The organism is Pseudomonas sp. NPDC012596 (genome assembly GCF_042902325.1).
In the GTDB taxonomy this organism is placed as follows: Bacteria; Pseudomonadota; Gammaproteobacteria; order Pseudomonadales; family Pseudomonadaceae; genus Aquipseudomonas.
The window spans coordinates 87,967-257,436 of the sequence record NZ_JBIBEB010000007.1 but is presented as its reverse complement, the minus strand read 5'-3'; the positions used below and the strand labels follow the sequence as shown (position 1 = coordinate 257,436).

The following is a 169,470-nucleotide window of genomic DNA, read 5'->3' as shown; positions in this document are numbered from 1 at the left end:
CTATGGCCTATCAGGCCATGGCACGTTGCAACAAATGTGGGAGCGGGCTTGCCCCGCGAAGCGCCGCGCGGGCGGCGCTCGATCTCAAGGGCGCTAAAAATCCCAAGGCAAGCGCTCGATCTACGCCAAACTTCAATAATCAAGGCAAGCGCTCAAACCCTACCCCTCACTCACTTGCTGCGCGCCTTGTTGTAGATAGTCTTGGCTTGGTCCGCCGAAGCCTGGCACTTGGTCATGTCGCCGGCCTTCTGGGCATCCTTGGCGTTTTGCAGATGCACCTTGAAGTCATGGGCCATGCCACCATGCATCGCCTGGCCACTGGCCTTATGGAAGTCCTCCAGTTCCTTGATCTTGGCTTCACAGTTGCTCGCCGGGTCCGCATGGGCCGCAAAACTCAATACAGAAGCAATCACCAGCAGTGCAATGGATTTCATGGAGCGTTCTCCTGGGAAATCGGAAGGTTCATCGAGAGACATTGGCTCGACGCAGCCAACAGCATAGTAGGCCAAACGCCCCGACGCCTCTGCTCAGGCCGATGATCGTGCCCCCTCGGCGAACAGGAAGTCGATGAACACCCGCACCCGCTGCGGCATGTGTCGAGACTGTGGATAGATCAGCGTGAACGGCCGCGAGGTGCCGCCGTATTCAGCCAGCACCTCAACCAGCTCGCCGCTGGCCAGCGCGTCCTGCACGGAGAAACGGTAAGCCTGCATCAGGCCGCCGCCATGGCGCACCAGCGTCGCAGTGGCGAGGAAGTCGCCCAGGCAGGTCAAGCCCCCTTGGGTCTCGACTTCCAGTTCACGGCCATCCAACCGAAAACTCCACGCCGGGCGGCGGCCCGTGCTGGCCAGTTCGAACTGAATGCACTCATAACGTGCAAGATCTTCCGGCAGCACAGGGGTGCCCCAGCGTGCCAGGTAGGCGGGGGTAGCCACCACCACCAACTCGGCATCCTCCAGGCGTCGTGCCACCAGGCGCGAGTCAGCAGGCTCGCGGCCGCGAATGGCTAGATCAAAGTGTTCTTCGGCGAAGTCGACGTTGCGATTACTGACATGCACGTCCACCTGCACCTGCGGATAAAGCTGGCGAAAACGCGGCAGCAGTGGCAACAGCCGGTGGTGGGCATAGGGCGTGGGCGCACTGATGCGCAAGCGACCACTGGGGGCCGACTGCCCACCGGTTACCTGGCGTTCGGCCTCGACCAGTTGCCCAAGCGCTTGACGACACTGCTGGTAATACGCCTGCCCCGCCTCGGAAAGGCGCATCTGCCGGGTGGTGCGTACGAACAGGCGAACGCCCAGGCGCTCTTCGAGGCGCGCCACGCTGCGGCTTACCGCAGCAGGGGTAACGCCCGCCTGGGTGGCAGCGGCGGTGAAGCTGCCAAAATCTGCGGCCAGGCAGAATAGCTCCAGGCTGCCCAGTTGCAGGTCATCGAAATGACGGGTCATGATCGCCCTATTGATTACATGGTGTATGAATTCAAATGCCATCCGGCACATTTTTCAAGCGAGCGTTGCCGCCTACAGTGGCCTCCACAACGAGCCATCGGCTCACCTTCTGGAGACGCAAGCATGAACCAACCAAGAACCGTCATCATCACCGGGGCCTCCAGCGGCCTGGGCTACGCGCTAGCCGAGGCCTTTCTCAAACGTGGCGACAACGTGGTCGGCAACGCCCGCAGTCAGGCACGTCTTGACCAGGCAATCGCCCGCTTGGGCCAACCCCAGCGCTTTATTGGCGTTGCCGGTGACATCGGCGAGGCCGCTACCGCACGGCGGTTGCTTGCGGCAGCCATTGAGACTTTCGGTGGCGTCGACATCCTGATCAACAATGCTGGGATCTTCATCCCCAAACCGGTCACCGAATACACCGAGGCCGATGTCGACGCACTGGTCGGCACCAACCTCAAGGGCTTCTTCTACCCGGCGCAGGCTGCAGCACGAATCATGACCGAGCAGGGCCACGGCCACATCATCGCGATCACCGCGTCCGTTGCCTTGCAACCGGACACTCGGGTGCCTGCGTTGTTGCCGGTGCTGGTCAAGGGTGGGCTGAACCAGGCGGTCAAAGGCTTGGCGCTGGAACTGGCGGCCAGCGGTGTGCAGGTCAATGCGGTGGCGCCGGGGATCATCGATACACCGCTGCACAGCGGCAACGTCGAAGGGCTAAGCGCGCTGTCGCCGAGTGGCCGCACCGGCGTGCCGCAGGATGTGGTGGATGCCGTGCTGTACCTGACCGACGCACGCTTCGTCAGTGGCGTCATCCTCCCGGTAGACGGCGGCAGCACCGCCGGCACCTGGCACTGAGCAGAGGAGTGAGCAGACATGCCTTATGTCCATATTCGCGTAACCGATGAAGGCGTCAGCGCCGAGCACAAGCGCCGGTTGATCGAAGGCACGACGCAGTTGCTGCAACAGGTGCTGGGTAAGCCGCCAGCCAGTACCTTCGTGGTGATCGAGGAGGTGCCGACGGATAACTGGGGGGTTGGCGGCGAGACAGTGACGGTGGTGAGGCAGCGAGAGCGCGGCTGAGGGCAGGGCTGCTGCGCAGCCTTGTTACTGCCGCAACCGCTCAAGTGCCTCTAGCACAAACCCGGTCGCCCGCTCGGGCGGCCCTTCCCTGCAGGCGATCCCCAGCTGCCGCCACAACCCCGGCCGCAGCGGCCGGCGGGCGATACGCCGGTCCAGTTCGGCCACTTCGCCCTCCTGGGGCAGCAAGGTGGCGCCATACCCGGCGCCCACCAGGCTCTTGATCGCATCGTTGTAGTTCAGCTCGATCCGCGGCTCGGGGTACAGCCCGGCGGCGGCGAACCATTCACCGGTCACCCGCGACAGTTGCGTGCTGCTGTCATTGAGGATCAGCGCCCGCTGCCCCAGCCAGGCCGGTGTGACCCTGGCCGGCGGCTGCCAGTCGGCCGGCACGTAGGCGAGGATGGGGTCGCGCCGCCACGGGGTGACCCTGACGCCCTTGCCTGCCACCTGCGGCAAAGCCACCAGGCCGATGTCCAGCGCGCCTTCACGCAACCGCGCCCGGGACGCCTGCGACGTCAGCACCTGCACCTGCACATCGATGCCGGGGTGCGCTGTGCGCAAGTGTTCCAGTGCCTTGGGCAACAGATGCGCAATGGCACCGGTGGAGGCGCCAAGGCGCACCCGCCCGGTCAGGCCTTCGACATGCCGGCGCACTTCGTCCAGGGCCAGGTCGGCATCGGCCAGCAGGCGCCGGGCACGCGCCAGCAGGGTTTCGCCGATGGCCGTCGGCCGTACCTGGTTGCGGTTGCGGGTAAGCAGCGGCGCACCGACACGCGCCTCCAACTCAGCCACGTGCAGGCTGATGGTCGGGGGCGCCAGGTTGAGCTGGCGGGCGGCCTCGGCGAACGAGCCCAGGTCGGTGATGACCACCAGGGTACGGAGGCGATCGAGGCTGATTTCGCGCATGGCATCGGTCCTGTTGTAGCAGCTGCGGCCTCTGCGCGGGTACTGCGCAGGGGCAAGGCACCGACAACTGTAATTCAGAATTAATGAATATCGCAGTCATGATATTCAAATTTCCTTTACCACCGCCAGAGGCGACCATGGTTCATCTCCTCCTGACCGGACCCTGACCATGCACACCCCTGTTGTCTTCATCGATGGCGACCAAGGCACCACCGGCCTGCAGATCCATGCCCGCCTGCACGGCCGCGACGACCTGCACCTGCTGACCCTGCCCGAAGCCGAACGCAAAGACCCTCAGCGCCGCCGCGAGGCGATCAACAGCGCCGACATCGCCCTGCTCTGCCTGCCCGACGCCGCCGCCCGCGATGCCGTAGCGGCCATCCACAACCCGGCGGTTCGGGTGATCGATGCCAGCTCGGCGCACCGCACCACGCCCGGTTGGGTGTATGGGCTACCGGAGCTGAACGAGCAGCAGCCCGAGCGTATCGCCCAGGCCAAGCGCGTCAGCAACCCCGGCTGTTACCCGACCGGCGCCATCGCGCTGCTGCGCCCGCTGGTCCAGGCCGGCCTGCTGCCGGCCGACTACCCGCTGAGCATCCATGCCATTTCCGGTTATTCCGGGGGTGGCCGCGCGGCGGTCGAGCAGCATGAACAGCCCGGCGCGGAACAGGCACCCACCCTGCAGATGTACGGGCTGGAGCTGGCGCACAAGCATGTGCCGGAAATCCAGCTGCACGCTGGCCTGTCGGCACGGCCGGTGTTCCTGCCCGGTTATGCAGCGTATCGCCAGGGCATCGTCCTGAGCATCCCGCTGCAACTGCGCCTGCTGCCTGGCCAGGCCACCGCCGAACAGCTGCAGGCGTGCCTTGAACGGCACTACCAGGGCGCCCGCCACGTGCAGGTCGCACCGCTGCACCAGCACGGCCCGGCCACGCCGCTCGACCCCGAGGCGCTGAACGACAGCAACGACCTGCGCCTGGCCCTGTACGCAAACGCGGAGCACGGCCAAGTGCTGCTGACGGCCGTGTTCGACAACCTGGGCAAGGGCGCCTCGGGCGCGGCGGTGCAAAACCTCGACTTGATGCTTGCGGCCATGCACGCACAAGGCTGACACGGCAAAAAGGGTTTAGACTGTGCACCCCGCGCCAATCCGGCGCGGGATGATCAAACCGCAGCCGGAGCCCGTCCACCGATGTTCATCCTGAGCCGCCTCGACAGCGTGCCGCCCGAATCCTTCCAGAACCAGATCCGCGAACTGGTGATCCACCACGTCGGCGAACTGAGCAGTGTCGCCATTCGTGCCGAAAACCCGTTGTACCCGCTGTATCAGTACGGTGTCGGCATGGAGGTCCACCAATACCTGCAGGCCATGGACGGCACGCGCGGCCTGGCCGTGGAGCTGACCCTGGCCCTGGACGCCGATGCGCCGGACCAGATGCTGGGTTTTGCGTTGACCTTGCCCGCCCAGGACAACGACCAGGCTTGCGCAGTGGCGTTTCTGGCCGTGGTCGCGGACCACCGCCGCCAGGGCATCGCCCGCGCATTGCTGGGTGACGTGCAGGCGCGTTTTGCCAGTGTCGAGCTGAATGCCTTTGCCCACCAGGTGCCCTGGTTCGAAGCGATGGGCATGCAGGTGGTGGCGGCCAGCGGGCCACAGGTGCTGATGAGCAGCACCGGCCAGGCCAGCGCTGCGCTGATCGGCCGGCTGGACATTGCGCCGATCTACCAGACCACCGAAGTGCATCAGATTCACACCTACCTGCTCAACCAGCAGGGTGAGGATGCAATGATCGAGGCCGAGCAGCAGCGCGATGAGTGGCTGGATGAGTTGGCAGAATCGGCGCGCGACTGCGTGCGCCAGCGCAAGACCGTGCATTGACCTGACGGCCTCATCGCCGGCAAGCCGGCTCCCACAGGTAAGCCACAAGTCCAGAATGCTGTGGGGCAACTGTGGGAGCCGGCTTGCCGGCGATGAGGCCACACTGGCCCTTCAGGCATGCACCCAGCGCCGATGCAGGCCACGCGCCAGCGCATCGAGCATGAACCCCAGCACCCCTATCAGCAGCACCATGGCCATCAGCTCCGAGTAAGCCAGCCGGTCACGGGTATCGAGAATGAAATACCCAAGCCCGGCACTCACACCAAGCATTTCGCACGGCACCAGCACGATCCACAGAATGCCGATGGCCAGGCGCACGCCGGTCAGCACATGGCCGATCACCCCGGGGATGATCACCTTGCACAAGGTTTCCCAGCGCGTGGCACTCAGGCTACGGCTCAACTGCAACCAGCGCGGGTCGAGCTGGCGCACGCCTGCGGCGGTGTTGAGCAGGATCGGCCACAACGCCGCAAACGCCAGCAGGAAGTAGATCGGCTGGTCGCCCACGCCCATCAGCATCACCACCACCGGCATCCACGACAACGGTGAGATCATCCGCAAAAACTGGAATGCCGGCGTGGTAGCTGCCTCCAGGTGCCGGTAGCTGCCCACCAGCAGGCCCAGCGGCACACCGATCAGCAACGCCAGCAACAGGCCGACAAGAATACGCTTGAGGCTGACCCAGACGTGCCCGTAGACCTCGCCTTCGCCCAGCAACGCGACCAGGCTGGCCAGTGTCGCCTGGGGCGAAAAGCGCGCCGACAGGCCATCGGCCTCGCCGAACAACCGCACCCCGGCCCACCACAGCAGCAGCAACCCCAGCAGCCCGGCCAAGCCAAGGCCGGCATGTACAACATGTTTGCGCATCAGACCGCGAACTCCTCACTACGCTCGAAGTTGTCGGCAATGCCGAACACCGACGGGCCGCCTACGGCGGCGATGGCATTGCGCACGAAGCGGTCGTCGACCAGGTCGCGCGCGGTCTGCGCCGGGTCCAGGCCGGCAAGGAAACCGCTCTCCCCTTCGATCAGGGTGCCTTTCAGGCGCTTGACCAGTTCCTCGGTGTAGCTGGGGAACGGGTACGGCTGGAAGTCGATGCGCTTCTCGTCCCACTGCTGGTGCTGGATGGCCCCGCTGGCGATGTAGGCGGCGCGGTCCTCGGCGGCCGGGGCCAGCACCTTGGCCAGCACCGCAGGCTCGTGTGGTGTGTACTTGTTGGGGCCGGCCTTGGACAGCAGCGCTGCGGCTTCGGCGCGGTGGTCGCGGGTCCAGTGCTGGGCCTTGACGATGGCGTTGATGACCTTCTGCGACCACTCGGGGCGGTTGTTCAAGTCGTGCTCGTGCATGAACACCACGCAACAGGCGTGGTTGCGCCACACGTCACCGGTGAAGCGCTGCACACGGCCGACCTTGAGGTTTTCGGCCAGGGCGTTGAACGGCTCGGCGACGATGTAGCCGGCAATGCGCTTGCTGGCCAGGGCCGGCGGCATGTCCGACGGTGGCAGCACCAGCAGGTTGACCTCGTTGGCGGCCAATTGGGCGTTGGCGGGCCTGGACACCGGCGTCAGGCCGTTGTCGTTGAGCATCTGCTGCAGCACCACGTTGTGGATCGAGTACCAGAACGGGATGGCCACGGTCTTGCCGCCCAGCTGCTTCATGTCGGTGATGTCCGGGGCCACGGTCAGGCCCGAGCCACCCACGTGGTTCCACGCCACCACCTTGGCTGGCACCTTGCTGGCGTAGCGCGCCCACACCGTCATTGGCGACAGCAAGTGGATCACATTGACCTGGCCAGAGATGAACGCCTCGATCACCTGCGCCCAGCTGCGCAGTAGCACCGGGCGCTCGGCCTTGATGCCTTCGGCATCGAACAGGCCGTTGTTGTGCGCCACCAGCAATGGCGTGGCGTCGGTGATCGGCAGGTAGCCGATGCGCACCGGCGCGTCCGGCTCGGCGGCTGCGCGCGCCTGCAGGCTGGCCAGCAGCGGCACGGCACCGGCGGCGGTGAGCATGGCGCTGAGCTTGAGGAAGTCGCGACGCGACGAAGAGGAACAGCAGTCATCCATGCACATGGACAGCCTCCGAGGGCAATGAGGGAGATGAAGGTTGGGCTGTGCGGCTTGCCCGCCGAAGGGTTTTGACGATGTCGATACGCAGCGCGCCCAACGCTTCGACCCGGTGCGTGCGCGGTTGCGGCAGGTCGATGTGCCATTGGCCGAGAACATGCGCTGGGTGGTCGCCCAGTAGCAGGACCCGGTCGGACAACAGCAAGGCTTCATCGATATCGTGGGTAATCAGCACCGCAGCGGTCTTGTGCGTGGCGATCAATTGCAGCAGCAGTTGCTGCATGTCGGCACGGGTTACCTCATCCAGCGCACCGAAGGGTTCATCCAGCAGCAAGACTTCGGGCTGGCGGGCCAGGCAACGGGCCAACGCAGTGCGCTGGGCCATGCCGCCCGACAACTGCGCCGGGTAGTGACTGCGCGCATGGGCCAGGCCTACAGCGGCGATCGCATGGTCGATGCGCGCACGGCGCTCGGCGGCGGCCAGTTTGGGCTGGCGGGCGAAATCCAGGCCAAAGGCGACGTTCTTTTCCAGGCTCAGCCACGGCAGCAGGCTCGGGTCCTGGAAGGCCACCGCCAGACGCGGGTGCGGGCCCTGCAGCGGTTCGCCGTGCAGGCTCACGCTGCCGCCACGCGGCTGCTGCAACCCGGCCAGCACGCGCAGCAGGCTGGATTTGCCGACACCACTGGGGCCGAGGATGGTCACCACCTCCCCCGGCGCCAGCTGCAGGTCGAAGCGCGCCAGCACCTGCTGCCAGCCGCCATCGCGCGGGTAGCCCAGGCTGATCTCCCGGGCTTCGAGCAACACTTGGCTCATGCGTTGGCCGCCTGGCGGTGCAATTCGGCGCGCAGCTGCACCAGGCTCGGGGTCACGATCGGCACGAATGCCGACTCCCGCCAGCGGCGGGCGAAACCTTGGCCGTATTCGCTCAGGTAAGCCTTGCCACCGCTGGCCTGCAGTTCCAGCTGCACCGCGTCGGCGGCGCTTTCGGCCAGGGTGATGCGCAGTTTGAACAGCGCTGCCGGTTGGCTCAGGAAGCGCCCTTCGAGCAGGCCTTGCTTGAGCTCGGCCACGGTGTTTTCCAGGCGCTCCTTGAGCACCTGGCGGGCTTCTTCAAGGAACGAGATGCGGCCGTTCATGTGCGCCTGCACTTCATCCAGCGCACGCCGCGCCAGGCCGATGGCCATACCGCACTGCAATCCAAGGAATGCCGGGCGCACCGCTGGCAGGAACTCGCGGGCGTTGTCGTGCAGCAGCCACTCGCGCTTCAGTTCGACCTGATGGAACGCCAGGGCAGCCGTATTGCTCGATTGCAGGCCCATCAGCTGCAAGTCGTCGGAGCGTTCCAGGCCCTGGGCATCGGATGGGATCGCCAGCACGAACGGCGCGCCGCCTGCATCGTCTTCAATGGCTGCAGCCACCACGAAACCGCTCTTGCGCAGGTTGGTCACCCAGTGCAGGCGGCCGTCGAGGGCCCAGCCGTCGGCCTGCGGGCGGCCGCGCACTTGCAACGCTTCGATACCGGAAAGGAACTTCATGGCATTGGAAAGCCCCGTGGCACCGGCCAGTTCCCCGGTCAACAAGCCGGGCAACAGGCGCTCACGCAGCCCCTGGTTCGGGCTTTGCAGCAGGTATTCGATGAAGGCGCGCTGGCCCCAGCTGACGAAGGCTGCGGCCAGTGAACGGCGGGCGATGGCGGCAATGGCTTCGACCGCGTGGGTCACGGCGCCGCCGCTGCCGCCCAGCGCCGGGTCGACACCGACGCGCAGCAGCTGCGATTCGGCGATGTGCGCCAGCACCCGATGCGGGTCGCACTTGCCTTGGTCGATTGCTTCGGCATTGGCATCCAGCCACTGCGCAAATCCAGCATCAAGCATATCCCTACTCCTTTTGATAAGCAGGCGCCGCGGCGCCCTGTGCGGATTACGCAGGCTGCCAGCGGTACTTGCTCAGCTCGTCGTTGAGCGGCGTTTGGGCGAACACATTAGCAAAGTTGCACAAGGTTGCGAGGCTGACGCCAAGAATCACTTCCAGGGCGTTGCCCTCGGTGAAACCGGCAGCCCGGAACGCCTGGTAAGTCGCTTCGCTGACATTGCCGCGGGTGGCGATGACCTCACGGGCGAACGCGGCCAGGGTCTCATAGCGGACGTCAGGCAGTTCGCCGCGGGCGCGCAGGGCGTCGACCACTTCCTGCGGCAGCTTGGCCTTGTTCAGCGCCACGGCAGTGTGGCCGGCCACGCAGAAGTCGCAACCGTGCTGGGTAGCAGCAATCAGCTGTACCACTTCACGTTCGGCCAGGGTCAGTTCGGCCTTGCCATTCAGGGCCGAGACGGTCACGTAGGTTTCCAGCGCTGCTGGGGCGTTGGCCAGCACGCCGAGCAGGTTGGGGATGAAACCGGAGTTCTTCTGGGCAGCTTCGAGGAACGGGCGGGCTGCTTCCGGGGCGCTCTGCAGCGTGTGGAGGGTAATGCGCGAGGACATGGAGTGGACTCCTTTGATGGGTGTGCATACAGTCTGTTGGTTATAAGAATTACCCTCCATATTCATCAGTCGCCTTTCCTTGCTCCTGAGTGTTTGCATTAGATGATTTCATCCAGCCATCTTGTCGATTGGTTATTAGAAGGCCTCGAGCTCGACGCCAGCCTGTTCCACGTGGGCCGCTATTGCGGTGGCTGGCACGCCAGCACCCAGGGCATGGGCCGGGCCAGTTTTCACCTGGTGGTACAGGGGCATTGCTGGCTGCACATCGACGGGCAAGCCGAAGCCGTGCGCCTGGAGGCCGGGGATGCGGTGTTTTTGCTGCGTGACCTGGCTTACCGGTTGTCGGGCGACCAGGACCCGGTGAGCGCCTGCGCCCAGCCGCGCCAGGCCATGCAGGCGCTGAATGCCCATGCCAATGACGGCGTGGGCCTGGTGTGCGGGTTCTTCCACTTTCGCCCGGGGCTGTCGTCACTGATTGTCGAGGGCCTGGCCGACTGGATTGTGCTGCGTGCCGACGAGCCCGCCGGGCATGCGGCGCGGGCGCTGTTCGGGCTGATTCTTGAAGAGTGCGAGCGCCTGCCTGCACCGTCGCAAACGTTGTTGGAGCGGCTGACGCACTTGCTGTTCCTGTATGTGCTGCGCCAGCAGGTGCACGCCGGGCAACCACTCGGTGGCCTGGTAGCGCTGGCCCGGCAGCCGGCGTTCGCCGGATTGCTGGCGCAACTGATCGAGCAACCCGGCCAGGCCTGGACACTGGAAACCATGGCCGCGTGCACGGGGCTTTCGCGGTCGGCGTTTTTCAAACGCTTCAACGAACTGGCTGGGCAGTCACCGGGGCAGGTGCTGCTGGCCTTGCGCATGCGCCATGCCTGCCAGTTGCTGCAGGCGGGCAATACCGTGGAGCAGGTGGGCGCGCAGGTGGGGTATCAGTCGGTGGCGGCGTTTACCCGGGCGTTCGCCAAGGCGGTGGGCGTGCAGCCGGGGGCGTACCGTCGCCAGCATGAAGGGCGTTGAGGCCCCGCGGGCGAAACACCCGCCTTACGCCTGACTCGTCGGGATCCGCCGCTCGCCCATCCAGTCATTGACCTGCTGGCCAAACTCCGCCGGTGCCTTGCGCCCGAACCGGCGCGCCAGGTCGAGGATGGTCTGCTGCGCCAGCGCCTCTTCCATACGCTTCTGCGCCCCCAGCATCACGGCGTGAATCGCACAGGTGCCTTCAGTCGCCCAGCCGGGTGGCGAGCCGTCGAACAGCGTGCAGCGCTCGCGGATCTCGCGGCAGTCGAAAATCTTCTTCGGCCCGTCGATGGCGTTGACGATGTCCAGCACGGTGATCTCGTCCGAAGGCCGGGCCAGGCGAAAGCCGCCCCGCACGCCCTCGGTGGCGACCACCAGCTTGGCGCGGGCCAGCTTGGTGAAGACCTTGGCCAGATACTCTTGCGGTACGCCCTGCAGCTCGGCAAGGTCGCGCACGCTGGCATCGCGCGTATCGCCGCGCTCGTCCACGAGGTACAGCAGGCAATGGATGCCGTATTCGACGCCAGCACTGTAGAGCGACATGTCTATCTCCGACCAACTTTGTCGCAAATAATACGCGGCTAGCGTCGGCACTGCAAAACGTCGGCAACCGATAGGCCCAAACCTTCCATGAGTCGTCCCGCGCGTTATATTTCGCAGACTGGCTGAGTGGGATAGTGTGCAAAAAAATATCGGTAAGTTGACGCACATGTACAGAAGCACCTCTACCCCGGCTATGCCGACCTCCCAGGCGTCACTCAGGGACTGCGAGGTCGACTTATCCGGGCCGTTGATGAACGCCACGCCAATGGGGCCGCAGCCCCCTTTTAATGGTTGTACGCCCGCTCGTTATGCTCGCCGAGGTCAAGCCCCATTTCCTCAACCGCGTCATGTGCCCGCAATCCAACGACCGCTTTCAAGGCTCTGAGAATGATCCAGCTCGCGATGAAGCAGTAAGCTGTAGTGAATGCGACCCCTTTGACCTGCGCGATTACCTGGTCAGCCATGCTGACGTTCTCGACCAACCCGCCTAACGCCGGCACACAGAAAACGCCCGTCAACACGGCGCCAATCATGCCGCCGATACCGTGCAAGCCGAATACATCCAGGCTGTCGTCATAGCCCAGGCGCGTCTTGAGCACAGTCACGCTGAGATAACAGAACACGCCGCAAAGCAGGCCGATTGCCAGCGCGCCGCCAACCCCTACATACGCACAGGCTGGGGTAATACCGACCAGGCCGGCCAAGGCGCCACTGGCTAAACCCAGAGCACTCGGCCTACCTACCCTGAGCCACTCGGTAAACATCCAGCCCAGAATACCGGCACACGCACCGAGCTGAGTGTTGAGCATCACGATGCCTGAAAGGCCATTGAGGCCGCCGCCGGAGCCGACGTTGAATCCAAACCAGCCGACCCAGAGCATCGCCGCACCGACCATAGTGAGGCTCAGGTTATGTGCAGGCATTGGAGCGTTTCCGTAGCCTTTGCGTTTGCCAAGTAGCAAACAGGCTGCAAGCGCAGCTACACCGGCATTGATGTGAACCGCAGTACCACCTGCGAAATCCAGCACGCCCCAGTTGTGCATCAAAGCACCTGCTCCGCCCCACACCATGTGGGCCACCGGCGCGTAGACAAGGGTGAACCAGATCGCCATGAACAGCAGCGCCGCCGAGAACTTCATTCGTTCAGCAAAAGCCCCGGCAATCAGCGCCGGAGTGATGATGGCAAAGGTCATTTGAAAGGTGACAAACACCCCTTCCGGAATTTCGCCAACGAGGCTCTCAGCCGTCATGCCTGCCAAAAATGCGCGGTTCAGACCGCCGACAAAGCTATTGAAGCTAACCTCGCCCTCAACCATGTTGGTGGTATCGACCACCATGCTGTAGCCGTAAATCACCCACAACACCCCTACCAGTCCGGCGATACCGAAACATTGGGTGAACAGTGACAGCATGTTCTTGGCTCGCACGAGACCGCCGTAAAACAGCGCAAGGCCTGGCAAACACATGAACAGCACCAGAACCGCCGCCGTTACCATCCAGGCGGTGCTGCCGGTGTTCAATGCAGGGGCATCAGCCGCCTGTGCCAGCGGTATACATGCACTGAGCGCGAGTAACGCAAGACGTGATTTGCCGGGTAGACGATTAACCATTGAGGAAGCTCCTGCGATGAATGGAAAAGTGTCTGGCAGAAAGCGAGGTGGTGAAGCGCTGGGCCGTTGAGGCCTCTTGGAAGGGTCAAATCAAGCATGGCCTGAACGCAAGAACGCGCTTGCCCTAGGCGGCTTCGTGTCAGACAACAATGCAGTTGCAGACAGATCGCCGCCCCGGGCAGACGCGTTCCTACGTTAGCTAATGCTTAGTACTGGCTGCCTGGGATCCACGTAGTCCCTGCCAATGGCACCCGAGCCATGGCTGCAGATTCCACGGTCAAGGCCACCAGATCCTCAGGGTCGAGGTTGTGCAGGTGGGATTTGCCGCAAGCCCGAGCCATGGTTTGCGCCTCCAGCACCAGCACACGCAAATAGTTGGCCAACCTGCGCCCACCTTCGATCGGATCCAGGCGTTTTGACAGCTCGGGATCCTGCGTGGTGATACCCGCCGGGTCGCGCCCGTTTTGCCAGTCATCGTAGAAGCCAGCCGCCGAGCCAATTTTCTTGAGCTCATCGTCCAGGCGTGGGTGGTTGTCACCCAGAGCAATCAATGCAGCCGTACCGATGGCCACGGCATCGGCACCCAGTGCCATCGCCTTGGCTACGTCTGCACCGTTACGGATGCCGCCGGAGACAATCAACTGCACCTTGCGGTGCATGCCCATCTCCTGCAGCGCTTGAACCGCCTGTGGGATGGCTGGGAGGATCGGGATGCCGACGTGCTCGATGAACACTTCCTGAGTGGCAGCGGTACCGCCTTGCATACCATCAAGCACGATTACGTCGGCGCCGGCTTTCACTGCAAGCTTGACGTCGTAGTAAGGACGGCTGGCTCCGATTTTCACGTAAATCGGTTTTTCCCAGTCAGTGATTTCACGGATCTCGGCAATCTTGATTGCCAGATCGTCAGGCCCAGTCCAGTCCGGATGACGGCATGCCGAGCGCTGATCAACGCCGATTGGCAGGGTGCGCATACCGGCTACACGCTCGGTCACCTTCATGCCCAGCAGCATACCGCCGCCACCCGGCTTGGCGCCCTGCCCCAAGACGATTTCGATGGCATCGGCCTTGCGTAGATCATCAGGGTTCATGCCATAACGCGAAGGCAGATACTGATAAACCAGGTGTTGCGACTGCCCGCGCTCTTCCGGCGTCATGCCCCCGTCGCCCGTGGTAGTACTGGTGCCTGCAATGGTCGCGCCGCGACCCAGTGCTTCTTTCGCATTGGCCGACAATGCACCGAAGCTCATGCCGGCGATGGTCACCGGAATTTTCAGGTGGATCGGCTTCTTGGCGAACCGGTTACCGAGGATTACATCCGTTCCGCATTTCTCACGGTAGCCTTCCAGCGGGTAGCGCGAGACGCTTGCACCGAGCAGCAGGAGGTCGTCGAAGTGCGGCAGCTTGCGCTTGGTACCACCACCGCGAATGTCGTAGATGCCGGTCTCGGCGGCACGTTGGATTTCCTGGATAGTCAGACGATCAAAGGTGGCCGACTCGCGCAGGACTGGAGTGGTTTTCTCGCTCATTTTCTTGCTCCTGAATCAGTACGCGCAGGCGTTGTCGACTTTGAAGTTGTACAGCTGGCGAGCCGAGCCGTAGCGCTTGAAGTCACTGGCTTTCTCGTTGAAGCCGGCTTTGTTCAGAAGCGCTTGCAACTCTTCAATGTGCTCCGGGCGCATCTCTTTTTCGATGCAGTCAGAACCCAGCGACTCGACCTTGCCTTTGACGAAGATCTTCGTCTCGTACAGGGAGTCACCCAACGCATCACCAGCGTCCCCGCATACCACCAGGCGTCCCGCCTGCCCCATGAAGCAGCTCATGTGGCCGATGCTGCCGCCGACCACGATATCGATTCCTTTCATCGAGATCCCGCAACGGGCGCCGGCGTCGCCTTCGATCACCAGCAGACCGCCATGCGCCGTAGCACCCGCAGCTTGTGAAGCGCTGCCTTTTACCCGGACGTAGCCAGACATCATGTTCTCGGCGCAACCAACGCCGACATTCCCGTGCACCGTGATGGAAGCCTTCTGGTTCATACCGGCGCAGTAGTAGCCGGCATGGCCCTGGATATCCACGGACACCGCTTCGTTTACGCCAACCGCGAGGTTGTGCGCACCGTCAGGGTGGGTGACCAGCCACTCTCTTTCCTCAAGCGTCTTCGCTTGATCGTGCAGCGCCTGGTTAAGGTCACGCACGGTGGTGTTGCCAAGATCAAACGTTTTCATGTGCGTGCTCCTTGAGCCGACTCGCGTTCCCAGATGTACATGGTGGCCGGAACAGGTTCCCAGACCTTGGCTTTCTCAATGCCCGGCAGGCTCGACAGCGCCTGATACTCCGAAGCCATTGCGACGTAGTCGTCGGTTTCGGCAAGAATTGCCGGCTTGCAAGCAATCGGATCTCGGATCACGGCGAATCCATTGCGGGTGCCGATTGCGAAGGTGAAAAAGCCGTCCAGTGCTTCGAGCGAACTGTCCAAGGCGGTCTTCAGACTGTCGCCTTGCTGCAGACGCCAGGCCAGGTAACCGGCCGCGACTTCAGTGTCATTCTCGGTGTCGAACTGGATGCCTTCGCGGCGCAGTTCCTGACGCAGGCGGAAGTGGTTTGACAGCGAGCCGTTGTGCACCAGGCACAGGTCAGCGCCGGTGGAGAACGGGTGGCTGCCTTCCATCGTCACGGCGCTCTCAGTCGCCATTCGGGTATGGCCGATGATGTGGCTACCTTTCATCGAACCCAAGCCGAAGCGCTCGGAGATCTCTTTCGGCAAGCCCATCCCCTTGAGGATCTCGATGCTCTTGCCGGCGCTCATGATGCGCACGTCCGGGGCCAGTTCCGCCAAAGCAGAACGTACGGCAGCTTCCTCAGCCTTGATCTTCAACACGATGGCGCTCGCATTTTGGAACCAGTCCAAAGACGCCGCGAGCTTGCCTTCCAGTGCGCCTACCAGCGCTTTGAAGTCGTAGTCATCGCTTGCTGCTTGCAAGGTCAACTTCACCCAGCCATCAGCGACTTCGTCGCCGTAAATGGCAAAGCCGGCACTGTCAGGGCCGCGATCAGTCATGGCTTGCAGCATGGGTTCGAAGAGTTTGCCGAGCTGGGGCTCCAGCGCCGGATTTTTCAGGTATAGCCCCACAATTCCACACATATTGTTAACTCCTGGGCAGAAGACCCCCTACCCATTGGCAGGGTGTCAGAAATGGTTGTTTACGTTGGCTAGATCAGAAGAACTCGGTGTAGCGCTTCACTTCCCAGTCCGAGACGTGGCGGCTGTACTCCACCCACTCCATGCGCTTGAGCTTGATGAACTCGCTCACGATTTCGTTGCCAAGCACTTCGGCGAACAGTGGGTCAGCTTCAAGCGCATCACAGGCTTCCTTGAGCGACTGAGGCAAAGTCTTGATGCCGCGCGCTGCGATTTCCTCAAGACTCAACTTGTAGAGGTTCTCGTTACACACCTGGCCGATTTCCAGCTTGCGGTCGATACCGTCCAGTCCCGCGGCGATGATCGCTGCGCTGACCAGGTAGGGATTGCAGCCAGCATCCGGCAGGCGGAACTCCAGACGGCCATACGGGACACGAACCATGGCCGAGCGGTTATTGGCGCCAAAGGCGATGAAGGCTGGTGCCCAGGTCGCCCCGGACAATGAGTTGCCCACAACAAGGCGCTTGTAGGAATTGACCGTTGGCGCTGCGAAGGCGCACAAAGCTGGGCCATGCGCCAGGAGACCTGCAGCGAAGTGATAGGCCATTTTCGACAGACCCATGCCACTCGGGTCGCTCGCATCGTGGAACAGGTTCTTGTTGGTCGCGCTGCTGATCGACAAGTGGAAGTGCATGCCATTGCCCGCACGCTTGGGGTCAGGCTTTGGCATGAACGAGCAGATGATGCCCATATCGTTGGCAATCTCACCGGCAGCCATGCGGAAGAAGGTGAACCGATCCGCCGATTCCATGGCATTGCTGTAGGTGTAATTGATCTCGAACTGGCCGTTGGCGTCTTCGTGATCGATCTGGTAAATATCAAAACCCACTGGCTGCAGGGCTTCGGTCAGACGCTCAAGAAACTCACGCGAGCGGGACAGGCCTTTGTAGTCGTAGCACGGCTTGTCCAGATCATCGCTGGCGTCGACCATCTGAAGCTTGCCCTGCCCGTCGCGCTTGAACAGGCTGAATTCAGGCTCCAGCCCTGTATTCAGCGTCCAGCCACGATCACTCAAACGCTCGACCTGCTTTTGCAGGACGTAGCGGCTGTCGTACGGCCAAGGCTTGTTCTCAACATGACCGATGCATACCACACGGCCGTAACCTGGCTGCCATGGCACTGGCGTGAGCGAAGCCAGGTCACCCTTTGCCATGAAGTCGGGGCCATGCGGCTCCATGCCCATACCGCAGATCGCGAACCCTGCAAAACCCGCCCCGGCTTCGGCGACCATCTCGAGACCCGATACGGGTACCGATTTGGTTTTGGCCGAACCATGGATATCCACGAACTGAGCCAGGACATACTTGATCCCGTGTGTCTCGATCAGGCGTTGTGTTTCTTGTGGCAACATGGACATGACTCCTGGCTGTAGCAGTTCGTTGGTGGGGAAGTCGATTAGTCGCCCGATCTCGTTATTACGATCAGGAAATTTAGTTTCCCATCAGGAATGCAATGAGCTTGCCAACTCATGCCGGTCACCAAAAGTCTCGATTCGAGGGGAGCCTTTCTGCTTTGTTTATGGGAAAATATTTTTCCCGTGATGAATAAATACAGCCAGTCACTCAGTGCGACAAGATTTGCACATTCTCGGTGCGAAAATAAATTTACTGTGCGGAATTAGTGCAAGCCATGAACACAGATGAAAGCCAACCCAAGCTCAAGCTTGAGCAGTACCTGGGCATCCAGATAAAACGCCAACGTCAGGCGCAAGATTTGAAGCTTGCGGACGTGGCGCGCATAGCTGGGATCAGCCAGGGCATGCTTAGCAAGATAGAGAACGCCCAGGTGTCGACCAGCCTTGAAAACCTGAGCCGTCTTTGCGATGTACTCGGCATGCCTATGTCAAAACTGTTCAGCCAGTATGACCAGCAAGGTAGCAGCGCGATTTTGGTCAAACACGATGAAGGGCTGGAAGTCGTTCGCCGAGGCACGGAGAAAGGCCATACCTACCATCTGCTTAACCACACCCGCGGGCCGAAGAAAAGCTTCGAGGCGTACATGGTGAGCATGGATGACGCTAGTGAGGAATTTCCGACCTTCTCCCACCCAGGCACTGAATTCCTTCACTTGCTCGAGGGCGAGTTGGTCTACCGCCACGGGAACCAGCTTTATCATCTGGAAGCAGGTGACAGCCTGACATTTGATGCTGACATTCCCCACGGCCCGGAAAAGCTGGTAAGCGTCCCGATCCGCCTCCTGTCGATCATGAACTACGCCCCCTCCGAGGCTTGACCACCCGCATTGCCACGAGTCCAGGCTCAACCTGGACTCGCCTTCTCGTCCTCCCCACGCTCACCCCCCCAAATTTCCTGCCAGTAAAATTTCTTTCTCGCACCTGTAGACGTGCCAGCTCAATTCGCCTATAAATTCGCCATCCGGAATATTTAATTCTCTAAGAGAATATTTATTGGCGGGCGAATCTGCATTTCACCGATGAATCAATTGCCGGAAATCACGCCGCGCACCTCTGAGGACTGACCATGCAACATGAAAAAAACCATTTCATTCTCAAAATCAGCTGCGCTGCGACCTCCGGCATCGTGGCGGCAGTGACCTCCTACCTGGCGGGCAATGCTTGCTACATCGGTGAGATGGCGCAGTTCGACGATGAGTTGAGCGGCAAATTTTTCATGCGGGCGGTGTTTCGTTTCAACGATGGCCACCAAGGCGACATCGCTCAGCTGAAAGCCGGCTTCGAAGACGTCGCTCAAGCTTTCGGCATGCAGTGGGAGCTGTACGACACTCGCCAGCCGATGCGCGTACTGCTGATGGTCAGCAAATTCGACCACTGCCTCACCGACCTGCTCTATCGCTACCACAAGGGCGAAATGGACATGACCATCACGGCTATCGTCTCCAACCACCTTGATCTACGCCCTATGGCCGAGCGCGAAGGCATTCGTTTTATCTACTTGCCGGTGACCAAGGAGACCAAAGCTCAGCAGGAAGCGGCGCTAATGAAGGTCGTGGATGAGACCGGGACCGACCTCGTCGTCCTCGCCCGCTACATGCAGATCCTTTCTGATGATCTGTGCAAGCAGATATCGGGCCGTGCGATCAATATTCATCACTCGTTCCTGCCAGGGTTCAAGGGCGCCAAGCCTTATCACCAAGCCTATGAGCGCGGCGTGAAACTGATTGGCGCCACAGCCCACTACGTAACCAGCGATCTGGACGAGGGCCCGATCATCGAGCAGGAAGTCCAGCGCGTCGATCATGCCTATCTGCCAGACGACCTGGTCGCCATCGGACGCGACACTGAAACCGTGGCGCTTTCCAAAGCGGTCAAGTACCACCTGGAGCATCGGGTATTCCTCAACGAAGACAGAACGGTGATCTTCCGATGAATACTTCCAAACTGATTGACGGCAAAGCGGCGTCAGCCCGGGTGATGAAGCAGGTTCGGGACGATGTCGATCGGCTGAGAGCCGACGGCATCTTCCCTGCGCTCGCTGTGATACTCGTCGGGCAAGATCCTGCCAGCCAGGTCTATGTGCGCAACAAGATCCTCCGCGCGCAAGAAGCGGGCATCAAATCGCTCGAGTACCGCCTGAGTGAGGAAACCTCGCAAGGTGAACTGCTCAAGCTGATCGCAGACCTGAACGCGGACGACGCCGTGAACGGCATTCTGCTGCAGCTCCCATTGCCTGAGCACATCGAGGAAACGCTTGCGTTGCAGGCCATTGCCCCGGGCAAAGACGTCGATGGGTTTCACAGTGAAAATGTAGGCGGCTTAAGCCAGGGTCGCGATGTGCTGACGCCGTGCACCCCCAGCGGCTGCATGCAACTGCTTGAAGATGCTTGCGGCGACCTGAGCGGCAAGCACGCCGTTGTTATCGGGCGATCCAACATCGTCGGCAAACCCATGGCCGCGCTGCTGCTGCAGGCGCATTGCTCGGTCACTGTGGTGCATTCGCGCAGCGTCGATGCCAAAACCCTGTGCCGGCAGGCAGACATTGTCGTTGCCGCCGTCGGACGACCACGGATGATCGATGCAAGCTGGCTCAAGCCAGGAGCTGTGGTCATCGATGTTGGCATTAATCGCATAGATGAAAACGGCCGCAGCAAGCTTGTTGGCGACGTCGACTTCGCCAGCGCGTTACCCCAGGTTTCGGCTATCACCCCAGTTCCTGGTGGCGTCGGGCCAATGACCATTGCCTTTCTGATGAAAAACACCGTTACCGCTGCGGTTCAGCAGGCTCATGCACAACGCGTTTCCTCGGAGGCCACATGCCTTTCAATCTCCTGAAATACGGGCTCAGCTCTGAATACCCGGTCGAAGTGGATTTGCCTGCTCCCAAGGCGCTCAAACCTTCCTACGATGTGGTAATCATCGGCGGGGGTGGCCACGGCCTGGCAACCGCCTATTACCTGTCCAAGTACCACGGCATCACCAATATCGCGGTGCTGGAGAAGGGTTATCTGGGCGGCGGCAACACGGCGCGCAACACAGCGGTCATCCGCTCCAACTACCTCACTAGCGAGGGTGTGCGCTTTTACGCCGAGTCAGTACGGATGTTTGAAGGGCTGTCCAATGAATTCGACTTCAACATCATGTATTCCCATCGTGGCCAACTGACGTTGGCCCACACCGACGCCACCGTGCGCTCGTTCCGTCAGCGTGCAGAGGTCAACAAGCACTTCGGCGGACGTACCGAAATGCTTGACCGCCAGCAGATTCGCGAGCTCGTGCCGACCCTCAACCTCGACCCTGGGCATCTCCCGGTGATCGCAGGTCTCTGGCACATAGACGGCGCGACTGCCCGGCATGACGCCGTAGCTTGGGGTTACGCCAAACAGGCGGCTAAACGTGGCGTGGAAATTCATCAACTTACCGAAGTCCAGGAGCTGGTGATCGAGAATGGCACCATCAAGGCGGTGAAAACCAATCGCGGCACCATCAAGTGCGGCTGCGCGGTGCAGGCAGTGGCAGGCATGAGTTCGCAGATGATGAAGAAAGCGGGCATTCGCTCGCCGATCCAGACCTTCCCTCTGCAAGCCATGGTGACCCAGCCGTTCAAGCCGTTCCTCGATCCCTTGGTGAGTTCCTCTGCCCTGCACTGCTACGTGCAACAGACCAGCCGTGGTGAGGTGGTGTTCGGTGGCGGCTCCGATCCCTACCCACTGTTCAACACCCGCTCGACGCTGGATCTGAAAGAAAGCCTGCTGGCCCATGCAATCGAGATGTTCCCGTTCCTGGCCAACGCCAAACTGATGCGTCAATGGGCCGGCATTACCGACATGACTCCGGATTACAGCCCGATCATGGGGTTGTCCCCGGTGAAGAACTATTACCTGGATGCCGGCTGGGGCACCTGGGGCTTCAAGGCCACCCCGATTTGCGGCAAGACCATGGCCGAACTCGTCGCCAGCGGGGGCAAGGTACCTGAGTTGATCAAGCCGTTCGGCCTCGAGCGGTTCTCAACTTTCCAGCAGGTAAACGAGATGGGCGCGACAGCGGCCAGCCACTGAGGAGCAAGACATGAAAGTGATGAATTGCCCCCTCAACGGGCCACGCAACATCAGCGAGTTCACCTATGGAGGGGAGTTCAAGCAGACGCCCGACCCGCAGGCATGTACCGATGCTGAATGGGCCGACTACGTGTTCAACAGCGATGACACGCTGGGCGTGGTTCGCGAGTGGTGGATGCATAACCCTTCCAGCTACTGGTTTCTGGCCGAGCGGCACACTGGCAGCGACGAGATTCTGCGCACCTTCGATCCCAAAGAGCTGTTCAACACCCGCGTTGAATTCACCAGCGCCAAGGAGACCACGCAATGAGCCGCCTACCCGCTCCCATGGGCTTGTTGATCGACCGCAATCAGCCCCTTCATTTCAGTTTCGATGGCAAAGCCTATCAGGGGTTTGCAGGTGACAGCATCGCAAGTGCCTTGCTCGCCAATGGTCGCTTCCTGCTCTCCCGCTCGTTCAAATATCACCGCCCGCGCGGCCCGCTAACCATGGCGGGTCAAGACGCCAATACACTGGTGCAGCTGCCGAGCGAGCCCAACGTTCTGGCGGACACTCACCTGCTGGAAAGTGGTGCGCAGGTGACCGGGCAAAATTTCAACGGTTCTCTGGACAACGACAAAGACGCGTATCTTGGCAAGTTCTCCAAGTTCATGCCGGTCGGCTTCTACTACCGCTCGTTCTACAAGCCTAAGGGTGCATGGAAGCTGTGGGAGCCGATCATTCGCAAGAAGGCTGGACTCGGCGTGCTGGATCTCGAATTCCAACCCGAGTATTTCGACAAGGCCTACCTGTTTGCAGATCTCGCCGTAGTCGGTGCAGGCCCTGCTGGATTGCAGGCGGCACTGACCGCTGCCAATGCCGGGGCGAAGGTTTTGCTTATCGAGCAACAAACGATCCTCGGCGGCTCGCTTAACTATGCCCGTTTCGATATCGAAAACCGACGTGCTCACACCCTGCGCCGCGAGCTGATCAACGCTGTTGAAAGCCACGCAAACATCCAGGTGCTGAAGAAAGCCACGTGCAACGCCTGGTTCACCGATAACTACCTACCGGTGATTCAGGGCAAACGCATGTACAAGGTGCGCGCCACCCAGTGCCTGATCGCCAGCGGCTCGTTCGATCAGCCGGTGATTTTCCGTAACAACGACTTACCCGGCGTGATGCTCAGCAGTGCAGCCCAACGCCTGATGAAACTCTATGCCGTAAAGCCTGGCAAACGCGCAGTGGTACTCACGGGGAACGACGACGGCTACTACGCAGCACTCGATCTGCATGAGCAAGGTGTCGAGGTTGCTGCGCTGGTGGACATGCGCACCAATCCCGCTGATCGCGCGTTGCTGATCGCGCTGGAACAGCGCGCAATCACTTGCCACCTCGGCAGCACCGTGTTCGAGGCGCTGCATGAAAAAGGCATGCGCCATGTCAGCGGCGTCGACATCCGCAAGATCACCGGTCTCGGCCAAGTCGCGGACAGCAGCTTGCACCTGGATTGCGATTTGCTCTGCATGTCCGGCGGCTACATGCCGGTCTATCAGTTGCTGTGCCAAGCCGGCGGCAAGCTGTCTTATGACGATCAACAGGCTGAGTTCACCTTGAGTGGCCTGCCGAAGAATCTCAGCGTTGCAGGCTCTGCCCACGGCTTCCACGTGCTTGACAACGTGCTTGCTGATGCCACCCGTACAGCCTCCGACATCATTTCGGCGCTGGGCCTGGGCCCCGACATCAAGCCACTGCCGCTTCGTTCAGAAGCGCAAGTCAATTTCCCATGGCCGATTTTCCCGCACCCCAAAGGCAAGGACTTTGTCGACTTCGATGAAGACCTGCAGGTGCGCGATATCATCAATGCCACGAAGATCGGCTATCGAGATGTGCAACTGGTCAAGCGCTACTCCACCGTGGGCATGGGGCCGTCTCAAGGGCGCCACTCAGCCCTGCCAACCGCTCGCCTGGTGGCAGCGTCCACTCAGCGCAGCGTCAGCGAAACAGGCGTAACCACAGCGCGCCCTCCCTTTGAGGCGGAGAAGCTTGCCCATGTCGCGGGTCGAGCGTTTGATCCGTACCGCCAGACCCCCATGCACCGCCGTCATCTGGAAGCCGGCGCGAAAATGATGCCTGCCGGTATCTGGCAGCGCCCTGCCTACTACGGCAAACCGGGCGAGCGGGACACATGCATGCAGGCCGAGGCGCTGCACGTGCGCCGGAAGGTCGGCATCATCGACGTTTCGACGCTGGGCGGTCTGGACGTGCGCGGCCCTGACGCTGCCGAACTTCTCAACCGCATGTACACCTTCGCATTTCTCAAGCAGCCAGTGGGTCGCTCACGCTACGCGCTGATGACCAACGAACATGGGGTGGTGATCGACGATGGCGTCTGCGCGCGCTTTGCCGAAAACCACTTCTACGTCACTGCCACTACCAGCGGCGTGGATCGGATCTATCAACAGATGCTCAAGTGGAACGCGCAATGGCGCCTGAACGTCGACATCGCTAACGTCACCGCCGCCATCTCGGCAGTCAACGTGGCGGGGCCCGACTCCCGCAAGGTGCTCGAGAAAGTGTGCTCGGATCTTGATCTGTCCGCTGAAGGATTCCCATACCTGGGCGTTCGCCTGGGCACCGTGGCCGGGATCAAGGCACGGCTCCTGCGGGTAGGCTTCGTAGGGGAATTGGGTTACGAAATCCACGTACCTGCACGTCATGCGTTGAAGCTTTGGGATGCACTGATAGAGGCCGGCAAGGCATTCGACATTCGCCCATTTGGTGTCGAGACCCAGCGCCTGCTGCGCCTGGAAAAAGGCCATGTGATCATCAGCCAGGACACCGACGGCATGACCCATCCCAGCGAAATCGACATGGGGTGGGCGGTCAGCCGTAACAAGCCGTTCTTTGTCGGCCGCCGCTCCGTGGACATCCTTGAAGCGCAGCCACAGAAACGCAAGCTGGTGGGCTTCACGCTGCCCAAGACCAGCCCGCAACCGCTCGAAGGCCATCTGGTTCTCAAGGGGCCAGACATCAGCGGCAATGTGACGTCCTGTGAATATTCGCAAAGCCTTGATCAGATCATCGGCCTGGCCTACGCCGCCTTTGATCAGAGCACGCCGGGGCAGCAGATTCCGATCCGAGTTGAAGATGGTGTGGTCGTCCAGGCAACCGTCGTAAAGCTCCCCTTCTTCGATCCAGACAACCAACGCCAGGAGCTCTGACATGTCCAACCTCAATGAAATCGGCCCGGGCCCACTTCAGCAATGTGCGGTGGTCGATCTGACGGGGCTTCCAAGGGTTGGTTTCCGCGGCGCGCAGAGTGGCGAATACCTGCAGTCCCGTGGCTTCAGCCTTCCTGATAAGCCAAACCAGGCCATTACCCAACCGGACGGTAGCCACGTGGCGCGTCTGTCGCAGACAGAGTATTTGCTCCTGGGCAGCCTGAGAGACAGAGGTGAGCGCATCGCCGATGAAGAAGCTCGCTGGGAGATGGATCATCTGGCCAATTACCTTTTGCCTCGCGAAGACAGCCATGCGTGGATGCAGTTGAGCGGCGTTCACGCGGCTGAAGTCATGGCCAAACTGTGTGGGGTTGATCTACGCAGCACTGCATTCGCGCAAGGCGCCGTTGCACAAACATCGGCTGCAAGGATCAATGTGATCGTCATCAACATCAGTGCTGAATCGCACCCGATCCTTCACATCCTCTGTGATCGCGCTTCGCTCGAATATTTCAAAGGCGCACTAATGGATGCGATGGCTGAGTTTGCTGGACAAGCCCTGCAGATCGACGCGCTGTATTAGGTGATACAGATCATGCTGTGCTGACGACGACTCAAGCCATGTCCGCTACGGTCGTGGCCGGCACACATGATATCGATTCCCAGATCCCGGAAGAGCAACGAACGATGATCGACGCCCCCGTTAAGGATGCCGACTACAGCGTACCTGCCCTGGCCCGAGGGCTCGCGGTGCTTGGCCTGTTCAACGCTCGAACGCGTAGTCTGAGCATGCAGGAGATCGCCGAGCGATTGAACGTCAGCACCTCGGCGCTGTACCGGATAGTGTTCACGTTGACTGATACGGGTTACTTGAACAAACACAACAGTCAGTACGAGCTCGGAGCCCGAGTCATCAGCGACGGCTTCAGTTACCTCGCCAGCCGCGACATTGTCGATGTCGCCATGCCTCACTTGAATCAATTGCGAGATCGCACTTCTCTCTCCTGCCATTTGGCCGTGCGGGAGAATACGGAAAGCCTGTATGTCTACCGAGCGTTTGCAGCTCAGCGGCTGTCCGTAAACATTCCGGTCGGCACCCGCATCGCATGCCACTGCACGGCGATTGGCCGCATGCTACTCACCGGCCTTGACCAGGTAGAACTCGCCGCACTTTACCAACACATCCGTTTGGACGATTACCCTGCCCCTGCTCCGCGGACTCAGCTCGAGCTGCAAGACATGATCGAGGGCGACAGAGCGCGAGGATGGGTGCTGCATCGTTCGGATTACTCCACCGCAATTGCCATGGCTGTGAAAGATCATCGAGGGCAAGTGACGGCTGCAATCAACCTTTCAGGCCCGGATGCCGTCATGGATCCCAAGGGTGCGACGGAAAAGTTCGAGGCATTGCTGCGCGAGTGCAGCGCTAGGATCAGCGCCGATCTGGGGTACGCCTAGATATCCAAGCGTGTTGATCCGTCTACGCGATCAGGTGGCTGATGTATCGGCCCTGGAATTCATACATCCAGGGGCGGTCTCCAGGCCCTCCTCCTCCTCACGCCAGCGCTTGCTGTCGGTGTGCATGTCCGCGGGTCTTGAGGGTCAGTTCATCCGGCAGGAACGGAAACTGATGCTGCTAGCGCGTGCCTTTCAATACATCCATCCATGAGCAAGCCCCGCAGGCACCAAGAAAAAACTTGCAAAGAGTAACTACGACCAATAGAGTCGTAGTTACTCGAGGGCGCCCTGAGCGTGCTCGAAACCACCTTCCCCTGAAGACATTCGCGGAGCACCTGCATGAAATCCAACATCCTGATCATTGGTGCCGGCTTTGCCGGTGTCTGGAGTGCCCTGAGCGCCGCCCGCCTGCTGGACCGAGCCAAGCGTGACGACCTGAGCATCAGCGTGCTGGCGCCGCAGCCAGAGCTGCGCATCCGTCCGCGCTTCTACGAAGCCGACGTGCATGGCATGAAGGCGCCGCTAGGTGAACTGTTCGACGCGGTGGGTGTGCAGTTCATCGAAGGCCATGCGCAAGGCATCGACGCCCAGGGGCGCAGCGTCAGCTTCACCGACGCCGATGGCCAACCGCAGCAGATCACCTATGACCGGCTGATCCTTGCCGCCGGTAGCCAGGTGGCACGCCCGGCAGTACCGGGGCTGGCCGAACACACCTTCGATGTCGACCAGATGGAGTCGGCCATGCGCCTGGAGCAGCACCTGGCATCTCTGGCTGCCCTGCCCGCCTCGCCGGCACGCAACACCGTAGTGGTGTGCGGCGGCGGCTTCACCGGCATCGAGACCGCCACCGAAATGCCTGCCCGCCTGCGCGCCGTAATCGGTGACGCTGCGGTACGCGTGCTGGTGGTCGACCGCGGCGCCAAGGTGGGCGCGGCGCTGGGCGCAGGCATCACGCCGTCGATCGTTGCCGCCTGCGAGCAGGCGGGTGTCGAGTGGCTGGCGGGTACGTCAGTGGTGGCGGTCGATGCCGGTGGCGTTACGTTGGACAACGGCGAGTACATCGCCAGCAAGACCGTGATCTGGACCGTGGGCGTCCAGGCCAGCCCGCTGACTGCACACGTGGCCGGCGAGCGTGACAACTTTGGCCGCCTCAAGGTCGACGACCACCTCAAGGTGGTTGGCCAGGCGCACATCTATGCCACCGGCGACACCGCCTGGGCTGCCGTCGACGACGTAGGCAACCACGCGCTGATGACCTGCCAGCATGCCATTCCCATGGGCCGCCACTGTGGCAACAACGCCATGGCTGACCTGCTCGGCGAACAGCCGGTCATCTACCGTCAACCCAAGTACGTGACTTGCCTGGACCTCGGGGACTGGGGTGCGGCATTCAGCGAGGGTTGGGAGCGTGAACTGAAACTGCAGGGCCAGGAAGGCAAGGCGCTCAAGCGCAACATCAACGGGGTATGGATCTACCCGCCGGTTGCTGACCGTGCCGTCGCGCTGGCCGCTGCCGACCCGGCGATCGCCATCGTTTGAGTGCAATTTCCTGATAAATCCGTCAATAAATGACGGATTTATCAGCACACGTAGTTACATTGAATGACTGGTCAATAATGATGGCCATATGGCATCATTCAAACAAAAAAACATGCAAGAGGGTGAGATACACACTTAAATCCGCAGCGCATCGAGAGCCTGGCATCACCACCCGGTGGCCCGGCCTTCCGTCCATGCTCTTGACGCCTGCACGCCACCGTCAAGGAGCATTCCATGCTGTTACGGAATATGAAGATCGGCATTCGCGCGGCAAGCATATTCGCCCTGTTGGGTATTCTGGTCCTGGTCATGGGCCTTACCGCACTCTATGAAACCCGCCAGATGGACAAGGCCACGGATGAAATCCGCGTGACCTGGATGCCTGCCGTGGTCGCCCTCAGTGAAATCAGCACCAACCTCGGCCGCGCCCGCGCCGTCACCCTGCGCGCCGCACTGGATGACAGCCCGGCGGAGCGCCAGCGCAACATCGACCTGCTCAAAGGCATCAACGAACAGCTCGACGGTGGCCTCAAGGACTATGAAGCCACCATCATCGCTGCCGATGACCGCGCCCTGTTCAACACCTTCGATACCGCCCATCAACAGTACCTCGCCCTGCAAGCGCGAGTGCTGCAGGACATCGCCGCCGGGCGCATGGTCGAGGCCAGGCAGCAGATCACCGGCCCGCTCACCCAGAATGCCGACAGCATGATGAAAGCCATGACGGCGCTGATCAGCTACAACAGCGAGGGTGCCGAGCAGGCCTCGCAGCGCAGCAGCGATGTAGCCGATGAAGCCTTTACCGCGATCATCAGCGCGCTGCTGGTGATCATGCTCGCCCTGGCCGCCATCGCCACTGCCCTCACCCGCAGCATCGTCATGCCGCTGGCCGACGCCGTGGCCGTGGCCGAGCGTGTGGCGACCGGCGACCTGACCCATGACATCAAGGTCACCGGCAAGGATGAGCCCGCCTTGCTGCTGCGTGCCCTTAGCCGGATGCAGGCAAGCCTGCGCGACACCCTTCGCAAGATCGCTGCGTCTTCGGACCAGCTGGCCTCGGCCTCGGAAGAACTGCACACCGTCACCGAAGACACCAGCCGAGGCCTGCACCAGCAAAGCGCAGAAATCGACCAGGCGGCCACCGCCGTCAACCAGATGACCGCTGCCGTCGAGGAAGTGGCCAACAACGCCGTGAGCACCGCCGACGCCTCCCAGGGCGCCGACCGCACCACCCGCGATGGCCGTGAGCAGGTGAACCAGGCACTGGCGTCGATCCAGCACCTGGTCGATGACGTCACCGGCACCTCTGCAGAAATCGAGCAGTTGGCCAACAATGCCAACGAGATCAGCCGGGTGCTCGATGTAATCGGCGCGATTGCCGGGCAGACCAACCTGCTGGCCCTTAACGCTGCCATCGAGGCCGCGCGTGCCGGTGAGGCCGGCCGTGGCTTTGCCGTGGTTGCCGATGAAGTACGCGCCCTCGCCCACCGCACCCAGCAGTCCACGGCGGAGATCGAGCAGATGATTGCCGGTATCCAGAACGGCACCGAGCGGGCAGTGACGGCCATGCACAGCAGCCAGGGGCGTGCCGCCGGGACGCTGGAAGTGGCGCAAAGTGCCGGGCAGGCGCTGGAGGTGATTGCCGAGGCGATCGCATCGATCAACCAGCGCAACCTGGTGATTGCCAGTGCTTCGGAAGAGCAGGCGCAGGTGGCGCGGGAGGTGGATCGCAACTTGGTCAATATCCGCGACCTGGCGATGCAGACATCGGCAGGGGCCAATCAGACCAGTGCGGCAGCGCAGGACTTGTCGAGGCTGGCGGTGGATTTGAACGGCATGGTGGCGCAGTTCAAGGTGTGATCTGAAACAGCCGGGGCCGCTTTGCGGCCCATCGCAGGCAAGCCAGCTCCTACCGATACCACGCAAGCCTCGAGTCTTGTGCGATTCCTGTAGGAGCTGGCTTGCCTGCGATGGGCTGCAAAGCAGCCCCTGTTCTCAGATCAATCGTTAACGCTAACGGCCCGCACAGCCCTCTCGGCCTTGCCGCGCGTAGCCAGGCAGTAATACAGCGGCACCGTCACGACCAAGCCGACCAGCCACGACAGGTCAGCCCCTTCGACAATGTTCGAGTACGGCCCCACGTACAGCGACGTATTGGCAAACGGCAACTGCACCAGGATGCCGCACGCATAAGCAATGATCGCGTGATGGTTGAAACGCCCGTAGATCCCGCCATCAGCGCGGAAGATCGAGGCAATGTCGTACTGGCCTTTCTTGATCAGGTAGAAGTCGATCAGGTTGATCGAAGCCCACGGCACCAGCACCAGCAGCAGCGCCAGGATCAGCCCGATGAAGTGGCCAATGAAGTCCGCCGAGGCATTCAGGGCAACCATGCCGCACGCCACCAGGATGACTGCCGCCAGCATCACACGTACCTTGACGCTCGGTGTCCACTCGGCGACGAAGGTCTGGATCGCCGTAACGATCGACAGCACCGCGCCATACAGGTTGAGGGCGTTGTGGCTGATGATGTTGAGCAGGAACAGCACCATCAGGATCGGCCCCAGCCAGCCAGTGGCCTGCTTGACCGCGTCCATCGCATCGGTGCCCTCCGGCACGCACAGCACCGCCACCGCACCAAAGCTGAAGCACAGGATGGTGCCCAAGGTAGCGCCGAAGTACGTGGCCCAGAACGGCTTGGCAATGCCGACTTCCTTGGGCAGGTAGCGCGAGTAGTCGGAGGTATAAGGCGAGAAGCTGATCTGCCAGATGGTGCCCAGCGACACGGTGGCGATGAAGCCGGACAGGTTGAAGGCGCCGCGGCTGAAAAAGTCGGCAGGCAGATCCTGGACGAACATCATGATGAAGCCGGCCAGCAGCGCCGAGCCCATCACCCAGGTACCAATACGGTTAAGGCCATGAATGAAGCGGTAACCGATGACGCCGATGGCGGTGGCGCTGAGGGCACCGATGACGATCGCGGTGGGCATTGGCACACTCGGTGCGATGCCGTGAATCGACTTGCCCGCCAGGACAATGTTGGAGATGAAGAAGCCAACATAAATCAGTGCGGTGAAGAACACGATCAGCAAGGCGCCGTAACGGCCGAACTGGCCACGGCTCTGCACCATCTGCGGGATGCCCAGCTGCGGCCCCTGCGCAGAGGCCAGGGCGATGACCACGCCCCCGACAAGATGCCCCAGTGCAATGGCGATCAGGCCCCACAACAGGTTCAGGTGGAACACCTGGACCACCATGGCGCCGGTGACGATGGGCAACGGCGCAATGTTGGTGCTGAACCAGAGGGTGAACAGGTCGCGCGCCTTCCCATGGCGCTCGGCGGGTGGAACGTAATCGACCGTGTGATTCTCGACAAACTGGTGTTGCGATGACGGTTGGGACATGGTTTTCAGCTCGAAAGGTCGTTTTTATCTTTGTAAGGAAACCGCATCTAGGCGGCCTCTCAGCTGCGGACCATATTATGGTATTCCAAGCTTTTGACAACACTGATTCGGCTTTAAAAACTGTAACTGATCCGGTTCAGCACCCCGACCAAAAGCTCTGCAATTTCTCAGAGCCCAATATCCACGCGGCTTTGCGCCATTCATCGTGAATTTGCCGTGGCTGAAAATTCCGCTTGCAAATCGAGTATTACGGTATACCATCAGACACATCAACGATAAAAAGCGGTCCACCGCTGCCCCAATTCGAGGTTCACGCCATGATCGACGCAACCGTCTACAAGAACGTGCTGGGCTCCTTCCCGTCCGGCGTTACCGTCATCACCACCCTGGACGACGACGGCTCGATCGTCGGCCTCACCGCCAGCGCCTTCTCGTCCCTGTCGATGGACCCGCCGCTGGTGCTGTTCTGCCCCAACTACAGCTCCGACTCCTACCCTGTGCTGATCAAGAAAAAGCGTTTCGCCATTCACCTGCTCTCTGGTGAACAGCAGGCCGAGGCCTACGCCTTCGCCAAGAAGGGCAAGGATAAGGCGGCCGGCATCGAGTGGAGCCTGAGCGCTCTGGGCAACCCTATCCTGGCCGGCGCCACTGCAGTGATCGAATGCGAATTGTGGCGCGAGTATGAGGGTGGCGACCACGCCATCATGGTCGGCAAGGTGCACAACCTGATCGTCCCCGAGCAGGCCCCACGGCCCATGATCTACTGCCGCGGCAAGATGGCCAGCCTGCCCGCCTTCGCCTGAAGCGCCTAAGCCTTATTACTGACGCCTGGCGCGCCAGGCGAGACTTTCAAGCTCCGAGGAAAGCCCCATGAAATTTTCGTTGTTCGTGCACATGGAACGTTGGGATGAACAGGTCAGCCACCGTCAGCTGTTCGAAGACCTCACCGAACTGACCCTGATGGCCGAAAACGGCGGTTTCAGCACCGTGTGGATCGGCGAACACCACGCCATGGAATACACCATCTCGCCAAGCCCGATGCCGCTGCTGGCCTACCTCGCCGCACGCACCGAGAAGATCCGCCTGGGCGCCGGCACCATCATTGCGCCGTTCTGGAACCCGATCCGCGTGGCCGGCGAATGCGCCTTGCTCGATGTGATCAGCAACGGCCGCATGGAAGTGGGCCTGGCCCGTGGCGCCTACCAGTTCGAGTTCGACCGCATGGCCAATGGCATGCCAGCCACCGACGGCGGCAAGGCCCTGCGTGAAATGGTCCCGGTGGTGCGCAAACTGTGGGAAGGCGACTACGCCCATGAAGGCGAGGTGTACAAGTTCCCCACCTCCACCAGCGTGCCGAAGCCGTTCAACGCCACGCCGCCGATGTGGATCGCCGCCCGCGACCCGGACTCGCACAACTTCGCCGTGGCCAACGGCTGCAACGTCATGGTCACCCCGCTGATGAAGGGCGACGAAGAAGTGCTGGACCTGAAGAACAAGTTCCAGGCCGCGCTGGACAACAACCCGGATGTGCCGCGCCCGCAACTGATGGTGCTGCGCCACACCCACGTGCACAGCCCGTCTGAGCCTGAAGGCTGGAAAGTCGGCGCCCAGGCCATCTCGCGCTTCTACCGCACCTTCGATGCCTGGTTCGGTAACAAGACCGTGCCGGTCAACGGCTTCCTGGAGCCAAGCCCGGAGTCCAAGTTCGCCGAAGTGCCAGCGTTCCAGCTGGAGAACATCCGCAAGAACACCATGATCGGCACCCCGGAAGAAATCATCGCGCGCATCAAGTACTACCAGGAATTGGGCGTCGACGAGTTCAGCTTCTGGTGCGACAACAGCCTGCCCCACGCCGAGAAGAAGAAGTCGCTCGAGCTGTTCATCAAGGAAGTGGTGCCGGCGTTCGCCTGAATTCCCATTGCCTGAAGTAGTTGCGGGATCAGCCCGCTCCGGGGGCCGTCATGGCCTTCGCGAGCGGGCATTTTTTTGGTGCTTGTCTTGGGTTCTGTAGCGCCTGTGAGATCGAGCGCCGCCCGCGCGGCGCATCGCGGGCAAGCCCGCTCCTACATTCGTTTCGGGCCAGTGAGTCCTGTTATATAGGCGCGCGCCCTTTTGTCTGTAAGACGCAACATTGAGGCGGGCGCCAAGAGCGCACGCGCCAATGCCTCAGAAATAATTGGCCCGAAACGAATGTAGGAGCGGGCTTGCCCGCGATGCGCCGCGCGGGCGGCGCTCGATCTCACACACCCCACAACACTCAAGGCATACACCTTTCGTCTCCTCTCCAGAGAAATTTCAAGCACCCTCTTGCACAACAAATATTATGGTATACCATCAGACAACAAGAGCTGATAACCCTCACCAGGAGCCACCCATGAGTTTCGAAATCCGCAAGATCGTCACCTACTCCGAAGAGACCCGCATCGAAGGCGGCAAGGCCACCGACAAGCCGGTGACCATGGTCGGCCTGGCCGTGGTCATCAAGAACCCATGGGCCGGTCGCGGTTTCGTTGAAGATCTGAAGCCGGAAATTCGCGCCAACTGCTCCGAGCTGGGTGCACTGATGGTCGAGCGCCTGACCGCCGCCATCGGTGGTGCCGACAAGATCGAAGCCTACGGCAAGGCGGCCGTGGTGGGTGCCGACGGTGAAATCGAACACGCCTCGGCGGTGATCCACACCCTGCGCTTCGGCAACCACTACCGCGAAGCGGTACAGGCCAAGAGCTACCTGAGCTTCACCAACAAGCGCGGCGGCCCGGGCACTTCGATCCAGATCCCGATGATGCAGAAGGACGACGAAGGCCTGCGCTCGCACTACATCACCCTGGAAATGCAGATCGAAGACGCGCCGCGTGCCGACGAAATCGTCGTGGTGCTGGGCGCCGCCGACGGTGGCCGCCTGCACCCACGCATCGGCAACCGCTACATCGACCTGGAAGAACTGGCTGCCGAAAAAGCCAACGCTCAATAACAACAACCAAGACGGGCCTGGGCGTGGCGTGAATACCCGCCGCGCCCGACCTTCAAGGAGCGCCCTCCATGATTCAGCCTGTCGCTGAACGTACACCGGCCGGCACCAGTTACCTGGTGCAAGGCCAGGGCCAAGCCGTGGTGCTGATCCACGGCGTAGGCCTGAACAAGGAAATGTGGGGCGGGCAGTTTGTCGGCCTGGCCAACGACTACCGCGTCATCGCCTACGACATGCTCGGCCACGGCCAGAGCGCCCTGCCTGCCGCCGACACCGGCCTGGAAGGCTATGCCGCACAACTGGCCGAATTGCTCGACCACCTGCAGATCGCCCAGGCGACCGTGATCGGCTTCTCCATGGGTGGCCTGGTCGCGCGTGCCTTCGCCCTCCAATACCCGCAGCGCCTGTCAGCGCTGGTGGTGCTCAACAGCGTGTTCAACCGCACCCCGGAGCAGAGCGCCGGCGTTATCGCCCGTGCCGCCCAGGCTGCCGAACTGGGGCCCGACGCCAACGTCGATGCCGCCCTCGACCGCTGGTTCAGCCGTGAATACAAGGCTGCCAACCCCGCGCAGGTTGCGGCGATTCGCCAGGTGCTGGCGAGCAACGACCCACAGGGCTACCACACCACGTATTCGCTGTTCGCCACCCAGGACATGTACCGCGCAGGCGACCTGGGCAGCATCCAGGTGCCGACGCTGATCGCCACCGGCGAACTCGACTCGGGCTCCACCCCGGCCATGACCCGCCAGCTTGCCGCCAGCATTCCGGGTGCGCAAAGCGTGGTCCTCGCCGACCAACGGCATATGATGCCGGTGGAAGCACCCCGTGAAGTCAACAAGATGCTGCTGGACTTCCTCAAGGAAGCCCGCACCCTCACCGAATCAGCCAAGGGGATTGTTGCATGACCCTCGTTCGTTTCCAGATGTGCATCGACGGCCAATGGCTCGATGCCCAGAGCGGCAAGACCTTCGACAGCCTCAACCCGGCCACCGCCCAGGCCTGGGCGCAACTGCCCGACGCCGACGAAGCCGATGTGGAGCTGGCCGTGCAGGCCGCCCAGCGCGCCTTCGAAAGCAAGGCCTGGCGCAGCATCAGCGCCACTGCGCGGGGCAAACTGCTGCGCCGCCTGGGTGACCTGATTACCGAGAACAAAGAGCACCTGGCCCAGCTGGAAAGCCGTGACAACGGCAAGCTGATCCGCGAAACCCGCGGCCAGGTCGGCTACCTGCCGGAGTTCTTCCATTACACCGCAGGCCTGGCTGACAAGCTCGAAGGCGGCACCCTGCCCCTCGACAAGCCGGACCTGTTCGCCTACACCGTGCACGAGCCGATCGGCGTGGTGGCCGGGATCATCCCGTGGAACAGCCCGCTGTACCTCACCGCGATCAAGCTGGCCCCGGCCCTGGCGGCCGGCAACACCATCGTGCTCAAGCCGTCCGAACACGCCTCGGCGACCATCCTCGAGCTGGCCCGCCTGGCCCTCGAGGCCGGCTTCCCGCCGGGCGTGGTGAACGTGGTTACCGGCTACGGCCCAAGCACCGGCGCAGCACTCACCCGCCATCCGCTGGTGCGCAAGATCGCCTTCACCGGCGGCGCCGCCACCGCCCGCCATGTGGTGCGCAGCAGCGCCGAGAACTTCGCCAAGCTGTCGCTGGAGCTGGGCGGCAAGTCGCCGAACATCATCTTTGCCGACGCCGACCTGGACAGCGCCATCAACGGTGCAGTGGCCGGCATCTACGCCGCCTCCGGGCAAAGCTGCGTGGCAGGCTCCCGGCTGCTGGTGCAGGACGAGATCTTCGACGAATTCGTCGCCCGCCTGGTCGAGCGCGCCAAACGCATCCGCATCGGCAACCCGCAGGACGACGCCAGCGAAATGGGCCCCATGGCCACCGCTCAGCAACTGGCCGTGGTCGAGGGCCTGGTGGCTGCAGCCAAGGCCGAAGGCGCCAAACTGCACATGGGCGGCAAGCGTGCCGAGGTCGAGGGTGACGGCTGGTTCTACGAGCCGACCCTGTTCGAGTGCGACAGCAACTCGATGACTATCATGCAGGAAGAAGTGTTTGGCCCGGTTGCTGCGGTGATCCGCTTCAAGACCGAGGAAGAGGCGCTGGAAATCGCCAACGACTCGCAGTTCGGCCTGGCCGCCGGCATCTGGACCCGCGACCTAGGCCGTGCCCACCGCCTGGCCCGCGACGTGCGCTCGGGGATCATCTGGGTCAACACCTACCGCGCCGTGTCGGCCATGGCGCCGATCGGCGGTTTCAAGAACAGCGGCTACGGCCGTGAAAGCGGCATCGATTCGGTGCTGGCCTATACCGAGCTGAAGACCGTGTGGATCAACCTGTCCACCGCGCCGATGCCCGACCCGTTTGTGATGCGTTGAGAGGTAGCACGAGATGATCGAACCAGGCATCTACAAAGACGTGATGGGCTCGTTTCCGTCCGGGGTCACGGTGGTCACCACCCTGGACGCCGACGGCGGCATTGTCGGCATCACCGCCAGTGCGTTCAGCGCGCTGTCGATCGAGCCGGCACTGGTGCTGTTCTGCCCCAACTACGCCTCCGACACCTACCCGATCCTGCGGGACAGCAAGCAGTTCGCGATCCACCTGCTGTCCGCCGACCAGACCGCCGAGGCGTATGCCTTCGCCGGCAAGGGCAAGGACAAGGCCGCCGGTATCGACTGGCACCTGAGCGAGCTGGGCAACCCGTTGTTGGCCAAGGCCACGGCGATCATCGAGTGCGAACTCTGGCGCGAGTACGACGGCGGTGATCACGCGATCATCGTCGGCGCAGTGAAGAACCTGGTGCTGCCCGAGCAGCCGGTTACCCCGATGGTCTACCACAAAGGCAAGCTGGGCGCCCTGCCCCCGCTGGGTTGATACACCTTGAAGTCGGTGTTGGTTTCTTCGCGGGGCAAGCCCGCTCCCACAGTGAGGGCCAGTCTACCTGTGGGAGCGGGCTTGCCCCGCGAAGAAGCCAGCACCGATGTCCCTATTTTCCAGGGGCCGCGCTAATCGTCTCACCCTCGGTTGCGGCCCCTGTTTTATTCCGGAGTACTGCGCATGAGCAACGAAAAGTACGAGAAAGGCCTGCAGATCCGCACCCAGGTGCTGGGCGAGGAATACGTCAACCGTTCCATCCAGAACGCCGACGAGTTCACCAAGCCGTTGCAGGAGCTGGTCACCGAGTACTGTTGGGGCCATGTGTGGGGCCGTGATGGCTTGTCGCTGAAAGAGCGCAGCATGATAAACTTGGCCATGATTTCCGCGCTCAACCGGCCCCACGAGCTCAAGCTGCACATTCGCGGCGCATTGCGTAATGGCCTGAGCCGAGAACAGATTCGCGAGATCCTGCTCCAGGTCGGCATTTATTGCGGCGTGCCCGCGGCGGTGGACAGTTTCCGCCTGGCCCGCGAGGCATTCGCAGAAGCCGATGCGGAGTCAACCCGTTAACAACGGGCTGTTCGAACCACTGCAAGGAGTGCCTCGGTTCAGGGGGCTCCGCGATGTTGGCGCAACAGCCTCATAAAGAGCGCACCTGATGAAACGCCAGCCACTCGACGACAGCTTCAAGGTCAACCGCAACCCCGTTACTCTGCGTGAAATCGTGCTCGACAAGCTGCGCGGCGCGATCATGAACTTCCACCTGCTCCCGGGCGACCGCCTGGTCGAGCGCGACCTCTGCGACCGCCTCGGCGTCAGCCGCACCTCGGTGCGTGAAGCCCTGCGCCACCTGGAGTCGGAAGGCCTGGTGGAGTTCGCCGACGCCAAGGGCCCGCGCGTGGCCATCATCACCCTGGAAGACGCCCGCGACATCTACGAGCTGCGTTGCGTGCTCGAAGGCCTGATCGTTCAGCTGTTTACCCTCAACGCCAAGGCCAAGGACATCCGTGCCCTGGAACGGGCGCTGGAGGTCAACCGCGAGGCCCTCGAAGAAGGTGAGCTGCAACAGGTGCTGGACTCAGTGCAAGGCTTCTACGACGTGCTGCTGGAAGGTTCCGGCAACCAGGTCGCGGCACAGCAGCTGCGCCAGCTGCAGGCCCGTATCAGCTACCTGCGCGCCACGTCGGTGTCGCAGGAAAACCGCCGCGGCGCCAGCAACCGCGAGATGGAAAAGATCGTCGAAGCGATCAAGGGCGGCGACCCGCTGGTGGCCCATCAGGCTTCGGTCGATCACGTCCGCGCTGCCGCCAAGGTGGCCCTGGACTACCTGCGCCAGAAGCAGGACGACAACACCAAGGTGCGCGACATCGTCGAGCCCCTGGCCCTCAAGGAACCTCGCATAGGCCGCTGACCATGCCCAACGCCCCGCGCTACTGCCCGCACTGCACCACGGAACTGGCCCGGGGCGTTCCCACAGGCGACACCCACGAACGCCTGCACTGCCCCGGCTGCGGCTATATCCACTACATCAACCCGAAGATCATCGCCGGCTGCATCATCGAGCGCGATGGCAAGTACCTGCTGTGCCAGCGCGCGATCCCGCCGCGCCCAGGCACCTGGACCTTGCCGGCCGGGTTCATGGAGGCGGGTGAAACCACCGAGCAGGCGGCGCTGCGCGAGGTGTGGGAAGAAAGCGGCGTACGCGGCGAGATCGTCTCGCCCTACTCGATCTTCAGCGTGCCTACAATCTCCGAGGTGTACATCATCTTCCGCGCAATCGCCACCGAAGAAACCGGCCAGTACGGGCCGGAGACGCTGGCCTACAAGTTCTTCGCGCCGGACGAAATCCCTTGGGAAGAAATCTACTACCCGGCGATCCGGCAGATCCTCGAGCGCTACATCCTCGAACGGCAGGCCGGGGTGTATGGGATCTACATGGGCAATGACGATACCGGCAAGGTGCATTTCATTCGCTGAGCCAGTGCGGCTTTCCAGCGGGGGTCCCCCCGGGAGGCCCGCCCTACAACACAAATCCCTCGCCAATTACGCCGTCTCGGTGCACCCTGATCGCTCCAGGCAAAAGGATTGGCAGCACACATGGCAAAATGGCTAGACGGCGGCGGGCTGATGGCCGAACGCATCCGCCACCACGATTGGAGCAGCACCCCGCTTGGCCCGCTGGAGGCCTGGCCCGGCGTACTCAAGACCACGGTCGCGCTGTGCCTGGGCTCGCGCTTCCCGCAAGCCGTGCTCTGGGGCGACCAGCTGATCACCCTGTACAACGATGCCTTCGTGCAGATCCTCGGCAGCAAGCCGCTGGCCTTGGGGCGGCCGTTCAGCGAGGTGTGGCAGGAAGCCTGGAGCGAAATCAGTGCCATGGCCGACCGAGCCATGGCCGGCGAGGCGGTGTACATCGAAAACTTCCCACTGGTCATCGACCGCAACGGCGGCCCCGAGCGCGCTTATTTCACCTTCTGCTACAGCCCGATCCGTGGCGAGGACGGCAGCGTGCTGGGCATGCTCGACACGGTGACCGAAACCACCACCAACGTGGTCAACAGCCAACGCCTGAGCTTTCTCGACAACCTGGGCCGCCAGGTGGCCAACGCCACCGATCCTGAGCTGATCATGGCCATCACCACGCGCATGCTGGTTGAACACCTCCAACTATCCAGTTGTGCCTATGCCGTGATGGACGCCGACCAGGACGGGTTCAACATTTGTGGCGACGCCGTGGCCCCTGGTTCGCCTCGGTTGATCGGGCAGTACCGCCTGGCCGACTTCGGCCGCCTGGCAGTCAGCCGCCTGCGCGCCGGCGAAGCGTTGGTGATCAACGACAACCTCAACGAACTGGCCGCCGAAGAAGCCGCAACGTTTCAGGCCATTGGCATCACTGCGACCATCTGCATGCCGTTGATCAAGGAAGGTCGCCTAACCGCGCTGATGGCCATCCACGACAAGGCGCCACGCGTGTGGACTGGCTATGAACTGCGGCTGATCGGCGAGGTGACGGAGCGCTGCTGGTCCCATATCCAGCGGGTCCAGGCCCACGCTGAAGTGCGCGAGGCGATGGCCGCGCTGGAGGCGCTCAACGCCACCCTGGAGCACCGCGTCGAAGAGCGCACCACCCAGCTGCTGCACACCGAAGCGGTGCTGCGCCAGGCACAGAAGCTCGAAGCCATTGGCCAGTTGACCGGTGGCGTGGCCCATGACTTCAACAACCTTTTGACTATCATCCGCTCGTCACTGCACTTTCTGCAGCGCCCAAACCTCGATGAGGCCCGCCGCGAGCGTTACCTGAAGACCATGGCCGACACCGTCGACCGCGGCGCCAAACTGACCGGGCAGTTGCTCGCGTTTGCCCGTCGGCAGGCCTTGAGCCCGCAGGTTTTCGAAGCTGGCCCCCGCCTGCAGGCCATGGCCGAAATGCTCGATACCGCCACGGGGGCAAGGATTCAGGTGGAGCTGGAGCTGCCAGAGGCGCCGTGCTACATCCGCGCCGACCTCAGCCAACTCGAGACCGCAGTGATCAACCTGATGCTCAACGGTCGCGACGCCATGGCCGGCGAAGGCACGTTGCGCTTGCGCCTGCAGGCCAACCAGCGCATGCCAGGCCTGCGCGGGCAAACTGCGCATGCGGGGCCGTTCGCGGCCATTTCCGTGGTGGACAGTGGCGTCGGCATCGCCGCCGAACTGCTCGATCGCATCTTCGACCCGTTTTTCACCACCAAGGCGCCCGGTGAGGGAACTGGGCTTGGCCTGTCCCAGGTGTTCGGTTTTGCCAAGCAGTCCGACGGCGATGTAGAAGTGCACAGCGTACCAGGTCAGGGAACGACCTTTACCCTGTACCTGCCTCAGGAAACCACGCCCGCCGAGCACGCAGATGCCGCCGCCCTACCCCAACCCGAGGAGGGCGGTGCGCAACGACGAATTCTGGTGGTCGAGGACAACCCCGATCTGGGTGCTTTCACCGCGCAGATTCTAGAAGATCATGGCTACCGCATCAGCTGGGTGAGCTCGGCAGAAGAGGCCTTGGCAGCGCTGGCCGGCCCGGGTGGCGAGTTCGATGCGGTGTTTTCCGATGTGGTGATGCCTGGCATGGGCGGCTTGGCGCTGGCCCACGAGCTGCAGCGCCTACGCCCGCAATTGCCGGTGATTCTGACCTCCGGGTACAGCGACGCAATCGCCGAGGGCGGCCATCAAGGCTTTGCGTTTCTTGCCAAACCGTACTCAGCCGAGCAAGTGTGCCAGATGCTTGCCAAGGTGCTGGCCCCTTGAATAGCCATCAATGCCGAGCTGCCAGCAACCGCGCCACACTCTGCGCCAGCTCGGCGCGCCGGTAGGGCTTGCGTAACACCTCGAAGCCCTTGAGTTCCCGCGGTGTCAGGTTGGCGTAGCCGGTGATGATCAACACCGGCAAGTCTGCCTGGCGCTCGCGCATCTGCTGGGCAAAGCGCACACCGGTCATGTCGGCCATCACGTGGTCGGTCACCAATACATCCGGCAGCCAGCCCCGCTCCATCAGCAACATTGCGGCCGCGGCACTGGCCGCTTCTGTCACCTCGTAGCCCAGATCGCGCAACTGCAAGGCCGTGGCATGGCGGACGATCTCCTCGTCGTCCACCAGCAGCACCCGGCTTGCGCGGTCAGCCTGCGGCACGTCGGCCATTTCATGATCACGGCACACGGCCGGGACATCGCTGATCGGTAGCCACAAGGTAGCGACGGTGCCCTCCCCTTGCTGGGAGCGAATCTCGAAACCGCCGCCCGATTGTACTGCCAGGCCCTGGACCATCGGCAGGCCAAGGCCGGTGCCTTTGCCCACGCCCTTGGTGGAGTAGAACGGCTCGATGCAGCGGCGCAGCTGCTCCTCGCTCATGCCGCCACCACTGTCGCGAACCTGCAGCCACACCAGCCGCGCGGCGGCTACCCCCGCAGGCCTCGGCGGGCCGTCGGCATCACGCCCGGCAATGATGTGCAGGGCACCGCCGTCGGCCATGGCGTCGCGGGCATTGACCACCAGGTTGAGCACGGCCAGCTCCAGCTGATGCGGGTCGACCACCACCGCGGGCAGCGCAGGGTCGATCTGCACCTGCACGGCGATGGTCGGCCCCAGCGAGCGCGCCATCAGCTCGCGCATGTCCTCCACCAGGGCCGCCAGCGACACGGCCTGGGGTTTGAGGGTCTGCCGGCGGGCGAAGCTGAGCAGGCGCCCGACCAGGTTGCGCGCCCGCTCCGCGGCCTGCAGGCCACCGTCGATGAGGCGCGGGGCGCGCTCGGACTGCGGGTTGCGGCGCATCAGCTCGAACGAGGCGATGATCGGCGTGAGCATGTTGTTGAGGTCATGGGCAATGCCACCGGTCAGCTGCCCGATCATTTCCAGCTTGTGCGCTTCGTGCAGTTGCAGCATGGCCGCTTCGCGCTCGGCCAGCACGGCCGCCACGCGTTCTTCCAGGCTTTCATTGAGCAGGTGCAGGGCACGCTCCGCACGGGCATGGGTAATGGCTGCCCAGGCTTGCTTGGCGGCGTCTTCCACCAGCTGGCAATCGTCTTCAAGGCACGCATGTGGGCTGCGCATGTGCACGCCGAGCACCGCCTCCAGGCGGCCGGCGCGCAGCACCGGCACGTGCAGCGTGGCCGACACGCCCCCCTGCGGCGTGGCAGCACACTCAAAGGCCTGCTGCACCACCTGGCCGGCGGCCAGTTGCTCGCGCAGCGTTGCCCCGTAAGCCGCATAGCAGTGGTGGCCAACCATCGAGGGCACACCGTCGGCCCACTCATGGGTGACCTTGAAACCTGCGCCATCGCCTTGGTCCTCGCCGAAGTACACCTGGGCTGCACCCAGGTGCTGCGCAAGGCGGCTGACCGCATAGGCCTCCATGCGCTCCGCCGCACCCAGCCCGGGCAAAGCCCGCCCCAGTTCCAGCAGAAACGCCTGACGCTGCTGAAAGCGCACGCGCTCGGTGGTCTCGGTGACCAGGCACAGTACCCCTCCAACGCTGCCATCGGCCTCACGCACGGCGGAATAGGACACGTCGAAATACACGGTTTCGCCAACGCCCCGGCGTTCTATGTAGAACGGCCGATCCTTGGCCGAAAACGTCTGGCCAGTTTCGCGCACGCCGCGCAGCAGGGGCTCAAGGTCGCCCCACAACTCACGCCAGTTCTCCTCGGCCGGCCGCCCCAGTGCCCGTGGGTGCTTACTGCCGATGGTCGGCGCATACGCATCGTTGTACAGGGCAACCAACGCTTCACCCCAGAACAGCACGAACTGCGTCTGCGCCGGTAGCAAAGTGGCAATGACCGCCTGCAAATGCGGTGACCAAGCCTCTGGCGGGCCCAGCGGCGAATCGCTCCAGTCCATCGACTGCAGCAGGCTGCCGATGGTGCCGCCGTTGAGCAGGAAGTGCAGGGGCGGCGTATCATTTTTGCGGGGTTGAAACACGTTCATGTCTGGGAAGTCCCGGGCACATTGCCATCTATCTGAGGATAGGATGTGTGCAATCAACGGTTCGTTCCGCAGGATTTTACCGGTCGATCAACGGCGCCCTTCAGGCGGTGATCATTTGGCGAACTGACCGACAACCAACAGCATGGCCACCACAATCATCGCCACACCTGACAGCCTTCCGACCATTCTCGCCGCCCCCGGCCGGGAGCCCAGTACTAGCTTGGCGCCATAACCCACCAGCGTATAGACCACCAGCGAACTGCACAGGTGCACCAGCCCCAGCAGGACGATCTGCAGCGGCACCGGCCAGCTTGACTGCGGGTCGGTGAACTGCGGCAGCAAGGCCAGGAACAGCAGAAACACCTTGGGGTTGAGGCCGCTCACGCAAAAGCCTTTGAAGGCCCAGCGTGAACCGCTGTCGCCAACACCGCCATGCCCGGCTTGCGGCACGGCGGGGCTGAGCAACAGGTTGCCACCCAGCCACAGCAGGTAGGTGCAACCGGCCAGCGTCAGCAACATCAGCGCCAGCGGGTGCCCGGCCACCAGGCTCCCCACCCCTGCCGCCACCACCAGGGTCGCCAGCAAATGCCCGGACAACATGCCGGCCACCGCCGGCATCACCCAGCGCCCGCGCATACCCGCCGAGATGGCGTAGGCCCAGTCGGCACCGGGGGTGATCACGAACAGCAACGACACGGCCCAGAACGCCGTCAGCACACTGATTGCCACTTGAGTCTTCCTTCAGACGATTTCGAGATGAAGAAAGCGTACGGATTCCATCGGGGGATTATCTTTCGTATATTTCCCCTTCAATCATGATTATTAGAAGATTCTTCTCAGTGGACAGAACTGACCGAAAGATCCTTGCCGAACTGCAAAAAGACGGGCGCCTATCGGTCACCGAGCTCGCCGACCGGGTAGGCCTGAGCCTGTCGCCCTGCCATCGGCGGCTAAAGGCCCTGGAAGACGCCGGCGCCATCCTCGGTTACCACGCACGCCTGGCACCGGCTGCACTGGGGCTGAACTTTGCCGCGCTGGTGTTCGTCACCCTGCGCGAAGTCACCCGCCAGCCGGTGGCGGACTTCGAGGCAGCACTGGGCGACATACCGCAGATCGTCGAGGCGCAGCGGCTGTTCGGCGACCCGGACTACCTGCTGCATGTGGTGGCCAAGGACCTGCCGGCGTTTCAGAAGCTGTATGACGAACAGCTGACCAGCATTCCCAATGTGAAACGGCTGAGCTCCACCTTGGTAATGAAGGAAGTGATTCAGGACCGGATGCTGCCAATGTAGCTACTGGCATACGCGGCCCCTGTGGGAGCGGCCTTGTGTCGCGATGGGCCGCAAAGCGGCCCCAATACAGGCGACGGATAACCTGAGTGAACAGCATTCCCCTTTAAGAATTCGCTTTGCAGGGGTGGTGGGACTAACCCATAAAATGTCAAATATCCGCAACTGTCTACCTAGCTGCTATCCGCACCTCAATTGAGCACCCCGCACCATAGCGGCACACCCATTTGGCACAATGCCCGCTCAAACCTGCCAAACCCGGGCCTTACAGCCCGGTGGCCCGCTCTTTGCTACCACTCGTCCCTTAACCTTTTGTCAGCCTTAGGTTTTTTAAGGTTTATGGGCACATATTTACTAATTTCTCGTTCCCTGCGCACACCCCATCATCGCTCCAACAAGAACGCGTCGCCCTTCGCCGGCACGCACCCGGGCAGCACCCGATGCCCCACCTTGCCTTGGAGTCAGTCATGACCAGTGCAGCCAATTCGGCACCCCTCATAGAAAAACACACGATCGGCTATGTGCCCCCGCAAGACCGCCATGGAAAGGTAAGGGATCTGTTCACGCTGTGGTTCGGCGGCAACATCGCGCCGCTGCCCATCGTCACCGGCGCGCTGGGCGTGCAGCTGTTTCACCTGAACCTGGTGTGGGGCATCGTCGCCATCCTGGTTGGCCACCTGGTCGGCGGGGTACTGATGGCGCTGCACTCTGCCCAGGGCCCGCAAATGGGCATCCCGCAGATGATCCAGAGCCGTGCCCAGTTCGGCACGCTCGGGGCGCTGCTGGTGGTGGTGATCGCAGGCGTGATGTACATCGGCTTCTTCGCCTCCAACATCGTTTTGGCCGGCAAGTCGCTGCATGGCGTGGTCGATGCCGTGCCGGTGCCGGTAGGCATCGTGATCGGCGCACTGGGTTCGGGGATCATTGGCATCATTGGCTACCGCTTCATCCACGTGCTCAACCGCATCGGCACCTGGGTGCTGGGCATCGGTATCGTGGTCGGCTTTGGCTACATCTTCAGCCACGTGCAGAGCGATGACTTCCTGACCCGCGGCAACTTCAACCTCGCCGGCTGGCTGGCGACCGTGTCGCTGGCGGCGCTCTGGCAAATCGCCTTCGCCCCGTATGTTTCGGATTACTCGCGCTACCTGCCGGCCGACGTGAAAGTCTCGTCGACCTTCTGGACCACTTACCTGGGCTCGGCCCTGGGTTCGAGCCTGTCGTTCATCTTTGGCGCCGTGGCGGTGCTGGCCATCCCGGCAGGTATGGACACCATGGACGCAGTGAAGCTCGCCACGGGCACGCTCGGCCCGGTCATGCTGGTGCTGTTCCTGCTCAGCGTGATCAGCCACAACGCCCTCAACCTGTATGGCGCGGTGCTGTCGATCATCACCCTGATCCAGACCTTCGCCTACCGCTGGATCCCCACCGCCAAGAGCCGCGCGGTACTGTCGCTGATCGTGCTCGCAGCCTGCTGCGTGGTGGCAGTGTTCGCGTCGGCGGACTTCATCGGCCACTTCGTCGACATGGTGCTGGTGCTGCTGGTGGTACTGGTGCCGTGGACGGCGATCAACCTGATCGACTTCTACGTGATCCACAAGGGCGACTACGACATCCAGTCGATCTTCAAGGTCGATGGCGGCATCTACGGGCGCTACAACCCGCAGGCCCTGACCGCCTATGCGGTGGGTATCCTGGTGCAGATCCCGTTCATGAACACGCCGCTGTATGTAGGGCCAATCTCCGAGCACATCAACGGGGCCGACCTGTCGTGGCTGGTGGGGCTGTTGATCACGTCGCCGCTGTACTGGTGGCTGGCGAGCCGCGACAGTGCGTATCGTCGTCGGCAGACCAGTGCCAAATTGGCGGCTGCAGCCTGAGAAAGGGGCTGCCTGGCAGCCCCGCTTGTTGGATCCGTTGGGCCTGTCCGCTGTCGCGGCACAGGCCCATGTTCGTTTCAATAGATCGCCCGGGGTGATTTTCCGACTGAACGATTTCCCCCTTCTCCACTCAATGTAACGCCCTCGCAAGGAACGGGGGCAGCCCTCGCGACATTTCCAAGGAGAAGGAATATGAGCCTCACACTGCGCTGCCTGAAATGCGATGGCGAGCAGCTCGTTCAGCCCACCAGACTGCATCGCAAATCACTGATCACCTGCAGAAGCTGTGGTGCCCTCAGCCAACACGGCGATCTGGTCGAGGCCGCAGGCTTGCGCCTGCTGGCGCAGCTCAAACAGCAGCTCAAAGCGGGGTAGTTGAAGTGGCGGGTCGCCTCAGTGGGCCACCGTTGAACCCGACCAAGCGCGGCAGATACAGCGATTTCAGATAAAGCACCGCCAGGCTACAGACGAAGCCATCGGCAATTTGTCCGGTTTGGTGCTGCCCCCAGACGCTACATGGCTTATCCTTGCGCTACGCAATCATTTCCGAAGCGATGAATTTAACGATGGGTTTTGAACAACTAGCTGGACTACGTGACCGCCTGCGGGCTGAGAAGGATCAGGCAAAGGCCTCTAGCGCCAAGCGCGCCGAACGCAAGCCTTCCTCACACTCCAAACCCCGTGAGCAGGATCCAGCGGTGGCCGCAATCTGGCCACTGCAGAAGCATTTTCCGTTGGCGTTTCCTGTCAATCCGGCGCCAAAAGTCCCGCTCAAGGAGGGCATTTTCACGGATGCCGAGCAACACCTGGAGCTACTTGGGTTGACTCGCGAACAGCTCAAGCTTGGCATTTCTACCTGGTGCCGAGGCGCTCGGTACTGGGCAAGCATGGTGGAGGATGCGCCTCGCCTGGATTTGAACGGCCAGGTAGCAGGTGTGGTGACCGCCGCCCAGGCGAGGTATGCGAAGCACCAAGCCTCGCTACAGCGCGGCAAAGGCGGCCGCGGGCGGGCGAAATCAAATGCCGGCGCAGCAGCCGGTGCGCCTGCGGTGGAGCAAAAAACGGACTGATCCCCGCCTCTTACGGGTTAAGCCGTGCGTTATGGGAGCCCGCCTGGCGGCGGGCTTTCTTTTGCCCGAAATTCGTTATCCACCGGCACTGCAGGCGCTGGCTTGCCTGCGCCTGCGGGCCGCCATTACCGCAACAGTTCGGCAACAACAGTGGCCGCGTCTGTTAATGGCCGGCTGTTGGAGATGTTGATCCGGTCGGAGTTCGAAGCGGGGTGCTAAAAGACTGAAGGTGGCGCCAGTTCAGGGCGGGAGCCCCCCCAGTCAGGTGAGGTTTTTTTCGAAGTAAACGCGATTGAAGCCATCTTCCGTGCGCTGCGCTACCTTCACATAGCCGAGCCTCGAATAGATCGCGATGTTGTCCTTCATCATTGCATTGGTATACAGATGAACAGCGGCCACTCCATGCTGACGGGCGACATTTTCACAAAAGCTAATCAGCTTCCTTCCGACCCCACGGCCGGCTGCGCTTGGGAGGACTGCCACGTTCTCCAACAGGTAATGCCTGTCCTCGGGATAGAACACAATAAAGCCCAGAAACGTGGCATTTTCGTCCGTCGCAACATAGACCATTCCGGCCGCTATTTGCGTGGTGAAATCGGCGATCATCGGGGCTGGTTTGCGGCCGATTATTGGCACATAACGAGCGTAAGCGCGCTCAGCGCAGTTTCTGATATCGGGTTCGTCACTTTTTTCGGCTAGCCGGATCATCTTAATTTCCTCTAGGGATTACCTACTGCCAGTCCGTCTGGCGCTGCGGCCGCAGCGGCTCAATTTCACTGGCTAGCCCGCGTCGGCAATCGCGTCAGCAGATCTTAGGATCGTGCCCATTTAAAATATTCGCACCTGTGATGACATTGTCGGGACTTTTCTTTCACCCAATTTTCACGACTCCCGGGCGACACTCGCCCTATCCCTACGAGTGATAGAAGCCCCCATTAGCCCGTCTAGCAGCGGGCTTTCTTTTGCCTGGCATTCGTCGCCCCCCGGCCGTTCGTCTGCTGCATTGTCCGCTTTACCGGCCCAGGCTGTCCCTTGAGGACACCCGCTAGAGCCACTCTAATGCCACAACTTATCCGACTCGTAACCCTTCCCCTGGCCTGTAGTTTTCTGTGGGCGTGCTCTGCTACTGAGACGAAGTCGCCGATGGAGACACCCGGCAGGCCTGAGTCAGCCAAGACCCAGATGCTGGAAGCCGGCGCAGCGGCATTGCAGTCCAAACCGCCAATTGATGCCATCAACGCGTATCTGGATGGTTTCCATTTCTACAACGGCCACCCCGGCGTACAGATGGAGGCGCATCACTACTGCTCCATCCTCAACGAGGATGTAATCCAGTGCGTAATCTTCGACGGCAATACCAAGGACGCGAAGATCATGGGCGTCGAGTACATCATTGACGAGAAGCTGTTTGCCGGGCTGCCGGCGAACGAAAAGGCGATGTGGCACAGCCATGGCTATGAGGTGTCTTCCGGGCAGTTGATCGCACCAGGCATACCAGCAGTTGCTGAACATGCGCTGATGGAGCGGCTTGCCCATACCTACGGGAAAACTTGGCACACGTGGCACACCGACCAGGACAAGGCCCTACCTGTGGGCGTTCCGCAGTTGATGATGGGGTTCACAGCGGATGGCCATGCTGATCCAAAGATGGTCGAGCAGCGCAATCGGCGTCTGGGGGTGGACCCTGCGAAGACGAGGGCTCAACGCGCAGATATCCCGATTCCCCCTGCTGATGCTGGTGCGGATGGCTGGCGGCATGGAAAGGTCATCCAGATCACCGATCCAACCGGTACCCATCTGCACCGTCCCTCCACCTCGACTCCAGCGAATACCAACAGCCGTTCCAGCCAATAGGCTGGGGGTCAGGGTGTAGCAGCGACTGGGCGGATAGCTCTGCTTTATGCTTGCGCAGCGACGCCCGAACCGCCTGCTAGTTCCTGGCTGTTGCGGCACATACACTGGTAATCCGCCTCGGCACGGGTGGGATAGCCGAGGCACAGCCGCATCTTGCAGTGGGTGTCGTACAGGTCATACCCGGCCGCCAAGGCAGCAGGAACGCCGATGCGGCGAGGGAACTGTTCTTTTTGCAGAGGTAACGCGGGAATCACAACGAAGCGTGTCTGCATGATCATCCCTCTTCTTGGCAGTTCTTTAGTATTAGTCCGGCTATGTGAAAGCATCAAGGCAACTCTTGGTCGAGCTGGCATTGGAATGTTCAGAAATGATTGGGGCAGGTAAAAAAGACCACAAGGGCTAGGCTCTGTTGAGGAAGATCTGATCAGGGGGCAAGGATGCGACATCGTGGAGCAGTATTCTGGGCTTGGGCCGATCCAAGCCTGCAACACCATTCCCATGAAGAGGTGCTCGCGGACGGAGCACGGCTTGATGTTCAGGCCAGGTTAGCCCGCACAGGCGACACCCAGTTGTTCATCGGGATTTACGAACCCTCGGGCCTGGCCCGGGTTGAAGAGGCTTACGTTAGGCGGCCCGGCGAGACGACGACGAGGGCCATGGCCTGGGGCGCGGGAAGAGGACGCGCGCTTGCTGACATTGGAGCAGTGAGGGCAACAGAGCCAGCACTGATCCGAAGCTGAGAGAGGTCGCATACTATGGTCGATCAAATTGCCGAATTGGACACGTATCTGGAGCTTCTGGGACACATAGCCGACGAGCTTGAACACCAGGTCGCCCCCTGCCCCACTACCCGGCCGATGCTGATCGCGTGGCTGACCGAGTGGATTCGAAGCCCTGACGCGCTGAGCGAAATCAGACGAGAGCTGCCTCGCCTTCCCCACGTTTTGAAGTCGGCGTACAGCGAGTGGCATCACTTGGGTGGCGGCCGGTAATTGCGGCCTTCCCGCAACTTTGTAGTCAGTACCGGCCTCATCGCCGGCAAGCCGGCTCCCACAAAAATTTAACCATTCTCACGGCCGGCGCAGTACCTGTGGGAGCCGCGCTTGCCGGCGATGGGCCGCGAAGCGGCCCCAGGCTTCTTGGCCGGTGCTGAGTTTAACGGCCTGGATCAACGAGCCCACGTTCTCACTTCATCCTCATGCAGGTTTTTCGGCGCACCTTAGCGAAACCCGCTACGTCGATCTCGAGAGAAACCCTGACGGGTAATCGTCCCCTGCTACCGCTCTGAGGTAAGCAGCGTCAGCCTCTAGACGAAGATCACGCCACTCCTGCCAAGAGATCAGCCCTTGACGATCCAGCTCATCGGCCTGGCGAAGCAGTTCCTCGTGATAATCGTCCGGCGACTCCATACGCAATGCTCTGTCCTCAAATACCTGAAACCACCGGGCCAGGTAATTGAGCTTCAACAATTGAGGTGCAGAGAGGTCTTTCTCAAACGTTCGCATCAGCCTGCCCCATACGTCGATGCCCGGTTGAGTCGTCAATGCCTCAGAGGTTCAGCAGACCAGCATGAGTGGTATGAGCTCCATATGATCGTGGCAGGCATGGCTGCGTTTGGATGAGCTCATGATCAGTGCCTGACGCGCCATCTGGCCGCTGCGCATCGTTACAAAGCGAAGCTGCATTAAACCGGTGAACCATTTACACAGCCGACACGTCCACCGCAAAAGATCAACGAGTCGACATGAAAATGGCAAGTGATCCCGTATTGGCCGTGCTCGGCTATCTCAAAGACCACCATCTGGTACTGACCACTGCCGAATCCTGCACTGCAGGGTGCATGGTGGCTCTGCTAGCGGCCTTCCCCGGTACAGGGGAGGTGCTCGAAAGCGGCTACGTGGTGTATTCGCCCGCCGCTAAGAAGCGCCTGCTAGGCGTAAGCGCGCAAACCATCGAACGGTACGGGCTGACTAGCGAACCCGTCGCTTGGGAGATGGCCTTAGGGGCGTTGAAGGACAGCGATGCCAACGTCGTTATTGCAACTACCGGTGTAGCAGGGCCAAGCCCAACATCAGGGGTGTTACCCGGCACGCTGTGCTTTGCGTGGGCATTTGCCGGCGAGCCGATTGCCGTGTTCACCCGTACCCAGCGTTTTTTTGGAGAGCGAGCGCAAGTCATGCACGACGGCGCCGTCTATGGGCTGACCCGCCTGATGCATTATCACGAGCGCTGGCTTCGAGGGGAGCGCGCCTGAAGGAAACGGGTGCGGCGCACCGCCAATTCACCTGACGAGAATGGCGTGGTGGGACTCGATTGTGGGTATTGGCACCACGTCCCGCCGGGTGCTCAGCCATGCTCGCATTTTTGGGGTGTCGAAGATCTGCCCCTGCTCCATCATCGCCAGAATGAGGGTTTGGGACATGCGATAGCCGCCGCACTCCGTACAATGCCGCTCTTCCCAACCCGTGGCACATTCCACGGTGTGCGCATGCCCTGCGCAAATCAGACACGTCATAAAAGCCCCCTGTTGGTCTTGTTGGTTGGGAGGATTGGAGCCGGGAAAACAACGCACATACCATTGACTGAGAGTTCAGCGGCACCTCGAAATTCCGATTATCTTTAATAAACCGGAGAGAACGTCCAGGCCGAAGCTGACCAGACTGAGCTTGGTGGCGGCACGCTTCGAAGCACGTGCCGCACCGGCTTTTTGAGTTCCAGCTATCAGCGGTTGGGTTCAAGTGTCAGCTATTAATGCGTCACTCGGCCTAGATCGACTCTGCGTCGTCTTGAATGTCTTCTTCCGCCTCTGCTGCATCCGTAGCATCGGCATCATTCATAGGCGGCGACGTAGGCTTTTGCGGGTCGTTGATAAATGGAATATTGCTAGGCCCTTTTTCTTCCGAGCCCTCAGTCTTGGGTTGCATACTCACTCTCCAGAATTGATCGGCGTGGGGCTATGCGCCACCCGCCCCTTCAGCGAACCTCTTGAAATCAACAGGTAGAGTTATGAACTCCGGCTCCGGCCCGCTGATCTCCATTGTCGATAACGTACAGTTGAAGTGCGGACACAAGACCCCCTCCCTGGTTGATGATTTATGGAGGTGTCTACTGCTGGAAAAATTCAGTTGAAAGGCCGAGCGGCGAGTCGCAGGGGCAGCTCTGCTAGAACTCAATGCCCCTTGCACCCAGAGACAGCAGTTGGCTAATCCGCTTTGAAGCCAGTTTCATGCGTTCAACCAGCGAGGGGACGTCACAATCTACATTCGCGGAGGGTAATTAACGGCCTATAGCGCCCCTTCGACCCTATCGCTCGATGAGTGATCATGGCGCACTTCGATACAGACATGGCCCAGTTCGAAGTTAACATCTTGGCCCTGTAGGGCTAGTCCAAGGGTAGCTACAGTGGGCTCCAACAAACATCCACCCACTGCGAGCAACTACCCATGAACAACCGCCTTGATCACTTCAAGCTGTCTCCCCAAGCGTCCAACAAACTGGTGGAACTCACCCTGCAACTGAGCAAGAAGCCGCTAATGGCCGATCTTGCCCACCTGATCATGCTGCGCGCTTCGCAGCTCAACGGCTGTGCGTTCTGCGTGGATATGCATGTGAAAGAGGCCAAGATCCATGGCGAGCGCGAGCTGCGTCTTCACCACGTCGCCGTCTGGCGTGAGTCGCAGCTGTTTTCGCCAGTGGAGCGAGCGGCGCTGGAGTGGACTGAAGCCCTCACCCAACTGCCGCCTCATGGTATCTCCAACAGCCTCTATGCGAGTGCGCGCGAGCAGTTTTCCGAGCAGGATCTCTCGGACTTGTCGTTCCTAATCGTCGCCATCAATGGCTGGAATCGCCTCAATGTGGCTTTCCAGGCGATCCCGGGCTCGTCCGATGAGCTGTTCGGCCTGAACAGGGCCAACCTCAACTGAGTAACTTGCTGATCAACGCGCCAAGCTGCTCGCCTGGAGCAGTCGTGGCGCAGTTGGTAAAACTCAGGAGCAGACCTGACTGACGCTGCGATGAGGCAGCCCAGCGCGACAACGCTTGTACCGACATGCCCCTGGCCAGCACCTGCTCGGCCAGGGCGGTGTCGCTTACGTCCTCCGGCAAACGCAGTACCAGGTGCATGCCGCCTGGCGAGCGTTCCACCTGCATACCCTTCGGCAAACTCCGCTCCAGTGCTTCGATGGTCAATGCCCGTCGCTCGTTGTAGAGGCGGCGCATACGTTGGATATGCCGAGCGAAGTGTCCCTCGGCAACGAACTCCGCCACCAAGGCCTGGGTAATTGACGGTGACCCGGCAGCAAACAACGCCCGGCCGACGCGCTCGAACGCTGCCACCTGCGCCTGCGGCACCACCAGATAAGCCAGGCGAATACCGGGAAACAGCACCTTGCTGAAGGTGCCGGCATACAGCACGCGCCCATGGCGATCCAGGCTGGCCAGTGCTGGAAGTGGACGGCTGACGTAGCGATACTCGCCGTCGTAATCGTCCTCGACAATCCAGGCACCGGTGCGGGCAGCCCAATCCAGTAGCAGTTGTCGGCGTGGCAGCGACAGTGCCATCGACAGCGGGCTCTGATGCCCCGGTGTCACCATGGCGACCTGAGCAGCCCGAGAACCCGCGATGGCGTGTTCTACATTCATGCCATCGGCATCAACCGGCACCGCTTCCAGCTCCAGGCCAAACTGGCGAAGCACCTGGCGCGTAGTGGGATAGCCCGGGTCTTCCACCCAGGCGCACTCGCCTGGCTGCAACAAGGTATGAGCGACCAACGACAGGCTATTGCGCCAACCGCTGGTGATGAACACCTGGTGGGCACCGCAATCGATACCTCGGGACACCTGCAGATACGAGGCAATGGCGCTGCGCAACGCTGCCAGGCCGTGGGGAGCCGGATAGTCCAGATCTCCCAGACGCATCCCGCGTAGATACCGAGCACCGAGACGCGCCCATATCTTGCGCGGAAATGCATCCAACGCCGGTACCCCCATCTGGAATGGCAACAGCTGCGGTGGACGCCAGAGCGAATCAGGGGTGTCTTCGATCACTTGGCTGCTGACTGGTAATGCGGTGGCCGCCGACACGGGCTTCTGCAGTTCAGGATTGATTAGGGTGCCTTTCTGCCCGAGCGCCAGGAGGTAACCCTCGCTGGCCAGCAGCGAATAGGCCAGTTCGACGGTGCCACGGGCCACCCCCAGCTCCTTGGCCATGGCGCGCGCCGACGGCAAACGGTCACCGGGGCATAACGTGCCAGCGGCAACGGCGGCCAGCACGCGGTTGTACAGTTGACGATACAGGGGCAAGGCGGACTGCTCTTCCAAGGGAGCAAAAGGCGACTTTGGGAAGGTCATCATGGCCTAGTTCATATCCCATTTCTTGGCTCAATCAAGTAGGTCAATGCTAGTCCAATATAGCGCCATCACCTACTCATGAGGGCAACTCCCATGACATTCACTTTGCACAACTTCATACCCAGCGTGCTCGACCTGGCCGACCCGGCCCTGCGTCCCCTGGACAGCACCCATGAGCTGAGCAGCGCATTCTCGGTAATGCAGCAATTGCGCCCTCATCTGACGAGCGAAGCCGACTTCGTCAGCCGCATCGAGCGTATGCGCGTTGAAGGGTATCGCCTGATTGGTGCTTATGACTCAGGCGTTCTTGTCGCACTGGCTGGTTACCGCTTACAGGAAAACTTGGTCTACGGCGCATTCCTGTATGTCGATGACCTTGTAACCGCCGAGGCTCAGCGGGGTGGCCAGTGGGGGTCGCGCTTATTGCAAGCCTTGGAACGACTGGGCCGCGCCAGCGGTTGTGCACGCCTGGTGCTCGACACGGGGTTGGCCAACGCCCGCGCGCAACGTTTCTACTTCCGTGAGGGCCTGTTGACGGGTGCACTGCGCTTTCAAAAACAGTTCGATACGCCATAACCCGCCCGCACATTCAAAGAGGCAAACCTCATGACATCGTCCCAGCAGCCACTTGCTCCTTTGCGCATTCTTCGCCTGGTCGCCAGCCCCAATGCAGACGCTTCGGAAAGTCTGAAACTGTCCCAGCAGATCCTGTTTGCCTTGGCCAGTCAGGCCGGCAGAAGGGGTATCCAGTTAACCGATCTAGACCTCAACACCTTGGCCCCAGTCGATGCGCCTTACGCCCAGGCGTTAGCCAATCAGCGCGTAGTCATAGCAAGCGGGCAGGAGGGTACGTTGAGCCGTTCCGATGAGTTGATCGACCAACTGCAGGCATGCGACGTACTGCTGATTGCCACGCCGATGCACAACTACAACGTGCCCGCCCCACTCAAGATGTGGATCGACCAGGTGGTACGCGTGGGCAAAACGTTTCTGGGCACCGCCAAAGGCAAAGTCGGAACGCTGACGGATCGTCCGGTTTACGTCGCAATAGCTAGCGGGGGCTACCTCAGCGGCCAACGTGCCCGTCAGCCCGACTTTCTGCGCCCCTACCTGTCCGCCGTCCTCGCCACCATCGGTCTCAATCACGTGTATTACTTCACCGTTGAAGGTACCGCCAAGGGGGTGGAGTCACTGAATACTGAAAGGGAAACAGGGTACGGTGAGGTGAAGGCGTTCTTTGGTAGGGATAGCCATAAAGTGGATCAAGTCTGCAGCCCGCTTTAAGACCAAGATCGACTTCAAGCGTCTTCGACGGAGCTTATGTAGCAGCACCAGCGATGTTTGCAGAAAAGGATCTTGTCGACCTGACAGCGAGGATTGCCGCAATGAACGCTTTCAACCGTATGGGCGTCAGCTTCCGACTTAAGCCTGCTGCTAAAACGTGATGTCCTAGTGATTCAACATGCAAACGCAATACTTCAGAGAGGGCCCTAGTATCGCCTACAGTCTGTTTCAGCTCATTGCCGCCCCTTCCGACCGACGGGTATGAGCCGAAAGCAGCCTCTGGCGGACGTCCGCAATGGGTCGGAAGCAGCCAGTCGCGGATGGCGGCTCTCGACCCAGAGCGGCGTTGGTGTATGGCGAGAGAAACGGGCAAAGCTGGTCTTTCACGCCCCCACGCTTTAGGCTACCGGCGGGTTCGAGGGAGCCCACTATCAAGCTAAACGCAATGACCTAAGGATCACAATATGGATATCAAATTGGCTCGGCTGGCCGCAGCCATGGGATTGGCCACGATTTTGGCAGGTTGCTCAGAGGAAAAAGTGCCCGAGCCCACAGCAGACAACTGTGCTCCGGAGATGTACGAAAAAAATTTGGCGAGCTTGTCGAAAGAATCGAACCGGAACGAGTTCATCGCAAACTGCAAGAGTTTCCTTGCCGCGAAGGAAATGACCGAATGGAAATTCGAGAAAAGTCCAGAAGGTAAGTACTGACCTTCTAGACTCCCAGGTCAGCCCGATCAATAAGGAGCCTGCTGACTCCTTATTGATCGGGTAGATCTCAGGGCGCTTTTTGCTCAGAACCGCCACTCTCGGATGGCTCTAGATCATCACATCTATCGATTAGATCTTCCGTCTTCTTGCCATCGGGTAGCTTCTCCCAGTACTCAGGAGTGCAATTCTCTTCTGACACTGAATAATCAGCCTCACTGACCGCCATGGCGAAACCTGAGGCAAGCGCAGCGGTGAGAAAAATTACAGATTTGGTGGTCATAGGTTCATTCCTTTGAGATGACCAGCGGTTATAGCAAAACTTACTTCGGTTCGCAAAAGCGTCTATCCGTTACCTTCGTAGTCTGCTACGGGGCTTGGCTGCCATCCGAGGCCGCTGTGCTTGAAGGGCTACTATCGACCCATTGCAGACGTTCGATGGCTGAATTTCTACATCGGTAGTTCCCAGGCGTTCGATGCATGCCCGGCGTGCTCCTATGGTGTTGGGGATAGCGCAAGCCGAATCTTGATCGGTTTCTCGACAGCACCACTCGGAAGCCTGCATGGAGAAAGGTTTTCGACCCATATGAAACCAAATTTGTCGTACAGTGATCGGGCAGCCAAATTGGATTCAAAAACACTGAGATCAACCGAGGTGAAGCCTGCATCTCGACAATGGGCTACCACAATTGAGAGAAGGGCAAATCCGTAACCATTGCGCCTGTATTCTTGCCTTACCTGCATTCCGAGAACTCCGACACTCTCGCAACCGCCAAGCCGGCAAAAGCTTTCGGGATAGGCTTCAGCCGACCCGACTATCTCGCCGTCATGCTCGATGACATAGACCGGCCAATTCTTTTCTGTTGCATGAGTCAATGCTCGCGCTATGACCTCAATTGGAGGCGGGCTGACGCGTGCAGAGTAACGCCCTTCAGCGGACACCTCGCAGAAAAGCGAATAAAACCCTTCAAGATCCTGGAGTGTGATCTGTCTAACGTCCATGTCTATCCTTCAAAATTCCTTAAACATAGAGCTAGCCTACCTGCTATTCGCTGAGAGTGGGCAGCGATCTGGCTTATCGTGTAATCAACAGCCTACGGCTTGTCGGGTGCTACCCCATAAAAGGCAGCTTTGGGTCGAAAGCTGTCAGTGATGGAGCCCGTTCGACCTAGAGCTGAAGCGCCAACCTCGTTGCAGTCATCCCTCCTGAACACGCCGCAAGGCTAAGCGCAAAAGCTTAGGCATGGCCACCGGCCGCACTGCCTGGCGTGGTATCAAGAGGTGAGACGCTTCAAGAGGTTTCCACGGGGAGAATAGGTCTTAGCGAGGCTGTCGTGAACCGACCCCTGGCGTCGCCCTGGGGTCGGCCCTACCGGGGTTCCATGCTCACGCCACTGGCCCATTGGGCCGGCGCGCTCCGCTTGCCCTTTTTGAACTCAAGATTCAACGAAGTGAACCGTCGCATATCTCTCTCGCAGACTCACGTACATATGACTGGCCCTGCATTGAGGGAATCCCGGTGATGACATTGTCGGGACTTTTCTTTCACCCAATTTTCACGACACCTAGGCAACACTCGCCCTATCCCTATGTGTGATAGAAGCTCCCATTAGCCCGCCTAGCAGCGGGCTTTCTTTTGTATGGAATTCGTCATCGACCCAGGCCGTTTGTCTTCTGAATTGTCCGTTCTGCTGGCCCAGGCTGTCCTTTGAGGACACTAACTAGAGCCACTCTCATGCCACAACTCATCAGATTCATAACCCTTCCCCTGGCCTGTAGTCTTCTGTGGGCTTGCTCTGCTCCTGAGACGAAGTCGCCTGTGGAGACACCCGGCAGACCCGCATCAGCCAAGACCCAATTGCTAGAAGCCGGGGCAGCGACCTTGCAGGCCAAGCCGCCCATTGAGGCTATCAATGCCTACCTGGATGGCTTCCACTTTTACAACGGACATCCTGATGTGCAGATGGAAGCGCATCACTACTGCTCCATCCTGAATGAGGATGTAATCCAGTGCGTCATCTTCGACGGTAACACCGAGGAAGCGAAGATCATGGGTATCGAGTACATCATCGACGAGAAGCTGTTTGCTGGTCTGCCGGCGAAGGAGAAGGCGATGTGGCACAGCCATGGGTATGAAGTCTCGTCCGGTCAGTTGATTGCACCAGGTATTCCTGCACCTGCTGAACATGCGCTGATGAAACGGCTTGCGCATACCTATGGGAAGACATGGCACACGTGGCACACCGACCAGGACAAAGCCCTACCGGTGGGCGTCCCGCAGTTGATGATGGGGTTCACAGCAGATGGCCAGGCTGATCCAACGATGGTCGAGCAGCGGAATCAGCGTCTGAGAGTGGATGCGGCAAAAACGAAAGCTCAGCGGGCTGACATTCAAATCCCTGCGCCTGATCCCAAGGCGGATGGTTGGCAGCATGGCAATGTCATTCAAATCACCGATCCGACCGGCGCTCATCTCCATCAGCCCGCTACATCGACACCTGAAAAAGCGAACAGCCGATCAAGCCAATGAACAGGAAGACGAGAACTGAACGTGCTCGTGATGGGGCGGCTGTCGTAAACCGCAGCCTGGCCTCGTTAGGTTGCGGCCCTCCGGGTTTCCCCTCCGCACGCCTCTGGCCCCTCCGGGGCCGGTGCGCTCCGCTTGCTGCCTAGTTCACACATGGAGGCCAAGCGGAGCAGTAGCATTCGCTATCTGACTGGCTGTCTTCGACTGATTTTTTTGCGATTACTTCAGGTGCTGCTTGATCGCCTGAGCGGCTTGACTCATCGCATCACGGACGCTGGGAACCTGAGCGAGTACATTGAGTAAGCCGTAGTCGTGAATCATGCCGTTGTATCGAACGGCAGTAACCGGCACGCCTGCCGCATTGAGCTTACGGGCGTAAGCTTCACCCTCGTCCCGCAGTACATCCATTTCGGCAGTCTGTACCAAAGCTGGTGGTAGGCCTTGCAGCTGCTCCAAGGTAGCGCGCAGTGGTGAGGCGTGTATGTCGCGTCGCTGTTCCGGATCGGTGGTGTAGTTGTCCCAGAACCATTTCATCATGCCACGAGTAAGGAAGTGACCTTCGGCGAAGCGGTTGTAAGAGCCGCTGCTGAAGTCTGCATCCGTCACCGGCCACAAGAGCGCCTGGAAACGCAGTTTGGGGGTGCCGGCCTCTTTGGCCTTGATCGCAACCACAGCGGCCATGTTCCCACCGACACTATTTCCCACAACCGCGAGACGGCTTCCATCGACACCAATCTGCTTACCGTGTTCGGCAACCCACCGTGTGGCGCCGTAAGCTTGATTGATCGCTGTGGGGAACTTCGCTTCCGGCGACGGCGTGTAGTCGACGTAAACCGCTGCCGCACCAGACCCTACTACCAGGTCGTGGATCAGGCGTTCATGGGTGGGATAATCACCAAGCACCCAACCCCCGCCATGAAAGAACATGAACACAGGCAAGTCGCCCTCTGCCCCTTCTGGACGTATAACCCGAATATCCAGGCTTCTGCCCTCTACCTCGATGCTCCGACGCTCGACCTGGATACCCGCGAGATCTACCTTCACGCTGGCCTGGGCACCGCTCAGCACGGCGCGGGCGTTTTTCGGCGAGAGGGTTTCCAGCGGTTTACCACCGCCTGCTTCCAGGGCTTGAAGAAAGGCCTGGGTGGTGGTTTCGACACCAGGGCCACCCGCAGCGAATGCACTGTTAACGGCAATGGCAAGAAGGCCGGCGGTGAGTGTGCGTGACAACTTCATGGTTTACGTTCCTTGGCGATGGGCCGGTAGTCGGTGGGTCGTGGGTTAGTTGTTGGAACAACCATTCCCTATAACGCGGTACTCCATGATGTGACGGTCGCCTTTGGAATCGTCGTAAGTCAGCTGCATTGGCACCACATCGCAGACATTAGGTACCGGGGTAACAGCCACAACGTGCGCGATATCGAGGTGCTGAGCGTAGCGATAGGGCTCCACCGTAAGCTGCGCAGTCTGAGTAACCTGGTCGTCGGCCATAGCGACAGAACCAAGGCAGCCGAGGAACAAAACGAGTAACAGCTTCATAGCAATCACCTGTATTGGGGGCGTAAGGAGGCCAGCGCACTCATACGGCGCTCGGTCGGAGTAAAGGGTTGGGGTAGCCCGGCGCAGTTCTGACGCCGGGCTGAGTGGCATCAGAAAGGCTTGGTAGGCAGGTACTTGCCGTCCAGGGTGATCACAGCGCGGTGACCACCGTCCGGGTCTTCGACTTTCTTGATATCCAGCTTGAAGTTGATGGCGCTGATGATGCCGTCACCGAACTTCTCGTGAACCAGCGCTTTGAGGGTGGTGCCGTACACCGACATCATCTCGTAGAAGCGGTAGATGGTCGGATCGCTCGGTACGCCGTCGAAGAAGCTGCCACGAATTGGCATCGATTGCAGCAGAGTGACTTGATCAGCATCGAGGTCGAGCTTTTCACCTACGACCTTGGCGGCGCTTTCAGGCAGTGGGTGCTGGCCAAGCAGGGCTGCAGTGACGAAGGCTTCGGACAGGCCGGTGCCATCAACGATTTCGGCGAAGGAAAGATCCTTGCGGGCCTTGGCCAGGATGATGATTTCGGTCAGTTCCTGGCGAGCGGTGCGAGTAGCTTGAGTCTGGATCATGGTGAATCTCCTGGGTAGGTAAAGGTGCAGGTATAGGTTTCAGGCAACGTGCCTGGCTTGTTGGGATACGGCGTGAACTTCCGGGTTTTCGGCGAGAGACACGAAGGTGCCGGTGCTGCCATCAAAGGCATCGATACGCCCGGTTTCGATGTCATAGATCCAGCCATGCAGCGTGACGCGACCTTCTTCGAGCGCCAGGCGAACGGATGGGTGGGTCTGGATGTTGGCCAGTTGCGCGATGACGTTTTCGCGCACCATGGAAGCGACTTTGCTGGGCTTATCGAGGTGCTGACGGGCTTCGTTAACCACCTTGGCCGAGTCGGCGTAACGCAACCAACCGGCTACAGCAGGCATGTGATCCAGGCACTTGCAGGTTGCGATAGCGGTCATCGCTCCGCAGTCCGAGTGACCGCAGATCACGATGTCTGCGACGTCGAGTCCGGCTACCGCGTATTCGACCGAGGCCGAAACGCCGCCAGGCTCCGGGCCATACGACGGCACGATGTTGCCGGCGTTACGAATTACAAACAGATCGCCTGGCTCGCGCTGAGTGACCAGTTCAGGCACCAGTCGGCTGTCTGAGCAGGAGATGAACAGCGCCTTCGGGCTCTGCTGGTTGGCCAAGTCCTTGAACAGTTTGACCCGCTCAGGAAAGGCGTTTTGCTGGAATTTCAGAAAACCGTCGATGATCGCTTTCATGGTTGCTGTCTCAATGTCGCTGGGTGTGAGACAAAGATTAAGCAACACATGACATAAGGTAAAAGTCTCATTTATTATGCAGTAGATCAGATAATCTTATGGATCAACTTATGCTCGCTCGACACATCCAGTATTTCCTGGCGGTTGCTGAACATCTCAGTTTCACGAAAGCTGCAGCGGCTCTGCATGTCTCTCAGCCGGCCCTTTCGCAGCAAGTAAGACAGTTGGAGGAAAGTCTTGGAGCCCAATTGTTCGACCGCTCAGGGCGCACAACGCGGCTGACAGACGCAGGCGATGTCTACCTTCTCTATGCACGCCGTGCGTATCAGGAGTTGCGGGAAGCTAAAAGCGCTATCCATGACGTGAGCGACCTCAGCCGTGGCTCATTGCGCATTGCCGTAACGCCGACATTCACGACCTATCTGGTGGGGCCGCTGATCGAGGCATTTCACTCCAGGCATCCCAAAATCACCGTCAACCTGAAAGAGATCTCCCAAGAGCGCATCGAGGAATTGCTTTTGGCAGGAGAACTGGACGTGGGGATCGCGTTCGATGAAATAAATACACCGGACATTGAAGCCATCCCCTTGCTGAACGAAACGCTCGCTCTAGTGGTGAACCGAAAACACCGTTTGGCCGAGGAGCGGGCAATAACATCGAAAGGCCTGAGTGTTGAGTCTCTGGTTCTGCTCAGTACAGAGTTTGCCACTCGTGACCAAATCGACCGCTACTGCCGCAAACACGGGATTCGCCCTCAGGTGCAGATGGAGGTCAATGCTCTTGGGGCAGTGATTGAGATCGTTCGACGAACGCATCTTTCGACGTTGCTGCCTGCCAGAATTGCGTTGGCTCATGACGACCTAGTGGCCATCACCCTGGAGCCAGAACGCTTGCAGCGAACTGCCGTTCTTTTACGGCGAAAGGAAGCTTATCTGAGTGCAGCGGTGGGGGTTTTCATCGAGCTGGCTAAAGAAGTGTCCAGCGGTCTTGATGGGTGAAGTAGCCACGCGGGCTGATGCCGCGACTCGGCGCTCAGGGAAGGGAGACGGCACTTGCGGTGGGTTTCGGCGCGACTACTATGTCGACACCGTGGGGAAGCAAAAAACCTGATCCTTCCGCTGTGAAGGATCAGGTTCTGCATGGCTCAGAGACCCAGTTCAGTCAAACCTGGGTGATCATCTGGCCGGCGACCCAGTGGCCAGTGGAACTTGCGCTCGCTTTCCTTGATAGGCATATCGTTGATGCAGGCAAAGCGGCGGTGCATCAGACCATCTGCTTCAAACTCCCAGTTTTCGTTGCCATAGGAGCGGAACCAGTTGCCTGAATCGTCGTGCCACTCGTAGGCGTAACGGACGGCGATGCGGTTGTCGGTGAATGCCCAGAGTTCTTTGATTAGACGGTAGTCCAGCTCCTTCTTCCATTTACGAGTTAGGAAACCTTGGGCTTCTTCGCGATTGTTTGCAAACTCGGCGCGGTTACGCCATTTGGTGTCCAGGGTATAGGCGAGCGCAATTTTTTCAGGCTCGCGGGTATTCCAGCCATCTTCAGCGAGCCGGACTTTTTCAATCGCCGATTCGCGAGTAAAAGGAGGAAGTGGCGGGCGAACTTGTGCGTTGGACATGGTGATACCTCCAAATTAAGTGGATAAACAAATTTTATTGCAGAACGTTAAATCAGGCCAATGAAGCCAGGCCCGCCTGAAGCGATATTCAAAGACGTGAAACAAATTAAAAGAGAGCGACTGAAAACCACCCTTAGCAGCAGAAATAACATTCTTGCACTAATGGCTTATTACAACAATGGAGCAGGTGTAGCGATTACAGACCCAGTTCAGTCAGACCTGGGTGATCATCCGGACGGCGCCCAAGTGGCCAGTGGAACTTGCGCTCGCTTTCCTTGATGGGCATGTCGTTGATGCAGGCGAAGCGGCGATGCATCAAGCCATCTGCCTCAAACTCCCAGTTTTCGTTGCCGTAGGAGCGGAACCAGTTGCCCGAATCGTCGTGCCACTCGTAGGCATAACGGACGGCGATGCGGTTGTCAGTGAAGGCCCAAAGCTCTTTGATCAGACGGTAGTCCAGCTCCTTCTTCCACTTTCGAGTGAGGAAACCCTGGGCTTCTTCGCGATTGGTCGCAAACTCGGCGCGGTTACGCCATTGGGTGTCCAGCGTGTAGGCGAGCGCGATTTTTTCGGGCTCGCGGGTATTCCAACCATCCTCAGCGAGGCGGACTTTTTCAATCGCCGATTCGCGAGTGAACGGAGGAAGTGGCGGACGAACTTGTTCGTTGGGCATGAGGGTGCCTCCAATCATCTGGATCGTTCAGTGGAATTAGCGGTTCTGGAACGTTAAGCGCTTGTGCGCGGTACTTCTTTGAGCAAAATGTTAGCGATTTCTTTAGCACTATCCAGGGCGGTGAAATCACCCATTACCCGGGCCACGGTTATAGTGCCCTCTATAAGCACGAAAAACTGCCTAGCCAAAACAATCGGATCTTTGACGCCTAAATCTTTAGTAAGCTCTAGCGTGTAGTCAAGTAGCTTTTGTTTATGCAGCTTTGCGATTTGCCGAATAGGGTCGTCTGCATCGCCCACTTCTCCGGCAGTGTTAATAAAAGCACAGCCGCGAAAACCTTCAGACTCAAACCAGGACTTTAATACATCAAAAATGCTAAGGATGCGTTCTTGTGGAGTTTGCGCCTTTTCGCATTCACTCCTGAACCACTGCATCCAGCGTACATCACGCGCATTCAGTGCCGCTGCTGCGACATCGTCTTTAGTCGCGAAATAGCGATAAATACTTTTACGCGCTACGCCAGAGGTCTTTACCAGGAGATCCATGCCAGTGGCGTGGATGCCATTTTCGTAAATCAGCTTTTCGGCAGTAGCCAGAATTTTTTCACGTGTATCGGTCATTGGCTTATCCATGTAGCCAGAGTAGAACGGTCGTTCTCCCTGGTCAAGCATCTCTTCTGAATTTTTTGATTGTACGTGTGAGAAGGGTTTTCAATCGAGCCTGCGCTCCAATCTGCGCCCGGCCATTCGAGAGGATCGAAAGCCTCGATTACCGAGGCTGCCGAAGCACCCTACCTAGCTCCGGTCTTAGGCGGTGCCTCAGTCAACCTGCTGATGATTTGTGTAGGGAGGCATTAAAGCGACGGGGCATCTCACCGCGAGGGTATGGGCAAGGTTGATAATCCGCTGCTCGCACAGGCCTAGCGACGGGTTTTCTTTTTCCCCCCTGACATGCCCCAAGTTACACCTTGGTTGGCTAAGCCCCTTCTCGTATCATCAGCCCTCCCTACCCGGAATGATTTACGTGAAGCCGTCACCTGGAAGTGCCCAGCCTGTCCCTGAAAATGCCAATGGCCCTAAGTGGGATGTCGGTGAAGCTGTCAGCCAGCTGTCTTGGGACGACTTGCGGATCATCAAAACGCTGAGCGACTGTAGCAATCGCGCCGCTACCGCCAAGAGGCTCGGCATCAATGTCTCCACCGTCTCGCGGCGGGTTGCGCAGGTTGAGAAGACGCTGGGGGTTGCGCTGTTCGATCATCGCAAGGCGGGGTATTTGCTAACCGCCGAAGGTGCAGAGCTGCGTGCACTGGCCGAGCGCGTTGAGCTGGACATCGTCAGTGTCACTCGCAGGGTTTCTCGTGCCGGCCAAGGCCCCTTGGGGAAACTGCGAATTACCACCAGCGACTCGCTGCTGCTGTACTTTCTTACGCCGATCATCGCGGACTTCAAAGCCGCCAATGAGGGGATCACGATTGAAGTGCTGGTCGGCAATCAGACGTTGAGCCTGGCGAGAGACGAGTCGGACATCGCGGTGCGCGCGACCAAGAAACCGGCAGATGCCCTTGTGGGTCGCAAGCTCGCCAACATCGCCTGGGCGCCATATGGCAGCGTCAAGCAGGCGGCAATTGCCGATCCCTTCGCTGAGGGCCAGCCGTGGGTGTCCTACTCGGGAGGCCTGTGCGGTTTGAAGGCAACGAGCTACGTCGAGTGTCGGGTGCCACCGGAGCAAATCTCTTATCGCACCGATTCGGTCGCAGCAGCGAGCGCTGCAATTGCGGCGGGCCTCGGTTTTGGTTTCCTCCCCTGCATGCTGGGCGATATGACCCCTGGGTTGGTTCGGGCAGGCCCAGTGGTGCAGGAGCTTCAGGACGAGCTTTGGCTGCTTACCCACCAGGACATCAGGAAGTCCTGGCGGGTGAAGGCATTCATGACATTTTGTGCGGCTGCCGTGGCCGACCTCAAACCGCTGGTCGAAGGTCAGCAGGCCATCCCGGCTTCATAGCTGAAACCCGGAGCGCAGGTCACTTGGCCTGGGCACCGATCACCGCACGGCACACAATCTCGATCAGTTGTGGACGCTGAGCGAGCCGCGATACGCCGATGATATTGCTGGCCGCCTGCGGGCGCTCGGTGCCATACGCCGCCTTGCGCACCTTGCCGACAACGGCAAAGGCTGCATCCATGTCCAATACATACAGCGTCTCTTCAACGACGTCCTGCATCGTGGCGCCATACAAGGCCAACAACTTGGCAATGTTGCCGTAGGACACCCGCATCTGTTCGCCCATCGACGAGAAATCGCTCGGACGACCTTCAGCATCCAGTGGCGCCGGTGCTACCAGATTGCCCTCTTCGTCATGGTTGAACTGCCCCGAGATGAAGATCTCGTTCCCAACTCGCCGCGCTTGCGGATAGCCATAGGCCTCCTCCCATGAAACGCCCCAGTAGGCGGTGTCGTCGTTGAAAGGTCGTGAAGCAGCCATTGGTTTCTCCTCGGCGAAAAATGGATCGACGTGATCCGACTGGCCGAGATCCTAGCACCGGATTGGACGCCTTCTGTGGTGCATTAATGCGATTCCAAAGGCGCAAAAGTGCGCCACCGCTTCGCTGAGTGTTTCGCTATCTTGTGATGGCACTCGGCGACGACCCGCCGAAAAACTCTCGCTACCGTTCAGCAAAAGGGAAGAACAATGAGCAATCCACACACTGAAGTCCTGACCCCGCTCAACAGCCAACTGATCTTCATTGATCAGCAACCGCAAATGGCTTTTGGCGTACAGAGCATTGACCGGCAGACGCTGAAGAACAACACCGTAGGTTTGGCCAAAGCAGCCAAGATCTTCAATGTGCCGACCGTCTTCACCACGGTCGAAACCGAGAGTTTCTCCGGGCATACCTACCCCGAACTGCTCGCGGTTTTCCCGGATGCTCCATTGCTTGAGCGCACGTCCATGAACTCCTGGGACGATCAGAAAGTGCGTGATGCGCTGAAGAAGAACGGTCGAAACAAGATTATCGTTTCGGGCCTGTGGACTGAGGTCTGCAACACCACCTTCGCACTGTCGGCCATGCACGATGCAGGCTATAAGATCTACATGGTTGCCGACGCTTCCGGTGGCACGACCAAGGATGCCCACGACTACGCCATGCAGCGCATGATCCAGGCAGGTGTGGTGCCGGTGACCTGGCAACAGGTGCTGCTGGAGTGGCAGCGCGACTGGAAAAACCGTGACACCTACGATGCGGTGATGGAGCTGGTCAAGGAACACTCAGGCGCCTACGGCATGGGCGTCGACTACGCCTACACCATGGTGCACAAAGCGCCAGAGCGCGTTCAGCACGGCCCCACCTTGGCACCCGTGGCCGCGCCGATCTGAGACCTTATCAGCCCCAGGCTTGGTTTCTGATCGACAACCAGGGGCTGGAATCAGCTGATCCGGGCTAGACCATCGAGACGGAATATTCTGAAGCCATAGAAGAGGCTTCAGCGAACCGCGCTGCCCGAATCAACCACCTCCAAATTTTCAGGATGAATTGATCCCCATGAACAGTGCTAACGGTATCGTGATAGCCACCGTCGCGATTCAATGGACGGGACGGCTCAAACCTTGGCAGGTGACCACTGCCAAGCAAATGATGTTGGATCATCTGGATATAGGTATATCGGTCACTGCACTGGCCGAAGCCTGCGGCTTGTCACGCAGCCATTTCTCGCGAATGTTCAAGGAATCCACGCATGTCTCTCCGCAACAGTGGTTGCGTGAGCAGCGGCTCAGGAAGAGTAAAGAATTGCTGGAGGCATCGACGATGATGCTCGCCGAGATCGCCCTAGAGTGCGGCTTCTACGACCAGCCGCATTTCTGTCGGACGTTTATGAGATCTGTAGGGATGACACCTCAGGCATGGCAGCAGCAGGCTATTTAGCAGGGACAGGTTCGCTATCCACATCCTACTAAGCTAGCGCCGCTAGCGCCTTCCTGGCTATTTCGACTTGCACAGTCGTACTCCGCTTCCGCCCGGGTGGGGTAGTTCAAGGCCAGTCGTGTTTTGCCATGGGTGTCGTAGAGGTCGTACCCCGCACCAAGGGCAGCTGGGACGCCGATTCGGCGAGAGGTTGATGCCCATGGCAAATCAGATTGCAGAGCTTGATGCACACTTAGAGCTTCTTGCCCAGGTAGCCGACGAGCTTGAACAGCAAGTAGCGCCCTGCCCCACTACTCGACCGATGCTGATCGCGTGGTTGACGGAGTGGATTCGAAGCCCTGAAGCTTTGAGCGAAATCAGGCGTGAGCTGCCTCGCCTTCCACACGTATTGAAGTCGGCGTATAGCGGGTGGAATCACCTGGGTGGCGGCCAATAGGTCACCACCACCACCTTCTTGATCGGAGCTTTACGCTACCTGCCGTTCAGCAGGCTGCTGATTGGTTGCAAGGCAGCGAGCACGTCCCAACCCCCATGCCAGGGCTCTAGTCATCGACTCACCTGGGCGCGACAGGAAAGCTTCTTCGTGGAGTGCCATACCCGTCCCGGCATATACACCGATGAACAATTGAGTGGCACCTGTACGCGACAGTCGCACCTGGACATCCATACTGGTGCCATCGTCGAGTGTCTCGTCGTGAGTCCTGTGGTGAAGCGTTGGGTCTGCCCATTTCCAGAAAACGTCACCGCGAATCCGCATGCCGACCTCCTACGACTTTAGTCTTATTTGTGGGGTGTTCTCACCATAGCGCAGCGAAGCGGCAAAGCAATCACCGGCGAGCGGATTATCGACCCCTTATATGACGGGATGTGCCGCGTGATTCAGGTTAACGGCGGACTGGCTCAGCAGAGCTCAGGTTGTCCAAGAATTTTGAAGGCCTTCAGAAGGTTGCTTCGGAGTGCGGATTTGCACCATCTGCCCACGTTCATGAGGTCTCTATACGAACGGAGGCGGGCTAGATCTAGCACCACCTGCCGGCCACGTCTTCTCATCACTACTTTTCGAACTGCGAGGGCGCTGTAGCCCTGTTGCGCCGCGCTCGGCAACTGCAGCTCTCTAGCATCAGCTTGACTATGCACAGTGATTTTCTGAGCGCGTAGGGCATCATCCGTACATCGCAGGACGCGCCGAACGAGGCATCGATCTTTTGCAGAGCCTCCATCGCTTTCAACCACAAGGCAGGCCGCCGCTAGCACCTCGGCTATCAACTGCTCAGCTTGATCTCTATTTTGGTTCGGCATGCGCCTCTTCCTTGCTCCGAAGTCCGATAGACCACCTCGTAAAGCATACGGCCAGCCGTATTGAGCTGATACGAGGAGCATATCGCCCTGGCAACGTTGAGGCGATAACCGTCAGGATGCAAGAAGAATTGGGAGGAGTGGCTTACTTCGAGACCGGAGATGTCTCCCCGCCAAGATTAATATGCCGGAGAAAGCACCAGTGCACAGGGGCACCATTAACTGTTGCTCAGGGTTTGTAAGGTTACCCATCATGGACAAGGCCAGCAGCCCCATAGCCACCAAAAGTCCAACGCTGCCAAGCGCGGTAAGAAGCCATCCGAATACACGCATTACTTTTCTCCCAGAACAGCTTCACGCTTGAAGATTTCCAATGTCTTCGGCCCTATGCCCTTGAAGCTGAGCAGCCACGCGTCAAACTCAGCTGACTTCATTGACCCGCTCTCTACAGCATTCGTTCGAGATTCCAGCTCGGCAGCCAGGCCAACACCTAACTCGTGCAATCGGGTCGCAGTGGATTCGTCGTACCGCGCATAACCTGCCTGGCCCAAGAGCCTGACGAGATCCCGATGGGAGCAGCCAGCCAATTTTTCAGGCGTATCCAACCCATGGCGATCAACCAAATTTCGGTACGCTTCAAACGCGACAGAGGAACGAATCCTCTTCCCGATCAAAAAGCTCGCGAGCAGCCACTTGTACAGCCCGTGGCCGCTCGGCTCGCTGACATCGATACCAAGCTCGGCTGCAGTGATAGGCGTCACCCTTTTGAACGCCTCGGATCAGCAGAACGCGGGTAGGTGCGTTCTTCTTCGATGGTGCCATCCGCCTTGTGGATCTTCACCGATGCTGTTTTGCCGTGAAATAAGTCGGACAGTGAGCTAACCAGTTCTTGCTTGGTGGCGGCACGCTTCGAAGCACGTTCGCGCCGGCTTTTTTGAGTTCCCAACCATCGGCGGTTGGGCTTAGGTGATAGGTATCCATGCGTAGCTCCTAGGCTCTAGATCGACTCTGCGTCGTCTTGAATGCCTTCCTCCGCCTCTGCTGCGTCCGTAGCATCGGCATCATTCAGAGGCGGCGATGTGGGCTTTTCAGGGTCGTTGATAAATGGGACATCGCTTGGCCCTTTTTCTTCCGGGCCCTCAGTCTTAGGTTGCATAGCTAACCTCCAGTTTGATCTGCATGGCGCTACGCGCCACCTGACCCTTCAGCAAACTTCTTGAAATCAATAGGCTGAGTTGTGAACTCCGGTTCCGGCCCGCTGATCTCCATTGTCGATGACGTACAGTGGGAGTGCTGATACAAGAGCCCCTCCCCGGTTGATGGATTATGGAGGTGTCTTCTGCTGGAAAAATTCAGTTGAGAGGCCGAGCAGAGAGTCGCAGGCGCAGCTCCGCTAGGAATCAACGCCCCTTGCACCCAGAGACAGCAATTGGCTAATGCGCTTAGAAGCCAGTTTCATGCGCTCAACCAGCGAGGGGACGTCACAATCTTCCTTTCGATATTGGGGTATCGTTGCAGAGATAGAGCCCGCCACCTCCCCATTGATAAAGAATGGAACGCCGATACCAAAGGCCCCCAGAACCCGCTCGCCGTCACCCACCGACCATCCCCGCTCTCTGATCGATTGAAGATCAGCACGGAGCTTGGCGTGCGAAGTGATGGTGGCCTCGGTGAGTTTCTCCAGCTTCAAACCATCAGCAAAATCTGCCGGCAGATGGGCTAGTACGGCCTTGCCGGCGCCCCCGGCATATAGGGGAACTTCCACGCCAGTCTCCAGCTTGTACTGGATAGGCCGCCAGCCTTGAATAACCTCAAGGAACTGGGCTTTGGAAGTTGCCCCGTCAAACGAGAGGTACGCAATTGTCTCTCCCGTTTCCTTCACGAGCGCGTCAACGATGGCCTTGCAGAGTTTCACCGGGGAGTAGGTTTCATTGCTCAGCAGCGCAGCCCATTGATACAGACGGGCACCTGGATAGATCACCTGACCATCGATGTGTATCAAGCGTTCCAGAGTGGCAGAGCCAATGATTTTCTTGGCCGTTGCCGCATTGCATTGCAACTGAGCAGCCATGCCCAATCTGCACCTGTAACCATTTGGCTCAGCGCAGGCCAACTGCAGCAGCCCCTCTAGCCGGGCGACGATAGAACTGTCGCCATCGTTGACCACCTCACGACCGAAGCTGTCAGACACCCCAAATGCCTGTGATAGCCGCTCGGCTATCTCATTGAGGGTCGCCCGGGCAGAGTCCCGAACCTTGCCATCAATACCTCCAAGATCGTGAAGCGACACCGAGATCAGCAACCCCGGTGCCAACTGCCTCACCACCATCGAAACAGCTGGGGGAAACTCGGTCTCAGAAATGCCCTGCGGCGGTTCAATCGATGTTTGGCGAGGTGAGATTTCATCTAAAGAGGGATGCTGTCGAAGGTACTCACTGAACGCTCTACCGATGTCTCCGAACGCCAAGGGGAAAGGATTTCCGCTCTTGGGCCTGAAGAACAAAGTGGCCGGGGCCTCGCCACAGTGCAGGACGTAGTAGCCGTTCAAATGCGGTGCATACACCGACAACAAGGCCGCCTGCTTCGCCCCCTCCGCCAAGCCGTCGAGAAGATGCCGAGCCGTCTCCAACAGAAGACTGCGATGATTCAAAGCGTGCATCAGTACCCTGAAGCGCGGCCCCACTCGATACTTTCCGACCCCATCCTCAACCGCAAAATCTCGGTCAACCAAAGCCACCAAGATGCGGTTGATGGTGCTTCGGCTTTCACTCAGGTCACTAGCCAGCTCTCTGACGCCCCACGCTTCGCCATCCGCTCGTCTGACCAAAGCATCCAGCACCTCAATCAATCGACCGTGGCTGGACGTAGCTGCGGGGGCTTTGGAAGCCGCATTTTCACTGGGCGCGTTAGGCATTTAATCGACTTGCTGAGCATGTGGGAAGTCCCCATTTTGTGCCGGTTTCAAGCTGCAGAGCAATCGCCGCCTGTTGACAACCAGGCTGAGCGCGAGGATTCTTAAAAAAAACAAAACAGGACGCTGTCCCATTTTTTAAAAATGGACGTGATCTACAAAGTGGAGTGACCTATGAATAACAACAATACGTTGACGGAGTCCGTCGCCATGCCTGAGCCAGGTACTGAACGCAGGACGAAGGCCAAGAAAGCTACGGCTGCAGCTGTCTTCGGTACGTTCGTCGAGTACTACGACTTCAGCGTCTACGGATACCTTGCGGCAACCCTCGCCCTGGTCTTCTTCCCGTCGGACGACCCCACTACGGGCCTGCTCAACACCTTTCTGGTCTTCGGCTCGGCATTCCTTGTCCGCCCGATAGGCGCAGTAGCCTTCGGCTGGCTCGGGGACAAGGTAGGCCGCCGCGCAAGCCTGATCGCGAGCATCACCCTGATGGGGGCGGCTGCGACACTCATCGGCCTCTTGCCTGGTTATGCGCAAATCGGCGTCTGGGCCCCTATCCTGCTCGTCGCACTGCGCATGCTGCAGGGTTTCTCTGCCGGTGGTGAAATCGGCGGCGCGGCCAGTTACATCCGCGAGTGGGCACCCGCCAACCGTCGCTCGCTGTACATCTCTTTCCTGCCGTCGATTGCCCAATTCGGTAAAGGGCTCGCCGCAGCCATCGCCGGCCTTGCAGCCGCATGGCTGACCGACCCGCAGATGGCTGATTGGGGGTGGCGTATTCCGTTCCTGCTGGCGCTGCCGCTGGGCATAATCGGCCTGTGGATGCGCCTGGGCATCGAAGACAGTCCGGAATTCGAGTCGAAAAAGGCTGAAGAAGGCATAGGTCACAGCGCACCTTTCGCTGAGCTCGTGCGCGACTATATGCGCCCGCTGACCAAGGTCATGATGATTTCGCTGGTGCAGAACATCGGCACCTATATCGGCACCGTCTTCATCGCCGCGTACTTCAGCTCGATTCTCGGCTATTCGAAGGGACAGGCCTCCACCATCGTTCTGGTTGCAGTCAGCTTCGCAGCCCTGATGATCCCATTGGCAGGGCACCTCGGCTCGATCATCGGCAGCAAAGCCGTGCTCCGCCTGGCCTATCTCGGCTACGCCGTGCTCTCCGTCCCATCGTTCCTGCTGATGCAGCAAGGTCAGGTCAGCATGGCCATGGCCGGCCTGGCGCTGGGGATGATCCCTTATGCGCTCTGCCTGGCGGGCACCTACTCGGTCATGCCTGAATTTTTCCCTACCCACGTTCGCCACACCGGCGTCGCATTTGGCCACAGCGTTGGTGCCGTGATCGGCGGCGGTATCGGGCCTTTCATGGCGACCTGGCTGATCGGCGCCACCGGCAACCAAACCGCCCCTGCTTTCATCCTGAGCGCTGCCGGCGTTCTAGGCCTGATCGTACTGTGGACTGTTCGCAGCCAAGCAGCCGCCGACGACAAAAAACATCAATTTGCCTGAGTACCACAGCATGTCTCTCATTTACGTCACCAGCCCCATTCACGAAACAATCCTCTCCCGTCTTTCGCAGATCGGCGAGGTGCGCCTTGGCTACGGCCCCAATGCCGTTGGATATGAAGAAATCCGCAATCAAGTGGACGCTGTGTTTTTACGCGGTGGCCACATCAGCGCTGAAATGATCGCTGCCTCGCCCAAGCTGCGGATCGTGGCTCGCCATGGCGCCGGCTATGACAACGTCGACTACAAAGCAGCAGCCGAACATGGCGTCTGGGTCACTAATACTCCAGGTGCAAACCAGCGCAGCGTGATCGAGCATGTCTTCGCGCTGCTCTTGTCGCTGTGTCGCAAGCTGCCGCTGGCATCTGAGCAAACCCGCAACCGGGTCTGGGCAGAAGACCGCCTCTCGCTGACCGGCATCGAGCTCGAAGGACGTACGTTGGGCCTGGTAGGGTTCGGCAACATTGGCTCCAGCGTCGCACCTGTAGCTGAGGCCTTCGGTATGAAAGTGATTTTTACCGACCCGGCCATCGACCCGAGCTCGGACAGCCGTTGGGTGGACTTTGACACCCTCCTGTCCACAGCTGACGTCGTCAGTCTGCATGTCCCGCTGTTGGAAACCACTCGCAACCTGATCGGCGCACCTGAGTTCGCCGAGATGAAGGATGGCGCAATCCTGATCAACACCAGCCGTGGCGGCGTTGTGGACGAGCAAGCACTGGTCGATGCACTCAAGCGTGGAAAGCTGGCTGGTGCAGGTGCTGACGTCCTCGCCGCCGAGAACATCGACATGATCAAGCCATTCGACCATGCCACACCAGATATCGCGAATACGCCCAACCTGATCGTCACGGCCCACGTCGCCGGCCAGACCGATGAGTCGCTGTTACGCGTTGGCATGAGCGCACTGGAGGCGATTGCCGCCGTGTTGAAGGGCGGAACACCTGCCCACCCAGTTAACCAGCCTGTGCCGAAGTCGTTCAGCTAAGCCTTTTTCCGATACTGGAGGTATCCTATGTTCATCAATGTGTCCGATGACTCGATCAGTGTTAACGCCACCTGGGAGCGAGCTGACCTGGCGTTGATCGAGGAAATCTCGCATTACCCAGTAGCACTCATCGGCGACGTACTCCACCGGATGGGCATGATGGCTTCGGCCATTAGCCACACCGCAGGCAAGCCTGCGTTTTACGGCACCATCCTGCCGCTCAACACTCGCGAGGGTGACAACCTCGCGATTCATCGTGCGCTGGACGAAGCGCAGCCAGGCGATGTGCTGGTGATCAACGGCAACAGTGAAGTAAACCGCTCTGTTTTCGGTGACCTGCTCGGGGAGATCTGCCTGGCAAAGCAGGTTGCTGCGGTCGTCATCGATGGCGCGGTACGTGACATTGAAGAACTCGACAGCATGGGGCTGCCTATCTATGCCCGTGCGGTGAACCCAGCCGGCCCCTCAAAATGGGGCCCAGGCCAGGTCGGCGTCCCAGTTGCCTGCGGTAATGTCGTTTGCTACCCAGGTGATGCCATTATTGGTGACCGCGACGGCATCATCGTGATTGCCCGCAGCCTGCTGCCGAGCCTGGCTGAGAAGGTGAAACTCCAGGACGGCTACGAACACAGCTTGCGCGAGAAAATACGGGGAAGTGTGCGCTAATCACGCCCGGCCCTTGGAAGTCGGCGTGTAGCGGGTGGAGTCAAATGGGTGGCCGCCGGTAATTGCCGCCACCAGCCACTACGCCATTCGCCACTGGCCGATGAAGTGCTCAGCGTCTGCAGAGACCGAATTCTGGGAAAGCGGACTTCCTAGGGGCGACCAAGTCTTTTTAACTAGACCAGAGCAAAATCGCTGACGCAGCCCTTCACATCGATAGCCACCGACAATACTTGTGGATCGCTCAGCTCAAAGCCGCGCTCTGTGTAAAAAAACTTCCACAGGGGTAATTGCACATCACCTTGAGCCTCGCATTGCGCAAAAGGGCCGAGCAGATTCACAAGCTCAACCAAGGTGGATTGCCCGCACACGATGTGTTCCAGAAGGTCTTCAATTTGGGTGGAGCTGCTGCTGAGGTCCTCGAGCAGCATTTTGTGCTCGATTGCGGTCAGGCGACTCGGATCCGCGCGCATCAACTCAGAACTCCGCTGAATAGTTTTGTAGGACAATTGCCGGTTGCCGGCGATTCTACGCGCAGAATGTACCGTTTGGTACAAAAAGCTGATCAACTGTCATGAGATGCAGAATGCGCACGCATCCGCAACGCGCCTGCATGGCGAAACGCACTGCGTGAGCAACCCGCCCTCACACCCCTTCCGGCAACAGGCTGCGGTCGAACATGAACGGCCGCTCGCCTGGTGGTGTGTACTGATACAGCTGCTGCGGCCGGCCGAGCCGAGGCTGGTTCTTCTCGCCGGTATCGCGCACCCACCCCAGCTCACGCAAGCGTTCCAGGCGCTTGCGCAGCGAGGTGCTGTTCACCGCTTGCCCCAGGCACGCCTGCACTGCCCCCAACGCGTCCAGCACGGTAAATTTTTCGCCCAGCAGATTCAGCGGCAAGCTGCTGTACACCGTCTTGCTCGCCAACCGTTCGCGGGCGCGCTCCACCAGCAGGTTGTGATCGAACGGCAGCAGCACTTTGCGGCCCAACACACTGTCCAGGTCGAAAAAAGCCAACGTATCACCCTCGACCTGCTGCTGCGGGTCAAGCAAAGCCAGGTAGTAGGTGCTCAATGACCAGCCGCGCGGGTCTCGGAAGGCATTGCCTTCGGTACCGACCTGCTCAAGGTAACGCGGCAACACCTGGGCCTTTTCACACAAGGCCCGCTCGGCAGCGGCCTCCAGGCTGGTGTCCGGGGTGCGGCCGTTGACGATCACGCCGGGCAGCGCCCATTGGGCGGCATGCGGCTCACGCTCGCGGCGGTGCAACAACACTTGCAGGTGTTGGGCTTCGGGGGCCAGGCGCAAGGCGACGATATCGACGCTGGCCAGGACTTCGGCTGTACTCACCAGGAGCCTCCACAGTTTAATGTCGCAATAATCCACCAGAGCGTTTAAGTAATGCAAGCTCGAACTGCGCTGTAGATTGTGCTTGACACACTTACTACACCAGATGAATTATGTAGCAAATCCAGCGAGGAGTGCCTGATGAAAATCGCCAGTTTCGATGTCGACGCGCAAAACGGCTTCACCGCCAACGCCCCGCAGGAACTGCCGGTACCCGAGGGCAATGAGATCGCCGCCGACCTCAACACCATGGCCCTGCGCGCCGACTTGCGCCTGGGCAGCAAGGACGCACACCCGGCCAATGCCGCCTGGGTGGTGTCCGAACCCACGCAAATGCTGCAGCCGCTGGGCCTGCCCAACGCCGACCTGACCTGGGTCAGCCACTGCGTGCCAGGCACCCCGGGGTTCGAACTGCTGCCTGGCCTGCCCGCCCCCATCGACTACGACTACTTCGTGTGGAAAGGCATCGAACCGGACCTGCACCCCTACGGCGCCTGCTACCACGACCTGGCCGAGCGCCGTTCCACCGGTGTCATCGAGTACCTCAAGGTGCAGCAGGTAGGCGCGGTGATCGTTGGCGGCCTGGCCCTGGATTACTGCGTCAAGACCACCGCCCAGCAACTGCGCCAGGCAGGCTTTCAAGTGCTGCTGTACCTGCCCGCCTGCCGCGCGCTGACCCAGCAAGGCGCAATCACCGCCTGCGGAGCGCTGGCTGCCGAAGGGGTCATCCTCTGCGGCGACGAGGCCGCGCTCGACTACCAGCTCTCTCTGATCAAGGAAGCCCGCCCATGAGCGACAGCGTTTTCGGCCCACGGATCATCCAGAACCTGCTGGACACCGACTTCTACAAGATCACCATGATGCAGGCGGTGCTGCACAACTACCCCAATGCCGAGGTGGAATGGGAATTTCGCTGCCGCAATGGCGAGGACCTCGCCCCCTACCTGGCGGAAATTCGCTACCAGGTGGAGCAACTGGCCGAGGTCACGGTCACCCACGACCAACTGGCGTACCTGGAGAAAATCCCGTTCATCAAGCCCGACTTCATCCGCTTCCTCAGCCTGTTCCGCTTCAACCTGCGCTACGTCCAGGTTGGCCTGGATGACGCCGGGCAACTGGCGATCCGCGTGCGCGGGCCGTGGCTGCATGTGATCCTCTACGAGATCCCGCTGCTGGCGATCATCAGCGAAGTGCGCAACCGCTACCGCTACCGCGAGGTAGTGATGGAGCAGGTGGGCGAGCGGCTGTACCAGAAGCTCGACTGGCTCAAGGCCGAAGCCAGTGCCGATGAGCTGGCGGGCTTCCAGCTGGCCGATTTCGGCACCCGGCGGCGCTTTTCGTACCGGGTGCAGGAAGCAGTGGTGCACACCCTCAAGCGCGACTTCCCGGGCCGCTTCGTCGGCACCAGCAATGTGCACCTGGCCCGCGAGTATGAACTCAAACCCATCGGCACCATGGCCCACGAATGGTTCATGGCCCACCAGCAGCTCGGCCCGCGGCTGGTCGACAGCCAGGTTGCCGCGCTGGAATGCTGGGTGCGGGAATACCGCGGCTTGCTGGGCATCGCGCTGACCGACTGCATCACCATGGATGCGTTCATGGCCGACTTCGACCTGTACTTCGGCAAGCTGTTCGATGGCCTGCGCCACGACTCCGGCGCCCCCCTGGCGTGGGCTGAAAAGGCCATTGCCCACTATGAACGGCTGGGGATCGACCCGCGCAGCAAGACGCTGATCTTTTCCGATGGGTTGGATTTTGCCAAGGCGTTGGGGCTGTACCGTGCCCTGCACGGGCGGATCAACGTGAGTTTTGGCATCGGCACCAACCTGACGTGTGATATTCCCGGTGTCGAGCCGATGAACATCGTGATCAAGATGACCGCCTGCAACGGCGCACCCGTGGCGAAGATCAGCGACAGCCCGGGCAAGACCCAGTGCCGTGACGAAAACTTCGTGGCGTACCTGAAGCATGTATTCAAGGTGGCCTGAGCCACACGCCATATACCCCGCCCGGCTTGTTGGGCTGGAGGCTTTTACGGCGCAATACGTCCGGCTTTCAGTTCTTTCGTGCACCCCGTCCGGTAATACGAAAGTTATGGGAGCAAGCCGTTCGCCCCCAGCGTCGGAATTGAACACAGCCTTTCTGTGTGAACTTCACGAGGTGCACGATCATGGCTAACGATCAAGGTAAAGGCGGACAACAAGGCGGCATGCCGCAACAGAACCCGGACCAGGTCACCAACGATCCGAACCAGGCCTGGGAATCTGGCCGCCAAGGTGGGCAAGGTGGGCAATCCGCTGGCAAGGACGATCCCCAGCACACGTCCGAGCCTGGCCAGCAAGGTGGCCAAACCCCAAATGACAAATGGGCAAACGACCCGCAGCGCTCTGGCGGCGCGGGACAACAAGGCGGGATGGGCGGCCATGGCGCGGGAAGCCGATCGGACGGCGACCGTGAACAGGGCATGGACCCTGGCACCGAGCTTGATGATGAAGAAGACAGTGGGATGAACAAAGACGATCGCTGATTGCCTCGGGCCAGGGTTGATGGAACATCCCTGGCCCATTCACTTCACAGCTTGAAACGTACGTGAATAGTGCTTTTTTCAAGCTGCCTGTCCACCGAAATCGCCGTGCTGCCGTAACCCGAGTAGCTTTTGACAAGCCGCATGCCGAGCCCGGTCCCCGTCGGCTTTGGGTAGTTCTCAGGGAACCCCTCCCCCTCATCGGTCACCGAAATCAGCGCATGATCATTCGCGTCTTCCACGCGGACTGCGATGGTGCCCTTGCCGTACTTCAAGGCGTTGGTGATCAGTTCTGAAATGACCATGCCCAGCGGTGCCATTCGGCCGGGGGGCAGGATGAACGCATCGGCTTCAAGCGTAATCTTGCGATCGGCCAAGGCTTTACCCAGGTCCGCCAGCAAGGCGCTCAGGTAGTCGGTGACAAGTACGTCCCGTTCCTCAGCGGTTTGATAAAGCCGTTCATGGACACTGGCGATGGTCACCACCCGCCCCGCCGCCGTCTCCAGTTGAATCCTCACAGCTTCGTCTGGCGTCAGGTTGGCCTGCAGCAGCAGTAGCGTGTTCACCAGGTGCAGGCTGTTCTTGACGCGGTGGTGGATTTCTTCCAGATGCAGGTCGCTTTTATCGAGCCGGGAATTCTGTGCTTCGATCAGGGACAGCAACCGGGCTTCGTGATGATGGCGCTCGGTGATATCCCGGGATACCGCGATGAGCTTTTCTACGCGGCCATCCGCGCCCAGAATGGGCGCCACCGTAACATCCCACCATTTCGGTTCACCCGGCCCGGTCGGGCAAAAAGCCTCGAACCGGGTGGACTCGCCCGCGACCACCTTGTCGAGGGCCTCCAGCACGACCGGCCTGGACTCGTCGGGCCAGAGTTGCGCCCACGGCAACCCTTGCACCTGCGCAAGTTCGTCGATATGCATCAGGCAGAGGCCGGCATCATTCATGAACTCGATTGCACCGCTGGTGGACAGCACCTTCACGCAATCCGGGCTGGCATTGAGCATGCTTTCCGAATAGGGGTTGGGCAACTCGGCATCGGAGGCCAGCCGCTCAAGGGCCATGGAGATGACGTTGGAAATGCCCTCGAGAAAGACCAGATCGCTTTCGATGAAGTCGTCGCCATTGCTGCTGTCCGCCTCAAGCACGCCAAACGGCGTCAACGCCCCCCTGATAGGGACGTTGATGGCTCGCTCGATGCCGTACTTCTTGAGCAACTCTGGCGTGCGAAAGCGGTGCTCCTGGCCCAGGTGGTTGGACAGCACGGGCCGGTAGGTGGCAATGGCATACCCTGCAGGGCTGGCTTCATCGGCGCCGACCGTGGCGCTGCCGATATCCGCCTCATCCCAACCGACGCCGTGGGACAACAGGAACGTATCGCTGTCGGGTACCGGGGTCAGCACCTTGGCAAAGCGGGTCTGCATGCCCTGCGCGACCACTTCGCACGCCTGGGTCAGCAAGGCATCGAGATCCGTCGACTTCAATGACTTCACCCCGTACTCAACCACCAGCTCGTGCTGCTTGTGCAGCCGAGCATGGGACTTGCGCAATGCAGCGCGGATTGTCTCGTCAGGAGGCAACTCTTGCATGGGAATCTTCCAGGGCTGTTGGACGTGCCGCTCGCCAGGCGCTGTACGAAATATCGCATATCGCGGTCCCCTTGTAGGAGCTGGCTTGCCTGCGATCGGCTGCGAAGCAGTCGTAAAATCTGTATCTGCGCAGTACCAGACAGACTGCGGATAGAGGATTTACGACTGCTTCGCAGCCGATCGCAGGCAAGCCAGCTCCTACATAGGGTTCTTCATACAAAGCCTAGTGGCTCTCGTTTATCACCGCCCATCGCTTGGGCGCAACAACGAAAACTGTATAAGCCATTACCGTTATGAGCAACTTGTACCTATGCGCCCTGATTTGCCCAGCAAACCGCCGCGGCCCTGCTTCATCAGGCGCCGCTAGGCAAGGGGCAAGTCTTCAGGGTTTTGACGCGCCGACACACAGCTCCATGAACCGCGCCGCCGCCCGCGAGGGTGTGGCGGCATGCGGCAGCAGGATCGAAAAGCGCCGTACCAACGGCTGCGGCGCAATGTGCAGACGCCGCAGCGCGCCATCTTCATGCCGGATCGACATCGCCGACACAAAGCCAATGCCCATCCCCGCCCGCACCGCTTCCTTTACCCCTTCCACCCCAGCGATCTCCAGCGCCACGCGCATCGCCACACCACTGCGGGCAAACGCCCGCTCGACGATCTGCCTGACCCCCGAGCCACTCTCGCGCAACACCAACGGGTAGCTGCCCAGTGCTTCCAGCGGTTGCTGCTGACCCGCCAGCAACGGATGGCCGCTGGGCACGATGGCAACGATCTCGTCCTCACGCCAAGGCGTAACGCCGGTGCCGAGCGGCAACTCCTGGCCAGGCGGGCCTTCGATCAGGGCGATATCGACACTGTCCAGCGCTGCGACGATTTCCGCCGTGTTGCCATGGGAGGTGGTAACCAGCACATCGGGATAACGGGCATGGAAGTCGGCGATCAGGTAAGGCAGCAGGTAGCTCGCGGGGGTCGTGCTCGCGCCGATTCGCAGAATGCCGCGCTCCAGCCCGCGCATGGCTTCGCGCAGCACCTGGGCCTGGCGGAAGGTTTCGCGCAGGCGCTCGGCGTGGGCCAGCAGTTGTTCACCTGCAGCCGTCAACCGCACGCCACGCCCGGCGCGTTGGTAAAGGGGCTCGCCAAACGCCTCCTGCAAAAGCTTAAGCTGGCCGGATACCGCCGGCTGCGACAAATGCAGGGCTAGGGCCGCATGGCTGATGTTGCCGTACTCGGCAACAGTGGCGAAGGTTATCAGCTGTTCCGGGGTCATACCGCAAAAGTATCAGCTAAGCGGATACTTGGCATCCTGAATTACGATTTTTTATAAGCTTATAACCAAAATAAAGTAGTCCCTGTCGAAACACATTTCCCGGAGGACTCACATGGCCACGGTTCCGTCCAACCCTGCTTTTGCCCCTACCCTCTCCACCCGAGGGCGGCTCAATGGCATCCTGTTCGTCGCGCTGTTCGCATTCGCCGTCACTCAGCTGGCGGCGTTGCCTGCCATCGCCAGCCTGGGCGTCAGCCCGCTGATTGTCGGTATCGTCGCCGGCGCCTTGTACGGCAATGCCCTGCGGGACGGCGTGCCGGCCAGCTGGGCGGCGGGTATCAACTTCTCTGCCCGTGGCCTGCTGCGCATTGCCGTGGCGTTCTTCGGCCTGCGCGTGAGCCTGCAGGAAATTGCCGAAGTCGGCTGGTCGGGGCTGACCGTGTCGCTGTTGGTGGTGGTCAGCACCCTGCTGATCGGCCTGTGGTGTGGCATGAAGTTGCTAAAGCTGGACCGCGACACGGCTCTGCTGACCGCCGCCGGTAGCGCGATCTGCGGCGCCGCCGCAGTGCTGGCGTTCGAATCGGCGCTGCGCAGCGCGCCACACAAAAGCGCCATGGCCGTAGGCAGCGTGGTGCTGTTCGGTACCCTGTCGATGTTCCTCTACCCGCTGGCGATCAATGCCGGCTGGCTACCGCTGGATACCCTGGGCGCCGGCCTGTTCCTTGGCGGCACCGTTCACGAGGTGGCCCAGGTGGTGGGCGCGGCCAGCAACATCAGCCCCGAAGCCACGCACATCGCCACCATCGTCAAGATGACCCGGGTGATGCTGCTGGTACCGGTGCTGCTGGTGGTGGGCCTGTGGATCAGCCGTTCGCGCCAGCCGGGCCAGGCGCAAGGCAATGGCCGGATCGCCATGCCCTGGTTCGCCTTCGGCTTCCTCGGCCTGGTGCTGGTGAATTCGCTGCAGGTGCTGCCGGGCAGCGTGACCCAGGCGGTCAACGGCCTGGACACCTTTGCCCTGACCATGGCCATGACCGCACTGGGCATGGAAACCCGCTTCAGCCAGATTCGCCAGGCCGGGCCACGGGCGTTGGTCACCGGGGCCATTCTCAACCTGTGGCTGCTGGGCGGCGGGATGGCGATTACGCTGGGTGTGCAAAAGCTCTTCGCATGACTTATGGTGTTGTCTGAGAAGGATGTTTTACCTGCACAGGAAAGACTTAGATGCCCCAACGCCATGTCATCAATGCATCCGTCAGCCCCAAAGGCAGCCTGGAGACGCTGTCGCAACGTGAAGTCCAGCAACTGAGCGAAGTCGGTACCGGTAGCCTCTACACCCTGTTCCGCCAGTGCGCCCTGGCCATCCTCAACACCGGCGCGCATGTCGACAATGCCAAGACCATCCTCGAAGCCTACCGGGACTTCGAGGTGCGTATCCACCAGCAAGACCGTGGTGTGCGCCTGGAGCTGCTGAACGCTCCAGCCGACGCCTTCGTCGATGGCGAAATGATCGCCAGCACCCGCGAAATGCTGTTCAGCGCCCTGCGCGATATCGTCTACACCGAAAGCGAGCTGGCCAGCCAGCGCATCGATCTGGAAAGCTCCCAGGGCATCACCGACTACGTCTTCCACCTGCTGCGCAACGCCCGCACCCTGCGCCCGGGCGTGGAGCCGAAGATGGTGGTGTGCTGGGGCGGCCATTCGATCAGCACCGAGGAATACCAGTACACCAAGAAGGTCGGCCACGAGCTGGGCCTGCGCAAACTGGACGTATGCACCGGTTGCGGCCCGGGCGTGATGAAAGGCCCGATGAAGGGCGCGACCATCGCCCATGCCAAGCAGCGCATGCACGGCAGCCGTTACCTGGGCCTTACCGAGCCGGGCATCATCGCCGCCGAGGCGCCGAACCCGATCGTCAACGAGCTGGTGATCCTGCCGGACATCGAGAAGCGCCTGGAAGCCTTCGTGCGTGTCGGCCACGGCATCATCATCTTCCCCGGCGGCGCCGGCACGGCCGAGGAGTTCCTCTACCTGCTCGGCATCCTCATGCACCCGGACAACCAGGACCTGCCCTTCCCGGTGGTGCTGACCGGGCCGCGCAGTGCCGAGCCGTTCCTGCTGCAGCTGCATGCCTTCGTCGGCGCCACCCTCGGCGAAGCCGCCCAGCGCCACTACCAGATCATCATCGATGACCCGGCCGAAGTAGCACGGCAGATGGTCGAAGGGCTCAAGGAGGTGAAGCAGTTCCGCCGCGAGCGCAACGACGCCTTCCACTTCAACTGGCTGCTGAAGATCGACGAGGGCTTCCAACACCCGTTTGACCCGACCCACGCCAACATGGCCGAACTGGCCCTGCGCCGCGAGCTGCCGGCGCATGAACTGGCCGCGAACCTGCGCCGGGCGTTTTCCGGCATTGTGGCGGGCAACGTCAAGGACAAGGGCATCCGCCTGATCGAAGAACACGGGCCGTACCAGATCCGCGGTGACAGTGCGGTTCTGGAGCCGCTGGGGCGCCTGTTGCAGGCGTTTGTCGACCAGCACCGGATGAAGCTGCCGGGTGGCGCGGCGTACGTGCCTTGCTATCAGGTCGTGACCTGAACCTTTGGGGCCGCTTTGCGGCCCCTGTTTCATCCACCCCTACCTGACCGGGCTCACGTCGGTGCGGTCAACCAGGCGGATACTGTTACGCCCGCCACGCTTGGACTGATACAGCGCCACATCCCCCTGCTCGATCAACGCCGCCAGGCTGGCCGGTGGCTGGTCGAACAGGTTGGCGCCAATACTCAGGGTCACCGCCTGCGGGGTTGGCATGGCTTGTTCGGCAAATTGCTGGAACTGGCCCCGCAACAGGCTGCCCAGCTCCACCACACGCTCGCTGCTGGCATCGCCGAGCAGGATGACGAACTCATCGCCGCCCAGCCGCGCCGCCAGTGAACGTTCCGGCAGCACCGCACGGATCATCTCGCTGAGCGTGACCAGCAGGCGGTCACCGGCTGCATGGCCGTGCAGGTCGTTGACCAACTTGAAGTTGTCGATGTCGATCAGCAGCAGCGCCCCCGGGCGGGCCGGGCTCACGCCTTTGAACAGGTGCACCGCGCGAACTTCCAGCGCGCGGCGGTTGTACAACGCCGTGAGGGGATCACGCGCGGCCAACCGGGCAATCCGCTCTTCGCGCCGGTAACGCACGGTGCCGGTCATCGACAGGGCGATCAGCATGATCGCCATGGCCCCTTCCACCAGGGAAATCTGGATGATCAGGCCACCGAAGGTTGCCAGGTCGATCAACGTGCCAGGGGCCACTGCGATGATCGCCTTGGCCACATAGAACAGGCCGTGAATGAGCAGCACATAGCGCAGCTGCACCGCCCCCACACTCAGCGACTTGCCGTGCGGGCGCAACAGCAGGCTGGCCTTGAGGGTGAGCAGCGCCACCAGCAGCGAATTGACCATCAGCATGATCTTCGACCACTGCGGCCCTGCGGGTAACAGCAACAAGGCAAACCACAGCGGCACAAGCAGCAACCAGGCCCACGACAGCCGGGCCTGGGTAAAGCGCAACACGCCCATCAGGAAAAACGCGTGCGCCACCACCAGCAAGCCGTTGGCAAACCAGATGCCGATCAGCAACAGGCCGATCCCGCGCAGCAGGGCCAGGGTGGAGCCGACAGAGATAGTGGCGAAACCCGCGCTCCAGAACAGCAGCGAGGGTTCGCGAACGCTGCGCCACTCGATCGCCAGGTAGAGGGCTGCGGCGGCAGCCAGGGCGATGGTGATGGTCAGCATCGTGGGTGGGTCAAGCGCCATGAATGGATTGGCCTATCTGGTTAACGTGGAAAACGGCTGATTGTATTCGTTTGCCATGACTTTTCAGAGAGGTAAGACGGCCCTTAAAGCACCCGTTTGATCAACGGTTCAAGGCGGCTGTAGCGCAAGCGCCGCAGGAACTTGCGCACTTCCTTGGGGTGCTCGGCCTTGACCCCCAGTTCTTCGGCCGAACTGATCTGCGGCGCATGCCGGCGGATGCCCTCCAGCTCCACCTCGCGCGGCACAATCCACTGCCCCTGCGGGTCATCGATCAGCAGCCCGTTCTCCAGGTCCAGGTTGAACCCGCGTGGGTTGAGGTTGTTGCCGGTCAGCAGCGAGTAGCGTTGGTCGATCCACACGCCTTTGGCATGAAAGGTATGCCCGGGGTCGTTCCAGATGCGCACGCTGAGCTGGCCGCTGGTGATGCCGGCTTGACGGCGCCGGGCAAAGGCGCGCAGGTTGTCTTCGTACAGGTAGGGCAAGGCGCCGCTGGCGCTGAACGGCTCGCCGGGGGCGATGTAGAAGTCGTTGGCGGTACGGTGGCCGACAATCAGCTCTACCCGCACGCCGCGGTCCAGGGCATGGTCGATTTCGCGCATCACCACCCGTGGCGGGTTGAAGTACGGCGTGCTGATGATGATCTGCGAGCGTGCGGCGGCCAGCAGCGCGCACAGGGCACGGTTGAGCGGGTTGCCACGGCCGACACCCAGCAGCGGCACCACCCGCAGGCCCTGCCCTGGCGCAGCGGCCGGTGCGTCATAGGCCATGCGCCGCAGCCGGGCGCGCAGGCGGCGGATATCACCGCGCAGGTTGCGCGTTTCCGGTGGCGCAGGCAGGTCCAGGCGCGGCGTGGCGGTGTGGTGCAGCAGGCGCCGCACCAGGTCGACCATGGCATCGGCCAGCGCGGGCGATTCGAACAGGTGGTAGCGGTCCAGGCGGTAGCGGTCGAACCGGTGCAGGTAGACATTGTTGAGGCTGGCGCCGGTGTAGATCACGCAATCATCGATCACGCTGCCCTTCAGGTGCAGCACGCCAAACAGCTCGCGGGTTTGCACTGGCACGCCATGAATCACCACGTCCAGGCCGCGCAGCTGGCGCTGGGCCTGGTACCAGGCGGCATTGCCAGGCTGGCGCCCGGCCCCCAGCAAGCCACGCCGGGCGCGAAACCAGTCGACCACGATGACGATCTCCAGCCCCGGCCGTGCAGCCTTGGCATGGTACAGGGCGTCGAGCACTTCCTGCCCGGCCTCGTCCTCCTGCAGGTACAGGGCGACGATGACGATGCGCCGTGTTGCTGCGGCGATGCGCTCGAGCAGGCAGGCACGGTAGGCCGCGGCATCGGGCAATACCTGGATCGCCTCCGGCGCAATAGCAAAACCTGGCAGCGCCGCCAGCATGGAATCGGGGTTCACGTGGGTTCACCTTCTGTCTGCATCGAGGTCCATTCCTGAATGCCTCAGCTTGCACAGGAACAGCGCAATGGTCCAGCAACCATTGAAGCAGATACGCGCAAGCCCGCCCCCGCGGTCACCTGCGGGGCGGGCTTGCTGGCGGACCGGCTGCACAGCAGCCGCAGGATTACATTTGTTTCAAGTCGAAACGGTCCAGCTCCATCACCTTCACCCAGGCGGCAACGAAGTCTTTGACGAACTTGTCATTGCCATCGCTGCTGCCATACACCTCACTCAGTGCCCGCAGCTGGGCATGCGAGCCGAACACCAGGTCAACTCGGCTGCCCGTCCACTTCACCTGCCCGGTCTTGCGGTCGCGCCCTTCGAAGGCTTCGTTGTCGGCCGAGGTCGGCTTCCACTCCACGCCCATGTCCAGCAGGTTGCGGAAGAAGTCGTTGCTCAAGGTGCCAGGCTTGTCGGTGAACACCCCGTCCTTGCTGCCGCCATGGTTGGCGCCCAGCACCCGCAGGCCGCCGATCAGTACGGTCAGCTCAGGCGCGGTGAGGGTCAGCAACTGGGCTTTGTCCAGCAGCAGCTTCTCGGCCTTGACGCTGTACCGGTCCTTGGTGAAATTGCGGAAGCCGTCGGCCAACGGTTCGAGCACGGCAAACGACTCGACGTCGGTCTGTTCCTGCGTGGCATCCACGCGGCCCGGGCGGAAGCCCACGCTGCCGGTGAAACCTGCGTCCTTGGCGGCTTTTTCCACGGCTGCGGTGCCGGCCAGCACGATCAGGTCGGCCAGCGAAACCTGCTTGCCACCGTTATTGAACTCGCGCTGGATGTTCTCCAGCGCCGCCAGCACCTTGTCCACGCCCTGGTTGGCAGCCCAGCCCTTCTGCGGAGCCAGGCGCAGGCGGGCGCCATTGGCACCGCCGCGCTTGTCGGAGCCACGGAAGGTCGAGGCCGAGGCCCAGGCGGTTGACACCAGTTCGCCCACGCTCAACCCTGAGGCCAGGATCTTGCTTTTGAGCGCGGCGATATCCTGATCATCGAGTGACGAGGGCTGGGCTTTGGGCAGTGGGTCTTGCCACAGCAGTTCTTCATTGGGCATTTCCGGCCCGAGGTAACGCGCCAGCGGGCCCATGTCACGGTGGATCAGCTTGTACCAGGCACGGGCGAAGGCGTCCGCCAACTGCTCGGGGTTGTCTTTGAAGCGCCGGGCGATCGGCTCGTAGAGGGGGTCGAAACGCAGGGCCAGGTCGGAGGTGAGCATCGACGGTGCGTGGGTTTTGCTCGGGTCGTGGGCATCCGGCACGGTGCCTGCGCCTTTGCCCTCTTTGGGCCGCCACTGGTGGGCGCCGGCCGGGCTCTTGGTCAGCTCCCATTCGAAGTTGAACAGGTTGTTGAGGTATTCGTTGCTCCAGCGGGTCGGGGTGGAGGTCCAGGTTACTTCCAGGCCGCTGGTGATAGTGTCGCCCCCTTTGCCGGTGCCGAACTTGTTGGGCCAGCCCAGGCCTTGCAGCTCCAGCCCGGCGGCCTCTGGTTCAGGCCCGACGTTATCGGCCGGGCCGGCACCGTGGGTTTTGCCGAAGGCATGGCCACCGGCGATCAGCGCCACGGTTTCTTCATCGTTCATGGCCATGCGGCCGAAAGTCTCACGGATGTCCTTGCCCGAAGCCACCGGGTCTGGGTTGCCTTCCGGGCCTTCGGGGTTGACGTAAATCAGGCCCATCTGCACCGCAGCCAGGGGGTTTTCCAGGTTGCGCTCGGCGGACAGGTCGCGGTTCTGCTCTTCGCCGTGCTTGGCGGGTTCGGCCACCAGGTCGCCCTGCCCGGGTGGCTGGGCCTTGACCTGCTCCTTGCCGTAGCGGGTGTCGCCGCCCAGCCAGACCTTTTCCGACCCCCAGTACACGTCTTCGTCCGGCTCCCACACATCCGCGCGGCCGCCAGAAAAACCGAAAGTCTTGAAGCCCATGGACTCCAGGGCGACGTTGCCGGTGAGCACGATCAGGTCGGCCCAGGAGATCTTGTTGCCGTACTTCTGCTTGATCGGCCACAGCAGGCGCCGGGCCTTGTCCAGGCTGACGTTGTCTGGCCAGCTGTTGAGCGGGGCGAAGCGTTGCTGGCCGGAGCCTGCACCACCGCGGCCATCACCGATGCGGTAGGTGCCGGCGCTGTGCCAGGCCATGCGGATGAACAGCGGGCCATAGTGGCCGAAGTCGGCCGGCCACCAGTCCTGGGAGTCGGTCATCAAGGCGGTCAGGTCATTTTTCAGGGCCTGGAAGTCGAGGCTCTTGAACGCCTTGGCGTAGTCGAAGTCCGGGTCGGGGCTGGACTTGGACGAGTGTTGATGGAGAATCCTGAGGTTGAGCTGGTCGGGCCACCAGTCACGGTTGGTGGTGCCGCCACCTGCGGTTTGATGGAACGGGCATTTCGATTCGTTCGACATCTGCGGTTACCTTTGGGTCGGTTATCCAGATTTCCGGTCTATGCCAGGTGTTCTTTCAGCCGAGCACATGGGCTCATGCCTACCCCTCATCAGGTCCTGTCGGTCACGTTCCGACACGGGGCTTGCGAAGCTGTCACTACGCGGCGCATGAAGCTGTTCGAGCGCCGCCCGCACGCGGTTTCGCGGGGCCACGGTCAAGACTAGTCGAGCTTGGGCAGACTTCTAATAGAGTGGCTATTGGCGGCTGATAGATTGGCTCTTGTGGCAGCGGGCTTGCCCTGCGCTCCGGCCCGCACATCTGTACAAGGCACGAGCGCCGGCGCCGTGCTTCAATACAACGCCAAGCCATCACCCTCCGTGAGCCAAGCCCCATGAACCGCAATGACCTGCGCCGCGTCGACATGAACCTGCTGGTGCTTTTCGAAGCCCTGATGATCGAACGCAACCTCACCCGCGTCGGCGAAAAGCTGTTCATCACCCAGTCCACCGTCAGCGCCGCCCTCGCCCGCCTGCGCGAGCTGTTCGACGACCCGCTGCTGATCCGCAGCGGCCGCGCCATGGAGCCCACCCCTCGGGCGATGCAGATTTTCGCCGAGCTGGGCCCGGCGATGGACGTAATCTCGTCGGCCATCAGCCGCGCCCGCGAGTTCGACCCGGCCAACAGCTGCAATGTGTTCCGCCTGGGGTTGTCCGACGATGCCGAGTTCGGGCTGTTCCCCGCCCTGCTGCAAGCCCTGCGCGAAGAGGCCCCGGAGATCAGCGTGGTGGTACGCCGGGCGAACTTCTTGCTGATGCCGAGCCTGCTGGCCAGCGGCGAGATCTCGGTCGGCGTCAGCTACACCACCGACCTGCCCGCTACCGCCAAGCGCCGTAAGTTGCGCGACATCGGCGTGCGCGTGCTGCGCGCAGACGACCGCCCAGGCCCGCTGACCTTGGACGAATACTGCGCCAGGCCGCATGTGATGGTGTCGTTCTCGGGTGACATGAGCGGCAACATCGACCTCGACCTGGCGCGCATCGGCCGTTGCCGCAAGGTGGTGCTGGCGGTGCCGCAGTTCGGCAGCTTGCGCGCCTTGCTGCGCAACACCGAGATGATCGCCACCGTACCGGACTATGCCGCCTGCGCCCTGGCCGACGATGGCAGCCTGCGCGCCGACCCGGCGCCGTTCGAGATCACCGAAGCGGAGTTGTCGATGGTCTGGAGCGGCGCCCAGGACAACGACCCGGCCGAGCGTTGGTTGCGGGAGCGGATCATGCAGTTTATGGCGAGGTAGGGTTTTGAGAGGCGTTGGTTTTTGGGGCAATGAGGTGGCGGGGCCGCCAAGCGCATGCCTGGAGATTTATTGCGCCTATCAGATCGAGCGCCGCCCGCGCGGCGCTTCGCGGGGCAAGCCCGCTCCCACATTTGTTGCAACGCGCCGTTCCAGTCAGGCCATGGTTGTTCGCCTTGGCGCATGGCTGAAGACAGGCGGGGCGGCGGCAGCGCCACCCGAAAAACCTCGTCGAGCCACCAAGGCTAACAACTATGGCCTATCAGGCCATGGCACGTTGCAACAAATGTGGGAGCGGGCTTGTCCCGCGAAGCGCCGCGCGGGCGGCGCTCGGTCTCAAGGGCGCTAAAGATCCCAAGGCAAGCGCCCCGCGATGCGCCGCGCGGGCGGCGCTCGATCTCATAGGCGCACCAAATCTCCAGGCTTGCGCCCCTATCGCACCCCAAAATCCTCACTTCCTCCGCTGCATCCAAGCCGCCCCCAACCCACTCAAACAGATGATAGCGATCCCCACCAGGCTCGCGCTGTCCGGCACCTGCCCGTAGATCAACAGCCCCAGCAATCCCGCAAACACAATCTGGCAGTAACTGAACGGCGCCAGCAGCGCAGGCGCGGCGTGGCGGAAGGCCTGGGTCAGCAGCAGGTGCGCACTCATGCCAAAACCGCCCAGCGCCAGCATCAGCAGCGCATGGTCCCAGCGCGGCACTTCCCAGAAAAACGGCACCAGCGCACTCATCACCAGGGTGTTGCACAGCCCGGCGTAGAAGTTGCTGGTGGTCGGGCTGTCGTAGGCGGCGAGGATGCGCGTCAGTAACTGATAGAAGCAGAACCCCAGCGCCGAGCCGAACGGGTACAGAATCGCCGGCGTGAACATCGCGCCGCCCGGGTGCACCACCACCAGCACGCCAATGAAGCCCAGCACCACCGCCACCCATTGCCCGGCCGTGACCCGCTCCTTGAGCAGCGGCGCCGACAACGCGGTGACCAGTACCGGGGCCAGGAAGTTGACCGAAGTCGCCTCGGCCAGCGGCAGGTACTGCAAGCCGGTGGTGAACAGCAGGCTGGTGCTGAGCAGGCTCAGCGCACGCAAGGTCTGCAGCACCGGGCGCCGGGTGCGCAGCACGTTGAGGCCCGACTTGGGCAGGAAGATCCCGGCCATCAGCAAGGTATGCACCACGTAACGCGCCCATACCACCATGATGATCGGGTACAGCCCGCCGAGGAATTTGGACAAGGCATCGTGGCTGGCGAACAGGAATGTCGCCACCACCACCAGGACGATGCCGCGCAAGGGGTGGTTGACTCCGGACAGCGGTGTGCTGGAACTCATGGCGTTCTCGATGGCGGCGCGGCGGCATGCTGCGCCAGGTGAAGGCAGGTGTGACCAGCACAGATTCTAGAAGAGATACGACGACTTGAGGAAGGCCAATTGCCGCGTCCATTCGGGGCATTGCATTTTCCGTTCGCTGATCGACCACTTTCTGCGCCCCGCGCATGGCCCCTGCCAGGCGAAACGCGCACCATCGGCCATGGACCCTCGAACCCGAACAAGGAGTTTTCATGCATAGGCTCACCACCCGCAACGGCCTCGACCTGCCCAGCATCGGCCTGGGCACCTGGCCGATGACCGGCGCCGAGTGCACACGTGCAGTCCACCAGGCGCTGGAGTTGGGTTACCGGCACATCGACACCGCCACCGCCTATAACAACGAAGCCGCCGTCGGCCAGGCCCTGCGCGACAGCAGCGTGCCACGCGATCAGATCCACCTGACCACCAAGGTGTGGTGGGACCGCCTGGCCCCTGATGCCATGCGCCAGTCACTGGAAGACAGCCTGCGAGCGCTGGGCATCGAGCAGGTCGACCTGTTCCACATCCATTGGCCCGGCAAGGACTGGGACCTGGCCCGCAGCATCGAGACCCTGGTGGCACTGCGTGACGAGGGTAAGGTGCGCAACATCGGCGTGGCCAACTTCCCGCTCGGCCTGCTGCGCCAGGTGATCGAGCAGCTGGGTGCGCCGTTGTCGGCGATCCAGGTTGAATACCACGTGCTGCTTGGCCAGCAACCGCTGCTCGATTACGCCCGCCAGCACGACCTGCTGCTCACCGCCTACACGCCGCTGGCCCGCGGGCAAGCGGCGCAGCAGCCGGTGATTCAGGAAATTGCCCGCAAGCACGGCGTGCTGCCGAGCCAGGTGGCCCTGAAGTGGCTGCTGGACCAGGATGGCGTCGCAGTGATCCCCAAGGCCAGCAGCCGCGAGAACCAGCTGAGCAACCTGGCGGCGCTGGACGTGCGCCTGGATGATCAGGACCGCGCGCTGATTGCCGGGTTGCCGAAAGATCAGCGGGTGGTAAACCCAGACTTCGCCCCGGACTGGAACAGCTGATATTCGCCTGCGCCCCATCGCCGCCAAGCCGGCTGCCACAACGGCCGCACGCTGCCGTACCTGTGCGAGCCGGCTTGCTGGCGATGGGCTGCACTGCAGCCCCGCTTCAACCCACCGCAGCAGCCACCTGCTTCAACCGCTCGCCCGCCGGCACCGGCCGGCCATACAGATACCCCTGGAAGTGTGAGCACCCCTCGGCCCGCAGGCGCAGCATCTGCTCCTCCGACTCCACCCCTTCGGCGGTGGTCTTGATCATCAGGCTGTTGGACAGCTCGGTGATTGCACGGATGATCGACATCGCTTCACGGCTATCGCACATGTCATGCACGAACGATTTGTCGATCTTGATCCGGTCGAACGGGAACGAGCGCAGGTAGCCCAGCGAGGAATAGCCGGTGCCGAAATCGTCCAGCGAAATCGACACCCCCAGGTCTTTCAGCGCTCGCAAAGTGCGCACGTTCTCTTCACTGTTCCCCAGCAACACCGATTCGGTGATTTCCAGCTCCAGCCGCCGGGCCGGCAGGCCGGAGTCGGCCAAGGCCAGCGACACGGTGTGCACCAGGTTGGCGTTCTTGAACTGCACCGGCGACAAGTTGACCGACACCGTCTGCTCACTGTCCCAGGTGGCCGCTTCCTGGCACGCCAGGTTCAGCGCGCGGATGCCCAGTTCGTGAATCAGCCCGGTCTCTTCGGCAATGGGGATGAAGTCCATCGGCATGACCATGCCGCGGGTCGGGTGCTGCCAACGCAGCAGCGCCTCGTAACCGGTCACGCTGCTGCTCAGCTGGTCCACCACCGGTTGGTAATGCAGGTGCAGCTGGCCCAGATGCAGCGCGGTGCGCAGGTCGGTTTCCACCAGGCGGCGCTGACGGGCGGCGACATCCAGCTCGACATGGAAGCACTCGTACCGGTTACGCCCGTTGCGTTTGGCCTCATACAGCGCCATGTCGGCATAACCGAGCAGCTGTTCGGCCTGTTCGTTGTCATCCGGGGCCAGCGCAATACCGATGCTCACGCCCACGGTGAACTGGTGGCCCTCGATCTGGAACGGCGGGCTGATCGCATCGATCAGGCGCTGTGCGGTATTGCAGGCTGCCTCACGGCTGTCCAGCCGGGTCAGGACCACGGCGAACTCGTCACCGCCCAGGCGGGCCAGGGTGTCGTGCTCACGCAGCTCACGGCGCAGCCGCTTGCCCAAGGCGCGCAGCAGCTTGTCGCCGAAGGCATGGCCGAGGGAGTCGTTGATGTTCTTGAAGTTGTCCAGGTCCAGGCACAACGCAGCGGTCAGTTTTTCGTCCTCGTGGCCACGCACCAGCGCTTGCTTGAGGCGCTCGTTGAACAGCGTGCGGTTGGGCAGGCCGGTCAGTGCGTCGTGGTGCGCCATGTGGTGGATCTGGGCATGGGCCGCGAGCTCCTCGGTGGCGTCTTCGGCCACGAACAGCACGTAGTCGGCCTGGCCCTTGCGGTGCTGGCTGAGCAACGCGCGGCTGCGCAGGGTGCGCGGGCCGCAGGCGGTGTCCACCCGGGTTTCGGCGGCGTAGCCTTTGGCGTTGCGGGCACCCCGGCTGAGCTGCTGCTCCAGGTAGTCGGCGGCAGCCGGTGCCAGGCAGGCACCGGGCAGCTGGCCGATCATGCTGCTGCCGCCTCCGCCGAACAGGCGCTCGGCCTGCTGGTTGGCCAACAGAATGCGCTGGGTTTCCAAGTCCTGGACGATGACGCTGGCCGGGATATTGGCGATCACCGAGTCCAGGAACTGCGACAGTTTGGCCATTTCCTGGCTGTACTGCTCCGCCAGCTCCTTGGCCTGCAGCAGCTCGAGCTCCTGCTGGCGGCGCTCGGAGATGTCGCGGGTGACCTTGGCGAAGCCGACCAGGTTGCCACTGTCGTCGCGCACAGCATCGATCACCACATGGGCGTGGAAGGCAGAGCCGTCCTTGCGCAGGCGCAAGCCGACCTCCTCGAAGCGGCCGGTGTTGCGTGCCTGCTCAAGGTTCTGCTGGGGCAGCCCGGCGGCGCGCTCGGTTTCGCTGTAGAACAGCGAATAATGCTTGCCGACGATTTCATCGGCGAGGTAACCCTTGGCCCGCTGGGCGCCGGGGTTCCAGTTGGCGACGATACCGTCGGGGGTGAGCAGGTAGATGGCATAGTCCACCACGCTCTGGATCAACAGCCGGTACATGATGTCGGGGCTTGCGACTAGCGACATGAAATTTCCCTGAACCTGCGACGCGCACGAAAAGGAACCCCAGGCCAGAGCGGCTGGGTCTTGATTTGACGTGCTGGCATTATGCCGCGCGAAGGAATTTTGTGAAGTGGCTCACAAAATTTTGCTTCAAGGGGCCACTCAATGCAGTGAGGAGGTGACCTTGTAGTTGAGCAGGTCCGGGTCATCGTCCAGCACCAGCTGCTGCACCCGCCGCGGCAGGTTGGCCACGACGGCCTTGCAGAAGGCCACGGCTATCGGGTCCAGCGCATAGCAACGCAGCAGCCAGTCGCCCGGGCCCGTGAGCATCTGCTGCGCCACAGCCCGGCCGATACCCTGGCGGCGGTAACGCTTGAGGATGAACAGGTCGGCCAGCTCACTGGCGTCGATGCCTGGCAGCTCGCTGCGCTCGACCAGCACGAAGCCTGCGATGAAACCGTCCACCAGCACCAGGTTGGCGCTCCAGCCTTCGCACGCCCAGTAGCGCTGCAGGTGTTCTTCATGGACATAGAAGCGCCCGTCCACTTCGACGTCTTCCTGTTCCCAGTCGGAAGACTCGTAGGCATAGAACTGATACAGGTTGCGGATCAGTTCGGCCTGGTCGGCGGTGGTCGGGAGCAGTTCGATGGGCAGCATGGTTGGGCTCGGGCAAATGGGTCATTCTAAGGGTTCTGTATTGAAGGTACCGGGCTCTTCGCAGGCAAGCCCGCGAGAGCGCGGTACTACCACCCACAATTATGGCTCACACCACCGCTGCAACCGCCTCAATCTCGACCAACATGCCATCCAGTGCCAAGCGCGGCACCGGGATCAGCGTACAGGTGGGCTTCATATGCTCACCCCAGGCACGATCAGCCTCGGCCACCCACTCGCGCAGGCGTTCCTCGCTGTGGTCGACGATCAACAACGTCAGCTTGCACACCTGGTCAAGCCTGGCCCCACTCGCGGCAAGCGCAGCCTGGACGTTGGCCAACGCCTGACGCGCCTGCTCGGCGAAGCGCGGCGACAATCGGCCCGCGGCATCTTCACCCCCTTGCCCGGCAACGAACAGCAGCCGGCTACCGGCGCGCACCTCGGCAACATGGGAATAGGCATTGGCACTGGGGTCGTAAAGGCCTTGCGGGTTGAACAGCTTGAAGGCAGGGGGCATTGGGCGCTCCATCGTGTGATTGAGCACCCGAGTCTGCAACCTCGAGTCAAGTCGAGGTCAAGGGCTGTCGTAGGCTTTTTCCCGGCAAACGCGGCTACGCATCAACACCGCGTTTGTTTGCCCCATGCGCATTGCCCGCTAGATTGCAGGTCCAGGCACGGAGGCCATAGCCGCTGAAAAGGAAATACCATGAGCAAAGCACACACGTTCCAGCTCGCCTACACCATCAAACCAATCAAGAGGATCCACGAACCGCAGGCCGACACAGCGCGCGCGCACATGCGCAAGCACATGGGCTGGGAGTTCGTCGACGGCCTCCAGACCACGTTGTTGGGCGAAATTGAGCTTGCCTCAGGAACCCAGGAAGAAAAACGCCGCGAGGCGGGTAAAATGGTGCGCAAGCAGATCAAGGATGCCTTCAAGGCACTTGATGTCGACCATCTCGTCACCTTCACCGGGAGCTTGATGGTGAGCAACCTCAAAGACGCCATCGAGCTGGAAATCCCCTGACTTGCGACGGCATCAGGCGCCTCGCCCCTGATGCCCCCTTGTCATTTCTCCTCCAATACCGACCTGCCCTTCACAGCGCGCGGCCCGCGCCACATCCAGAACAGCAAACCAGGGATCGGTGCATAGACGACGAAGACAATCCACAGCATCTTGCGCTCGGCGCGCCGCTCGCTGCCGATGATGTGCCAGATGGCGAAAATCTCCAGCAGGATGACCAAGGCCGCGACAATGATCCACATCGTTCCGATTTCCATAAGCACTCTCCCGTTGGCATGTACTGGGTTGGGTAGCTGGCAGCGGTAAGGGTTCAATTCGGATTGAAGCACTGCGCCCGCGTATCCGCCACTGCAAGGCCAACTTGCCTCGATACGACCTTCACTACGACACGCGCACCCTGGCGATTGTCTTTCCCCCGGCCACCCGCCACACTCTCCCGGCCAGCCAGGAAGCGGAGTCCAGAGTGCCCACCCCACGTCAGTTCAGCAAGAAGACCAGCACCAGCAACATGCTGCGCCTCAAGAGCGCCGCCGGCAGCCCGCAGGCGCCCTACCGGGTCGACTTCGTGCTGCTCGAGCACTTCTCGATGGCCAGCTTCACCGTGGCCCTGGACGTGCTGGTCACCGCCAACCTGCTACGCGCCGACAGTTTCCAGTTCACCCCGCTGTCGCTGGACGGCGACCGCGTGCTGAGCGACCTGGGCCTGGAGCTGGTGGCCACCGAGCTTGCCGCCGGCGACCTCAAGGGCCTGGACTTGTTGATCGTCTGCGGCGGCCTGCGCACACCGCTCAAGTACCCTGAACTCGACCGCATGCTGGGTGACTGCGCCGCCCACGGCATGGCCCTGGGTGGGCTATGGAATGGCGCGTGGTTCCTCGGCCGCGCCGGGGCACTGGATGACTACGGCTGCAGCATCCACCCCGAGCAGCGCGCCAGCCTGTCCGAGCGCAGCCCGCAAACCCGCATCACCCCGGCCAGCTTCACCCTCGACCGCGACCGCCTCAGTGCCGCCAGCCCCAACGGCGCCATGGAGCTGATGCTCGGGCTGGTCCGCCGCCTGTACGGTGACGGCCTGGCCGAAGGTGTCGAAGAGATCTTGTCGTTCTCCGGCGCGCGTTATCGCCAGGTCGGGCCCGGGGCAAAGAAGTCGATGAGCCTGCACCTTCGCACCATCGTCGAGCTGATGGAAAACAACCTCGAAGAAACCCTCAGCCTCGACCAGCTGGCCGCCTACAGCGGCCGTTCACGCCGGCAGATCGACCGCCTGTTCCAGGCTCAGTTGGGCACCTCGCCGCGGCGCTACTACATGGAGCTGCGCATCACCAAGAGCCGCCGCCTGCTGCAATACTCCGACCTGTCGGTGATGGAAGTGGCGGTGGCCTGCGGCTTCGTGTCGGTGTCGCACTTCAGCAAATGCTACGCGGCCTACTTCGGCTACCCGCCGTCGCGCGAGCAACGGCTGGGCGAGTGACCGGCCGTCAGGCCTGAATGTAGCGCAGCACCGCTTCGCAGATCATCGCCTTGTGGCGCAGCTTGACCTGCTCGTCGAGCAGATCGATCTGGAAGATATCGCCAAAGGTATGGCGGTTCGATACCCGATAGAAGCAGAACGCGCTCATCAGCATGTGCAAGTCGATGACCTCGATGCCAGGGCGGAACACGCCCTCCGCCACACCGCGCTCCAGCGTGCGGCCCAAGGCTTGCAGCACCAGGCTGCTCATCTCGCGGATGGCCGGGGTTTTCTTGACGTACTCGCCGTAGTGGATGTTCTCGGTGCAGACCATACGCACGAAGTCGACATTGCGGTCGTGGTGGTCGAAGGTGAACTCGGTCAGGCGCTGGATCGCCTGCACGGCCGGCAGCGACTCAAGGTCCAGGCGGTGCTCGGTCTTGCGGATGTCACCGTACAGCTTGACCAGGCACTCGACGTACAGCTGCTCCTTGCTGCCGAAGTAGTAGTAGATCATGCGCTTGGAGGTGGCCGTGCGCTCGGCAATGGCGTCCACCCGCGCGCCGGCCAGGCCTTGCTGGACGAACTCGTTGATGGCCACCTGGAGGATGTCCTCGCGGGTTTTCTCGGGGTTGTTCTTGCGCGATTTGCGTGTCCCTTCGGTCTCGGGCTGGTCGAGGGGGGCTACGGGGTGGCTCATGAGTGCTCACGGGGTATTTATTGGATTTGGGTGGGATTATCCGTGAGTGGGGGGTTGGGGGGAAGCACGCTGTTGGTCGAAGGGTCAGGATTACTGGCTCGCCGCTGCACTTGCAAACAACGGCGGCCAGGCAGATCACACTGCAATCCGGCTGACCCAGCTGGGCCGCGCGGCCGGCAGGCCGGGCACGGCATCGAGCAGGGCGCGGGTGTATGCATGACGCGGCTGCCCCAGCACCTGCGCCGCAGCGCCCTGCTCCACCACCTTGCCGCCCTGCATCACCAGCACCTGATCGCTGACCTGCTCGACCACACCCAAATCATGCGAGATGAACACGCACGCCAAATTCAGCTCGGCCTTGAGCTCGGCCAGCAATGCCAGGATCCGCGCCTGCACCGACACATCCAGCGCCGACACCGGCTCATCCAGCACCAGCACCCTCGGTTTCATCGCCAGTGCCCGAGCGATGGCGATGCGCTGGCGTTGCCCGCCAGACAGCTCCAGCGGGCGGCGGTCAAGCACACTCGCCGGCAGTTGCACCCGCTCCAGCAGCGCCGCCGCCTCGGTACGCCGCAGCCCACGCGGCACACCGGCCTGGGCCAGCGCCTCGGACAACACCCGCAGCACGGTGTAACGCGGGTCGAACGAGGCCAGTGGGTCCTGGAACACCACCTGGATGCCTTGGCGGGCCTGGCGCTGTTGCTCGGCAGAAAGCGCCAGCCAGTCCTGCCCGGCAAACTGCACACTGCCCTGCTCCGGGCGCTCCAGGCCGAGCAAGATGCGGCCCAGGGTGCTCTTGCCGGAACCGGATTCACCCACCACACCCAAGGTATGCCCCGCACGCAATTGCAGTGACACGTCGTCCAGCACCTGGCGGGGCCGGCCATCCGGGCCGACGAAGGATTTGCTCAAGCCAATGGCTTGCAGCAGCGCTGGTTGCGGATTCACGTCTTCCTCCACCAGCGCCAGTACAGGCGTCGCAGGGCGCTGGAAATGCACCGCCCGCGCCGCGCTCAACAGGCGCTGGGTATAAGGGTTCTGGGGGTCCTGCAGAATCTGTTCGACGCTGCCCTGCTCGACCACTTCGCCATGGCGCATCACCGCGACCCAGTCGGCCAGGCGTGCAACCACCGCCAGGTCATGGCTGACCATCAGCAAGCTGTTGTCACGGGCACGCAGCTGCTCCAGCAGGTCGAGGATCTGCGCCTGCACCGTGGCGTCGAGCGCGGTGGTCGGCTCGTCGGCAATCAGCAGCCGTGGCTGGCAGGCGATGGCCGAGGCAATCAGCGCACGCTGGCGCAAGCCGCCCGACAGTTGCCACGGGTACTGCCGTGCCCGCACCTGCGGCTCTGGCACACCGACTTGCCGCAACAGCTCCAGCACGTGCAGGCGGCGCTGCTCGGCGCCTAGCCGGGTGTGCAGGTACAGCGGCTCCTCGATCTCGGCGCCCACGCGGCGAAGGGGGTCGAGCGAGCCCAGCGCGTCCTGCATGACAAAACCGATGCGCCCGCCACGCAAGCGCTGCCACGCGGCCTCGTCAAGCCCGCGCAGGTCTTGCCCGGCAAAGGCCAACCGTTGCGCCTGCACGTCAGCCCCCAGGCCGGTCAGGCCAACCAAGGTGCGCGCGGTCACGCTCTTGCCCGAGCCGGATTCGCCCACCAGCGCCAGGCACTGCCCGGCGTGCAGCTGCAGGTTGACGCCGCGCACCACCGGTACGCCCTTGAAGCCCACCCGCAGGTCGCGAATATCCACCAGCGGTGGCTGTGTGTCGAAGTTGCTCATACGCTTCTACCCTCACTGCGCCGCAGCCAGTCACGGCCGATGACGCTGATGGAAATGACAGTCAAGGTGATCGCCAGCGCCGGCCAGGCCATCAGCCAGGGCGCGTTGGCCATGAAGTTGCGGGCCACCGCCATCATCGCGCCCCACTCCGCTGCCGGTGGTGGTGCGCCAAAACCGAGAAAGCTCAGGGCGGCGGCGGCGGTGATCGCGCCACCGAGGCCGATACAGGCGAGGATCAGCACGGGCTGCACGGCGTTGGGCAGCACGTGCGTCAGAACCACCGCCACAGGCCTGCGGCCCAGGGTCACTGCCGCCTCGACGAAACCGGCATGGCGGATGGTCAGGGTTTGCGCACGCACCAGCCGGGCATAGCGCGGCACCGAAGCGACCCCTACGGCAAGGATCAGGTTGGTGGTGCCCTGGCCGAACAAGGTAATGATTACCAGCGCCAGCAGCAGGTCGGGGAACGCCAGCAACACGTCCACCGCGCGCATCAGCAGGTTGTCCAGCCAGTGCGGGCTGAGCCCCGCCAGCAGGCCGAGCAATGTGCCCAGGCCCAGGCCGACCAGGGTGGCGGCCAGGCCGATGAACAGTGATGGCCGGGCGCCGTGGACAAGGCGGCTGAGCAGGTCACGGCCGTTTTCGTCGGTGCCCAGCCAGAAGGCGCTGCTGGGCGGTTGGTAAGCCAGCCGCGCGTCGGCGGCCAGCGGGTCGGCTGGGGAGAGCCAACTGGGCAGCGCCACAGCCAGCAGTAACAGGCCGAGCATGGCCCAGGCCAGCCACAGGCCAGGGCGGGATGGCCAGATGGAGCGGCTGATCGATGTTGGAGGGGTGAGTGCAATTGCGGTCATGTCAGTCCTTTTTTTTGTGGTGCCTGTGCCGGCCGCTTCGCGGGGCTAAGCCCTTGCCATTCACCTCACGGCGAAGGGTTGGGGATGCGCCGGTGCACGGCCTGGATCTCGGCCAGCACGTCGTCACTGAGCTGCACGTCCAGCGCACTGAGGTTTTCCTGCAACTGCGCCAAGGTGGTTTGCCCGGTTATAGCGCTGGCCACGAACGGCTGGCGGATGACGAAGGCCAGGGCCAGCTGCGCCGGCGTCAGGCCGTGCGCGCGGGCTATCTGCACATAGCTGGCAATGGCGCTGTTGGCCTCCTCGCTGCCGTAGCGGTTGAAGGTGCGGTACACCGACGACAGCCGTGAGCCTTCTGGCCGTGCGCCGTTCAGGTATTTGCCGGTGAGCGCGCCGAAAGCCAGCGGCGAGTAGGCCAGCAGGCTGATGCCTTCGCGGTGGCTGAACTCCGACAGCCCATTCTCGTACTGGCGGTTGAGCAGGCTGTAGGGGTTCTGGATGCTGGCAATACGCGCAAGGTGCTGGTCCTCGCTGTGGCGCAGGAAACGCGCCACGCCCCATGGCGTTTCGTTGGACACGCCAATGTGGCGCACCTTGCCGGCTTTGACCTGCTCGTCGAGCACGGCGAGGGTTTCTTCGATGGCGGCGGTTTGCGGATGGTCGTCGGCATAGGGGTATTCGCGGATGCCGAAGAAGTTGCTGCTGCGGTCGGGCCAATGCAGTTGGTAGAGGTCCAGGTAATCGGTCTGCAAGCGGCGCAGGCTGCCCTCCAGCGCGGCAACGATGTTCTTGCGGTCGTGGTGCGACAGGCCATCGCGGATGTGCGCCTGGGCCCCTGGGTCGCGGGCGGGGCCGGCGATCTTGCTGGCCAGCAATACCTTGTCGCGCTGGCCACGGGCGGCCAGCCAGGTGCCGATGTAACGCTCGGTGGTGGTCCAGGTTTCAGCCCGGGTGGGCGTGGGGTACATCTCGGCGGTGTCGATGAAATTGATACCGGCGGCGATGGCGGCGTCTAGTTGCTGGTGGGCGTCCTGTTCGGTGTTCTGGTGGCCCCAGGTCATGGTGCCGAGGCTGAGCAGGCTGACTTGCAGGTCGGCGTGGCCTAGTGGGCGATAGAGCATGGTGTGAATCCTTGGGTGATGGGGTGAAGGGTGGATCTTGGGGCTGCTTTGCAGCCCATCGCCGGCAAGCCAGCTCCTACAGGGCCGGTGGTGGTCTCTGTGGGAGCGGGCTTGCCCCGCGAATGGGGGGCGCAGCGCCCCCTTAAACAGCCGGCGCTGTCTCGCGCCTGGCCTCGGCAAACTGGTTCACCGCCTTCGGCAACCCCAGGTGCTCGCGCAGCGTCGTGCCGCTGTACTCGGTGCGGAACAGCCCGCGTTTTTGCAGCAACGGCACCACCTCCTCGACAAACACGCGGGCGCCCGAGGGGAACATGTCGGGCATGATGTTGAAGCCATCGCCCGCGCCCGCCAGGAACCACTCGGCAAGGGTGTCGGCGACCTGCTCCGGGGTGCCCACCGCCAACCGGTGCCCCACCAGAATCCGCCGCGACAGCTGGCGAATGGTCAGGTTCTCGCTGCGCGCGAGGTTCAGTTGGGCCTCCAGGAACCCGTGCGAACCGCGCTCGAAATCCGCCACCGCGCCAATCTTCGCCCAGGGCAGCGGCGCGTCCGGGTCCAGCTGGCTGGCATCGATGCCGATGCGCCCGGCCACTTGCTGCAGCAGGCCATGCTCGCCATGCCAGGCGTTGAGCTCGTCGAACCGCGCATGCGCTTCGGCTTCGGTACTGCCGATCACCGTCGACAGCCCTGGCATGATTTTCAGGTGCTGCGGGTTACGCCCCCAGGCCTTGGCCCGGGCTTTCATTTCTTGATAAAACGCCAGCCCGTCGGCCAGGGTGGTCTGGGTGGTGAAGATCGCATCGGCGTAGCGCGAACCCAGCGCCTTGCCGCCTTCGGAAGAGCCTGCCTGCACCAGCACTGGCCGGCCCTGCGGCGAGCGCGGCAGGTTCAGCGGGCCCTTGACCTGAAAGTGCTTGCCCTGAAAGTCCAGGGTGTGGACCTTGCGCGGGTCGGCAAAGCGCCCGCCGGCGCGGTCACCGATTACTGCGTCGTCCTCCCAGCTGTCCCACAGTTTGAGCGTCACATCGACAAACTCTTCGGCACGGCCATAGCGGTCCACATGCAACGGCGCACCCGCCAGGCCGAAGTTCTGCGCCGCCGCGTCACCGGCATTGGTAACCACGTTCCAGGCCGCGCGGCCACCGCTGATGTGGTCCAGCGAGGCGATGCGCCGGGCCAGGTTGAACGGCTCGTTGTAGGTGCTTGAGCAGGTGGCGATCACACCGATGCGATCGGTGGCGGCGGCCACTGCGGTCAGCAGCACGGTCGGCTCCAGGCGCCCGCCGGGCTGGCTGGAAACATCCGGCGGCAGTGCCGGGCCATCGGCGAGGAAGATCGCATCCAGGCAGCCACGCTCGGACAAACGGGCGATGTCGCGGTAGTAGTTGACGTCGATGTAGGCGTCGATCGCCGCCTCGCCCTGGCGCCAGGCGCCGGCGTGCGAACCGAAGCCTAGGATGTTCATGCCCAGGCTCATCTGTGCGGGTTTGTTGCTCATGGTGGTTCTCCTGTTCAGACCGCGCTGGCTTCGTCGCCGCTGCCCTGCCCTTCGCTGGCGGCGGCCTGGCGGGCACGCCAGGCCTGGGCCGGGCTGATGCCGTTGAGGTAGTAGTTGCCCAAGGCCTGCTCGCGGTAGATGGCCGGGTTGTGCGAGGCCAGGGTGCGGGCGTTGCGCCAGTGGCGGTCGAGGCGCCGGGCATTGCTGGTGGCCGAAGCGCCGCCAACTTCAAACAGCAAGGTGCTGGCCTGCAGCACCTGCGGCAGCACGATTTGCTGAGCCTGGAAGGTGTGGATCTCGGCATCGGTGTACAGCTGCTCCGGCACCTCGCCCGCCTGCCCGGCTTCGAACACGGCCTGCAGGCTCTGGCCCACCGCCGTCACCTGCGCTTCGGCGGCGAAGGCCAGGCTTGCCAGGCGCCCGATCACCGCTTGCACCAGTGGGTCATCGGCCGGCTGCGACTGGCCCGGCACGCCGAAGGCACGGGTGCGGCCCTGAACGAAGGCCACGGCATCGGCCAACACGGCGCGGCCGATGCCGGCCAGGGTGGCCAGGTGCACAGCCTGGTAGAACGCCGTGAGGTAGGATTCGGCGCGCAGTTCGCCCTTGGCGAAGCGCCGCAGCAGGTGCTGCGGTTGCACCGCCACCTGGGTAAAGCGCGTGGTGCCGCTGCCGGTCAGGCGCTGGCCGAACCCGTCCCAGTCATCGGCCCGCTCCACCCCCGCAGCACGGGTGGGCACCGCCAGGCTGACGAAATCATCGCCATGGTTGGCAACCGCTGCCACCCAGTCGGCGTACAGGGTGCCGGTGCAGTAGTACTTCTCGCCGTCCAGGCGGTAGCCGTCGTCAGCGTCGCTGAGCTGCACGGTATTGCCGGTGCTGTCGGTGCGTTCGGCCATGGCCGCGCCCCACAGCTCACCGGCTGCCACGCGGGCGAACCAGTAGTCCTGCGAGGCGGCATCGTTGGACGCCAGGCGCCCTTCGACGAAGCCGAAGTGGGCACGGAAGATCTGCGGCAGGTTGGAATCGGCCTGGCCCAGGCGCACCAGCTGGCGCAGCAACTGCGGCAGGCTGGCACCGAGGCCACCGTGGCTGCGCGGCACACGCAAGGCCCCCAGGCCCGCCGCGCGTAACCAGGCGACGGGCTCGAAGGCCAGGGTGCGCTGCTGCTCACGTTCCACAGCGCCCTCGGCGATGCGGGCATACACAGGCGCGAAGCGTGCATCCAGTTCGGCGTCGGTAAGGGGTGTTTGACTCATGAAGGTTCCTTTCTGTTGAATTCAGCGGCGCGCGGTGCGCGGGTCGATGGCCTGGGTCAGCAGGTCCACCAGCAGGTTCACCAGCACGTAGATGGCTGCCGCCAGCAGGGTCACGCCCAGTACCAGGGGCACGTCCTTGTTGCCGGTGGCTTCGAGCATCAGCCGGCCGATGCCCTGGCGGCCGAACAGCAGTTCCAGCACCACCGCGCCGCCCAGCAGGCTGGCGAGCACGTAGCCGGCCAGGGTTACCAGCGGCACCAGCGCGTGGCGCAGGGCATGGCGCAGGCGTACGGCGGTGTCGGACATGCCGCGCGCCCGGGCCTGGGTGATGAAGGGTTGCTCCAGCACCTGCTCCAGCGACTGGCGCAGCACCTGGGCCAGCACCGCGGCAATCGGCAACGCCAGGGCCAGGGTCGGCAGCACCAGCGAGCGCCAACCGCTCGAACCAGAGGGCGGCAGCACGTGGAAGTAGAAGGCGAAGGCCAGCAGCAGCAAGGTGCCGATGACGAAGTTGGGGGTCGACGACAGCACCAGCTCCACACCCGACACCAGCGCGCGCAGGCGCCGGCCGCGGTTGGCGGTGAGCAGTGCCGACACCAGCGCCAACAGCACCGCCAGCAGCGCCGCGGTGCTGGCCAGGGCCAAGGTTGCACCGACCTGCTCGCCGATGGCCTGGCTGACCGGGATGCGCAAGCGGTACGACTCGCCCAGGTCGCCCTGCGCCAGCCGCGCCAGGTAGCGGCCGTATTGCACCCACAGCGGTTCATCGAGGCCGTAATCGGCACGCACCTGGGCGAGCATCGCTGGCGTGGGCATGGCGTCCGGCCCACCGAGGATGGCCAGTGCGGTATCGCCGGCACTCTGCTGCACGGCGATGAAGGTCAGCGTGGCGGCAGCCCACAGCACGATCACGCCGTCACGCAAGCGGCGCAGCAGGGTTGGCAGCAGTTTCATGGTTGCTCCTTGGCCAGCCACACGCCGGTGAACAGGGGAACGTTGTGCGAACCGTCGAACAGCACACCGCCGACGGCCTTGCGGTAGGCCAGCAGCATCTGCGCCTCCACCGAGGGCACCGACGGCATGGTCTGGGCAAGGCGTTGCTGGGCCTCGCGGTACAGCTGCTGGCGGCGCGCCGGGTCGGTGCTGCCGCGGGCCTCGCCCAGCAGCTGGTCAACCTGCGCATCGCGGAAATGCCCAACGTTCTGCCCAAGCATGCGGGCGCTCGGGATCGACTGGCTGTGGTAGAGGATGTACAGCCCATCGGCGGTGTTGGTGTGCCAGTAGCCACCGCCGAGCGCATCGAAGTCGCCGGCATAGCGCAGCTCGGAAACCCGGGTGATGGGCAGCAACTGGATGTCCAGGTCGAAACCGACCTTGCGCAGGTCGGCCTGGGTGGCGACGGCGACGTTGGCGGGGAATGCCGGGTTGTCGTAGGTCAGCAGGGTCGCGGCCAGGCGTTGGCCGTTGCGGGTACGAAAGCCTTGGTCATCTCGGCCGGTCCAGCCGGCAGCATCGAGCAGGCGGTTGGCCGCTGCCGGGTCAAACGCCAGTGCCGCCTGGGCCGTCGGGTCGTAGCCGGGTGTGTTGACGGCCAGGAAGCCGTCGTTGGCCAGGTATTCGCCAAAACCGGAAATCCACGCCAAGCCCTGGCGGTCGATAGCCTTGGCCACGGCCTGACGCACGCGCACGTCATCGAACGGCGCGCGCTCGACATTGAAGGTGATGCTGCGAAACGGGATACCTTTGCGGATGCGGCTGCGCAACACCAGGCCCGGGTTGGCGCGGATTGCCTCGGCATTTTGCGCCGGTGCATCCAGGGCCATGTCGCTGTCGCCGGCCTCCAGCGAGGTGTAGCGGATCATGGCTTCGGGCACGTAGCTCAGCTCTATGCGGTCAAGGTAGGCCTCGCCCTGGTGGTGCGTGGCGGGCGGCGCCCAGTTGTAGCCACGGCGGCGCTCGAAGGTGGCACCCTGCACACGCACCCAACGGGTGAGCACGAACGGGCCGCTGCCGATGGGTTTGCTGGCGATGGTCGCGGGCGCCTCGAGGATTTGCCGCGGCGAGATCATCCCCAGCCAGCCTTGCGACAGCACATCGAGGAACGGCGCATAGGGCTCGCGCAAGGTGGCCTCGAAGGTGAACTCATCGACCACGCGGCCCTTCAGGTACGGCGCGATATAGGCGGCAGCCAGCGGCGACTTGGTCTTCGGGTCGCGCATGTGTTCGAGGTTGACCCGTACCGCTTCGGCATTGAAGCGCTCGCCGTCGCTGAAGGTGACGTCGTCGCGTAGGTGAAAGGTGTAAGTCAGGCCATCGGCGCTGATGTCCCAGCTTTTTGCCAGCCACGGCGTCAGGGTGCCGTCTTCGGTCTGGTAGACCAGGCAGTCGAACAATACCCGGCCCATCCAGGCAATGTTGCCGTGGGACAGCGCATGTATGTCGAAGCTGCCAGCGTCGCCTGCGGCAGACACGCGCAAGGTGCCGCCGCGCCGGCCCGGCTGCTGTTCGACAAAATCACCCGGCGCGTAGCGCAGTACACCGCCCTCGTCGCGCACCGTTTCACCCTTGAGGGTGCTGGCGGTGTCCGGTGGCGTGGGCGGCGAGCAAGCGGCCAGCAACAGCGCGCCGGCCAGTGGGATGAGGTGCTGCAGCGGCGCGCGCATCAGAATCGGAACGCCACGCCAGTGGTCACCGAAAAGGCGTCCCCCGGGTAGAAGTTGGCCGAGTCACCGCCATTGGCGTTGTAGGCGGTGTTGGCCGCGCTGGCGTAGCGCTCGTCGGTGAGGTTGCGCAGGTCGGCGAACACCTCCCACCGCTTGCTCGGCGCCTGGTAACCGACCTTGGCGCCCCACAACACGTATGACGGTGCCTGCCAGGTGTTGGCGTAGTCGATGTAATAGCTGCTGGCGGTGCGCAGGTTGAGCGAGGCGTAGAAGCCGCTGGCCTGGCGGTAGGCCAGCTCGGCCTGGTACACCTGACGCGGCAGGCTGGGCAGTTCGTTGCCGCCGAAGGTGTCGTCGTGGCGGTAGTGGAAGTCGTTGAGCGTGTAGGCCTGGCGCAGGTCCAGGGTATCGCCGTTGGCGCCAGCCCAGAGCAAGGCGTTGAGCCCGGCTTCGATGCCCTGGTGAATGGTCGGGCTGGCGTTGGAGGTGGCGGTGAGCTGGTCCTGAGTGGCGGAGGCCTGGCGCACCACCACGGTCAGCAGCTCCTTTTGCACCCACGAGCGGTACAGCGTCAGGCTGCCGTCGAAGATACCGTGGCTGCCACGCACACCCACCTCGAACGTGGTCGCCTTCTGCGGCCGCACGTCGTACAGGAACGGGTTGCTGGTGGAGCCCAGCTGCCAGGTTACGGGCGGGTCGATGCTGCGGCTGACGTTGCTGAACACGGTGAAGTCGGGGTTGATCTGGTAGCGCAGGCCCAGGCGCGGGGCCAGGTCGTTCTCTACGTACTCGACACGGGTGGGGAAGTTGCTGGGGTTGGCCGTTGCGAGGGTGGTGCCTTCGATTTCGGCCTTGCGGCGGATATTGATGAACGACAGCCCGGACGACAGCCACAGGTCGTCCGCCAGTTGCAGTTCGTTGGCAAAGGTCAGCACGGTGTCGCGTGAGCCGGTGTAGTTGGTTTCCTGAATTTTCGCGCCCGTGGCGCGGCTATGGGCCTTCACGTCGGCGAGGTATGCGCGGGTGTTGCTGAAGATGATGCTGCTGGTGCTGGGCAGGCCGAGAAAGCGGTCACCGGTGCGCAGGTAGCGCAGGCTCAGGCTGATGTCCTTGGACCGCCAGTCCTGCGGCGCCACGGCGTAGCGCCAGCCGTTGAGCAGCGGGTAGTTGTTGTACGCAGCGCCCACTTCGAGCTGGTTACCGTCATCGAAGGTGTAGGTGGTGTTGTTGCCGACGAAGGTGGTGCCGTCCTTGCGCCGGCCGGTGGGTGCGACGTTGCTGCGCGGGTCGTGCTTGAGCTGCTGGCGTGTCAGGGTGTTGCCATTGATCAACTGCTCTTCACGGTATTTGACGAACAACCGCGTCTGAAGCTTGGGGCTGAACACGTGGCCGAAGTTGGCGGCGAGGCCACGGCCCTCGTTGCTGGCATGGTCCTGGTAGCCGTCGCGTTCGTTGTGCAGCACGTTGATGTAGTAGTCGCTGTCGCCGACCACGCCCCCGGTGCTCAACTGCTGCTTGCGGTAGCCGTAGCTGCCCACCTCGAAGCGGGCGTAGTTGCCCGGGTCGGTGCGCCCGGTCTTGCTGACCATGTTGATCGCCCCGCCCAGCGACAACGCAGCGTATTCGTAGGCGTTGGCGCCGTAGAGCACTTCGGTGTAGTCCACCGCCTGCATGTCGAGGAAGTCTTCCTGCGTACCGCCGGGGCCGGTGATCGGCAGGCCGTCGAAGAGGAACTTGGTACCCAATACATAGCCTTGGTAGAAGGTGTTCAGGCCCGAGCCGCGGATGGAGATCTTGTTCGCTGCAGTACCGCTGGTGCCTTGGGCGAACACGCCCGGTTGCATCGCCAGTACGTCCTCGGCGTTGGCCGCACGGCCTTGTTCGACCTGGCGGTTGTCGACCACCGCCGTGTTGCCGGCAACCTTCTGCAGGCGCTTCTGGTTCTGCTGCGCGCCGGTGGCCGCTGCGCCGGTGACCGTCACGGTTTGCAGGGTAGACTCCGCCGCCTCGGCTACCACGGCTGGGCAGAGCAGCGTCAGCAACACCGGCAGGCTGGCGGCCGTGGCCAGCGAGTGACTGTAGGGTCGAACTTTCGCACGCACTGCACATACTCCCTTTATATATAAGGCTGATATTCGCGACGGTTGCGAAGATCGCCAAACTGCTTTGCAAAGGGTATTGCAGTAGTCGTGCCAGCCTTTTGCCGCCTATTTGCTGGGCTTTTTCAGGGTGGCAAGTTGTGATGCCACACAAACTGTTCATTGCCTGTTGCAGAGCGAACATCAGCAGTGATGCAGCCCCTCTGGGGCGAGGCTTTGATTTGGTAATTTGCATATAACAACAACTGTTCAACCGCCAACATCCGCGCAACAAAACTTGTTGTTTTGTTCACTGGGTTATTTGCAACAACCGACCAACCCCACAACTTCCGGCACTTTGCCATCTGGCACAAAAACTGCTCCTGCACTTTGCGACAGGCCTGACTATTCCCATAGAACGCCGAGGACCTACGATGACTTTCAAGGAATACGACGATGCGTGCGATTCAACCCCATCCACTGCGCCTGGCCATCCGCCAGGCCGCCCTGGCCACCGTGGCCACGGCCCTGCTGGCCCCGGTCACGGTACTGGCGGCTGACCAGGCCCTGGGCACGGTGACCGTGCAGGGCAACAAGCAGACCGAAGTGCAACAGGCCGCCAGCGCACTGGCCGAAGTGCCCGGCGGCACCAGCGTGGTCGACAGCGAAGAAGTCGCCAAGGGCCGCACCGCCACCCTGCAGGACACCCTTGCCTACCAGCCCGGTGTGTTCGTACAGTCCACCGGCGGCAACGATGCGGCGAAAATCTCGATCCGCGGCTCGGGTGCCAACACCTCGCCGGGTTACTTTCGCGAGGGCATCAAGTTCCTCTTCGACGGCCTGCCGCTGACCGGCCCGGGCGGTACGCCCTACGAGTTCCTCAACACCAGCGGTGTCAACTACACCGAGATACTGCGTGGCGCCAACGCCTTCCAGTACGGCGCGCTGACCCTGGGCGGCGCGGTGAACTTCGTCAACCACAGCGGCTACAGCGCCCCCGGCCTGCGCGTGCGCGCCGAGGCCGGCAGCTACCACTACCAGAAGCAAAGCATCAGCTACGGCGGTGTCGAAGGCGACCTGGACTACTACCTGCAAGCCGACAATTACCGCAACGAAGGCTACCGCGACTACAGCTTGTCGAAGAGCTCGGGCATCGTTGCCAACGCCGGTTACCGCTTCAGCCCGAAACTGGAAACCCGCCTGCTGCTGCGCTACCGCGACGAAAGCCACAACGACCCCAGCGCCACCACGCTCGATGGCGCCCTGCACCACAGCCGCCGTGCCAGCGCCACCGCCGAAAGCAGCGGTGCCGGTGCGCGCCGCCCGGGCAGTATCTGGCTGGGCAGCAAGACCACCTACACCTTCGACGATGACGCCCGCCTGACCGTTGGCCTGTCGTACCACGACTACCGCCACACCAACAGCCCGCGCAGCCCGAGCAACCCCAGCTACTGGGACTGGCACGACCTCGGCCTGCTGCTGGGCTACGACCGCGTCGATACCCTGTTCGGCCATGAAAGCCGCAGCAACATCGCCTTCACCTCCACCCAGCACCTGCGTGGCGGGGTGAACTCGGCCAACGACGACAAGGTGTCGCTGAAGAAAGTCGACTACAAGGACTCGTTCGACCGGGTGATCGCGCTGGGCAACGACCTCAACCTGGTCGACAACCTGTGGCTTACCAGCGGCGTGTCGTTCGTCAACGTGCGGCGCAAGGTCGACATCGACCACGCGGTCAACCCCAACACCACGGCCTTCCCGCAGCACGTGGACTACGACAACTGGAGCGTGGCCCCACGTATCGGCCTGCGCTACGAGTTCAGCCCCAACCTGCAGCTGTTCACCAACTTCAGCCGCAGCATCGACCCACCTGCCTCGTGGGAATACTCCGGCTCCGGCCCTGCCCTGCCGTACATCCGCCCGCTGGTCGAACAGAAGGCCAACACCTTCGAGGTCGGCATCAAGGGCTCGCATGGCATCTTCGACGGTAGCCTGGCGCTGTACCGCTCGTGGATCCACGACGAGCTGCTGAACGTGCAGATCATCCCCGCCACCTCCACCGCCGCAGCGGTCACTGGCGCGTTCAATGCCTCGCCGACCATCCACCAGGGCGTCGAGGCCGGCCTTAGTACGCGCCTGTGGGAAAACGGCCAGGGCGACCTGGTGCGCTGGCGCCAGGTGTACACCTACAACGACTTCTACTACCGCCACGACGAAAATTTCGGCGACAACCAGCTACCGGGCGTGCCCAAGCATATCTACCAAGGCGAGCTGCAATACCAGGACCACAGTGGCTGGTACACCGGGGTGAATGTGCAGTCGGCGTCGCGCACCGCAGCGGACTACGCCAACAGCCTGTACGCGCCGTCCTACACCATCTGGGGGGCGAACCTGGGCTATGAAGCGCCCAAGGGTAACTGGAAGGTCTCGCTGGACCTGAAGAACCTCGCCAACAAGGCCTATGTGACGGCCATCACGCCGGTGTACAACGCAGGCGGGCAGGACACGGCGGCCTTCTGGCCGGGCGACGGGGTCGGGGCGTACGTGGGGGTGGAGGTGCGTTACTGACCGCTGTTTTTGCGCTTGACCGAGGAAGGGCCGTGGTTGACGATCGGCGCTTCCCGGTAAAGGACTGACAGCATGTTACGGATATTGGGCAGGGCGTCTTCCATCAACGTGCGCAAGGTCCTGTGGGCCTGCAGCGAATTCGATATCCCTTTTGAACGCGAAGACTGGGGCACGGGCTTCCAAGCGACCGACGCCCCGCAGTTCCTGGCGTTGAACCCCAACGCCATGGTCCCGGTGATTCAGGACGGCGACTTCACGCTGTGGGAATCCAACACCATCATCCGCTACCTGGCCACGCGTTATGGCGATGCGGCGGTGTACCCGACCGAGGCGAAAGCCAGGGCCCGTGTGGATCAGTGGATCGACTGGCAGGCCTCGGACCTGAACCGGTCCTGGAGCTACGCGTTCATGTCGCTGGTACGGCATTCGCCTGCGCATCAGGACGCCCAGGCGCTCGCCGCAGGGTGCGCAGACTGGTCGCGGTACATGGGCATCCTCGACCAGCAATTGACCGCGACCGGCGCCTACGTCGCCGGGGACCGCTTCACCCTGGCGGACATCCCCATCGGGCTGTCGGTCAACCGCTGGTTCGAAACGCCCTTCGAGCACCCGCCGTTGCCGGCGGTCAGTGAATATTTCAAGCGCCTGACGGACCGGCCAGGGTTTGTGCTGCACGGACGCAATGGTACGCCTTAGGGTTTGTCTGTAGGAGCTGGCTTGCCTGCGATCGGCTGCGTAGCAGTCGTAAAACCGGTATCTGCGTTGTGCCAGACGTTATGCGGATGCAGCATTTACGACTGCTTCGCAGCCGATCGCAGGCAAGCCAGCTCCTACAGGGATTGCGATCGCTTTCAGACTTTGGTCAAAAGCCCAGGATCGCCGACAGCAGCCAGGTCGCGGGTTTGTGCTGCACGGACGCAGCGGTACGGCCGTGGGCTTTGCCCTGTAGGAGCTGGCTTGCCTGCGATCGGCTGCGCAGCAGTCGTAAAACCGGTATCTGCGCAGTGCCAGACAAGGCGCGGGTGATTGCGACCGCTTTCAGGTCAAAAGCCCAGGGTCGCCGACAGCAGCCAGGTCCGGGGCGTGGACAGCGTCAGCCCCGGCTCGCTGTCATCCGACGCCCCGGCCGAGGCCCAGTAGCGTTCATCCAGTACGTTCTCGACACTGGCACGCAAGGTGACCTGGGTGGCATCGACCTTGAAGGCATACCGCGCGCCAAGGTCGAAGCGCTCCCAGCTGTCAATCTGCTTGCTGTTGCCCTGGTCAAGGAACTGCGAGCTGGAGTGAATGCCGCGCGCGGTCAAGGTCAGCCCGGCCAGCCCGGGTACATCCCATTCGGCGCCAAGGTTGACGTTGTACTCAGGCGTCGCCGGTGCACGGTTGCCGTCAAAGGTGCCGCCCACGGTGTTGGTCAGCTCGCTGTCGATATACATCACCCCACCCAGCAGGCGAACGCCGCTGAGGGGTTCGCCGAATACGCTGAGCTCGATGCCGCGGTTGTCGCGCTTGCCGTTGGGGCCGAACACCCGTGACTGGGCGTTGGTCTCGTAGGCGGGCTGGCGAATGCGAAAGGCGCTGGCGGTGAAGGCGACGCGGCCCAGGTCGTACTTGGCCCCGACCTCGACCTGGCGGCTGGTGAACGGCGGGAAGATCTGGTCTTCGTTGACCGAGGTCGACGGGGCGATCTTGCCCTGGCTCAGGCCCTCCATGTAGTTGGCGTACAGCGACAGCTGGTCGGTCACCTTGAGCAGCGCACCGCCCGAAGGCGAAACCTTCTCCTCGTCATAAGCGGTGTCACCTTTGACGCCGTCGCTCCAGTCATCTACCTGCACCCGCTGCCAGCGGGCTCCGAGTGTCAGCAATAGGCGGTCGTCGAAAAACCCAAGGGTGTCGGCCAGCGCCAGCCCGCTGAAACGGTTTTCCGTGTACACCTTGGGGTCGATGCGCGTGGGCGTGCCTGGCGTGGGTGTCGCGACCGGGTTGTAGAGGTTGCTGGGCGCGGAGGCATAGCGCGCGCCGCCGTTTTCGAAGTCCATGTAGAAGTAGCTGGCCGACAGGTTCAGCTCATGGCTGACCGGGCCGGTGCGGAACCAGTTGCGCAGCCCGGCCATGGCGGTGCGCACCGATTCATCGCGGGTGAAGTCACGCGGCTGCACGGTGAAGTCGCCGGCATCGTTGATGATCGATACGTTATGCCGCAGGAAATCATGGTTGCTCTTTCGCGCACCGACCGCACCATACGCCAGCAATGAATCGCTGATGTCGTACTCGGCATTCAGCGCACCAAAGGTGTCGTTGGTGCGCGCCTGGCTCCAGGCCTGGGCGTAGTTGTGGCGCACGTCGTCGGCGGTCGGGACCTTGGCATTAGCGCTGACCAGCACCCGTTCCTGCGGCGCATCGGTGTCGCGTTCGGTGTGGCCAAGGTCGGCCGAAAGGCGCAGGCGCTCACCGCGAAAGTCCAGGCCTAGCACGGCCATTTCGCGCTCGACGCGCTGGTGGTCCCACTCGGTATCGCCCGCCTGCTTCACCCCGTTGAAGCGCACGCCGAACCGGTCGCCTTCGCCAAAGCGCCGGCCAATATCCACCGCGCCGCCCGCCTGGCTGTTCGAGGCATAGCTGCCGGTGAACTCGGTGATGGCCGTCTCGCCCGCGCGCTTGGGCACCACGTTGATGCCGCCGCCCACGCTGCCACGGGGCGAGATGCCATTGATCAGCTGGCTCGGGCCTTTGATGATGTCGACCCGGTCGGCCATTTCCATGTCGATGGAATACGTCGGCAGGATGCCGTACAGGCCGTTGTAGGCCACATCGCTGTTGAACAGGCTGAAGCCGCGAATGGTGAACTGCTCGAAACGCCCACCTGCCGGGTTGGTGGCGCGCACCGACGGGTCGCTGGCAATCAGGTCGCCCAGGGTGCGCGCCTGCTGGTTCTTCACCAGTTCGCTGGTGTAGGTGGTGATGCTGAACGGCGTGTCCATGAAGTCGCGCGAACCGAGCAGGCCTTGCGCGCCTCGGCGTGCCACCTGGCCGCCGGCATAGGGCTGAGCGTCGCCGCCAGCCACAGCTCCCCCCACGATGCTGGTGGGCGCGAGTTCCAGCGCATCGGCGCCCTGCGGTGCAGGTACCAGGGTGTAAGCGCCCTCGCCTACCTGCTGCAGTTGCAGGCCACTGCCCTGCAATAACTGCAGGAAGCCTTCGGCCACGCTGTAGCTGCCAGACAGCCCCTGACTCTGCCGGCCGTTGAGCAACGCCGGGTCCAGCGAGAGGCTAACACCTGCCTGGTCGGCAAAGCGGGTTAATGCGGCGCCCAGGCTGCCCGCGGGCACTTGGTAGGCGCGCCGGGCAAGGTCATCGGCCCAGGCGGGTGAGCTCAACAGCAGGCTCAGGGTGAACCCCAGGTGCATCCATGGGCGTGGGCGGCAAGGCAGTACTGCAGGCATCGAACGAGGCTCCCGTTATTGTTTCCTACTGCTGATGACCGGCGAGTAGGAAAAAGGGGACAGCCTCACGCGCGATTTTCTCGCGCCGCCAGCGTAACCCAGTAACGGGTACGTGCATGCACCTCCAGTGGCAGGCTGGCAGCCAGCAATGCCAGCACGCGGTCGGTGTCGTCGAGGCGGAAGGTGCCGGTAACGCGCAGGGTTTCCAGCGCCGGTTGCCAACGCAGCACACCGGCGCGGTACCTGCGCAATTCGCGCAGCAGGTCGCCCAATGGCCGGTCGTCCAGCCTTAGCACACCGTCACGCCAGCCCAGCAGCAGATCATCCAGCACCGTTACAGTGCCAACGCCTGTGGCTTGCAGGCTGGCCTGCTGCCCTGCCTGCAACGCCAAGGCTGCCCCGCGCAGCGGTTGCAAGCTGGCCGTGCCGTGGATCACCGCAACCTGGCAGGCCTGATCGAACAGGCGAATACAGGCCTCGCCAGCGCTGACGGCAACGCGGCCAAAGGGCACCTGCACCATCATGCTGACGCCGGTGGGAACCGTGATAGCAACCTCGCCGCGTACCAGCGTCAGCCTTCGTGCAGCCAGATCGATGTTGACTGCACTGTCGGTGTTCAACTGCAAGGCGGTGCCATCGCTCAACAGCAATCGCCTGCGCTCACCCACAGCAGTGTGCACGTCGGCAGCCCACGCCTCCAACGGCACCTGCCGGCCAAGCAACCAGGCGGCCGGGACCACTGCGGCCACCCCAAGCGCCTGCTTGAGCAGGGCACGGCGCCCGGCATCCGGGCGGTCCAGCGTCGCCATTGCCAGTTCGCCCGGCAGCTGAGCGAAGCGCTGGCGCAGCAACTGGGCTTTTTGCCAGGCGCTTTCGTTAAGGCTGCTGCTGGCGCGCCATTGCGCCAGGCGCTGGAGGTCGCCCTCAGTGGCATCGCCCGACTCCAGCAGCGCCAGCCAGCGCGCTGCGGCACGCACCACTTCGCGGGCCTCTACGCAAGGCGCAGCCATTACAGCTGCGCCAGCAGGCAGTGCTCGTAGGCCTGCGCCATGTAGCGTTTTACGGTGCGTTCGCAAATGTCTAGGCGCTCGGCAATTTCGCGGTAGGTCAGGCCTTCCAGCTGGCTCCAAAGGAACGCCTTGCGTACCGGGGCCTTGAGGCCATCGAGCAACTCCTCGATTGCTTGCAGGGTTTCCAGCAGTATCCAGCGCTGCTCCGGCGACGGCAGGCTGTGTTCGGGGAGTTGCGCCAAGGCGTCCAGGTAGGCCTGCTCCAGGCTGCGACGCTTGTGGAAGTTGCTCAGCAGGCGCTTGCCTACCGTCAGCAAGTAGGCGCGCGGTTCGCGGATTTCTGCCAGCGGCTGGGCGCTGGCCAGCACTTTGAGGAAGGTGTCCTGGCTCAGGTCGGCCGCATCCCAGGCATTGCCCATGCGCCGGCGCAGCCAGGCTTCCAGCCAGCCACGGTGATCACGGTACAGGGCGGGCAGGCTGTGCTCCGGGGGCGTCGCGGCGTCGCTCATGGGAATACCCTGCAATGGCGTAAATGCTAGTGATTCTATTTTACGCAGGCACTCAAATCCAAGAGGTTTGTGCCTGGATACCGTCAGGCACTGGCCGCCGCCGAGACGCGGGTTTACAGACGTTCGCTCAGGCGCTTCAGTCGATTCAGTATGTGCAACACGTGGCCCTGCTCGATCATTGCCCCCCAGTGCCCATCGCAAAAGCGCTCGCCCCTCACGCAGTAGGTCAGCATGCGCTGGATCTCGGCCAGGCTGGCCTGCTCGATGGCAGACGGGTTGCTCAGCAGGCCTTCAGTGCCACCGCGCCGATAATCGGATTGGGTCCAGCATGCCTTGCCCGCTTCGCGATAAAAGTCGTCAACCACAGCCGCATAGGTCGGCCAAGTGTTGTTGCCCTCTACGGTGTAGGTCTTGATAGGTACCCCGCCTGGATACAGTAGCGGCAGGAAATCCAGCAGCGCATCGACATCGGCCGGCTGGGGCGTCAACAAGGTATAGCCGTACATGAGCAGGCTCTCGAAGAGGGGGACGACAGTCTACACCTGCGCCGGGGTTGCTTTTTCGAAACGCAGGTAGCCATGGCGGTCGGTGCCTGTGCAGGCGAAGCCAGACTGTTCGTACATCAGCCTTGCGGGGTTGTCTTCGCGGACACTGAGCACCAGGCGGCTGAACCCCGACTGCGCGGCATCGGCGCTGTAGCGCGCCAGCAGCGCCCGGCCAATGCCGCTTCGCCGATACCTGGGGCTGACGTTGATGGTGTACAACTCGGCCTGGTGCTCGGTGGGTGCCCATAGCGAGTAACCGGCGAATTGCTCGTCGATCAATGCCACGGTGAGCCGCTCGAAATGCGCCACCCAACGCGTCAGGTGGCGGTGCAGATCGTTCTGCCAAGCCGCTTCGTGAGCAGGCTCCCACGTGCGGATGTAGTCCTGCTCGCCCAGGTAGATCGAAGGGAGGTCGGTAACCTGCGCAAGCCGTAGCGTCAGTGCCATGAAGGTGCCCTCAACCACGCATGCCGGCCAGCAGCATGGCCATGAACCTGCGCACCTGCGCGCGGTGCGAGGGCATGTCCAGCGTCTGGCAGTTGCACAGGCGCAGCAGCTGCAGATGCCCGTAGTCGTTGATCAGGAACGCGGCATAGCCCACATCCAGGTCCGCCCGTAGCTTGCCGCTGTCGCACAGGTCTTGCAGCAAATGCTTCAGCTCATCGACCAGCGCGTCGTTGACCCGCTTGTAGGCTGCAGGCAGATCGCGCTGCTCACCGCCCAGCAGCGGCAACAAGGGCGGCAGCATCTCGCGCCACAGCGGTGCAGGTAGCACCGCGAACGCATAGTCGGTGAGGTGCTCCTCGTAACAGCACAAGGCATCCAGCGCATCCTCGAACTCGGGCAAGCGGCGGCGGGCCTGGGTGACGGCGCGGTGGTCGGCTTCGCGCAGCTTTTCCAGGAGGATCTCCTGCTTGCTGCCGAAGTAGGCAAACACCGTGGGCACCGACACCGCTGCCAGGCGGGCGATCTGTTCCATGGTGGTGGTCTGGTAGCCCTGCGCCTCGAACAGGCCAAGCGCAGTACGGCTGATGGTTTCCCGGCGCTGGGCCTTTTGCTGTTCGCGTAATCCGCTCACGTCACTACCTTTGTCGAACCGAACCGGTCGGGATGGCCAGCATACAACATCGCCATATTCGTAAAAATATTTTATTGACTAAAACTTTTTATCGACGCAAAACTAGCGCGGCATTTTGACCCAGGGAGCCGCCATGAGCACCGCTGCAGACCTCATCATCCATAACGCCCGCATCTACACCGTCGACCCGCACCGGCCTTGGGCCAACGCCGTGGCGGTGCACGGTGAACGCATCGTCTGCGTGGGTGACCACGCCAGCGTCATGGCCCACGCCGGCCCCGCCACGCGGCTGGTAGATGCCGACGGCAAGCTGGTGCTGCCGGGCTTCGTCGAGTCGCACTGGCACTTCTCGAGCACCGCCTTCGCTTTCCAGGCGCTGGTCAACCATGAAGACCCGCGCGAAGTGCTGGCCCTGCTCAAGCGTTATGTCGGGGCCAACCCGACCGAGAAGGCCATCACCGGCATGGGCTGGATCCAGCCGCTGATGCCCGCCGAATGGCTGCGCCGCGAAGTGCTGGACGAAATCTGCCCGGACAAGCCGGTGTGCCTGTTGTCCACCGATTACCACACCATGTGGGTCAACACCTTCGCCCTGAAAGCCGCCGGCATCGACCGCGACACCCCGCCAGTTGAAGAAGGCGCCAGCTGGTTCGAGAAAGACCCGGTAACGGGCGAGCCCACCGGCATCATCATCGATTGCGCTGCCTATTCGTTGCTGATGCAGCGCCTGAGCGAAGCCGGTTACCTGCCCACAGGCATCGACCTGTACCTGCGCTCCATCCCGTTCTGGCAAGAAAAGCTGGTAGCGGCTGGCATCACCACCGTGTTCGATGCAGGCTTTCTCGACCCCGCCGGCGACCAAGCCCTGCTCTACGAAACCCTGCAGCAACTGGAGCGCGAGCAGCGCCTGAAACTGCGCGTGGTGGGCAGTTACATCAACATGGGCACCGAGGATGACCCGGTTGCCTGCCTGCAGGACCTGCGCGCCCGCTATGCCTCGCCGCTGGTCAAGGCACAGACCCTCAAGCTGATGCTCGATGGCACCGAGCTGAACCACACCGCCTACCTGCTGGAACCTTACTGCGACAAACCGCACAGCTGCGGCTCGACGACCATGCCGCAAGCCGTGTTCGAAGACCATGTGCGCAACGCCGACGCCAACGGCATCGACGTGATGGTGCACGCGGTGGGTGATGCCGCCGTGCGCATGGCCCTGGACGTGTTCGAGCGCACTTTCGCCTGCAACCCGCCGCGCGAGCGCCGCCACGTCATCACCCACGCCTTCCTCACTCACCCCGACGACATCCCGCGCTTTCGCCGCATCGGTGTCATGGCCAACACCCAGCTGCAATGGGGCGTGGTCGATGCCTATGCCGAGGCCATTCAGCAATCGTACGGTTTCAAGCGCTGGGCCTCGATGTACAAGTTCCGCAGCTTCATCGACCAGGGCGTGACCGTGTCCATCGGCATGGACGGGCTGGTGTGCCAGTGCCGCTGCCAGCACAAACCCGTTGAGCATATCGAGTCGGGCCACACCCGCCAGCTCAGCGGCGAGCCCGGTGCGCCGGTGATGCCCGATGCCGACGAACGCCTGAGCATTCCGCAGCTGATTGCCGCCTATACCCTCAACGGTGCGTATCAACTGGGCCTGGAAAAGGAGATCGGCTCGATCACCGAAGGCAAGCGGGCAGACATCATCATCCTCGAGCAGGACTTGTTCGAGCTGGACCGCTACCAGATCGGCAAGACCGAGGTGGCACTGACGCTGATGAACGGCCGCATTACCCACGACGCAGGCACCCTCCCCCACGCCTGACCTGACCGCCGCGGCCTGCGGGCCGCACACCTTGCTGCACCCGGGACCCTTCCAATGCACAACAATAAAAACACCCTGCTTCTGCGTGCCGCCCTGATTTACATCGCCGCCACGGCGCTGATCATCATTGGCGTGCAACCGATCTTCATCGGCTTGGTGAGCGAACGGCTGAACCTGAACCTAAGCCAGCAAGGCTGGATTCTTTCCGTCGAAATGGCCGGCACCTTGCTGGGCAGCTTGCTGCTGCCTGTGCTGGGGCGGCGGTTCCCTGGCCGTGGCCTGTACCTTGCCGCCGCACTGGTGGCTGGCGCACTGAACCTGCTGAGCGGCGCGCTGGATTCGCTAACGGCGCTGATCGTCTGCCGCCTGGCCTGCGGCATGGCCGCAGGGCTGTTGTACGCAGGGGCGATCAGTGGGCTGGGGCGCATGCCCGGGCAGGATCGCTCGTACGGGCTGTCGCTGCTGATCCAGACAGCAGTGTTCGCGCTGTACGCCACGTGCATGCCGCAGTTGGCAGCGCTGATTGGCAACCGCGGGGCGATCGCCTCCATGGGCTTTTGGTTTGTGTTGATCGGCGTAGCTGCGCTGGTGATCCCCTCCCGGCTGCATCACCAGGCGCCGCAGCAACTGGCACAGTGCGCTGGCGGCTCGGCACTGCTGGGGCGCTATGCGTTGCTGGGGATGCTATGCCTGCAGCTGGCCATTTATTGCATCTGGGGGTTTGTCGACCAACTGGCGCGTGAGCGTGGGATCGGGCCGGTGGATGTAGGCTGGGCCTTCGGCTTGGGGATACTCGGTGGCCTGCCTGGCGGCGCGCTGCCGAGCCTGCTGGGGGCACGGGTAAGCCGGGGGCCGATGATCGGTTTCGGCTCGTTGCTGGTGCTGCTGTCGATCGTGCTGCTGGCGCGCTATTCCCATGATGCAGAGCAGCTGTGCGGGGCGTTGTTCCTGATGAACTTTGGCTGGGTGCTGGCGCTGACGTATTACATGGGGGCAATAGCCACCAACGACCCCAAAGGCACACTGACACCCTGGGTGAGTATTCTGCAGATGGGCGCGGCAGCATTGGCGCCTGCGTTCGTGGCAGTGCAGCAGCAGAGCGCGGGGCGCGAGACGATATTCGTCAGTGCGGGGGTAGCGGTTGTGCTGGGGGTTGCGCTCAAGTGTGCGGCGGGCTACTTGGCATCGGGGCACAAACACGGTTCTGCAACCTAGACGGACCTCTGTGGGAGCCGGCTTGCCGGCGATCACCGGCAAAGCCGGTGCCATTCACCGCGGTGCCTGCATCGCCGGCAAGCCGGCTCCCACAATGTCCCCTGCTACCTCTGTAAGGTTTGTGAAGACCTATGACAGCTGGCTCGCCAGCGTTTGCGGCCGTGCACGCCAGGCCACTGTCATCAGCAGCCCCAGCCCCGCCATCGTCGCCCCTGCGACGGAAATCGCCGGATACCCCAACCCCGCATTGATCACCGCACCACCCAATGCAGCCCCGATGGCATTGCCCAGGTTGAACGCACCGATGTTCACCGCCGACGCCAGGTTAGGCGCGTCCTTGGCGGCTTCCATCACACGCATCTGCAGCGGCGGCACCAGCGCGAAGCTGGCCGCGCCCCAGACCAGGATGGCCACGGCCGTCGGCAGCGGCCAGCCCAGCACCAGCGGGAACACCAGCAACACCGCAATCAGCACCGCCAGCGAGACGATCAAGGTGCGGTCGACCGAACGGTCCGCTGCCTTGCCACCCCACACGTTCCCCAAGGTCAGGCCGACACCGAACAGCACCAGCATGGCCGTGATGAAGGTGGTCGAGGCGCCGGCCTCGCTGTGCAGGATGGGCGCGATATAGGTGAACACCGTGAACATCGCACTGGAGCCCACCACCGTCAGCGCCAACGCCGACAGCACCGGCCCGCGGGCCAGCACGCGGATTTCGGCCAGCGCGCCATCGCTGGCAGGCAGCTTAAGGTTGGGCAAGGCAAACCACAGCGCCACCATCGTCACCAAACCCAGGCCGGCAATGCCCCAGAATGCGGTACGCCAGCCCATCAGCTCGCCGAACCAGGTCGCCATCGGCACGCCGCCAATGGTGGCCAGTGTCAGCCCCATGAACATTGCCGCCACGGCCCCGGCGCGTTTTTCCGGCGCTACCAGGCTGGCCGCGACGATAGAGCCGACGCCAAAGAACGCGCCATGGTTGAGCGATGTGACCACGCGGGCGATCAGCAGGCTCTGGTAATCGGTGGCCAGCGCCGACATCAGGTTGCCCAAGGTGAAAATCGCCATCAGCCCGATCAGCAGATACCGCCGCGGGATCTTGCCGGTGGCCAATGTCATCAGTGGAGCGCCGATCAGCACGCCAATGGCGTAGGCGCTGACGAGCAGCCCCGCAGCGGGGATCGACACGCCGAGGTCGGCGGCGATACTGGGCAGCATGCCCATGGGTGCGAACTCGGTGACGCCGATGCCGAAGGCACCGACGGAGAGTGCGACGAGAGGTGGATTGATACGCATGGCAAAGCTCCTAATCTGTGCGTGGAATGCTACGATTCGAGCTTTCAAAGCACTAGACCGCATTTCTGGCAACCACCTTTGCGCAAGAGGCACAAATGGACTACAACGGCCGATCCGGCGAGATGGAGGTATTTGCCAAGGTGGTGGACGAAGGCAGCCTGTCGGCAGCCGCGCGTGCACTCGGCCTGACACCGTCGGCCGTCAGCCGCATCATCGCCCGCACCGAACAACGCCTGGGCACGCGCCTGCTGTTGCGCACCACCCGGGCGATCACCCTGACCGCCGAGGGCGACGCCTACCTGCACGGGGCACGGCGCATCCTGGCCGACATGGTCGAAGTCGAAGAAGCCATCACCGACCAAGGCGTGCCCCGGGGCCGGCTGAGGGTCAGCGCCGCGCTTGGTCACGGCAGGCAGACCGTGGTGCCGCTGGTGGCCGCGTTCAGCGCCCTCTACCCGCAAGTGCTGGTCGACCTGACGCTGAGTGACGAGGTCACCGACATTCTCGGCGGCCAGGCCGATGTCGCCTTGCGCTTCGGCCATCTGCCGGACAGCTCGCTGAGTGCTCGCTTCATTGGCGACACCGGCGAAGTCATCGTCGCCTCGCCCGCGTACCTCGAACGCTGCGGTGCACCCCAGCAACCTGAAGACCTGGCCCGGCACAACTGCCTGCGTTTCAACTTCCGCCGTGCGGTGTCCGAATGGCCGTTCGTTCGCGAGGGGCAGGCGTTTTCGCTGAAGGTGGCCGGCAACATCGAGTGCAGCAGCGGCGAGGCGCTGGCGCAAATGGCCAAGGTGGGGGCCGGCATTGCGCGGATCGGTACCTTTACCGTGGCCGACGAGCTGCGAAGCGGCGAACTGGTGCCGCTGCTGGAGGCTTACAACCCCGGCGACCGGGAGCCGATCCACGCCGTGTTCGTCGGCGGCCCGGCAATGCCGGCGCGGGTACGGGTGTTCGTGGACTTCATGGTTGCCAATCACCAGGGGTGGCCGCTGGTGCTGGCATGACACATGGCCATGCGGCAGCATCGATAGTCCACCTGAAACGACCCGCGCAGGGAACGTCTGCCCAACTGCGGCCTCCCACAGTAATGCAGGGCGAACGGCGCGCTGCCCATTCACGCTTGGAGGACTGGCTCTGATGAAAAAGATCCTGATGGTGCTGACATCCCACGATCAGTTGGGTGATACCGGCAAAAAAACCGGCTTCTGGCTGGAAGAGTTCGCCGCCCCCTACTACGTGTTCATCGACGCCAACGCCGACGTCACCCTGGCCTCGCCCAAGGGCGGCCAGCCACCCCTGGACCCAAAGAGCGACGAGGACGACGCGCAGACCGACGCCACCCGGCGTTTTCGCACCGACACCGAAGGGCAAATGGCGCTGGCCGACACGGTGCCGCTGAGCGAAATCGACCCTTACAACTTCGACGCGGTGTTCTACCCCGGTGGCCATGGGCCGCTGTGGGACCTGGCCGAGGACAAGGATTCCAAAACGCTGCTGGAAGCCTTTTACGCCTCCAACAAGCCGATTGCCGCCGTCTGCCATGCACCGGGCGTGTTCAAGCACGTCAACGCACCGGACGGCCACCCAGTGGTCAAGGGCAAGCAAGTGACCGGCTTCGCCAACAGCGAGGAAGACGCCGTTGGCCTTACCCAAGTGGTGCCGTTTCTGGTCGAAGACATGCTCAAGAGCAAAGGCGGCGAGTACTCCAAGGCTGCAGACTGGGCAAGCTACGTGGTGGAGGACGGCCACCTGATCACCGGGCAAAACCCTGCCTCCTCGGAGGGTGTGGCCAAGGCGCTGCTCAAGCGGCTCGAGCGCGAGTAGGCACAGCGCCATGGCGCTGAAGGTACTCATCTGTGGCGCCAGCCAGGGCATCGGCTTGGCGCTCTGTACGCAGCTGCTTGCCCGTGCCGACGTGGGGCAGGTGTGGGCAGTGTCGCGCCAGGCCAGCGGCGAGGCGTCGCTGGCAGCCCTCGCCTCGACCCATGGCGAGCGCCTGGTTCGGGTGGATTGCGACGCCCGCAGCGAACCGTCGCTCGCCGCGCTTGCGCAGGAAGTTGGCCGACACTGTACCCACCTTGATTGGGTGATCTGCACCTTGGGGATCCTGCAGCAGGACGGTGCGAAAGCGGAAAAGGCCCTGGCGCAACTTGACCTGGCAAGCCTGCAGGCCAGCTTCGCCACCAACGCCTTCGCCCCGATACTGTTGCTCAAACACCTGCTGCCATTGTTGCGCAAGCAACCTTGCACCTTCGCCGCCCTTTCAGCGCGCGTGGGTTCGATCGGTGACAATCGCCTGGGCGGTTGGTACAGCTACCGCGCCAGCAAGGCGGCGCTGAACCAGTTGCTGCACACCGCGAGCATCGAGCTCAAACGCCTCAACCCCGCGTCCACGGTGCTGTTACTTCACCCCGGCACCACCGACACCGGCCTGTCGCAGCCGTTTCAGGCTAACGTGCCCGCTGAACAACTGTTCGAGCCAGCCTTTGCCGCGCAGTGCATCCTTGAACAGATTGCCCGCCATGGGCCGGCGGACAGTGGCAGCTTCTGGGGGTGGGATGGCCAGCCAATCACCTGGTGACAAATTGCTTCATACCACAGCTGCGGGGTAAGCCTCGCGCAGGCTCGCCCTCAGCCATTCGATGAACCACAACGCATCCTCACCCAGCATTGGCGAAGGTGCGAGCACCTGGTAACTCTCCAGCGGTACGCCCTGCTCCACACAGCGCACCAGGCTCCCCGCCGCCAATTCGCGCCCGACCAGCACGTCGGTGGCCAAGGCAACCCCGTGCCCGCTTTGCGCCAGGTTCAGCACGATGTCATTGCTCATGTGCGAAGTATCGGCCTTGGCCCTCACCCGGATGCCCTGGGCGGCAAACCAGCTGCTCCACCAGTTGCCGTCGTCGACATGGATGAGCTTGCAGCGGGGCAAGTCGCGAACGGATAGCTGCGCGGGCAACTGCGCCCGGTAGCTTGGCGAACACACGGCAAACACTTGCGGGCGTATCAATACCTCGCGCACGCCGGCCAACTCCCCAGGCAGGCCATAGGCAATCCCAAGGTCGGCCTGGCGGGCATCGACGCTGGTGAAAGTGGCGTTGGGTTCAATGGCAATTTTCAGTTCCGGGCGCAGTGCACGCAGTGCTTCGATGCGCGGCGTCAGCCAGCGCGACGCGAACGCCGGCACACACATGATGCGCAACCAGCGCTCGGCACTGCGCCGCCCGCAGCGCATGCCGGCGTCTGCCAGCAGCTGCAACGACTCGGCCACCGCCTGGTAATAGTGCGCACCGTCCTGGGTCAGGCTGACGCCACGCGGCGAACGGTCGAGCAGGCGTACGCCCAGCCAGTCTTCGAGGATTTTCACGTGCCGGCCAATCGCTGGCTGGGTGACGTGCAACGCGCGGGCCGCCGCCACGTAACTGCCCAAACGCGCAGCCGCTTCGAAGGCGCGCACCGCATTCAGCGGTGGCAGCCGGTCAATCGTCATGTTTGAACGTCCTTGGGCTGTCAGTTTTTTTAATAGTGGCTGAAAATTTATTGTGCTTTTCCGCGCCCCGCAAGTTCTCGACACTCGCAAGGCGTACTTCCACGCCCAACGAGGAGCCGCCCATGCTGGCGATACCAACAATAAAACGATCCTTCACCGTGTTGTCCGTGCTGGCCGCCATGACCGGCGCGGTGCATGCCGACGACGCCAAGGGGCCGTGCGGCGTGCCCGGGCTGCAGACGTGCCCGCAACCCTTCGACAAGGTGCTGCCCGCCGCCAAGGACATGCTCACCTGGGACCAGGCCACCCGCGTGGTGGGTTTTCGCAACACCTACCGCCTGTACGGCGGTGACGTCTTCGCCACCCATGGCGCCAAGCCCTACCCGCTGCCCGAAGCCGACCACAAGCTCGCTGATGTGCGCTACACCCTGGATGGCAAGCCCCAAGGCCTGGCCGACTACCTGCATAATCAAAGCGTGACCGGCCTGCTGGTGCTCAAGGATGGCAAGGTGGCCTATGAGCACTATGCGCAAGGCAATACCGCGCAGACGTTGTGGACCTCACGCTCGGTGGCCAAGTCGGTGGTCAGCGTGCTGGTGGGCGTGGCCATCAAGGAAGGCAAGATCAAATCGGTGGACGACAAGATCACCCAGTACGTCCCCGAACTCAAAGGAAGTGCCTGGGCAGACGTGACCCTGCACCAGCTGATGCAACACACCTCCGGGGTGGTCTGGGACGAGAACTACGCGTCGAAGGATTCCGACTTCTCGCACATGACCCAGTGCGAAGCCAAACCCGACCCGTACCAGTGCGTACTCAACCTGGTGCGCTCGGTGAAGCGCAAGCCGGGGGTCAAGCCTGGCGAGGTCTGGTCGTACAACACGGGTGGCGCCTGGCTGGTGGGCCGGGTGCTGGAAAACGCCACCGGCCAGACCATCGCCCACTACCTGGAGAAGCAAGTCTGGAGCCGCTATGCCATGCAACAGGACGGCGTGTGGCACGCGCTGGTGCCCGGCAAGGTCGACATGGGCGGCCACGGTTTCAACGCTACCCTGCGCGACTGGGGCCGGTTCGGCCAATTCGTGCTCAGCGGCGGCCAGTTGCCGGGCGGTGAGAAGCTGCTGCCGGATGACTGGATTGCGCGCTCCACGCACTGGACCCAGGCCAAAGGCTCGGTGACCGCCGCAGCGCCGAACGGGCAATACGGCTACCAGTGGTGGTACAACGCGCCCGCGCCGGATGCCAAGGCCGAGCCGAAGAAAACGGCGCACAGCGACCAGACGTTCTGGGCGTTGGGGATCTTCGGCCAGACCATTGCCATCAACCCCGCCGAGCACCTGGTGGTGGTGCAGTGGTCGACCTGGAAGAATGCCGAAACGCCGAGCTCGTTGTATGACGAGCAGGCGGTATTCGTGAATGCCGTGGCACAGGCGCTGGACCGCGGGCAGGCGAAGTAGGCTGCGCTTTCGCTTTGTGGGCGCCAGCTTGCCGGCGAAGCAGGTGCCTCATTGGATGGCACCGGCTGCGCCGGTGATCGCCGGCAAGCCGGCTCCCACACTATCTGCGCTGGCTCAGTGCTGATTTAGCTGCACAGTTGTGGGAGCGGGCTGCCGCTACCTCAATCCGCGAAGTTGATCACCATGCGGCCCTTGATCTTCCCCTCCAGCATTTCCTCGAAGATGTCGTTGATGTCTTCGATCGGCCGCAGTGTCACTTTCGGCACCACCTTGCCTTGCGCCGCAAACTCGAAGGCCTCCGCCAGATCCTGCCGGGTACCGACCAGCGAGCCGACCACCTCGATGCCGTCGAGTACCAGGCGTGGAATGTCCAGGCTCATGGCCTCTGGCGGCAAGCCCACAGCTACCAGCCGGCCACCGGCACGCAGCGCATCGACCGCCGAGTTGAAGGCGCTTTTCGACACCGCCGTTACCACGGCAGCATGTGCGCCACCGGTTTTAGCCTGGATCACTTTGGCCACATCTTCAGTGCGCGCATTGACCACCAGGTCGGCCCCCATCTCGCGGGCGAACGCCAGTTGCTCATCATTGACATCAATCGCGATGACCCGCGCATTGAACACATTTTTCGCATACTGCAGCGCCAGGTTGCCCAGGCCGCCGAGGCCATAGATGGCAATCCACTGCCCAGGCCGGATGTTCGACGACTTCACCGCCTTGTAGGTGGTCACACCCGCGCAGGTGATGCTGCTGGCCGCCGCGGAGTCGAGCCCGTCCGGCACTTTTACTGCGTAGTCGGCCACCACGATGCAGGCCTCGGCCATGCCGCCGTCGACGGTGTACCCGGAGTTCTTCACCTCGCGGCACAGCGTTTCGTTACCACTGTTGCAATACTCGCAATGCCCGCAGCCCTGGAAAAACCACGCCACACTGGCCCGGTCCCCCGGCTTGAGCGAGGTGACGCCCGGCCCCACTTCCACGACCACGCCAATGCCCTCGTGGCCGAGGATCACGCCAGTCTTGTCACCGAAATCGCCGTTCTTGACGTGCAAATCGGTGTGGCACACACCACAGCACTGCATCTTCAACAGCGCTTCGCCGTGCGCGAGCGGGCGCAGGGTCTTTTCCACCACGTCGACGCGCTGCCCTTTGGCAACAACTGCAGCTTTCATGGAGGCCTCCTTGTTTACCTGATTGAGCGTGGGTTGAAGGCTTCAGCATAGTGGTGGATTGGTGGACGGGGTTGATTCAGATCAGCGACCGGTAAGGTACACTGCCGGCCGTCAAGGACGCCGACAGGATGACCAAAACGATGAAACGGAAGTTCGACCTATGATGCGATGGATTGCCAGAGGCTTAGTGCTGGCGTTGGCACTCATGCTCAGCGGCTGCTGGAGCCTGTTGACCCACCTTGATGGCGAGCGCTGTGTGTATCCGGGCACGCGTTTTGGCTGGAATTTCGCCACCCGCAACGAAGGCGCCTGGATAGGCCTGGTAGACGTGCCCTTCTCGTTTGCGTTGGATACGGTGCTGCTGCCCTATGACCTCACGGCGTTTTTGCCAGAGGGTATGGGCGGGGATCACCAGGAATGCAACCTGGATGGTTCGTTCAACCTCTCTGTAATCAGGTAGGTCACGACAGTTAGTTGCGATACACGCTTGGCCCTGGCAGATGATGCCGGCGTAAAAAGCAGCCAGAGACTTTGCACAGGGAGACACGCGATGGATTGCCATGTCCGCCGGGCGGTAGCAGCCGATGCCCCGGGCATCAGCCGCGTAGTGATTGCAGCGCTACGCCACACCAATGCGCAGGACTACGATGCCCAGACGATTGCGCGCATCGAGGCTTCTTTCAGCGTCACGGCGATACTTGGAATGCTCGCCCGACGCCTGGTGTTGGTAGCGGTTTTCGAGGATGAGGTCGTCGCCACCGCCAGCCTTGAGCAAGGTGTGGTGCGCAGCGTATTTGTCGATCCGGGCCATCAGCAGCAGGGCATTGGCAAGCGGCTGATGCTTGAGATCGAGGCCTGTGCAATCGCCCAAGGGCTGAAAGGCTTGTGGGTGCCCTCCTCGATTACTGCCGAAGGCTTTTATGCCGGGCTTGGCTTTTGCAAAGTGCGCGATGAGTATCACGGTGATGAGCGTACTATCGTGATGCACAAAGCGCGGCTTGATCACTGATAGCCGCGACATTGAGCCAAGCTTCACCCCGCCTCTGCCTCAGGAAGCCCCCTATGCCCTACCCCATCGAACAGAAACTCGTCGTCGGCGTCGCCTCCAGCGCCTTGTTCGACCTGACCGTGTCCGACGACATCTACCAGACCGATGGTGTAGAAGCCTACCGCCTGCACCAGGAAGCAAACCTCGATGTGCCCTTTCCCAAGGGCGTCGCCTTCCCCTTCATCCGCCGCTTCCTGAGCATCAACAAGGCTTTCCCGGAGCAGCTGCCGGTGGAAGTGGTGCTGCTCTCGCGCAACTCACCCGAGACCGGCCTGCGGGTGTTCCGCTCGATCGACCATTATGGCCTGGACATCAGCCGCGCGGCGTTCATGTCCGGCCGTTCGCCCTACGAGTACATTCCCGCGTTCAACGCGTCACTGTTTCTGAGTGCCCACGAAGGCGACGTGCAGCGCGCCATTGACGCGGACTACCCCGCCGGCCTTGTATTGCCGAGCAAGATCTACGATGACGAAATCGACACCGAACTGCGCGTGGCCTTCGACTTCGATGGGGTAATTGCCGATGACGAGGCGGAGAGCGTGTACAAGCAGCGCCAGGACCTGAATGAATTTCAGGCCCATGAGCATGCGCACAAGGCCATCCCGCACCAGCCGGGGCCGCTGGCGGACCTTTATCGCAAGCTGTCGCTGATTCGCCAGTTGGAGGATCGCAAGCTGGCGCAAGACCCGGACTACAAGCGCATTCTGCGCATTGCCATCGTCACCGCGCGCAATGCGCCGTCCCATGAGCGGGTGGTGACGACGTTGAAGAACTGGGGCGTTTCGCCGGATGAGTCGTTCTTCCTGGGCGGGATGGAGAAGGACCGGGTGCTGTCGATTCTCAAACCGCACATGTTCTTCGATGACCAGCGCAGCCACCTGATGTCGGCCGCAGGGGATTTGCCGATGGTGCATGTGCCGTTTGGGGTGGCCAACCGCGCCCATAAGGAGCGGGTGGTGAAACTTGGGCTGGTGGCGGCTGGTGCGTGCAAGCCCGCTCCGTAGCAGGCTTCAGGCGCTTTCCTTGCAGCCAGCCAGGCCGGTGAGCAGCACCAGCGCCAGGGCGAGCTTGTAAAACAACAGCATAGCCTGCGCAAACACTGTGGGAGCTGGCTTGCCAGCGATCACCGGCGAAGCCGGTGCCAAACACTGCGGCGCCTGCATCGCCGGCAACCCGGCTCCCACACAGTCAGCAACGCACTGCGCCCATTCTGCTTTGCACGATTACACAGGCTGAAGGTCGGAAATCAGCGAGGGCCGCCGCCGTGGCCACCCATGCCAAAGCCGCCATGGCCACCGCCGTGCCCACCACCACCGCCACCGCCGCCCGGCGGCATGAACATCCAGCAACCCGACAGGGTAGATACCAAAGCCGCGACAAGAGCTGCGCGGGCAACGTGTTTCAACTTCATCGAAAAACTCCAAAGGCAAGATCGGCTGCCTGCCTGACGCCAGGTTGGGCAGCGCGCGGATTCTAGATGCGCTGACGGCCAGCCTGTGGGAGCTTTTCCAACTCTTTACAATCTGGCGCCTCAATCGAACGCCCCATTAACGACCTCGTAGATGATCCCGGTCGCAACTGCCACGAGTATCAGGTCCACCCCGGCCTGCATCCACTCGTAGCCGTCATAGTGAGGCAGTTGCCCCAGCAGCCGGCCATCGAGCTTTTTGGCGATACCGGGCGGCAGTGGCTTGCCCCGCGCCAGGTTTTTCTGGATACCAGGTGGCAAGGCGGGGCCTGGGCTCCAGTAGCTGCGGTGACCGCCGAGGATGCCGAGCACATCACCCCGATCGATGGACGGCCCGCCATGCCAATCCGCATCGCCAGAACCGGGCTTTTTACCCCCCGCATTACCTTGCCCATGGCCGTGCTGAGCCTGGCCCTTGCCCTGCCCCTGCCCCTGCCCTTTGTCATTACCTTTGCCGTTACCTGGGTCAGCCAAGGCAGTACCAGACGCCACTATCAGGGCAGCGGACGTGAATAGCGCAATCAACGTTTTGAAGTTGGCCATACGAGCATCCCTTGCGATATCCGAAGTACGTTGAAATATAGACGACAGCGAAGACATCACGCGCGCCCTACAGCGTGGTAGGCATACCTCGCCGGTCCAGCTCGTACACCTTGGTCCGCCGCAGGCAGTCCCGCAACCACTGCGCCGCCCTGCCCGGCCGGCGCTTCTGATGCCACAGCAGGTCCACGCCCACCAGCCAGTCGGTATGTGGATAGGCCTCCAGCTGCAGCTCGATGAGCTCCCCCGAATCAAGCTCGCGCTGCACCAACTGCCGCGGCAACGTCGCCCAGCCCAAGCCACCGCGCACCATCTCCACCAGCGCCAGGTAACTCTCGGCCTGCCACACCTGCGCGGCGCGCAGGTATTCGCTGCTGGGCAGCTTTTGGGCGTGGCCGAAGAACGCCAGGCGGCGGTGGGCATGCAGGGCGGCGAAGGGGCAGGTTTGCAGCTGCGCCAGCGGGTGCCTGGCATGGCAGACGTGGGCCATGATCAGCTTGCCCAGCTGCTGGAAGGCCAGCGTCGGCGGGTAACCCGGCTGGGAAAAAGCGATGCCCAGGTCTGCCTCGCCCTTGTGCACCATTTCGCTCACATCGCCGTGCACGGGGTGGCGAATCAGCAGGTCGACAAAAGGGAAGGCCTCGTCAAACGCTTTCAGCGCCGGGATCAGCGAGCCGTAAGGCACCTCGATGGCCAACGTGAGCGCGGGTTCCGCCTGTTCCGCCAAGCTGTCGGCGCTGCCCTCCAGGGCATAGCAACGTTCAAGAATACCCTCCGCCCGCAACAACAATTTGTGGCCAGCCGCAGTCAATGCCGGGATGCGGCTGCTGCGGTCGAACAGCTCCACGCCCAGATCGGCCTCCAGGTTGCTGATCGCCGCACTGACCGTCGACTGAGTACGCCCCAGCCGCCTGGCTGCGGCGGAAAATGACCCCGCCTGCACCGCTGCGACGAACACCTGCAATTGCTCCAGCGAAAAGCGCATCTCCAACCCCCGCATGGTGACGTGAACCATCGATGCTAACGATGGTTACTCATTTGTTCCATCGCTTGTTTCGCAGGATTATCCCCCTCGACAACGCTGGCAGCTGCCCGTGCTTCCCTGCGCTGCGTGTCACTCCAGGCGCCGAAAACAACGAAAAGAGCCGCACCTACAGGAGATTCACGCCATGAGCCCAACCCCGGTCCACGCTGTGGACGAAGTGTTACCGCTGCGGCAGCTGTTCACCTTTGGCCTGCAGCACGTGCTGGTGATGTATGCCGGCGCCGTCGCGGTCCCGCTCATCCTCGGCAGCGCGCTGGGCCTGACCCAGGCGCAGATCGTTACGCTGATCAACGCCAACCTGTTCACTTCCGGCATCGCCACACTGATCCAGACCCTCGGCTTCTGGCGCTTCGGCGCGCGGCTGCCGTTGATTCAGGGCTGCTCGTTCATCGCTTTGGCGCCGATGATCATGATCGGCAAGCAGTTCGGCCTGCAGGAGGTGTTTGGCGCGGTGATCGCCGCCGGGGCCATCACCATCGCCATCGCACCCTTGTTCAGCCGGCTGCTGCGGTTCTTTCCGCCCGTGGTAATCGGCAGCCTGATCACCATCATCGGCATCTCGCTGATGCCCGCAGCAGCCATCTGGCTGGGTGGCGGCAACCCCGACGCGCCGGACTTCGGCAAGCCTGCCAACCTGCTGCTGGGCATGGCGACCGTGGCCATCACGCTGGTGGTGTACGCACGCTTTTCAGGCTTCATCGGCAACCTCAGCGTATTGATCGGCCTGGTGTGCGGCAGCCTGCTGGCGGCGGCCTTCGGCATGACGCACTTTGGCAACGTCGGCCAAGCCGCGTGGTTCGAACTCAGCCCGCCGATGGCCTTTGGTGCGCCGCAGTTCTCCAGCGTGCCGATCCTGATCATGCTGCTGGCGATGCTGGTGATCATGGCTGAGACCACCGGCAACTGCCTGGCCATCGGCAAACTGGTCGGCAAGCCCACCGACCAGGCCACGCTCGGCAACGCGTTCCGCGCCGACGGGTTTTCGACCATGCTCGGCGGCCTGTTCAACAGCTTCCCGTACAACGCCTTCACCCAGAACACCGGGCTGATCGCCCTTTCCAACGTCAAGAGCCGCTTCGTGGTGGCCGCCGCCGGCGCGATCATGGTGTTGATGGGCCTGTTCCCGAAACTCGGCGCACTGATCGCCGCCGTGCCCACGCCGGTGCTGGGCGGCTGCGCCATCGTCATGTTCGGCATGACCACCGTGGCGGGCATCCAGGAGCTGTCACGCGTGCGCTTCGAAGGCACCCGCAACGGCATCATCGTCGCCGTGTCGGTGAGTATCGGTGTGTTGCCGATGTCGTTCCCGGCGCTGTTCCACCACCTGAGCGGCCCGCTGAAGCTGGTGCTGGAAAGCGGCATCTTCCTCGGCGCCATCGCCGCCATCACCCTCAACCTGCTGCTCAACAACGACAAGGCCACTGGCCCGCACGCCGCCGATGCCAGCGTGGCCAAGTGACCCGTTTTGCTGCGCGCCCAACGGCGCGCTTACCACCTGCCTACCCAAGGAGCCGTCATGACTACTTCCAACCAGCCAGCTGCCAGCGGCGTTAGCGCCCTCGACCTGGACCTGTTGCGCCAGTCGATTCGCCTGTCGGAGCAATCCCGCGAACGCGGGCGCCACCCTTTTGCGGCGATCGTCGCCGATGCCAGCGGCCGGGTGATCGCCAGCGCCGGCAACAACTCCATGCCACCCGAAGGCGACCCCACCCAGCACGCCGAACTGGTCGCCGCCGCCCTGGCCGCCAAAGCGCTGCCGCCTGAGGCGCTGGCCGAGTGCACGCTCTATACCAGTGCCGAGCCTTGCTGCATGTGTGCCGGCGCCGTCTATTGGACCGGCATCGGCCGCGTGGTGTACGCGCTGTCGGAACACACGCTGCTGGGCTTGACCGGCGCGCATCCGGAGAACCCGACATTCTCCCTGCCCTGCCGCGAGGTGTTTGCCCGTGGCCAGCGGGATGTGAGCGTGCACGGCCCGATGCTTGAGGACGAGGCGGCCACCGCGCATGACGGGTTCTGGAAATGAACGGGGGTGTTTCGATCCATGTCGTCGATATTGCCAGCGGGCGCGTGGCGCAGGGGATGGCGGTGAGTATCGGCGCGGTCGGGCAAGCGCCCATGCTTGAAGGTCACGTAGATGAGCGCGGGCAGCTGCCGCAACTGGATGAGCTCAGCGAGCGGTTTGCTGTGGGTGTTTACGAGGTGCGCCTTCAGGTAGCGGCGTTTTATCGGGCGCGGGGTGCTGCACTGCCCGACACGCCGTTCATGGACGAGCTGATTTACCGCTTTGGCATTAGCGATACCCGGGAGCACTTTCATCTGCCATTCAAGCTTACGGCATGGGGCGTGAGCTGTTTCCGCGGCGGTGCCTGATACGGCGGGCACGGGGCAGCCTTGAATGACAAGCGCCGCCCCGCCGCTTCAGCCTTTTACTCCGATTGCAGCTTCATCGTCTGCCGGTGCAGCTCGATGAACGGCGCCTCTGCCGGGTCGATCCGGTCCATCCCCGCCGCAATCCGGTGCCAGTACGGGTACTGGGGCGCAATGCGCGTCACCCGCTCGATCTGCTGCTGGTCTTCAGCCGTCAGCAGCAGCTCCACCGCCTGCAGGTTGTCTTGCAACTGCTCCACCGTGCGCCCGGCGGTGATCACGCTGGTAATGCCCGGCCGGTCCTTGAGCCAAGCCAGGCAAACCCGTGCCGGCGAACAGCCGTGGCGCTGGCCAACCTCGATCAGCGCTTCGATGATGTCGTACGCACGCTCTTTGTCGTGCACGTAGGGCTCTGGCCAGTCATTGCCCTGGCGCGTACCGGCCGGCGTTTTGTGCCCGCGCCGCACCTTGCCGGTCAACAACCCCTCCCCCAACGGCCCCCACACCAGTGTGGCGAAGCCCTGGTCCAGCGCCATGGGCAGCAGCTCGTACTCGGCCTCGCGGGCTTCGGGGGTGTAGTAGATCTGCTGGGAAACGGGTTGCTGCCAGCCGTTGAGCTGGGCGCTGCCGAGGGTTTTCATCATTTGCCAGGCGGTGTAGTTGGAGGTGCCGAAGTAGCGGATTTTGCCGCTTTGCACCAGGTGGTCCAGGGCCGACAGCGTTTCTTCCACTGGCGTGATGCCGTCCCAGTTGTGGATCTGGTAGAGGTCGATATGGTCAGTGCCCAGGCGCTTGAGGCTGGCTTCGCAGGCGCGGATCAGGTGGTAGCGCGAGGCGCCGCTGTCGTTGGGGTTGTCGCCCATCGGGCTGCGCGCCTTGCTAGCCAGGATGATCGAATCGCGCCGCTGGCCCAGGGCCTGGCCGACGATTTCCTCGGCCAGGCCTTGGGAGTAAAGGTCGGCGGTGTCGACCAGGTTCACCCCGGCGTCGAAGGCCATGTCGAACATGCGCCTGGCGTGAGTTACATCGACGCTACCGGTCTTTTCGAACGCCCCCCGCCCACCGAATGGGACGGTGCCGATGACCAATTCGGAAACGAGCAGGCCGGTGTTGCCGAGTGCGCGGTACTTCATGGGGATTGCCTCCAAATGCGAAAGACTCGGAAGTACCGACGGCGCGGGGTGCTGAAACGTTCAATCGGATGACTCAAGCGCTTCGATCTGGATGGGGCCGCTCCTACATTTGGGTGCTTTGCCTGACCGTTTGCGCGTCATCATCAGCCCCCTGCCGGTCGCCGCCCTCTTCCTCATTCATCAGCGGATCGTCATCCGGATCAGGGACCGTGGGGTGGTCAGGGTCCACTGCCGGGTCGGGTGAAGGGGGCATGTCGCGGTCACCGCCGCCCGCTACGGTTTGCTCGATGTTCATCACTGGATCCCTCGTCGCGTTGCTCAGCGGGGTTTCGGGTGCTCGCTGGAAACCGAATTGTTTGCGTCCACATCTCTCATCTCTTCATCTACCGGCGACTGATCGTCGGCAGGCAGCGGCACTTCGCCTTCCCTGCTCCCGCCTTGCTGCAGTTTGTCCTCATCCGTGCGCGCGGTGCCGTTATCCCGCTCGACCTGGGCATCCTGATCCGACCCGGGGTTGCCAGGTGGCGGGTTCCAGTCTTCGGGCCGGTTCTGCGACCATTTCTCACCAACGCCTTGCTTGGGTTCGGACTCGGCTTGCTCAAGCCCCGAGCCGTGGCCTGCGCCGGTATCGGGTGCGCCCGCGGAGGGGCCTGGGTAAGGGGCATCGGGGCCATTGTGATCGATTGCCATGATCGTTCTCCAGTTGCGCTTAGGGTTCAGGGTGCGAGCTTCACTCGGCGCCGGGCGGGATGCCGTCCTTGTTCCTGTCCTTGAGCTTGGCCTTTTCCTCTTCCGTGGAATGCGCCGGTACCTGGCTTTGTTTTGGGTCGTCTTTCTGCTCGGTCATGGTGCTGCCCTCTGGGTGATGTTCGTTAGGCACACCTGCTGTTGGGCAGTTCAAGCGAGATTGCCGAGCGTACCGACTTCATCCATGAAATCGTCGAGATACGCTTGGAGCCTCGCATGACGTAAGGCCGCAAGCCGCGCCCCTTCGCCGGTCTGGAACCCTGACGCAAGCTGCAGCAGCTTGGTATGGAAGTGCTCGATGGCGAAGGTTGTGTCCTGATACGCCCTACCCTGCGCGCTGGGGTTGGTGAAATCGTACAGCGACGAACCCATGCGCCCCGCCACATAGAAGCACCGGGCGATACCCACCGCCCCAATCGCATCGAGGCGGTCGCTGTCTTGCAGAATTCTGGCCTCCAGCGTCAAAGGCTCGAAGCCAGCCGAATAGCTGTGGGCTTTGACCGCATGCGCCACCTGCTCGATACGCTGCACGGGCCAGCCCATGGCAGCCAGGACTGAAGCGGCCTTTTCTGCCGACAGCGTCGATGCCTGCCCGCGAAGTGGCGAATTCTTCTCCACGGCCACGCAATCGTGCAGCACCGTGGCCGCGAACAGCACTTCAAGGTCGCCGCCCTCTACCTGTCGGATTCGCTGAGCGTTGACCCATACGCGATGGATGTGGGACAGGTCGTGGGAGCCGTCCTGCTGCCCGCTTGGCAGATGCTTCAGCAGCTCGGCGGCAAGATGCTGGTACGGGGCGAAGGCTTCAATCGTCATTTTTGGGACATTCCATCAGCTCATGGCCGCATCAAAGGCTCGATACCCATCCACTTCTTCACGGGGTGGTAGCAGAGTTCCAGCGGTGGTATCGGTAGCTTCTGGCCTTGCACCTCGAGCGCGCCCAGGTGGATGGTCCATTTGGAATCGGCATCGAACTTGTCCGTCTGGAAAATCACATAGGCAGAGCCGTAGCGCTTGTTGTTGGTCATCTTGGGGATGTTGCGCTGCACTTCGTCGCTGTTGATGTCGTAAGGCGATGGGCGTGCGGCGGGTGCGTACACGACCGGAAAGTCGTAGGTTTCGTTGATGCCCAGGTAAAGCTCGGGCCGCGCGTTCAGGCGGGAGCCGTCTTCGAACGTGATGTAGGCCTGGCGGCTGTCGTAGACGATCGGAATTGGCGGCTCGCCACCGCTGGAGTGGGTTGAAGGGCGTTGGCGGTCTTTGTTGTAGGCGATGAGCTGGACGTAGAATTCGGGGCGTGGGTATTTTTCGCCCGGGTATTGAACGTACAGGGTTTGCTCATATCGCTTCTCGCCCCATAGGGCGGAGTGGTCGTAGAGGTAGGTTTCCAGGTAGAGGGTGCTTTCGCCTTTGGGGCCGGGGACTTTGAACTGGAATTCGGATTGGCACAGGTCGGCGTAGGCGGCGCGCTCGCGCTTCCAGGGGACGCAGGCGGCTAACGTGGTCGCGGCCAGCACCAGGATGAGCGATTTAATGCATCTCGGGTAGGCCATGACCTTCCTTAGTTATGAGTTTCCAACCGCGGCCGAGAGCGAATCAGCTGGCCATCATGCCGAGGGGATGCACTGCGCGCACCAGTCTGAAGACGCGGGCCTGCTTTGCCAAGCGGACCCAACGCCTGTGACGACGGAAAGGATCAGCCCACCTCGATCTGTGACAAACCGAGCAACTCGGCTTGGGCCAGGATTTCTTCAGGGGCCGCATCGGCAGGCGGCATAACCAGGCTGTTCTCGCCATCGCCAAAGTGCAACACCATCAAGTGGAGCGCCGCCTCGTGAAGGGCAAGGCTGGGCTGCTTGAGTTCGAAGGTGTGAATGGAGGGAGTGCCGTTGAGTACATAACGTACGGTGTAAGGGTGCATGAGAACCTCTCGGACGGAAGGGACTCATTACTTGACCCAGCGGACAAAAAAAGATTCACACTCACGCGTTCTCCCGCCAGCCCTCGTGCAGAGCTGGCGAGAGCGTCAGTTCAGCGGCATTGCCCAGCGGCACTCTGCAGCGCATTGCAGTTGCTGTTACCGGCACTGGAACCGGCGTTGGCACTGTTTACCGAATTGGCACCCGAGCAGATGGCGCTGGAGCTCACTGCGCCCATCACTGTGGTGATATAGCACTGGTGCTTGCGGCCACGGGTAGCGGCAACGAAGTTGATGGCGCCGGAGACTTCGCCGGAGCGATCGGAAATGGTGACCTGGTCGGCCGTGGTATCCAGGGCAAAGGCGGCCTTGCGGGCAAGTTCTGCATCCGAAACGACATTGTTACCAATCGTCCCGCACCCGGCGAGCGTGGCGATCAGACCTGCGAACAGCATTTTCTTGGCGAGCATAGAGACCTCTGTCTTCAAAACGTCCATTAGTAAAAGGGACCACGTAGGGTGGCCGCTTCCATGTCTTGCGGTTGGAGCAAGTTGACCCGCTATCGAGCCATGCACTTTTCGACCAGCGAATCCCGCGCGCCATCGGCAGGCAGTGTCTTCAGGTAGTCGGGTTGGCAGTGCTCATCGGAGACTGCATAGCGGGTAGCATCGTCGCCACAGGCCGTCAGGAGGACAGCGGTGGCAATGAGAAGAAGGGATTCGCGAAACATCATCAGGCTCAGTCCATTGAGGGGCCCGAAGTTATAGCAAAATTATTGTGAGTTACGAAGCAGTAATCCACTGTTACAGCCAACGGCTAAGAAAATCAGACTAAGCCCCTTTCTTGTAGGGCATTTCCCAAAGATACTGCTGACGCCTGCTTTTCGTTGCACCCGCTAAAAGTGGACTTTAGTGTCGGCCCGTCGTTGTCACTCAACGACGGGGTTAGCCGCCCAAAAAATCGTCGGACACAACAGCCGTGCAATACCGAGCAATCGGCATTAGCGCCTTTATGGCGGCTGTGCGTGGGGCACCTTCAGGTGCGCCGGGTGCCTGACGTCCCGGTCGGCTAACCCGCGTACAGCTGCCACCCATTCGTTTAGCTAGCCCGGTAACCAAAGCCCAAGCCGCAAAACTGATGGACTGCGTACGGCACCTCAACCACACGGGCGTCATGCTAGGCGACCACCGCATGGTCGCCGCGTCCCATCATCTGAATACGATGGTTCGTGACCTGTTGGACCAGCTCGAAGGCGACCGTCCCCCACTGCCGAAATCATCTTGATCGGTAGTAAGCGAGCCCCGGGTCCGCCAAAATCGGCCACCCAGTTCAAGCTGGGACGCATGCTCAACCGCGCGTTGAGTTTCCCTAATATCCTGTTACAGCCACCGGCTAAAAAAATCAGATTATGTCCCTTTCTTGTAGGGCATTTCCCAAAGATACTGCCGACGCCTGTTTTTCGTTGCACCCGCAAAACGTGAATCATAGTCTCGGCCAGTCGCTACTAATCAGCGATACGGTTTTGACAGACCGTGAGTCACTGAGTGCATGTGCAATGCCAGTTATGGCAGCTGTACGTGGGGCACCTTTGTGTGCGCCGGGATTCTCAGTGCCCTCGGTCTGTCAACCCACGAACAGCTGCCACCCTTCCGTTTGACAGCGGGAATGCGGCAGCCCTTGACGGCACTGAGAGGGTTTATGCTGAAAGCAGTCCCCGATCCACCCCACTATCTCCACTCCCTTGAAGACACGCTGATAATGGCCGCCGACTACGCACTCTGCGCGGAAGTCGTTGCCCAGCAGGCGATGCTGATGCAGCCCAGATCCCCCGTGTCCTTGTTGATCATGGCCTCGATGCACGAGCTTGAAACACTGCGCAAATTGCTCGAGTCCGCGCTGGTTCAAATACAAAAACCAGCCGCCCCGCAGCCAATGCACTAGCCCGCAGCATGATCTGCCTGGCCTGCCACTTCCAGCGGTCAGCCCAGGCATCTACAACTTCAGGGAGATCAATAAATGGCCACCGAAGCAACCTACTTCACCGTGGGCAAAACCACCTTCTACCAAGGTGAAAACCACACTCACCCCCTGTTCCGCATCGAACCCGGCATCCCCTGCCAGAACGCGCGCGAACAAGCCTCCGAACTGATGGGCTACGCCCGCGACCTGTCCATCGACGGCTTGATGGAAGACAAGCCGCAGTTGCTCTGGGCATCCCACTACCTCTGCGCCCTGGCCAAGGCCCTGCTCGACGATGCTGAACTGGGCATGATGAAAACCTGAACGGTAACTACCCTCGCGGGCCAGCACCGTCATTGTAGGAGCGGGCTTGCCCGCGAAGGGCCGCACAGCGGCCCCAGCAACTCATGCCCTGAGAGAAGCCATCCATGCCAACAGACACCCTCCCAACCAGCGCAAATCCAGACCATCGCTTCGTGCTAAGCCAACGCTTGTTCACCGTCATCCCTGAAACACCTGCCACTTTAGCCAAAGCCCAGGCCGCAAAACTGATGGACTGCGCTCGCCACCTCAACCACACAGGCGTCATGCTAGGCGACCAGCGCATGGTCGCAGCTTCCCATCACCTGAACACGATGGTTCGTGCCCTGTTGGACCAGCTCGAAGGCGACCGCCCCCCACTCTCGAAGCCATCTTGATCGGTAGTAAGCGAGCCCCAGTTCCGCCACAATCGGCCACTCAGTTCAAGCTGGGACGCACCACATGCTCACCACCCTCGCCATCGGCAACTACCGGTCGATCAACCACCTCGTGCTGCCGTTAGGCCAACTCAACCTGGTGACCGGTGCCAACGGCAGCGGTAAATCCAACCTCTACAAGGCCCTGCGCCTGCTCGCCGAAACCGCTCAGGGCGGCGTGATCGAAGCGCTCGCCCGCGAAGGCGGCCTGGATTCGACCTAGTGGGCCGGCCCCCAGGCCAGCGCCCGTATGAAACGCGGCGAAGTGCCCATCCAGGGCCAGCACCCAAGCGAAGCCAAACGCCTGCGCCTCGGCTTCGCCACCGAAGATTTCGGCTTCGCTATCTCCCTCGGCCTGCCGATCCCCCTGCCCTATCCCACCGCATTCATGCTCGACCCCGAGATCAAAACCGAAGCTATCTGGGGCGCCGGTGCGTACCGGCCAGCGTCCCTGTTGGTTGAACGAAAAAACGCGATGGTTCGTGCCCGAGAGGGAAACAGCTGGACGGTGCTGGATCAGCATGCCGACAGTTGCGAGAGCTTTTTCAACATCGTCGGCCGGCCACGCCAGGCACCGGAGATCGGCGAGCTGCGCGCGTTCATCAACAGCTGGCGGTTCTACGATCACTTCCGCATCGACCGCGACGCGCCCTGCCGCCAACCGCAACTGGGCACGCGCTCGCCTGTGCTGCATCACGATGGCCGCAACCTTGCCTCGGCGTTGCAGACCATCATCGAGATTGGCGAAGTTGAAGACCTCGTAGCAGCACTGGATGACGCGTTCCCGGGTAGCCGCCTGGAGATCGATGCGCCGCCGGGTGGATTGTTCAGCGTACGCCTGCACCAGCATGGGCTTTTGCGGCCGTTGGGTGGTGCGGAGCTGTCGGATGGCACCTTGCGTTACCTGTTGTTGATGGCCGCGCTGCTGACGCCACGGCCGCCGTCGCTGATGGTGCTTAACGAGCCGGAAACCAGTTTGCATGCTGATTTGCTGCCTGCGTTGGCGCGGCTGATCATTCGCGCCTCACAACGTAGCCAGGTTTGGGTGGTATCGCACAGCGCCCCGTTGATTGAGGCGCTGTCAGCGTGTGACGGGTGCAATGTGCTGGAATTGGAGAAGATTCAGGGGCAGACCCAGCTTAGTGGGGTTGGGCTGTTAGACGAGCCGCTATGGCGCTGGGTTGATTGACGCTAACGGTGCACTGTCTAAAGTATTCGCGTGCGCTTGCCCTGAAATCCAAAGGCTTTACCCCGGCACGAGCAGGCGCATGCACTGACCAGGATCTTTATCGTCAGGAGACATACTCATGACCGTGAACATCAGCAATCTAACGATCACGACACCTGTGGCCACTTCACCTACCAACCCCGTAGCACTCGAACTCAGCGGTGCCGAAGCGCTCGCCCGTTACCCAAACGTGCTAAGTGTCCTGGCCGATGGCTCAGTTCAGTTTTCGGCACCAACCAAAGGCGCGTCGAGTAAAAGCACCCACCGCACGCGCTGCGAATGGAAAGAGCCCAACTACTGGTTACTGGCCAGCGCAGCCGAGCACATCAACATGCAGGAAATGACGCTGACCAAAGTCAACTCCGCGCAGAAAGTGGTGATCTCCCAACTGCATGTGAAGGACGATGACAGCCCGCCAGTGAAGGTCTTCTGGAGCAAAGGCAACATCACCCTGGGGTTCCGCGAAACGTTCAACCAGGCCACCCCGGCCAACACCACGCTGCTCAAAGGCGTTCCCCTGGGTGCGAAGTTCACCGTCACCCTCCGCGTGCTCGCCTCGGGCGCTTTGACCGTGACCGCCAGTTGCAATGGCAAGGCCGGATCGTCCGGCAGTCTCCATATGGACACTTCGTGGCGCTCATCGCTGCTGAACTTCCATGGCGGCGTCTACAACCAGGTTGATTACACCGACGCCACAGCAGCGGACGACGGCTCAATCTGCATCGTGAGCGCCCTCTCACTGACCCACGTGTAGCCGCGTAGCTCGAAGCCGCGATCAAAAAAATTGAATCCCGCGGTTGCCCAACCGGTCAGGATTTATGAACGCAGTAAATCTGACGAGGTAACAGCAATGACTATCGAAGCAGAGACACTCGCTCAACTGACCGAAGCCCTTCTAGAGCGCGGCATGACCCTTGTAACAGACGTCGCATTTACCAGAGCGCCATACCGGCATAACCATCGCTGGATTTGTAGCGTGGAGTAACCTTCTTATTGCCGGCGGCTCGGAGTAGGCCTCCACCGCCGGCCCCTGGGCAATGCCAACGCTCTCCATATACCCCTTCCATCACATCAACCGGCTGGCCTGGCGCGAGGAAGCGGCCGTTTTTGGAGGCCGTCTCACAACCGGTCGACCAATTCAGTCGGAGCGGTTACGCTCGAGTCATTTGCACGGAAGCGCCAATGACAAATACATACCAAGGGAGCTGCTTGTGCTCAGCAGTCAGTTTCGAGCTAATCGCCCAGCCAAAGGCGGTGAGTCATTGCCATTGCAGCCAGTGTCGTAAAGGTCATGGAGCTGCATTCGCATCTTACGGAAGCATCCCGCGGAGCATGCTGCGCGTTATTCGCGGCGCCAATAGCATCAAGAGGTATGCGTCTTCGCCCACGGTCGCGCGCGAGTTCTGTAAGGAGTGCGGCTCGACCCTGTTCTGGTCCCGTTCCCAAGGTGAATATGCCGATTGGGTTTCCGTAGCGCTGGGTACGCTTGATACACCTTTCCTGCCGAAGACGCAGAGACATGTGCATGCCGATTCCGCTGCGCTCTGGTATGAGCCACCTGGCATTCGGACTCAGGGCGACTGAGCTCTGTGGGTCGATGCGGGCGACCTAGTTGCCGCACGCTGGTGTCACGGCACGTAGCTTTTGCTCTTGCTGTGATCGGTAGGGCCACCCATATCAAAGAAGCCCTTCGACTTTTGCTCTTCGTCAGGCGCGGTAATGTTCCACTGGTTGTCGCTAACGTCCTTCTGCTCCTTCAGCTTCTGCTACTTCGGCTTCTGCTCCGCGTGCTTCAAAGCAGCCGCTGAGGGACAGAGCGGCGACGGCAAAAACAGTTGCGCCAAAAACGGTGCGTTTCATGAGGTTCCCTCCAGTGAAATGGCCGGGCGTTAAACCAAAGATCGATTCGGGCCGCAAAAACTGCACCAATCGGATGAAGAAAGGCGAAGCCACTCGGAAGGTCTCCATGCCGACTCCTTGTCGGGTAGGCGACTTAATACTTCATTCCAAACCAAAGTGCCATCATGCCGCCGCCAGCACGGATGGCGGCGCACACCCGGGAGAGAATCCATGGAGGCCGGTCCCCGGCTTCAAGTCAACCTACCTGATCCGCTCCGAAGGTCAGGTTAAATCGGCAGGCTGGGGCGCAGGTCGAGTGCCTGAGCGCTTGCTGAAGCAGTTCGCCGACCGGGGCGGATATACATGAAGTTGGTGCACTGCACCGCGGGCCAACCAACCAACCAACCAACCAACCAATGTCTATGTCCACCACCTCGTGACAGAAGCCTTTCTTCCAAATCCTGAAGGGCTTGCTCACGTCAACCACATTGAAGGGGCAAAGGACAACAACTGCAGGCATAACTTGAAATGGACTTCATCTACCGAGAACAACATCCATGCGTGCGGGGTGCTGATGAAGCGCGTTCGCCCAGTAGTAGCCGAAAGCACCACAGGCCCTGTATCGCTCTGCTACCCGAGCTTTCGGCAGGCACTGGAGGATGGCTTTCACCGCGGCTCAATTCAGCGATGCATCGAAGGCCGGCGCCGCCGTCATGGCTGGTACCACTGGCACGACTGCACGCCAATTAAGGCTTGGAGAGGAGATAGCCATGATCCAGTTCTATCTTAAAGACCCCCGCCCCCCACGCCTACGTCGGCGACGGCCTGTCATTCGGGGGCTTGGGTGGCTCAGGCTATGGCACCGACCTGGGCAAGGCCCAGCTATTCACCCAGGACGGCGCTCTGGATCACAGCGACACTGACATCTCATGGCCGAAGGACTACATCGACGCCCGGGCGCGGATCGGCGTCGATTGCCAGTATGTCGAGATCCGGGAGGCGCTGGACCAGTATCCCGAAGCCGCTGAGTTCTACATGCAGAAGCCGAAGGCCTGGAACGGCAACAATTGATATGGCTGAAGGCCGGTGGCGGCTTCACGAGCAACCTGAGTAAGGCTGTGCGCGTCGCCCGAGCAGACACCATCAATATGATCGGAAGTTGCGGCCAGACTGGCGGCATCGCCTGGCCCTGCGCCTACATCGACGCGCACAGCCGCCGTCTTGTCCAGCCCGACGACGTCGACATCAAGGAGGCCCTGCGCGGAACCAGCATCGTGCCGCCAAAGCAACAGAAGCCACGGATGATGATGTTTAACTGCCACGGCTGCGGGCGCTTCATCAGCGATCGCCAGCGCTTCGAGAACAACTGCCGCAACTGCGGAGCGGACAACAGGCCATAGCCGCCTGACCCTCCGGCGCTGCCCGCCAGTCCTTTTCCCTGGAAACGAAAACGCCGCCCCTTAGATCGGCGGCGTTAGAGATGCCTCGTCAGGGCTTGAAACCTTTATCTGGGGTCTTTGGAGGCGGGATGTCCCAGAGCTTGTCGCTGGAATCCTGCTGTGTTGTTGCTTTTTGCTCGTCCTCTGCTTCGAAACAGCCACTGAGTGACAGCGCACTAACGGCGACAAGCATGGCGCTGATGATGATGCGTTTCATGAGGTTCCTTCCTGTGAAATGGTCGGGCGTTATATCAAAAATCGATTTGTGCCGCAAAACCTGACACCACACGGGCTGCCCGCCAGCGCCTCAACGCTTGTCGTTAAGCTCAGGAGGCCAAGCGCTCATGAACCACATAATTCCGGGAATCAACACGTAGATCCAGTGCTTACCAGGGTACACACAGGTGCCGACAGCCCATATGACGACCAATGTACCGCCCGCTCGCCGCCGGCGCCTCGGCGTGAACCACTCCTGAAACGCCTTATGCCGCTCCGGCAACTTCATTACCACTCTCCCTGTTTGGTAAGGGGCGAAGCATATCACCTGAATGCCACATTTACCCAGAAGGCGCTGCCCGCCGGCGCCTTCCCCTATTCAACGATAACGCCTCGCCGGCGAGGGTAAGCGCGGCGAAGCTCTGGCAGGAGCAACACTTGCGGCCGGCACACCCTCGGTTCGCTTCTATCAGGGTTCACGACTTGAAGCACACTTTCGGCAGACGCCTGAAAGCAGCTGGTGTAACAGAGGAAGATCGGAAGTCGTAACTTGGCCACAAGAGCGGAAGCGTGACCAGTCACTACTCCGACGCGGAGATCGGTCAGATGATCGATGCGGCAAACAAGGTATCGGCCACAGATTCACGTGGGCCGGTTCTGACGATCTTGAAAAGGAGAATTGGATGAGGAAAAAGGCGAAGTCACTCGAAAAGTCACTAGCCCCAGAAACAACAAAGCCACCCGAAGGTGGCTAAGTCGTTGAAATATATGGTCGGGACGGAGTGATTCGAACACTCGACCCCTTGCACCCCATGCAAGTGCGCTACCGGGCTGCGCTACGCCCCGACTGGGCTTTGAAGCATGTTCTCAATGTTGCCGAGAACGTTGAAGAATGTACCCTAAGCTTTTGATAAATGGAATCTTTTTTTTCAAAAAAATCCATTCATCGGAAACGGCCTACTTCTTCAACACCACCAACACATCTTCCAACTCGACAATCATCTGCCGAATCAGCTGCTTGTACTGGCTTGACTCATCCTTCACCTCATCACTGGAGAGCCGCAACCGCGCCCCGCCAATGGTGAAGCCCTGGTCATACAGCAGCGCGCGGATCTGGCGGATCATCAGCACGTCCTGGCGCTGGTAATACCGCCGATTGCCCCGCCGCTTCACAGGGTTCAACTGCGGGAACTCCTGCTCCCAGTACCGCAGCACGTGTGGCTTTACGGCACACAACTCGCTGACTTCACCGATGGTGAAGTAGCGTTTGCCCGGTATGGGGGGCAGTTCGTCGTTATGGCTTGGTTCCAGCATAGGCCTCAACCCGGGCCTTCAACTTCTGCCCTGGACGAAAGGTGACGACGCGGCGAGCGGTGATCGGGATCTCTTCCCCGGTTTTGGGGTTGCGGCCCGGCCGCTGGCGTTTGTCGCGAAGGTCGAAGTTGCCGAAACCGGACAACTTGACCTGCTCGTTCTCTTCAAGTGCGTGCCGAATTTCTTCAAAAAACAGCTCGACCAACTCCTTGGCCTCACGCTTGTTAAGCCCCAGCTCCTCGTACAGCCTTTCGGCCATCTCAGCTTTCGTCAGAGCACCCATGCCGTTATTTCCTTAACGTGGTGTTCAACCTTTGTTCGAGCGAGGTGAGGATGTTTTGCAGGGTAGTGTTCACCTCATCGTCGTTAAGAGTGCGCGATGGATGCTGCCAGGTCAAGCCGACGGCAAGGCTTTTTCTATCAGGATCAATGCCTTTACCTTGGTAGACGTCAAACAGCCTGAGGTCTGTGAGCCATTCGCCTGCATTGTCACGAATTACTTCAAGCACCGCGTTAGAAGCGACATCACGTCCTGCAATCAACGCCAGGTCACGACGGGTTTCCGGGAACTTGGAAAGTTCGCTGAATTTCGGCAGGCGGCCTTCGACCACCTCAGCGAGCACCAGCTCGAAGACGAACACCGGGCGGTCCAGGTCCAGGGCCTTGGCGACCTCTGGGTGAAGGGCACCGAGGTAACCGACATCCTTGCCGTCGCGCTGGATTACAGCGGTCTGGCCGGGGTGCAGGGCTGGGTGTTTGCCGGCGGTGAAGGTGAAGTCGCCCAGGGCGCCGGAGTAGCCCAGCAGGGCTTCAACGTCTGCTTTCACATCGAAGAAGTCGATGCTGTCGCGACCGTTCGCCCAGCCTTCTGGCAGTCGGCTACCGGTGACAACGCCGGCGATCATTGGCTGCTGCTTCAGGTCGCCGAGCTGGCCGACGAAGCGCAGGCCGCTTTCAAACAAGCGCACGCGGTCTTGCTGGCGGTTGAGGTTGTGCTGCATGGCTTTGACCAGGCCCGGCCACAGGGAGGCGCGCATGGCGGCCATGTCGCTGGAGATCGGGTTGGCCAGCAGCAGCGGCTCTACGCCTGGGCTGAACAGTTCAAACAGCTTCGGGTCGATGAAACTGTAGGTGATGGCTTCCTGGTAGCCGCGCGCGACCAGCAGGCGGCGCAGGTTGGGCAGCTCGCCGCGGGTTTCTGGCTTGGCCGTAGGGGCCAGGCGCGCCTGCGGGTAGCGGACCGGCAGGCTGTTGTAGCCGTACAGGCGGGCCAGCTCTTCGATCAGGTCGACTTCCAGGCTGATGTCGAAGCGGTGGCTTGGAACCTTGACGGTCCACTGCCCTGCCCCGTTTGCCGTGGTGGTCAGCTCCAGGGCGTTGAGCATCTGCTCGACCTGGGCGGCGTCCAGCTCCATGCCGAGCATCTGGGTGATGCGTTCGGCGCGCAAGGTCACCGGGGCGACTTGCGGCAGGTGCTGCTGGCTAACGGCGTCGACGATAGGGCCGGCTTCGCCGCCGACGATTTCGAGGACCAGCGCGGTGGCGCGCTCCATGGCTTCGCGGGCCAGCTGCGAGTCGACGCCGCGCTCGTAGCGGTGCGAGGCATCGGTGTGCAGGCCGTAGGAGCGGGCCTTGCCGGCAACGGCGATCGGCTCGAAGAAGGCGCTTTCGAGGAACAGGTCGCGGGTTTTTTCGGTGTTGACGCCACTGTGCTCGCCACCCATCACGCCAGCAATGGCCAGGGCGCGGGTGTGGTCGGCGATCACCAGGGTGTCGGCACGCAGGGCCACTTCCTGGCCGTCGAGCAGGACGAGTTTCTCGCCCTCTTCAGCCATGCGCACACGGATACCGCCGTTAATTTCGGCGAGGTCGAAGGCGTGCATCGGCTGGCCGAGTTCGAGCATCACGTAGTTGGTGATGTCGACGGCGGCGTCGATGCTGCGCACGTCGCTGCGGCGCAGGCGCTCGACCATCCACAGCGGGGTCGGCTTGCTGAGGTCGACGTTGCGGATGACGCGGCCCAGGTAACGTGGGCACACGGCCGGGGCAGAAACTTCGACCGGGCGCACTTCGTCATGGGCAGGCGCTACGGCCGGGACAACCGGGCGGGTGACCGGGACGTTATACAGGGCGCTGACATCGCGGGCCAGGCCAGCCAGAGACAGGCAGTCACCGCGGTTCGGGGTCAGGCCGATCTCGATGCTGGCGTCGTCCAGGCTCAGGTATTTGCGAATGTCTTCGCCAACCGGGGCGTCGGCGGCCAGCTCCAGCAGGCCGTCGTTTTCTTCGCTGATCTGCAGCTCAGCCGCGGAGCACAGCATGCCGAAAGACTCGACGCCGCGCAGTTTGGCTTTCTTGATCTTGAAGTCGCCAGGCAGTTCGGCGCCGATCATGGCGAACGGGATTTTGATGCCCGGGCGCGCATTGGGGGCGCCGCACACCACCTGGAAGGTTTCCTGGCCGCTGCTCACCTGGCAGACGCGCAGCTTGTCGGCGTCCGGGTGTTGTTCGGTGGCGAGGATTTCGCCAACGACGATGCCGCTGAACTGGCCGGCAGCGGGGGTTACGCTGTCGACTTCGAGGCCGGCCATGGACAGGCGGGCAACCAGTTCGTCACGGGAGACTTGCGGGTTTACCCAACCGCGCAGCCACTGTTCACTGAATTTCATGCTGTTCTCCTAGAAGTTGCGTCGATTGGGCCTAGCGGAATTGGGCTAAGAACCGCAGGTCGTTGTCGAAGAACAGACGCAAATCGTTGACGCCATAGCGCAGCATGGCCAGGCGCTCGGCGCCCATGCCGAAGGCGAAGCCCTGGAACTCTTCCGGGTCGATGCCAGACATGCGCAGCACGTCCGGGTGCACCATGCCGCAGCCCAGCACTTCCAGCCAGCCGGTCTGCTTGCACACGCGGCAGCCTTTGCCGGAACACATCACGCACTGGATATCGACTTCGGCGGACGGCTCGGTGAAGGGGAAGAACGATGGGCGGAAGCGCACTTCCAGTTCTTTTTCGAAGAATACGCGCAGGAATTCTTCGATGGTGCCCTTGAGGTCGGCAAAGTTGATATCACGGTCGATCAACAGGCCTTCGACCTGGTGGAACATCGGCGAGTGGGTGATATCCGAGTCGCAGCGGTATACACGGCCTGGGCAGACAATGCGGATGGGCGGCTGGGTGGACTCCATGGTCCGCACCTGCACCGGCGAGGTGTGGGTGCGCAGCAGCATGTTGGCATTGAAGTAGAAGGTGTCGTGCATCGCCCGGGCCGGGTGGTGGCCTGGGATGTTGAGCGCTTCGAAGTTGTGGTAGTCGTCTTCGACCTCTGGGCCTTCGGCGATGCCGTAGCCGATGTGGGTGAAGAACTGCTCGATGCGCTCGAGAGTACGGGTGATCGGGTGCAGGCCACCGGTGGTCTGGCCACGGCCTGGCAAGGTCACATCAATGCATTCGGCGGCCAGGCGAGCGCTGAGCTCGGCCTCTTCAAAGCCTGCCTTGCGTGCGTTGAGCACTTCGGTGACGCGCTCTTTGGCGTCGTTGATCAGCGCGCCGACTTTCGGCCGCTCTTCGGCTGGCAGGTTGCCCAGGGTCTTCATCACCTGGGTCAGTTCGCCTTTCTTGCCGAGATACTGAACCCGGATCTGTTCCAGGGCATTGATGTCTTCAGCGCGCTCCACTGCCTCAAGGGCTTGGGAGACCAGCGCGTCCAGGTTTTCCATGTACAGACTCCAGATACGAAAATAGGGGAAGAGCTTTGAAGGCTCTTCCCCTATCGATGACGTTTTACACCCGGCAGCACAACGCGCTGCCGGATGATTGTCGTGGGTACTTAAGCCAGAACGGCTTTAGCTTTCTCGACAATTGCAGCAAACGCCGCTTTTTCGTTCACTGCCAGGTCAGCCAGAACCTTACGGTCGATTTCGATCGACGCCTTTTTCAGGCCAGCAATCAGACGGCTGTAAGACAGACCGTTGGTGCGGGCACCGGCGTTGATACGAGCGATCCACAGTGCGCGGAACTGACGCTTCTTCTGGCGACGGTCGCGGTAGGCGTATTGGCCTGCCTTGATGACTGCCTGCTTGGCTACGCGGAATACGCGCGAGCGTGCACCGTAGTAACCTTTAGCCAGTTTCAGAATTTTTTTGTGACGCTTACGAGCGATAACGCCGCGCTTTACACGAGCCATGAGTAACTTCCTCTATCTTTGACCAGAATTAACGAACGCGCAGCATGCGCGCGACTTTTGCGACGTCGGACGGGTGCAGCAGGCTGCTACCACGCAGTTGACGCTTACGCTTGGTCGACATTTTGGTCAGGATGTGGCTCTTGAAAGCGTGCTTGTGCTTGAAGCCGGTTGCCGTTTTCAGGAAACGCTTCGCAGCACCGCTCTTGGTTTTCATTTTTGGCATGTTGGAACTCCGCATTCGATAAAATTACACATAATCATCAGGCCTGCCGTGCCCGGGAGATTACTTCTTTTTCTTGGGGGCGATGACCATCATAAGCTGGCGTCCTTCCATCTTAGGATGCTGCTCAACGGTGCCGTATTCGGCGAGGTCAGCTTCGACCCGCTTCAACAGCTCCATGCCCAGCTCCTGGTGGGCCATCTCACGACCACGGAATCTCAGAGAGATCTTGGCCTTGTCCCCATCGGTAAGGAAACGTACCAGGTTGCGTAGTTTTACCTGGTAATCCCCATCCTCCGTCCCTGGACGAAACTTGATTTCTTTGATCTGGATCTGCTTCTGGTTTTTCTTGGCTTCGTTAGCCTGCTTCTTCTTTTCGAAGAGGTGCTTGCCGTAGTCCATGACCTTGCAGACCGGTGGTACCGCGTCTGCAGAGATTTCTACCAGATCCAGCTTCGCTTCATCAGCGATACGCAGCGCTTCATCAATCGAGACGATGCCAACCTGCTCGCCGTCTGCGCCAATTAACCGAACCTCGCGGGCCGAGATATTCTCGTTGATCGGGGCCTTCGGTACAGCACGCTTATCGTTTCTCATTTCACGCTTAATAGTCATTACTCCGATTCTTGGCGACCACGCCGGGAAACCGCTTGTGTCAGAAGCTCAGCGAATTGGGCGACGGGCATGGAGCCCAGGTCTGCGCCTTCGCGAGTACGCACAGCGACGGTTTGCGTTTCGACTTCGCGGTCCCCTATAACCAAAAGATACGGGACCTTGAGCAAAGTATGCTCGCGGATTTTAAAGCCGATCTTCTCATTTCTCAAGTCCGACTTGGCACGGAAACCGCTACCGTTCAGAGATTTCTCAACCTCGAGGGCGAAATCGGCCTGTTTGTCGGTGATATTCATGATCACCGCCTGGGTCGGTGCCAGCCACGCCGGGAACACGCCCGCGTAGTGTTCGATGAGCATGCCGATGAAGCGTTCGAACGAGCCGAGGATGGCGCGGTGCAGCATTACCGGGCGCTTGCGCGCGTTGTCTTCGGCAATGTAGCTGGCGTCCAGGCGCTCTGGCAGGTTCGGGTCGTACTGCAGGGTACCGCACTGCCAGTTACGGCCGAGGCAGTCGCGCAGGGTGAACTCGATCTTCGGGCCGTAGAACGCGCCCTCGCCTGGCTGGTACTCCCACTCCAGGCCGGATTCGTTCAGGGCGTCGGCCAGTGCACCTTCGGCACGGTCCCACAGCTCTTCGGAACCCACGCGCTTGGCCGGGCGGGTCGACAGCTTCATGGCGACGTCGGTGAAACCGAAGTCCTTGTACACGTCCAGGGTCAGCTTGATGAAGTCGGCGGCTTCTTTCTTCACCTGATCTTCGGTGCAGAAGATGTGCGCGTCGTCCTGCACGAAGCCACGTACACGCATGATGCCGTGCAGGGCGCCGGATGGCTCGTTACGGTGGCAGGCACCGAATTCGGCCAGGCGCAGCGGCAGGTCGCGGTACGACTTCAGGCCCTGGTTGAACACCTGCACGTGGCACGGGCAGTTCATCGGTTTTACCGCAAAATCGCGGCTTTCCGACGAGGTGGTGAACATGTTCTCGGCGTAGTTGGACCAGTGGCCGGAACGTTCCCACAGAATACGGTCGACGACCTGCGGGGTCTTGATTTCCGAGTAGCCGTTTTCGCGCTGCACCTGACGCATGTACTGCTCGAGCACCTGGTACACGGTCCAGCCGTTGGCATGCCAGAACACCATGCCCGGGGCTTCTTCCTGCAGGTGGAACAGGTCGAGCTGCTTGCCGATCTTGCGGTGGTCGCGCTTTTCGGCTTCTTCGATGCGCTGGATGTAAGCGGCCAGCTGCTTCTTGTCAGCCCAGGCGGTGCCGTACACACGCTGTAGCTGCTCGTTTTTGGCATCGCCGCGCCAGTAGGCGCCGGACAGCTTGGTCAGCTTGAATGCCTTCAGGAAACGCGTGTTCGGCACGTGCGGACCGCGGCACATGTCGACGTATTCTTCGTGGTAGTACAGGCCCATGGCCTGCTCGTCGGGCATGTCCTCGACCAGGCGCAGCTTGTAGTCTTCGCCACGGCTCTGGAACACGTCGATGACTTCGGCGCGCGGGGTCATCTTCTTGACGACGTCGTAGTCCTTCTCGATCAGCTGCTGCATGCGCTTTTCGATGGCCGCCAGGTCGTCAGGCGTGAAGGGACGCTCGTAGGCGATGTCGTAATAGAAGCCTTCGTCGATCACCGGGCCGATCACCATCTTGGCGGTCGGGTACAGCTGCTTCACCGCATGGCCGATCAGGTGGGCGCACGAGTGACGGATGATCTCCAGTCCCTCTTCATCTTTAGGGGTGATGATCTGCAGCTTGGCGTCGTGGGTGATCAGGTCGCAGGCATCGACCAGTTTGCCATCGACCTTGCCGGCCAGGGTGGCCTTGGCCAGGCCGGCGCCGATCGAAGCGGCAACATCGGCTACGGATACCGCGTGATCAAACGCGCGTTGACTGCCATCGGGAAGAGTAATAATGGGCATGGCGCCTCCTCTCCTAGTGGTGACCCCTACCAAAGGTCACGTGGGTTGGGATGAGCCAGTACAAGATCCGACCTGCCTTCTTTATAGAGAAGCCTGCCTCACAGTGGCAGAAGCCTTTCGGCTTGCCAGGGGGACCTGAGTGACTGGAAAGTAAAAAGATAGCTGCACGCTGCAACAGTGCAGGTGCAAGCCGGGCATGCTAGCACGCGGGTTGCACCCGGGCGCAGAAATATTTGGAAATTACATGCTGGCGGTGAACTTACGCGGAAAAATTCCGATCAGACTTTGGGAAGCAACCTACTCTTGTTGAGACCTTGACCCAAGGAGTAACCGGTTATGCGAGTTCAGTCTCTTCTGGCCCTGGCGGCCGCTGGCGCCCTGCTGCTGCCTGTGGCTGCGACCGCTGGCAACTTCCCTGCCGGCAAGGAGGGTGCCTACATGGCTCAATGCCAGCAAGTGGCGGGCGCTCAAGGCGTCGACGCCGCGACCGCGCAAAAACACTGCAGCTGCGGTGCACAGGCCATCAAAAAGAATTTTACCGATAAGGAGATCGAAGACCTCGACAGCAAGGACGGCGTTGACGCCAAACTGATGCAAAAGGCCCAGACCGTGGTGCAGCAAAGCTGCAAACCAAACAGCTGAGGCCCTGAAACCGGGGGTTGTGCGCCTTTATTTGCGCTAGATCATCATCTATCGAATGTAAAAGGCGCTAGATCCGCAGAATTAGACTATGATGTCACCTGTGCCAGGCAGCTCAGGCGTCTGTGGCACTTCGAAAAATATCAAGTTTCTGGAGATTCATCCCATGTCCAATCGCCAAACCGGCACCGTCAAATGGTTCAATGATGAGAAAGGCTTCGGCTTCATCACCCCACAAGGCGGCGGCGACGACCTGTTCGTTCACTTCAAGGCCATCGAATCTGACGGCTTCAAGAGCCTGAAAGAAGGTCAGCAAGTTTCCTTCGTCGCCGAGCGCGGCCAGAAGGGCATGCAGGCTGCACAGGTTCGTCCGGAGTAATTCGGAAGCTGTGAAAAAACCCGCCCTGGTGGCGGGTTTTTTTATGGACGCAGGTTAGCAATCAACCGCAGTTCACGCGCGTCACTACACCCTGCTCATTCACGTTCAGGTTCAAACGCTCCGAGCGGTATTCCAGGGTTACCACGTCGCGTGGCTTGAGGATACGCGCCATCTGCGAGCCACTGGCCTTGCGCGCCTGCTCGAGCAGCTCGGCACTGCCCTGCTTACCGATGGCAAAATCGGCGCCACTGGCCTCGCAGCGGCCGTCATTGCCAGCGGGCGCCGCCGCGGCGCTGCCACCATCAGATTTGCCACCAGTGCTGCAACCAGCCAGCACAGCAGCGACCAGCAAGGTTGCCAGGGAAGCACGGGTACGGAACATGAATCCTCCTAAAATCGATCTGGGAACTGCCTTGATCGGACACTTCCCGCATGAATTCGTTGCAAAACCGCTCAAGTCTGCCTGAACTGGCCGAAACAGGCGTAAGCCAATCGTGACTGGATTTTGCGAATCGGCCCTGATGCCTGGTTAGCTTCGCAGGGTTTTTTATGCTTAAGTCGCACACCCATTGACGCAAAGTCATGATTTACTTTAAGAAGTGAAGGCATAATGCCTGCTTCGAACACCAGGGTCAGGTGTTCGCCCCTCCGCCCCGGGCCGCACACGAGAGCCTTTCATGAACCACCACATCGACGCCGATATCAAGGTCAAATGGGACGAGGGCCAGAGCGCCTACAGCCCCAGCACGCCAGAAGAACTGCTTTTGATCGCCATGGACCTGCTGGTGCGCGACCGTGGCAGCGAGGCGGCGCGCAGTTTCATCGACCAGGTGTTCGAGCGCTACGCGCCGCACCCCGCTATTGCAGTCGAGCCAGGCGCGCGCTGAGCAGGTCGAAAAAGCCCTGGGCGTCCCCCTCGCCTACCCACGTTACATTGGCCGGCTGCTTGAGCACGCCGTACCAGTCGGCGACGGTCTGACCGAAGGTCGGGCCTTCGCGGCTGTCGACGCTCATGTGGATACGCCTGCCAGTGAACAGCTCGGGCTTGAGCAGGTAAGCGACGACGCTGGCGTCATGCACCGGGCCACCGGGCAGGCCGTACAGCGCCATGTCGTGCTTGATGTACGCATTCAGGATATCCACCACACGCTTGCTGGCCTGGTTGTTCACGGCTGCTAGCTGCTTGAGGCGGGCGTCGCTGGTCAACAGCTTGTGGGTGACGTCCAGCGGCAGGTAGGTCAGCGGCACGCCGCTGGCCAGCACGACTTCGGCGGCATGCGGGTCGGCGTAGAGGTTGAATTCCGCTGCCGGGGTGATGTTGCCACCGTTGAAGTGCGCACCACCCATCACCACGACTTCCTTGATGCTTTTGGCGATTTCCGGGCGCTGGATGAGGGCCAGGGCCAGGTTGGTCTGTGGGCCGAGCATGGCGATGGTGACGCTGTTCGGTTTGGCGGCGCCCAGGGTGTCGACCAGGTATTGCACGGCATTGCCTTGGGCCAGGGGCTGTTTCGGCTCATGCACAGGGACGCCAGTCAGGCCTTCCTCACCGTGTACTTCGGCTGCGTAGATGGGCGCGCGCACCAGCGGGCGCCCTGCCCCGGCGTATACCGGGATGTCTTCGCGGCCGGCCCATTCGCGGGCCAGGCGGGCGTTGCGCGAGGTCTTGTCCAGGCGCACGTTGCCGGCGACGGTGGTGATGGCGCGGATGTTGAGTTCGTCGGGCGAGGCCATGGCCAGGAACAAGGCGACCACATCGTCGGCGCCAGGGTCGGTGTCGATGATCAGCTCACGCGGGGCGGCCTGAAGCGTGGTGGTGGCGGCTGCGGCCATGAGGGTGAGTCCTTGTAGCAGGGGTTTGAGCATGGGGCACTCCTGTTGCCTTGGTGGTGGATCCATTGGGGCCGCATTGCGGCCCATCGCCGGCAAGCCGGCTCCTACAGGTTCGGTACAGGCCTGGCTGGCTTGCCGGCGGTCGAGGGCGGCAGCCCTCGACTCTAGAAAGTCACCCCGGAAATCAGGGCAATATTGCTGTAGGGCTGGCACTCGCCGGTACGCACCACTGCACGGGCGCTGCGTGACAGTACTTTGAACGCTTCGTGGCTCAGCCATTCACGCTTGCCCAGCTTGCCGCGCAGCCGCTCGATCTCCACCAGCGCGGGCGGCACCACCTTCTGCATCTCTTCGGCCAGCACATGCCGCTCCACCTGCATTTCGCTGAGCACGGCGCGCAGCACGCTGGCGAAATCGGGGATGCCCGGGGTCAACGCCAGGTCGATCAGCTCCACACCTGGCGGTACCGGCAGCCCGGCATCGCCGATGACCAGAATGTCGCCGTGGCCCAAACCGGCGATGGTCCGCGACAACGCGATATTCAACAGCGCGGTCTTTTTCATGGGGTCAGCTCCGCCAGGGTCGGGATCGATGGCTGGGCACCAGCGCGGGTGACGGACAGCGCAGCGGCGCGCTGGCCAAAGGTGATCGCTTCGCCCTCTTCCAAGCCCCGCACCAGCGCCGCCGCGAAGCCGCCGACGAAGGTGTCGCCCGCCGCCGTTGTGTCCAGCGCCTTTACCTGTGGCGCCGGGAAATGCCGGCGGCCGTCGCGGCTGACGAACAGCGCGCCCTGGGCACCCAGCGTGACGATCACCTTGCCGGCACCCAGCTGCAGCAGGCGCTCAGCGGCACGGCCGGCGCTAGGCAGGTCGTTGACCGGCTCGCCCGTCAGTGCTTCGGCTTCGCTCTCGTTGGGGATGAGGTAGTCGATGTGAGCGAACCATTGCGCCGGCAGCGGGCCGGTGGCCGGCGCCGGGTTGAGAATGACTGTCTTGCCCAGTTCACGCCCCCGGGCGAGGGCCCACGCCACTGTTTCGGCTGGCACTTCCAACTGGCAGATAATCACCTCTGCCGCCTGCAGCAATGCGTCGAAACGCTGCACGCAAGCCGGCGCGAGCTGGCCGTTTCCGCCCGGAATGATGACGATGCAGTTCTGGCTGGCGGCATCCACGGTAATCAGCGCCACGCCACTGGAAACACCTGAGCATACGCCCACCGCCTGGCAATCGATGCCTTCCACTTCCAAGGCCTTGCGCAGCTGCTCGCCGTAGGCGTCATCACCCACGTTACCCACCATCGCCACATCAGCGCCCAAGCGCGCCACGGCCACGGCCTGGTTGGCGCCCTTACCGCCGGGCACGGTGAAAAAGCTTTCGCCGGCCAGTGTTTCTCCCGCACGGGGCAGCCGCTCGGCGCGGGCCACCAGGTCCATGTTAAGGCTACCAACCACTACTACCTTGGCACTCATGAACATTCCTTAGCGGTAATCGTTGAAGAGGTCCGGGCGTGGCCCGGTGGATTCGCGCAGCACGATGCGCGGGGCAACGATGCGCTGCTCGGCGGCATCGCGCCGGGGCGTGCTGATGCGCGACAGCAGCAGCGCCGCAGCGCTTTCGCCAAGCTCGCGGATCGACTGGCCCACGGTGGTCAGCGGCGGGTATACGTAGCGGCTCAGCTCAATATCGTCAAAACCGATCACCGAAAGCTCGCCGGGCACGCTGATGTTGCGCTCGGCGGCGGCACGCAACACGCCGAAGCCAATCATGTCGTTGCCGGCGAAGATCGCCGTGGGCCGCTTGCCGTCGAGCAGCTGCGCAGCCGCCATATGGCCGCCAGGGCTGGTGAAGTCGCAATGCAGAACGTGATCGCCCTTCACAGCCACCTGCGCTTCTGCCATGGCGCGGTGGAAGCCGGCCAGGCGCAGCTGGCTCACGCCGGTTTCGGCGGGGCCGCCGATATAGGCGATGTCGCGATGGCCAAGCTGCAGCAGGTGTTGGGTGGCCAGGTACGCGCCGTGCTCGTGATCGATGCGCACCAGGTCGGCGTCGACGCCCTCCAGCTCACGGTCGACGATGACCATCGGCGTGCGCACGCCGGCCAGGCTTTGCAGCAAGTCGCTGTCTTCGCCCACCGAGGCAACCACCAGGCCGTCGATACGCTTTTCCAGCAGCACGCGCAGGTAGCTGCGCTGCTTCTGCGGGTTGTCGTCGGAATTGCACAAGATCACGCAGTAGCCGTTGCGCTCACAAGCATCCTCGATACCCCGCGCAAGCTCGGCGAAGTACGGGTTGACGCTGTTTGGCACCAGCAAACCGATGGTGGCCGTGGTGCGCGCCTTGAGCGAGCGCGCCACGGCGCTGGGTACATAATCGAGCTCGACGATGGCCGCTTCGACTTTTAGCCGCACCTGTTCGCTGACCGGGCGGGTCTTGTTCAGTACATGGGACACCGTGGTGTAGGAAATACCCGCGAGTGCCGCGACATCTTTGATGGTTGCCATGTTTTTATCAGTTCCGCCGGCCTGCACGCCGGCTACGGTAGGTGTCGAGCACCACGGCGATGACGATGACCGCCCCGGTGATAATGCGTTTTGTGGGTTCCGATGCGCCGATCTGCGCAAGGCCTGCGGCCAGCACCGAAATGATCAATACGCCGAAAAAGGTGCTGATCACCGACCCGCGCCCGCCCATCAGGCTGGTGCCGCCGATGACCACGGCGGCGATCACCTGCAGCTCCATGCCAGAGCCGGCATTCGGGTCAGCCGCTTCAAGGCGCGAGATCTGGAACAGCGCGGCCAGGCCTGCCAGCAGGCCCATCAGGGCGAACACCAGCACCTTGTAAGGGCGTGGGTCGATGCCGGCCAGGCGCACGGCTTCTTCGTTGGTGCCGATGCCGATCAGGTAGCGACCGAACACGGTGCGGGTCAGCACCAGCTGGGCGAGGATAATGACCAGCAAGGCGATGATGAACGCCGGCGAAATGCCGAAGGCGATCGGGTTGGAAAACCAGGCGTAGGCATCACCGATGTAGGCGGTGCGCGAGTCGGTGAACTGGTACGCCAGGCCCCGGGCCATCTCCAGCACACCGAGCGAAACGATGAACGACGGGATGCGCCAGGCCACGGTGACCGCGCCGGTGATGCTGCCAGCCAATGCGGCGATGGCCATGCCAAGCAAGGCAGCGGGCAGCACGCCCCAGCCCCAGCCAAGGATCGCAACGCTGACCGTGGAGGCGGCCAGCGCCAGCACCGAGCCGACCGACAGGTCGATGCCGCCTATGATCAGCACGAAGGTCATGCCCACCGCCAGCACCATCAGGTCGGGGATCTGGTTGGCGATGGTGCTGAAAGTCGCGTACGACCAGAAGTGGCTGCTGAGCAGCGAGAACAGCACGATCATGGCCAGCAAGGCGCCCGCCAGGCCCAGGTAGGTACCGATGCCGAAGTAGGTGCCGCTGCGGCGCGCAGGCGTGGCGGCCGGGGTGTCGAGAGGTGTGGTTTTCATGCATCCATCCTGGGGGCTGCGTCGTGCAGCAAGGCATCACGTTTCTGGTAACCGGCGAACGCGGCGGCGAGGAGCTGGTCCTGGCTCCAGTGGTCACGCTCGAAGGTGTCGATCAGGCGGCCGGCGGAAAGCACGGCAATGCGGTCGCAGATCAGCATCAGCTCGCGCAGGTCGCTGGACACCACCACCAGGGCCTTGCCCTGGCGCGCAAGTTCGGCCAGCAGGCCATAGATGTCGAACTTGGCGCCGACGTCGATGCCGCGGGTTGGCTCATCGAACAGCAGCACCTGGCAGTCGCGCTCCAGCCAGCGGCCGATCACCACCTTTTGCTGGTTGCCGCCGGACAGCTCGCCGACCGTTTGCGCGGCATTGGCACTGCGGATACGCATGGCGTTGATCTGGCGTTCGGCCAGGCCCCTTTCCGCTTCGCCATCGACCACCCCGGCGCGGGACAGCGCAGCGAGGTTGCCCAGGGCGATGTTGGCACTGATCGACTGCGACAGCAGCAGGCCTTCGCCCTTGCGGTCCTCGGTGATCAGGGCAATACCGGCCTTGACCGCCGCCTTGGGCGAATCGATGGCCACCTTTACCAGCGGCTGGCCGATCTCGATGCTGCCGCTGTCGGCGCGGTCCGCACCGAAAATCAGGCGCAGCAGCTCGGTGCGCCCGGCGCCGATCAACCCGGAGATGCCGAAGATCTCCCCTGCCCTGACCTGCAGCGACACGTCGCGCACTTTGTCGCCGCGGCACAACCGGTCGACCTTGAGCAACGGCGCGCCGATCTGCCGGCGGCCCAGGTCGATGTGCTCGCCCAGTTCGCGGCCGACCATCAGGTTGACCAGCTCGTTGCTGCTGTAACGCTGGATCGGCTCGTCGCACACCAGCTTGCCGTCGCGCAGCACCACGATGCGCTGGGCAACGCGCTGCAGCTCTTCGAGGCGATGGGAAATGTAGACGATGGCCACGCCGCGCTGGCGCAGGCGTTCGATCTGGGTGAACAGCAGCTCCACCTCGCGGGCGGTGAGCATGGCCGTGGGTTCGTCGAAAATCAGTACATGGCAGTCACCGATCAGGTTGCGGGCGATCTCGACCATCTGCTGGTGGCCGATGCCCAGCTCGCCAACCGGGGTGTCCGGGTCGATAGCATCAAGGCCAACCTGGGCCATGGCGGCAGTGGCCAGCTGGCGCAGGCGCTTCTGGTTGACCCAGCCAAAGCGGCTGGGCAGGTTGTCGAGAAACAGGTTTTCGGCGACGGTCAGAGTCGGCAGCAGGTTGAGCTCCTGCATGACCATACGCACACCCAGGCGCTCGGCCTCGCTGCGGCTGCCAGGCGCATAGGCTTGGCCGCGGAAGCTCATGTACCCGGTGGTGGGCGTTTCCAGGCCGCTGATCAACTTGGAAAGCGTGCTCTTGCCCGCGCCGTTCTCGCCGGTCAGGGCCAGTACTTCACCGGAGCGCAAGGCCAGGCTGACATCGCCCAGCACCGGTTGCGCGTAGCTTTTACCCAGGCCGCTGGCGGCGAGCAGTACTTCATTGGCCGTTACAGGCATGGCCATGTCTCCTGGCCGTCAAGGCTTGGTGATGAGTTCGACCGGGGTCTGGATGACGTTGTCGGCGTCCACGTCCGGCTTCTCGCCCTTGAGCATCTTCAGCGCCGCCTGGATGCCATACACCGCCTGCTTGCTGGCAGCCTGGTCGAGGGTGGCGAGCACGCGGCCATCCTTGAGCATCGGTTTGATGGCATTGATGTTGTCGTAGCCCACCACTTGCACCTGGCCGGTCTTGCCAGCGGCGCGCACGGCCGACACAGCGCCCAGGGCCATGCTGTCGTTGCCGGCCAGCAGGGCCTTGAGGTCGGGGTATTCGTTGAGCATCGAGGCGGCGACGGCGTTGCCTTTGTCGATTTCCCAGTTGCCGGACTGCACCGAAACGATCTTCATCTGCGCCGCTTCCATGGCGTCCTTGAACCCTGCAGTACGCTGTTGGGCGTTGGTGGTGGTCGGCACACCTTCGATGATGCCGACCTGGTCACCGGCCTTGAGCTTCTGATTGGCCAGGTAATCACCCACCAGGCGCGCGCCCTTGCGGTTGTCGGGGCCTACGAAGGGTACGCTGATGTTTTTGCTCTTGAGCACGTCGGGGTCGAGGCGGTTGTCGATGTTGACCACCGTGATCCCCGCGTCCATGGCCTTCTTGATGACGGGCACCAGCGCTTTGGAATCGGCCGGGGCGATGATCAGGGCCTTGGCACCCGTGGCGATCATCTGTTCAACGATGCGGATCTGGTTGCCGGTGTCGGTCTCGTCCTTGATGCCGTTGGCAACCAGGTCGAAATCGTTGGCGTGGTCTTTCTGGTAGGCCTTGGCGCCGTCTTCCATGGTGCGGAAAAATTCGTTGGCCAGCGACTTCATGACCAGGGCGACCTTGGGTTTTTCTTCTGCATGGGCAGCAGACAACGGCAGGGCGAGTGACAGCGAAGAAATGACGGCGAGCGCCAGCAGACGACCGGGGAACGGCAGTTTCATGGGAGATGACTCCGAATCTTGTGGTTTTTATCGGATCGCAAACGTTTGCGTTGGCTAACTATGGAAACAGGACGTGGTTTTGTCAAATCCGTTTCGCTGCAGGGTGCTAGTCGCTCTTGGCGCAGATTATCCGAGATTTATCCGAAAAACCGAACGGTTTTTCCTATGCTTGTTCGGTGGAGCGAACGGATGGGGCCGCTATGCAGCCCAATCGCGGGCAAGCCCGCTCCTACAGGCATTGGTGTCGGCGTGGAATCAGGGGTTGGTGCGGCGGATGGTACGAAACCTGCCTTGCCCTCTGCGCGACACAGCAAAATCTCATTAGGAAGAGAGAAGAATAATTATGAATGCTGCACTGAAGACTTTCGCCCCCAGCGCCCTGGCGCTGCTGCTGATCCTGCCAACCACTGCTTCGGCGAAAGAGGTCGAAACCCAGCAGAAGCTGGCCAACGTGGTCATCCTCGCCACCGGTGGCACCATTGCCGGCGCCGGCGCCAGCGCTGCCAACAGCGCCACCTACCAGGCCGCTAAACTCGGCATCGACAAGCTGATTGCCGGCGTGCCGGAACTGGCCGACATTGCTAACGTGCGCGGTGAGCAGGTGATGCAGATCGCCTCCGAAAGCATCACCAACGATGACCTGCTCAAGCTGGGCAAGCGCGTCGCCGAGCTGGCCGACAGCAACGACGTCGACGGCATCGTCATCACCCACGGCACCGACACCCTGGAAGAGACCGCCTACTTCCTGAACCTGGTAGAAAAGACCGACAAGCCGATCGTGGTAGTGGGGTCCATGCGCCCAGGCACCGCAATGTCCGCCGACGGCATGCTCAACCTGTACAACGCCGTAGCTGTGGCCGGCGACAAGCAGTCGCGCGGCAAGGGCGTACTGGTGACCATGAACGATGAGATCCAGTCCGGCCGTGACGTTAGCAAGTCGGTCAACATCAAAACCGAAGCGTTCAAGAGCGCCTGGGGCCCGATGGGCATGGTGGTGGAAGGTAAATCGTACTGGTTCCGCCTGCCGGCCAAGCGCCACACCACCCAGTCGGAGTTCGACATCAAGCAGATCAGCAGCCTGCCCCAGGTGGACATCGCCTATGGCTACGGCAACGTGACCGACACCGCCTACAAGGCACTGGCACAAAGCGGCGCCAAAGCGATCATCCATGCCGGCACCGGCAATGGCTCGGTGTCGTCGCGGGTAGTGCCTGCGCTGCAGGAGCTGCGCAAGAACGGCGTGCAGATCATTCGCTCTTCGCATGTCAACCAGGGCGGCTTTGTGCTGCGTAACGCCGAACAGCCTGATGACAAGAACGACTGGGTCGTGGCCCATGACTTGAACCCGCAGAAGGCGCGCATCCTGGCGATGGTGGCAATGACCAAGACCCAGGACAGCAAAGAGCTGCAGCGGATTTTCTGGGAGTACTGATCGCAGCCTGAAAAGGCCGGTGCGCTGGGTGCGCCGGCCTTTCTTGTGAGCATACTTACTTGTGCGAGCTTTTCACCTCACACCCAGTTGCGAAATGCCTTACAGTGAAATACTGTATGCGCATACAGCAAAACAAGGAAAAGCCCCGTGGCCAGTACCGCCTCCGCAACGCCGAGCAGTTATGAACAACTGGGTATGCGCATCCAGAAAATCATCAACGGCCCCACCGCTCAGCGCAGCCGCGCCGCCCTGATCTTCCGCCTGGAACAGGAGTCCCCCGACGATTGGGAAACCCTGCTCGAGGAAATCGCCGAAAACGATAACGTTACGATCGCCCACCGCGACGATGGCGGCGTGCAGATTTTCTGGACGGTGCCGAAGGAAGACTGACCGCGCATGAGAGTTTCGCTTTTCGCAAGTGCCTGCCTGCTGCTACTTACCCCCCTCGCCCACGCCGATGCGCCGCGCACCTTCCAGGAGGCCAAGAAGGTCGCCTGGAAGCTCTACGCACCGCAATCGACAGAGTTCTATTGCGGCTGCAAGTACAAGGGCAACAAGGTCGACCTGGCTTCCTGCGGTTATGCGCCACGCAAGAATGCCCAGCGTGCTGCGCGCATCGAGTGGGAACACATCGTGCCGGCGTGGCAGATAGGCCATCAGCGCCAGTGCTGGCAGGAGGGTGGTCGCAAGCAGTGCTCGCGCCATGATGCCGTGTACAAGCGCGCCGAAGCCGACCTGCACAACCTGGTGCCCAGCATCGGCGAGGTCAACGGCGACCGCAGCAACTTCAGCTTCGGCTGGCTGCCGGTGCAGCAGGGCCAATATGGCAGCTGCCTGACGCAGGTCGACTTCATGGCCAAGAAAGTCATGCCGCGCCCGTCGATTCGCGGCATGATCGCGCGCACATACTTCTACATGAGCAAACAGTACAACCTGCGCCTGTCCAAACAGGACCAGCAGCTGTTCAATGCCTGGAACAAGACCTACCCGCCACAGGCCTGGGAGCGGCAGCGCAACCAGCAGGTGGCATGCGTGATGGGGCGCGGCAATGACTTTGTCGGGCCGGTAGACCTCAAGGCCTGTGGCTAAAGCCTAGGCCAGCGCCTGCAGGTAGGCGCTGGCCTGGCGGTAACGGGCCAGGCGCGCCAGGTCGGCCGGGCCTGGGCTGGCAATGCGCGTAAGGTCACTGTTGTCGGCAAGGTCCGCCATTTTCACGGTACGGGCCAGCGGGTCATCCCCCACGCGGACGACGAAATCCTCGTAGCTCTCGCCTTCACGCCGGCTTAAGGCCAGCAAGGCGGCAAGGATCTTCAACGTGAAGCCCTCACGGGCGAGGTCTGAAAGTGTAAGTGGTGTGTCTTCGATCACGTCATGAAGCACAGCGACAATCCGCTGCTCCGGCGTGGCAACCCGCATCATCACCCGCAATGGATGCAGGATATAAGCTGCGCCACCCTTGTCGTATTGCCCTTCATGCGCCCTGGCGGCCACAACGATGGCCCGTTCCAGTGTAGACATGAGGCCCTCCCCGTTCAGCCATCTCCCAAGGCAAGCATAGCCGGGTCAGCCTGTAGATGACAGGGCGTCTGAACCGGCCTTTTCGCTTGTAGGAAAGCTGCTAAGGGACTAGCGCTCCACACCATGCTGAATCACCACCGAATCGGTGCCCAGCTTGGCCATGACCTCGGCCTTGCGCGCCTCGGCTTCTTCCTTGGTGGGGAACGGCCCCAACAGCACCACTGGCTTGCCATTGCGGTAATCGACCGAAGATGGAATGCCCTTCTCGATCAGGCGTGCGGTCATGTCGGTCAGTGCGCCCATGTTGGCGCCCTGGATCACTTCGACATCCCAGCCTTGCGGGGCTGGCTGATCGGCCAGGGCCTCGGCACGGCGCTGCAGGTCGGCGCCGCCGCACAGCTCACGGATACGCAGGTTGTTGCCGCTGTCGTCGACAATGATGTCGTACTGGCCATCTTCGCGCTTGACGGCCACGTAGCTGCGGTAGGCCTCGTACTGCCCGGCAGCGTCCTTGCCACGCACCTGGCCACAGATGGTGCCCTTGGTGTCGATCCGCACGTTGCCGAACTTGGCGGTTTTCGGGTTAGGCAGGTGCTCGGCAACCTGCTTGTGCACACCCTCGACCTCGTTCTCACAGCCCGCCAGGGCCAGCACTGCCATTACCACTGCCAGTTTGCGCACGCGTGTACCTCCAGTTTCGAAGCGGCGGATTCTAGCATGGCGGCCCATGGCCCGAACCGCGACCATACGTTACACCTTGCTACATACCGCCCGGCTGCCGAGCGCGCAAATGCAAAAAGGGCGATCCTTTCGGATCGCCCTTTCTGATGT

The 169,470-nt window shown here is 61.9% G+C and carries 177 protein-coding genes, 1 tRNA gene and 4 pseudogenes; 83 read left to right on the top strand and 99 right to left on the bottom strand.

What is annotated here, in order from left to right:
• Window positions 1-170: 170 nt before the first annotated feature.
• Together ACFY68_RS11810 and ACFY68_RS11805 are read right to left on the bottom strand one after the other, a co-directional pair.
• Complete coding sequence (locus ACFY68_RS11810; RefSeq protein ID WP_346612362.1) at window positions 171-434, bottom strand: hypothetical protein; 264 nt, start codon at window positions 432-434, stop codon at window positions 171-173.
• 93 nt (window positions 435-527) lie between these two features.
• On the bottom strand, window positions 528-1,448 hold the full coding sequence (locus ACFY68_RS11805; RefSeq protein ID WP_387527135.1) for a LysR family transcriptional regulator: 921 nt from the start codon (window positions 1,446-1,448) through the stop codon (window positions 528-530).
• Window positions 1,449-1,571: 123 nt separating this feature from the next.
• On the opposite strand from ACFY68_RS11805, the gene ACFY68_RS11800 reads away from it, so the two are divergent.
• Window positions 1,572-2,306 (top strand): SDR family NAD(P)-dependent oxidoreductase, encoded by a 735-nt coding sequence (locus ACFY68_RS11800; protein WP_387527132.1) that lies wholly within the window; start codon window positions 1,572-1,574, stop codon window positions 2,304-2,306.
• Window positions 2,307-2,324: 18 nt separating this feature from the next.
• Window positions 2,325-2,531 carry a 4-oxalocrotonate tautomerase family protein gene (locus ACFY68_RS11795; protein ID WP_387527129.1) on the top strand — a complete coding sequence of 69 codons (207 nt, stop codon included), beginning with the start codon at window positions 2,325-2,327 and terminating at the stop codon, window positions 2,529-2,531.
• 24 nt (window positions 2,532-2,555) lie between these two features.
• Here ACFY68_RS11795 and ACFY68_RS11790 read toward each other — a convergent pair whose 3' ends face one another.
• The gene (locus tag ACFY68_RS11790) at window positions 2,556-3,437 is read right to left on the bottom strand and encodes a LysR family transcriptional regulator (protein ID WP_387527126.1); all 882 of its coding nucleotides are present in this window, start codon (window positions 3,435-3,437) and stop codon (window positions 2,556-2,558) included.
• A 169-nt stretch (window positions 3,438-3,606) separates the two neighbouring features.
• Between ACFY68_RS11790 and argC the strand changes: the two genes are divergently transcribed.
• Window positions 3,607-4,548 carry an N-acetyl-gamma-glutamyl-phosphate reductase gene (argC, locus tag ACFY68_RS11785; RefSeq protein ID WP_387527123.1) on the top strand — a complete coding sequence of 314 codons (942 nt, stop codon included), beginning with the start codon at window positions 3,607-3,609 and terminating at the stop codon, window positions 4,546-4,548.
• Window positions 4,549-4,629: 81 nt separating this feature from the next.
• Window positions 4,630-5,316: a GNAT family N-acetyltransferase gene (locus tag ACFY68_RS11780; protein ID WP_346612359.1), complete on the top strand. Its 687-nt coding sequence runs from the start codon at window positions 4,630-4,632 to the stop codon at window positions 5,314-5,316.
• Window positions 5,317-5,427: 111 nt separating this feature from the next.
• On the opposite strand, the gene ACFY68_RS11775 is transcribed toward ACFY68_RS11780, so the two are convergent.
• From ACFY68_RS11775 to ACFY68_RS11755, 5 genes are read right to left on the bottom strand one after another with little or no spacing between them, the layout of a single operon-like run.
• Window positions 5,428-6,183, bottom strand: a complete 756-nt coding sequence (locus ACFY68_RS11775) for an ABC transporter permease (protein WP_387527120.1) — start codon at window positions 6,181-6,183, stop codon at window positions 5,428-5,430.
• Window positions 6,183-7,388 (bottom strand): ABC transporter substrate-binding protein, encoded by a 1,206-nt coding sequence (locus ACFY68_RS11770; protein WP_387527117.1) that lies wholly within the window; start codon window positions 7,386-7,388, stop codon window positions 6,183-6,185. The genes ACFY68_RS11775 and ACFY68_RS11770 overlap by 1 nt, the downstream gene beginning before the upstream one ends.
• Window positions 7,375-8,196, bottom strand: a complete 822-nt coding sequence (locus ACFY68_RS11765) for an ABC transporter ATP-binding protein (RefSeq protein ID WP_387527114.1) — start codon at window positions 8,194-8,196, stop codon at window positions 7,375-7,377. The genes ACFY68_RS11770 and ACFY68_RS11765 overlap by 14 nt, the downstream gene beginning before the upstream one ends.
• Window positions 8,193-9,257, bottom strand: coding sequence for an acyl-CoA dehydrogenase family protein (locus ACFY68_RS11760; protein ID WP_387527111.1), 1,065 nt, complete (start codon window positions 9,255-9,257; stop codon window positions 8,193-8,195). Before ACFY68_RS11760 ends, ACFY68_RS11765 begins: the two co-directional genes overlap by 4 nt.
• Before the next feature lie 46 nt (window positions 9,258-9,303).
• Window positions 9,304-9,861 carry a carboxymuconolactone decarboxylase family protein gene (locus ACFY68_RS11755; RefSeq protein WP_387527108.1) on the bottom strand — a complete coding sequence of 186 codons (558 nt, stop codon included), beginning with the start codon at window positions 9,859-9,861 and terminating at the stop codon, window positions 9,304-9,306.
• Between the two features lie 102 nt (window positions 9,862-9,963).
• Between ACFY68_RS11755 and ACFY68_RS11750 the strand changes: the two genes are divergently transcribed.
• Complete coding sequence (locus tag ACFY68_RS11750; RefSeq protein WP_387527106.1) at window positions 9,964-10,875, top strand: AraC family transcriptional regulator; 912 nt, start codon at window positions 9,964-9,966, stop codon at window positions 10,873-10,875.
• A gap of 24 nt (window positions 10,876-10,899) precedes the next feature.
• Here the strand turns inward: ACFY68_RS11750 and ACFY68_RS11745 are convergent, their stop codons facing one another.
• From ACFY68_RS11745 to glnT, 6 genes are all read right to left on the bottom strand, one after another.
• The gene (locus ACFY68_RS11745; RefSeq protein WP_346612352.1) at window positions 10,900-11,418 is read right to left on the bottom strand and encodes an Rrf2 family transcriptional regulator; all 519 of its coding nucleotides are present in this window, start codon (window positions 11,416-11,418) and stop codon (window positions 10,900-10,902) included.
• 284 nt (window positions 11,419-11,702) lie between these two features.
• Window positions 11,703-13,028, bottom strand: a complete 1,326-nt coding sequence (locus ACFY68_RS11740; RefSeq protein ID WP_387527103.1) for an ammonium transporter — start codon at window positions 13,026-13,028, stop codon at window positions 11,703-11,705.
• A gap of 206 nt (window positions 13,029-13,234) precedes the next feature.
• The gene (locus ACFY68_RS11735) at window positions 13,235-14,557 is read right to left on the bottom strand and encodes an FMN-binding glutamate synthase family protein (RefSeq protein WP_387527100.1); all 1,323 of its coding nucleotides are present in this window, start codon (window positions 14,555-14,557) and stop codon (window positions 13,235-13,237) included.
• Between the two features lie 15 nt (window positions 14,558-14,572).
• Window positions 14,573-15,256 carry a protein glxC gene (locus ACFY68_RS11730; protein WP_387527097.1) on the bottom strand — a complete coding sequence of 228 codons (684 nt, stop codon included), beginning with the start codon at window positions 15,254-15,256 and terminating at the stop codon, window positions 14,573-14,575.
• A complete protein-coding gene (locus ACFY68_RS11725; protein WP_387527094.1) occupies window positions 15,253-16,173 on the bottom strand; it encodes a glutamine amidotransferase family protein in 921 nt (306 codons plus the stop codon). Before ACFY68_RS11725 ends, ACFY68_RS11730 begins: the two co-directional genes overlap by 4 nt.
• Before the next feature lie 73 nt (window positions 16,174-16,246).
• The gene (gene glnT, locus ACFY68_RS11720) at window positions 16,247-17,581 is read right to left on the bottom strand and encodes a type III glutamate--ammonia ligase (protein ID WP_387527091.1); all 1,335 of its coding nucleotides are present in this window, start codon (window positions 17,579-17,581) and stop codon (window positions 16,247-16,249) included.
• Window positions 17,582-17,859: 278 nt separating this feature from the next.
• Between glnT and ACFY68_RS11715 the strand changes: the two genes are divergently transcribed.
• From ACFY68_RS11715 to ACFY68_RS11670, 10 genes are all read left to right on the top strand, one after another.
• Window positions 17,860-18,462, top strand: a complete 603-nt coding sequence (locus ACFY68_RS11715) for a helix-turn-helix domain-containing protein (protein WP_387527088.1) — start codon at window positions 17,860-17,862, stop codon at window positions 18,460-18,462.
• A gap of 248 nt (window positions 18,463-18,710) precedes the next feature.
• Entirely contained in the window at window positions 18,711-19,577 is an 867-nt protein-coding gene (gene purU / locus ACFY68_RS11710; RefSeq protein WP_387527085.1) for a formyltetrahydrofolate deformylase, read from the top strand.
• Window positions 19,574-20,479, top strand: coding sequence for a bifunctional methylenetetrahydrofolate dehydrogenase/methenyltetrahydrofolate cyclohydrolase FolD (gene folD / locus ACFY68_RS11705; protein ID WP_387527083.1), 906 nt, complete (start codon window positions 19,574-19,576; stop codon window positions 20,477-20,479). Before purU ends, folD begins: the two co-directional genes overlap by 4 nt.
• Entirely contained in the window at window positions 20,461-21,702 is a 1,242-nt protein-coding gene (locus ACFY68_RS11700) for an FAD-dependent oxidoreductase (protein WP_387527080.1), read from the top strand. The genes folD and ACFY68_RS11700 overlap by 19 nt, the downstream gene beginning before the upstream one ends.
• Before the next feature lie 10 nt (window positions 21,703-21,712).
• Window positions 21,713-22,012 (top strand): sarcosine oxidase subunit delta, encoded by a 300-nt coding sequence (locus ACFY68_RS11695; protein WP_387527077.1) that lies wholly within the window; start codon window positions 21,713-21,715, stop codon window positions 22,010-22,012.
• A complete protein-coding gene (locus ACFY68_RS11690) occupies window positions 22,009-24,906 on the top strand; it encodes a 2Fe-2S iron-sulfur cluster-binding protein (RefSeq protein ID WP_387527074.1) in 2,898 nt (965 codons plus the stop codon). The genes ACFY68_RS11695 and ACFY68_RS11690 overlap by 4 nt, the downstream gene beginning before the upstream one ends.
• A gap of 1 nt (window position 24,907) precedes the next feature.
• Window positions 24,908-25,489: a sarcosine oxidase subunit gamma gene (locus ACFY68_RS11685; RefSeq protein ID WP_387527071.1), complete on the top strand. Its 582-nt coding sequence runs from the start codon at window positions 24,908-24,910 to the stop codon at window positions 25,487-25,489.
• A gap of 104 nt (window positions 25,490-25,593) precedes the next feature.
• Entirely contained in the window at window positions 25,594-26,364 is a 771-nt protein-coding gene (locus tag ACFY68_RS11680; RefSeq protein WP_387527150.1) for an IclR family transcriptional regulator, read from the top strand.
• 339 nt (window positions 26,365-26,703) lie between these two features.
• Window positions 26,704-27,903: an NAD(P)/FAD-dependent oxidoreductase gene (locus ACFY68_RS11675; protein WP_387527068.1), complete on the top strand. Its 1,200-nt coding sequence runs from the start codon at window positions 26,704-26,706 to the stop codon at window positions 27,901-27,903.
• 234 nt (window positions 27,904-28,137) lie between these two features.
• Window positions 28,138-29,763 (top strand): methyl-accepting chemotaxis protein, encoded by a 1,626-nt coding sequence (locus ACFY68_RS11670; RefSeq protein WP_387527065.1) that lies wholly within the window; start codon window positions 28,138-28,140, stop codon window positions 29,761-29,763.
• A gap of 140 nt (window positions 29,764-29,903) precedes the next feature.
• Here the strand turns inward: ACFY68_RS11670 and ACFY68_RS11665 are convergent, their stop codons facing one another.
• Window positions 29,904-31,307 carry a cytosine permease gene (locus tag ACFY68_RS11665; RefSeq protein ID WP_346612349.1) on the bottom strand — a complete coding sequence of 468 codons (1,404 nt, stop codon included), beginning with the start codon at window positions 31,305-31,307 and terminating at the stop codon, window positions 29,904-29,906.
• A gap of 317 nt (window positions 31,308-31,624) precedes the next feature.
• On the opposite strand from ACFY68_RS11665, the gene ACFY68_RS11660 reads away from it, so the two are divergent.
• The 10 genes from ACFY68_RS11660 to ACFY68_RS11615 all read left to right on the top strand — a co-directional run bounded on the left by ACFY68_RS11660 (window position 31,625) and on the right by ACFY68_RS11615 (window position 41,438).
• Window positions 31,625-32,110 carry a flavin reductase family protein gene (locus ACFY68_RS11660; RefSeq protein ID WP_387527061.1) on the top strand — a complete coding sequence of 162 codons (486 nt, stop codon included), beginning with the start codon at window positions 31,625-31,627 and terminating at the stop codon, window positions 32,108-32,110.
• Between the two features lie 67 nt (window positions 32,111-32,177).
• Window positions 32,178-33,218 carry an LLM class flavin-dependent oxidoreductase gene (locus ACFY68_RS11655; RefSeq protein ID WP_346612347.1) on the top strand — a complete coding sequence of 347 codons (1,041 nt, stop codon included), beginning with the start codon at window positions 32,178-32,180 and terminating at the stop codon, window positions 33,216-33,218.
• A gap of 463 nt (window positions 33,219-33,681) precedes the next feature.
• Entirely contained in the window at window positions 33,682-34,278 is a 597-nt protein-coding gene (locus ACFY68_RS11650) for an amino acid synthesis family protein (RefSeq protein WP_003256068.1), read from the top strand.
• Window positions 34,279-34,346: 68 nt separating this feature from the next.
• On the top strand, window positions 34,347-35,180 hold the full coding sequence (locus ACFY68_RS11645) for an alpha/beta fold hydrolase (protein ID WP_387527053.1): 834 nt from the start codon (window positions 34,347-34,349) through the stop codon (window positions 35,178-35,180).
• Window positions 35,177-36,658 carry an aldehyde dehydrogenase gene (locus ACFY68_RS11640; protein ID WP_346612345.1) on the top strand — a complete coding sequence of 494 codons (1,482 nt, stop codon included), beginning with the start codon at window positions 35,177-35,179 and terminating at the stop codon, window positions 36,656-36,658. The genes ACFY68_RS11645 and ACFY68_RS11640 overlap by 4 nt, the downstream gene beginning before the upstream one ends.
• Window positions 36,659-36,671: 13 nt before the next feature.
• Window positions 36,672-37,157: a flavin reductase family protein gene (locus ACFY68_RS11635; RefSeq protein WP_346612344.1), complete on the top strand. Its 486-nt coding sequence runs from the start codon at window positions 36,672-36,674 to the stop codon at window positions 37,155-37,157.
• Window positions 37,158-37,340: 183 nt separating this feature from the next.
• Entirely contained in the window at window positions 37,341-37,730 is a 390-nt protein-coding gene (locus ACFY68_RS11630) for a carboxymuconolactone decarboxylase family protein (RefSeq protein ID WP_033697320.1), read from the top strand.
• Window positions 37,731-37,818: 88 nt separating this feature from the next.
• On the top strand, window positions 37,819-38,571 hold the full coding sequence (locus ACFY68_RS11625; protein WP_167062359.1) for a GntR family transcriptional regulator: 753 nt from the start codon (window positions 37,819-37,821) through the stop codon (window positions 38,569-38,571).
• A 2-nt stretch (window positions 38,572-38,573) separates the two neighbouring features.
• Window positions 38,574-39,137 carry an NUDIX hydrolase gene (locus ACFY68_RS11620; protein ID WP_346612343.1) on the top strand — a complete coding sequence of 188 codons (564 nt, stop codon included), beginning with the start codon at window positions 38,574-38,576 and terminating at the stop codon, window positions 39,135-39,137.
• A 120-nt stretch (window positions 39,138-39,257) separates the two neighbouring features.
• The gene (locus ACFY68_RS11615; protein ID WP_387527046.1) at window positions 39,258-41,438 is read left to right on the top strand and encodes an ATP-binding protein; all 2,181 of its coding nucleotides are present in this window, start codon (window positions 39,258-39,260) and stop codon (window positions 41,436-41,438) included.
• Window positions 41,439-41,445: 7 nt separating this feature from the next.
• Here the strand turns inward: ACFY68_RS11615 and ACFY68_RS11610 are convergent, their stop codons facing one another.
• Window positions 41,446-43,611 carry a response regulator gene (locus ACFY68_RS11610; RefSeq protein ID WP_387527043.1) on the bottom strand — a complete coding sequence of 722 codons (2,166 nt, stop codon included), beginning with the start codon at window positions 43,609-43,611 and terminating at the stop codon, window positions 41,446-41,448.
• A gap of 111 nt (window positions 43,612-43,722) precedes the next feature.
• Window positions 43,723-44,340, bottom strand: coding sequence for a LysE family translocator (locus ACFY68_RS11605; protein ID WP_387527041.1), 618 nt, complete (start codon window positions 44,338-44,340; stop codon window positions 43,723-43,725).
• 110 nt (window positions 44,341-44,450) lie between these two features.
• Between ACFY68_RS11605 and ACFY68_RS11600 the strand changes: the two genes are divergently transcribed.
• The 4 genes from ACFY68_RS11600 (at window position 44,451) to ACFY68_RS11585 (ending at window position 47,850) form a co-directional block, all read left to right on the top strand.
• Window positions 44,451-44,903 (top strand): Lrp/AsnC family transcriptional regulator, encoded by a 453-nt coding sequence (locus ACFY68_RS11600; RefSeq protein ID WP_387527038.1) that lies wholly within the window; start codon window positions 44,451-44,453, stop codon window positions 44,901-44,903.
• Window positions 44,904-45,367: 464 nt separating this feature from the next.
• Complete coding sequence (locus ACFY68_RS11595; RefSeq protein WP_346612338.1) at window positions 45,368-46,780, top strand: cytosine permease; 1,413 nt, start codon at window positions 45,368-45,370, stop codon at window positions 46,778-46,780.
• 192 nt (window positions 46,781-46,972) lie between these two features.
• Window positions 46,973-47,155, top strand: coding sequence for a hypothetical protein (locus tag ACFY68_RS11590; RefSeq protein ID WP_346612337.1), 183 nt, complete (start codon window positions 46,973-46,975; stop codon window positions 47,153-47,155).
• A gap of 191 nt (window positions 47,156-47,346) precedes the next feature.
• Window positions 47,347-47,850: a ProQ/FinO family protein gene (locus ACFY68_RS11585; RefSeq protein WP_387527147.1), complete on the top strand. Its 504-nt coding sequence runs from the start codon at window positions 47,347-47,349 to the stop codon at window positions 47,848-47,850.
• 261 nt (window positions 47,851-48,111) lie between these two features.
• On the opposite strand, the gene ACFY68_RS11580 is transcribed toward ACFY68_RS11585, so the two are convergent.
• Window positions 48,112-48,558 carry a GNAT family N-acetyltransferase gene (locus tag ACFY68_RS11580; protein ID WP_387527033.1) on the bottom strand — a complete coding sequence of 149 codons (447 nt, stop codon included), beginning with the start codon at window positions 48,556-48,558 and terminating at the stop codon, window positions 48,112-48,114.
• 351 nt (window positions 48,559-48,909) lie between these two features.
• On the opposite strand from ACFY68_RS11580, the gene ACFY68_RS11575 reads away from it, so the two are divergent.
• Complete coding sequence (locus tag ACFY68_RS11575; RefSeq protein ID WP_387527030.1) at window positions 48,910-49,704, top strand: OBAP family protein; 795 nt, start codon at window positions 48,910-48,912, stop codon at window positions 49,702-49,704.
• Between the two features lie 44 nt (window positions 49,705-49,748).
• On the opposite strand, the gene ACFY68_RS11570 is transcribed toward ACFY68_RS11575, so the two are convergent.
• On the bottom strand, window positions 49,749-49,982 hold the full coding sequence (locus ACFY68_RS11570) for a hypothetical protein (RefSeq protein ID WP_387527028.1): 234 nt from the start codon (window positions 49,980-49,982) through the stop codon (window positions 49,749-49,751).
• A gap of 159 nt (window positions 49,983-50,141) precedes the next feature.
• On the opposite strand from ACFY68_RS11570, the gene ACFY68_RS11565 reads away from it, so the two are divergent.
• Window positions 50,142-50,444 carry a hypothetical protein gene (locus ACFY68_RS11565; protein WP_387527026.1) on the top strand — a complete coding sequence of 101 codons (303 nt, stop codon included), beginning with the start codon at window positions 50,142-50,144 and terminating at the stop codon, window positions 50,442-50,444.
• A gap of 492 nt (window positions 50,445-50,936) precedes the next feature.
• Here the strand turns inward: ACFY68_RS11565 and ACFY68_RS11560 are convergent, their stop codons facing one another.
• On the bottom strand, window positions 50,937-51,209 hold the full coding sequence (locus ACFY68_RS11560) for a hypothetical protein (RefSeq protein ID WP_387527023.1): 273 nt from the start codon (window positions 51,207-51,209) through the stop codon (window positions 50,937-50,939).
• 245 nt (window positions 51,210-51,454) lie between these two features.
• Between ACFY68_RS11560 and ACFY68_RS11555 the strand changes: the two genes are divergently transcribed.
• Entirely contained in the window at window positions 51,455-51,958 is a 504-nt protein-coding gene (locus tag ACFY68_RS11555) for a CinA family protein (RefSeq protein WP_387527144.1), read from the top strand.
• Between the two features lie 27 nt (window positions 51,959-51,985).
• On the opposite strand, the gene ACFY68_RS11550 is transcribed toward ACFY68_RS11555, so the two are convergent.
• Both ACFY68_RS11550 and ACFY68_RS11545 read right to left on the bottom strand, forming a co-directional pair.
• Window positions 51,986-52,126: a hypothetical protein gene (locus tag ACFY68_RS11550; RefSeq protein ID WP_387527020.1), complete on the bottom strand. Its 141-nt coding sequence runs from the start codon at window positions 52,124-52,126 to the stop codon at window positions 51,986-51,988.
• Window positions 52,127-52,469: 343 nt separating this feature from the next.
• Window positions 52,470-52,628, bottom strand: coding sequence for a hypothetical protein (locus tag ACFY68_RS11545; protein WP_346612326.1), 159 nt, complete (start codon window positions 52,626-52,628; stop codon window positions 52,470-52,472).
• A gap of 519 nt (window positions 52,629-53,147) precedes the next feature.
• On the opposite strand from ACFY68_RS11545, the gene ACFY68_RS11540 reads away from it, so the two are divergent.
• Window positions 53,148-53,627: a carboxymuconolactone decarboxylase family protein gene (locus tag ACFY68_RS11540; RefSeq protein WP_387527017.1), complete on the top strand. Its 480-nt coding sequence runs from the start codon at window positions 53,148-53,150 to the stop codon at window positions 53,625-53,627.
• On the opposite strand, the gene ACFY68_RS11535 is transcribed toward ACFY68_RS11540, so the two are convergent.
• Window positions 53,620-55,056, bottom strand: coding sequence for a PLP-dependent aminotransferase family protein (locus tag ACFY68_RS11535; RefSeq protein ID WP_387527014.1), 1,437 nt, complete (start codon window positions 55,054-55,056; stop codon window positions 53,620-53,622). The two genes, ACFY68_RS11540 and ACFY68_RS11535, sit on opposite strands and share 8 nt — an antisense overlap.
• Before the next feature lie 90 nt (window positions 55,057-55,146).
• Here ACFY68_RS11535 and ACFY68_RS11530 point away from each other — a divergent pair, with 90 nt between their 5' ends.
• From ACFY68_RS11530 to trbK (ACFY68_RS11515), 4 genes and pseudogenes are all read left to right on the top strand, one after another.
• A complete protein-coding gene (locus ACFY68_RS11530) occupies window positions 55,147-55,629 on the top strand; it encodes a GNAT family N-acetyltransferase (protein WP_387527011.1) in 483 nt (160 codons plus the stop codon).
• Between the two features lie 30 nt (window positions 55,630-55,659).
• Entirely contained in the window at window positions 55,660-56,337 is a 678-nt protein-coding gene (locus ACFY68_RS11525) for an FMN-dependent NADH-azoreductase (protein WP_387527008.1), read from the top strand.
• 20 nt (window positions 56,338-56,357) lie between these two features.
• Window positions 56,358-56,498, top strand: a pseudogene (locus ACFY68_RS11520) (carboxymuconolactone decarboxylase family protein); the annotation flags it as partial.
• A gap of 303 nt (window positions 56,499-56,801) precedes the next feature.
• Complete coding sequence (gene trbK, locus ACFY68_RS11515) at window positions 56,802-57,047, top strand: entry exclusion lipoprotein TrbK (RefSeq protein ID WP_387527005.1); 246 nt, start codon at window positions 56,802-56,804, stop codon at window positions 57,045-57,047.
• A gap of 67 nt (window positions 57,048-57,114) precedes the next feature.
• Here the strand turns inward: trbK (ACFY68_RS11515) and ACFY68_RS11510 are convergent, their stop codons facing one another.
• Window positions 57,115-57,327 (bottom strand): entry exclusion lipoprotein TrbK, encoded by a 213-nt coding sequence (locus ACFY68_RS11510; protein WP_387527002.1) that lies wholly within the window; start codon window positions 57,325-57,327, stop codon window positions 57,115-57,117.
• A gap of 212 nt (window positions 57,328-57,539) precedes the next feature.
• Window positions 57,540-58,046 carry a GNAT family N-acetyltransferase gene (locus ACFY68_RS11505; RefSeq protein WP_387526999.1) on the bottom strand — a complete coding sequence of 169 codons (507 nt, stop codon included), beginning with the start codon at window positions 58,044-58,046 and terminating at the stop codon, window positions 57,540-57,542.
• A 733-nt stretch (window positions 58,047-58,779) separates the two neighbouring features.
• Between ACFY68_RS11505 and ACFY68_RS11500 the strand changes: the two genes are divergently transcribed.
• Window positions 58,780-59,574, top strand: a complete 795-nt coding sequence (locus ACFY68_RS11500; RefSeq protein WP_387526996.1) for an OBAP family protein — start codon at window positions 58,780-58,782, stop codon at window positions 59,572-59,574.
• Between the two features lie 216 nt (window positions 59,575-59,790).
• On the opposite strand, the gene ACFY68_RS11495 is transcribed toward ACFY68_RS11500, so the two are convergent.
• The 4 genes from ACFY68_RS11495 to ACFY68_RS11480 form a co-directional block, all read right to left on the bottom strand.
• A complete protein-coding gene (locus ACFY68_RS11495) occupies window positions 59,791-60,807 on the bottom strand; it encodes an alpha/beta hydrolase (protein WP_387526993.1) in 1,017 nt (338 codons plus the stop codon).
• A 45-nt stretch (window positions 60,808-60,852) separates the two neighbouring features.
• Window positions 60,853-61,110, bottom strand: a complete 258-nt coding sequence (locus ACFY68_RS11490) for a DUF2790 domain-containing protein (protein ID WP_132841725.1) — start codon at window positions 61,108-61,110, stop codon at window positions 60,853-60,855.
• Between the two features lie 110 nt (window positions 61,111-61,220).
• A complete protein-coding gene (gene cynS / locus ACFY68_RS11485) occupies window positions 61,221-61,691 on the bottom strand; it encodes a cyanase (RefSeq protein WP_019471981.1) in 471 nt (156 codons plus the stop codon).
• 39 nt (window positions 61,692-61,730) lie between these two features.
• The gene (locus ACFY68_RS11480; RefSeq protein ID WP_346612281.1) at window positions 61,731-62,390 is read right to left on the bottom strand and encodes a carbonic anhydrase; all 660 of its coding nucleotides are present in this window, start codon (window positions 62,388-62,390) and stop codon (window positions 61,731-61,733) included.
• Between the two features lie 110 nt (window positions 62,391-62,500).
• Here ACFY68_RS11480 and cynR point away from each other — a divergent pair, with 110 nt between their 5' ends.
• Window positions 62,501-63,388 carry a transcriptional regulator CynR gene (gene cynR, locus ACFY68_RS11475; protein ID WP_387526989.1) on the top strand — a complete coding sequence of 296 codons (888 nt, stop codon included), beginning with the start codon at window positions 62,501-62,503 and terminating at the stop codon, window positions 63,386-63,388.
• A 146-nt stretch (window positions 63,389-63,534) separates the two neighbouring features.
• Here the strand turns inward: cynR and ACFY68_RS11470 are convergent, their stop codons facing one another.
• From ACFY68_RS11470 to ACFY68_RS11460, 3 genes are all read right to left on the bottom strand, one after another.
• Entirely contained in the window at window positions 63,535-64,011 is a 477-nt protein-coding gene (locus ACFY68_RS11470; RefSeq protein WP_132841731.1) for a nuclear transport factor 2 family protein, read from the bottom strand.
• Between the two features lie 196 nt (window positions 64,012-64,207).
• Window positions 64,208-64,684 (bottom strand): nuclear transport factor 2 family protein, encoded by a 477-nt coding sequence (locus tag ACFY68_RS11465; RefSeq protein ID WP_019471977.1) that lies wholly within the window; start codon window positions 64,682-64,684, stop codon window positions 64,208-64,210.
• A gap of 53 nt (window positions 64,685-64,737) precedes the next feature.
• Entirely contained in the window at window positions 64,738-65,304 is a 567-nt protein-coding gene (locus ACFY68_RS11460) for a TetR/AcrR family transcriptional regulator (RefSeq protein WP_387526984.1), read from the bottom strand.
• Window positions 65,305-65,698: 394 nt separating this feature from the next.
• Here ACFY68_RS11460 and ACFY68_RS11455 point away from each other — a divergent pair, with 394 nt between their 5' ends.
• Window positions 65,699-66,685 carry a LysR family transcriptional regulator gene (locus tag ACFY68_RS11455; RefSeq protein WP_243054795.1) on the top strand — a complete coding sequence of 329 codons (987 nt, stop codon included), beginning with the start codon at window positions 65,699-65,701 and terminating at the stop codon, window positions 66,683-66,685.
• 19 nt (window positions 66,686-66,704) lie between these two features.
• Here the strand turns inward: ACFY68_RS11455 and ACFY68_RS11450 are convergent, their stop codons facing one another.
• Window positions 66,705-67,166, bottom strand: coding sequence for a RidA family protein (locus ACFY68_RS11450; protein ID WP_387526981.1), 462 nt, complete (start codon window positions 67,164-67,166; stop codon window positions 66,705-66,707).
• Between the two features lie 207 nt (window positions 67,167-67,373).
• On the opposite strand from ACFY68_RS11450, the gene ACFY68_RS11445 reads away from it, so the two are divergent.
• Entirely contained in the window at window positions 67,374-68,060 is a 687-nt protein-coding gene (locus ACFY68_RS11445; protein WP_387526978.1) for a hydrolase, read from the top strand.
• A gap of 166 nt (window positions 68,061-68,226) precedes the next feature.
• A complete protein-coding gene (locus tag ACFY68_RS11440; protein WP_387526975.1) occupies window positions 68,227-68,607 on the top strand; it encodes a helix-turn-helix domain-containing protein in 381 nt (126 codons plus the stop codon).
• 466 nt (window positions 68,608-69,073) lie between these two features.
• Here ACFY68_RS11440 and ACFY68_RS11435 read toward each other — a convergent pair whose 3' ends face one another.
• The 4 genes and pseudogenes from ACFY68_RS11435 to ACFY68_RS11420 form a co-directional block, all read right to left on the bottom strand.
• Window positions 69,074-69,364 carry a hypothetical protein gene (locus ACFY68_RS11435; protein WP_387526972.1) on the bottom strand — a complete coding sequence of 97 codons (291 nt, stop codon included), beginning with the start codon at window positions 69,362-69,364 and terminating at the stop codon, window positions 69,074-69,076.
• A gap of 871 nt (window positions 69,365-70,235) precedes the next feature.
• Window positions 70,236-70,664, bottom strand: a complete 429-nt coding sequence (locus ACFY68_RS11430; protein ID WP_387526969.1) for a DNA methylase — start codon at window positions 70,662-70,664, stop codon at window positions 70,236-70,238.
• Window positions 70,661-70,884 (bottom strand): annotated as a pseudogene (locus tag ACFY68_RS11425) (DUF2188 domain-containing protein). The gene ACFY68_RS11430 and the pseudogene ACFY68_RS11425 overlap by 4 nt, the downstream one beginning before the upstream one ends.
• 412 nt (window positions 70,885-71,296) lie before the next feature.
• Complete coding sequence (locus ACFY68_RS11420) at window positions 71,297-72,817, bottom strand: IclR family transcriptional regulator C-terminal domain-containing protein (RefSeq protein WP_387526966.1); 1,521 nt, start codon at window positions 72,815-72,817, stop codon at window positions 71,297-71,299.
• 171 nt (window positions 72,818-72,988) lie between these two features.
• Between ACFY68_RS11420 and ACFY68_RS11415 the strand changes: the two genes are divergently transcribed.
• From ACFY68_RS11415 to ACFY68_RS11405, 3 genes are read left to right on the top strand one after another with little or no spacing between them, the layout of a single operon-like run.
• Complete coding sequence (locus ACFY68_RS11415; RefSeq protein WP_387526963.1) at window positions 72,989-74,329, top strand: MFS transporter; 1,341 nt, start codon at window positions 72,989-72,991, stop codon at window positions 74,327-74,329.
• 10 nt (window positions 74,330-74,339) lie between these two features.
• Entirely contained in the window at window positions 74,340-75,314 is a 975-nt protein-coding gene (locus tag ACFY68_RS11410) for a hydroxyacid dehydrogenase (RefSeq protein ID WP_387526960.1), read from the top strand.
• A gap of 27 nt (window positions 75,315-75,341) precedes the next feature.
• Window positions 75,342-75,980, top strand: a complete 639-nt coding sequence (locus ACFY68_RS11405) for an RraA family protein (RefSeq protein WP_387526957.1) — start codon at window positions 75,342-75,344, stop codon at window positions 75,978-75,980.
• 173 nt (window positions 75,981-76,153) lie between these two features.
• Here ACFY68_RS11405 and ACFY68_RS11400 read toward each other — a convergent pair whose 3' ends face one another.
• Complete coding sequence (locus ACFY68_RS11400; RefSeq protein WP_346612271.1) at window positions 76,154-76,450, bottom strand: hypothetical protein; 297 nt, start codon at window positions 76,448-76,450, stop codon at window positions 76,154-76,156.
• 172 nt (window positions 76,451-76,622) lie between these two features.
• Entirely contained in the window at window positions 76,623-77,327 is a 705-nt protein-coding gene (locus ACFY68_RS11395) for an NUDIX domain-containing protein (protein ID WP_346612270.1), read from the bottom strand.
• 138 nt (window positions 77,328-77,465) lie between these two features.
• On the opposite strand from ACFY68_RS11395, the gene ACFY68_RS11390 reads away from it, so the two are divergent.
• The 3 genes from ACFY68_RS11390 (at window position 77,466) to ACFY68_RS11380 (ending at window position 79,851) form a co-directional block, all read left to right on the top strand.
• Entirely contained in the window at window positions 77,466-78,116 is a 651-nt protein-coding gene (locus ACFY68_RS11390; RefSeq protein WP_387526953.1) for a nicotinamidase, read from the top strand.
• Window positions 78,113-79,312 (top strand): nicotinate phosphoribosyltransferase, encoded by a 1,200-nt coding sequence (gene pncB, locus ACFY68_RS11385; protein ID WP_387526950.1) that lies wholly within the window; start codon window positions 78,113-78,115, stop codon window positions 79,310-79,312. Before ACFY68_RS11390 ends, pncB begins: the two co-directional genes overlap by 4 nt.
• Window positions 79,313-79,494: 182 nt before the next feature.
• A complete protein-coding gene (locus ACFY68_RS11380; protein WP_387526948.1) occupies window positions 79,495-79,851 on the top strand; it encodes a stress-induced protein in 357 nt (118 codons plus the stop codon).
• 44 nt (window positions 79,852-79,895) lie between these two features.
• Here the strand turns inward: ACFY68_RS11380 and ACFY68_RS11375 are convergent, their stop codons facing one another.
• Both ACFY68_RS11375 and ACFY68_RS11370 read right to left on the bottom strand, forming a co-directional pair.
• Complete coding sequence (locus tag ACFY68_RS11375; protein ID WP_387526945.1) at window positions 79,896-81,440, bottom strand: sensor histidine kinase; 1,545 nt, start codon at window positions 81,438-81,440, stop codon at window positions 79,896-79,898.
• A 382-nt stretch (window positions 81,441-81,822) separates the two neighbouring features.
• On the bottom strand, window positions 81,823-82,707 hold the full coding sequence (locus ACFY68_RS11370; protein ID WP_387526942.1) for a LysR family transcriptional regulator: 885 nt from the start codon (window positions 82,705-82,707) through the stop codon (window positions 81,823-81,825).
• Between the two features lie 112 nt (window positions 82,708-82,819).
• On the opposite strand from ACFY68_RS11370, the gene ACFY68_RS11365 reads away from it, so the two are divergent.
• Window positions 82,820-83,881: a YeiH family protein gene (locus tag ACFY68_RS11365; RefSeq protein ID WP_387526939.1), complete on the top strand. Its 1,062-nt coding sequence runs from the start codon at window positions 82,820-82,822 to the stop codon at window positions 83,879-83,881.
• 50 nt (window positions 83,882-83,931) lie between these two features.
• Complete coding sequence (gene ppnN, locus ACFY68_RS11360; RefSeq protein WP_387526936.1) at window positions 83,932-85,305, top strand: nucleotide 5'-monophosphate nucleosidase PpnN; 1,374 nt, start codon at window positions 83,932-83,934, stop codon at window positions 85,303-85,305.
• A gap of 39 nt (window positions 85,306-85,344) precedes the next feature.
• Here ppnN and ACFY68_RS11355 read toward each other — a convergent pair whose 3' ends face one another.
• From ACFY68_RS11355 to katG, 3 genes are all read right to left on the bottom strand, one after another.
• Complete coding sequence (locus ACFY68_RS11355) at window positions 85,345-86,511, bottom strand: GGDEF domain-containing protein (protein WP_387526933.1); 1,167 nt, start codon at window positions 86,509-86,511, stop codon at window positions 85,345-85,347.
• Window positions 86,512-86,594: 83 nt separating this feature from the next.
• The gene (gene pssA, locus ACFY68_RS11350) at window positions 86,595-87,923 is read right to left on the bottom strand and encodes a CDP-diacylglycerol--serine O-phosphatidyltransferase (RefSeq protein ID WP_387526930.1); all 1,329 of its coding nucleotides are present in this window, start codon (window positions 87,921-87,923) and stop codon (window positions 86,595-86,597) included.
• Between the two features lie 166 nt (window positions 87,924-88,089).
• Window positions 88,090-90,351 (bottom strand): catalase/peroxidase HPI, encoded by a 2,262-nt coding sequence (gene katG, locus ACFY68_RS11345; RefSeq protein ID WP_387526928.1) that lies wholly within the window; start codon window positions 90,349-90,351, stop codon window positions 88,090-88,092.
• 371 nt (window positions 90,352-90,722) lie between these two features.
• On the opposite strand from katG, the gene ACFY68_RS11340 reads away from it, so the two are divergent.
• The gene (locus tag ACFY68_RS11340) at window positions 90,723-91,625 is read left to right on the top strand and encodes a LysR family transcriptional regulator (RefSeq protein ID WP_387526925.1); all 903 of its coding nucleotides are present in this window, start codon (window positions 90,723-90,725) and stop codon (window positions 91,623-91,625) included.
• 448 nt (window positions 91,626-92,073) lie between these two features.
• Here ACFY68_RS11340 and ACFY68_RS11335 read toward each other — a convergent pair whose 3' ends face one another.
• Window positions 92,074-92,952, bottom strand: a complete 879-nt coding sequence (locus tag ACFY68_RS11335; protein WP_346612258.1) for a DMT family transporter — start codon at window positions 92,950-92,952, stop codon at window positions 92,074-92,076.
• Window positions 92,953-93,182: 230 nt separating this feature from the next.
• Between ACFY68_RS11335 and ACFY68_RS11330 the strand changes: the two genes are divergently transcribed.
• Entirely contained in the window at window positions 93,183-94,007 is an 825-nt protein-coding gene (locus tag ACFY68_RS11330) for an aldo/keto reductase (protein WP_387526922.1), read from the top strand.
• A 106-nt stretch (window positions 94,008-94,113) separates the two neighbouring features.
• On the opposite strand, the gene ACFY68_RS11325 is transcribed toward ACFY68_RS11330, so the two are convergent.
• From ACFY68_RS11325 to ACFY68_RS11315, 3 genes are all read right to left on the bottom strand, one after another.
• Window positions 94,114-96,213 (bottom strand): putative bifunctional diguanylate cyclase/phosphodiesterase, encoded by a 2,100-nt coding sequence (locus tag ACFY68_RS11325; protein ID WP_387526919.1) that lies wholly within the window; start codon window positions 96,211-96,213, stop codon window positions 94,114-94,116.
• A 138-nt stretch (window positions 96,214-96,351) separates the two neighbouring features.
• The gene (locus ACFY68_RS11320) at window positions 96,352-96,846 is read right to left on the bottom strand and encodes a GNAT family N-acetyltransferase (RefSeq protein WP_387526916.1); all 495 of its coding nucleotides are present in this window, start codon (window positions 96,844-96,846) and stop codon (window positions 96,352-96,354) included.
• 106 nt (window positions 96,847-96,952) lie between these two features.
• Window positions 96,953-97,360, bottom strand: a complete 408-nt coding sequence (locus ACFY68_RS11315) for a RidA family protein (RefSeq protein WP_387526913.1) — start codon at window positions 97,358-97,360, stop codon at window positions 96,953-96,955.
• 189 nt (window positions 97,361-97,549) lie between these two features.
• Here ACFY68_RS11315 and ACFY68_RS11310 point away from each other — a divergent pair, with 189 nt between their 5' ends.
• Window positions 97,550-97,870 (top strand): hypothetical protein, encoded by a 321-nt coding sequence (locus ACFY68_RS11310; RefSeq protein ID WP_387526910.1) that lies wholly within the window; start codon window positions 97,550-97,552, stop codon window positions 97,868-97,870.
• Window positions 97,871-97,911: 41 nt separating this feature from the next.
• Here ACFY68_RS11310 and ACFY68_RS11305 read toward each other — a convergent pair whose 3' ends face one another.
• The gene (locus ACFY68_RS11305; RefSeq protein ID WP_387526907.1) at window positions 97,912-98,124 is read right to left on the bottom strand and encodes a PLDc N-terminal domain-containing protein; all 213 of its coding nucleotides are present in this window, start codon (window positions 98,122-98,124) and stop codon (window positions 97,912-97,914) included.
• Between the two features lie 206 nt (window positions 98,125-98,330).
• Between ACFY68_RS11305 and ACFY68_RS11300 the strand changes: the two genes are divergently transcribed.
• The gene (locus ACFY68_RS11300) at window positions 98,331-99,338 is read left to right on the top strand and encodes a GlxA family transcriptional regulator (RefSeq protein ID WP_387526904.1); all 1,008 of its coding nucleotides are present in this window, start codon (window positions 98,331-98,333) and stop codon (window positions 99,336-99,338) included.
• Between the two features lie 7 nt (window positions 99,339-99,345).
• Here the strand turns inward: ACFY68_RS11300 and ACFY68_RS11295 are convergent, their stop codons facing one another.
• The 9 genes from ACFY68_RS11295 to ACFY68_RS11255 all read right to left on the bottom strand — a co-directional run bounded on the left by ACFY68_RS11295 (window position 99,346) and on the right by ACFY68_RS11255 (window position 111,293).
• The gene (locus ACFY68_RS11295; protein WP_346612251.1) at window positions 99,346-100,017 is read right to left on the bottom strand and encodes a TetR/AcrR family transcriptional regulator; all 672 of its coding nucleotides are present in this window, start codon (window positions 100,015-100,017) and stop codon (window positions 99,346-99,348) included.
• A gap of 135 nt (window positions 100,018-100,152) precedes the next feature.
• Window positions 100,153-101,799 (bottom strand): dipeptide ABC transporter ATP-binding protein, encoded by a 1,647-nt coding sequence (locus ACFY68_RS11290; RefSeq protein ID WP_387526900.1) that lies wholly within the window; start codon window positions 101,797-101,799, stop codon window positions 100,153-100,155.
• Window positions 101,796-102,650, bottom strand: coding sequence for an ABC transporter permease (locus tag ACFY68_RS11285; RefSeq protein ID WP_387526897.1), 855 nt, complete (start codon window positions 102,648-102,650; stop codon window positions 101,796-101,798). The genes ACFY68_RS11290 and ACFY68_RS11285 overlap by 4 nt, the downstream gene beginning before the upstream one ends.
• 65 nt (window positions 102,651-102,715) lie before the next feature.
• The gene (locus ACFY68_RS11280) at window positions 102,716-103,771 is read right to left on the bottom strand and encodes an NADP(H)-dependent aldo-keto reductase (RefSeq protein ID WP_387526894.1); all 1,056 of its coding nucleotides are present in this window, start codon (window positions 103,769-103,771) and stop codon (window positions 102,716-102,718) included.
• A 142-nt stretch (window positions 103,772-103,913) separates the two neighbouring features.
• Window positions 103,914-105,269 (bottom strand): LLM class flavin-dependent oxidoreductase, encoded by a 1,356-nt coding sequence (locus ACFY68_RS11275; protein ID WP_387526891.1) that lies wholly within the window; start codon window positions 105,267-105,269, stop codon window positions 103,914-103,916.
• A 14-nt stretch (window positions 105,270-105,283) separates the two neighbouring features.
• Window positions 105,284-106,528 (bottom strand): acyl-CoA dehydrogenase family protein, encoded by a 1,245-nt coding sequence (locus tag ACFY68_RS11270; protein ID WP_387526888.1) that lies wholly within the window; start codon window positions 106,526-106,528, stop codon window positions 105,284-105,286.
• Window positions 106,529-106,549: 21 nt separating this feature from the next.
• Window positions 106,550-107,482 (bottom strand): ABC transporter permease, encoded by a 933-nt coding sequence (locus ACFY68_RS11265; RefSeq protein ID WP_387526885.1) that lies wholly within the window; start codon window positions 107,480-107,482, stop codon window positions 106,550-106,552.
• Complete coding sequence (locus tag ACFY68_RS11260; protein ID WP_387526882.1) at window positions 107,479-109,191, bottom strand: ABC transporter substrate-binding protein; 1,713 nt, start codon at window positions 109,189-109,191, stop codon at window positions 107,479-107,481. The genes ACFY68_RS11265 and ACFY68_RS11260 overlap by 4 nt, the downstream gene beginning before the upstream one ends.
• A complete protein-coding gene (locus ACFY68_RS11255; protein WP_387526879.1) occupies window positions 109,191-111,293 on the bottom strand; it encodes a TonB-dependent receptor family protein in 2,103 nt (700 codons plus the stop codon). The genes ACFY68_RS11260 and ACFY68_RS11255 overlap by 1 nt, the downstream gene beginning before the upstream one ends.
• A gap of 432 nt (window positions 111,294-111,725) precedes the next feature.
• Between ACFY68_RS11255 and ACFY68_RS11250 the strand changes: the two genes are divergently transcribed.
• Both ACFY68_RS11250 and ACFY68_RS11245 read left to right on the top strand, forming a co-directional pair.
• A complete protein-coding gene (locus ACFY68_RS11250; protein ID WP_387526876.1) occupies window positions 111,726-113,837 on the top strand; it encodes a TonB-dependent receptor family protein in 2,112 nt (703 codons plus the stop codon).
• A 72-nt stretch (window positions 113,838-113,909) separates the two neighbouring features.
• Window positions 113,910-114,533 carry a glutathione S-transferase family protein gene (locus ACFY68_RS11245; RefSeq protein WP_387526873.1) on the top strand — a complete coding sequence of 208 codons (624 nt, stop codon included), beginning with the start codon at window positions 113,910-113,912 and terminating at the stop codon, window positions 114,531-114,533.
• Window positions 114,534-114,880: 347 nt separating this feature from the next.
• On the opposite strand, the gene ACFY68_RS11240 is transcribed toward ACFY68_RS11245, so the two are convergent.
• The 6 genes from ACFY68_RS11240 to ACFY68_RS11215 all read right to left on the bottom strand — a co-directional run bounded on the left by ACFY68_RS11240 (window position 114,881) and on the right by ACFY68_RS11215 (window position 120,419).
• Window positions 114,881-117,277, bottom strand: a complete 2,397-nt coding sequence (locus ACFY68_RS11240; RefSeq protein WP_387526870.1) for a TonB-dependent siderophore receptor — start codon at window positions 117,275-117,277, stop codon at window positions 114,881-114,883.
• A gap of 65 nt (window positions 117,278-117,342) precedes the next feature.
• Entirely contained in the window at window positions 117,343-118,287 is a 945-nt protein-coding gene (locus tag ACFY68_RS11235) for a FecR domain-containing protein (RefSeq protein ID WP_387526867.1), read from the bottom strand.
• Window positions 118,287-118,796, bottom strand: coding sequence for a sigma-70 family RNA polymerase sigma factor (locus ACFY68_RS11230; protein ID WP_387526864.1), 510 nt, complete (start codon window positions 118,794-118,796; stop codon window positions 118,287-118,289). The genes ACFY68_RS11235 and ACFY68_RS11230 overlap by 1 nt, the downstream gene beginning before the upstream one ends.
• Before the next feature lie 113 nt (window positions 118,797-118,909).
• Window positions 118,910-119,302: a DUF6508 domain-containing protein gene (locus ACFY68_RS11225; RefSeq protein ID WP_387526861.1), complete on the bottom strand. Its 393-nt coding sequence runs from the start codon at window positions 119,300-119,302 to the stop codon at window positions 118,910-118,912.
• A 30-nt stretch (window positions 119,303-119,332) separates the two neighbouring features.
• Window positions 119,333-119,788: a GNAT family N-acetyltransferase gene (locus ACFY68_RS11220; protein ID WP_387526859.1), complete on the bottom strand. Its 456-nt coding sequence runs from the start codon at window positions 119,786-119,788 to the stop codon at window positions 119,333-119,335.
• 10 nt (window positions 119,789-119,798) lie between these two features.
• The gene (locus tag ACFY68_RS11215; protein ID WP_346612237.1) at window positions 119,799-120,419 is read right to left on the bottom strand and encodes a helix-turn-helix domain-containing protein; all 621 of its coding nucleotides are present in this window, start codon (window positions 120,417-120,419) and stop codon (window positions 119,799-119,801) included.
• A 133-nt stretch (window positions 120,420-120,552) separates the two neighbouring features.
• Between ACFY68_RS11215 and ACFY68_RS11210 the strand changes: the two genes are divergently transcribed.
• Together ACFY68_RS11210 and ACFY68_RS11205 are read left to right on the top strand one after the other, a co-directional pair.
• Entirely contained in the window at window positions 120,553-122,235 is a 1,683-nt protein-coding gene (locus tag ACFY68_RS11210; RefSeq protein ID WP_387526855.1) for an amidohydrolase, read from the top strand.
• 54 nt (window positions 122,236-122,289) lie between these two features.
• Window positions 122,290-123,450: an MFS transporter gene (locus ACFY68_RS11205; protein ID WP_387526852.1), complete on the top strand. Its 1,161-nt coding sequence runs from the start codon at window positions 122,290-122,292 to the stop codon at window positions 123,448-123,450.
• Between the two features lie 129 nt (window positions 123,451-123,579).
• On the opposite strand, the gene ACFY68_RS11200 is transcribed toward ACFY68_RS11205, so the two are convergent.
• A complete protein-coding gene (locus tag ACFY68_RS11200; RefSeq protein ID WP_387526850.1) occupies window positions 123,580-124,746 on the bottom strand; it encodes an MFS transporter in 1,167 nt (388 codons plus the stop codon).
• 95 nt (window positions 124,747-124,841) lie between these two features.
• Between ACFY68_RS11200 and ACFY68_RS11195 the strand changes: the two genes are divergently transcribed.
• The 3 genes from ACFY68_RS11195 to ACFY68_RS11185 all read left to right on the top strand — a co-directional run bounded on the left by ACFY68_RS11195 (window position 124,842) and on the right by ACFY68_RS11185 (window position 127,330).
• Window positions 124,842-125,753, top strand: coding sequence for a LysR family transcriptional regulator (locus tag ACFY68_RS11195; protein WP_387526847.1), 912 nt, complete (start codon window positions 124,842-124,844; stop codon window positions 125,751-125,753).
• A gap of 133 nt (window positions 125,754-125,886) precedes the next feature.
• Complete coding sequence (locus ACFY68_RS11190; protein WP_346612232.1) at window positions 125,887-126,573, top strand: type 1 glutamine amidotransferase domain-containing protein; 687 nt, start codon at window positions 125,887-125,889, stop codon at window positions 126,571-126,573.
• A 10-nt stretch (window positions 126,574-126,583) separates the two neighbouring features.
• A complete protein-coding gene (locus ACFY68_RS11185; RefSeq protein ID WP_387526844.1) occupies window positions 126,584-127,330 on the top strand; it encodes an SDR family NAD(P)-dependent oxidoreductase in 747 nt (248 codons plus the stop codon).
• A gap of 9 nt (window positions 127,331-127,339) precedes the next feature.
• Here ACFY68_RS11185 and ACFY68_RS11180 read toward each other — a convergent pair whose 3' ends face one another.
• A complete protein-coding gene (locus ACFY68_RS11180) occupies window positions 127,340-128,239 on the bottom strand; it encodes a LysR substrate-binding domain-containing protein (protein WP_387526841.1) in 900 nt (299 codons plus the stop codon).
• Window positions 128,240-128,361: 122 nt separating this feature from the next.
• Here ACFY68_RS11180 and ACFY68_RS11175 point away from each other — a divergent pair, with 122 nt between their 5' ends.
• A complete protein-coding gene (locus tag ACFY68_RS11175) occupies window positions 128,362-129,696 on the top strand; it encodes a serine hydrolase domain-containing protein (protein ID WP_387526838.1) in 1,335 nt (444 codons plus the stop codon).
• 161 nt (window positions 129,697-129,857) lie between these two features.
• Here the strand turns inward: ACFY68_RS11175 and adhP are convergent, their stop codons facing one another.
• Window positions 129,858-130,868 (bottom strand): alcohol dehydrogenase AdhP, encoded by a 1,011-nt coding sequence (adhP, locus tag ACFY68_RS11170; RefSeq protein ID WP_387526835.1) that lies wholly within the window; start codon window positions 130,866-130,868, stop codon window positions 129,858-129,860.
• 160 nt (window positions 130,869-131,028) lie between these two features.
• On the opposite strand from adhP, the gene ACFY68_RS11165 reads away from it, so the two are divergent.
• The 3 genes from ACFY68_RS11165 to ACFY68_RS11155 all read left to right on the top strand — a co-directional run bounded on the left by ACFY68_RS11165 (window position 131,029) and on the right by ACFY68_RS11155 (window position 132,920).
• Window positions 131,029-131,328 (top strand): YceK/YidQ family lipoprotein, encoded by a 300-nt coding sequence (locus ACFY68_RS11165; protein WP_387526832.1) that lies wholly within the window; start codon window positions 131,029-131,031, stop codon window positions 131,326-131,328.
• Window positions 131,329-131,418: 90 nt separating this feature from the next.
• Window positions 131,419-131,877 (top strand): GNAT family N-acetyltransferase, encoded by a 459-nt coding sequence (locus ACFY68_RS11160; RefSeq protein ID WP_387527141.1) that lies wholly within the window; start codon window positions 131,419-131,421, stop codon window positions 131,875-131,877.
• A gap of 53 nt (window positions 131,878-131,930) precedes the next feature.
• Window positions 131,931-132,920 (top strand): 5'-nucleotidase, encoded by a 990-nt coding sequence (locus ACFY68_RS11155; RefSeq protein WP_387526829.1) that lies wholly within the window; start codon window positions 131,931-131,933, stop codon window positions 132,918-132,920.
• A gap of 242 nt (window positions 132,921-133,162) precedes the next feature.
• Here the strand turns inward: ACFY68_RS11155 and ACFY68_RS11150 are convergent, their stop codons facing one another.
• The 3 genes from ACFY68_RS11150 to ACFY68_RS11140 all read right to left on the bottom strand — a co-directional run bounded on the left by ACFY68_RS11150 (window position 133,163) and on the right by ACFY68_RS11140 (window position 134,909).
• A complete protein-coding gene (locus tag ACFY68_RS11150) occupies window positions 133,163-133,327 on the bottom strand; it encodes a hypothetical protein (RefSeq protein ID WP_346612217.1) in 165 nt (54 codons plus the stop codon).
• Window positions 133,328-133,447: 120 nt separating this feature from the next.
• Entirely contained in the window at window positions 133,448-133,927 is a 480-nt protein-coding gene (locus ACFY68_RS11145; RefSeq protein ID WP_387526826.1) for an anti-virulence regulator CigR family protein, read from the bottom strand.
• Window positions 133,928-133,994: 67 nt separating this feature from the next.
• The gene (locus ACFY68_RS11140; RefSeq protein WP_387526823.1) at window positions 133,995-134,909 is read right to left on the bottom strand and encodes a LysR family transcriptional regulator; all 915 of its coding nucleotides are present in this window, start codon (window positions 134,907-134,909) and stop codon (window positions 133,995-133,997) included.
• 184 nt (window positions 134,910-135,093) lie between these two features.
• Here ACFY68_RS11140 and ACFY68_RS11135 point away from each other — a divergent pair, with 184 nt between their 5' ends.
• Genes ACFY68_RS11135 through ACFY68_RS11125 form a run of 3 tightly spaced genes read left to right on the top strand, consistent with a single transcriptional unit; the run spans window position 135,094 to window position 137,342 of the window.
• Complete coding sequence (locus ACFY68_RS11135; protein ID WP_338744461.1) at window positions 135,094-136,428, top strand: nucleobase:cation symporter-2 family protein; 1,335 nt, start codon at window positions 135,094-135,096, stop codon at window positions 136,426-136,428.
• 57 nt (window positions 136,429-136,485) lie between these two features.
• Window positions 136,486-136,995, top strand: a complete 510-nt coding sequence (locus tag ACFY68_RS11130) for a nucleoside deaminase (protein ID WP_387526820.1) — start codon at window positions 136,486-136,488, stop codon at window positions 136,993-136,995.
• Window positions 136,992-137,342 (top strand): hydroxyisourate hydrolase, encoded by a 351-nt coding sequence (locus ACFY68_RS11125; protein WP_387526817.1) that lies wholly within the window; start codon window positions 136,992-136,994, stop codon window positions 137,340-137,342. The genes ACFY68_RS11130 and ACFY68_RS11125 overlap by 4 nt, the downstream gene beginning before the upstream one ends.
• Window positions 137,343-137,398: 56 nt before the next feature.
• Here the strand turns inward: ACFY68_RS11125 and ACFY68_RS11120 are convergent, their stop codons facing one another.
• The 8 genes from ACFY68_RS11120 to trbK (ACFY68_RS11085) form a co-directional block, all read right to left on the bottom strand.
• Window positions 137,399-138,472 carry an aldo/keto reductase gene (locus ACFY68_RS11120; RefSeq protein ID WP_387526814.1) on the bottom strand — a complete coding sequence of 358 codons (1,074 nt, stop codon included), beginning with the start codon at window positions 138,470-138,472 and terminating at the stop codon, window positions 137,399-137,401.
• 103 nt (window positions 138,473-138,575) lie between these two features.
• Entirely contained in the window at window positions 138,576-138,767 is a 192-nt protein-coding gene (locus ACFY68_RS11115; RefSeq protein ID WP_387526811.1) for a hypothetical protein, read from the bottom strand.
• Between the two features lie 23 nt (window positions 138,768-138,790).
• Complete coding sequence (locus ACFY68_RS11110) at window positions 138,791-139,162, bottom strand: hypothetical protein (protein ID WP_387526808.1); 372 nt, start codon at window positions 139,160-139,162, stop codon at window positions 138,791-138,793.
• Between the two features lie 207 nt (window positions 139,163-139,369).
• Window positions 139,370-140,035, bottom strand: coding sequence for an HD domain-containing protein (locus ACFY68_RS11105; protein WP_387526805.1), 666 nt, complete (start codon window positions 140,033-140,035; stop codon window positions 139,370-139,372).
• Between the two features lie 20 nt (window positions 140,036-140,055).
• Window positions 140,056-140,772 carry a hypothetical protein gene (locus tag ACFY68_RS11100; RefSeq protein WP_387526802.1) on the bottom strand — a complete coding sequence of 239 codons (717 nt, stop codon included), beginning with the start codon at window positions 140,770-140,772 and terminating at the stop codon, window positions 140,056-140,058.
• 143 nt (window positions 140,773-140,915) lie between these two features.
• Complete coding sequence (locus tag ACFY68_RS11095) at window positions 140,916-141,140, bottom strand: hypothetical protein (protein ID WP_387526799.1); 225 nt, start codon at window positions 141,138-141,140, stop codon at window positions 140,916-140,918.
• Between the two features lie 110 nt (window positions 141,141-141,250).
• Window positions 141,251-141,607, bottom strand: coding sequence for a hypothetical protein (locus tag ACFY68_RS11090; RefSeq protein WP_346612206.1), 357 nt, complete (start codon window positions 141,605-141,607; stop codon window positions 141,251-141,253).
• An 89-nt stretch (window positions 141,608-141,696) separates the two neighbouring features.
• On the bottom strand, window positions 141,697-141,867 hold the full coding sequence (gene trbK, locus ACFY68_RS11085; protein WP_346612528.1) for an entry exclusion lipoprotein TrbK: 171 nt from the start codon (window positions 141,865-141,867) through the stop codon (window positions 141,697-141,699).
• A 968-nt stretch (window positions 141,868-142,835) separates the two neighbouring features.
• Between trbK (ACFY68_RS11085) and ACFY68_RS11080 the strand changes: the two genes are divergently transcribed.
• From ACFY68_RS11080 to ACFY68_RS11055, 6 genes and pseudogenes are all read left to right on the top strand, one after another.
• Window positions 142,836-143,078, top strand: coding sequence for a hypothetical protein (locus ACFY68_RS11080; RefSeq protein WP_387526796.1), 243 nt, complete (start codon window positions 142,836-142,838; stop codon window positions 143,076-143,078).
• Window positions 143,079-143,153: 75 nt separating this feature from the next.
• Complete coding sequence (locus tag ACFY68_RS11075) at window positions 143,154-143,420, top strand: DUF3077 domain-containing protein (RefSeq protein ID WP_387526793.1); 267 nt, start codon at window positions 143,154-143,156, stop codon at window positions 143,418-143,420.
• A gap of 104 nt (window positions 143,421-143,524) precedes the next feature.
• Window positions 143,525-143,794, top strand: a complete 270-nt coding sequence (locus ACFY68_RS11070; protein WP_387526790.1) for a DUF3077 domain-containing protein — start codon at window positions 143,525-143,527, stop codon at window positions 143,792-143,794.
• 64 nt (window positions 143,795-143,858) lie between these two features.
• Window positions 143,859-145,022, top strand: a pseudogene (locus ACFY68_RS11065) (AAA family ATPase).
• Window positions 145,023-145,140: 118 nt separating this feature from the next.
• On the top strand, window positions 145,141-145,815 hold the full coding sequence (locus tag ACFY68_RS11060) for a polysaccharide lyase family 7 protein (protein WP_387526787.1): 675 nt from the start codon (window positions 145,141-145,143) through the stop codon (window positions 145,813-145,815).
• Between the two features lie 428 nt (window positions 145,816-146,243).
• On the top strand, window positions 146,244-146,645 hold the full coding sequence (locus tag ACFY68_RS11055; protein ID WP_387526784.1) for a GFA family protein: 402 nt from the start codon (window positions 146,244-146,246) through the stop codon (window positions 146,643-146,645).
• 153 nt (window positions 146,646-146,798) lie between these two features.
• Here ACFY68_RS11055 and ACFY68_RS11050 read toward each other — a convergent pair whose 3' ends face one another.
• Window positions 146,799-147,029, bottom strand: a complete 231-nt coding sequence (locus ACFY68_RS11050) for a hypothetical protein (protein WP_387526782.1) — start codon at window positions 147,027-147,029, stop codon at window positions 146,799-146,801.
• A 711-nt stretch (window positions 147,030-147,740) separates the two neighbouring features.
• Between ACFY68_RS11050 and ACFY68_RS11045 the strand changes: the two genes are divergently transcribed.
• The gene (locus tag ACFY68_RS11045) at window positions 147,741-147,971 is read left to right on the top strand and encodes a hypothetical protein (protein WP_387526780.1); all 231 of its coding nucleotides are present in this window, start codon (window positions 147,741-147,743) and stop codon (window positions 147,969-147,971) included.
• Complete coding sequence (locus tag ACFY68_RS11040) at window positions 147,968-148,300, top strand: hypothetical protein (protein WP_387526778.1); 333 nt, start codon at window positions 147,968-147,970, stop codon at window positions 148,298-148,300. The genes ACFY68_RS11045 and ACFY68_RS11040 overlap by 4 nt, the downstream gene beginning before the upstream one ends.
• Before the next feature lie 88 nt (window positions 148,301-148,388).
• Here ACFY68_RS11040 and ACFY68_RS11035 read toward each other — a convergent pair whose 3' ends face one another.
• Entirely contained in the window at window positions 148,389-148,556 is a 168-nt protein-coding gene (locus ACFY68_RS11035) for a hypothetical protein (protein ID WP_387526775.1), read from the bottom strand.
• A gap of 380 nt (window positions 148,557-148,936) precedes the next feature.
• On the opposite strand from ACFY68_RS11035, the pseudogene ACFY68_RS11030 reads away from it, so the two are divergent.
• Window positions 148,937-149,242: pseudogene (locus tag ACFY68_RS11030) on the top strand (site-specific integrase); the annotation flags it as partial.
• A gap of 82 nt (window positions 149,243-149,324) precedes the next feature.
• Here the strand turns inward: ACFY68_RS11030 and ACFY68_RS11025 are convergent.
• The 9 genes from ACFY68_RS11025 to thrS all read right to left on the bottom strand — a co-directional run bounded on the left by ACFY68_RS11025 (window position 149,325) and on the right by thrS (window position 156,810).
• A tRNA-Pro gene (locus ACFY68_RS11025) sits at window positions 149,325-149,401 on the bottom strand.
• A 111-nt stretch (window positions 149,402-149,512) separates the two neighbouring features.
• The gene (locus ACFY68_RS11020; protein WP_008100384.1) at window positions 149,513-149,869 is read right to left on the bottom strand and encodes a MerR family transcriptional regulator; all 357 of its coding nucleotides are present in this window, start codon (window positions 149,867-149,869) and stop codon (window positions 149,513-149,515) included.
• Complete coding sequence (gene ihfA / locus ACFY68_RS11015) at window positions 149,850-150,152, bottom strand: integration host factor subunit alpha (RefSeq protein ID WP_003250679.1); 303 nt, start codon at window positions 150,150-150,152, stop codon at window positions 149,850-149,852. The genes ACFY68_RS11020 and ihfA overlap by 20 nt, the downstream gene beginning before the upstream one ends.
• 4 nt (window positions 150,153-150,156) lie before the next feature.
• Window positions 150,157-152,538 (bottom strand): phenylalanine--tRNA ligase subunit beta, encoded by a 2,382-nt coding sequence (pheT, locus tag ACFY68_RS11010; RefSeq protein WP_387526770.1) that lies wholly within the window; start codon window positions 152,536-152,538, stop codon window positions 150,157-150,159.
• A gap of 31 nt (window positions 152,539-152,569) precedes the next feature.
• Complete coding sequence (gene pheS, locus ACFY68_RS11005; RefSeq protein ID WP_346612198.1) at window positions 152,570-153,586, bottom strand: phenylalanine--tRNA ligase subunit alpha; 1,017 nt, start codon at window positions 153,584-153,586, stop codon at window positions 152,570-152,572.
• A 110-nt stretch (window positions 153,587-153,696) separates the two neighbouring features.
• Entirely contained in the window at window positions 153,697-154,053 is a 357-nt protein-coding gene (rplT, locus tag ACFY68_RS11000; RefSeq protein ID WP_003250671.1) for a 50S ribosomal protein L20, read from the bottom strand.
• A 28-nt stretch (window positions 154,054-154,081) separates the two neighbouring features.
• The gene (gene rpmI, locus ACFY68_RS10995; protein WP_012313865.1) at window positions 154,082-154,276 is read right to left on the bottom strand and encodes a 50S ribosomal protein L35; all 195 of its coding nucleotides are present in this window, start codon (window positions 154,274-154,276) and stop codon (window positions 154,082-154,084) included.
• 60 nt (window positions 154,277-154,336) lie between these two features.
• Window positions 154,337-154,888: a translation initiation factor IF-3 gene (gene infC, locus ACFY68_RS10990; RefSeq protein WP_012052879.1), complete on the bottom strand. Its 552-nt coding sequence runs from the start codon at window positions 154,886-154,888 to the stop codon at window positions 154,337-154,339.
• Window positions 154,888-156,810: a threonine--tRNA ligase gene (gene thrS / locus ACFY68_RS10985; RefSeq protein ID WP_346612197.1), complete on the bottom strand. Its 1,923-nt coding sequence runs from the start codon at window positions 156,808-156,810 to the stop codon at window positions 154,888-154,890. Before thrS ends, infC begins: the two co-directional genes overlap by 1 nt.
• 336 nt (window positions 156,811-157,146) lie before the next feature.
• On the opposite strand from thrS, the gene ACFY68_RS10980 reads away from it, so the two are divergent.
• Together ACFY68_RS10980 and ACFY68_RS10975 are read left to right on the top strand one after the other, a co-directional pair.
• Window positions 157,147-157,452 carry a hypothetical protein gene (locus tag ACFY68_RS10980; protein ID WP_387526753.1) on the top strand — a complete coding sequence of 102 codons (306 nt, stop codon included), beginning with the start codon at window positions 157,147-157,149 and terminating at the stop codon, window positions 157,450-157,452.
• 163 nt (window positions 157,453-157,615) lie between these two features.
• Window positions 157,616-157,828 (top strand): cold-shock protein, encoded by a 213-nt coding sequence (locus tag ACFY68_RS10975; RefSeq protein WP_016499013.1) that lies wholly within the window; start codon window positions 157,616-157,618, stop codon window positions 157,826-157,828.
• 61 nt (window positions 157,829-157,889) lie between these two features.
• Here ACFY68_RS10975 and ACFY68_RS10970 read toward each other — a convergent pair whose 3' ends face one another.
• Window positions 157,890-158,210 carry an I78 family peptidase inhibitor gene (locus tag ACFY68_RS10970; RefSeq protein ID WP_387526750.1) on the bottom strand — a complete coding sequence of 107 codons (321 nt, stop codon included), beginning with the start codon at window positions 158,208-158,210 and terminating at the stop codon, window positions 157,890-157,892.
• Between the two features lie 295 nt (window positions 158,211-158,505).
• Between ACFY68_RS10970 and ACFY68_RS10965 the strand changes: the two genes are divergently transcribed.
• Complete coding sequence (locus ACFY68_RS10965; RefSeq protein ID WP_346612194.1) at window positions 158,506-158,715, top strand: hypothetical protein; 210 nt, start codon at window positions 158,506-158,508, stop codon at window positions 158,713-158,715.
• On the opposite strand, the gene ACFY68_RS10960 is transcribed toward ACFY68_RS10965, so the two are convergent.
• The 7 genes from ACFY68_RS10960 to ACFY68_RS10930 all read right to left on the bottom strand — a co-directional run bounded on the left by ACFY68_RS10960 (window position 158,687) and on the right by ACFY68_RS10930 (window position 165,689).
• Window positions 158,687-159,694 (bottom strand): nucleoside hydrolase, encoded by a 1,008-nt coding sequence (locus ACFY68_RS10960; protein WP_387526747.1) that lies wholly within the window; start codon window positions 159,692-159,694, stop codon window positions 158,687-158,689. The genes ACFY68_RS10965 and ACFY68_RS10960 overlap by 29 nt on opposite strands.
• 131 nt (window positions 159,695-159,825) lie before the next feature.
• A complete protein-coding gene (gene rbsD / locus ACFY68_RS10955) occupies window positions 159,826-160,224 on the bottom strand; it encodes a D-ribose pyranase (protein WP_387526744.1) in 399 nt (132 codons plus the stop codon).
• Window positions 160,221-161,129 (bottom strand): ribokinase, encoded by a 909-nt coding sequence (gene rbsK / locus ACFY68_RS10950; protein WP_387526741.1) that lies wholly within the window; start codon window positions 161,127-161,129, stop codon window positions 160,221-160,223. The genes rbsD and rbsK overlap by 4 nt, the downstream gene beginning before the upstream one ends.
• Before the next feature lie 9 nt (window positions 161,130-161,138).
• Window positions 161,139-162,161 carry a LacI family DNA-binding transcriptional regulator gene (locus ACFY68_RS10945; RefSeq protein ID WP_387526738.1) on the bottom strand — a complete coding sequence of 341 codons (1,023 nt, stop codon included), beginning with the start codon at window positions 162,159-162,161 and terminating at the stop codon, window positions 161,139-161,141.
• A 7-nt stretch (window positions 162,162-162,168) separates the two neighbouring features.
• The gene (locus tag ACFY68_RS10940; protein WP_346612189.1) at window positions 162,169-163,164 is read right to left on the bottom strand and encodes an ABC transporter permease; all 996 of its coding nucleotides are present in this window, start codon (window positions 163,162-163,164) and stop codon (window positions 162,169-162,171) included.
• Window positions 163,161-164,714, bottom strand: a complete 1,554-nt coding sequence (locus ACFY68_RS10935) for a sugar ABC transporter ATP-binding protein (RefSeq protein WP_387526735.1) — start codon at window positions 164,712-164,714, stop codon at window positions 163,161-163,163. Before ACFY68_RS10935 ends, ACFY68_RS10940 begins: the two co-directional genes overlap by 4 nt.
• An 18-nt stretch (window positions 164,715-164,732) precedes the next feature.
• Window positions 164,733-165,689, bottom strand: a complete 957-nt coding sequence (locus ACFY68_RS10930) for a sugar ABC transporter substrate-binding protein (RefSeq protein WP_387526732.1) — start codon at window positions 165,687-165,689, stop codon at window positions 164,733-164,735.
• Window positions 165,690-166,032: 343 nt separating this feature from the next.
• Here ACFY68_RS10930 and ACFY68_RS10925 point away from each other — a divergent pair, with 343 nt between their 5' ends.
• The 3 genes from ACFY68_RS10925 (at window position 166,033) to ACFY68_RS10915 (ending at window position 168,210) form a co-directional block, all read left to right on the top strand.
• On the top strand, window positions 166,033-167,121 hold the full coding sequence (locus ACFY68_RS10925; RefSeq protein ID WP_387526729.1) for an asparaginase: 1,089 nt from the start codon (window positions 166,033-166,035) through the stop codon (window positions 167,119-167,121).
• A gap of 147 nt (window positions 167,122-167,268) precedes the next feature.
• On the top strand, window positions 167,269-167,511 hold the full coding sequence (locus tag ACFY68_RS10920; protein WP_346612185.1) for a DUF1654 domain-containing protein: 243 nt from the start codon (window positions 167,269-167,271) through the stop codon (window positions 167,509-167,511).
• A gap of 6 nt (window positions 167,512-167,517) precedes the next feature.
• Window positions 167,518-168,210: an endonuclease gene (locus tag ACFY68_RS10915; RefSeq protein ID WP_387526726.1), complete on the top strand. Its 693-nt coding sequence runs from the start codon at window positions 167,518-167,520 to the stop codon at window positions 168,208-168,210.
• 3 nt (window positions 168,211-168,213) lie between these two features.
• On the opposite strand, the gene ACFY68_RS10910 is transcribed toward ACFY68_RS10915, so the two are convergent.
• Window positions 168,214-168,639, bottom strand: a complete 426-nt coding sequence (locus tag ACFY68_RS10910; protein ID WP_346612183.1) for a GTP pyrophosphokinase — start codon at window positions 168,637-168,639, stop codon at window positions 168,214-168,216.
• Between the two features lie 108 nt (window positions 168,640-168,747).
• Window positions 168,748-169,320: an SPOR domain-containing protein gene (locus tag ACFY68_RS10905; RefSeq protein WP_387526723.1), complete on the bottom strand. Its 573-nt coding sequence runs from the start codon at window positions 169,318-169,320 to the stop codon at window positions 168,748-168,750.
• Window positions 169,321-169,470: the final 150 nt, after the last annotated feature.

What these genes read in the sequence shown, in the direction of transcription:
- ACFY68_RS11810 (WP_346612362.1), bottom strand. Translation starts at nt 434, where the DNA reads ATGAAATCCATTGCACTGCTGGTGATTGCTTCTGTATTGAGTTTTGCG.
- ACFY68_RS11805 (WP_387527135.1), bottom strand. Translation starts at nt 1,448, where the DNA reads ATGACCCGTCATTTCGATGACCTGCAACTGGGCAGCCTGGAGCTATTC.
- ACFY68_RS11800 (WP_387527132.1), top strand. Translation starts at nt 1,572, where the DNA reads ATGAACCAACCAAGAACCGTCATCATCACCGGGGCCTCCAGCGGCCTG.
- ACFY68_RS11795 (WP_387527129.1), top strand. Translation starts at nt 2,325, where the DNA reads ATGCCTTATGTCCATATTCGCGTAACCGATGAAGGCGTCAGCGCCGAG.
- ACFY68_RS11790 (WP_387527126.1), bottom strand. Translation starts at nt 3,437, where the DNA reads ATGCGCGAAATCAGCCTCGATCGCCTCCGTACCCTGGTGGTCATCACC.
- argC (WP_387527123.1), top strand. Translation starts at nt 3,607, where the DNA reads ATGCACACCCCTGTTGTCTTCATCGATGGCGACCAAGGCACCACCGGC.
- ACFY68_RS11780 (WP_346612359.1), top strand. Translation starts at nt 4,630, where the DNA reads ATGTTCATCCTGAGCCGCCTCGACAGCGTGCCGCCCGAATCCTTCCAG.
- ACFY68_RS11775 (WP_387527120.1), bottom strand. Translation starts at nt 6,183, where the DNA reads ATGCGCAAACATGTTGTACATGCCGGCCTTGGCTTGGCCGGGCTGCTG.
- ACFY68_RS11770 (WP_387527117.1), bottom strand. Translation starts at nt 7,388, where the DNA reads ATGTGCATGGATGACTGCTGTTCCTCTTCGTCGCGTCGCGACTTCCTC.
- ACFY68_RS11765 (WP_387527114.1), bottom strand. Translation starts at nt 8,196, where the DNA reads ATGAGCCAAGTGTTGCTCGAAGCCCGGGAGATCAGCCTGGGCTACCCG.
- ACFY68_RS11760 (WP_387527111.1), bottom strand. Translation starts at nt 9,257, where the DNA reads ATGCTTGATGCTGGATTTGCGCAGTGGCTGGATGCCAATGCCGAAGCA.
- ACFY68_RS11755 (WP_387527108.1), bottom strand. Translation starts at nt 9,861, where the DNA reads ATGTCCTCGCGCATTACCCTCCACACGCTGCAGAGCGCCCCGGAAGCA.
- ACFY68_RS11750 (WP_387527106.1), top strand. Translation starts at nt 9,964, where the DNA reads ATGATTTCATCCAGCCATCTTGTCGATTGGTTATTAGAAGGCCTCGAG.
- ACFY68_RS11745 (WP_346612352.1), bottom strand. Translation starts at nt 11,418, where the DNA reads ATGTCGCTCTACAGTGCTGGCGTCGAATACGGCATCCATTGCCTGCTG.
- ACFY68_RS11740 (WP_387527103.1), bottom strand. Translation starts at nt 13,028, where the DNA reads ATGGTTAATCGTCTACCCGGCAAATCACGTCTTGCGTTACTCGCGCTC.
- ACFY68_RS11735 (WP_387527100.1), bottom strand. Translation starts at nt 14,557, where the DNA reads ATGAGCGAGAAAACCACTCCAGTCCTGCGCGAGTCGGCCACCTTTGAT.
- ACFY68_RS11730 (WP_387527097.1), bottom strand. Translation starts at nt 15,256, where the DNA reads ATGAAAACGTTTGATCTTGGCAACACCACCGTGCGTGACCTTAACCAG.
- ACFY68_RS11725 (WP_387527094.1), bottom strand. Translation starts at nt 16,173, where the DNA reads ATGTGTGGAATTGTGGGGCTATACCTGAAAAATCCGGCGCTGGAGCCC.
- glnT (WP_387527091.1), bottom strand. Translation starts at nt 17,581, where the DNA reads ATGTTGCCACAAGAAACACAACGCCTGATCGAGACACACGGGATCAAG.
- ACFY68_RS11715 (WP_387527088.1), top strand. Translation starts at nt 17,860, where the DNA reads ATGAACACAGATGAAAGCCAACCCAAGCTCAAGCTTGAGCAGTACCTG.
- purU (WP_387527085.1), top strand. Translation starts at nt 18,711, where the DNA reads ATGCAACATGAAAAAAACCATTTCATTCTCAAAATCAGCTGCGCTGCG.
- folD (WP_387527083.1), top strand. Translation starts at nt 19,574, where the DNA reads ATGAATACTTCCAAACTGATTGACGGCAAAGCGGCGTCAGCCCGGGTG.
- ACFY68_RS11700 (WP_387527080.1), top strand. Translation starts at nt 20,461, where the DNA reads ATGCCTTTCAATCTCCTGAAATACGGGCTCAGCTCTGAATACCCGGTC.
- ACFY68_RS11695 (WP_387527077.1), top strand. Translation starts at nt 21,713, where the DNA reads ATGAAAGTGATGAATTGCCCCCTCAACGGGCCACGCAACATCAGCGAG.
- ACFY68_RS11690 (WP_387527074.1), top strand. Translation starts at nt 22,009, where the DNA reads ATGAGCCGCCTACCCGCTCCCATGGGCTTGTTGATCGACCGCAATCAG.
- ACFY68_RS11685 (WP_387527071.1), top strand. Translation starts at nt 24,908, where the DNA reads ATGTCCAACCTCAATGAAATCGGCCCGGGCCCACTTCAGCAATGTGCG.
- ACFY68_RS11680 (WP_387527150.1), top strand. Translation starts at nt 25,594, where the DNA reads ATGATCGACGCCCCCGTTAAGGATGCCGACTACAGCGTACCTGCCCTG.
- ACFY68_RS11675 (WP_387527068.1), top strand. Translation starts at nt 26,704, where the DNA reads ATGAAATCCAACATCCTGATCATTGGTGCCGGCTTTGCCGGTGTCTGG.
- ACFY68_RS11670 (WP_387527065.1), top strand. Translation starts at nt 28,138, where the DNA reads ATGCTGTTACGGAATATGAAGATCGGCATTCGCGCGGCAAGCATATTC.
- ACFY68_RS11665 (WP_346612349.1), bottom strand. Translation starts at nt 31,307, where the DNA reads ATGTCCCAACCGTCATCGCAACACCAGTTTGTCGAGAATCACACGGTC.
- ACFY68_RS11660 (WP_387527061.1), top strand. Translation starts at nt 31,625, where the DNA reads ATGATCGACGCAACCGTCTACAAGAACGTGCTGGGCTCCTTCCCGTCC.
- ACFY68_RS11655 (WP_346612347.1), top strand. Translation starts at nt 32,178, where the DNA reads ATGAAATTTTCGTTGTTCGTGCACATGGAACGTTGGGATGAACAGGTC.
- ACFY68_RS11650 (WP_003256068.1), top strand. Translation starts at nt 33,682, where the DNA reads ATGAGTTTCGAAATCCGCAAGATCGTCACCTACTCCGAAGAGACCCGC.
- ACFY68_RS11645 (WP_387527053.1), top strand. Translation starts at nt 34,347, where the DNA reads ATGATTCAGCCTGTCGCTGAACGTACACCGGCCGGCACCAGTTACCTG.
- ACFY68_RS11640 (WP_346612345.1), top strand. Translation starts at nt 35,177, where the DNA reads ATGACCCTCGTTCGTTTCCAGATGTGCATCGACGGCCAATGGCTCGAT.
- ACFY68_RS11635 (WP_346612344.1), top strand. Translation starts at nt 36,672, where the DNA reads ATGATCGAACCAGGCATCTACAAAGACGTGATGGGCTCGTTTCCGTCC.
- ACFY68_RS11630 (WP_033697320.1), top strand. Translation starts at nt 37,341, where the DNA reads ATGAGCAACGAAAAGTACGAGAAAGGCCTGCAGATCCGCACCCAGGTG.
- ACFY68_RS11625 (WP_167062359.1), top strand. Translation starts at nt 37,819, where the DNA reads ATGAAACGCCAGCCACTCGACGACAGCTTCAAGGTCAACCGCAACCCC.
- ACFY68_RS11620 (WP_346612343.1), top strand. Translation starts at nt 38,574, where the DNA reads ATGCCCAACGCCCCGCGCTACTGCCCGCACTGCACCACGGAACTGGCC.
- ACFY68_RS11615 (WP_387527046.1), top strand. Translation starts at nt 39,258, where the DNA reads ATGGCAAAATGGCTAGACGGCGGCGGGCTGATGGCCGAACGCATCCGC.
- ACFY68_RS11610 (WP_387527043.1), bottom strand. Translation starts at nt 43,611, where the DNA reads ATGAACGTGTTTCAACCCCGCAAAAATGATACGCCGCCCCTGCACTTC.
- ACFY68_RS11595 (WP_346612338.1), top strand. Translation starts at nt 45,368, where the DNA reads ATGACCAGTGCAGCCAATTCGGCACCCCTCATAGAAAAACACACGATC.
- ACFY68_RS11590 (WP_346612337.1), top strand. Translation starts at nt 46,973, where the DNA reads ATGAGCCTCACACTGCGCTGCCTGAAATGCGATGGCGAGCAGCTCGTT.
- ACFY68_RS11585 (WP_387527147.1), top strand. Translation starts at nt 47,347, where the DNA reads ATGGGTTTTGAACAACTAGCTGGACTACGTGACCGCCTGCGGGCTGAG.
- ACFY68_RS11580 (WP_387527033.1), bottom strand. Translation starts at nt 48,558, where the DNA reads ATGATCCGGCTAGCCGAAAAAAGTGACGAACCCGATATCAGAAACTGC.
- ACFY68_RS11575 (WP_387527030.1), top strand. Translation starts at nt 48,910, where the DNA reads ATGCCACAACTTATCCGACTCGTAACCCTTCCCCTGGCCTGTAGTTTT.
- ACFY68_RS11570 (WP_387527028.1), bottom strand. Translation starts at nt 49,982, where the DNA reads ATGATCATGCAGACACGCTTCGTTGTGATTCCCGCGTTACCTCTGCAA.
- ACFY68_RS11565 (WP_387527026.1), top strand. Translation starts at nt 50,142, where the DNA reads ATGCGACATCGTGGAGCAGTATTCTGGGCTTGGGCCGATCCAAGCCTG.
- ACFY68_RS11560 (WP_387527023.1), bottom strand. Translation starts at nt 51,209, where the DNA reads ATGCGAACGTTTGAGAAAGACCTCTCTGCACCTCAATTGTTGAAGCTC.
- ACFY68_RS11555 (WP_387527144.1), top strand. Translation starts at nt 51,455, where the DNA reads ATGGCAAGTGATCCCGTATTGGCCGTGCTCGGCTATCTCAAAGACCAC.
- ACFY68_RS11550 (WP_387527020.1), bottom strand. Translation starts at nt 52,126, where the DNA reads ATGTCCCAAACCCTCATTCTGGCGATGATGGAGCAGGGGCAGATCTTC.
- ACFY68_RS11545 (WP_346612326.1), bottom strand. Translation starts at nt 52,628, where the DNA reads ATGCAACCCAAGACTGAGGGCTCGGAAGAAAAAGGGCCTAGCAATATT.
- ACFY68_RS11540 (WP_387527017.1), top strand. Translation starts at nt 53,148, where the DNA reads ATGAACAACCGCCTTGATCACTTCAAGCTGTCTCCCCAAGCGTCCAAC.
- ACFY68_RS11535 (WP_387527014.1), bottom strand. Translation starts at nt 55,056, where the DNA reads ATGATGACCTTCCCAAAGTCGCCTTTTGCTCCCTTGGAAGAGCAGTCC.
- ACFY68_RS11530 (WP_387527011.1), top strand. Translation starts at nt 55,147, where the DNA reads ATGACATTCACTTTGCACAACTTCATACCCAGCGTGCTCGACCTGGCC.
- ACFY68_RS11525 (WP_387527008.1), top strand. Translation starts at nt 55,660, where the DNA reads ATGACATCGTCCCAGCAGCCACTTGCTCCTTTGCGCATTCTTCGCCTG.
- trbK (WP_387527005.1), top strand. Translation starts at nt 56,802, where the DNA reads ATGGATATCAAATTGGCTCGGCTGGCCGCAGCCATGGGATTGGCCACG.
- ACFY68_RS11510 (WP_387527002.1), bottom strand. Translation starts at nt 57,327, where the DNA reads ATGACCACCAAATCTGTAATTTTTCTCACCGCTGCGCTTGCCTCAGGT.
- ACFY68_RS11505 (WP_387526999.1), bottom strand. Translation starts at nt 58,046, where the DNA reads ATGGACGTTAGACAGATCACACTCCAGGATCTTGAAGGGTTTTATTCG.
- ACFY68_RS11500 (WP_387526996.1), top strand. Translation starts at nt 58,780, where the DNA reads ATGCCACAACTCATCAGATTCATAACCCTTCCCCTGGCCTGTAGTCTT.
- ACFY68_RS11495 (WP_387526993.1), bottom strand. Translation starts at nt 60,807, where the DNA reads ATGAAGTTGTCACGCACACTCACCGCCGGCCTTCTTGCCATTGCCGTT.
- ACFY68_RS11490 (WP_132841725.1), bottom strand. Translation starts at nt 61,110, where the DNA reads ATGAAGCTGTTACTCGTTTTGTTCCTCGGCTGCCTTGGTTCTGTCGCT.
- cynS (WP_019471981.1), bottom strand. Translation starts at nt 61,691, where the DNA reads ATGATCCAGACTCAAGCTACTCGCACCGCTCGCCAGGAACTGACCGAA.
- ACFY68_RS11480 (WP_346612281.1), bottom strand. Translation starts at nt 62,390, where the DNA reads ATGAAAGCGATCATCGACGGTTTTCTGAAATTCCAGCAAAACGCCTTT.
- cynR (WP_387526989.1), top strand. Translation starts at nt 62,501, where the DNA reads ATGCTCGCTCGACACATCCAGTATTTCCTGGCGGTTGCTGAACATCTC.
- ACFY68_RS11470 (WP_132841731.1), bottom strand. Translation starts at nt 64,011, where the DNA reads ATGTCCAACGCACAAGTTCGCCCGCCACTTCCTCCTTTTACTCGCGAA.
- ACFY68_RS11465 (WP_019471977.1), bottom strand. Translation starts at nt 64,684, where the DNA reads ATGCCCAACGAACAAGTTCGTCCGCCACTTCCTCCGTTCACTCGCGAA.
- ACFY68_RS11460 (WP_387526984.1), bottom strand. Translation starts at nt 65,304, where the DNA reads ATGACCGATACACGTGAAAAAATTCTGGCTACTGCCGAAAAGCTGATT.
- ACFY68_RS11455 (WP_243054795.1), top strand. Translation starts at nt 65,699, where the DNA reads ATGATTTACGTGAAGCCGTCACCTGGAAGTGCCCAGCCTGTCCCTGAA.
- ACFY68_RS11450 (WP_387526981.1), bottom strand. Translation starts at nt 67,166, where the DNA reads ATGGCTGCTTCACGACCTTTCAACGACGACACCGCCTACTGGGGCGTT.
- ACFY68_RS11445 (WP_387526978.1), top strand. Translation starts at nt 67,374, where the DNA reads ATGAGCAATCCACACACTGAAGTCCTGACCCCGCTCAACAGCCAACTG.
- ACFY68_RS11440 (WP_387526975.1), top strand. Translation starts at nt 68,227, where the DNA reads ATGAACAGTGCTAACGGTATCGTGATAGCCACCGTCGCGATTCAATGG.
- ACFY68_RS11435 (WP_387526972.1), bottom strand. Translation starts at nt 69,364, where the DNA reads ATGCGGATTCGCGGTGACGTTTTCTGGAAATGGGCAGACCCAACGCTT.
- ACFY68_RS11420 (WP_387526966.1), bottom strand. Translation starts at nt 72,817, where the DNA reads ATGCCTAACGCGCCCAGTGAAAATGCGGCTTCCAAAGCCCCCGCAGCT.
- ACFY68_RS11415 (WP_387526963.1), top strand. Translation starts at nt 72,989, where the DNA reads ATGAATAACAACAATACGTTGACGGAGTCCGTCGCCATGCCTGAGCCA.
- ACFY68_RS11410 (WP_387526960.1), top strand. Translation starts at nt 74,340, where the DNA reads ATGTCTCTCATTTACGTCACCAGCCCCATTCACGAAACAATCCTCTCC.
- ACFY68_RS11405 (WP_387526957.1), top strand. Translation starts at nt 75,342, where the DNA reads ATGTTCATCAATGTGTCCGATGACTCGATCAGTGTTAACGCCACCTGG.
- ACFY68_RS11400 (WP_346612271.1), bottom strand. Translation starts at nt 76,450, where the DNA reads ATGCGCGCGGATCCGAGTCGCCTGACCGCAATCGAGCACAAAATGCTG.
- ACFY68_RS11390 (WP_387526953.1), top strand. Translation starts at nt 77,466, where the DNA reads ATGAAAATCGCCAGTTTCGATGTCGACGCGCAAAACGGCTTCACCGCC.
- pncB (WP_387526950.1), top strand. Translation starts at nt 78,113, where the DNA reads ATGAGCGACAGCGTTTTCGGCCCACGGATCATCCAGAACCTGCTGGAC.
- ACFY68_RS11380 (WP_387526948.1), top strand. Translation starts at nt 79,495, where the DNA reads ATGGCTAACGATCAAGGTAAAGGCGGACAACAAGGCGGCATGCCGCAA.
- ACFY68_RS11375 (WP_387526945.1), bottom strand. Translation starts at nt 81,440, where the DNA reads ATGCAAGAGTTGCCTCCTGACGAGACAATCCGCGCTGCATTGCGCAAG.
- ACFY68_RS11370 (WP_387526942.1), bottom strand. Translation starts at nt 82,707, where the DNA reads ATGACCCCGGAACAGCTGATAACCTTCGCCACTGTTGCCGAGTACGGC.
- ACFY68_RS11365 (WP_387526939.1), top strand. Translation starts at nt 82,820, where the DNA reads ATGGCCACGGTTCCGTCCAACCCTGCTTTTGCCCCTACCCTCTCCACC.
- ppnN (WP_387526936.1), top strand. Translation starts at nt 83,932, where the DNA reads ATGCCCCAACGCCATGTCATCAATGCATCCGTCAGCCCCAAAGGCAGC.
- ACFY68_RS11355 (WP_387526933.1), bottom strand. Translation starts at nt 86,511, where the DNA reads ATGGCGCTTGACCCACCCACGATGCTGACCATCACCATCGCCCTGGCT.
- katG (WP_387526928.1), bottom strand. Translation starts at nt 90,351, where the DNA reads ATGTCGAACGAATCGAAATGCCCGTTCCATCAAACCGCAGGTGGCGGC.
- ACFY68_RS11340 (WP_387526925.1), top strand. Translation starts at nt 90,723, where the DNA reads ATGAACCGCAATGACCTGCGCCGCGTCGACATGAACCTGCTGGTGCTT.
- ACFY68_RS11335 (WP_346612258.1), bottom strand. Translation starts at nt 92,952, where the DNA reads ATGAGTTCCAGCACACCGCTGTCCGGAGTCAACCACCCCTTGCGCGGC.
- ACFY68_RS11330 (WP_387526922.1), top strand. Translation starts at nt 93,183, where the DNA reads ATGCATAGGCTCACCACCCGCAACGGCCTCGACCTGCCCAGCATCGGC.
- ACFY68_RS11325 (WP_387526919.1), bottom strand. Translation starts at nt 96,213, where the DNA reads ATGTCGCTAGTCGCAAGCCCCGACATCATGTACCGGCTGTTGATCCAG.
- ACFY68_RS11320 (WP_387526916.1), bottom strand. Translation starts at nt 96,846, where the DNA reads ATGCTGCCCATCGAACTGCTCCCGACCACCGCCGACCAGGCCGAACTG.
- ACFY68_RS11315 (WP_387526913.1), bottom strand. Translation starts at nt 97,360, where the DNA reads ATGCCCCCTGCCTTCAAGCTGTTCAACCCGCAAGGCCTTTACGACCCC.
- ACFY68_RS11310 (WP_387526910.1), top strand. Translation starts at nt 97,550, where the DNA reads ATGAGCAAAGCACACACGTTCCAGCTCGCCTACACCATCAAACCAATC.
- ACFY68_RS11305 (WP_387526907.1), bottom strand. Translation starts at nt 98,124, where the DNA reads ATGGAAATCGGAACGATGTGGATCATTGTCGCGGCCTTGGTCATCCTG.
- ACFY68_RS11295 (WP_346612251.1), bottom strand. Translation starts at nt 100,017, where the DNA reads ATGAGCCACCCCGTAGCCCCCCTCGACCAGCCCGAGACCGAAGGGACA.
- ACFY68_RS11290 (WP_387526900.1), bottom strand. Translation starts at nt 101,799, where the DNA reads ATGAGCAACTTCGACACACAGCCACCGCTGGTGGATATTCGCGACCTG.
- ACFY68_RS11285 (WP_387526897.1), bottom strand. Translation starts at nt 102,650, where the DNA reads ATGACCGCAATTGCACTCACCCCTCCAACATCGATCAGCCGCTCCATC.
- ACFY68_RS11280 (WP_387526894.1), bottom strand. Translation starts at nt 103,771, where the DNA reads ATGCTCTATCGCCCACTAGGCCACGCCGACCTGCAAGTCAGCCTGCTC.
- ACFY68_RS11275 (WP_387526891.1), bottom strand. Translation starts at nt 105,269, where the DNA reads ATGAGCAACAAACCCGCACAGATGAGCCTGGGCATGAACATCCTAGGC.
- ACFY68_RS11270 (WP_387526888.1), bottom strand. Translation starts at nt 106,528, where the DNA reads ATGAGTCAAACACCCCTTACCGACGCCGAACTGGATGCACGCTTCGCG.
- ACFY68_RS11265 (WP_387526885.1), bottom strand. Translation starts at nt 107,482, where the DNA reads ATGAAACTGCTGCCAACCCTGCTGCGCCGCTTGCGTGACGGCGTGATC.
- ACFY68_RS11260 (WP_387526882.1), bottom strand. Translation starts at nt 109,191, where the DNA reads ATGCGCGCGCCGCTGCAGCACCTCATCCCACTGGCCGGCGCGCTGTTG.
- ACFY68_RS11250 (WP_387526876.1), top strand. Translation starts at nt 111,726, where the DNA reads ATGCGTGCGATTCAACCCCATCCACTGCGCCTGGCCATCCGCCAGGCC.
- ACFY68_RS11245 (WP_387526873.1), top strand. Translation starts at nt 113,910, where the DNA reads ATGTTACGGATATTGGGCAGGGCGTCTTCCATCAACGTGCGCAAGGTC.
- ACFY68_RS11240 (WP_387526870.1), bottom strand. Translation starts at nt 117,277, where the DNA reads ATGCCTGCAGTACTGCCTTGCCGCCCACGCCCATGGATGCACCTGGGG.
- ACFY68_RS11235 (WP_387526867.1), bottom strand. Translation starts at nt 118,287, where the DNA reads ATGGCTGCGCCTTGCGTAGAGGCCCGCGAAGTGGTGCGTGCCGCAGCG.
- ACFY68_RS11230 (WP_387526864.1), bottom strand. Translation starts at nt 118,796, where the DNA reads ATGAGCGACGCCGCGACGCCCCCGGAGCACAGCCTGCCCGCCCTGTAC.
- ACFY68_RS11225 (WP_387526861.1), bottom strand. Translation starts at nt 119,302, where the DNA reads ATGTACGGCTATACCTTGTTGACGCCCCAGCCGGCCGATGTCGATGCG.
- ACFY68_RS11220 (WP_387526859.1), bottom strand. Translation starts at nt 119,788, where the DNA reads ATGGCACTGACGCTACGGCTTGCGCAGGTTACCGACCTCCCTTCGATC.
- ACFY68_RS11210 (WP_387526855.1), top strand. Translation starts at nt 120,553, where the DNA reads ATGAGCACCGCTGCAGACCTCATCATCCATAACGCCCGCATCTACACC.
- ACFY68_RS11205 (WP_387526852.1), top strand. Translation starts at nt 122,290, where the DNA reads ATGCACAACAATAAAAACACCCTGCTTCTGCGTGCCGCCCTGATTTAC.
- ACFY68_RS11200 (WP_387526850.1), bottom strand. Translation starts at nt 124,746, where the DNA reads ATGCGTATCAATCCACCTCTCGTCGCACTCTCCGTCGGTGCCTTCGGC.
- ACFY68_RS11195 (WP_387526847.1), top strand. Translation starts at nt 124,842, where the DNA reads ATGGACTACAACGGCCGATCCGGCGAGATGGAGGTATTTGCCAAGGTG.
- ACFY68_RS11190 (WP_346612232.1), top strand. Translation starts at nt 125,887, where the DNA reads ATGAAAAAGATCCTGATGGTGCTGACATCCCACGATCAGTTGGGTGAT.
- ACFY68_RS11185 (WP_387526844.1), top strand. Translation starts at nt 126,584, where the DNA reads ATGGCGCTGAAGGTACTCATCTGTGGCGCCAGCCAGGGCATCGGCTTG.
- ACFY68_RS11180 (WP_387526841.1), bottom strand. Translation starts at nt 128,239, where the DNA reads ATGACGATTGACCGGCTGCCACCGCTGAATGCGGTGCGCGCCTTCGAA.
- ACFY68_RS11175 (WP_387526838.1), top strand. Translation starts at nt 128,362, where the DNA reads ATGCTGGCGATACCAACAATAAAACGATCCTTCACCGTGTTGTCCGTG.
- adhP (WP_387526835.1), bottom strand. Translation starts at nt 130,868, where the DNA reads ATGAAAGCTGCAGTTGTTGCCAAAGGGCAGCGCGTCGACGTGGTGGAA.
- ACFY68_RS11165 (WP_387526832.1), top strand. Translation starts at nt 131,029, where the DNA reads ATGATGCGATGGATTGCCAGAGGCTTAGTGCTGGCGTTGGCACTCATG.
- ACFY68_RS11160 (WP_387527141.1), top strand. Translation starts at nt 131,419, where the DNA reads ATGGATTGCCATGTCCGCCGGGCGGTAGCAGCCGATGCCCCGGGCATC.
- ACFY68_RS11155 (WP_387526829.1), top strand. Translation starts at nt 131,931, where the DNA reads ATGCCCTACCCCATCGAACAGAAACTCGTCGTCGGCGTCGCCTCCAGC.
- ACFY68_RS11150 (WP_346612217.1), bottom strand. Translation starts at nt 133,327, where the DNA reads ATGAAGTTGAAACACGTTGCCCGCGCAGCTCTTGTCGCGGCTTTGGTA.
- ACFY68_RS11145 (WP_387526826.1), bottom strand. Translation starts at nt 133,927, where the DNA reads ATGGCCAACTTCAAAACGTTGATTGCGCTATTCACGTCCGCTGCCCTG.
- ACFY68_RS11140 (WP_387526823.1), bottom strand. Translation starts at nt 134,909, where the DNA reads ATGCGCTTTTCGCTGGAGCAATTGCAGGTGTTCGTCGCAGCGGTGCAG.
- ACFY68_RS11135 (WP_338744461.1), top strand. Translation starts at nt 135,094, where the DNA reads ATGAGCCCAACCCCGGTCCACGCTGTGGACGAAGTGTTACCGCTGCGG.
- ACFY68_RS11130 (WP_387526820.1), top strand. Translation starts at nt 136,486, where the DNA reads ATGACTACTTCCAACCAGCCAGCTGCCAGCGGCGTTAGCGCCCTCGAC.
- ACFY68_RS11125 (WP_387526817.1), top strand. Translation starts at nt 136,992, where the DNA reads ATGAACGGGGGTGTTTCGATCCATGTCGTCGATATTGCCAGCGGGCGC.
- ACFY68_RS11120 (WP_387526814.1), bottom strand. Translation starts at nt 138,472, where the DNA reads ATGAAGTACCGCGCACTCGGCAACACCGGCCTGCTCGTTTCCGAATTG.
- ACFY68_RS11115 (WP_387526811.1), bottom strand. Translation starts at nt 138,767, where the DNA reads ATGAACATCGAGCAAACCGTAGCGGGCGGCGGTGACCGCGACATGCCC.
- ACFY68_RS11110 (WP_387526808.1), bottom strand. Translation starts at nt 139,162, where the DNA reads ATGGCAATCGATCACAATGGCCCCGATGCCCCTTACCCAGGCCCCTCC.
- ACFY68_RS11105 (WP_387526805.1), bottom strand. Translation starts at nt 140,035, where the DNA reads ATGACGATTGAAGCCTTCGCCCCGTACCAGCATCTTGCCGCCGAGCTG.
- ACFY68_RS11100 (WP_387526802.1), bottom strand. Translation starts at nt 140,772, where the DNA reads ATGGCCTACCCGAGATGCATTAAATCGCTCATCCTGGTGCTGGCCGCG.
- ACFY68_RS11095 (WP_387526799.1), bottom strand. Translation starts at nt 141,140, where the DNA reads ATGCACCCTTACACCGTACGTTATGTACTCAACGGCACTCCCTCCATT.
- ACFY68_RS11090 (WP_346612206.1), bottom strand. Translation starts at nt 141,607, where the DNA reads ATGCTCGCCAAGAAAATGCTGTTCGCAGGTCTGATCGCCACGCTCGCC.
- trbK (WP_346612528.1), bottom strand. Translation starts at nt 141,867, where the DNA reads ATGTTTCGCGAATCCCTTCTTCTCATTGCCACCGCTGTCCTCCTGACG.
- ACFY68_RS11080 (WP_387526796.1), top strand. Translation starts at nt 142,836, where the DNA reads ATGCTGAAAGCAGTCCCCGATCCACCCCACTATCTCCACTCCCTTGAA.
- ACFY68_RS11075 (WP_387526793.1), top strand. Translation starts at nt 143,154, where the DNA reads ATGGCCACCGAAGCAACCTACTTCACCGTGGGCAAAACCACCTTCTAC.
- ACFY68_RS11070 (WP_387526790.1), top strand. Translation starts at nt 143,525, where the DNA reads ATGCCAACAGACACCCTCCCAACCAGCGCAAATCCAGACCATCGCTTC.
- ACFY68_RS11060 (WP_387526787.1), top strand. Translation starts at nt 145,141, where the DNA reads ATGACCGTGAACATCAGCAATCTAACGATCACGACACCTGTGGCCACT.
- ACFY68_RS11055 (WP_387526784.1), top strand. Translation starts at nt 146,244, where the DNA reads ATGACAAATACATACCAAGGGAGCTGCTTGTGCTCAGCAGTCAGTTTC.
- ACFY68_RS11050 (WP_387526782.1), bottom strand. Translation starts at nt 147,029, where the DNA reads ATGGAGACCTTCCGAGTGGCTTCGCCTTTCTTCATCCGATTGGTGCAG.
- ACFY68_RS11035 (WP_387526775.1), bottom strand. Translation starts at nt 148,556, where the DNA reads ATGAAACGCATCATCATCAGCGCCATGCTTGTCGCCGTTAGTGCGCTG.
- ACFY68_RS11020 (WP_008100384.1), bottom strand. Translation starts at nt 149,869, where the DNA reads ATGCTGGAACCAAGCCATAACGACGAACTGCCCCCCATACCGGGCAAA.
- ihfA (WP_003250679.1), bottom strand. Translation starts at nt 150,152, where the DNA reads ATGGGTGCTCTGACGAAAGCTGAGATGGCCGAAAGGCTGTACGAGGAG.
- pheT (WP_387526770.1), bottom strand. Translation starts at nt 152,538, where the DNA reads ATGAAATTCAGTGAACAGTGGCTGCGCGGTTGGGTAAACCCGCAAGTC.
- pheS (WP_346612198.1), bottom strand. Translation starts at nt 153,586, where the DNA reads ATGGAAAACCTGGACGCGCTGGTCTCCCAAGCCCTTGAGGCAGTGGAG.
- rplT (WP_003250671.1), bottom strand. Translation starts at nt 154,053, where the DNA reads ATGGCTCGTGTAAAGCGCGGCGTTATCGCTCGTAAGCGTCACAAAAAA.
- rpmI (WP_012313865.1), bottom strand. Translation starts at nt 154,276, where the DNA reads ATGCCAAAAATGAAAACCAAGAGCGGTGCTGCGAAGCGTTTCCTGAAA.
- infC (WP_012052879.1), bottom strand. Translation starts at nt 154,888, where the DNA reads ATGACTATTAAGCGTGAAATGAGAAACGATAAGCGTGCTGTACCGAAG.
- thrS (WP_346612197.1), bottom strand. Translation starts at nt 156,810, where the DNA reads ATGCCCATTATTACTCTTCCCGATGGCAGTCAACGCGCGTTTGATCAC.
- ACFY68_RS10980 (WP_387526753.1), top strand. Translation starts at nt 157,147, where the DNA reads ATGCGAGTTCAGTCTCTTCTGGCCCTGGCGGCCGCTGGCGCCCTGCTG.
- ACFY68_RS10975 (WP_016499013.1), top strand. Translation starts at nt 157,616, where the DNA reads ATGTCCAATCGCCAAACCGGCACCGTCAAATGGTTCAATGATGAGAAA.
- ACFY68_RS10970 (WP_387526750.1), bottom strand. Translation starts at nt 158,210, where the DNA reads ATGTTCCGTACCCGTGCTTCCCTGGCAACCTTGCTGGTCGCTGCTGTG.
- ACFY68_RS10965 (WP_346612194.1), top strand. Translation starts at nt 158,506, where the DNA reads ATGAACCACCACATCGACGCCGATATCAAGGTCAAATGGGACGAGGGC.
- ACFY68_RS10960 (WP_387526747.1), bottom strand. Translation starts at nt 159,694, where the DNA reads ATGCTCAAACCCCTGCTACAAGGACTCACCCTCATGGCCGCAGCCGCC.
- rbsD (WP_387526744.1), bottom strand. Translation starts at nt 160,224, where the DNA reads ATGAAAAAGACCGCGCTGTTGAATATCGCGTTGTCGCGGACCATCGCC.
- rbsK (WP_387526741.1), bottom strand. Translation starts at nt 161,129, where the DNA reads ATGAGTGCCAAGGTAGTAGTGGTTGGTAGCCTTAACATGGACCTGGTG.
- ACFY68_RS10945 (WP_387526738.1), bottom strand. Translation starts at nt 162,161, where the DNA reads ATGGCAACCATCAAAGATGTCGCGGCACTCGCGGGTATTTCCTACACC.
- ACFY68_RS10940 (WP_346612189.1), bottom strand. Translation starts at nt 163,164, where the DNA reads ATGAAAACCACACCTCTCGACACCCCGGCCGCCACGCCTGCGCGCCGC.
- ACFY68_RS10935 (WP_387526735.1), bottom strand. Translation starts at nt 164,714, where the DNA reads ATGCCTGTAACGGCCAATGAAGTACTGCTCGCCGCCAGCGGCCTGGGT.
- ACFY68_RS10930 (WP_387526732.1), bottom strand. Translation starts at nt 165,689, where the DNA reads ATGAAACTGCCGTTCCCCGGTCGTCTGCTGGCGCTCGCCGTCATTTCT.
- ACFY68_RS10925 (WP_387526729.1), top strand. Translation starts at nt 166,033, where the DNA reads ATGAATGCTGCACTGAAGACTTTCGCCCCCAGCGCCCTGGCGCTGCTG.
- ACFY68_RS10915 (WP_387526726.1), top strand. Translation starts at nt 167,518, where the DNA reads ATGAGAGTTTCGCTTTTCGCAAGTGCCTGCCTGCTGCTACTTACCCCC.
- ACFY68_RS10910 (WP_346612183.1), bottom strand. Translation starts at nt 168,639, where the DNA reads ATGTCTACACTGGAACGGGCCATCGTTGTGGCCGCCAGGGCGCATGAA.